The following is a 225,660-nucleotide window of genomic DNA, read 5'->3' as shown; positions in this document are numbered from 1 at the left end:
TGCCGGGCGGCTGGCCGCCGGCTGCGGTGCGATGGCCGGCATAGGCAATCACGCCGGCCACGGCAAAACCCGCCAGCACTTCCGCAATGGGCGTCAACCGCTCCGAAACCCTGGCGATCTTGTTCGACCGCTCCTCGGCATGGTCGATCATCTTGATCATGCGCCGCGAAAGCTGGTCTTCCATGGTGAAGGCTTTCACCACGGTGATGCCCTGGGTAGCCTCCTGCATCGAGCCGATCAGCCGCGAGTTGATCTCCACCGCCTGCCGGGTGATCGAGCGCAGCCGCCGCATCAGGTAGTTGACCGAAATCACGAGCGGCGGGCCGACGAGGAAGGCGGCCAGCGACAGCAGCGGGTCCTGCCAGAACATGACGCCCACCAGCGAGATCAGCGAGACGAAATCGCGCGCAACCGCCGTCAGTGTCATCGACAGGAGGTCGCGTATGCCGCCGACATTCTGGTTGATCTGCGCGGCAAGGTGGCCGGATCGCTGCTGGGAGAAGAAGCCGATGTCGAGCTTCATAAGGTGGTCGAATATGCGCCGCTGATAGCGGGCGACGAGATTGTTGCCGACCTTGGCCAGGATCACCGCCTGCCAGTAGCCGGCAACGCCGCGGATGATGAATGCCGCCAGGATACCCACGCAGATCAGCGTGATCAGGTCGGCGCGCTGACGATAAAAGATATCGTCGATCACGCTGCTCATGATCCATGCCGGGAAGGCGGTCGTCAGCGCGACCGCCACCATGCAGGCGCCTGCGATCACGTAGGACCACACATATTCGCGGCCGTTCTCGGCCAGCACGCGCTTGATCACGGCAATGATTTCGCCGCTGTCGGGTTTGGTCCCGCTGTTCTTCTTAGAGCTCAAATTAAAGATCGTCCGTCAAAGATTGCGCTACCGCGCCCGCCACTCGGTTCGTTCCGCGATCCTAATAGCGTCATCGAGACGGCTTGCCTATGGCCGGAATGCGAATCATCGCCGTTGTGGCGTCGATGTCGCGGCTCCCCTGCCGCGCGGCGGTCTATGTACGCCAGCGCCTTCCCGTCGTTTCGACGCCGAAGCGCGATGGTATGCGGGCATAGGCCGCAAGACCGTTCAGCGCCGCCAGCGGGTGGGTGATGACATAGACCGGCATGCTGCGCAGCAGCTCGCGGTGCGGCGCCTTGTCTTCGAAAGCCTCGCGGAAATTGCCTGTCTTCAGCGCTGGCACGATCTTCTGCGCGATGCCGCCGGTGAGATAGACGCCGCCGCGGCTCATGAAGACCAGCGCAAGGTCGCCGGCGGTACGGCCGAGCGCGGTGACGAAGAAGTCCAGCGCCTCGACGGCAATCGGATCGGATTTGTCCAGTGCTGCGGCGGTGATCTCCGCCGGCGTGGCGAAACGGGCTTCCTTACCGTCGGCAATCGCGATTGCGCGATAGGAATTGACGAGCCCGCGCCCGCAGAGAATCTGCTCGCCCGAGATGCGGCCCTCGATCGGTTCGAGATGCGGGAAGATCTCGCGGTCGCGCTCGGTGCGCGGGCCGATGTCCATGTGCCCGCCTTCGCCCGGCACAGGTATCCATTTGTGGCAGGCGTGGATCAGTCCTGCGACGCCGAGCCCGGTTCCTGGCCCCAGCACGACGCGCCCGGCGGTCGGCTCGGGCTCGCCGGAGCCGATCTTTTCCATGTGCTCCTCGCCCAGCGCCGCCACGGCAAGCGCCTGCGCCTCGAAGTCGTTGAGCACGACGATGTCGGAAAGGCCGAGCGTCTCGAACATCGCCTTCGGCCGCACCACCCAAGGGCAGTTGGTCAGCGCGATCTCGTCGCTGTCAACCGGGCCCGCCACCGCCAGCACGGCCGAACGCGGCCTCAGCGAAGTATGGTCCAGCACCGCTTCCTGGATCGCGTCATCGATCGAGGCGTAGTTTGCGGTCTGCACGACGCGCGTCTCGCCCGGCTCGGAATTGGCGTCGACGATGATGGCGAAGCGCGCATTGGTGCCGCCGATGTCGCCGATCAGGATCGGAAACTGCAGGATGGAATCCTCGTCGCGGGCAGAAGACATTCTGGTCAAAATCCCCAAATTCACAGCTGGCGCAACTTGCCGATCAGCAGTTCGGCGGTCGCGTGGTTCAGCGCCAAAGGTATGTCGTAAACGATCGCCAGCCGCATTAGCGCCTTCACATCCACGTCATGCGGCATCGGCGTCAGCGGATCAACGAAGAAAATGAGCGCGTCGACCGCTCCCTCGGCAATCAGGGCGCCGATTTGCTGGTCCCCGCCCAGTGGGCCGCTTTTCAGCCGCCCTATCTCGAGTTCGGGGCAGGCGTCGACGATGCGCTGGCCGGTCGTGCCGGTGGCGACCAAGTCGCAGCCGGCCAGGAAGTCGGCATGCGCCCGGGCGAAGGCGACCATATCGTCCTTCTTTTCGTCATGCGCAATCAGCGCCAGCCGGAGAGGAGATGCCACTTGGAAACCGATGCCTAGTTTGTCGCTACGACCGTTAGCTAAATCGGTTGAAACCTATAGCCAAGGATCGGACGCGGCGAAAGGGGCCTTCGCCGCGTCGCAGCACCATTTAGTGCGAGCCTAGCCTCGCCGCCATCAGCGCGAAGGCTTTGGCAGCGGCAGGGGCGGGCGCTTGATCGGCGTCGGTGCAAAAGCGTTCGCAGGTACCGGCGGCTCGCCCACATCGATGGTCGGCTTGGCGGCATCCGGCTTGGTGGTCGCAACGCCGCTGCCGCCGGTGTCGCCCATCGTCACCGCGGCCTCCGACTGGGGCGAGGGCGCGTTGAGCACGGCGCGGCACTCCTTGGGCAGGCTCGCCATGGTCATCACGTCGCGCGCCTTGGGTGCGTCGGGGTTCTTGTTGGGGCGCCACGGCTCTTCGGTGAACCACCAGGCCAGCGACTTGTCGCAGCCGTCGCCGGCAGGCGTCGATTCCTGCGCCTTGCAGCCCACCGAGCCCGGCTGGCAGCCGATGCGGACATGGAAGTGGTAGTCGTGGCCCCAGAAGGGGCGGATCTTGCGCAGCCAGGTGCGGTCGCCCTTCACTGTGTCGCAGAGCTTCTTCTTGATGCCCGGATTGACCAGGATGCGCTCGACTTCCGGATAGCTCGCGGCGCGCTTCAAAAGCCGCTCATGCGCCGGCGACCAGAGCTTGTCGATGACCAGATGCGTCTTTTCATTTACTAGCGAGGTGGCGCTCATGTTTTCGCGCTCGACCGGCGTCAGCCGATGGTCGGGCATCGGCGTGAACCAGATATCGGCGTCGAGGCCGATCTGGTGGGAGGCATGGCCGGTCAGCATCGGGCCGCCGCGCGGCTGCGAGATGTCGCCGACCAGTAGGCCCGGCCAGCCGTCTGCCACCGCATCATGCGACAGCTTTTCGATCAGCCGGATCATCGTCGGATGGCCCCAGCGCCGGTTGCGCGACAGGCGCATCGCCTGCCAGGTCGGCCCGTCAGTGGCGATCGCCACGCCGCCCGAAAAACAGCCCTTGGAATAGAAGCCGTAGGAGTGCGGCGTGGTCGCCGCCGGCAATTTCTGGGCGCCGAACAGATCCTTTGCCAGCTCATCGGCACGGGCAGCCGTCGCCGCGAGCCCGGAAAGAGCGAATGCCGCCACAGCGGCCGCGGCAATGCGGGTTGCCGTCTGGAAGAGAGATTTCTTGCGCATTTTCATCCAATCCGGCCCCTTGCCGACAAGCTTGAGATGACTTGCTTAGCGAAGCGTAAACGATAGCGTGGCCTTCGTCACGATGACCTCACTCGGTCATCCGCGCTTCATCGGGCTGCGCGGCTCGCCTTCGTTCCAGTTGCCCGTCTTCCACATCGCATCGAAGGCCGTTTGATAGTCCGGATAACGGAACCGGAAGCCCGTTGCCTTGATCGCCGCGTTGGAGACGCGCTTGTTCTCGCCATAGAAAGACCGGGCCATGGGCGAAAGTTGGGCGGTTTCGAAGGGAATCTCGGGCGGCAGTGTCGCACCCATCAGCCCGGCGGCATAAGTCACCACGTCCTGCGGCGGCGAGGGCTGGTCGTCGGTGACGTTGAAAACGCCACCCATGTTCTGCTTTGCCAGGTGCCAGACGGCGCCCGCAATGTCCTCGCCATGGATGCGGTTGAACACCTGGTCCGGCTTGATGAGGCGCTTTGCGGTGCCATTGGCGAGGTTGACGAGCGCGTTGCGTCCCGGCCCGTAAATGCCGGAAAGCCGCAGCACCGCCACCGGCAGGCCGGTCTCGGTGCCAAGCGCCAGCCATTCGTTCTCCGCCGCCAGCCGCATGACGGAGCGCCGCGACACCGGCCTGCATTCGCCGGTCTCGTCCACCCATTCGCCGCTATGGTCGCCATAGACTCCGACGGTGGAGAGATAGCCGATCCATTTGAGCTTCGGCATGCCATGCAGGATCTTTTCGCGCATCGCGTTCAGTACCGGGTCGCCGGTCTCGTCGGGCGCAATGGAAATCAGCAGATGCGTGGTCTCGGCAAGCTCGACAGCCAGCTCATCGGTGAGCGTTCCATCGAAAACGAAGGGACTTATGCCCGCCTGCCGCTGCGCCTCGAATTTTTCGGGCGAGCGCGTGGTGCCGGCAACCTGGACGCCGAGCTCGGGCTTTGCCTGTGCGGTCGCCTTGCCGGAATAGCCGGCCCCGAAGATGAACATCTTTTCTGCGCTCATGCATGTTCCCCGATCGTCTCTTGCCAGCCGGTCGCAAAATCCCATTCCCGGCGCACCTCGGCGTCGTCTTCGCCGTTTTGCCGCGCCTCTGCAAGCGCCGCAAAAGCCGCCGGCTCCATCAGCCGCGACAGCGCCCACACCGCCGCCCCGCGCACCAGCGGCGAGGCATCGCCGAGCAGGCTTTCGCAAGCTGCGAGCAGCCCACGCTCGCCCGAATTGCCGGCGGCGACCAGCACGTTGCGCACAAAGCGGTCGCGGCCGATACGCTTCACCGGCGAGCCGGAGAAGAAGGCGCGGAAGGCCGTGTCGTCCATGGCCAGAAAATCCGCCAGCTTTGGCGCAAGCAGGTCGTCGCGGGCGGCAAGCTTCATCTCCGAGGCGGCCTGCGCAAACTTGTTCCATGGGCAGGCGGCCAGGCAATCATCGCAGCCATAGATGCGGTTGCCCATCGCCGCGCGGAATTCATGCGGGATCGGCCCCTTGTTCTCAATGGTGAGGTAGGAGATGCAGCGCCGCGCATCGAGCTTGTAGGGCGCGGGAAAGGCGTTGGTCGGGCAGGCGTCGAGACAGACGCGGCAGGAGCCGCAATGGTCGACTTCCCGCGCATCGGGCGTAATCTCGGCAGTGGTGAAGATGGTGCCCAAAAACAGCCACGAGCCGAACTGCCGGCTCACGAGGTTGGTGTGCTTGCCCTGCCAGCCGATGCCGGCTGCCTCGGCCAGCGGTTTTTCCATCACCGGGGCTGTGTCGACGAACACCTTCACGTCGCCGCCGGCGCGGGCCACGATCTTGCCGGCCAGCTCTTTCAGCCGGCCCTTGATGACGTCGTGATAGTCGCGGTTGCGGGCATAGACGGAGATCGCGCCCCGCTCGGGCATTGCCTGCAGGGCGCGCGGATCCTCGCCTGGGCCGTAGTTCATCGCCAGCACGATGATGGACCGAACGTCGGCCCAAAGCGCTTTGGGGGCGGCTCGGCGCTCGAGCGTTTCGGCCATCCAGCCCATCGAGCCATGAAAGCCGGCGTCAACGAACTCGGCCAGCCGGGCCGGTGCCTGCGGGATTGAATCGGGCGCAGCGACGGCAATGACGTCGAAGCCGGCGCGGCGAGCCTCGCGGTCGATCATCTGCCGCAGGCGCTCGCCCGCGTCGGATCTGCCCCTTTCGGGTTTATCAGAAGTCGAGGTCCGCATAGTGCGATACCGGCGAAATTCCGCGCACCCGGTCGCCGAGCAGCGGGCGGAAGGAGGGCCGCGACTTCACCCGCGTGTACCAGTCGCGCGCGGCGCTGTTGTCGCTCCAGTCGATCTCGCCCAGATAGTCGAGCACGGAGATGGCGGCGGCGGCCGCGAGGTCGGCATAGGTGATGCGCGGGCCGGCCAGCCAGTGGCGGGTGCCGGCCAGCCAGTTGGTGTATTTCATGTGCTGGCGGATATTGGCGCGGGCGGCGCGGATGGCGCCCGAATCCGGCGAGCCGCCGCCCACCTCGTTGGGCATCAGCGGCTTCAGCACGCGCTCGCGCACCAGGTGCTTGGTCACCTCGCTATCGGTCTTGACCAGATACCAGTCCACCAGCCGGCGGATCTCGGCGCGCTCCATCGGGTCCTCGGCGAACAGGCGCCGCTCGCGCTTCAGCACGCCGCGCGTCTCGTCGAGATATTCGGCGATCACGCCGGCGCCGATGATCGGCACGTCGCCCTCGGCCAGGAGCACCGGCAGCGTGCCGGCGGCGTTGAGCGCCAAAAACTCCCTGCGTCGCGCCCACGGCTTTTCCTCGATCAGCGCCAGCTCCTCACCATACTCGCCAAAGGCGAGGCGAACGAAGCGGCAGGAGGCGAACATGGGGTGATGGAAAAGCGTCAGCATGGTTCCGTGGCAAAAACTGCGCTGGTCATTCTTCGGCCGCGCCGGTAGTTCTATCTCTGCCCGATTCACCGGGCGGTCAAGGCGCATCCGTATAGGGACAGTTCGGCGCCCTGACAAGCAAGCCCACCATTCCCCCTGCATCGTCGAGACATTCATGGAACATCAAACCATCGTCGAAGCCCTGCTGCTTGGTCTGCTCGAGGGCTTAACCGAGTTCATCCCGGTGTCGTCCACCGGCCATATGCTGCTGGCCGGCCATTTCCTGGGCTTTGAGTCCACCGGCAAGGCCTTTGAGGTGCTGATCCAGCTCGGCGCCATCCTGGCCATCCTGTCGGTCTATTTCGGGCGGCTTTGGAAGATCGCGACCAGCCTGCCAAGTGACCCCGGCGCGCGGCGCTTCGTGTTCGGCGTCCTGCTCGCCTTCCTGCCGGCGGCCGTCATTGGCTTCCTGGCGCATGACTTCATCAAGACGGTGCTTTTCGAATCGCCGATGCTGATCTGCGTCATGCTGATCGTCGGCGGTGTTGCGCTGCTCTGGGTCGACAGGCTCGCGCTGACGCCGAAATATCGCAACGTGACGGATTACCCGCTGCCGGTCTATCTGGGCATCGGCTTCTTCCAGTGCCTGGCCATGATCCCCGGCACGTCGCGCTCGGGCGCAACCATCGTCGGCGCGCTCTTGATGGGCACCGACAAGCGCTCGGCGGCCGAGTTCTCCTTCTTCCTCGCCATGCCCACCATGGCCGGCGCCTTCACGCTCGAGCTGATCAAGAACCGTGATGTGCTGACGGCGGCCGACCTGCCGATCATCGGCGTCGGCTTCGTGGCCGCCTTCATCTCCGGCGTGTTCGTCGTGCGGCACCTGCTCGACTATGTCTCGCGCCACGGTTTTGGGCTGTTCGCCTGGTGGCGTCTGATCGTCGGCACCGCCGGCCTCGTAGCGCTGCTGATCTGGGGCTGAGCCCGGCAAGACAAACGGGCCGGCTTCGGCTGCCGGCCCGTTTTGAACAAATGTCCTCGCTGGGAGGCGCTCACCCGCAGCAGGATGAAGTCAGCATCGCTGAAATATTCTTGTCCTCGTCGGGATATTCGTCGTGGCGCTTCACCCAGTCCATTGCGCTCTTCTCGTTGCGGCCCTTGGGCGTGCGGTCGAGGTAGACATAGGCGCCTAGCCTCTCCTCGTCGCCCCGCGCATATTGCGAGAAGGTGCGGAAGACGTTGCCGTTCTCGTCCTTGTAGAACACGGTCATGCCGGGCAACTCGTCCATCTCGAAGTCGAGCGGCTTGTAGTTGTAGACCGCCGTGCCGTTCTTGATGTCTTCCTTGTTGAACGAGACGCCGAAATCATAGTTGAAGTCGCTGCCGAAGGACGACACCCAGTCGAACTTCCAGCCCATGCGCTTCTTGTAGGCCTCGATCTTGGGCAGCGGCGCGCGCGAGACGGCCACCAGCGTCACGTCATGCTGCCTCAAGTGCTGGTTGGCGCCGTCGATATGGTCGGCACCGAAGGAGCAGCCCACGCAGCCCGCTTCCCAGTCCGGCCCGAGCATGAAGTGGATGACCACCAGCTGGCTGCGCCCGTCGAACAGGTCCTCGAGCGTCCTTTTGCCCTGCGGCGTGTCAAACAAATAGTCCTTTTCCACGCGCGTCCAGGGCAGCGCCTGCCGCTCGGCGTTCAGCCGGTCGCGGTGACGCGTATATTCCTTCTCCTTGGCCAGATGCGCCTTCTGGGCTTCCAGCCATTCCTGCTGCGATACGACTTTATGCGGTTCCATGGTCCTTTTCCTTCCTGTGAGCGGAAATGCCATTCCGGATCGACATGCGCGGCCAGGAACCGTCCTCGATTGCGGCAGAAACTCTGCCGCCGAGAGCGGGTTCCGGACCGGTGGGTCCTCTTATTTAACCTGTTGGTTAAGTATGGCTCGCCAAGCTGCGGCTGTCAAGCAGCGCGGAGATCGATGCGGGGAGCCCTGGGGCGGGTGTTTCAGGGATGAGGCGAGGGGCCTTACATCGGCTTCAGCGAGGCCGCCTGGGTCCGCCGCGCCCAGCGCGCCACCAGCCAGAACAGCATTGCCCAGGCCGCACCGGCGCACCAGCCGGCCAGCACGTCGGATGGCCAATGGACGCCGAGATAGAGCCGGCTGATGCCGACGATGAAGGTGGTCATCACGGCCACCGAAAGCACATAGATCTTGGTTGCCCGGTCGGGCACGGTCTGCGCCAGAAGCGCGCCGAGCGTCAGATAGGTCACCGCCGACATCATGGCGTGGCCGCTCGGGAAGCTCATCGTACTGACGTTGGCCAGATGCGGCACCACCTCGGGGCGCGGCCGGTCGATGCCGAGCTTCAGCAGGCTATTCAGCGCCTGGCCGCCGGCAATGGCCAGCAGCACGAAGAAAGCGGCGAGCGCCTTGCGCGTCACCAGGAGATAGATGATCGCGGCAGCGGAGATGTAGATCAGCACCGCTGCGCTGCCCAGGCTCGTCAGGTCGCGCATCGCTTCCTGCAGCCAGTGCGGCCCGATCGGCGTGGCAAGGTCTTCCGGCGTGCGCAATGCCAGCAGGATTTCGGTGTCGAAGCCGTGCGGCGCCGAATTCCGCGCCAGCTCCATCAGCTCGACGAAGCCCCACAAACCGCCCGCCACGATCAGCGCGGCAAGCAGGACGGTGAATTCGACCTTGCCGAAAAGACCCGACCGCGCTGTGCTCATGAAGACTACCCGATGCTTTGTCGCTGCAGAAATGCAGGAGTTAGATAGGGAGGCAAGTCGCCTTCAACATCAGGCCGCGCAATTATGGTGCGCGGCCGAGCATCGCATGGCAGTGTGAAGGGGAGCCAAAAATTACTGGCCGCCGGCCTGCGGCCCAAGCGTGATCAGGCCCACGGCTAGGATGGCAAGCACCACGCCGCCGCTCTGCACCACGCTCAACCGCTCGCCGAAGAAGGCCAGCGCGATCACGTTGATCGCCACCAGCTGGATCACCGCCGACAGGCTGAAGGCCGAAGCCATGCCGAATTCGCGCACCAGGCGCAGCATCACCAGATTGCCCGCCGAATAGAGCACCAGCGTCAGCACCAGTTTCGGCAGGCCGGGCGCCAGCGCCCAGGATTTCGCGCAAGCCGCGGCGAGAAGGAAGATCACCGTCGAGGCGGCGAGCTGCAGAAAGCCGAATAGGGTCAAGTCGCTCTCCACGGGCATGGCGCAGGCGGCCACGTCGGCACCCAGCTCAAAACTCCGGCCCGTCCAGGCGATGTCTGGCAAAGCTGCCGCGCGTCGTCAAGGTGCAGCTGCCCCAACGGTCTGCCACAATTGCCCGCGTGCTGGTCCAGCACCTTGCCCGGCCGCGTCCGCGCGGATACCTCTTTGCCCATAAGAATTGCGCCGACGCAGTGCGTGGCGACGAAAGGGGAGTGCAAAAAATGTCGGAACTGAAGACGGCCATCATCACCGCAGGCGGCAGTGGCATGGGGGCGGATGCCGCCCGCAAGCTTGCCGAGGACGGTTTCAAGGTCGCCATCCTGTCCTCGTCGGGCAAGGGCGAGGCGCTGGCCGAGAAGCTCGGCGGCATCGGCGTCACCGGCTCCAACCGCTCCAACGACGATCTCAAGCGGCTGGTGGACGCCACCGTGGAGAAATGGGGCCGCATCGATGCGGTGGTCAACAGCGCCGGTCACGGCCCTCGCGCGCCGATCCTGGAGATCAGCGACGAGGAGTGGCAGCTCGGCATGGAGACTTATCTGCTCAATGCCGTGCGCATCGCGCGGCTGGTCACGCCGGTCATGCAGGCGCAGAAATCCGGCTCCATCGTCAACATCTCGACCTATGCCACCTTCGAGCCGGAAGCATTGTTCCCGACCTCGGGCGTGTTTCGCGCCGGGCTCGCCTCCTTCACAAAGCTGTTCGCCGACAAATACGCGCCCGACAATGTGCGCATGAACAATGTGCTGCCGGGCTTTATCGACAGCCTGCCGGAAACCGGCGAGCGTCGCGAACGCATCCCGATGGGCCGCTACGGCCGCGTCGAGGAGGTGTCGGAGCTGATCGCCTTCCTCGCCAGCGAGAAGTCGAGCTACATCACCGGCCAGAACATCCGCATCGACGGGGGCATCACGAGGTCGGTGTAAGCATCTTACAGGCGGCGGCTGCGCGAGATCCCCTTGGCGATCTCGCCGGCCTGCTGGACCGCGGCATAGAAGCAGCCGCGGAGGTTGGGCCGCATGCCGAGGAACCAAAGGCCCGGCGCGTTCGGATGGTCCGAGCCGTTGACGAGCGGAAAGCCGCGCTCGTCCAGCACGCCATATTCGCCCACCAGCCCATCGAGCCCGGTGCGATAGCCGGTGCCGGCGATCGTCACGTCGGGCCGTATCGTCTGCCCATCGTCGAGCACCACTGCGCCATCGGGACGGAACTCGCGCACCGTCGGCACCACCTTGATGCGCCCGGCCTTGATCGCATTCATGGCGCCGTCGTCGGCAGCGATCGCAGTGTAGTCGGAGCGCAGGCGGCTCACCCCGCCGCCCGGCGCCTTGGGCATGCCGTAGCGGGTCATGTCGCCCCACATCAGCCGCTGCGTGGTTCCCACCACGGCGTCCGCCAGCCAGTTCGGCAGCGCATTGGTGACAGGTGAGAACATGTGCACCGCCACATTGGCGATGCGCTTGGGCAGGATCGACGGCCCGTTGCGCGCCGCAAGCCACAGCTGCCCGGTCTTGGCGCGGATGAGGTGGTTGAGCAGGTCGAAGCCCGAATTGCCGGCGCCGATCACCAGCACCGACTTGCCGGCATAGTCGTTCGCCTGGCCGAAATCGGCGGCGTGGATCAGCCTGCCGCCAAACTCCTTGGCGCCCTTCCACTCGGGCATATAGGGATGCTTGTCGCGGCCGGTCGCCACCACCACGTCGCGCGCCAGCCGCTTGGCGCCGTTCGCCCGCACCGCCCAAAGCCCGTCCTCGCGCGAAATGGTGTCAACCGTCACGCCATATTCGATCGGCAGTCTGTGGTGCTTTCCGAAGGCCATGAGATGGTCGACCACCGCGTCGCGCCCGGGAAAGGCCGGCGTTCCCTTCGGAAAGGCCAGGCCCGGCATGGCCGAGAAATTGCGATGGGTGTTCAGCGTGATGTTCTTGTGCCGGCGCCGCCATGGTTCGCCGATGCGCGCCTCCTGTTCGAGGATCACCGAAGCCACCCCGATCTTGCCCAGCGCATGCGACGTTGCCATGCCGGCCGGCCCCGCGCCGATCACGATCACCCGTTCGACATCAGTTGAAGACATGTGACTCTCGCTGGATTTTCTGCCGTGGACACGGCGCGCTGGTGCGATCTTTGTGGCGCAACCGAAGATTTTGAGCAAGAGTGGCTTTGCCGGCCAAAGAAGATGACGGGGATCTTCTTGTCGCCGCGGCACGGGGACTTGACCAAAGCATGCGGTTCCTACGCAAGAGTTTCGACGCCTTGCTCGACTGGCGCGCCGCCACCGTGCCGCGCATGGAGCTGGCATTCGAGGACCGGCTGCGGCTGGTGCGCCGCCACGGCGACTTCTCGCTCGCCTATTCCACCGCGATCCAGGACGATCTCAGCTATTTCGGCGATGCCGACGGCTACATCGCCTTTTCCACCAAGATGGGCCAGCATTTCGCGCTGGGCGATCCGGTCGCGGCGCAGGGCGAAAGGCCTGCCTATCTCAGACGTTTCATCGAGGCGGCGCGCACCCCCTGGTTCGTCCAGATCGGCGAAGAGACCGCCCGCGTGCTTGCCGGGCTCGGCTACCGCATCAACCGCGCCGGCATCGACACCCGCCTGCCTTTGCCCGCGCATGATTTCTCCGGTACGCGCAACGAAACCGTGCGCTATTCCGAGCGCTGGCTGTTCAAGCACGGCTATTCCATCATCGAGGACGACGGCAGCGTCGCCTCGCACGAACACGTCAAGCGCCTGTCGGACAGCTGGCGCGCCGAGCGCGTCGTCAAGCGCTGGGAGATGCGCTTTCTCAACCGGCCATTCCGCACCAGCCTCGGCGACGGCATGCGCCGTTTCGTGCTGATCGATCCGGATGCGCGGGCGGTGGCGCTGCTCGACTTCGACCCGATCTTCAGGGGCGGCGAGGTCGTCGGCTACACCACCGCCTTCAAGCGCAAATTTGCCGAAACCACCCCGCATGCAGAAATCGGACTGACGAAATTCGCCGTCGACCGCTTCCGCAAGGAGGGGCGGGGCCTCGTCACGCTCGGCCTGTCGCCGCTGGCCGACATCCGCGAAAGCGGCTTTGACGAAAGCCCTTTCTGGCGCTCGATGTTCTCCCGCGCCTACAACTCGGGCCACATCAACCGGCGCGTCTTCAACCTGCAGGGACAGGCCGCCTTCAAGCGCCGCTTCCACGGCGAGGAAGAGCCCACCTATATCGCCTTCAAGCGGGCCACCCCGCTCGAGGTCATGGCGCTCTTGCGCCTGTGCAAGGCGGTGTGAGCCGAGAGAGAAGATAGCTGGAGCCACCCTCGTGGTTCGAGGCTCCGCTCCGCTTCGCACCTCACCATGAGGGTGGGGCAGCGCCAACGTTCCTCATCCTGAGGAGGCGGCGTGAGCCGCCGTCTCGAAGGACGCACCCATCATCTCGCGAGCGTGCCGCCCCCTTGGCTTCCCAATTTCGAACGTCCAAGGTTGGCATTGCGGCATTCCAGTAGCCCTCATGGTGAGGTGCCCGGCCCGCACGGCGTGGGGCGTTGATCGCAAGCCCAACAAGGCCGGGACTCGAACCACGAGGGCGCCAGGCGCCAGTTTCCAGCAGCGACCCTTGCCGCATCCCCTGCGGGGGATAAGGTTATCCGCATGAGCCACGTCAACGATCCCGGGTTTCGGGAGATCACCAAATATCTTTGAGAGGCCGGTCATGAACTCGCTGCCCATCGAACGATATACCCACGACCACGTCTTCCTCGGCGAGCATCACGACCGCAACGCACGCCGCACCTACATGGTCATCGCGCTGACATTCGCCATGATGGTGGGCGAGATCGTCGCCGGCCTGCTCTTCAACTCCATGGCCCTTCTGGCCGACGGCTTTCACATGTCCACCCATGCCGGCGCGCTGGCTATCACGGCGGCGGCCTATGCCTATGCGCGCCGCCATGCGCGGGACGACCGCTTTGCCTTCGGCACCGGCAAGTTCGGCGAGCTTGCCGGCTATACCAGCGCCATCGTTCTGGCGGTGATCGCGGTGATGATCGTCTATGAGTCTGCGATGCGGCTCGTCGAGCCCGTTCCCATCCGCTTCAACGACGCAATCGCCGTGGCCGTGCTCGGCCTTGGCGTCAATCTGGTCAGCGCCTGGCTGCTGTCGGGTGGTGGCGACCGCGATCACGCGCACCACCATCATGACCATCACGCGCACCACCACCATCATGCGCATGACGACCACAATCTCCGCTCAGCCTATCTGCATGTGCTGGCCGACGCCATGACCTCGGTGCTTGCCATCTTCGGCCTGCTCGCCGGCTGGCTCTATGGCTGGATCTGGATGGACGCGGTGGTGGGCATTATCGGCGCCTTCGTCATCGCCAGCTGGTCCTGGGGCCTGCTGCGGACTTCCGGTGCCGTGCTGCTCGACGCCCGCGCCGACGATGCGCTCGCAGCCCGTGTGCGCCGGCTTCTCGAGCGTGACGGCGACCGCGTCGCGGATCTCCATCTGTGGCGGCTGGGGCCGGGCCACATGGGGCTCATCGTCTCCGTCGTCTCGGCGCTGCCGCAGCAACCCGAAAGCTACAAGTCCCGGCTCGCTGGCCTGCCCAGGCTCTCGCATGTAACCGTCGAGGTTCACGCCGCATAAGCGGCGTTGAATGGTACGAAATACGGCCTGTGGCTCCCGGCTATTCTTGCCCCGCCGCTTTTGACCGGCGCGACATTCGCCCTATTTTTCCGCGCGAAACAGAGCGGGAGAATCCTGATGGATCCGGTGATGTTGTCGCGCGTACAGTTCGCTGCGAATATTTCCTTCCACATTCTGTTTCCTTCGCTGACCATCGCCCTCGGTTGGGTCCTTCTCTTCTTCAAGCTGCGCTACAACAGCACCTCCGATCCGGCCTGGATGCGCGCCTACTTCACCTGGGTGAAGGTTTTCGCTCTGTCCTTCGCGATCGGCATCGTCACCGGCATCACCATGAGCTTCCAGTTCGGCACCAACTGGCCGATCTTTATGCAGCGCGTCGGCAATATCGCGGGCCCGCTGCTCGCCTATGAGGTGCTGACGGCCTTCTTCCTCGAGGCGGTGTTCCTCGGCATCATGCTGTTCGGCTTCCGCCGGGTGTCAAACAAGGTGCACACGGCCGCCACCGTTCTGGTCGCATTCGGCACGACTCTGTCGGCCTTCTGGATCCTGGCCCTGGACTCCTGGATGCAGACGCCGATCGGCTTCGAGATTCGCGACGGCGTCGCCCACGCGACCAGTTGGTGGCAGGTCGTCTTCAACCCGTCCTTCATCTATCGCCTGGTGCACATGCTCCTGGCATCGGGCCTGACAGTCGCATTCTTCATCGCCGGCCTCTCGGCGCTGCGCTATCTGGCGGGCGACCGGTCGGACGCGATGTGGAAAGCGATGCGCACCGGCGTCTACCTGGCAGCCGTGTTGATCCCGCTGCAGATCTTCGCCGGCGACCAGCACGGCCTCAACACGCTGGAATACCAGCCGCAGAAGGTGGCGGCCATGGAAGCCAATTGGGAAACGCGCGCCAACGTGCCGCTTATCCTGTTTGCCCTTCCCGACGAGGCAACGCGGCAAAACAGATTCGAAGTCAGCATTCCGGGCGGCGCGAGCCTCATCCTGCGGCACAGCGCCAATGGCGTGGTGCAGGGCCTCAACGAATTTGGCGACAACCATCCGCCGGTCGCGCCCGTCTTCTGGGCGTTCCGCATCATGGTGGGGACCGCCATCATCATGCTGATCGTCTCGTGGGTCGCCGCCTGGAACCTCTGGCGGCGCGGCAAGATGCCTAGGTGGCTCGCCATCATCCTCGTGCCCATGACGCTGTCGGGCTGGCTCGCCACGCTCGCCGGCTGGTACACCACCGAGATCGGCCGCCAGCCCTGGCTGGTCACCGGCGTACTGCGAACGGCCGAAGCCGTCGGCCCGGTTCCCGCCGAGCATGTCGCACTGACGCTGATCCTCTACACGCTGCTCTACATCGTGCTGATCGTCGCCTATCTCGGCACGCTGGTTCACCTGTCGCTCAGGGCGGCCAAGGAGGGCGACGAGTCGCCACTGCCGGGCGTGCTGGACAGGCCGCTGTCGCAACCCGCGCACGACACGGAGTAAAGCCATGTCGAACCTGGACTGGTCCACCATCCTGCCATTCGTCTTCGCCTGCCTCATGGGCGTGTCGATCCTCATCTATGTCGTGCTCGACGGCTTCGACCTTGGCGTCGGCATCCTTTTCGGCATTGCCTCCGACCACGAGAAGGACACGATGATCTCGGCCATTGGCCCGTTCTGGGACGCCAACGAAACCTGGCTGGTGCTCGCCGTCGGGCTTCTGCTCGTGGCCTTCCCCTTCGCGCACGGCGTCATTCTCACCGCGCTCTATCTGCCGGTCTTCGTCCTGCTGCTCGGGCTCATCCTGCGTGGCGTCGCCTTCGATTTCCGCGCCAAGGTGCCCGTCCACCGCAAGCGTCGCTGGAACCGCGCCTTCTTCGTGGGCTCCGTGCTTGCCTCGCTGGCGCAGGGCTACATGCTCGGCATCTATGTGCTGGGGCTCGACACCAGCCTTGCCGCCATGGCCTTCGGCGTGCTGGTGGCGCTGTGCCTCGCCGCTTCCTATGCGGCGATGGGCGCGGCCTGGCTGATCTACAAGACCGAGGGCGAGCTGCAGCACAAGGCGGTGCGCTGGCTGCGCAACCTTTTGGTGCTGACCGCGCTCGGCATGCTGGCCGTGTCGGCCGCAACGCCGCTCACCAGCCCCCGCATCTTCGACCGCTGGTTCACCTTGCCCGACATGCTCTATGTGGCGCCGCTGCCGATCCTGTCGGTCATCCTGTTCGTCTGGCTCTGGTGGCAGACCTTTCACCTCCCCAAGGAGGGCGACCGCCACGCCATGCTGCCGTTCCTGACACTCGCGGCCATCTTCGTGCTCGGCTTCGCCGGCCTTGGCTGGTCGTTCTACCCCTATGTCGTGCCCGAAAAGCTGACCATCTGGCAGGCCGCCGCCTCCACCGAAAGCCTCGCCATCATACTTGTCGGCACGCTGATCGTGCTGCCCGTCATCCTCGGCTATTCGCTCTACGCCTACCGGGTGTTTGGTGGAAAAGCATCGGAACTGACCTACGACTAGTTGCGGGCAAGCAGCGTCAGCGCGCCTGCGCTGGCCAGACAGATCAGGAGCAAGCCTGCAGCACAATCGAAGATGCGCAAGCCCCGCGGGCTGCGGATGACGCGCGCGAGCAGCCGCCCGCCGAGCGTGTAGCTGAAGCAGTTCATCGTGGAAGCGCCGGCGAGGCCGAAGAAGAGCAACAGGCGTAGCACCGGATCGTCGAGATCGGCGGCAACAACGCTCGGCATGACCAGCCGCTCCAGGTAGGTCAGCGGATTGAGCCATATCGTCCGCAACGAACTGGCGATGTGTGTGCTCTCCGCGGGACGTTCGTCCGTCACCGCCCGCGACAGCGCCTTGCGCAGCGATGACGTCGCGAAATAGAGCAGCGCGACGACGCCAAGCCAGGGCAGCACCTTGGTGAGCCAGGCACTCTGCTCGTTGATCTCCGCGCCGAGCACGATGCCGACGGCGGCCAGCGCGTTGTAGCTGGCCCAGACGGTCGCCGCGACGGTCACCGGCCGCGTCCGGCCGATCGCCGCCCTCAGCATCATCAGATTGTTCGGGCCGACCGAGAGGATCGACGCAAGGCCCAGCGCCAGCCCCAGTTGCAGGACCGACATCGGCTCCGGCTGTGTCGTCATGGCCGGCCGCCGGCATTCGAAAGGCTGCGGCAAACGCCGGCCCCAAGACTTCCCAAACAACCAGACGATCTGCAGTTGCCGCCCATTCCAGCCTCGCTCGGGGTGATCGCTGCGCCGTTCCCAGACACCACGAACGAGGATTTTCCGCGCAATGCGCCGCCCGCGCATCCTCCGTTTGAACGAAGTTGCAGGAAGCTGTCGTCTGCGGCCGGAGCAGGAAGCCGGGCTCCGACACGCGAAAGGCCGGTTTGCGCGCGCATTCCGGCATGAATCTCCTTTGCCTTTTGCGTGCCCCCTGCTAAATGCGCGGCCATGACCACACCGCTCGATCACATCCGCAATTTCTCCATCGTCGCCCATATCGACCATGGCAAATCCACGCTCGCCGACCGGCTCATCCAGATGACCGGCGGCCTAGACGCGCGCGAAATGGCGGGCAAGGAGCAAGTGCTCGACAATATGGACATCGAGCGCGAGCGCGGCATCACCATCAAGGCGCAGACCGTGCGCCTCAACTACCGCGCCAAGAACGGCGAGGACTACGTCCTCAACCTCATCGATACGCCCGGCCACGTCGACTTCGCCTATGAAGTGTCGCGCAGCCTCGCTGCATGCGAAGGCTCGCTGCTGGTGGTCGACGCCTCCCAGGGCGTCGAGGCGCAGACGCTCGCCAACGTCTACCAGGCCATCGACAACAACCACGAGATCGTCGTGGTGCTGAACAAGATCGACCTGCCCGCCGCCGAGCCCGAGCGCATCAAGGAGCAGGTCGAGGAAGTCATCGGCATCGACGCCAGCCAGGCCGTCTACATCTCGGCCAAGACCGGCCTCGGCATCGAGGACGTGCTTGAGGCGATCATCAAGCAGCTTCCCGCCCCGCGCGCGGGCGATGCGTCCAAGCCGCTCAAGGCCATGCTGGTCGACAGCTGGTACGACGCCTATCTCGGCGTCATCGTTCTGGTGCGCGTCATCGACGGCGTGCTCAAGAAGGGCCAGACCATCCGCATGATGGGCACCGGCGCAAAATATCCGGTCGAACGCACCGGCTTCTTCACGCCCAAGATGATCCAGGCCGACGAGATCGGCCCCGGCGAGTTCGGCTTCATCACCGCCTCGATCAAGGAAGTGGCAGACACGCGCGTCGGCGACACCATCACCGACGACCGCCGCCCCACCGAACAGGCCCTGCCGGGCTTCAAGCCGGCGCAGCCGGTGGTGTTCTGCGGCCTGTTCCCGGTCGACGCCGCGGACTTTGAAGATCTCCGCGCGGCAATGGGCAAGCTGCGCCTCAACGACGCGAGCTTCTCCTTCGAGATGGAAACCTCGGCGGCACTCGGCTTCGGCTTCCGCTGCGGCTTCCTGGGCCTTCTGCACCTCGAAATCATCCAGGAGCGGCTGGAGCGCGAGTTCAACCTCGACCTCATCGCCACCGCCCCGTCGGTCGTCTACCGCATGGTCATGAACGACGGCGATGTGAAGGAGCTGCACAACCCGGCCGACATGCCCGACGTGGTCAAGATCGCCCACATCGAGGAGCCGTGGATCCGCGCCACCATCCTCACCCCCGACGACTATCTCGGCGGCATCCTGAAGCTTTGCCAGGACAGGCGCGGCATCCAGGCCGACCTTTCCTACGTCGGCAAGCGCGCCATGCTGGTCTACGACCTGCCGCTCAACGAAGTCGTGTTCGACTTCTACGACCGGCTGAAGTCGATCTCGAAAGGCTATGCCAGCTTCGACTACCACCTCACCGATTATCGCGAAGGCGACCTGGTGAAGATGTCGATCCTGGTCAATGACGAGCCGGTGGACGCGCTCTCCATGCTGGTGCACCGCACGGCGGCCGAAAAGCGCGGCCGCGTCATGTGCGAGAAGCTGAAAGAGCTGATCCCGCAGCACATGTTCAAGATTCCGATCCAGGCGGCCATCGGCGGCCGCATCATCGCGCGCGAAACCATCTCGGCCCTGCGCAAGGACGTCACCGCCAAGTGCTACGGCGGCGACGTGTCGCGTAAGCGCAAACTTCTGGAAAAGCAGAAGGAAGGCAAGAAGCGCATGCGCCAGTTCGGCAAGGTGGACATCCCGCAGGAAGCGTTCATCCAGGCGCTCAAGATGGGTGATAACTAGCGCACGCTAAATCCCTCATTGTGAGGTGCGTCCTTCGAGACGGCGGCTCACGGCGCCTCCTCAGGATGAGGGACGTTCGCGCTGCCCCACCCTTAAGAACGGCAGCGGCACTCCAACCCTCAAAGTTGAGCGCCGTGCCACACCCCCGCCCTCATGGTGAGGTGCGGAGTGGAGCGAAGCGGAACGGAGCCTCGAACCACGAGGGTGGCTCCAGCTATCTTTTCTTCCGGCTCGCCAATTCCGGCAGCCTTTCATAGGCGAGCGCGATCAGCGCTTCCTTCTTGGCGCGCGACCAGCGCTTGATCTGCCGCTCCCGCGCAATTGCATCGATGATCAGGTCATAGGTTTCGGTGAACACCAGTTCCACCGGCCGCCGCTTGGAGGTGTATCCGTCGTAGATGCCCTCATTGTGCTCCCACACCCGTGCTTCGACCTCCTGCTTGGTCAGCCCAGTGTAATAGGAGCCATCCGAGCAGCGCAGCATATTGGATCGTGAGCAGAGGCCTCAGAAGGCAGAGGATATTGAGCAAGAGATACACGATAATCTTGTAAGCAGAGGTGTGGATTGTTCCAAAATTGTGATCAGCGTTCCAGACCGGTGCATTGAAAGTTGGTTCGCTCCGTTTTTGGATGAAAAATGCTCGTTGCAAAGAAGTGTAGCAAATTCCATTGTTGAAGGTCAGAACGCAAAATCGGAAGTAAAAAAAATATTTAAGAACAATGGAAGGAAATATGTTGAGGTAATTGATGGGGTTAATATGCTGAAGCTAATAGTCCCGGACGATGTTGTAAAAGTGAATAAGAGTTTTTCAAGATTTATTCAAAAAATCCATGATGGTTGTTGGTGGAATGGCAAGGGTTGTTAGTGCAGTCTGTTTGGAGATGGAGTGCAGTCCCGTCGCAAGGCTAACATGAGTAGAGCGCAAACAAGGCTGGTGTACCGGGCAGCGCCTCCGTGTCACCGCATCTTCGCCTCCACCCTCGGTGTTTTCGTCTTCTAGACCGGCGGGCAAAAATCCCTGCCTTTCGCGATGTTTCACCCGCGCCAGCCCTTGCCCTCTGGCAAATACTCATGGAAATCCTGACATTTCTTCAGGTCTACAAATTCTGCCCCGCCTCCGCCGCAAAAAACTTCATCCCCCACCTCTCCACCGCCCCGTATCCTGAAGGCCAAATCCGCTTCCGCGGGAAGCCTGGTGCGCACCGGGTATCAGGTGGAAGCGTCGGTGTCCGGGCTGGTGGCGCTAACGGTGGCGTTGCTGGGTGATGAACCCCCAAGTCCGGGCCTTTGCGGCGGCTGGCCACGCGAATGTGGAGGCGACTGAGCGGGGCAAGCTCACCGGCGTGGCGCGGCAAGCCGTGCCACATACTACCATAGGAGGCATGGCCCTGCGCCCCGTTTCCCGAACTCATCCTGAGCTTGTCGAGGGACAATGACCAGACGGCGAAAGCCGGGCGTGGTGGCGACAGGGGCTGGCCGGCGCTGGCTCAACCTTCCGGTGCTTCCGTGGCGAAGCTTTGTGGGCTAAGGGCAGGGGCGAGTTCAACCGCTCCGGATTGCCCGCGACATGACCCAAAAGCCCACGCCGTCGTCCCCGCTGTTTCTCGGCATCGATACCGGCGGCACTTATACCGACGCGGTGCTGTGGTCGGAGAGCGCGGGCGTCACCGCCAAGGCCAAATCGCTGACGACGCGGCACGATCTGGCGGTCGGCATTTCGGGCGCGGTCGATGCGGTGCTCTCGGAGGCCAAAGCTGACCCGGCCGGGATAAAGCTGGTGTCGATGTCCACCACGCTCGCCACCAACGCGCTGGTCGAGGGGCAGGGCGGGCGCGTGGCGCTGGTGATGATCGGCTTTTCGGAAGGCGATCTCGTCCGCGACGGGCTGAAAACCGCGCTCGGCACCGACCCGGTGGTGTTTTGCGGCGGCGGGCATGACGTGCATGGCAATGCCGCGCGGCTCGACCTTGCCGCGCTGGAGGCGGCGCTGCCGGAGCTGGAAAAATCGGTGTCGGGCTTCGCTGTCTGCGCCTATTTCGCCACCCGCAACCCGGCCCACGAAATTTTCGCACGCGACCTGATCCGTGAAAAAACCGGCCTGCCGGTCACCGCCAGCCACGAGCTCTCCGCAAAACTCGGCGGCCCGCGCCGGGCGCTGACCACGCTGCTCAATGCGCGGCTGATCTCGATGATCGACCGGCTGGTTGCCGCGACCGAAGGCTTTCTGGCCGCGCGGGGGATCAAGGCGCCGCTGATGGTGGTGCGCGGCGATGGCGCGCTGGTCTCGGCCGCGTTCGCCCGCCAGCGGCCGATCGAGACGATTCTGTCCGGCCCCGCCGCCAGCCTCGTCGGCGCCCGCCACATGACCGGCCTCGACAATGCGGTCGTCTCCGACATCGGCGGCACCACGACCGACGTCGCCGTGCTCGACAATGGCCGCCCCCGGCTCGACCCCGAAGGCGCCACCGTCGGCGGTTTTCGCACCATGGTCGAGGCGGTGGCCATGCGCACCTTCGGCCTCGGCGGAGATTCGGAGGTCGCGTTGGAAGATGGCGGGCTTTCGCCGCGCATCACGCTCGGGCCGCGCCGCGTCGTGCCGCTGGCGCTTGCCGGCATGGTGCATGGCGAGGCCGTCACTGCCGAACTGGAGCGCCAGCTGCGTGCGCCCAACCCCGGCCGCATGGACGGCCGCTTCGCCGTGCGCACCGGCGTGCCGGAGCGTCTTGCCGCCGGCCTCACCGCGCCGGAAGCCAAGCTCTACGAAGCGATCGGCTCCGTGCCGCTGCCACTCGACAGGCTGCTCACCTCGACCGCGCAGAACGCGACGCTCAACCGGTTGGTGGGGCGCGGGCTGGTGCATGTCGTCGGCTTCACGCCGTCGGATGCCGCCCACACGCTCGGCCGCCAGGACAACTGGGACGCCAAGGCCGCCCGCCTCGGCGCCGGCCTTTTTGCGCGCAAGCGCGACGGTCGCGGCCAGGCAATTGCGAGCTCGCCGGAAGCGATGGCCGAACGCGTGCTGCTCGCCGTCACGCGCAATTCGGCCGAGGTGATTCTGGAGACCGCCTTTGCCGAGGACGGGCTCGATGGTGCGTCGACCGTCGCCCATGCGCTGGTGCAGCGCGCCGTCGACGGTCATGAAGGCATCGCACGCTTCACGGTAGCCCTCGACCGCCCGGTCATCGGCCTCGGCGCTTCGGCGCCGCTGCATTATGCCGGCCTGCCGGACTTGCTGGGCAATGAGTGCGTAGTGCCGCGAGACACCGATGTCGCCAATGCGCTTGGCGCCGTGGTCGGGCAGGTGCGCATCTCGGCCGAGGCGCGCGTGAGCCAGCCCAAGGAGGGACTGTTCCGCGTCGCTTCGGGTGACGACGTCCGCGATTTTCTGAACGAGGAAGAGGCCATCCGTGTCGCCGATGCCGAGATCCGCAAGATCGCGGCGCAGCGTGCATTGGATGCCGGCACGGATGCCGCCGAGATCGAGGTCACGCATGATGTGCGCGCCTCGATGGTGGATGGCCAGCGCATGTTCATCGAGGCGCATATCCTGGCGGTCGCCACCGGCCGGCCGCGGATCGCTGCGTAAACCGCAACTTATCCTCGTTTGCCGCTGCCGATGCTATTATGCAAAGCGGCTTTTCGGGGTTTGGCGGGTTCTACAGCTTGGGATGAATTGACCCTGCAACCCCAACGTGATCAAAGGCCGCGAAATTGTCCGTCCGCATAGGGTGTCAGGAGAAAGACTATGAGCGATATGATCGAAGCGTCGGGTCTGCGTATTGCCCGTGAGCTTCATGATTTCGTGGTGCAGGAGGCACTGCCGGGCACTGGTGTCGAGGCCGCCGCCTTCTGGGCCGGGCTTTCGACCATCGTGCACGATCTTGCGCCGCGCAATCGCGAGCTCCTGGCCAAGCGTGACGCCATCCAGGAAAAGATCGATGCCTGGCATCGCGAGAATGGCGCGCCGTCGGACATGGCCGCCTATCGCGCTTTCCTGAAGGAGATCGGCTACCTCGTCGAGGAAGGCCCCGAGTTCAAGGTCGCCACCGAAAACGTCGATCCCGAGATCGCGGTGGTCGCCGGCCCGCAGCTCGTCGTGCCCGTCATGAATGCGCGCTATGCGCTCAACGCCGCCAACGCCCGCTGGGGTTCGCTCTATGATGCGCTCTACGGCACCGACGCCATCCCGGATACCGGCGGCGCCGAGAAGGGCAAGGGCTACAATCCGGGGCGCGGCGAGAAGGTCATCGCCTGGGGTCGCAATTTCCTCGACACCTCCGCTCCGCTGAAGGACGGCTCCTGGGCCAATGCCGGCGCGCTCGCCGTCAAGGACGGACAGCTGGTCGTGGGCTCTACAGGCCTGGCCGATCCGGCGCAGTTCGTCGGCTATCGCGGCGAGGCTGCGGCGCCTTCGGCCGTGCTGCTCAGGAAGAACGGCCTGCATGCCGAGATCGTCATCGACCGCAACCACACCATCGGCAAGACCGATCCGGCCGGCATCGCCGATATCGTGCTCGAGGCGGCGCTGACCACGATCCAGGATTGCGAGGATTCGGTCGCGGCGGTCGACGCCGAGGACAAGGTCGTTGCCTACCGCAACTGGCTCGGCCTGATGAAGGCCGACCTTGCCGAAACCTTCGAGAAGGGCGGCAAGAGCGTTACCCGCAAGCTCAACGCCGACCGCGAATACACCGCACCGGACGGCGGCAAGCTGGTGCTGCCCGGTCGTTCGCTGATGCTGGTGCGCAATGTCGGCCACCTGATGACCAATCCGGCCATCCTCGACCGCGACGGCAACGAGGTGCCGGAAGGCATCATGGACGCCGCCGTCACCGGCCTGATCTCGCTGCACGATGTCGGCCCGAACGGCGCGCGGAAAAATTCGCGCAGCGGCTCGGTCTATGTGGTCAAGCCCAAGATGCATGGGCCGGAAGAGGCGGCGTTTGCCGTCGAGCTGTTCGGGCGCGTCGAGCAGATGCTCGGCATGACGAAGAACACGCTCAAGATGGGCATCATGGACGAGGAGCGGCGCACCACCATCAACCTCAAGGAGAGCATCCGCGCCGCGAAGGAGAGGGTGGTGTTCATCAACACCGGCTTCCTCGACCGCACCGGCGACGAGATCCACACCTCGATGGAAGCTGGCCCGATGATCCGCAAGGGCGACATGAAGCAGTCGGCCTGGATTTCCGCCTATGAGGCTCAGAATGTCGACATCGGCCTGGAATGCGGGCTTTCCGGCCGCGCCCAGATCGGCAAGGGCATGTGGGCCATGCCGGACCTGATGGCGGCGATGCTGGAGCAGAAGATCGCTCACCCGCAGGCTGGCGCCAACACCGCCTGGGTGCCGTCGCCGACGGCGGCCACGCTGCACGCCACGCACTATCACAAGGTCGACGTGCACGCGGTGCAGGAAAAGCTGAAGAACCGCCCGCGCGCCAAGCTCGACGACATCCTGTCGGTGCCGGTTGCGGTGCGTCCGAACTGGACGCCGGAGGAGATCCAGCACGAGATCGACAACAACGCCCAGGGCATTTTGGGCTATGTCGTGCGCTGGGTCGACCAGGGCGTCGGCTGCTCGAAAGTGCCGGACATCAACGATGTCGGCCTGATGGAAGACCGCGCCACGCTGCGCATCTCGTCCCAGCACCTCGCCAACTGGCTGCACCACGGCGTGGTCACCCACGACCAGGTCATGGAAACGATGAAGCGCATGGCGGCCGTGGTCGACCGGCAGAACGCGGACGATCCGCTCTATCGCCCGATGGCGCCCGACTTCGACAACTCCATCGCCTTCCAGGCCGCCTGCGAGCTCGTCTTCAAGGGTCGCGAGCAGCCCAATGGCTACACCGAGCCGGTTCTGCACCGGCGCCGGCTGGAGCTGAAGGCGCGCGACCGGGCGGCCAATTAAGGGTCGAAGGCAAACCGCTCATGAAGCTCCTCGCCATCGATTGCTCAGCCCGGCTCTGCGCAGCCTGCGTCTATGACGCGGACGCGGGAAAAGAGCTTGGCCGCGAGGTGCTGGACCTCGGCAAGGGACACGCCGAGCATCTGATGGGCGTGATCGAAGCAGCGATGAAGGCGGGTAAGCTCGCCTTTGCCGATCTCGGAGCGGTCGCCGTCTCGGTTGGGCCCGGCTCCTTCACCGGCGTCCGCGTCGGCGTGTCGGCCGTTCGCGGCCTTGCGCTGGCGCTGGGTATCCCGGCGATCGGCGTCACGACGCTGGAGGCGATCGCTGCCGAGGCGCGCGCGCTTAACGGGCCGCGCACCGTGCTGGCCGCCCTCGATGGCGGGCGCGGCGAGCTGCAGGCCGCGGTCTATGACGATGTTGGCGCCACGCTCTTTGCCCCGGCAGTGATCGACCTTGCACAGGCGACCTTGCTGGGCACCGAATATGCGGCTGCTTTGGCCGGCACGGCGGCGGGAATGATCGCCGCCACGCTGCCGGGAGAGGACATTGCGATCGGGCCTCTCGGCGCGACGTCCGATATCGGCGTCTATGCAAAACTGGCCGCCGGCAAGCAGCCCGGCGAGCGGCCAAAACCCCTTTACCTGCGTGAACCGGACGCCAAGCCGCAGGCCGGCTTCGTCCTGCCGAGGAGCGGTTGAATGCGCATTCCCTTCATCACCTCGCGCCAGCGCGATTTCGTGCTGGAGCCGCTGGCGGCGAAGGACAGCGATGCCGTCTCGTTGCTGCATCGTGAGGATTTCGTGCGGCCATGGACGGGCGGCGAGTTCGCCGACCTTTTGGCGCAAAACACCGTGTTCGGCTATGCTGCGCGCGAGGTCGGGCGCGGTAACGAAGCGCCGGCGGGCTTCGTGCTGGCGCGGCTGGTCGCCGGCGAAGGCGAAATCCTGACCATTGCGGTGGCCCGCGCCTATCGGCGGCAAGGGCTCGGCTGGAAGCTGATGGATGCGGTGCTGCGCGAGCTTCACGCCCAACGCGCCGAGGCGCTGTTCCTCGAAGTCGACGAGACCAATGCTGCGGCGATCGCGCTCTACCGGCGGCTCGGTTTCCGCGAGGTCGGCAAGCGGGCCGACTACTATCGCGCCCCGGGCAGCGGCGCCAATGGCGCGCTTGTCATGCGCCGCGACCTTCGCTAGCAAATCCTGCGATTGGAGGAACGGCACGACGCATGTTTGCGAAGCTGCGGATAGGTCTGGCGCTTCTGTGCGTCGCGGTCGGGCTGGCCCTACTGGTGCCGTTCGCCTATCTCGGCGTCAAAACCGGGCTTTATAAGCCGCGTCGCATACGGCGCTGGTGCAACGGGCTCATCCTGCGCGCGCTAGGCTTCCGCGTCCATGTGACCGGCACGATGTCCACGAGCCGCCCGCTCCTGATCGCCGCGAACCATGTTTCGTGGACCGACGTCATGGTGCTGGCCTCGTTCAACGACGTTGCCTTCATCGCCAAGTCGGAAATGTCGCGCTGGCCGCTCATCGGGGGGCTGACGCGCCTGCAGGGCAGCATTTTCGTGGAGCGCGAGCGCAAGCGCAAATCCGGCGAGCAGGCCAGCGAGATCGCCAGCCGCCTGGCTTCGGGCGACGCCGTGGTGCTGTTTGCCGAGGGCACGACCGGCGACGGCAACATATTGCTGCCGTTCAAGAGCACGCTGTTCGGTGCGGCGAAGCTGGCCATCGACGAGGGCGGTGCGGACAAGGTCTTCATACAGCCGGTCGCCATCACCTACACGCGCCTGCAGGGCCTGCCGATGGGGCGCCAGCACAGGGCAATCGCGGCCTGGGTGGGCGACCAGGACCTGGTGCCGCACGTCAAGGATCTGCTGGCCGAAGGCGCGATCGACGTGGAAGTGCATTTCGGCGAACCGCTGGAATTTGCGGCGGGCACCAGCCGCAAGGAGACCGCGCGCCAGGTGGAAGACAGCGTGCGCAGCATGATGAACCAGGCGCTGCGCGACCCCAAACGCTGAACCCCGCCAAGACCTGCCAAGAAACGTCTGTTTTTTGCCATCGAAAAGCGTTAGAAGCCCGCCCATGGAACTGGAGCAGATTTCTCAGGACGGCGCCGAGACCCTCAACGGGACGGCAGGAGCGGCCAAGAAGGTTTTCGTAAAAACCTACGGCTGCCAGATGAACGTCTACGACTCGCAGCGCATGTCGGATGCGCTGGCCGCCGACGGCTATGTCGCGACCTCGACCATGGAGGACGCCGACCTTGTGCTGCTCAACACCTGCCACATCCGCGAAAAGGCTGCCGAGAAGGTTTACTCGGAGATCGGCCGTATCCGCGACCTGAAGGCCGAGCGCGCCAGGAATGGCGGCGAGATGGTCATCGGCGTTGCCGGTTGCGTGGCGCAGGCGGAAGGCCGCGAGATCCTTCGGCGCGCGCCGGCGGTCGATCTGGTGATCGGCCCGCAGACCTACCACAGGCTGCCCGAGGCGCTGAAGAAGGTTCGCGGCGGCGAGAAGGTCGTCGAGACCGAATACGCGCTGGAAGACAAGTTCGACCATCTGCCGGAGCCCAGGCGCGCCGAGATCATCGGCCGCGGCGTGACCGCCTTCCTGACGGTGCAGGAAGGTTGCGACAAGTTCTGCACCTTCTGCGTGGTGCCTTACACGCGAGGTTCCGAGGTTTCGCGGCCCGTAGCTCAGATCTTGGCGGAGGCCGAGCGCCTGGCGGCTGCCGGCGTGCGCGAGGTGACGCTGCTTGGCCAGAACGTGAATGCCTGGCACGGCGAGGGCTCGGATGGCAGCGAATGGGGCCTTGGCCGCCTGCTGTACCGGCTAGCCGAAATTCCGGGCATTGCGCGGCTGCGCTACACCACCAGCCATCCGCGCGACATGGACGACGAACTGATCGCCGCCCATCGCGACCTGCCTTCACTGATGCCCTATCTGCACCTGCCGGTGCAGGCGGGCTCCGACCGCATCCTGAAGGCGATGAACCGCAAGCACACCGCGGCCGACTATCTGCGTCTGATCGAGCGCATCCGCACCGCACGGCCGGATATCGCCATGTCGGGCGACTTCATCGTCGGCTTCCCGGGCGAGACCGACGCGGATTTCGAGGATACGATGAAGCTGGTGCGCGAGGTGAACTACGCGCAGGCCTTCTCGTTCAAATATTCGTCGCGCCCGGGAACGCCGGGTGCGGAAATGACCGACCATGTCGCAGAAGAGGTGAAGGACGAGCGCCTGCAGCGCCTCCAGGCGCTGCTGAACCAGCAGCAGGCCGACTTCATTGGCGGACTGGTGGGCAAGACGGTCGAAACGCTGATCGACAAGCCGGGTCGCCAGCCGAAGCAGATTGTCGGTCGGTCACCCTGGCTGCTGCCGGTTATTCTTGATGAAACCGCCGGCAAAATCGGTGACATTATCACTGCGCGAATCACGAGCACGGGCCACGCCAGCCTGTTCGCCGAGCGGGCCTGAGGGCACCCAGATGAGGAGATACGGTTGAACGCCGACGCGAAGAATGTGCCCTCAGGGGCATCGGACATGGCGCATATCGTTCTGACCTTCGACAACAACAAGCTTGCCAGTGCGCTCTATGGCCAGTTCGACGAGAACCTGGCCCGGGTCGAGCAGAAGCTAGGCGTCGACATCAATTCACGTGGCAACCGGCTGACCATCAAGGGCGATCCCGTCGCCGCCGAGCAGGCGCGCCGCGCGCTCGATAATCTCTACGGTATCCTGCAGAAGGGCGTGGAGATCAGCCAGTCCGACGTCGATGGCGCTATTCGCATGGCGATCGGGGCCGACGACCAACTCACTTTGCCCACGCTGGAGCGCAAGGGCAAAATGGCGGCGGCACAGATTTCCACGCGCAAGCGCACCATCTACGCCCGCTCGCTCAACCAGGACGCCTATATGCGCGCGCTGGAGCGGGCCGAGCTAGTGTTCGGCATCGGCCCGGCCGGCACCGGCAAGACTTATCTGGCAGTCGCGCACGCCGCCATGCTGCTCGAACGCGGCATGGTCGAACGCATCATCCTGTCGCGTCCGGCCGTCGAGGCCGGCGAACGGCTGGGCTTCCTGCCCGGCGACATGAAGGAAAAGGTCGACCCCTATCTGCGTCCGCTTTACGACGCGCTTTACGACATGATGCCGGCCGACAAGGTCGAGCGAGCTATCGCCGCCGAGGTCATCGAGATTGCGCCGCTGGCATTCATGCGCGGCCGAACGCTGTCGCACGCCGCCGTCATCCTCGACGAGGCGCAAAACACCACGTCGATGCAGATGAAGATGTTCCTGACCCGCCTGGGCGAGAACTCGCGCATGATCGTCACCGGCGATCCCAGCCAGATCGACCTGCCTCCAAATACCCGCTCGGGCTTGGTGGAAGCTCTGCGCATCCTCGACAATGTGCCGGGCGTGGTGACGGTGCGCTTCAACGACACCGACGTTGTCCGCCATCCGCTGGTGGCCGAGATCGTCAGGGCCTATGAACGCGACGGCAAGATCGAGCGCGGCCTGGGCTCCGAACGCTGATAGGCCGAAAGCACTCCATGCAAATTTCCGTAGAGCCGAGCGCGGCTGCGCTTCCCGTTGAAATCGACCTGATGATCGAGGCTGGCAACTGGCCATCGGAAGAAGAGCTTGAGGCGTTGGCGCAACGTGCCGTCGGCGCCGCGCTCGCCGAGACCGGCGCCGACGCTCCGATGGGCACCGAGCTCAGCCTGGTGTTTTCGGACGACGCCCACATCCAGGTGTTGAATGCCGAATGGCGCGGCAAGGACAAGCCGACCAACGTGCTGTCTTTCCCAGCTTTTCCGACGAAGCCCGGCCAGCCATTGCCGCCGATGATGGGCGACATAATTCTTGCGGCTGAGACCGTCGATCGCGAAGCTGCACTGGAAGGCAAGCTCCGCGAACATCATATTACTCATCTGGTGATCCATGGCTTCTTGCATCTGATGGGCTATGATCACGAAACTGACGCAGAAGCGGAGGAGATGGAGGGCCTGGAGCGCCGGGCGCTGGCAAGACTTGCCATTCCCGATCCTTATGCGTAACAGACAAGACCAACCAACCGGACGACGATGAACGAACACCCAGATACCGCCGCCGCCAGATCGGACGTCGGGGGCGCGCCCAACGGGCCTGAAAGCGCCGAAGAGGGACCTAGTCCCAGTACGAAGCCGAGCAGTGCGCCAAGCGATCACTCCCATGACCGCCCCTCGCTGTTCGGACGCCTAGCCGGCCTCTTCAAGCACCGAAACGGATCCAGCCTGCGCGATGACCTGACGGACGCGTTGGCAGAAAGCACCGAAGCGGAAGGGTTTTCGCCCGGCGAGCGGGCGATGCTCAACAACATCCTGAGGCTGCGCGAGGTGCGCGTCGAGGATGTGATGGTGCCGCGCGCCGATATCGAGGCCGTGGAAATCGCGACGACCCTGGGCGATCTGATGGTGCTCTTCGAGCAGTCGGGTCACTCGCGCATGCCCGTCTATTCCGAGACGCTGGACGACCCGCGCGGCATGGTCCACATCCGCGACGTGCTCGCCCATATCACCAAATTGGCTCGCACCAAGAAGGGCCGGCAGCCGAAGAAGGCGCCCACCGGCGCCGTGCTGGATTTTGCCAATGTCGATCTTGCGCGCACGCTGGGCGAGCTCAACCTGATCCGCACCGTGCTTTTCGTGCCGCCGTCGATGCTGGCGTCGGACCTGATGGCGCGTATGCAGGCCTCGCGCACCCAGATGGCGCTGGTCATCGACGAATATGGCGGCACCGACGGGTTGGTGTCTCTGGAAGACATCGTCGAAATGGTCGTCGGCGACATCGAAGACGAGCATGACGACGAGGAGCCGCTGATCACCCAGACGGCCGATGGCATCTATGTGGTCGACGCCAAGGCCGAGATCGATGACGTCGCCAAGATGATCGGCGAGGAGTTCACGCCCGGCGAACATAGCGAATATGTCGACACCATCGGCGGCATGATCTTCAATGCGCTCGGCCGCGTGCCGACGCGTGGCGAAGTTGTCCAGGCAATCCCCGGCTTCGAATTCCATGTGCTCGATGCCGATCCGCGCCGCGTCAAGCGCGTGCGGATCGTGCATAGCCAGAAGGGCGACCGCCGCCGCCGCGTGGCTCGCACAGAGCAGGCCTGAGTGCCGACAACGTTTGGAACGATGGCCTGTTGCTGCTAAATCTTTTGCGTGATTCTCGCGATGAGGGGTCGCGCATGGAGCGCCTAGCAGGGCGGATTATTTTGCTGTGGGGTTGGCGGCGCGCACTCACCGCATTTCTGGCTGGCGCGCTGGCGGTCCTCGCTCAGGCCCCGTACGACTTTTTCGCGGTCTGCTTCGTTTCCTTCCCGGTCCTCGTCTGGCTGCTCGACGGGGCTGCCGCGCCTGCCTCGGCGGGGCCGCTCAGGCGCATGCTGCCGTCATTCGCTACAGGCTGGTGGTTCGGTTTCGGTTATTTCCTCGCCGGTCTGTGGTGGATCGGCGGAGCGGTGCTGGTCGAGGCCGATAGCTTCGGCTGGGCGCTGCCGCTTGCGGTCATGGGAATCCCAGCACTTCTCGCATTCTTCTACGGCTTTGCCTGTGTGGTCGCCCGACTGGCCTGGAGCAACGGCATCGGCCGCATCTTCGCATTGGCCTTCGGTTTCGGGCTTGCCGAATGGCTGCGGATGTTCCTCTTCACCGGCTTCCCCTGGAATGCGATCGGCTATGCGGTCATGCCTGTGCCGCTTCTGATGCAGAGCGTATCGGTCGTTGGCCTGATCGGCATGAATGCGCTGGCCGTTCTGGTGTTCGCCATGCCCGCTCTTCTGGCGGGGCAGCGTCACCTAAAGGTCGGTCTGGCGCTCGCCGTGCTGCTCGTCGCCGCGCATGTCGGCTTCGGATATTGGCGGCTTTCGGTTCCCGTGAAGGCGGATGGGCGCAGTGTTGCGGTCCGTATCGTCCAGCCAAACATTGATCTGAGCGAAAAATGGGATGCAGGCGTGCGCGACCGCATCTTCCGCACGATGCTGGACCTGTCCGGGCAGCCACCCGAGAACGGCGGCGCCAAGCCGGAGCTGATCCTCTGGCCGGAGACATCCGTGCCGTTCTATTTCACCGAACGTCCCGATGCGCTGGTAGCACTCGGCGATCTGCTGGACCGCGGACAGATGCTGATTGCCGGCGCGATGCGCGGAGAGGCCGGCATTTCGGGGAAGGGCGAGGAGCGCTATTACAATTCGGTCGTCGCCATCAATGATGCCGGCGAAATCGTCGATGCGGTCGATAAGGTCCACCTTGTCCCGTTTGGCGAGTACATTCCTTTTGCCGATCTCCTCGGGCGCTTCGGACTGGAGCAGTTGGTTGCCGGGCCGATGAATTTGGCGCCGGGGATTGAGCGGCATGCGATCTCGCTGCCCGGCGGCGCCAGAACACTACCCTTCATCTGCTATGAAATCATTTTTCCCGATCTGGTAGCAGTTGACGTTGCGTCAACTGATATTATTGTAAATGTTACAAATGATGCGTGGTTTGGCGACACGCCGGGCCCCTATCAACATTTCCGTCAGGCGCAGATACGCGCCGTGGAGACGGGACTGCCGTTGGTTCGCGCAGCCAACACAGGGATTTCCGGGGTGGTGGATCAGCGGGGTCGTATTGTTGATGCCTTGTCGGTCAATAGCCGCGGAACCATCGATGCCACTGTTCCGGTTGGCGGTCGAGATGCGGCGGCATTTGGCAGCAATCGCCTTAACGGTTTGGTCATCCTGTTTTTTGTCGGCGCTTTTGGGGTTGGAATGGGGATTGGACAACGTCAGCGCCTGAATTGACACTTTGTATATTAGCGAATCATAGTACGCCGCCCTAAAAAGGGCGATCTGGGCGAGAAGGGGGATGTGGGCGTTCTCGCTGCCGGATGGTAAAGAAAGCAGAAAAAAGCCGGAGCGCGGCGAGGAAGACATGAACGACAAGGAAAATAAGAAGAAGCCAAATCCGACGGACGTTTATGTCGGAAGTCGGATAAGACTTCGCCGAAATATGCTTGGAATGAGCCAGGAGAATCTCGGCGAACAGCTTGGAATAACCTTTCAGCAGATACAGAAGTACGAAAAGGGCACGAACCGGGTTGGCGCCAGTCGGCTTCAGGCCATCTCCTCGATCCTCGGTGTGCCGGTTTCTTTCTTTTTCGAAGACTTCCCGAGCCAGGATGGGGCGTCCGGCAAGGGTTTCGGCGAAGAAGGTTCATCCGGTTTCGGCCTGGATTTCGTCACCAGTCCCGAAGGTCTTCAACTCAACCGTGCATTCTTCAAGATCTCTGATGTCAAGGTGCGTCGCAAGATTATCGAGCTCGTCAAGGCGCTCGCCGCGGACGACGACTGAGCTGCGCCGCCCGGCGCGCGGTCGCCGATTTGAGGTCGCCAATTCCACGAAGGGCTTGATCCACGAAAAAACCGAGCTTGACGGGCTCCGCGCGGGTTCGCTAACGGTGTCTGGCCAAAGGCGGCATCCTGCCGCTCGTTCTTTCAAGAGGGGACACCCGTGACGCGGCAAAACTATCTCTTCACAAGCGAATCCGTTTCCGAAGGCCATCCCGACAAGGTCTGCGACCGAATTTCCGACGAGATCGTTGACCTGGTCTATCGCGAGGCGAAGAAGGCCGGAATGAATGCCTGGGACGTGCGCGTTGCATGCGAAACGCTCGCGACCACCAACCGTGTCGTGATCGCCGGCGAGGTTCGCGTGCCGGCGACGCTGCTGAAATCAGACAAGGATGGCAAGCCGGTGCATGACGCCCAGGGCCATCCGGTCATCAACCCATCCAAGTTCCGCTCCGCCGCCCGCCGCGCGATCCGCGCCATTGGCTATGAGCAGGACGGCTTCCACTGGAAGCACGCCAAGGTCGATGTTTTGCTGCACGCCCAGTCGGCCGATATTGCCCAGGGCGTCGACAAGGCGGCTGACGCCAACGCCGAGGGTGCTGGCGACCAGGGCATCATGTTCGGCTATGCCTGCCGCGAAACCCCGGATCTGATGCCGGCGCCGATCTATTACAGCCACAAGATCCTCGAACTGCTTTCGGCTGCACGCCGCGAAGGCAAGGGTGATGTCGGCAAGCTCGGTCCCGACGCCAAGAGCCAGGTGACCGTTCGCTATGTCGACGGCAAGCCGTCCGAAGTCACGCAGATCGTGCTTTCGACCCAGCATCTGGACCCGACATGGGACTCGAAGAAGGTTCGCAGCGTCGTCGAGCCCTACATTCGCGAGGCGCTTGGTGATCTGAAGATTGCTGCCGACTGCAACTGGTACATCAACCCCACCGGCAAGTTCGTCATCGGCGGCCCCGATGGTGATGCAGGCCTCACCGGCCGCAAGATCATCGTCGACACCTATGGCGGTGCGGCCCCGCATGGCGGCGGCGCGTTCTCCGGCAAGGACACCACCAAGGTCGACCGTTCGGCTGCCTATGCCGCGCGCTACCTGGCCAAGAACGTGGTTGCCGCAAGGCTCGCCGACCGCTGCACGATCCAGCTGTCCTACGCCATCGGCGTCGCCCAGCCGCTGTCGATCTATGTCGATCTGCACGGCACCGGAAGGGTTGACGAGGCTGTGCTCGAGAAGGCATTGCGCGAGGTGATGGATCTGTCGCCCTCGGGCATCCGGCGCCATCTCGACCTCAACAAGCCGATCTACGCCAAGACCACCGCCTACGGCCATTTCGGCCGCAAGCCGGGCCGCGACGGTTCCTTCTCCTGGGAGAAGACCGACCTGATCAAGGCCATCAAGGACGCTGTGGCGGCCGAAGACGCATTGGCGGCCTGAGTTCTCAGGCCGTCGCAACTACCGGACTTCTTGCCATGAATTCTGAAACTCGGCCCAGCCGCTCGAGCGAAGCTTTTTTCGGGCGGCGCCATGGCAAGACCATCCGGCCTTATCAGGCAGCCGCGCTTGAGGCGGGGCTCGCCAAATATGGGCTCGATCTGTCCGAGCACGCGCCCGTCGATCCGCGCGCCTTGTTTGCCGCGCCCGTTGCCGATGTCCGTCTGGAGATCGGCTTCGGCGGCGGCGAGCACCTTTATCACATAGCCTCGCAGCACCCGGGCACGGGCTTCATCGGTGTTGAGCCGTTCGTCAACGGCATGGCGCGCCTGATGACGACAATGGCGGAAAAGCCGCTGCCCAACCTGCGGGTCTATGATGATGATGCGGTGCAGGTGCTGGACTGGCTGCCCCAGGCCTCCATTTCCGGCATCGACCTGCTTTATCCGGATCCCTGGCCGAAGAAGCGTCACTGGAAGCGCCGCTTTGTCGGTCAAGCCAATCTCGATCGGTTCGCCCGTGTGATGGCGGAGGGAGCGAAATTCCGCTTCGCCTCCGACATCGACACTTACGTGAACTGGACGTTGCAGCATTGCCGCGCCCATCCTGCCTTCGAATGGCAGGCTGACAACGCTGCTGACTGGCATACGCCCTATGCGGGCTGGATCCGCACGCGCTACGAGGCAAAGGCCGTCAGGGAAGGGCGCCGCTCGGCCTATCTGACCTTCCTGAAGGTTTCAGCCTAGGGTTTTATCACGCCTTGCCTTCCGCGGCAGTGGAGCTGTCGCAGTCATGCGCCTCATATTTCGGCGCAGGGCTATTGCCTCGTCGATAAAAATCGAGCCCGGGCAGCTATGTTCGCAGTTAGAAGCGGTTGATCCGGCGGAATTCGTCGGCGTCGAGGCCGAGACGATGCAAATTGCCGGCATAGGTCTGGCGACCATGCGACACTGCCGAGGCGGCGGCGATCGCGTTGCCGAGAAACATGAAGAGTTCGCCCAGCTTGGAGGTACGCTGGCGGGTAAACATGATAATTTCCTTTTGATGTTGCACTGCAGCATAGATAGCTCATGCCGGTCGAAAGCGCCAGTGCCGGCCGCGCAGGGCAGCCATGCGGCCCACACATTGGTGGATTTCTCGTGTTGGCGGCGCCCTGTCGGACTTGAAAACGGCCGGGCCTTGGGTTATGTAAATCTCAAATTCTTGGTCGGTATGACGGAGAGTGGGTCCATCCGGTCCCGCTCTTTTTTGTTACCGGCCTCAGCCTTGGAAGCAGAATGACGGCAGAGACTGGCAATATCGAAGGTGACGACCGCATCATCCGCGAAAGCGGTATCGACGCCCGCGTGGCGGCGATCATTGCGCCTGTGCTGCGCGCCACCGGCTTTCGCCTCGTACGTGTGCGCCTGTTCGGCCAGAACGGCCTGACGCTGCAGATCATGGTCGAGCGCGAAGACGGCACCATGACCGTCGAAGACTGCGAAGAGGTGAGCCGTGCCGTGTCGCCCGTGCTCGATGTCGACGATCCGGTCGAGAAGGCTTACCACCTGGAAGTCTCGTCGCCCGGCATCGACCGTCCGCTCGTGCGCAAGGTCGATTTCACGACCTGGGCCGGCCATCTGGTGAAGCTCGAGACCTCTGTCCTCGTTGCCGATCGCAAGCGTTTCCGTGGCCGGATCGGCGAGGCGGACGAGGAAAGCGTCGTGATCGAGCGTGACCAGCCTGCCTATGGCGAGGAGCCGACGGTGCGGATCCCGTTCGAGGTGATTGCCGACGCAAGGCTGATCCTCACCGACGATCTGATCCGCGACGCGCTGAGCAAGGACAACAGGGCGCGCAAGGAAGCCAAGAAGCACCGTGGCGAAGAAGTTGACGCCGACGACGCGGAAGACGAAACCGAAACCGAAGAGTGATTGAACGGCCGGCCAACCGGCGTTGTTCAGGGAGACCAAGATGGTAGTCAGTGCGAACAGACTTGAACTGCTGCAGATCGCCGATGCGGTTGCGCGTGAAAAGTCGATCGACAAGCAGATCGTCATCGCCGCCATGGCTGACGCGATCCAGAAGGCCGCGCGCTCGCGCTACGGTCAGGAAACCAATATCCGCGCCGACATCAATCCCCAGACCGGTGAGATGAAGCTGCAGCGGCTGATGGAAGTGGTGGAGAACGTCGAGGACTACGCGACGCAGATCTCGCTGCTTTCGGCGCGGGAGCGCAATCCCGACGCCCAGCTCGGCGACTTCATCGCCGAACAGCTGCCGCCGATGGATTTCGGCCGCATCGCCGCCCAGTCGGCCAAGCAGGTCATCGTGCAGAAGGTGCGCGAGGCCGAGCGCGACCGTCAGTATGACGAATACAAGGACCGCATCGGCGAGATCGTCAACGGCACGGTCAAGCGCGTCGAGTACGGCAACGTCATCGTCGACCTCGGCCGCGGTGAGGCGATCATCCGTCGCGACGAACTGATCCCCCGCGAAAGCTACAAGTACGGCGACCGCGTCCGCGCCTATGTCTACGACGTGCGCCGCGAGCAGCGTGGCCCGCAGATCTTCCTGTCGCGTACGCATCCGCAGTTCATGGCCAAGCTCTTCACCATGGAAGTGCCGGAAATCTACGACGGCATCATCGAGATCAAGTCGGTTGCCCGCGACCCGGGTTCCCGCGCCAAGATCGCCGTCATCTCGCGTGACAGCTCGATCGACCCCGTTGGCGCCTGCGTCGGTATGCGCGGTTCGCGCGTCCAGGCCGTCGTCGGCGAGCTGCAGGGCGAAAAGATCGACATCATTCCGTGGTCGCCTTCGGCCGCGTCCTTCATCGTCAACGCGCTGCAGCCGGCGGAAGTCGCCAAGGTCGTTCTGGACGAGGAAGCGGAGCGCATCGAAGTCGTGGTGCCGGACGACCAGCTGTCGCTGGCTATCGGTCGCCGCGGTCAGAACGTGCGTCTCGCCTCGCAGCTGACGGGCTGGGACATCGACATCCTGACCGAGCAGGAAGAGTCCGAGCGTCGCCAGAAGGAATTCGTCGAGCGCTCGACCCTCTTCATGGAAGCCCTCGACGTCGACGAGATGGTCGGTCAGGTGCTGGCTTCGGAAGGCTTCACCTCGGTTGAGGAAGTGGCTTACGTCGATGCCGATGAAATCGCCTCGATTGACGGTTTCGACGAGGACACCGCATCTGAGATCCAGACCCGTGCCCGCGAATATCTCGACAAGATCGAGGCCGAGCACGACGGCAAGCGCCGGGAGTTGGGCGTTGCCGACGAGCTGCGCGAGATTCCGGGCATCACCACCGCGATGTTGGTGGCTCTGGGTGAAGACGGCGTGAAGACGATCGAGGACTTCGCCGGCTATGCGGTCGACGATCTCGTCGGCTGGAAGGAGCGCAAGGATGGCGAGACCAAGTTCTATCCGGGCGTTCTGGCGAGCTTCGGCGTCACCCGCGCCGATGCCGAGCAGATGGTCTTGGCCGCGCGTCTGAAGGCCGGCTGGATCACCGAGGAAGAGGCTGCCGCCGATGAAGGCGAAGCCGAAGCCGCCGGTGAGTAAGTTGACCGCGCATCAACCTGGATATGACCTTGGAAGAGATGAACGATCGTACCTGCATTGTCACGCGCAAGACCGCCGAGCCGGATGAACTCATCCGTTTCGTGGTCTCGCCCGATGGCGTGGTCGTTCCTGATCTGAAGAGAAAGCTTCCCGGTCGAGGTTGCTGGGTCACCGCTGATCGCCTACATGTAGACAAGGCCGCGGGCAAAAATCTTTTTGCCCGCGTTTTCAAGAAGGGTGTCACCTTGCCGCCGGATCTCGGCGCGATGGTGGACAGCCTCCTTGCAAAGTCGGCGCTTGGCGCCTTGGGCCTTGCTCGCAAGGCCGGCGCTGTTGCTCTCGGTGCCACAAAGGTGGAAAGTGCCGTACGCAGCGGCCGCGCGCTTCTCGTGCTTCATGCTGAGGAAGCGGCGGCAGATGGCCTGCGCAAGATTACTCAGGCGCGACGGGCCACAGCATATGCTGGTGGGCCCGAGACCTATGCTTACAAACTTTTTTCGGAAGCCGATTTGAGTTTGGCATTGGGGGCCACAAATGTGATACATGCAGCCGTTCTCGCCGACGACGCGGGAAGAGCGGCGGAGAAGCGCATGGTTGCGCTCGACCGTTACCGGGGCGGATCCTCGGAAGACCGGGCAATGTTTGCGGCAATTGCTGACGAAGATGATGCCGCAGAGGATATGGAATGAGCGATACGAAATCGGGTGACGACAACACTTTGAGCGTCAACACGAAGAAGACCTTGACGTTGAAGCGTCCCGGCGTTGAGCAGGGTACGGTGCGTCAGAACTTCTCGCATGGACGCACCAAGTCGGTCGTCGTCGAGACCAAGAAGCGCAAGTTCACCATGCCCGGCGAAAAGCCGGAGCCGGCACCCGCCCCCGTGATCGCGCCTAAGCCGCAGGTCCAGGCCGCTCCCCCGGTGCAGCAGGCTCCCCGTCCGGCTCCGAGGCCCGCGCCCGTTGAGCGTTCCGGCATGGTCCTGAACGAACTGTCGAACAGCGAGATGGAAGCGCGCCGCCGCGCCCTCGAAGGTTCGATCGCTCGTGAGGCCGAAGACCGCGCCCGCGCGGCCGAAGAGACCAAGCGTCGCCAGGAAGAGGACGAGCGCCGTCGCCGCGAGCGCGAGGAATCGGCTCGCCGCCAGGCTGAAGAGGAAGCCCGCATTCAGGCTGAGGCCGATGGCCGCCGTCGTGCCGAGGAAGAAGCCCGCCGTCGTGCGCCGCAGCAGCAGGTCGAGGCCGCAGACGACGAGCCCCAGGTCAAGAGCAAGAGTGCACCTTCGCCGCGTACCAGCGTCGGTGGTGGTGGCGCTGCTGCTGCCGCCCCGGCCAAGCGGGTCGTTGCGCCCGAGATCGCGCGCCCGACGAAGACCAAGGGCGAGGACGATCGCCGCCGCGGTAAGCTGACGCTGAACACCGCCACCTCGGACGATGGCGACGCCGCGCGCTCGCGTTCGCTGTCGGCCATGCGCCGTCGTCAGGAGAAGTTCAAGCGCGCCATGCATCAGGAGCCGCGCGAGAAGATTTCGCGCGAAGTGGTGCTGCCCGAGACCATCACCATCCAGGACCTTGCGGCCCGTATGGCCGAACGCGCCGTGGACGTCGTGAAGTTCTTCATGAAGCAGGGCCAGATCCTGAAGCCGGGCGACGTGATCGACGCCGACACGGCCGAGCTGGTTGCCGGCGAATTTGGCCACACGGTTCGCCGCGTTGCCGATTCCGACATCGAGGAAGGCCTGTTCGACATTCCGGACCGTCCCGAAGACATGGAGTCGCGTTCGCCGGTCGTCACCATCATGGGCCACGTCGACCACGGCAAGACCTCGCTGCTCGATGCGATCCGCAACGCCAATGTCGTGTCCGGCGAGGCCGGCGGCATCACCCAGCACATCGGTGCCTATCAGGTCGAGAAGAACGGCCAGAAGATCACCTTCATCGATACGCCGGGCCACGCGGCCTTTACCGCGATGCGTGCCCGCGGCGCGCAGGCGACCGACATTGCCATCCTGGTGGTGGCTGCCGACGACAGCGTGATGCCGCAGACGATCGAGTCGATCAGCCACGCCAAGGCTGCCGGCGTGCCGATCATCGTGGCGATCAACAAGATCGATAAGCCGTCTGCCGATCCGCAGAAGGTGCGCACCCAGCTTCTGCAGCATGAGGTGTTCGTCGAGTCGATGGGCGGTGAAGTTCTGGACGTCGAAGTTTCGGCGACCAAGGGTACCAATCTCGACAAGCTGCTCGAGGCGATCCTCCTGCAGGCCGAAGTGCTCGACCTCAAGGCCAATGCGAACCGCACGGCCGAGGGCGTGATCATCGAAGCCAAGCTCGACAAGGGCCGCGGCCCGGTCGCCACCGTGCTGGTGCAGACCGGCACGCTGCTGGTCGGCGACATCGTCGTGGCCGGCAACGAGTGGGGCCGCGTTCGCGCGCTGGTCACCGATCGCGGCGACCACGTCAAGGAAGCGCTGCCCGCGACCCCGGTGGAAATCCTCGGTCTCCAGGGCACGCCGCAGGCTGGCGACCGCTTCGCGGTGGTCGACAACGAGGCCAAGGCGCGCGAGATCACCGAATATCGCCAGCGCAAGGCGCGCGACAAGGCAGCCGCACGGCATGCCGGCCAGCGCGGTTCGCTCGAACACATGATGTCGCAGTTGCAGTCCAGCGGCCTGAAGGAATTCCCGCTGCTCATCAAGGCTGACGTGGCGGGCTCCGTGGAAGCGATCGTGGCCGCGCTCGACAAGCTCGGCACCGACGAGGTGCGTGCGCGCATCGTACACGCTGGCGCCGGTGGCATCACCGAGAGCGACGTTTCGCTCGCCGAGACCTCTGGTGCCGTGATCATCGGCTTCAACGTGCGTGCCAACCCGCAAGCGCGTCAGGCTGCCGAGGCCGCTGGCATCGACATCCGCTACTACAACATCATCTACAGCCTGGTGGATGACGTTAAGGCGGCCATGTCGGGCCTGCTGTCGCCGGAGCGTCGCGAGACCTTCATCGGCAATGCCGAGATCCTCGAGGTGTTCCACATCACGAAGGTCGGCAAGGTCGCTGGCTGCCGCGTCACGGAAGGCAAGGTGGAGCGTGGTGCGGGCGTGCGCCTGATCCGCGACAACGTCGTCATCCACGAAGGCACGCTGAAGACGCTGAAGCGCTTCAAGGACGAAGTGTCCGAAGTGCCGGTCGGCCAGGAATGCGGTATGGCCTTCCAGAACTACGAAGACATCCGCCAAGGCGACATCATCGAGTGCTTCCGCGTCGAGATGGTGACCCGGACGCTCTGATAGTCGTCCGCGTTTAGCTGGTTAGACATGCCGTACGGTGGCGCCTTGCGCCGCCGTACGGCGAATTGGCTTTTTGTGCCTGCGGTTTGACCCCGCACTCCAATCAGGATTGCACCCAATATGTCACGTTCTACCTCTTCCGGGCCTTCCCAGCGCCAGCTGCGCGTTGGCGAGCAGGTGCGACACGCTTTGTCCGAAGTGCTGCATCGTGGCGAAGTGCGCGACGATCTGATCGAGACGACTGTTATCTCGATCTCCGAAGTGCGCATGTCGCCGGACCTGAAAATCGCGACCGCTTTCGTCTCGCCGCTCGGCGCGCCTGACGACAAGGCAGTCGTCGAAGCGCTCAACCGTCATGCGCGCTTCATCCGGGGCCGCGCGTCGCACTCGCTCAGGCAGATGAAATACATGCCCGAGTTCCGTTTCAGGCTCGATACGAGCTTCGACAACTTCACCAAGATCAATGAACTGCTCAAATCCCCGGAAGTGCAGCGGGATTTGGGTGCCGACGACGACAAGGAGCAAGAAGAAGAATAATGGGTCGCCGAGGCAAGAAAAAAGGCCGGCCGGTTTCGGGCTGGGTCGTTCTCGACAAACCGGTCGGGATGGGCTCGACCGAAGCCGTCTCCAAGATCAAATGGCTTTTCCAGGCCGAAAAGGCCGGCCATGCCGGCACGCTCGACCCGCTCGCATCCGGAATGCTGCCGATCGCGCTGGGCGAGGCGACCAAGACCGTGCCTTATGTGATGGACGGCGCCAAGGTTTATCAGTTCACCGTCGCCTGGGGCGAGGAGCGCTCGACCGATGACCTCGAAGGCCCGGTCACCAAGACCTCCGACAAGCGTCCGACCGAGGCGGAAGTCCGCGCGCTGCTGCCGAAATACACTGGCGTGATCATGCAGACGCCGCCGCAGTTCTCCGCCATCAAGATCGCTGGCGAACGCGCCTATGATCTGGCCCGCGAAGGCGAGACCGTAGAGATTCCCGCGCGCGAAATCGAAATCGGGCGGCTCGAGATCATCGAAACCACCGCCGAAGGGCACACCGTGTTCGAGATCGAATGCGGCAAGGGCACCTATGTCCGCTCGCTGGCGCGCGACATGGGCCGCGACCTTGAATGCTATGGCCATATCGCAGCACTGCGCCGCGTGGAGGTCGACCCCTTCACGGAAGAGGATTTCGTCACGATTGCGGAGCTCGAGGCTGCGGCCCCTTCCGCAGAAGACCGGAACTCCGGCGCTGACCTCGATTTCGCCGCGCTCGACGACTTTGTGCTCGATACGGGCGCAGCACTCGAATGCCTGCCGCAGGTCGCGCTGACTGACGACGCGGCAACCAAGGTCAGGCTTGGCAACTCGGTCATCATCCGTGGGCGCGATGCGCCGCTGGAGGCCGAAGACGCCTGCGTGACCGCGCGCGGCAAGCTCGTGGCGATCGGTGCCATCGAGGCGGGCATGTTCAAGCCGCGTCGGGTGTTCACCGTCTGAGGCGCTGATTCGGCCAGTTTGCATTAGCTCTGGCCTTTCTGCCTGTTTTGGACTATACGCGCCGCAGCATTGTGCCAAAGTGGCGCTATGTGCATCGGCCCCTGCTGGACGACATCCCGGCTGCGGGCATCTTGTTTCCCCAGATCGAAAGGAAAAACGCGATGTCGATTACTGCCGAACGCAAGACGCAACTGATCGCAGAATTCGCTACCGCCAAGGGTGACACCGGTTCGCCGGAAGTCCAGGTTGCGGTTCTCTCGGAGCGTATCAAGAACCTGACCGAGCACTTCAAGGACCACAAGAAGGACAATCACTCCCGCCGTGGTCTTCTGGCTCTGGTTTCGCAGCGCCGCAGCCTGCTTGATTACCTCAAGCGCAAGGATGAGGCCCGCTACCAGACGCTGATCGAAAAGCTCGGCCTGCGTCGCTAAAGCTCTGACCGGCGGATCCCACAAAGGTCCGCCGGTCTGCCATTCGGACCCGGCAGAAGTATCGGGTTCGCGGGTGTCCAGATGCCGGACATGCAAGAATTCATCCGGCAAATCAGGCGCCAACCGTTTCGATCAGGCAGAGGGCCGGTCGAAACGCCCATGGGACCGGTCATGGGGCAGGATTGCAGGATGCCTGGCGCGTCGCCTCGACGCATCGAGTCCAGACCTCCCGTTGTCTTGCCCGTGGCTCGTCCAGAACAAGCCAGGGAAGAATGCGCGCGCGATAGCGCGCTGCCCTTCCCGCATTTGAAGGACATGACATGTTCAATCACCACAAAGTGGAAATCGAGTGGGCGGGTCGCCCGCTTACCCTCGAGACCGGCAAGATCGCCCGTCAGGCTGACGGCGCCGTGCTTGCGACCTACGGCGAGACCGTCGTCTTGGCCACCGTCGTTTCGGCCAAGGAGCCGAAGCCGGGCTTCGACTTCTTCCCGCTGACCGTCAACTACCAGGAAAAGACCTACGCTGCCGGCAAGATCCCTGGCGGCTATTTCAAGCGCGAAGGACGTCCGAGCGAAAAGGAGACGCTGGTTTCTCGCCTGATCGACCGCCCGATCCGTCCGCTCTTTGCCGACGGCTACAAGAACGACACGCAGGTTGTCGTCACCGTTGTCCAGCATGATCTGGAAAACGATCCGGACATCCTGTCGATCGTGGCCACCTCGGCCGCGCTGACGCTTTCGGGCGTGCCGTTCATGGGCCCGATCGGCGGCGCCCGCGTCGGCTACGTCAATGGCGAGTATGTGCTCAACCCGCATATCGACGTGATGCCGGAATCGAAGCTCGATCTCGTCGTCGCCGGTACGGGCGATGCCGTGCTGATGGTCGAGTCGGAAGCCCAGGAGCTTCCCGAAGACGTCATGCTCGGCGCCGTCATGTTCGGCCACAAGGGTTTCCAGCCGGTCCTCGACGCGATCATCAAGCTGGCTGAAGTGGCTGCGAAGGACCCGCGCGACTTCACCTCACCGACCTATTCCGAGCTCGAGACCGAAATGCTCGCCGTCGTCGAAAGCGATCTGCGCGAGGCCTACAAGATCGTCGACAAGCAGGCTCGTTATGCCGCCGTCGACGCTGCCAAGGCCAAGGTCAAGGCTGCTTTCGCCGCTGAAGGCGAAGAGGCCCCGAAGTGGTCGGCTGAGCAGGTTGCCACCGTGTTCAAGGAACTCCAGGCCAAGATCGTGCGCTGGAACATCCTCGACACCGGCAGCCGCATCGACGGCCGCGACCTCAAGACCGTCCGTTCCATCGTGTCGGAAGTCGGCGTTCTGCCGCGCACGCACGGTTCTTCGCTGTTCACCCGCGGTGAGACGCAGGCCCTGGTCGTTGCCACGCTCGGCACCGGCGAGGACGAGCAGTATGTCGACGCGCTGACCGGCATGTACAAGGAGACCTTCCTCCTTCACTACAACTTCCCGCCCTATTCGGTCGGCGAGACCGGCCGCATGGGTTCGCCCGGCCGCCGCGAGATCGGCCACGGCAAGCTCGCCTGGCGCGCCGTTCACCCGATGCTGCCTGCCGCCGAGCAGTTCCCCTACACGCTGCGCGTCGTCTCGGAGATCACCGAGTCCAACGGCTCGTCGTCGATGGCGACGGTCTGCGGCACCTCGCTGGCTCTGATGGACGCTGGCGTGCCGCTGCAGAAGCCGGTTGCCGGCATCGCCATGGGCCTGATCAAGGAAGGTGACCGCTTCGCCGTTCTGTCGGACATCCTGGGTGACGAAGACCACCTCGGCGACATGGACTTCAAGGTTGCGGGCACCACCAACGGCATCACCGCGCTGCAGATGGACATCAAGATCAACGGCATCACCGAAGAGATCATGAATGTCGCGCTCGGCCAGGCCAAGGATGGCCGCCTGCACATTCTGGGCGAGATGTCCAAGGCGCTTTCCGAGGGCCGCAAGGAACTCGGCGAATTCGCGCCGCGCATCGAGGTCATGCACATCCCGACCGACAAGATCCGCGACGTGATCGGCTCGGGCGGCAAGGTTATCCGCGAGATCGTGGAAAAGACCGGCGCCAAGATCAACATCGAGGACGACGGCACGGTCAAGATCGCTTCGTCGAACGCCAAGGAGATCGAGGCGGCCAAGAAGTGGATCCACACCATCGTGGCCGAGCCGGAAGTCGGCGAGATCTACGAAGGCACGGTCGTCAAGACCGCCGACTTCGGCGCTTTCGTGAACTTCTTCGGCCCGCGTGACGGCCTGGTCCACATCTCCCAGCTCTCCAACGAGCGCGTTGCCAAGACCACCGACGTCGTCAAGGAAGGCCAGAAGGTCTACGTCAAGCTCATGGGCTTCGACGAGCGCGGCAAGGTCCGCCTGTCGATGAAGATCGTCGACCAGGAGACCGGCAAGGAAATCGTCAAGGAAAAGAAGTCCGAAGACGAGGAAACCGCCGCCTGATCCAGGCAGCCTTTTGACAATTCGAACGGGCGCCCCGAAAGGGCGCCCGTTTTCGTTTGGGCACTCTAACCCGGTGCGAAGCGCTCCGCAGGCGAGTTTTCGTTTGCATGATTGGGTCGGAACCGCCTAGGTGCCCACATGACCCGCGATGCGCTAAAAACCCTGTTCCACCCCTTCGAGGCCGAGGCACTGCCGCCACCCGGCAAGAGTGAGCGCGTGCTGTTTCTCGGCGCGGAGCCCGGTATTCGCATGCCTGAGGGGTTTGAGGCCGAACTGTCCCATGTCCAGGGATTTCGCCCCTGGTTCAGGCCGCTGGAGGCTTCAGGAAGCCGCGTGACGCCTTTGCCGGAAGGAGAGGGCTACCACGCAGCCCTGGTGCTCTGTGGCCGTCACAGGGGCGCCAATGAGGTTCTGATCGCCGAGGCTTTTGAGCGGGTAGGAGAGGGCGGTCTGATACTGATCGCAGGCAGCAAGGACGATGGCATTGCCAGCCTGCGCAAGCGCCTGGGCGAGCTTGTGCCGATCGAAGACCAATTGCCCAAGCATCATGGCATCGCCTTCTGGCTGCGGCGTCCTGCGGAAGTAGCGAGCATTGTCGAACAGCTGCAGGCCGGCAATGGCGAGCGGCTGCTTGACGGACGGTTCGCCACCGCGCCCGGCATGTTCTCGGCCGACGAGATCGATGCCGGCTCGCGGCTCCTGGTGGAGAACCTGCCAGACAAGGTTTTTGGGGCGGTGGCCGATTTCTGCGCCGGTTGGGGTTTTATTGCCGCCGAACTTGCCGGGCGCTTCCCGAAGCTCTTCACGCTCGACCTCTACGAGGCGGACTTTTCTTCGCTCGAAGCGGCCAAACGCAATCTGGCAGCGACCGGTTCGATGCAGAAGAACTTCTTCTGGCACGATCTTCTGGGCGAGCCGGTTTCACGCCGCTACGACTTCATCTTCATGAATCCGCCCTTCCACCAGCGCCGCACGGCCGAGCCGGATATCGGGCAGGGCATGATCAAGGCGGCTGCAGCGGCCCTCAAACCCGGCGGCCGGCTCATCATGGTGGCCAATCGCCAGCTGCCTTACGAGAAGACGCTGTCGCAGGTTTTTGCCACGCAGCAGGAACTGGCGCGCAACAGCCTGTTCAAAGTGTTGAGCGCGCGGCGCTAAAGCGTGATCCTGAAAAGTTGCAGACTTTTCGGACAAGATCATGCTTCGAGAACAAAGCTGCGCCCAAAAGAAAACGGCCGGGCTGAGCCGGCTGTTTTCGCGTTCGAGCAGAGTGTGCCCGATTATTCGTGGTTGGTCTGCTTCAGCTCGTCCAGCGTCGGCATCGAGACGATGTGATAGCCCGAATCCACATAGTGGATTTCGCCGGTCACGCCCGAGGACAGGTCCGAAAGCAGATAGAGCGCCGAGCCGCCGACTTCGTCGAGGGTAACCGTGCGGCGCAGCGGCGAATTGCGCTGCTGGTAGGAGAACATGTAGCGCGCGTCGGAGATGCCGGCGCCCGCCAGAGTGCGCACCGGGCCAGCCGAGATCGCGTTGACGCGGATGCCACGCGGGCCGTAGTCGTCGGCCAGATAGCGGACGCTGGCTTCGAGGCCCGCCTTGGCCACGCCCATGACGTTGTAGTTCGGCATGACGCGCGTGGAGCCCGCATAGGTCAGCGTCAGCATCGAGCCGCCGTCGTTCATCAGGCCTGCCGCGTTGCGCGCAATTTCCGTGAACGAGTAGCAGGAGATCACCATCGTGCGGATGAAGTTTTCACGCGTGGTGTTGGCGTAGAGGCCCTTAAGCTCATTCTTGTCCGAGAAGCCGATAGCGTGGACGACGAAGTCCAGCCCGCCCCATTCGTTGCCAAGCGTCTCGAAGACGGAGGTAACGGAGGCGCTGTCCTCGACGTCGCAAGGCAGGATCAGCGAGGCGTTGACCTGATCGGCCAGCGGCTTGACGCGGCGGCCGAAAGCCTCACCCTGATAGGTGAAGGCCATCTCGGCCCCGTGCGCGTGAAGCTGCTTGGCAATGCCCCAGGCAATAGAATGGTCGTTGGCGACGCCCATGACGAGGCCGCGCTTGCCTTTCATCAAACCTTCCATTGGAAGTATATCCTCAGCCGTTGTAGCGCTGGAACACCAGCGTGGCATTGGTGCCGCCGAACCCGAAGGAGTTCGAGAGAACCGTGTCGATCTTGGCGTTGTCGATGCGCTTGCGCACGATCGGCATGCCCTCGAATTCGGGATCGAGTTCCTCGATGTGAGCGCTTTCGCCGATGAAGCCGCCCTGCATCATCAGGATCGAGTAGATCGATTCCTGCACGCCGGCTGCACCCAGCGAATGGCCGGTCAGCGACTTGGTCGAGGTGATGTTAGGCATCGTCTCGCCGAACACTTCGCGGATCGCGCCCATCTCCTTCGAATCGCCCACCGGCGTCGAGGTGCCGTGCGTGTTGATGTAGTCGACCGAGCCGGAAACGGTAGACAGCGCCTGCTTCATGCAGCGGATCGCGCCTTCACCCGAGGGGGCAACCATGTCGTAGCCGTCCGAAGTCGCGCCATAGCCGACGATCTCGGCATAGATCTTGGCGCCGCGCGCCTTAGCATGCTCCAGCTCTTCCAGAACCAGCACGCCCGCGCCGCCGGCGATGACAAAGCCGTCGCGGTTGACGTCATAAGCGCGCGAGGCAACCGAAGCGCGGTCGTTGTACTTGGAGGACATCGCGCCCATGGCGTCGAACAGGTCCGACATCGTCCAGTCGAGATCCTCGTGGCCGCCGGCAAAGACCATGTCCTGCTTGCCCCACTGGATCAGCTCATACGCATTGCCGATGCAGTGCGCCGAGGTCGAGCAGGCCGACGAGATCGAGTAGTTGACGCCGTGGATCTTGAACCAGGTGGCGAGCGTGGCGGACGCCGTGGACGACATCGCCTTCGGCACAGCGAACGGTCCGATGCGCTTGGGGCTGTTGTTCTTGAGCGTCGTCTCGGCCGCCTCGACGATGGTGCGGGTGGACGGTCCGCCCGAACCCATCACGATGCCGGTGCGCTCGTTGGTGATCTCGCCCTGCTCGAGGCCGGCGCTGGCGATAGCCTGTTCCATGGCAACATGGTTCCAGGCGCCGCCCTTGGAGAGGAACCGCATGGCGCGGCGGTCGACAAGCTCGGTTGGATCCAGGGTTGGCGCTCCCCAAACCTGGCAACGGAAGCCGTGCTCGGCAAAGGATTCCGAGAAGCTGATGCCGGATTTGGCGTCCCGCAGCGATGCGGTCACCTCATCGGCATTGTTTCCGATGGACGATACGATACCGAGGCCCGTGACAACGACACGTCTCATGTGTGCTCCTTCGTGCTGCGAGGCCCTGAATCAGGCCGCTGCTGCTTCCTTGAACAGGCCGACGCGAAGGTCGGTGGCCTTGTAGATGGTTTCGCCGTCGGCCTTTAGCCAGCCGTCGCCGATGCCGAGCACCAGGCGACCGCGCATGACGCGCTTGAAGTCGACGCCGTACTCGACCTTCTTGTTGGCAGGGGTGACCATGCCGGTGAACTTCACTTCGCCGGTCGACAGCGCGCGGCCCTTGCCGGGTTCGCCAAGCCAGCCGAGGAAGAAGCCGGAAAGCTGCCACAAGGCGTCGAGGCCGAGGCAGCCGGGCATGACCGGATCCTTGATGAAGTGGCAGGGGAAGAACCAGAGGTCGCGGGAGATGTCGAGCTCAGCGCGGACAAACCCCTTGTCGAACTCGCCGCCGGTGTCGCTGATCTCGGTGATCCGGTTGAACATCAGCATCGGCGGGTAGGGAAGCTGTGCATTGCCGGGGCCGAACAGTTCGCCGCGGGCGCAGGCAAGCAATTCCTCGTACTCGTAGCTGGATTTCGAAACCGCCATGAATTCCTTCCCCGTCTGGCTTCCGGGCGCCATCCGCGCCGCTTCGTTCAGTAACACAGTCTGTTTCCGCACGGAAACCGCAGTTTGCGATTAGCCTGATGGTATGCCTGGGTCAATGTGCGCCTATTGATCGCATCACTTTGACGGAATATATGTCAGGGGAAACATGGTTTTTGGCCAATTATTGCTCTGGGCGCGAAAACCTTCCGACATAGAAACGGAACTGGCGGACTGATGGAATTGACCGTCCCCAACGAGATGGCAATTGAAAAGCGCGTGCGCGAGGCGGGCCTGCGCCCGACGCGTCAACGCGTCGCGCTCGCAAGTCTGCTTTTCGCGAAGGGGGACCGTCATCTCTCGGCCGAAGAGCTGCACGAGGAAGCGGTATCGGCCGGCGTGCCGGTCTCGCTGGCCACCGTCTACAATTCGCTCCACCAGTTCACCGAGGCGGGACTGCTGCGCATTCTCGCGGTCGAAGGGTCGAAGACCTATTTCGACACCAACACCTCCGATCACCACCACTTCTTCATCGAAGGCGAGAACAAGGTGTTCGACATCGATCCCGGTGCGGTCAAGGTTCTCAACCTGCCGGAGCCGCCGGAAGGCCTTGAGATCGCCAATGTCGATATCGTGGTGAGGCTGCGCCCCAAGCGCGTGCCCTGATGGTGCAATCGGGGCGCTGTCGCCCCGACTTCACTCAATGCATTTGAGTTTTGAGCCCGTATGACCAAGGTCGACGGCATGCCGTCGACCTTGCGGCTGATTTGGAGCTCAGTCCTTCACCAGTTCGCCCGGATAGGCGCCCCACAGCATCGTCTGCTTGATCCAGCCGGTTACGCCGTCGAAGGTCATCTCGCACCAGTCGCCGTTGCAGGTCTTGATCTTGCCGACGACGCCGGGATCGAGAATCGCGACGGTGCGTGCCTCGGCGTCTGGCTTGGCGAGGAGATTGATCTTGGACTCCTTGCCGCGCTGCCACGGCGCAGCGATCGCCGTGCGCTTGCCCGACAGCAGCGTCTGGTTGACCCAGCCTTCCGCGCCATCCGAGTCGCGCACGCGGCGCCAGTTGTCATATTCCTGGATGATCTCCATCGGCAGGCCGGGCTTGAGATAGAGCCAGTCGACCGGGTAGCTCAGGCCCGGCCCAATGCGGGAGTTCACCTTGCCGGATTTGAGGCTGACGAATCGCGGAAGCGGCAGCCCGCTCGGGCCCAGAGTAACTTCCTGGTTGGGAGTGGGCGCGCCTATCGTGACCGAGGCGCTTGCTGACAAGAATGCGAGGCCAGTCACCGCAGCGACTGCCGCAATGCGAAGCGACACGAAACCAGACACCTTCATTTCCTTGTACGTGAGGCGTTACCGCCGCTTGCGGTACACGCCCCCTTTTTCTTTGTCTTCGGCGGCACCGCTTGTTACACAGGCAGTGGCACCAAGGCAGGTTTCCAGTTTCGCGCGTCTTGGTTAAAGAGGTCTCAACGGGATCCGGATTCGAGGACACAATGGCCGGCAAAAAGAAGCCTCTCGTGGTGATTACGCGCAAGCTTCCCGATCAGGTCGAGACCCGCATGCGAGAGCTGTTCGATGCGCGTCTCAACATCGAGGATCGGCCCATGAGCCAGCCGGAGCTGGTGGCCGCGGTCAAGGAAGCGGACGTGCTGGTGCCGACCGTGACCGACCGAATCGACGCCGCACTGATCGAGCAGGCCGGCGAAAATCTCAAGCTGATCGCCAATTTCGGCAACGGCGTCGACAAGATCGACGTCACAGCGGCCTCCAAGCGGGGAATCACCGTCACCAATACGCCGAACGTCCTCACCGAAGACACCGCCGACATGACCATGGCGCTGATGCTGGCGGTGCCGCGCCGCCTGGCCGAAGGTGCCACACTGCTGGAAAGCGGCGGCAAATGGGCCGGCTGGTCCCCGACATGGATGCTCGGCCGCCGCATCTGGGGCAAGCGCCTCGGCATAGTCGGCATGGGGCGGATCGGCACGGCGGTGGCGCGCCGCGCCAAGGCGTTTGGCCTGTCGATCCACTATCACAACCGCAATCGCGTGCTACGCAGCGTGGAGGACGAGCTCGAGGCGACCTATTGGGAAAGTCTCGACCAGATGCTGGCCCGCATGGACATCATCTCGGTCAATTGCCCGTCGACGCCGGCGACCTTCCATCTGCTGTCGGCGCGCCGGCTCGCGCTGATGCAGCCCTCGGCCTATCTGGTCAACACGGCGCGCGGCGACATCATCGACGAAGATGCGCTGGTCAAGCTGCTGCAGGAAGGCAAGATTGCCGGCGCCGGGCTCGACGTTTTCGAGCATGAGCCGGCCGTCAATCCCAAGCTCGTCAAGCTTGCCGCCAAGGGCAAGGTCGTCATCCTGCCGCATATGGGATCGGCCACCATTGAGGGCCGCATCGACATGGGCGAGAAGGTCATCATCAACATCCGCACCTTCATCGACGGACATCGCCCGCCGGATCGCGTACTGCCGCTGCGCTTCTGAACGGGTCCTTACCCGGCTAAATCCAGGCTTATTGCCGACGAACGGACGCCAGATTGGAGCTCCGCTTGATGGTTTTTGCCCGATTCCATACGGCTCTTGAGGCGCGCTGCGATCACGGCGCTGTGCTCGTTTCGTGAGCCGAGCCACCAAGATGTGAACGGCTGTTGTTCGACGCATCGTTCACCAAAACGCACCTACTGACCCCAATCCCGTTCTCATATCTCCAGGTCATCGGAACGACGCGGCAGACGCCCAACGGTTCCGAAATAAGATTTTAGGAGAGTTGAAATGAACAAGACCTTTGTTGCGCTCGCCGCCATCCTCATTGCCTCGAGCACGGCCTATGCAAGCGATCGTTATGGCGATGCGGCCCCGGCCGTTACCCGGGCGAACAGCGGCGTAATTGCTACCACTGCGATCGATAACTCCGCCCGCTACGGCGATGCTGCCAAGGCCTCGGTCGTGGTGAACATTCCGTCGAACGACTTTAGCTCGAGCGCTGCCTTCGGCGCGCCCGTCAACCGTCTCGGCGCCAGCTCGCGTATTCTTTACGGCAGCAACTGAGCAGAACAGCGCATCGTAAGGTGAACCAATATGGGCGGCAGGCTTCGGCCTGGCCGCCCTTGGCATTTCTGGCGTTTGCCAAAGCGCATGATTCTATCGGTTATGGGATAGGCACCGCCGCCGGTGTTCGCCGGCACATCATGCTCAACCCAGCATCTTACGCATCGTAATGGAAGTCGGTCGATCGAAGCCCTCATGGGCGGTGCGTGAGGTCTCGACAAAACCCAGCTTGCCGAACGCCATCTGGTTGCCGGTCAGCTCGATGCGCGTCTGCAGTTCGAGGATCGGCTTGCCGCTTTCGCGGGCAAACTGTTCGACGGCGCCGAGCAGGTGTTTGCCGATGCCGGCGCCTTGCGCGGCGGGCGCTACAGCGAGCTTGCCGACGTAAAAATGGTTGAGCTTCTCGGCGGCGAAAACGCAGCCCAACAGCTCTTCGCCGGCCGTGGCCAGAAAGACCGTCTCCGAGTCGGCCTTGGCCGCGAGGTTTTCCGGCGTCAGCTGGTGAGCGGAGGAGGGCGGGTCGATGATCCCATTCATATAGGCGAAGGCGTCGAGAATCAGGGCAAGCAGTTCGTTCCAGCGATCGAAATCCGCCGGAAGCCGGGCAATGCCGACCTGGTCCGGCGCAACCGTCACGCCTGTCTCCGATAGCGCACCGTGTCGAAGCGGGCTGCCAGCGCATCGTAAAGCAACAGACGCCTCACCAGCGGCTCGCCGATGCCGGTAATCAGCTTGATCGCCTCCATCGCCTGCAGCGTGCCGATCACGCCCGTCAGCGCGCCGACGATGCCGGCTTCCGCGCAGGAGGGCACCAGACCAGCCGGCGGCGGCTCGGGGAACAGGTCGCGATAGCTCGGGTTCTGTATGCCGTCCGGTCCGGTCTCGAACGGCTTCAGCACGGTGATCGAGCCGTCGAAGCGGCCGACGGCCGCATGCACCAACGGCCGCCTTGCTGCCTCGCAGGCATCGGCAACGGCGTATCGCGTGGCAAAATTGTCGGAGCCATCGACCACGAGATCGTATTGCACCACCAGCGCTTCGGCGTTCTCGGCGGTCAGCCGGAAATCGTGCAGCTCGACGCTGACATGAGGATTGATCCGCAGCAGCGCAGCCTTCGCGCTCTCGAGCTTGGAGATGCCCACTGCATCGGTGTCATGGATCACCTGGCGTTGCAGGTTCGACAGCGAAACCGTGTCGTCATCGACGATGCCCAGCGTGCCCACACCGGCGGCCGCCAGATATTGCAGCACCGGCGCACCAAGCCCGCCGGCGCCGATGACCAGCACACGCGCCCGCCTTAGCTTCTGCTGCCCCGCGCCGCCGATTTCCGGCAGCACGATGTGGCGCGCATAGCGTTCCAGTTCTTCGGGCGTGAGCGGGGAGGGGGGCTGGCTGATATTCATGGTGCAATCATATCGGCGCAGCCCGGCCTTGTCAGGCGTCTTCGGTGGGGTGAACCGATCCATGATCGACGGTAAGGAACAATGCCTTGCCGCTCAGGCTGGAGAACAGCGCCGGCTCGGTGCCGGTCATGAAGGCCTGGCAGCCAAGTTCTTCCAGGATCGCAAAGAGGGCGGCCCGGCGGCCGGCGTCGAGATGGGCGGCGATTTCGTCGAGCAATAGAATCGGCACCGTGCCCGACATCTCGCCGCAAAGCCGCGCGTGCGAAACGATGATACCGACCAGCAGCGCCTTCTGCTCACCGGTGGAGCAAAGCTCGGCGGGCATGGCTTTGGGCCGATGGGTGACGATGAGGTCGCTGCGATGCGGCCCGTCCAGCGTGCGGCCGGCGGCGCGGTCGCGATCTCGGCCGTCAGCCAGTGCGCGGCGGAACGATTCCTCGACTTCTACGGCTGGCCGCTGGCCGATCTGGCTTTCGAGTGTGCCCGAAAGCGCGATGTCCGCCTGCGGGAAGGGGCCGGAGGCTGGCAGCTTCTCGATCATCGCCGCAAGCAGCCGCACCATTTCGACGCGCGCTGCGGCAATCGCCACGCCGGTCTCGGCCATCTGCGTCTCGATGGCCTCGAACCATTGGCGGTCGCGCGATTCTTCGGCGAGCAGCCGGTTGCGGCCCCGCATCGCCTTTTCATAGTCCAGCGCGCGCTGGCCATGGCTGGGGTCGATTGCCAGCACGAGTCGGTCGAGGAAGCGGCGGCGGTCGCCGGCAGACCCGGTAAACAGCGTGTCCATTGCCGGCGTCAGCCAGAGCACGCGCAGCCAGTCGAGCATGTCGTCGGCCGACTTGGCGTTGGCGCCGTTGATGCGCACGCGCCGGCCCGATTCGCCCGGCACATCCGTGCCCGAGGTTCCGGTGCCGATCTCGGCGTCGCCGAAAGCACCCTCGACATGGGCGTGGACGCTGAAGCCGCCGGCGCTGCCTTCGAGCGCGACATCGCCATAGGGCGCGCGCCTCAGGCCGCGCCCCGGCGTCAGGAAGGAAATGGCTTCCAGGAGATTGGTCTTGCCGGCGCCGTTCTCGCCCGTGAAGACGACGGCGCCGGATCTCAGATTCAGCGAAATCGCTGAATAGTTGCGGAAATTCGTAAGCGTAAGCCTACTGATGTAAGTCGACGTCACGTCCGCCTACCGCCCATCGACCTGTCGAATTGCCGTCGCCGAGTCCTAGACGCGCATCGGCATGAGCACATAAAGGGCGTGCTCGTCGGCCGTGTCGTGGATCAGCGTGGGCGAGCCGGCATCGGCCAGCATGAACTTCGCTTCGCTGCCGGAAAGCTGGGCGGCGACATCGAGCAGGTATTTTGCGTTGAAGCCGATCTCGATCGGGTCGGACGAATAGTCGGCCGCGATCTCTTCGGTGGCGCTGCCCGAATCGGGGTTGTTGACCGCAAGCGTCACCTGGCCGTCGGAGATCGACAGCTTCACCGCACGGCCGCGCTCGGACGAAATCGTCGAGACGCGATCGACGGCGCGCGCAAAGCTCTCGCGGTCGATGATGAGCTGCTTGTCGTTGCCGGTCGGGATGACGCGCTGATAGTCCGGGAAGGTGCCGTCGATCAGCTTGGAGGTGAGCACCACGCTGCCGATGGTGAAGCGGATCTTGGTATCAGACAGTTCAGTGGTGACCGGGACTTCCGGATCGTCGACCAGCTTCTGCAGTTCGCTCACGGTCTTGCGCGGAATGATGATGCCCGGCATGCCTTCGGAGCCAGCCGGCGCGTCCATTTCGGCGCGGGCAAGGCGATGGCCGTCGGTGGCGACCGACCGCAGCTTCAGCTTGCCGCCGACTTCCAGCGTGTGCAGGAAGATGCCGTTGAGATAGTAGCGCGTCTCCTCGGTGGAGATGGCGAACTGGGTCTTCTCGATGAGCGTCTTCACGGCAGTGGATTCGAGCCGGAAGATATGGCTGAACTGGCCGGCCGAGAGTTCCGGGAAGTCCGACTGCGGCAGGCACTGCAGGCGGAAGCTCGAGCGACCGGAAATCACCGACATGGCGTTGCCGTCCTCGTCGGTCTTCAGCATCACCTCGGCGCCGTCCGGCAGCTTGCGCACGATGTCGTAGAGCAGATGCGCAGGCACCGTCGTGGCGCCAGCCTGTTCCACATTCGCGGCCGTCGCTTCGGTGACTTCGAGGTCGAGGTCGGTCGCTTTCATTTCAAGGCTTGCGCCGTCGGCATGCAAGAGCACGTTCGACAGGATCGGGATCGTGTTGCGCCGCTCAACCACGCGATGAACGTGGTTCAAGGACTTCAGAAGGTTTGAGCGTTCCAGGATAACACGCATGACGCAACAAGCTCGCTTGATAGAAGTAGCAGGGTTCCGGGCTCGGCCCCCCGCACAAGGCCCAACATTGTTGGAATTACGCCAAACTGACAGGAAAAGGCGGGAAAAGGCAAGCCCGCGGTGCCTTTCTAGGGCGTTCCCGCGGGCATTTTGGGGATAACCTTACCGCGACCGCCGGTCGCGTGCCCCGCTCTCTTCGTCAGGCCTCTTTAGGCCTGGTCGGTGATCAGCCGGCGCAGCAATTCCAGTTCCTGCGCTAGCGTGTTGTCGTTGCCGGAGAGGTCTTCGATCTTTCGCACGGCATGCAGCACGGTGGTGTGGTCGCGGCCGCCGAAACGGCGCCCGATCTCGGGCAGCGAGCGCGGGGTCATGACCTTGGCGAGATACATCGCGATCTGCCGCGGCTTGACGATGGTGCGCGTGCGCCGGTTGGACAGAAGCTCGGTCTTCGACACGTTGTAGTGCCGCGCCACGATGCGCTGGATGTCCTCGATGCGGACGCGCTTCGGCTCGCCGGAGCGGTAGATGTGGCCGAGAATCTCGTCGATGCGCTCGATGTTCAGCTGTGGCTCGAAAGACTGGCGGAACAGGAGCTGGTTGAACGCGCCTTCCAGCTCGCGGCCGCTGCCGGTCACCGTGCGGGCGACGTGGGAGAGGATCTCGTCGTCGATGCTCAGGCCCGGATCTTCGACCTTGGCGCCGTCCAGGCGCGTCTTCAGCATGCTGAAGCGCATGCCGAAGTCCGGCGTCTGCATTTCCAGCGCCACGCCGCCATTGAGGCGCGAACGTACGCGCGGCTCGAGCGATTCCAGCTCGGACGGCGGCCGGTCGGCGGCAACCACCACCTGCTTGGCGCTGTCCAGCAGCATGTTGATCAGGTGGCAGAACTCGTGCTGGATCGACTTGCCCTGCAGGAACTGCATGTCGTCGATGATCAGGAGGTCGATGTCGCGCAGCTGCTCCTTGAGCGACAGCGCGTTGTTGTCGCGAATGGCGGTTGCAAAGCGCCACATGAAATACTCGGCCGTCAGGTAGACGACGCGCGACTGCGGGTTCTGCTTCAGCGACTCGGCTGCGATGGCCTGGAGAAGGTGAGTCTTTCCAAGGCCGACCGTCGCGTGGATGAACAGCGGGTTGAAGCGCACCGCGCTCTGGGCCGATTCTGCCACAGCGCGCGCGGCGGCGAAGGCGACTCGGTTGGACGGGCCCTCGACAAAGGATTGGAACGTGTAGCGCGCGTCCAGCGGCGAGCCGAGAACGTTCTGACGGAAGTCGCCGCTCGGGGCGCTCTGCAGCGAGGGCGCTGCGCGCTCCAGGCTCGTGTTGGCGGTCGTGCCGACCGAAAGGGTCGTGTGTGTCTGCCGCGTGGTGGCCTTGCGGCTCTGCTGCGCCTTCCCGAGATCCTCAGTGGGAGCGGCAAGCCGGGTTGCCGTGCGCACCACGATGTCCACCTTGAGGACGTCCGCGTCCTCCTGCTTCCAAATCTCCGAGATCAGCTCAAGATAATGGCTGTTGATCCACGAGCGCAAAAACGCCGTGGGAACCGAAATCCTCACCAGGCCCTTGGAAGCTTCCGCAAGCTTCATGCGGCCAAACCAGCTCGAATAGACTTCGCTGCCGAGACGTGCCTTCAGCTGTGCCTTGACCCGGTCGAATGTCTTCTCCGCGCCGCTGGAGCCCGTCATCTCTTTCCCCTCGATGAGGTTCACTGGAAAAAGGAAGTCTGATTTTGCTTCCTTGTCGATGCCATTATGCATTGTAGCAATCCTCGTCGTCCGTACCTGCACCGGGCTGCCTCGGCTGCATAATCCTGCATCCGCCTCGTTGGCCGCCCTTCTACTCTCAAACGCGGTTACCGCCGCCAGCGGCAACCGACACTGCTAAACTTCCAGTCCGCAAGCATACTGCTGCGGGGTCGCCGCAAGACTGCAGCGAACCAACTCATCCGGCGGCACACGCCAGAGCCTACTCTCCTATTACAAGTTCGCTTTACCCACGCGCCCTACCCATCGAAAAGGCAAAACCCTGCCAGTACGCGGATTATGTCCGCGTCCAACACCCCATTATTTTCTGGCTAGGTCTTCAGGCCGTAGGCCCGTCCCTCTCAATGAAAAGACACTACAAAAAACGCTGTGGACAGGGCAAGGCCACACTCAACCCTTTTTTAATGGTTCCGGCCGCCCCGGCTATTGACTCTGCCTTTCGCAAGACTGCGGGAATCGACAAAAGTGTTTCGATTCAACCCCTTTCCTATCCAATGCGAAAACGGGCGCGTGTGAGAAAATTCTTTTCAAAAAAAATCTTGACAGCTACTTGGTCGGCGCCCCTGCCGGGCGAAATGAACAGGCTGTGGATAACGTTCTGTAACGCTATGAAAAATAAAGGATTTTACGATCAGGATATGTGTGAGGGATCCTGCGCGCAGCAGTTGTAGATTCCGTCAGGCGTAAATACGCCGGCAAATAATCAAAGATGCTGAAAGATATTCCCTGCGAAGCTATTTCCGCTCTTTTGCGTATTTTCTTCGGCAAACGAAAAACCCGGCCTTTTGGGCCGGGTTTTCTGTAGTCGGATACTAAGTATTTAAGAATTAGGCAGACAGGGCCTTAACGCGCAGGGTAAGGCGCGAAACCTTGCGGGAAGCCGTGTTCTTGTGCAGGACGCCCTTGGTGGCGGCGCGCATCAGTTCGGGCTGAGCAGCCAGGAGGGCGGCTTCAGCTGCCGACTTGTCGCCCGAGGCCAGCGCCTCCTCGACCTTGCGCACGTAAGTGCGGACGCGCGAACGGCGGTTCTTGTTGACCGCGGTGCGGGCGGCGATCTTGCGCGTTGCCTTTTTGGCCGAGGATGTATTGGCCATGATGCCTCTCTTTGCGTTTCAGTGATGGCGCCCGAGATATGCTTCAGGACGCAAAAAACAAATGGGCAGCCAGAGGCCGCCTCGGTTGGTGCGGCTTATAGTTCAGCTTTGAGCGCGCGTCAACGCCGTTTCCGCCGCAATTGCTGAGAGCATTGTCCGCATGCTCAACGGTTCTTGAAATTGGCGGCGCGCTTCTCCGAAAACGCGGCCATGCCTTCCTTCTGGTCTTCGAGCGCGAACATGGAATGAAACACGCGCCGCTCGAAACGAAGGCCTTCCGAAAGCGTCGTCTCGTAGGAGCGGTTGACGGCCTCCTTGGTCATGATGACCGCCGGCAGCGAGAGGCTGGCGATCTTGGTGGCCGCCTTCAGGGCCTCGTCGAGCAGTTCGCCCGCCGGCACCACGCGCGACACCAGACCGCTGCGTTCGGCTTCGGCCGCGTCCATCATCCGTCCTGTCAGGCACATGTCCATGGCCTTGGATTTTCCGACAAAGCGGGTCAGTCGCTGCGAGCCGCCCATGCCCGGCATCACGCCGAGCGTGATCTCGGGCTGGCCGAACTTGGCCGTGTCGGCGGCGATGATGAAGTCGCACATCATTGCAAGCTCGCAACCGCCGCCAAGCGCGTAGCCCGCGACCGCCGCGATCACCGGCTTGCGCACGCGCGTGAACGCCTCCCAGCCGGCGAAGAAGTCTTCCAGATACATGTCCACATAGCTCTTGGACTGCATCTCCTTGATGTCGGCGCCCGCGGCGAAGGCCTTTTCCGAGCCGGTGAGAACAATCGCGCCGATCTCCGGATCGGCATCGAAGGCCTGGCTGGCAGCCAGCAACTCCTTCAGAACCTCGGAGTTGAGCGCGTTGAGTGCCTTCGGCCGGTTCAGCGTGATGAGGCCAACCTTGCCGCGCGTTTCGACGATGATCGTTTCATAAGCCATCAGGAAGGTCTCCTCTCGCTGGGCCGTTGGAAGCCCGTGTTCCGATTGGTTTAGCGCTGGCAGCGCGGGCAATAGAAGGTCGACCTGCCGCTCTGCACGATGCGCTCGATATGCCCCTTGCAGCCGGGTGTGCGGCAGGGTTCGCCTTCGCAGTCGTAGACCGAGAAGGAATGCTGGAAATAGCCGAGCGAGCCGTCTGCATGCACGTAATCGCGCAGCGACGAGCCGCCCGCTTCGATGGCGTCGGCAATGACCGAGCGGATGCTCGAAGCCAGGCGTTCGCTTGCCTCCGCGGCCTTCTTGCCGGGCTTGGCTATCGTGCCGGCAATCCTGAGCGGCGACAGGCCGGCGCGCCACAGCGCTTCGGACACGTAAATGTTGCCCAGGCCGGCAATCAGCCGCTGATCCAGCAGTGCCGCCTTGAGCGGGCTGCGGCGGTCGCGGAAGAGTTCGGCCAGCAGCTTGCCATCGAGCGCGTTGCCCGTCGGCTCGACACCGAGCCCGGCCAACATCGGATGTTCCGCGCCGTTCTCGGCGAAAAGCATGAAGCCGAAGCGGCGCGGATCGTTGAAGATGATGCGCGTCGGCTCGCCTTTCGACGGTTCGAGATGGAAGACTACGTGGTCGTGGGCGGCGGCCTTCGGTCGTTCGTGATGGAAATCGCCGGGTAGTAGCGCCTGATCGTCGGTTTCGACCCTGAAGGAGCCTGACATGCCGAGATGGCAGATCAGAACTGGGGCATCCTCGATATGCGCGGTCAGGTATTTCGCCCGCCGACCGAGTGAGATGATCCTGCGCCCTTCGAGTCGTTCCGCGAACCGCTCGGGAAACGGAAAGCGCAGATCTGGGCGGCGGGTCTCGACGCGAACGATGCGCGCGCCTTCCATGGCCGGCTGCAAGCCGCGCCGCACTGTTTCGACTTCGGGCAACTCAGGCATTGCGGGCGATCGCCGGATAGAAAGAGGTGCCGTGGCGTCCACGCGCCAGGCCAAGATGTTCGGCCACCGTCTCGCCAATGTCGGCAAAGGTTTTGCGCAGGCCGATATCGCCACCCGACAGGCCCGGTGCGATGCCGATGACGGGCACGCGCTCGCGCGTATGGTCGCTTCCTCTCCAGGATGGGTCGCAGCCATGGTCGGCGGTCAGCAGGAGCAGGTCGCCGGGTTGCAATGTCGAGATTGCTTCCGGCAGCCGTTTGTCGAAGGCTTCCAGCGCGGCGGCATAGCCTGCAATGTCGCGGCGATGGCCGTAGAGCGTGTCGAAGTCGACGAAATTGGCAAATACCAGCTCGCCGTCGCGCGCATCGTCCATTGCCTGCAAGGTCGCGTCGAAAAGCGCCATGTTGCCGGCCGCCTTGCGCACCTCCGAAACGCCTTGATGAGCGAAGATGTCGCCGATCTTGCCCATGCCGATGACCTTGCTTCCGCGCGCGGTCAGGCGGTCGAGCAGGGTCGGCTCGGGCGGCGGCACGGCAAAGTCCCGGCGATTGGCGGTCCGCTCGAAATCCGCCCGCGTCTCGCCGGTGAAGGGCCGCGCGATCACGCGGCCGATGTTCAGCGGATCGACCAGCCTGCGCACGATGCGGCAGAGGTCGTAAAGGCGTTCGAGGCCGAAATGGGCTTCGTGGGCCGCGATCTGGTAAACGGAATCCGCCGAAGTGTAGCAGATCGGCTTGCCGGTCTGGATATGCTCCTCGCCATATCTTTCGATGATCTCGGTGCCGGAGGCATGGCAGTCGCCGAGAATGCCGGGCAGCTTCGCTTCCGCGATGATTTCGGCGGTCAATCCGGACGGAAAGGTGGGAACGGTCTGCGGAAAATAGCCCCACTCAAAAGGCACCGGCACGGCAGTGATTTCCCAATGACCAGACGGCGTATCCTTTCCGCTCGAAACCTCCTCGGCTGCGCCATGGAAGGAGGAGGGCGGGGCGGCTCGATCCTCGCCCAGCGAAAATCCGGTAGCCGTGGCTGACGCCCGTCCAAGTCCGAGCGAGAGCATGTTGGGCACGTTCAGCGGACCCTTCCGCAGTTCCTCTCGGTCCGCGGCACCTGTGGCGCAAGCTTGGGCGATATGGGCAAAAGTGTTTGCGCCGGCGTCACCGAAGCTATCCGCGTCAGGCGCGCCGCCGATGCCGAAGGAGTCGAGAACGAACAGGAATGCACGCGCCATCGGAAACTGGGCTCACCTTTGCCGGAACAGTGCTCCACAGATAGGCTGCGCGGCGGCCATTGGCAATTCGGAAGCGAAAGCGATCAATCTCCCGAAACGGTCGATCCGGTGGTGAAACGCCCGGATCAGCAGTCGCTGCAGGATACGTCGGCACTCATGCGCGGGCGCAGATAGTAAGTCCCGCCCATCGAGATGCTGTCAAAGGCCGAGAGCAGGCCTAGCGTCTTCTTTTGTGATGCGTCCCAGGTAATGAGCGGCTTGTAGTTGAGGGTGCTCGTGACGCGGATGAGGTAGGTGCCCTTGATCTTGAGCTGGTCGGGTATGGTGGTCGGCGACTGGGCCACATAAGGCGTGCTGTAGACGCCATTTGCGATCTGTCTCGACCAGACAACCAGCACCTTGGGAGTGGCTTCGTTGGTGATCTGAACCTCCGACACGATGATCGTCGGGGTTGAACGATTGTAGGGCTGGAGAATCGCCTGGCCGAGCTGCATCATGGCCTCGACATCTGCCTTGGCGATCTTTCCCGGCTGCTGAGTCACAAGGTCGGCGACCATGCTGCCGATGCGGTTGACCTTTTTGCTGGTCTCAAGGCCAAGCGAGAGTTCCATGCTGACAAAATATACGCACAGCAGCAGCGGCGCGATGAGCGCGAACTCAACCGCCGCAATGCCGCGACGGTCTGCCCGCAGCCGGAATAGGCCACTCCAAAGTCTCGTCAAATCCATCCGTGTCATATGTGCCCCCGCACGAACGACATGTTGCTTTGCCCTATCCTGCCTTCAGCCCGGCTTTTCGCGTCAATTCTCGAACGGCTCGTTCTGCCAGATGGCCGTTGCGGCCAGCAGGATCTTGCCGCCTTTGATGTTCGAAATGGATGCCCGCATGAAATCGGTAATCACGGGCCACTTGTAGTAGACCCGCAATATGTTCTTGCTCTTCGCCAGACCCGGGTTGATGGCAAAACCGGTTGTGTCGAGGTCACGATTGGGTCCAGTCCCCGTCAGCTTGGTCTTGATATTGAGCGCGTCGGGGTAGTTGGCGAACTGCTGCAGGTCGATGAAGAGATCCGGGCAACCCTTCGAAACCAGTACCTCCAGGCGGCTGCAGATCATCGTTTTGACCTTGGCGGCCACAGCAGCCTGGTTGTTCGGGTCAGGCCTGAGCTGACCCGTGCGGAATTGCCGGGCGACGTCGTCCGCGGCACCTGACACTACCTGTTGTGCGGTAAAGGAGATGCAGCTTTCCAGAATCGCGAAGGTCAGCAGCGCGAAGGGGATGGCAAGCATCGCAAATTCGATCGCCGTGGCGCCGCTCGCGTCGCGTAGGAAAAGGCCGAAGAGGCCTCGCCGCCCGCGTTTGACAGACTTTCTTGCGCTCAACTCGACGCTCATGGCCGCTTCCTGCCGATACCAGACTGAGTTTCGCGAGAAATTTAGCGCAAACTTATTGAAGCTCGGTTTGGAGGGGCGCTAGAATTTCGCTGCCTGCATTTACCGGCCGGTAACTGTCGCTGCTGCGCTCAGATAATTAGCGGCTCGTGTTCATCTCGGCTTCGGATACGCGTTCAGCCTCGTTCTTGTAGGAGCTTTCGCAATAAGGCGTGCACGACATCGTCTGGACCTCGGCGCGCCTGTAGATGCGAACGGAAGAAGCGGAATCGCGTGCGACCGTCACCTGTTCGTCGACAATCGGGGCGCCTTCCTTGTCGAGTGCCACGATGTTGGTCACTCCGAAGCCCTTGCCGGTCAGTACAATGGTCGTCGCATCCTGAACGGTCGCATCGGCGATCAGCGGATTGCCTACAACGATGGTATCGGCGGGGCGCGCCAGGCGGATGATCTTGGCCTGGTTCATCACCACGTCTATTCCGGCCCCGGCGATCGCGGATGTCGTAGGAAGGGCCGCGGCAGCAAGGCCGATAGCCAGCGCGGCAAGGCAAGTGGAAAAGTTCAGCCTGGTCATGCGGCGCTCCGCCCGGAATAAGTCTTCAACGGACTATGAACATCATTGGTGAACCAAGCGTTAAGCGCGGTCTGTGCCCAGGGTGCGAAAAGAAGAAGAAAATTCAAGCTTCGGAAAGTCCGATTTTGCCGAACACTTTTACCGCCCGGTTAACCACAAGTTTTGATGGCAAGCAGAAAGCTTTTGGTAAGGCTGTTCGTTAAGCCGATCGAAAGAGCCGTTCACTAGTGTGAGGGCATCCGATCAATGCACCAGAAATGTTGACGGAAGTGCTGTTAACACGTCGAGCAAGGAGCTCTGAAATGGCCAACATCTTCGCACGTTTTGCAAAAGACGAATCCGGCGCGACCGCCATCGAATACGGTCTGATCGCCGCCCTCATCGCAGTTGTCATCATCGCCGGAGCCGGCATGGTCGGCAAGAGCCTGAACAACAAGTTCACTGCTATCTCCACGGCGGTCGACGGCGCCGGCAAGTAACCGAAGCCTCACCCAAATCGTCGAAAAAGGGTCGCACTTGGCGGCCCTTTTTTCATTTCCAGGTTCTAGATACGTCTTCCGTTACACACGATCGCACAGCGGCGTCAGCGGCGCCTGAGCGGACTCATAAATATTTAATAAGAATTTTCCATCCTGCGGGTGGCTGAAAATTCAACACCGGCGCCGTGATTGTTTCGCTGATATTCGTGTGCTTCCCGTTCTGTACGCTGTTTGCTTTTCGCAGCCCTATCCTTGTTGTCCATGGCCATCGCAAAGCGCGCATGAAAAGGTTTTGATAAGGCTGTTTATTAAGCCGATTGAAAGAGCCGTTCTTTAGTATGGGGCATCCGATCAATGCACCAGAAGAATTGACGGAAGTGCTGTTAACACGTGGAGTAGGAGCTCTAGAATGGCCAATATCTTCGCACGTTTTGCAAAAGACGAATCCGGCGCGACCGCTATCGAATACGGTCTGATCGCCGCCCTCATCGCAGTTGTCATCATCGGCGGCGCTGGCCTGGTGGGCAAGAGCCTGAACAACAAGTTCACTGACATCTCGACGGCGGTAGACGGCGCCGGCAAGTAACCGAAGCCTCACCCAAATCGTCGAAAAGGGTCGCTTTTGGCGGCCCTTTTTTTCATTTCCGGGATGTGGAAGCTTGGCCGAAGGCATACCGCACACTGAGGCGGACTCATCAATCCTTAAGACGAAGCTTCCATACTACAGGCCTTCAACATCCGGACATCCGTGACGCCATGCTTGTTGCGCTGATCTTTGTGGTATTTCCGTTCTGCATGCTTTTCGCAGCGATATCCGATTTGCTGTCCATGACCATCGCAAACCGGGTATCCCTCTTGCTGCTCGGCACCTTCGCGGTCGTGGCGCCTCTGACGGGTATGGATTGGTCCGCTTACGGACTGCACTTTGCTGGTGGCGCGCTGGTTCTTGCCGTCACCTTTACCCTTTTTGCATTGGGAGGCATGGGCGGCGGCGATGCAAAGCTCTTGGCGGCGACCGCAGTTTGGATGGGCTTCGGAACTCATTTGCTCGAATATCTGGTGGTCTCGGCTTTCCTCGGCGGCGTGCTGACACTCGGCATACTGAGCTACCGCGGCTCAGTTGTCGCCATGTTCACCGGCAGGAACATGTTCCTGCGCAATTTTGCCGACAAGACTGTCGGTGTTCCCTATGGGATCGCGCTCGGTATCGGCGGGCTGATCGCCTATCCGGAATCGCCGCTGATGGTCTGGGCAATCGAGCAGCTTGCCGCAAAATAACGATTAAGAGTTGCTCTGGTTTACTTGGCTGCATTGCTAGCCAGGCACTGGACGACCCGTTGGCTTTTTCTCTTCCATCCCGAAAAAAGCTTCGAGTCCTGGGCACGTTTTATGCCCAAAGACGCAAGGCGGCGCGGCAGTCAATTGTAAACTTTAAATTAATCACGACCGTAAGGGCTTCGTTAACCATAAGTTGACGATTGGGTCTGCATTGTCTGCCTTGGCTCAAAGGGGTTGCGAAGGCGAGGGTTCGGGCAAATGGCAGCATCCCGATTGATTATTCTGAGCGTGGCTGTTGCTGCGGCTGGTGGTGCGGGGTACGTCGCCAAGAACATGGCGACGGTTACGCCGTCGGAGACGGTTGCCGCGGCAGGCCCCCAGGAGCCGGCAATTCGGCTTTCCGACGTTCTGATCCTTACCGGCGATGTGCCCATGGGCGCTTCGGTGGACGGCCATATCGGCTGGCAGTCATGGCCGTCCGATGCCGTCAACGCCAATTTCATAACGCGCTCCGCCGAGCCGGACGCGCTCGACAAGCTGAAGACATCGATCGCCCGCATGGCGATGTATTCCGGCGAGCCGCTGCGTCGCTCCAAGCTGGTTGGCGACGGGCAGAGCTTCATGTCGTCCATCCTGCCGAGCGGCAAGCGCGCCATCGCAACGCGCATTGCGGCCGACACCTCGGCTGGCGGGTTCATCCTTCCGAACGACTATGTCGACGTGATCATGACGCGGCGCGTGGATGGCGAAATCCCCAACAGCGGCTACATCACCGATACCGTCCTCAAGAACATCAAGGTTCTGGCGATCGACCAGGCCATCCAGGAGGACGAGGAGGGGCGTCGCGTCAAGGTCGGCGAAACGGCGACGCTCGAGCTGACGCCGCAGCAGGCGGAAATCATCACCGTTGCGCAACAGATGGCCGATCGGCTGTCGCTTTCCCTGCGTTCGGTTGCCGACGCGCAGGAAGCAGCCACGGACGAGGCCGATTATCTCGTCTCCGGCGCCGGCAGGCGCGGACTGGTGCGCCTGATCAAGTCCGGTGAGGTGACGGAAGTGGGGTCGAAGAAATGAGGCTGATCGTGAAAAAGCCGGTTACCGGAGTGGCCGCCGGCCGCAGCCTTGCCGGGATGTTCACCACCCTTGCGACCGGCGTTGCCGTGATATTTGCGGGAGTCGGTCCGAATGCCAGCCTCGTCGCCGGGGCAGAGGCGGCCGGTACGGCCCATATTGGCTCTTCGACGAGCGCCGGGCAGCGGATCAAGCTCGGCCTCAACAAGTCGATCGTCATCGACCTGCCTGCCGACGCCTATGACATTCTCGTCGCCAATCCGGCGGTTGCCGATGCCGTCACGCGCACGGCGCGGCGCATCTATCTGTTCGGCAAATCGGTCGGCCAGACCAACATCTTTGTCTTCGGTCCCAATGGCGAGCAGATCGTCAGCCTCGACCTCGCCGTCGAGCGCGACGTCGCGGGGCTGGAGGATTACATCAAGCGCTTCATCCCCAGTTCCAACGTCAAGGTCGAGCTCATCAACGACAACGTCGTGCTGACCGGCTCGGTGGAGACGCCGCTCGACGCCAAGCGCGCTGTCGACTTGGCCAATGTCTTCGTCAGCGGCGGTGAAGCGACCACTGGTCAGTATTCGCAGACGGCGGCCGGCGGGTCCGCCAATGGCGGCGTCGACATCAACAATCCCGATTACGAGCGTCGCGTCAGCAAGATCGTCAATCTTCTGCAGATCATCGGCGAAGATCAGGTGACCCTGAAGGTCACGGTCGCCGAAGTCAGCCGCAACGTCATGAAGCAGCTCGGCGTGAATATGTTCGCGGCGGGCAACTCGGACGGCATCACTTGGGGCGGCATCGTCGAAAACTCGTTCGGCCTGGGCAAGCCGCTTTCGGCGTCGGGTCTGGCCGTCAATTCCTCGACGTTGAGCGCCTACGTCAATGCCATGGAACAGGCCGGCGTCATGAAGACGCTCGCCGAGCCGACGCTAACCGCCGTTTCCGGTGAAAAGGCGACCTTCAAGGTCGGTGGCGAATTCAATCTGGTCACCGGGCGAACGAGCGCGGTTTCGGACGACAACAAGACCGGCGATACGACCTACAAGATCGACAAGGTCGAATATGGCATCGGCCTCGAATTCCAACCGGTGGTCCTGTCCCCCGGCCGCATTAGCCTGAAGGTGCGCACCTCGGTTTCTGAACCGACCAATGAAGGCTCGGTTCAACTCGAGGGTCTGGTTCCCACCAAGAACAGGTTCGGCTTCCTGGGCGCCAATATGATCTCCATTCGCAAGCGCCTGGCCGACACGACCGTTGAGCTGCCGTCGGGCGGCTCGATGATGATCGCCGGCCTTGTCCGCGACGATGTCAAGCAGGTGATGAACGGCCTGCCGGGTCTGGCCAAGATTCCGGTGCTCGGCACGCTCTTCCGCAGCCGCGACTTCGTGCGCAACGAAACCGAGCTGGTCGTGATCATCACGCCCTACCTGGCCAAGCCTGTCGCGCGCAACGAGCTGGCGAAGCCGGACGACAATTTCAATGCCGCGAGCGACGGGGCCGGAATGTTCCTGGGCAGGATCAATCGCGTCTACGGGACGATGCAGACCAACCTACCGAACGGCCGGTATCACGGCGTCGTCGGCTACATCTACAAGTGATCGAGGAACCTGACATGTCTCAGGCAAGGTTTGGCTTCAAAGTCGCCGCACCCGTCGCAGCAGCCTTGCTGGCCGTTCTGCTGGCCGGCTGCGCGCACGACAGCATCACCGTGGGAGCGATCCCGGACGACTATCGGACCAATCATCCGATCGTCGTCGGCGAAAGAGTGCAGGCGATCGATCTTCCCGTCGCCATCAGCGATCGCGGCATGACCCAGATCCAGCGGGTGGCGCTAAAGGGCTTCCTTGCGGATTATGATCGCAGCGCTGCCCCGCCGCTCACCATCCTTATCCCCGCCGGTGCCCCGAATTCGATTGCTGCGTCAGAGGCCGGCCGCGAATTCGCGGCTCTCGCGAGGGCGCGCGGTGTTCCGGCTGGCCGGATCATCATTGCGCCCTATCAGCCGCCGGTCGTGGACGTGGCTGCGCCGATACGCGTGAGCTACCCCAAGATGCGCGCCTATACCGATCGGTGCGGTCGCTGGCCCGAGGACCTTGGGGACACTACACAGAACAGGCACTACAGCAATTTCGGCTGTTCCTATCAGAACAACCTCGCGGCCCAGGTCGCTAACCCAGCAGATCTTCTGGGGCCGCGCCAGCCATCCGAGATCGACGCCCAGCGGCGTGAGGCTGTCATCGACGGCTACCGCAAGGTGCCGTTCTACAGCCCCGTGCCGCAGCGCGAAGTCGACTACTGATCAATCTCTGCCCGGAACATATGACCATGGAAAACCTGGCATACGACCCCGACCTGGAAAGCGCCGCCTCGACGCAGGATGTGGCTGCCATGAGCGCGTTGCGGCCCGTGCCGCGCATCTCGATCCAGGCTTTCTGCGAGACCGAGAGCGTCGCAGGCCCCATCGAGCGTGCTGGCGAGGACCGCCGCATGGCCAAGGCGCATCTCAAGGTGCACATGGGGGGCGTGCCCACCGCGATCGAGTTTTATCACTCGGCGCCGACGCCCAATCTTGTCATCCTGGAATCGCGCAGCGAACCCAAGGCCTTGCTCGCGTCGCTGCGCGAGCTTTCCGAGGTCTGCGATCCCAGCACCAAAGTGGTGATCATCGGCCACTACAACGACGTCGGCCTTTACCGGGAGCTCATCCGTTCCGGCATTTCGGAATATGTCGTAGCCCCGATCTCGATGGTGGACGTCGTCAGCGTCATTACCTCCATCTTCGTCGACCCCGATGCCGAGCCGATCGGCCGTTCCATTGCTTTCATCGGTGCGAAGGGCGGCGTGGGTTCTTCGACGATCGCCCACAACGTCGCCTGGAGCATGTCGACGCTGTTCAGTTCCGAGGTGATGGTTGCCGATCTCGATCTCGCCTTCGGCACTGCAAACATCAATTTCGACCAGGATCCGGCGCAGGGCATCGCCGAAGCGGTGTTTTCGCCCGAGCGCATCGACGAAGTCTATCTCGACCGGTTGCTCGCCCAGTGCGCGGAGCGCCTTTCGCTGCTGGCGGCGCCGTCGACCCTCGACCGCGTCTACGATTTCGACTCGGAAGCTTTCAGCCAGCTTATCGATACAGCGCAGCGCAGCGCCCCGCTTCTGGTGCTCGACGTGCCGCACATCTGGAGCGGCTGGTCGAAGAACACGTTGATGAAGGCGGACGAGATCGTCATCACCGCCACGCCGGAACTGGCCAATCTGCGCAACACCAAGAATCTCATCGACATGCTGGCCAAGTTGCGCCCGAACGATGCGGCGCCCAAGCTGATCCTCAATCAGGTCGGCGTGCCGAAGCGGCCGGAGATCTCGGCCGCCGATTTCGCCGAGCCGCTCGGGGTGACGCCGATGGCTGTCATTCCCTTCGAGCCGCAGCTGTTCGGCAATGCGGCCAATAACGGCCGCATGCTGGGCGAGATGGATGCCAAGAATCCCATCGTGCAGACCATCAGCGAAATCTCGCACGTGCTGACCGGCCGCAGCGAGCTTAAGAGCAAGAAGAAGGCCGGCTTCGGCAGCCTGCTCGACAGATTGAAGCTGAAGAAGTGATCGCGGGACCAAAGGACGGGTAATCGAACATGTTTGGTCGAAGAGGTACCAGTGACGGAAGCAGGGCGCAGCCCGAATTCCGCGCGCCCGCTCCGGCAGCGACGGTTCAGCCCGTTGTGGAAACGCGAATCGCAGCCGCGGCTACCGCGCCACGCCGCGCCGTGGAGGCCCCGTCGCTGGCGCCGGAGCCGCGCAAGGCGGCGGTACAGCGCGAGCGCAGCGAAACCTACTACGACACCAAGTCCCAGGTCTTCTCAGCGCTGATCGACACGATCGACCTGTCGCAGCTCGCCAAGCTCGACCCCGAGAGCGCGCGCGAGGAAATCCGCGACATCGTCAACGACATCATCGCGATCAAGAACTTCGCGATGTCGATCTCTGAGCAGGAAGAGCTGCTCGAGGACATTTGCAACGACGTGCTTGGCTATGGTCCGCTCGAGCCGCTGCTGGCCCGCGACGACATCGCCGACATCATGGTCAACGGCGCCAAGCAGGTCTTCATCGAAGTCAACGGCAAGGTCGAGCTGACCGGCATCCGCTTCCGCGACAACCAGCAGCTCCTGAACATCTGCCAGCGCATCGTCAGCCAGGTCGGCCGCCGCGTCGACGAATCCTCGCCGATCTGCGACGCGCGCCTGCCCGACGGCAGCCGCGTCAACGTCATCGCCCCGCCGCTGGCGATCGATGGCACCGCGCTCACGATCCGTAAGTTCAAGAAGGACAAGCTGACGCTCGATCAGCTGGTACGCTTCGGGGCGATCTCGCCCGAGGGCGCCGAAGTGCTGAAGATCATCGGCCGTGTCCGCTGCAACGTCATCATTTCCGGCGGTACCGGCTCGGGCAAGACCACGCTGCTCAACTGCCTGACCAACTATGTCGACCGCGACGAGCGCGTCATCACCTGCGAAGACTCGGCCGAGCTCCAGCTGCAGCAGCCGCATGTGGTGCGCCTCGAAACCCGTCCGCCCAACCTCGAAGGCGAGGGCGAGGTGACCATGCGCGATCTGGTCAAGAACTGCCTGCGCATGCGTCCCGAACGCATCATCGTCGGCGAGGTGCGCGGACCGGAGGTCTTCGACCTTTTGCAGGCCATGAACACCGGCCACGATGGCTCGATGGGCACCATCCACTCGAACAGCCCGCGCGAATGCCTCAACCGCATAGAATCCATGATCGCGATGGGAGGCTACTCGCTGCCTCAGAAGACGGTGCGCGAAATCGTCGTCGGCTCGGTGGATGTCATCATCCAGGCCGCGCGTCTGCGCGACGGCTCGCGCCGCATCACGCACATCACCGAGGTGATCGGCATGGAAGGCGACGTCATCATCACGCAGGACCTCGTTCTCTACAACATCAAGGGCGAGGACGCCTCCGGCCGGCTGGTCGGCGAGCATGCCTCGACCGGAATCGGGCGCCCGCACTTCTGGGATCGCGCGCGTTATTTCGGCGAGGAGCAGCGCCTGGCGAACGCGCTTGAGGCCATGGAAAAGCGGGCGGAGTGAGAGACCGGAGATGTTCGGTATCGACCTGACAGTATTGGCTTTCATCGTTTTAGCCGGCTTCAGCGCCGGGGCTGTGGCCTATGCCTTCCTGTTCAAGTCCCTTGAAAACGAGAAGAAGGCGGGACGCCGTCTTGAGCAAGTCAAGGCTGCGGAGACCGATCGCTCGGTGGTGAAGGCCGCGCGCGACCGAGCCAACGAAATCACAAAGCGCCGCAAGACCATCCAGGACACGCTGAAGGAGCTCGACGAGAAGCAGAAGGCCAAGGATCGGGTCACCAAGAAGCCGCCACTGCGGATCCAGATTCGCCAGGCGGGCATGCAGGTGTCCGTGGAACGCTTCTACATGTACTCGGTGATCTGCGGTTTGGTTGTCACCTTCCTGGTGTTCCTGGCCGGCGCGCCTCTTTTGATTTTGCCGGGCGCATTGGCAGCAGGCACGATCGGCTTGCCGCGCTGGTTCGTCTCCTTCAAGCGCGCGCGCCGCGTAAAGGCGTTCCTCAACGAGTTTCCCAATGCGCTCGACATCATCGTTCGCGCGGTAAAGTCGGGCCTGCCGCTGAACGACGGCGTGCGGCTCATAGCCAATGAAGCTCCGGAGCCGGTGCGGACCGAGTTCCGCCGCATCGTAGAAGCCCAGCAGGTTGGCCTCTCGATCCCGGACGCAGCAATGCGCATGGGGGAGACCATGCCTTGCCCCGAGGCGAATTTCTTCGGGATCGTCATCCAGATCCAGAGTCAGGCCGGCGGCAATCTGTCGGAGGCTTTGGGCAATCTCTCGCGCGTGCTGCGCGACCGTAAGAAAATGAAGGCCAAGGTCCAGGCTCTCTCGATGGAAGCCAAGGCATCGGCGGCGATCATCGGGGCGCTGCCCTTCATCGTCGCCTTCCTCGTCTACGTCTCCAGCCCCGCCTATATCATGCCGCTCTTCACGACGAGCACCGGCCATCTCATTCTCGGCATTTCCGCCATCTGGATGTCGATCGGCCTTTTCGTCATGCGGCAGATGATCAACTTCGAGGTTTAGTGACATGACCGACCAAGTCGTGAAGTCCGTCACGGACCCCTCGTTCCTGATAGCGCTGCTCGTAGGCATTGCGGTCTTTGCCACGATATTCACCGCGCTGCCGGCACTTGGTGGCAATGCGTTGAGGTCGCGGATGAAAGCGGTGGCGCTGGAGCGCGAGGAACTGCGCGCCAAGCAGCGCGCGCGGCTGGCCGCTGAGGCGGATCGGCGAAGAAAGGGGCTGCGCGAAGAGAAGTCGGCCGGCATGCACCGCATCGTCGAGCGGCTGGACCTCAGACGCGCGCTCGTCGACGAGGGCACGCTGAACAAGCTCAAGGTGGCCGGCCTTCGCGGTCAGAACCCGCTGACCAAGTTCCTGTTCTTCCGTCTGGTTCTGCCGTTCGTCGGCTTTGTGCTCGCTGGCATCTATGTCCTCTTCCTGGACGGCCTGCCGGAACAGCCGCTCATCATGAAAGTGTGCGTCTGCATCGTGGCGGCGTATCTGGGCTTTTATGCACCGGTCGTGTACGTCAACAACCGGGCCTCCAAGCGCAAGCAGTCGATCCAGCAGGCCTGGCCGGATGCGCTCGACCTGATGCTGATCTGCGTGGAATCGGGCATGTCGATCGAGGCGGCGATACGCAAGGTCGCCGACGAAATCGGCACCCAGTCGGTGGCGCTCGCCGAAGAGCTCATCCTGACCAATGCCGAGCTTTCCTATCTGCAGGAGCGCCGGCAGGCCTATGAAAACTTGTCGGCCCGTACCGGGCTCGAATCGGTGAAGGCTATATCGCAGGCGCTGATCCAGGCCGAGCGCTACGGCACGCCGATTGCGCAGGCATTGCGGATTCTGTCGAATGAAAGCCGTGAGATGCGCATGAATGCCGCCGAGAAGAAGGCCGCTGCGCTGCCGCCGAAGCTCACCGTGCCGATGATCCTGTTCTTCCTGCCGGTCCTGTTCGCGGTCATTCTCGGCCCCGCTGGCATGCAGATCAGCCAGCGCGGGGTTTTCTAGGGCGGGGCTGAGCGCGAAACGCCGCCTGGCTGGAACACAAACAGCAAAAAGCCGCGTGATCCCATCACGCGGCTCTTGTTTTGGTCCGGGGCCTACGCCTAGTCGGCGATGCCACTAGTTCGTGCTCGAGGCCACCTTCTTGTCCTGGCCCTTCAGCTGGCTCCAGGCGTTCTGCTGGGAAAGTATGCCGCGCAGGTAGGCGACATTGGCCTGGGCCTGGTCGGGCGAAAGCTCTGCCCGGGCAATCTGCTCTGCTTCGTCGAAACGGCCCTGAAGGCCGACCACCAGCGCCAGATTCTGGCGCACGCGGCTGTCAGCGCCGGGGGCGGCGGCAGCCTGCCGCATATAGGTTTCGGCCGCCCTGAGGTCGCCTTCGAGCACATAAGACATGCCGAGATTCGACAGGATCGACGGCTCGTTCGGCTTGATGTCCAGCGCCTTTCGATAAAGCTGCCGCGCATCCTGGGCCTTGCCGAGTTGGTCGAGGATCGCGCCTTCGGCCGAAGCCAGGCGCCAGTCCGGATATTCCGGCGTCTGTGCGCGGCGCACGGCATCCAGTGCCGGCTCCAGCTGACCGTCGGCGGCAAGCGCCTTGCCATAGGCAGCCAGAACTTCGCGATCCTTGGGCTGGCTGATGGCCAGCTTGCGCATGACCGCCAGCGACTGGTCGGACTGGCCGTTCATCTGCAGCACGCTTGCATAGCGCAGGGCGACGGATTTCTCGGCGGGGTTTCGAGCGTAGGCCATGCCGAGCGAGTTGGCGGTGCTTGCCAGTTCGCTGGACGACATGCTTTCCAGCGGCTTGCTCGACACCTGCGAGATCGAGCCGGTCGACATCTTGTCGGTGGTGGCGCAGCCGGCGACGCTTGCGGCAAGCGCCAGCAGAAGCGCTGCTGCCGTCATCCGCTTTCCCGTTGTCCTGGTTGCGTGAGTGAACAGCATCGGCCCCTGATCTCCATCCTGCCGGCACGTCGGCCAACTTTCCTCATGGAGAAATATTCCGTTAACCCTAACGACAAGTTAACGATGCTGCCCGGTGCGGCGCTCCCGGAGCCTCTTTCTTGTGTCGCCTTCGTTGCGCCCGGGCGCCGCCGCTTCCGCGCCACCTCCTTCTCTCATCTAAAACATAATTGGCCTGCATAGGCGTCGATCAAGAGCGCCCGGGATGTCGCGCTTGACGTCAAGCAGTCATAACAAGGAGAAGTCTGAAATGATCAACAGACGCCAAATGCTTGTGGGCTCTGTCATTGGCGCCGCGAGTCTCGTGCTTCCCGAAGGGCTGGCGCTTGCGAGCCCGGCTTCAAAGGGGGCTCTGTCCGATCCCGAAATTCCGGTTCTTGGTAATCCCAGGGGCAATGTCACGATCGTCGAGTTCTTCGACTATCAGTGCATCTACTGCAAGTGGAGCTATCCGGACATGATGAAGGTGATCGAGCGCGATGGAAATGTGCGTCTGGTCATGAAGGACTGGCCGGTCTTCGGTCCGGCCTCGGTTCGGGCTGCAAGCATGGTGCTCGCCGCCAAGGAAAGCGGCCAGTACAAGCAGGCTATGCGGGCGCTGATGGCCACCAGGTCGCGGCTTCAGGACAGCAGCATCGACAGCGCCTTGGCCAGCGCAGGTCTTGATCCGGCAGCCCTCAAGGCCACCGTCCAGAAGCGTTCGGACCACATCGGGCGCATCCTCAACCGCAACCTCGCCCAGGCGCGCTCCTACGGGCTGCGCGGCACACCCTCCTTCATCGTCGGTGGCAAGGTCTATGGCGGCTTCCAGAGCGAGGGGGCGCTCGAAAAGGCCATTCAGGCGGCGCGAGGAGCTTGAGCCCCTCATTCCGGCGCGCTGGCTGCTTTGCATAGGCGCGCCTCAAGGGTAGAAAAGGCAGCGATGCCGACGGCGTCGGGCAATGCGCCCGCGTCGTAAATCTTTGCCCGATCAGCCAAGGAACCCTTGCATGCCACTCGCCCTTACCGACAAGAAGCCGAAGCAGTCACGCCCGATCCATCTGGTCGCCAAGGGCGGGCTGGACGGAGCCGGGCTCGATCTTTCGGCATTGGCCTGGGCGCAGCAGAATGGCTTTTCGGGCGAGGCCGGCCGCACGCTGGTGCTGCCCGGTTCGGACGGCGCCGTATCCGGCGCGCTGTTCGGCCTCGGCAATGGCGGGGAGGGGAATGGCGCGCTGGCGCTGGGCGCATTGGCCCGCAGTCTGCCGGAGGGCGACTGGCACTTTGCCGAGACGCCGGCCAGTCCCTCGCTCGCTGCCCTCAGCCTCGTGCTCGGCGGCTATGTCTTCACCCGCTACGGCAAGAAGCCCGGCAAGGACTTGCGCCTTTCGCTGCCCGCGGGCGCCGATCGCGCCGAGATCGAACGCGTTGCCAACGCCGTCTTCACGGTGAGGGACCTCGTCAACACGCCCACCAACGACATGGGCCCTGATGTGCTGGAAGCGGCGGTGCGCCGGCTCGCCAAGCAGCACAAGGCCAAGGTCGAGGTGATCGAGGGCGATGAGCTCCTGAAGCGGAACTTCCCGATGATCCATGCCGTCGGCCGCGCCTCGGCCACCGCGCCGCGCCTCATCGACATGGTCTGGGGCAAGAAGGATGCGCCGAAAGTGACGCTCGTGGGCAAGGGCGTCTGCTTCGACACCGGCGGCCTCGACATCAAGCCGTCGAGCGGCATGCTGCTCATGAAAAAGGACATGGGCGGCGCTGCCAATGTGCTGGGCCTCGCTTCCATGATCATGGCCGCCGACCTGCCCGTGCGCCTGCGCGTGCTGATCCCGGCGGTGGAGAATTCCATCGCTGGCAACGCCTTCCGCCCCGGCGACGTGCTGCCGAGCCGCAAGGGCCTGACCGTCGAGATCGGCAACACCGACGCTGAAGGCCGGCTGATCCTTGCCGATGCGCTGGCGCTGGCCGACGAGGAGGCGCCGGAACTGCTGATCGACATGGCAACCCTGACCGGTGCCGCCCGCGTGGCGCTGGGACCGGACCTGCCGCCCTTCTACACCGACGACGATGCGCTGGCCGCGGAACTCGCGACGGCAGCGACCGAGGTCGAGGACCCGATCTGGCGCATGCCGCTCTGGAAGCCCTACGACGCCAAGCTTTCGTCGAAGGTGGCCGACATCAACAATGTCACCACCGACAGCTTCGCCGGCTCGATCACGGCGGCGCTGTTCCTGCAGCGCTTCGTCGAGAAGGCCAAGAGCTGGGCGCATTTCGACATCTTCGCCTGGAACCCCAGCGAGCGCCCATATGGCCCGGCCGGCGGCGAGGCGCAGGCCATCCGCGCGCTGGAGCGGGTGATTTCGGCTCGCGTCGGCTGATCCCTGTTTTGCGCGGACTGAAACGGAACCGAAACGTTTTCAGCGCATTCTCGGGCGCATGGCAGTCCATTTGCGTCCGAGCCAGGCTTTGCGACTTTGGCAACAGGTTTCCCTTGCCGAAGTGCGCGATGACGCGCTCGATCTGACGGTTCGGCAGATGGCGATCTTGCTCACCATCTATCTCGATCCGCCGCCGCACACGGTGCGCGGGCTCGCCGCCCGGCTCAACGTCACCAAGCCGGTGATCACGCGCGCGCTCGACACCATGGGCGCGCTGAAGCTGGTCTCGCGCCACCGCGACGAGCTCGACAAGCGCAACGTACTCATCAAGCGCACCGTGGAAGGCGCGCTCTATGTCGAACGTTTCGGCGATGCTATCATCGCCAAAGCAATGGAGTTGCCGATTTGACTGCCCACGACCGCCGCCTGCATGCTTTCCGTGCAGACCTCGCCGACGCCCGCCTCAAGGGCCAAGTTTCCGCCGAACGCTTCGTCACCGGCCGCCCGGCGCGGATTACCGCCTCGGTGGCCGACGTCAAGAAGGAGCCGCGCGCCGATTCCGGCATCGACACGCAACTGATCCATGGCGACGACGTGCTCGTCTTCGACGAGACGCCGGGCTGGGTGTGGATGCAGTGCGAGCGCGACGGCTATGTCGGCTATGTCGCTGAAGCCGATATCGGCCCGCGCGAACATGCGCCGACCCACCGGGTGATCGCGCCGCGCAGCTTTATCTATCCGGGCGCCGACCTGCGCTTTGCCCGCGCGGGCGAGCTGTCCATGGGCTCGCTCGTCACCGTGGTCGGCCATGCCGAGACGCGTGGCACGCGCTATGCGCTGCTGCCTTCCGGCCAGGCCGTCATCGGCTCGCATCTTGCGCCGCTCGACCACGCTGCAGACGATTTCGTCGCGGTGGCCGAAAAGCTCATCAACACGCCCTATCTGTGGGGCGGCGTTTCGGGCTTCGGCATCGACTGCTCGGGCCTTGCGCAGCTTTCGCTGCTGATGGCCGGCCGCAAGGTGCTGCGCGATTCCGACATGCAGGCCGCCAGCATTGGCGAGCCGGTTGCGACGGGCGAGGATTATTCCGGCCTGCAGCGCGGCGACCTCGTCTTCTGGTCGGGCCATGTCGCGATCATGACCGATGCCGAGAACATCATTCACGCCAGCGGCAATACCATGATGGTTACCCGCGAGCCGTTGAAGGATGCAATCGAGCGCATCCTCCCTCAATACGGCGCGCCGTCGGTCTTCCGGCGGCTGTAGGGGCGCTTTCCCTCCCATTTGAGGGGGTGAGGAGTGTTGGCCGAAGGCCACGAAAAGCCAACGATTTGGCTTTTCGAACGACGAACGCCCGGAGCCATAGCGGAGGGCAGGCCCTGCCCACTTCATCCCGCCCTCGTGGTTCGAGGCTCGCCCTGCGGGCTCGCACCTCACCATGAGGGCTAACGGCGGCGCCACCTCCGTCTCCCGTGGTTACGGCTGCGCTCACCTCTCTCATTCTGAGGTGCCGCGCCAACCGTCCTCATCCTGAGGTGCTCGCCCGGAGAGCGAGCCTCGAAGGACGCACCTATTCATCGCCACGCCCGGTTTTCACCGTTGGGAGTCGCCCCCGCCGCCCACAAGGCGGGGGCGGGGAACCAAAGTTCGGTAACGCGATCTGTCTCAGTAACCGGCTGCGCGGTTGACCACGTATTGCAGCTTCTCGCCGCGCTCGAAGGCGTCCATCTGCTTGAGCATGGGCGGAGCGAGGTGCTCGGGGTCGGAGCTGGCAGCCGCATGCGGCGTGAGGAACACTTTCGGGTGCGACCACATCGGGCTCGTCTTGGGCAGCGGCTCGACCTCGAACACGTCAAGGCTCGCCTCCTTCAGCGTGCCGTCGTCCAGCGCGCGCAGGATGTCGGCGTCCTTCTGCAGCTTGCCGCGGCCGGCATTGATCAGCACCGCGCCGTCGAGCCCGTTGCGGCGGCGCAGGTGGCGCAGGAGGTCGTAATTGATGATGCCTTCCGTCGCCGGCGTATGCGGCAGCAGCACCACCAGAATGTCGGTGGCGTTGAGGAAGGGAACGAGCCCATCGTCGCCGTGGAAGGTCGTCACGCCCTCCATCGGCCGGTCGGTGCGACCCCAGCCATTGACCTTGAAGCCAAGCGACAGGAGAGCCGTGGCCGCCGCCCGGCCAAGCTCGCCGAGGCCCATGATGCCGACAGCAATGTCCTCGGCCGGGCGCTGCGACGGCTCCTGCCAGAGATTGTTCTGCTGCTGGGCGCGATAAAGCGCGCCCTGGCGGTGATGGTCGAGCACCCGCCAGACGATATATTCGGTCATGTGTCGGGTGAGGTTATCGGCCACCACGCGGACGATCGGCACGTCAGGCAGGCCGGGATCGTTGAAGAGATGGTCGACGCCGGCGCCGATCGAGAAGATGGCGCGCAAATTGGGCAGCTTGGCGAGGATGTTCGGCGGCTGCTTCCAGACGACGGCATAGGTGATGGTCGGATCGGTCGCACTGTCCGGTTTCAATACGACTTCGCGCTGCTCAGAAAGCAGCTCGTACCAGTGCTGCGGGTTAAACCCGGTTACGGACAGCAAGATACGGCCCTTGTCCATGTGAACGTCCCTCTTCATTCCCAATGTTCTGCTTTTTTACTCGCTTACGACACCGGCCGGCGCCGTTTCGATCCTGAACGCGGCCGATATCAATGCACGCGTATAGTCGGTCTGGGGCCTTTCGAATATCTGGCGCGAGGGACCGGCCTCGACGATCCTGCCGTTGCGCATGACGATGACGTCGTTGGCCAGCGCCCGCACCACCTTGAGGTCGTGGCTGATGAACAGATAGGCGAGGTCGTGCTTGGCCTGCAGACCGCGCAGCAGGTCGACCACCTGCGCCTGTACGCTCATGTCGAGCGCCGAGGTCGGCTCATCGAGCATGACGAAGCGGGGTTTCAGCACCATGGCGCGGGCAATGGCGACGCGCTGGCGCTGGCCGCCGGAGAATTCGTGCGGGTAGCGGAAGCGGGTCGAGGGATCGAGGCCGACCTCGTTCAGCACCTCGACCACCTGGCCGTCGCGCTCGGCGTCGGAGAGTTTTGGCTCGTGGATCTTCAGCCCTTCCTCGATGATCTCGGCGACCGACATGCGGGGGCTGAGCGAGCCGAACGGATCCTGGAACACGATCTGCAGGTCGCTGCGCAGCGGCCGCATCTCGTTGAAGGACAGCTTGTTGATGTCGCGGCCATCGAACTGGATCTGCCCGGTGGAGGAGATCATGCGTGCGAGCGCAAGGCCGAGCGTGGTCTTGCCCGAGCCCGATTCGCCCACAACGCCCAGCGTCTGGCCGGCGCGCACGGTGAGGTCTATGCCGTCGACGGCCTTCACATGGTCGACAACCTTGCGGAAGAAGCCCTGCTTGATCGGGAACCACACTTTGACGTCCTTGCCGGACATCACGGCCTTGGCGCCCTCATTGGCTTCCGGTGGCTTGCCCTTGGGCTCGGCGGCGAGCAGGTGGCGGGTATATTCGTGCTGCGGGTTGGCGAAGATCTGCTCGGTGGGGCCGGCCTCGACGATCTTGCCCTTGGTCATGACGCAAACACGGTCGGCAATGCGGCGCACGATGCCGAGATCGTGGGTGATGAACAGCATCGACATGCCGCTGCGACGCTTGAGCTCGTCGAGCAGCTCCAGGATCTGCGCCTGAACCGTGACATCGAGCGCGGTCGTCGGTTCGTCGGCGATGAGCAACTCGGGCTCGTTGGCGATCGCCATGGCGATCATCACGCGCTGGCGCTGGCCGCCGGAGAGCTGGTGCGGATAGGCGTCGAGCCGCTTTTCCGGCTCGCGGATGCCGACGTCGGTGAGCAGCTGCAGCGTGCGCGCCTGCGCTTCCTTGAGGCTGATCGGCTGGTGCAGCCGCAGCATCTCGACGATCTGCTGGGAGATCGTGTGTAGCGGGTTGAGCGAGGTCATCGGCTCCTGGAAGATCATGGAGATCTTGCCGCCGCGCACCTGGCGCAGCTCCTTTTCGCTGAGTGCCAAAAGGTTCTTGCCGTGGAACAGGATTTCGCCCGACGGATGGCTGGCCGCTGGATAGGGCAGGAGCTTCAGCACCGACAGAGCCGACACCGACTTGCCCGAGCCCGACTCGCCGACGAGCGCCAGCGTCTCGCCCCGGCCGATGTCGAAGGAGATGCGGTCGACGGACGCTTGCGTCTTGCCGCCGTTGGAGAAGGCAACCGAGAGATCGCGGACGGAAAGCAACGTGCTCAAAGGGCAGCCTCGATATCGGTCTTGCGGAAGTCGTCGCCCTTGAAGAGGAGCTTTTCGCTTCGCGCCTTGGCAAGTGCATAGGCGAAGCAGTCGCCGAGATTGAGCCGGGCTTCGTGGTTGCCCTTGCCGAATTTCTGGTAGGCTTCGCGGGCAATTTGCGCCTGGGTCCGGGTAATCTGCGCGAGCTTTATCGCGCCCACCCGCATGACTTCGTCGAGCGCCTCGCCGGTTTCAGGGCTCTTCTTGTCAGCCTTTATCGCGGCCTCCACAAAGTTGATTGGCGAGATGAAGATGTCATCGAGCTCGTCAGCGATGGCGTGGCTATACGAATCTCCATCCTCTTCACCAAGGACAATTGCCAGCAGGGCAGAAGCGTCGACAATCATGCCGGAAGTCCATCGTCGTCATAGAGATCCGAGTGATCGCTGGTGATGCCGGGCGGTGTCGGTGGAAGGCGCGAGACGATCTCCCTGATCCGCTGATATCGCCACTCTCGTTCCTTGCTGCGCGCAAGCCTCTCCAGCCTGTCTTCCAGCGCACGTTCGATGGCCGTGGTCAGGGACTCTCCGGTTTCCCGGGCAAGGTCCCGCGCCAGCCGCTCCACCCGCTCGTTCTTGATATTCATACCCATGCCGGTCTCCATGGTAGAAATTCGGCGGAATTATACCATCCAAAGCCGCTCATCGGAACGTCTTCCTCGGGTCGAAGGCGTCGCGGGTGGCCTCGCCGATGAAGATCAGCAGCGACAGCATGATCGAGATCACCAGGAAGCCGGAGAAGCCGAGCCAGGGGGCGTTCAGGTTGCGCTGGCCCTGCTTGAGCAGTTCGCCGAGCGAAGGCGAGCCGGGCGGCAGGCCGAAGCCGAGGAAGTCGAGCGAGGTCAGCGTCGAGATCGAGCCGTTCAGGATGAAGGGCAGGAAGGTCAGCGTCGCCACCATGGCGTTGGGCAGCAGGTGCCGCAGCATGATGGTGCGGTTGGGCACGCCGAGCGCGCGGGCGGCGTTGACGTATTCGAAATTGCGGGCCCGCAGGAATTCGGCGCGGACCACGCCGACGAAGGCCACCCAGGAGAACAGAAGCATGATGCCGAGCAATATGAAGAAGCCCGGCGGCAAGATGGCCGAGATGATCAGGAGCAAATAGAGCACCGGAATCGCCGACCAGATCTCGATGAAACGCTGGAAGATGAGGTCGGTCCAGCCACCGAAATAGCCCTGGACGGCGCCGGCGCTGACGCCGACCAGCGCCGAGCCTGCCGTGAGGATCAGGCCGAACAGCACCGAGATGCGGAAGCCGTAGATGACGCGTGCGAGCACGTCGCGAGCCTGGTCGTCGGTGCCGAGCCAGTTCCAGTTGCCGATCGTGCAGTTCTCGTCGTTGACGCCCTGCGGATAGCGCTGGCAGCGCACCTCCTTGGGATAGAGCCAGGAGGGCTTTGCCGGTGCGGCCTCGGGGATCTCGTTGTTGACGGTGCGATAGCTGTAGCGGATGGGCGGCCAGATCAGCCAGCCATGGGCCTTGATCTCGTCGCTGATCACCGGGTCGCGATAGTCGGTCACGGCATAGAAGCCGCCAAACTTCTCCTCCGGATAGTCGATCAGCACCGGAAACAGGATCTCGCCCTTGTAGGAGGCGATCAGCGGCCGGTCGTTGGCGATGAACTCGGCACCCAGCGACAGCACGAACAGGACCAGGAAGATCCAGAGCGACCAGTAGCCGCGCCGGTTGGCCTTGAAGTTGGCCCAGCGGCGCTGGTTGAGCTGCGACAGCCAGGGGCGGCACGCCTGGCGGGTGACTTCTTCGACGGTTGCCATCACACGTCCCTCCGCTCGAAGTCGATGCGGGGATCGACCCATGTGTACATGAGGTCGGAGAGCAGGCTGACGAACAGGCCGATCAGCGAGAAGATGTAGAGATTGGCGAACACCACTGGATAGTCGCGGTCGAGGATGGACTTGTAGCCGAGCAGGCCAAGCCCATCGAGCGAGAAGATGTTCTCGATCAGCAGCGAGCCGGTGAAGAAGGCCGAGATAAAGGCGCCGGGGAAGCCGGCAATCACGATCAACATCGCATTGCGGAAGACGTGACCATAGAGCACCCGACCCTCCGACAGGCCCTTGGCACGGGCGGTGACCACATATTGCTTACGAATCTCTTCGAGGAAGGAGTTCTTGGTCAGCAGCGTGGTGGTGGCGAAGGCCGACAGCACCAGTGCGGCCAGCGGCAGCGTGATGTGCCAGAAATAATCGAGGATGCGGGCGGGCCACGACAACTCCTGCCAATTGTCGGAGGTGAGGCCGCGCAGCGGGAACCAGTCGAAGAACGAGCCGCCGGCAAACAGCACCATCAAAAGGATGGCGAACAGGAAGCCGGGGATGGCGTAGCCGATGATGACGACCGCGCTGGTCCAGGTGTCGAAGGAGGAGCCGTCCTTCACCGCCTTGCGGATGCCGAGCGGGATCGAGATCAGGTAGGACAGAAGCGTCACCCACAGGCCGATCGAGATCGACACCGGCATCTTTTCCAGGATCAGGTCGATCACGCTGATGTCGCGGAAATAGCTCTTGCCGAAGTCGAAGCGGGCATAGTTCCACAGCATCATGAAGAAGCGCTCTAGCGGCGGCTTGTCGAAACCGAACTGTTTTTCGAGCTTGGCGATGAATTCGGGATCGAGCCCCTGCGCCCCGCGATATTTCGAAGACGAGATGGCCGCGGCATCGAAATTGTTCATGCCGCCTTCGGCACCGCCGCCGGAAATGCGCTCGGTCGAATCGCCGCCCTGGCCGGTCAGCTTGGAGATGACCTGCTCAACCGGGCCGCCCGGCGCGAACTGCACGACGGCAAATGAGATCGCCATGACGCCGAACAGGGTCGGGATCATCAGGAGAATGCGGCGCAGGATATAGGCGCCCATCAGACCGTTACCTCGATTGCGAATGTGCTGCTGTGGTCGTCAAGCCTTGCCAATAGCTGCTGCCTTGTCCTTGTCGAACCACCACATGGCTTCGACCGGAAAGCCGAAGTCGGGTTTGGGTTCCTTGTAGCCGAACATATCCCAGAACGCCGCCCGGTGATTCGGAAGATACCAGTTTGGAATCCAGTCGAGACGCGCGCGCAAGACCCGATCCAGCGCCCTGAGCGTGGTGGTCAGTTCCTGCCGGCTTTCCGCCTTTCCGGCAGCTTCGACCAGCGCATCCACGGCCGGATCGGCGGTGCCCGGGAAGTTCCTCGAGCCCGGCAGGGTTGCCGCGCGCGAATGGAACAGGTTTTCGATGTCGTCCCGCGTCGGCGTGGCCGCGAAGGACATCGCCATCGAGATGAGATCGAAGTCGAAATTGGCCTGACGCGCCGTGTATTGCGCCGAATCGACCACGCGGATCGAGGCGTCGATGCCGATGGCCTTCATGTTCTCGATCCAGGGCGAATCGATGCGGATCCAGTCGTCTTCATCGACGAGCAGTTCCATGGTCAGAGTCTCGCCCTTGGCGTTCTGGACGAACTGGCCGTTGCGCTTCCAGCCGGCCTCGGCCAGCAGCTTTACCGCAGCGCCAAGCAGCTTGCGGTCGCGGCCCGAACCGTCCGAGACGGGCTGGATGACGGCTTCGCCGAAGGCTTCGTCGGGAATCTTGCCGCGCAGCGGCTCGAGCAGCGCGAGTTCCTCAGGCGAGGGCATGCCCTCGGCGCGATAGTCCGAGCGCTCGAAGCAGGACTGCGAGCGCTCGTAGGAATCGTAGAAGAGGTTCCGCTTCGTCCATTCGAAATCGAAGCAGAGCGCCAGCGCCTTGCGCATGCGCGGATCGCGAAAACGCTCGCGCCGCTGGTTGATGGCGGTGGCCTGCATCGAGGGGCGCCGCTCGGCGGGGAACTCGCGCTTGACGACCTTGCCCTCCTTGAGCGCGGGAAAGTCGTAGCCGGTCACCCAGACGCGGGCGGTGAACTCCTGCCGGAAAAGCACGTCGCCTTTCTTGAAGGCTTCGAAGCCGGCCTGCCGGTCGCGGTAGAACTCGATGCGGATGCGGTCGAAATTGTAGAGGCCTCGATTGACCGGCAGTTCGCGCGCCCAATAGTCCTCGACGCGCTCATATTCGATGGTCTGGCCCGCCGCGACGCGCCCCACTCTGTAGGGGCCGGAGCCGAGCGGGACCTTCATGCCGCCCCCCGTGAAGGGGTTGGCCTCGAAATAGGCCTTCGAGGCGATGGGGAAGCCCGCGACATTCAGGATGGTGCGGGGCGACTGTTTGCCGGAAAAGCTCAGGCGGAAGGTGTGCGGATCGACCGCCACCGCCTCGATCATCTGGGTGAGCGGCAGGAGCAGGTCGGGGTGGCCGTCCTGCTTGTAGAGCTTGAAGGAATGGGCGACGTCTTCCGCCGTCAGCGGCGTGCCGTCGTGGAAGCGCGCTTCCGGCCTCAGCGCGAACTCGAAAGTGTTGTGGTCGCCCGAGATGGTCACGCCTTCGGCGACCAGGCCGTAAAGCGCGTCGGGCTCGTCGAGCGCGCTCGCCATCAGCGTATCGAAGCACATTTCCATGCGCGGCGGGGCGTCGCCCTTGGCCACGAAGGTGTTCAGCGTATTGAAGGTCAGCGGGCTCTGGTTAAAGATCCAGTTGGGCGGCGAGAAGATGAAGGTCCCGCCCTTGGGCGCATCCGCGTTGAGGTAGTCGAACTGCTTGAAATCGGCGGGATATTTCAGGTCGCCGAAGGCCGAAAGTCCGTGCAGCTTGGTGCCTGTCGGCGCAGCCGCAAAGGCGACGCTCGGCAGGAGCGCGGCGGCCGAGCCGAGCGCGAGGAAGTCGCGGCGGGAGATGAGGGGGCCGCCCATCAATCCGTGCCTCTGTACTTCGCCGCCAGGGCCTTTTCCTTCTCGGGGTCGATCCACCAGGAATCGGTGTCGGCGCCAGTATATGCCGGCTGCTTCTCAGGCATGCCGAACTTGTTCCAATAGGCGTACCACTGCTTGGGCCGGTGCCACTGCGGGATGACGTAGTAGTTCCACAACAGCACGCGGTCGAGCGCATGGGTGGCGGCGACCAGGTCGTCGCGGTCGGTGGCATAGATGATGCGGTCGACTAGCGAGTCGACGACCGGGCTCTTGATGCCCATCAGGTTGCGCGTGCCGGGCGTGTCGGCGGCCTTGGAGCTCCAGAAGTCCCGCTGCTCGTTGCCGGGCGAATTGGACTGGTTGAGGATCGTGGTCGCGGCGTCGAAATCGAAATTGTTGATCCGGTTGATGTACTGGCTGGTGTCGATGACCCGCAGCGAAGCATCGATGCCGATCTTGCGCAGCGTGTTGATGAAGGAGCTGGAGATCAGTTCGTCGGTCGCGCCGCTGCCCAGGAACTCGATCTTGAATTGCTCGCCCTTGTCGTTGACCATCTTGCCGTTGCTGATTTTCCAGCCGGCTTCGGCAAACAGGCCGACCGCCTGGCGCAGATATTGCCGTTCTGCCTGCGGATTGTCGTAGACCGGCAGCTTGAATTCCTGCGTGAACAGTTCCGGCGGCAGCTGGTCCCTGTAGGCTTCGAGGATCTCAAGCTCCTTGCCCTTGGGAAGACCGCTGGACGCGAGTTCAGAGCCCACGAAGAAGCTGCTGGTGCGGGTGTTCTGGCCGAAGAACAAGGTGCGGTTCATCGATTCGAAATCAAAGGCCAGCGTCAGCGCCTCGCGCACCCGGCGGTCCTGGAACTGCGGCCGGCGCAGATTGAGCGCAAAGCCCTGCATGAAGGTGGTGGCGGTGCTGGGGAACTCCTTCTTCAGCACATCGCCGGCCTTGACGGCGGGGAAGTTGTATTCGGTCATCCACCGCCGCGAGCTGTTTTCCCGCCGTATGTCCTCGTATCCGCCCTTGGTGAAGGCCTGCCAGGCCGCATTGTCATCGGTGATATAGGTGTAGCGCCTGCGGTCGAAATTATTGCGGCCGACATTGACGCCGAGATCGGCCGACCAATGGTCGGGCACGCGCACCCAGACGATTTCCGAACCCGGCTTGAAGCTCTCGACCTTGTAGGCGCCCGAGCCGAGCGGCGCTTCCAGAGTGGGCCGCGTGATGTCGCGCTTCTTGCCGTTCTTGTCGGTGCCTTCCCACCAGTGCTTGGGCAGCACGACGAGGTCGCCCATGATCTTGGGCAGCTCGCGATTGCCCTTCTGGTCGAAGCGGAACTCCACCTCGTGGTCGCCAACGGCCACCGCCTCGGTGACGTTGGCATAGTAGCGATTGTAGCGCGGGTTGTTGGCCTTCAGCGTGTTGAACGACCAGATGACGTCCTCGACGGTGATCGGCGTGCCGTCATGCCATCTGGCCTTTGGGTTCAGGCGATAGGTCGCCGAGGAGAAGTCGTCGGGATATTTGAAGGCTTCCGCGATCATCGCGTGGCTGACGCTCGGCTCGTCGAGCGACTGTTCCATCAGCGTCTCGTAGAGCAGGCCGCCGCCGAAATCGGCAAAGCCCGCGGCGGGCGCGCCGGCGACGATGTAGGGGTTGAAGCTGTCATAGGTGCCGGTGACGACCGAGTTCAGCGTACCGCCCTTCGGGGCGTTCGGATTGACGTAGTCGTACTGCTTGAAATCGTTGCCGTATTTCGATTCGGCGCCGAGCGAGGATGAGGTGCGCCATTCATCGGCCGACGCAGTGAAAAGACTTGCCGCAAGGATGGCCGGCACAAGGCCGAGTTTGCCGATCATTTGCGTCAGCCCTGCACGCATCTTTGACCTCGCGATTTGCTGTCCGATTTGTTGCCCAATCTAACGTCCGGTGCCGGTTCGGAAACCCGTTCGGTCGCGACTATCCGCCAGCCCTAGCGGAAATCATAATAAAAAAGCCGGGCTGAACCCGGCTTTTTCATGGTCATACGATGAATTATTTCGTTACTGCGCCGGCGCCGGCTGGGCATTGCCCTCGGCGGGAGCAGCCGGAGCCGCATTGCCTTCGGCCGGAGCCGCGGGAGCAGCACCTGCCTCGGGCAGCGCCTTCGGGCTATCCGACAGCGTGCGCAGGAAGGCGATCAGGTTGGCACGTTCCTCGTCGTTCTTGATGCCGGCGAAGCCCATCGCCGTGCCCTTCACGAAGCCCTTGGGCGAGGTGAGGAAGTGGTTGAGGTTGTCGTAGGTCCAGTGGGTGCCACCGTTCTGCGAGAATTCCTTCATGCCGGCCGAGTAGGAGAAGCCTTCATGCTCGGCGACCGGACGGTCGACAACATCCCACAGATCCGGACCGACCTTGTTCGGGCCGCCCTTTTCGCCGGAATGGCAGGCTTGGCACTTCTTGAAAACGCCTTCGCCAGCCTTCGCATCGGCATGTGCAAGCAGTTCGGCGATCGGCTTGGCCTGCTCGGCAGCGGCGCCACCGGCCGCAGGTGCCTCGGCTTCTGCTGCTGCGATGGTGAAGCCCGGCTTTTCCGGAGCCGGCGAAGCGAAGATGCCGTCAGAAATCAGCGAAATGGAGTAAAGCACGAAGACGGTGCCCAACAGTCCGCCGAGAATCTTGTTCAATTCGAATGAGTCCATTCGCCCCTGGCTCCTTGGTCGTCCGATGTTGGAAACCCTCTTTCCGCACGGCCGACAGCATTATCCCTTTGCCGACCGGGGGCCGGCAGAATTTCGGCGGAAACTAGGTCTTTTGCTCGCCCGTTGCAACACCTATAAGGACGCACCCAGTGAGACGTTTTGCCACTTTCCACCGTTGCTTTTTTCGGACCTTGTGAAACTCCCATGTCGCAGCTCATCCTGATTCCCGCACGCCTGCGCGCCACGCGCCTTCCGGACAAGCCGCTGGCCGACATTTGCGGCCGTCCCATGATCGTGCATGTTGCCGACCGCGCGCAGAAGAGCGGGCTCGGCCGCGTAGTGGTGGCCACCGACGCAGCCGAGATCGCCGAGGCGGTGCGCGCCCACCGCCACGAGGCGGTGATGACGCGGGCCGATCACGAATCGGGCTCGGACCGAATTTTCGAGGCCCTGAGCACGCTCGACCCCAAGGGCGAGGTCGAAACCATTCTCAATGTGCAGGGCGACCTGCCCACCATCGATCCCGAAACGATTGCGGCCGCGCTGAGGCCCTTCGAGGACCCGGCGGTGGATATCGCAACGCTGGGCGTCGAGATCGAGCGCGAGGAAGAAAAGACCAATCCGAATGTGGTCAAGATCGTCGGCTCGCCGCGCTCGGAAAGCCGGCTGCGCGCACTCTACTTTACCCGCGCCACCGCGCCGTGGGGCGAGGGGCCGCTGTTTCATCACATCGGGCTTTATGCCTATCGCCGCGCCGCACTCGAGCGCTTCGTCAAGCTGAAGCCATCGCCGCTCGAACGGCGCGAGAAGCTGGAGCAGCTGCGCGCCCTTGAAGCGGGCATGTGCATCGATGCCGAAATCGTCGCGACTGTGCCGCTCGGCGTCGATACGCCAGAGGATCTGGAGCGCGCCCGCGAAATTCTTTCCAAGCAGGACAGGGCCTGATCATGGCTGAAAAGACCAACCGCATTTCCTTCCAGGGCGAGCCGGGTGCGAACTCCGACACCGCCTGCCGCAACGTCTATCCGACCATGGAGCCGTTGCCGTGCCCGACCTTTGAGGATGCGTTTAATGCGGTGGAGACGGGCAAGGCCGATCTCGCCATGATCCCGATCGAGAACACGATCGCAGGCCGCGTGGCCGACATTCACCACCTGCTGCCCGAATCGAAGCTGCACATCGTTGGCGAATATTTTCTGCCGATCCATTTTCAGCTGATGGTGCTGCCGGGCGTGCAGCGCTCGGAGATCAAGACGGTGCACAGCCACATCCACGCGCTGGGCCAGTGCCGCAAATATATCCGCAAGAACGGCTGGAAGCCGATGGTGGCGGGCGACACGGCGGGTGCGGCCAAGCTGGTGTCCGAGACGCAGAACCGCACCATGGCCGCCCTTGCACCGCGGCTCGCGGCTGACCTCTACGGGCTCGACATGCTGGAAGAGAATGTCGAGGACACCGACAACAACGTCACCCGCTTCGTGGTGCTGTCCAAGACCAAGCAGTGGGCCGAGCAAAAGGCCGGCGTGCCGATGGTCACCACCTTCGTGTTCCGCGTGCGCAACGTGCCGGCCGCGCTCTACAAGGCCATGGGCGGCTTTGCCACCAATGGCGTGAACATGACCAAGCTGGAGAGCTACCAGCTCGGCGCCTTCACCGCGACGCAGTTTTACGCCGACGTCGAAGGCCATCCCGATGACCAGAGCGTCAAGAACGCGCTGGAGGAGCTGCGCTTCTTCTCGCGTGAAGTGCGCATTCTCGGCGTCTATCCGGCCAACGAGTTCCGCGCCACGCAGGACGCAGACGCCTGAGGCCAGGGCGATTTCCTATGGAATGGGGATGGGCGCGTTTCGCACCCCCCCCCACCCCTAACCCCTCCCCACAAGGGGGAGGGGGATTTCTGTGCCCACACAGCGCAACATCGCAGAGGGCTTTCGCCAGGCGGAGATGAAAACCGGTTCCCCTCCCCCTTGTGGGGAGGGGTTAGGGGTGGGGGTGATTTGCGATTGCCTGGCCTTGATGCGGCCTACAGCCGCTTCGAGAACCAGTGGTCGGCGTAAGGGTTGTCGTTGAAGCGCGCGATCTCTTCATATCCTTCGCGGCGGTAGAGAGACTGCGCCTCCTTGAGCGCGCGGTTGGTGTCGAGGCACACCGTTTCGGCGCCGAAATCCTTGGCGATCGCTTCGAGCTTGCGCAGCATGCGGCTGGCAAGGCCGAGCCCGCGTGCGGCAGGCGAAACCCACATGCGCTTTATCTCGGCGGTCGTGGCGTCGATCATGCGCAGGGCCGCGCAGCCGACGGGGCTTCCGTCGAGCCGGGCGATCACGAAAGTGCCGTGCGGCGGGGTGAACTCTTCCTCGGTGGTCGTGTTGCCCTTGCCTTGGTCAAAGCCTTCCTCGAAACGCTGCGCGAGCTCGTCGAAATAGCGCGCCAGGCATTGCCGCGCTTCGCCGCTGTCGGCGGCTTCCTCGTCGAGCGTGATCGAGGCCGCGGCAAGCAGGTGCTCGACCTCCGCCATCGCGGCGACAAGCCGGCCGCGCCCGGTTTCCGAAAGCGGTTCGAGAATGGAGTTCGCCAGCTTGTCCGACAGGGCGTCATAGGCGGCGTGTTCCGCGCGGCCCTTGTCGGTCAGCGCCGCGTAACGGCTGCGGGCATCGCCATCGAGCTTGTCTACCGACACGAGCCCCTGTGCCTCGAGCGAGCGTAGCATGCGGCTGAGATAGCCCGAATCGAGCCCGAGCTTTGAACGGAGCGCGCCGAGTGCTGCGCCTTCCGGCCCGATTTCGAACAGCAGCCGCGCTTCGCTAAGCGGGCGCCCGCGGCTGAGATAGCTTTCCTCCAGCGCGCCGATCCGGCGTGTCACGGCGCGGTTGAAGCTGCGGATTTGGGTGATGCGCGGGTTGTTCATTGCCTGACGTTAGTCAGGTAATATGCGAAAGGCAAGAATTATCTGACTCTAGTCAGGCAATCACGCGGTATCGGCCCATTCCCGGATCAGGTGGTGGGCGATGGCGCCCGGGGGCGGTACGCAAAGTCCGTCGGGATGGGTGCCGGCTAGCATGGCGCGCACCTCGTCGGGCAAGAACCAGCGGCAGTCTTCCAGCTCGTTGAAATCGGCGTGGATCTCTTCGGTCAGCGCCTCGCCGAAGCAGCCGATCATCAGCGTGTGCGGGAAGGGCCAGGGCTGGCTTGCGTGGTAGATGACGCGGCCAAGCCGGATGCCTGCCTCTTCGAGAGTTTCGCGCCGCACCGCCGCCTCGATGGTCTCGCCGGGCTCGATGAAGCCGGCCAGCGCCGAATACATGCCGGGCGCGAAGTGCCGCCCGCGGCCGAGCAGGCATTTGTAGGGTGTCACCGTCAGCATGATCGCCACCGGGTCGGTGCGCGGGAAATGCTCGGCATTGCAATTGAGGCAGACGCGCTTGTAGCCGCCGAGCCGGCTTTCGGTGTTGTGGCCGCAGCGGCCGCAGAAGCGGTGTGTGCCGTGCCAGGCAAGCAGCGAGGCGCCCTGCGCCATCGCGCCGAGTGCAGCCGGGTCGATAAGGCCCTGCACATAAATTGAGCGGTAGTCGATGGCCTTGATCGTTTCGGGCAGCCTTTCGGCCGCCAGTCCGGCCGGCGCGGCCAGTATGGGTCCCGATTCGGAAAAGCCGAGCAGCACGATCTGGTCGAGGCGGGCACCGAGCGTGTCGGCTTCGGCGAGGCTGAAATAGGGATAAAAGGCCCCGTCGGCGAGCGTCATGTGCAGCCGCCCGTCGCGCATCAGCAAAAGGCGTGCGGACGGGTTGGCCAGCGCCTTGCCGATGGAGCGGTCGTCGCGATTCTCGGCCTGGCGGTCGATGCTGTTGCCGGCAAAGCCGACGAACTGGCTGGCTTCGCGCTCGGGCGCACCGAACAGGCGAAACGTCGTCCGAAGATCCGCTGAATCGAGCATGGGCTATCGCATCGCAGAGCGGAGTTTTTCGGAGAAGCCGTGCAGGTCGGGCCGCGCATAGGGTTCGCGCATGCCGTGACCCCAGACCGGGCCAGGCCAGCCCGGATCGCCCTCGTTGCGGGCGATGACGTGGACGTGCAGCTGCCTCACGATGTTGCCCAGCGCGCCGGTATTGATCTTGGTGCAGCCGGTCACGGTCTTCAGCGTGTGCGCCACCGTGTTGCATTCGAAGGTCAGCATCGCCTGGTCGAGGGGCGTCATGTCGTGGATTTCCTCCACGCCCGGCCGCTGCGGCACCAGAAGCAGCCACGGCCAGCGTTTATCGTTCATGATCCGCAATTCGCAGAGACCCAGCCACATCAGAGGCTCGCTGTCGGCCTCCAGCTTGGCATCGAGCTCGAATCCGGCCTTGAGGCCAGGCACCATCGGCGTTTCCCTTCTTCTCTTAATGAAAAGCTAGAGTGCGGACTGGCAGCCTGCAAGCGAATCATGCGGCAGAATGAATGTTACGACTCCTTTTTCAGGGCTCTTGCATTTGATTGCACAATTGCCGATATGGGGGACGGGAGGTTGGTGGTGGACGATCCACTCGCCAACCGGGTCAGGTCCGGAAGGAAGCAGCCCTAACGAGCCCCGGAACGGGTCACTGTTCCAGCCTCCCACCTCTTCGCCGATTGTCCGCCCGGCTCGCCGCAGATTGACGGCCTTTGGCTGTGCGGAGACACTGCAGGATCGGCCGATCTCCCGAAGCGGCCCATGGAGCACCTGAAGAGCGGATGAGCGAAGCCGGAAACGACCAGCAGACGAAGGCCGCCGGCGCCTACCGCGTGCTCGCGCGCAAATACCGTCCCACCGATTTCAACGCGCTGATCGGCCAGGAGCCGATGGTCCGCACGCTGACCAACGCCTTCTCGTCCGGCCGAATCGCTCAGGCCTGGATGCTGACCGGCGTGCGCGGCGTGGGCAAGACCACCACCGCCCGTATCCTGGCGCGCGCGCTGAACTACAAGACGGCGGAGATCAACCAGCCCTCAGTCGACCTCACCATTCCCGGCGAGCACTGCCAGGCGATCATGGAAGGCCGCCATCCCGACGTGATCGAGATGGACGCTGCCTCGCACACCGGCATCGACGACATTCGCGACATCATCGAGCAGGTGCGCTACGCGCCCGTTTCGGCGCGCTACAAGGTCTACATCATCGACGAGGTGCACATGCTCTCCACGCAGGCCTTCAACGGCCTGCTGAAGACGCTGGAAGAGCCACCGCCGCATGTGAAGTTCATCTTCGCCACCACCGAGATTCGGAAAGTGCCGATCACGGTCCTGTCGCGCTGCCAGCGCTTCGACCTGCGCCGCATCGACGCCGGCATGCTGGTCGGCCATCTGCGTAACATCGCCGGCCAGGAAGGCATCGATGTCGAGGATACCGCACTCGCCATGATCGCCCGTGCCGCGGAAGGCTCGGCGCGCGATTCGCTGTCGATCTTCGACCAGGCGATCGCCCATGGCGCCGGCAGTGTCACCGCCGAGGCCGTGCGCGCCATGCTGGGCCTTGCCGACCGCGCGCGCATCGTCGACCTATTCGAGCATGTGATGAAGGGCGACGCCGCATCCGCGCTTCTGGGCCTGCGCGCGCTCTATGACGTCGGCGCCGACCCGGTCGCCGTGCTGACCGACCTTGCCGAGTTCAACCATCTGGTCACCCGCATGCGCTTTGTACCCTCGGCCGCCGAGGACGCATCGCTCAGCGAAGACGAGCGCGTACGCGGGCTGGAATTTTCGCAGAATCTTTCGATCCGCGTGCTGTCGCGCGCGTGGCAGATGCTGCTCAAGGGCATTCCCGAGGTGCAGTCGTCCAACCGGCCGATCAGCGCCGCCGAGATGGTGTTGATCCGCCTCGCGCATGCGGCCGACCTGCCGACGCTGGACGAAGCGCTGAAGTCGCTGGGCGACGGCGTGCCGCTGCCCAACGGTGGGGGACAACGCCCCTCGGGCTTGCCTCTGTCTTCCGGCGGTCCCGGCAATGGCGCCAGCGCCGTCTCGCAGACGGTGATGCAGACGACCAATGGCGGCGGCCAGACCATGCGGCTGGTGGCGAACGAGCCCGCGCCGGTCTTTTATGCGCCGCCGGCGGTCGAGGAACCGGCCGCCGTGCCGATCAAATCGCTGGCCGATCTCACCGCGCTTGCGGATTCCCATCGCGACATGGCGCTCAAGGTGCTGATCAAGCGCTGCGTGCGGTTGGTCAGGGTCGAGCCGGGCCGGCTCGACGTGAACCTGACGGACGAAGCGCCCAAGACGCTGCTCAACGACCTGACGGTGAAGCTGAAGGCCTGGACCGGCCGCCACTGGATGGTGGCGCTGTCGCGCGAGGCGGGCGGGCAGACGATCGCCGAGAAGGAAAACGAGCGGCGCGAAAACGCTCTGCTCGATGCCAAGGCGGACCCGACGGTGGCGGCGATCCTCGCAAAATTCCCGGGCGCCAAGATCATCGACGTGCGCATCCCCGATGCGCCGGAGGTCGAGGACGGCGATGCCGACATGCCGGCCGAGCCGCCGGTCGAAGACGACGACGAGAACTGACCAACACAAGGACTACCGATCATGAAGGATCTTCTCGGCCTTATGGGCAAGGCGAAGGAAATGCAGGCCAAGTTCCAGGCCATGCAGGAAGAGGTCGCCACGCTGGAAGCCACCGGCCAGGCCGGCGGCGGGCTGGTGCAGGTGACCATTTCCGGCAAGTTCGAGATGAAGTCGCTGAAGATCGACCCGTCCCTGCTCAAGGAGGACGAGGGCGAGATCCTCGAGGACCTGATCATCGCCGCCCATAACGATGCCAAGGCCAAGGTCGAGGCGACCATGCAGGAAAAGACCAAGGCGCTGACCGCCGGCCTGCCGATCCCGCCCGGCATGAGGCTGCCATTCTAAGTCGGGCCGCAAGCTCCGCCTGGCCAGTTCGCCGATACGGTATTCAGGCCGGGTAGCCCGTTGCAAATCACACCTCTGCTGACAAAGCCGTGCGAATTTTCGTGCGGCTTTGTCGCTGTCTGCGCTAAATCATAGACATGTCCAAGAGAATCGCCGGCCCCGAAATCGAACGTCTGATCCAGCTCCTTGCCAAGGTGCCAGGGCTGGGGCCGCGCTCGGCGCGCCGCGCGGCGCTGCACCTGATCAAGAAGAAGGAGCAGCTGATGGTGCCGTTGGCTTCGGCCATGGGCGAGGCGGCGGAGAAGGTGCGCGTCTGCTCCACATGCGGCAATGTCGACACCGTCGACCCTTGCACGGTCTGCACCGATCCGCGCCGCGATCCGGCGACCGTGATCGTGGTCGAGGAGGTCGCCGACCTCTGGGCGCTCGAACGCGCCGGGGCCATGAACGCGCTCTACCACGTGCTTGGCGGCACGCTGTCGCCGCTCGACGGCATCGGCCCCGACCAGCTCAACGTCAAGCAGCTGGTGCAGCGCGTCTCCGAAGGCGCGATCAAGGAAGTGATCATCGCTGTCAACGCCACCGTCGAGGGCCAGACCACGGCGCACTACCTGACCGACCAGCTTGCGGGGTTCGACGTGAAGGTGACGCGCCTGGCACATGGCGTGCCGGTGGGCGGCGAGCTCGACTATCTCGACGAGGGAACGCTGGCCGCGGCGCTGAGATCGCGGACGGCTTTCTGACGCATTTTGCGGGCAAGGGGGGAAGATGAAGTCTGAAACTGTGGCTCTTTCCTCTGCTTACTCCGGCCTGATGCGCATGCTGCTCGGCCTGCCGCTGATCCTTTGCCTCCTGCTCGCGGCCGCCCAGTTCGTGGCGCGCCCGGCCGCCGCTGCGCAGATCGACGACCAGTTCCGCGCCTGGCTGCAGAACGACCTTTGGCCCGAGGCCAAGAAGCGCGGCATCTCCCAAAAGACCTTCGACGCCGCCTTTGCCGGGATAAAGCCCAATCAGAAGCTGCCGGACCTCGTGATGCCGGGTACCAAGCCGACGACGCCGCAGAAGCAGCATCAGGCCGAATTCGGCTCGCCCGGCAACTATTTCGCGCCGCTTGCCACCGTTACCGCAGGTGCCCGCACGCGGGCCGTGGAGAACGCCAAGACGCTTGCCGCGATCGAAAAGCGCTTTGGCGTGCCAGGGCCGGTGCTGCTGGCAATCTGGGGCCGGGAATCCGGCTTCGGCACGGTAAAGATCCCCTACAACGCCTTCGAGGTGCTGGGCACCAAGGCCTTCATGTCGACCCGCAAGGAGATGTTCCGCACCGAGGTGCTGGCCGCGCTCGAAATCGTCGAGAAGCGGCTGGCGGACGTGAAGTCGATGAAGTCGTCCTGGGCCGGCGCGCTCGGCCAGCCGCAGTTCATGCCGTCCAAATATCTCCAGCATGCCATCGATTTCGACGGCAACGGCCATCCTGACATCTGGAACTCGACGCCCGATACGTTGGCTTCCATCGCCAACTATCTCGTCCACTACGGCTGGGTGAAGGGCCGCGACTGGGGCTTTGAAGTCACCGTGCCGGCAAGCGTTTCCTGTGCGCTCGAAGGGCCGGACAAGGGCAAAAAAATATCCGAATGGGCGGCGATGGGCATCAAGCGCGTGGGCGGCAAGCCGTTCCCGGCAAGCGAGATGCGTGAGCAGAGCTTTCTGCTGATGCCGGCCGGCCGCAACGGCCCGGCCTTCATCGTCACGCCTAACTTTTACGTGCTCAAGGAGTATAATCAGAGCGACCTATACGCGCTGTTCATCGCTCATGGCGCCGACCGTATCGCCAATGGCGACGAGCCGTTCGTCGGCGAGTGGGGCAAGGTGGACGAACTTTACCGCTCCGACATCGCCGCCATGCAGCGCGGGCTGGAGAAGGCAGGCTATGACGTCGGCAGCGCCGACGGCCTGCCGGGCTTCAAGACGCGCCGCTCGATCGGCGACTGGCAGGCCAAGAATGGCCGTGCCGCCACCTGCTTCCCCGACAAGGGGTTGGTCGAGGCGATGAAATAGCCCTTGTGAGGTAGCGCGAAAGGCTTGGCCTGCCGCCAATTGTAGCAATCGCTGCAATTGGACGGGCTTTGCCATAACAGGGTCACAATTGCCTTGGCCTGAGTCCGAATCGGAGCGAACCGAGCGAGAGACCATGAACTTCCGCCGTCCCGCCATCGGAAGCAAAATGCTGACGATCCTGGTTGCGGCCTACGTGCTTTTCCTTTGCAACCACACCTTCTGGAACAAGGTGTCGGGGGAGTTTGCCGGCGACCCGGTCCACCTGATCCTGCTGGGTGCCGTGTTGCTCATCATCTACGGCGTCGTTCTGCTGGTCTTTTCCGCGCCCTATGTGATCAAGCCAGTGTTCATCGCCGTGGTGCTGGTTGCTGCCGGCGTGTCCTATTTCACCGACAGGTTCGGCGTGGTCATGGACCGCGACATGATCCAGAGCCTGCCCCAAACGACCGGGCAGGATCTTGCCCAGCTGACCACCGCGCCCTTCCTGCGGCACATGCTGCTCTACGGCGTCATTCCCAGCCTGCTGATTGCCTGGGTGCGGCCGGTTCACCTGCCGTTCCGGCAAAGGGTCAAGATCAACACCGTGATCGGCTTTGGTCTGCTGGCGCTGGCGGGGCTGATCATCGTTACCAATCTCGGCATTTACCGGCCGTTCTGGGAACGCAACCGGGACGTGGCGATGGCCTATCTGAACCCGGCGGCGGGGCTGGTCAGTGCGGTAGACGATGGGCTGCGGCAGTTCCGCTATGCCACCATCGTTGCCAGGCCCTACGGCGTTGATGCCAGGATCGGGCCGCACGTCACCGCCTCCAAAAAGAAGATGCTGACGGTGCTGGTCGTGGGCGACTCGGCGCGGGCGCAGAATTTCACCCTCAACGGCTATGAGCGCGACACCAATCCCAAGCTCGCCGCGCGCAATGTCATCGCCTTCACCAATGTGACGAGCTGCGGCACGTCGGTCAGCGTTTCGGTCCTGTGCATGTTCTCGCATCTCAACCGCGAGGACTTCACGAGGAGGGAGGCGCTCGGCTGGGAAAACCTCGTCGATGTGCTGAAGCACGCCGGGCTGACCGTGGAATGGTGGGACAACAACACCGGCTCGCAGAACGTGGCCGACCGCATCCCCACCGTCGAGCTTAGCTCGGACGAAGCGACCGATCCGGACCTTTGCAAGGCCGACAAATGCTTCGACCAGGTGCTGGTGGACAAGCTGCGCTTGCGGCTGCATGACTTGCAGGACAATGCCGTTCTGGTGCTTCACACCATAGGCAGCCGCGGCCCCGCCTACTATCAGCGCTATCCCGAGGAATTCGAACACTTCCGGCCTGCCTGCCATAAGGCGGAGGTGACGGAATGCACAATGGACGAGTTGGTGAACGCCTACGACAACACCATCCTGTACACCGACCACATCCTGGCTTCGATAATCGATACTCTCAAGGAGCACGACGACGAGTTCGCCTCGGCCATGTACTACATGTCCGACCACGGCGAGTCGCTCGGCGAAAACAAGCTTTACCTGCACGATGCGCCCTATTTCCTGGCGCCGGACACGCAGAAGCGTGTCCCCTTCATCGTCTGGTTTTCGGACGATTTCGCCAGCACCATCGGGCTCGATCAGTCATGCGTGCGAAGCAAGATCGGCGACAGCTTCTCGCATGACAACATGTTCGACACCATACTTGGCATGATGAACGTCAAGACCAAGGTCTACGACATTCTGCCCGATTCCTTCGCGCCCTGCCGCGGCTCCACGCCTGCAGGCCAGGGAACCGACCCGATCCTCCTGCAGTAGCCGCTAAGCGGCCTAAGCCGCCTGCGAAAGCTCGCGGTGAACGTCGGCGAGGATCTCGAACGAGCGCACCCGCGCCTTGTGGTCGAAGATCTGCGCCGTCACCATCAGCTCGTCGGCGCCGGTCCGCGCGATGAAAGCCTCAAGGCCGCGCCGCACCGTTTCGGGCGAGCCGACCACCGCGCAGGACAGCGCCTGCGCCAGCATGGTGCGGGCGGTTGGGTCGAGGTCCCGGTCGTAATTCTCGACCGGGGCGGGCAGGGGCCCGGGATGGCCGGTGCGCAAATTGACGAAGGCCTGCTGCAGCGAGCTGAAGAGGAGTTTTGCCTCGGCGTCCGTCTCGGCGGCAAATACGTTCAGGCCCAGCATCACATGCGGCTTGTCGAGCCGCTCGGACGGCTGGAAGCGTGAGCGGTAGAGGGCAATAGCGTTTTCCATCTCGGCCGGCGCGAAATGCGAGGCGAAGGCATAGGGCAGGCCGAGTATGGCGGCGAGCTGGGCGCCATAGAGGCTGGAGCCGAGCACCCACATCTGCACGTCCTGGCCTTCGCCCGGCACGGCGCGCAGGCGCTGGCCCGGCTCCGCGGGCGCGAAATAGTTCATGAGCTCGACCACGTCCTGCGGGAAACTGTCGACACCGGCGTCGAGGTTGCGGCGCAAGGCGCGCGCGGTCAGTATGTCGGTACCCGGCGCGCGGCCAAGGCCGAGATCGATGCGGCCGGGATGAAGGGCGGCAAGCGTGCCGAACTGCTCGGCGATCACCAGCGGCGCGTGGTTGGGCAGCATGATGCCGCCGGCGCCGACGCGGATGGTGCTGGTACCGGCCGCGACATGGGCGATGACCACGGAGGTGGCTGCGCTGGCGATGCCCGGCATGTTGTGGTGCTCGGCCAGCCAGTAGCGCCTGTAGCCGAGGCGCTCGGCGTTGCGGGCGAGGTCGAGCGTGTTGGCAAGCGACTGCGAGGCGGTGCTGCCCTCGGTGATCGGCGACAGGTCGAGAACGGAAAGCGGTGTCATGGCGATCTCCTTGGGCACGAGGGCCGGATATAGGAACCGCTAACGGCTTCGCAAAGGTGGCGCTCGCGGCTGGTCCGACCGTTCGGCGGTCGTGTCCTACTTCGCCGGCACGCGCTCCTCTTCTTCACTGCCGTTTTCGACAGTCTGTTCGGCCGCGAGGAAATTGCCGACATGGCGCAGACCGTCCAAGTGGTCGCAGAACACCTTGATGACCACCAGGAGCGGCACCGCGATAAGTGCCCCGATCAGGCCCCATAGCCACGACCAGAAAGCAACCGCGACGAAGATGGAAACCGCGTTGATTTCCAGTCGCCGCCCGACGATCATCGGCGTGACGAACTGGCCCTCTATGATGTTGCAGCAGACCACGAACAGGGGGGCGAGCATCGCATAGAGCAGGCTGTCGAACGACACGATGGCAATCACCGCCACCAGCGCGATGTTCATGGCCGCGCCGATATAGGGCAGGAAGTTGAGCAGCGCCGCCGTGGCGCCCCAGACGAAGGGCGTGGGCATGCCGATGGCCCACATGCCCAGCCCGATGACGGTGCCCAGCCCGACATTGATCAGCGTGATCGTGAGCAGGTAGTGCGAGATTTCGCGCTCGATGTCGTAGACGATGCGCATCGCGCGCTTCTTCTCGCTGAGCCGGGTGAAGGACTGTACGATCTTCTGGTAGAACAGCGTGCCCGAGGCGAGCAGGAACAGCGACAGCACGAAGGTGATCGCCGGCGTGGCGCTCATCGAGATGAGGTCGGCGGCGGCATGCGAGATGATGCCCGGTTGCGCGATGACCACACGCTGCACGCCGGGCTCCTGCGCGCTTTCGGCCACCTGTTCGACCTGGTGCGTGATATTCATCATCTTTTCGAAGGGCTCGCGCAGCTTGGCCAGTCGCTCGGTGAGCTGGTTGCCGATCGCCGGGGCATCGTCGATGAGCTTGATGACCGGGCCGCTAAGCAGGTAGCCGGCGGTGCCGACGATGATGACCGAGATGAGGACCAGGAAGGTTGCCGAGACGGGTTCGGGAATGCCGTGCCGGCGCAGGAAGCGGACGATCGGCGTCAGCATCAGTGTCAGCAGGCAGGCCAGCACCACCGGCAGGAAGAAATCGCGCCCGAAATAGAGGGCGTAGATCGCCAGCAGCGCGAAAATGCCAATCAGCAGCGCGCGGATAAGCTTGATATCGGACGCGGTCTGCGCCGCATCTGGTGCGACAGGTTCGGCCGGCCCATTGGCCATGTGCGGTCCCCCTTGGAACACCTCGCGGCGAGTCTCCCTTCGGGGCGAAGAATGCGACTAGGCGGGTAAGGTTCCGTCAGCTGGCGGCCAGCGACGGCTGCTTTGCCTCGACCTCGCGGCGCACGAGCGGGGCGACCTTGGTGCCAAACAGCTCGATGGCCTTCATGATCTTGGCATGCGGCATGGTGCCGATGGCCATCTGCAAAAGGAAGCGGTCGTTGTTGAATAGTTTGTGGGTGTTGACGATCTTTTCGGCCACCTGCTCGGGGCTTCCGACGAACAGCGCGCCGCGCGGGCCGCGAGCCTGGTCGAAATGCGCCCGGTTGGTGGGGCCCCAGCCGCGTTCGCGGCCGATACGGTCCATGACCTCCGCCTGCGGCGCGTAGAAATCGTCGGCGGCCTGTTCGGTGGTCTCGCCGACGAAACCGTGCACGTTGAGGCTGGTAGCGAGCGTAGCCGTGTCCTGGCTGGCTCGGAGCGCAGCCTCGCGGTAGAGCTCGAACAGCGGCGCAAAGCGCGCCGGCTCGCCGCCGATGATGGCGAGCGCCAGCGGCAGGCCGAGCGCGCCGGCCCGTGCCACCGACGTGGGCGTGCCGCCCACCGCGATCCAGATCGGCAGCTTCTCCTGCAAGGGGCGCGGATAGACGCCGCGGTCGTTGATCGCCGGCCGCATCTCGCCGGCCCATGTCACGCGCTCGCTGTCGCGCAGGGCAAGCAGCAGCTCGAGCTTTTCCTCGAAGAGCTGGTCGTAATCCTCGAGCCGGTAGCCGAACAGCGGGAAGGATTCGATGAACGAGCCGCGCCCGGCCATGATCTCAGCCCGGCCGCCTGAAATCAGGTCGAGCGTGGCGAACTGCTGGAAGACGCGCACCGGATCGTCCGACGACAGCACCGTGACCGCGCTGGTGAGCTTTATGCGCTTGGTGTGCTCGGCGGCGGCGGCCAGCGCGACGGCGGGCGCCGAGGCGGCGTAGTCGGGCCGGTGATGCTCGCCCAGGCCGAACACGTCGAGCCCGACCTTGTCGGCAAGCTCGATCTCTTCCATCAGGTTGCGCAGGCGCTGGTGGGGCGTGACCGCGTCTGGCCCCGGCTTGGGGCTCACATCCGCGAAGGTGTAGATGCCGATTTCCATGGCAAACCTCGAAACCGCTTTGCCTAATGCGTCACCAAACCCTAGAGGTAGCTATGCGCGGGCGCCGAAACCAGTGGCACAGCACGTCGACTTGAAACTCGCGCGGGCGCGCAAAAACCGTTTCCCAGAGGCAACAAACGTCGCTTGCATGGCAGAAATGCCGAATTCGGGCTTGAACTCTGGGCTCTGCCGCGTATGTAGACGGCTCGCAATTATAAGAGACTTGAAGGCGAAAATTGGCAATTTATAGGGAAAAGGACTTCACCGAGCGGCGCAACGCCGCGACCGAAGCAAAAAAGGCTCTCCTTGAAAGGTTCAAGGCACGGCCGGACGAAGACGACCCGGAGGTGCAGGCTCGCAAGGCCGAACGCCAGGCGATCCTCGAGGCCCGCGCGATCCGCGAGGCCGAGAAGGCGCGTCTGAAGCGGGAAAAGCTGGCTCGCGAAGCTGCCGAAAAGGCCGTGCGCCAGGCCGCCGAGGCTGAAGCACGCAGGGTGGCAGAAGAAGCCGCCGCTGCCGAGCGGGCGCGTCTCGAAGCTGAGGAAACCGAACGCCTCGCGCTCGAGCTTTCCGACGAGGCTGCACGCAAGGCCAAGCGCGATGCGCGCTATGCCGCGCGCAAGGCACGCAACGGCCGCATGCCACTGCCCCCGCGCTGACGCGCGGCTCGGCTCAACAGCAATAGCCTATTGATCCTGCGCATCGCGACCCGGCGGCTAGGCTCCGGGGGCGATGCGGGCGGGCTGGCTATTTTTTGTCTTTCAATCTGGTTGCCTGGACCGGCTGCGGCTTGAGCGCAGGTTCGGCGGCGTGCTTCTTCGCGTCCTTCTTGGGCTTCCGAGGTTCCTTGTTGCTGCGCAATTGACCTTTGGCCATGGTCAGCTCCTCCAATGAACTATGGAGCTAGTGAACCAACGTATCGCGTCGAGGGCAAGAGGCAGCTTTAACTGCAGGCGAAGCCGCCGGAGAGGCGGCGCTCCGGCCTTCGGACCGCTCCGATCCGACCCTGATGTTCAACCCTCGTCGCCGTCCGTCACCATCAGCCGCAACTGCCCGGTCTTGGAATCGGCCATGCGCCGCGGGGGCTCGTTTCGGGCGGTCGGGGGCGTCGGCTCGCCGCTGCCTGCGGTCTCGTCGCCGAGCTCCAGCGTCTCGATCTTCGCGCCGCGCCGCGTGATCTTGCCGGTCGAGGTCAGGATGTCGTCGATGTCCTTGGCGGTCTGGCCGAAATGGCCCTGCAGCCGGCGCACGCGCTCGTCGAGCCGGGAAACGTCCTCCATCAGCCGGATCACCTCGCCCTGGATCAGATGCGCCTGCTCGCGCATGCGCGCATCCTTCAGGATCGCCTGGATGACCTGGATCGACAGCATCAGCAGCGAGGGCGAGACGATGACCACGCGCGCCTTGTGTGCCCGATGCACCAGCGCCTCGAAATTCTCATGGATCTCGCTGAAGACCGATTCGGACGGCACGAACATGAAGGCCGTGTCCTGCGTCTCGCCGCTGATCAGGTATTTTTCCGAAATGTCCCGGATGTGGATCTCGACATCGCGGCGGAAGGGCTGGGCGGCGAGCTTTTGGGCTTCCGGGCCTTCTGCAGCGCGGATGGCGTTCCAGGCTTCCAGCGGAAACTTGGCGTCGATGACCAGCGACGGCGCGCCGTTGGGCATCCGCACCAGGCAGTCCGGCCGGTTGCCGTTGGACAGTGTCGCCTGGAATTCATAGGCGCCATGCGGCAGCCCGTCGGCGACGATCGCCTCCATGCGCGACTGGCCGAAGGCGCCGCGCGTCTGCTTGTTGGAGAGGATCGCCTGCAGCTGCACTACCTGGCCGGCCAGCGACTGGATGTTGTTCTGCGCCGTGTCGATGACGGCAAGCCGCTCCTGCAGCTTGGCCAGGCTTTCGTGGGTGGATTTGGTCTGCTCGCTCATGGTCTGGCCGAGGCGGCCGGTCATGGCATCGAGCCGCTGGCTGAGCGACTGGGTGAGTTCGGCCTGCCGCGCGCCGAACACTTCGGCCATGGCGCCCATGCGGCCCTGCATCTGGGCCTGCGCCTGCAGGATCGCGCCCATCCGCATCTCGGCCTCGGCGGCAGCAACCGCCCGCGAGCGGGACGAACGCAACAGCGCAATGGTCAGGATCGCCAGCAGGGCCAGCAAGGCCAGCCCGAAAGCCAGCAGCATCTCGCCCAGCGTCAGCGTGCTGGCGCCAAGCCGGAAGGCAGGTTGCGAAAGAAGTGTGGGCAGGTCGCTCATCCGCGCAAGATACGCGATTCGGCAGTATAGAAAAGATCAAAACAAGAACATTCGCGGAGGGAGCAGTTGACGCCTTTCCTGCTAAGTCTTAGGTGAGGCGCATGACGATAAAGCCGCTGATCATCCTTCCCGATCCTGTCCTGCGCCAGCTTTCCAAGCCGGTCGAGCGCGTGGATAACGACCTGCGCAAGCTGGCCGACGACATGCTGGAAACCATGTATGACGCGCCGGGCATCGGGCTGGCCGCCATCCAGGTCGGCATTCCGCTGCGCCTGCTGGTGATCGACCTTGCCAAGGAAGGCGAAGAGCCGGCACCGATGGTCGTGGTGAACCCCGAGATCGTGAACAGCTCGGACGAGCGCTCGACCTATGAGGAAGGCTGCCTGTCGATCCCGGACTATTATGCCGAGGTCGAACGCCCGGCCACGGTGCGCGCGAAATTCCTCGACCGCGACGGCAAGCAGCAGGAGATCACTGCCGAAGGCCTCCTGGCCACCTGCCTGCAACACGAAATCGACCACCTCAACGGCGTGCTGTTCATCGACCACATCTCGCGGTTGAAGCGCGACATGGTGATGCGCAAGTTCAAGAAGCTGGCCAAGGACCGTCCGCCGAGCCGCCTGGTCGGGTAATACCCGAATCGTTGAAAATCACGCCTGCGGCCACTATGATATCGCTGATATCAAGCGGAGGTCGTCATGGGCGACATGCTGATCCGTGGAATTGACGAAGAGCTGAAGCGCAGCCTCGAGGAACATGCGCGCCGCAATCGGCGCAGCCTGTCCGAGGAAGCGATCGTCCAGATCAGAAGCGGGCTTGCCCATGAACTGGCAAGCAACCGCAGGGCCGGCGATGTCCTGCGGGCCTTGGTGCGGGACAATTTCTTCACCGACGAAGAGCTTGCTGCGATCAATGCGTCCCGCAAGGAAGCCGATCGCGAGCCGCCGGATTTCAGCTAGGCCATGATCGTTCTGGACACGAATGTCGTATCGGACAGTTTTTCCAGGCGGCCGAGCGAAATTGTCCTCGACTGGCTTAACGGGCAGGAACTGCAGCGTCTGTTCCTGTCAACCGTGGTTCTGGCCGAGCTCTATTTCGGCGCCTATCTGGTGCAGGACGGATCGAGACGGCAGGGTCTGATACAATCCATCGGCGGGATTCGCGACGAATTCGCGGGGCGAATCCTCGGCTTTGGCGAGGCCATGGCCGAGCGCTACGGGCAGATAACCGCGCAACGCCGGCTGGCGGGCCGCCCGATCGAGACGAAGGACGCCATGATCGCCGCGATCTGCCTCGTCAACGATGCCACTTTGGCCACGCGAAATGTCCGCGACTTCGACGGACTTGACCTGAGGCTCGTAAACCCGTTTGAAGCGGGTAAGTAGCCGGCGCGGCGACGCGCGACGACAAACAGCCGGATTGGGATCAGAATGCCGCTTCGCGTCATCTTCATGGGTACGCCGGATTTTTCCGTGCCGACGCTGGCCGCAATCGCGGCTGCCGGGCATGAGGTGGTCTGCGTCTACACCCAGCCGCCACGTCCGGCCGGCCGTCGCGGGCTGGAGCTGACGCCGTCGCCGGTGCAGCGCGAGGCCGAAAGGCTGGGCGTCGAAGTGCGCACGCCGCTGTCGCTGAAGGGCCAGGACGAGCAGGAAGCGTTTCGCGCGCTCGGTGCTGATGTCGCCGTGGTTGTGGCCTATGGGCTGCTTTTGCCGAAGGCCATTCTCGAAGGCACGCGGCTCGGCTGTTACAACGGCCACGCTTCGCTGCTGCCGCGCTGGCGCGGCGCCGCGCCGATCCAGCGCGCCATCATGGCCGGCGACGGCGAGACCGGCATGATGGTCATGAAGATGGATGTCGGGCTCGACACCGGCCCGGTGGCGCTGACCGCGAAGGTCGAGATCGCCCCCGACATGACGGCGGGCGAACTGCACGACCGCCTGATGGAGCAGGGCGCCGGGCTGATGGTCGAGGCGTTGGCGAAGGTCGAGCAAGCCGACCTGCCTTTGAGGGCGCAGCCCGAGGATGGCGTCGTCTATGCCAAGAAGATTGACAAGGCCGAAACCCGCATCGACTGGGCGCTGCCGGCCGCCGAAGTGCACAACCATATTCGCGGCCTGTCGCCCTTTCCCGGCGCCTGGTGTGAGGTGACGATCGGCGGCAAGGTAGAGCGGCTGAAGGTGCTGCGGTCGACGTTTGCGCAGGGAGCCGGCGGGCCGGGCGCGATTCTCGACGGAAATCTCACGGTTGCCTGCGGCGAGGGAGCCGTGCGCCTGCTGGAAGTACAGCGCGCGGGCGGTAAAATCATTTCAGCGGAGGAGTTTTTGCGCGGGGCCAAGCTCGACAAGGGAGGAACACTTTCATGAGCACGGTAACCGTAAGGCAGGCAGCACCCGAGGATCGCAAGGCAATTTTCGGCGTCGAGGAGCGCGCCTTCGGGCGCAAGCATGAGGCCGATCTGGTCGAGCGCGTCGTGGCCGATGGCGAGGGGCTGCTGGAACTGGTCGCCGAAAGGGATGGCCGCATCGTCGGCCACGTGCTTTTCTCGCGGCTGCTGGTCGACCCCGACGGCCAACCATTCGACGCGGTTTCGCTGGCGCCACTGGCAGTGGACCCGGACTATCAGGGGCAGGGTGTCGGCAGCGCACTGGTGCGGTGCGGGCACGAAATCCTGAAGGAGCGCGGTGAAAGGCTCGCCGTGGTAGTGGGCGATCCCGACTACTACGGCCGTTTCGGCTATGCCCGGGCGGGTGCGGAAAAATTCGAAAGCGACTATCAGGGGGATGCCATGCAGGCACTTTATTGGGGCGAGGCCCCGACCAGCGGCCAGCTGGCCCATCCTCGTGCATTTGCCGGCTGGTAAGGACAAAACGTGCCGCGATACCGCCTCGACATCGAATATGATGGAACCGCCTATGCCGGCTGGCAGCGCCAGGACGGCCCAGCCACGGTTCAAGGAGCCATCGAACAGGCCATCAAGGGCTTTTCCGGCCAGGAAGTGACGCTGCGCGGCGCCGGCCGCACGGACGCCGGCGTGCACGCGACCGGACAGGTCGGCCATGTCGACCTCGAAAAGGGCTGGCGCGACGACACGGTGCGCGATGCAGTGAACGCGCATCTGCAGATGGCGGGCGAGGCGGTGTCCATCCTGGCCGCGTGCACCGTGCCCGATGATTTCGACGCCCGCTTCTCGGCCACGGGCCGGCAATATCTCTACCGCATCCTCAATCGCCGCGCGCCGGCAGCACTTGAGGCCAAGCGCGTCTGGCTGGTGCAGAAACGCCTCGATGTGGATGCCATGCAGGAGGCCGCGCAGGTTCTGGTCGGCCGGCACGATTTCACGACCTTCCGCTCGCAGCAATGCCAGGCGGCAAGCCCGGTGCGCACGCTCGACCGTTTCGACGTGGTGCGGAATGGCGAGGCGATCGAGATCCACGCCGCGGCCCGCTCCTTCCTGCACAACCAGGTGCGCTCCATGGTTGGCACCCTCAAGCGGGTGGGCGAGGGCGCCTGGACGCCCAAGGATGTGAAGGACGCGCTGGAGGCGAAGGACAGGGCTGCCTGCGGTACGGTGGCGCCGCCGCAGGGGCTTTACCTGACCAAGGTCGATTATCTCGGTACGTAGATTCCGAGCGCGGACTGCAGCACCACGAGCACGATGACCGAGGCCGCGAACATGGCCGCAAACACCGCGCTGCCCATGGCCGGGCCGCGTGCGATGACGACATTCGTAAGCCGCCAGGTCAGCACCATCGAAAGCGCGAACAGGCCGAACGAGACCGTCAGGAACAAGGCCGAGCTGGAGGTGAGCAGCAGCTTTAGCAGCGCCGCGGGCAGCACCAGCCAGGCGAGGATGGCCGAGCCCCAGTTGAAGGCGACGACATACTGGACAAAACGGTCGCGAATGCCGGCGAGCGGCGCGGCGAGCGCCAGCGCAATCAGGGGCAGGATCCAGACACCCATCTCCACCACCGCCAGGCGCAGGAGATAGGAGAAGCGGCTGGCCGAGGCAGCGGGGTCGTCGCCGAGCTCGTTGGCCGTGCCGACCCAGTCGACGACCAGCGGCGGCAGGGCGATGATGATGGCGAAGAACGAATTCCAGAACCCGTCCGCCGAAACGTCGAGCAGCGACAGCCCGTCGCGCTTGCCGGTCATCAGCCGCCAGGCGCCGACCATAAATCGCTGGATGTCATCGGCGGGCGGCATAATCAGCCTCGTTCGAACCAGTCCTGTATGAACCGGCCGTAGATATCGGTCAGTGTTTCGAGATCGGCAACTGCGACCCGTTCGTCGACCATGTGCATGGTCTTGCCGACGAGGCCGAATTCGACCACCGGGCAGTGATCCTTGATGAAGCGCGCGTCGGAGGTGCCGCCGGAGGTCGACAGCCCCGGCTTGCGGCCGGTGACGGCCTCGACCGAGCCGCTCAGCGTCTCGATCAGCTTTTCGTCGCGGGTGAGGAAGACGTGGCTCGGCCCGTCGCGCCAGGTAAGCTCGAACTCAATCGGCTCCTTGCGGCCCTTGCGGTATTTCTTGCGGCCGCAGGCGACGTCGAGCCGGTTGTGGATCTCGGCCTGGATGGTTTCGGCGCCCCAGGTGTCGTTGAAGCGGATGTTGAAGCTGGCGCTCGCCTTGGCCGGGATGACGTTGGTGGCCGGATTGCCGACGTCGATCGTGGTCACTTCGAGATTGGTCGGCTGGAAATCCTTGGTGCCCTCGTCGAAATCAGGCACCAGCAGCGCGTCGACCAGGGTCATCAGGCCGCGCACCGGGTTGTCCGCCAGATGCGGATAGGCGGCGTGGCCCTGGCGGCCGTTCACGGTGATGGTGCCGGAGAGCGAGCCGCGGCGGCCGATCTTGATCATGTCGCCGAGCGCGTCGGGATTGGTGGGCTCGCCGACGATCGAGGCGTCCCACTTCTCGCCCTTGCCGGCTGCCCAGTCGAGCAGCTTGGTGGTGCCGTTGATGGCCGGGCCTTCCTCGTCGCCGGTGATCAGCAGGGAGATCGAGCCCTTCGGTTTGCCGTGTGTTTCGATGTGGCGGGCAAGGGCTGCCACGAAGCAGGCGATGCCGCCCTTCATGTCGACGGCGCCGCGGCCATACATCTCGCCATTGTCGACGGTCGCCGAAAAGGGCGGGTGCTTCCAGGCTGCCTCATCGCCAACCGGCACCACGTCGGTATGCCCCGCAAACATCAGATGCGGGCCGTTGCCGGAGAGCCGGGCGTAGAGGTTTTCGATATCGGGCGTGCCGTCCTCGGAAAACACCGGCCGCTCGACCGTGAAGCCCAGCGGCTTCAGCATGGCTTCGAGCGCGGTCAGCGCGCCGCCTTCGGCAGGCGTGACGGAGGGGCAGCGGATCAGGGCGGCGAGGTTTTCGGCGGGATCTTTTGGCAGCATCATGCGGTGAGGGATAGTCGAAAGCGCCGGTTCTGTCACGCGCGACATGCGGACTGCCAAAGGCTTGCCGGCATCATGGTTTTCGTGCCGTATAACGTTGCGGCGAAAGAGATTTTCTATGGCCGACAAGGACAGTCAGATCGTCATCGCAGGCGCCGGCAGCATCGGCTGCTATGCCGGCGGCTGCCTGGCGGTGGCGGGCCGCAAGGTGCGCTTCCTCTGCCGGCCGAACATCGAGGCGAGGCTGCGCGCCGGGGGCTTGCGCGTCAGCGATCTCGACGGCCGCGACCGCCTGCTGGACGCCGGGGCGATCCACGCAACCACCGATCCGGCAGAGGCGCTCACCGACGCAAGCGTGGTGCTAGTTACCGTCAAGAGCGGCGCGACGGAGGAGATGGGCGGGCTGATCGCCGCGCATGCGCCGCCCGATGCGGTCATCGTCAGCCTGCAGAACGGCGTCGACAATGTCGGCAGGCTGCAGGCTCTTGTTGGCAGCCGGTGGGTGCTGGCCGGCATGGTCGCCTTCAACGTCGTCCAGAAAAACGGGGGCGAGTCCCTGCACGTGCACCGCGCCACCGAGGGGGCGGCGCTGATCGAAAGCGGCGTGTCGGGTCTCGCCGAGCTTTTGGATGTCGCCGGCTTTTCGGTTCAGGCGCATGCCGACATGCGGGCGGTGCTGTGGGGCAAGCTTTTGTTCAATCTCAACAATGCCTTGGTGGCGCTGTCGGGCTTGCCGTTGGCGACCGAGCTGGCGGATCGCCGCTGGAGGCTGATTCTCGCCCGCCAGATCGACGAGGCGCTGGCGGTGTTGAGGGCGGCCTCGATCACGCCGGGCCGGATCGGCGGCCTGCGCCCCTCGCTGCTGCCGAAGATCCTGCGCCTGCCCGACTGGCTGTTCAGGCTGGTGGCGAGGCGGATGCTGATGGTCGACCCCGAGGCGCGCGCTTCGATGTGGGATGACCTGGAGCGCGGCCGACCGACGGAGATCGCCGAATTCCAGGGCAAGATCATGCGACTGGCCGCGGATACGGGGACGCCAGTGCCGCTCACCCAGCGCATCATGCGATTGGTCGAAGCAGCAGAGGCCAACGAGGCCGGCTCGCCGCAACTTTCGCCGGAGGCTGTGTTGGACGGGATCGGCCGCTGAGGTCGCCGTCTGCGACTCGACGCATTGGACGGCACTCGCCTCACGCCCTAACATAGGCCCAGCAATCAGGAGTTTTTGAACAAATGCCGTCAGCTCGCCCTTCCTTGTCCACCATCGGTTTCGATGCCGACGACACGCTGTGGCAGAACGAGCTGTTCTTTCGCCGGACGGAGAAGCAGTTTGCGCTGCTGCTAGCCGAGCATGCCGAGGGCCATGACATCGAGGCGCGGCTGCTGGAGGCCGAAAGGCGCAACCTCGCGCTCTACGGTTTCGGTATCAAGGGGTTCACCCTTTCGATGATCGAGACGGCGCTGGAGATCAGCGGCGGCAAGCTGCCGCCCAAGGTGATTCGCGAAATCCTCGATGCCGGCCGCGACATGCTGAGCCATCCGGTGGAGACGCTGCCGCATGTTCGCGAGACGCTGGAATTGCTGGCGGGCAACTACCGGCTGGTGCTGATCACCAAGGGCGACCTGTTCGACCAGGAGCGCAAGCTGGCGCAATCGGGCCTGGGCGAGCTGTTCGATGCGGTGGAGATCGTCAGCGACAAGACGGCGGCCACTTACCAGCGCATTTTCACCCGCTACGGCGACGGGCCGGGGCGCAGCATGATGGTGGGAAATTCGCTGAAATCCGACGTGGTGCCGGCCATCGAGGCCGGCAGCTGGGGCGTCTACATCCCGCACGACCTGACCTGGGTGCTGGAACATGTCGACGAGCCGACCGGCGCTCCGCGCTTCCGCCGCATCGAGCACCTGGGCGAACTGGGCGAACTGATCGATACAGTCGATCGGGAGGGCTGAGTCGCCGCCGAGAAGGCGGCGAGTTAGCGAGCCGAGTTGGTGAATTGGCCGTAGCGGTTGCGCCCGGCATCGCCCGGAAACAGGCAGAGCGCGATGAAGGCGACGATCGAGATCACCGGTATGAACAGCGCCACGGCCATGATGCCGGGCTTGCCCATGTCGTGCAGGCGCTTCACCGCCGAGGCGACATGCACCCACAGGAAGACGATGAAGGTCATGCCGAACACGGCCGACCAGGCTTGCGCGGCGGTGCTGTCGGGCGGCACTCGCATGAACTGGTAGAGGGGGAACGACACCACCACCACCCAGAACATGGCAGTCAGCACGAAAGCCGCCCGGCCAAGCCGGCCGTTGAAGCGGAAGAACAGCCAGATGAATTCGTCTTTGTCAGGCAAGAGGATCCGGTCCGTATTGGTTGGCGCCATTGGTTCCCTGGAGAATACCGAGTTCCACCAGGATCCACACGGCGCCGATGAAGGGCACGAGCCCGATCAGGCTCCACCAGCCCGACTTGTCGCGGTCATGCCAACGCTTGGCGTAGAGCGCAAGCGCGAAATAGATGGACACCAGCGAAACGACGAGGCCGAGGATGCCGACGCCATGGTCGCCGACATGCAGGCCAAGCATGAAGTCGAGCAGGTTCGCAATGATTCCAATCACGATCAGAGCAGCGATGCCGGCCCAGAACTTGGCGCGATTGATGCGCCCGTCCCAGCCGGTGAAAAGATATTTCCAATCCATGTCACCCCTCCCTTGTTCATTGGGCGCGCCCTTACAGCACGCCCTCGAAGGTGATTTGGATCGAGCGAAAAATCAATCTCTGAGCAGCTCGTTGATCGAGGTCTTGGAACGGGTCTGGGCGTCCACGCGCTTGACGATCACGGCGCAGTAGAGGCTCGGGCCCGGCTCGCCGTTCGGCAGCGGCTTGCCCGGCAGCGTGCCGGCCACGACTACAGAGTTCGAGGGCACTTCGCCGTAGAAGATCTCGCCTGTCGCCCGGTCGACGATCTTGGTCGACTTGCCGATGAAAACGCCCATGCCAAGCACCGCGCCCTCGCGCACGATGCAGCCCTCGACCACCTCGGAGCGGGCGCCGATGAAGCAGTTGTCCTCGATGATGGTCGGGCCGGCCTGCAGCGGCTCGAGCACGCCGCCGATGCCGACGCCGCCCGAAAGGTGAACGTTCTTGCCGATCTGGGCGCAGGAGCCCACGGTCGCCCAGGTGTCGACCATGGTGCCTTCGCCGACATAGGCGCCGAGATTGACGAAGGAGGGCATCAGGATCGCGCCCGGTGCGACATAAGCCGAGCGGCGCACCACGCAGGACGGCACGGCGCGGAAGCCGGCCTTTTCGAAGTCGAGCGCGCTCCAGCCGGAGAACTTCGACGCCACCTTGTCCCACCACACGGCATCGCCCGGGCCGCCCTTGATGATTTCCATCGGGTTGATGCGGAAGGACAGCAGCACGGCCTTTTTCAGCCACTGGTTGACCTTCCAGTTGCCGTCGCCCTGGCGCTCGGCGACGCGTACGGAGCCACGGTCGAGCAGGTCGAGCGAGGCCTCGATCGCCTCGCGCACTTCGCCGCGCGTCGAGGTCGAGATCGCCTCGCGTTCCTCGAACGCCTTCTCGATAATGGCTTCCAGGGACGCCAGATCGGGTTTGGTCATGAAAAAGCTCCGTTACATGTGCTGTTAAGGCACGCGCCGTACACTGTTTTAAGGATCGCCGGGACCCTATGTCAGGGCTTAGGAGGGGTCAATCACGACTGCGTCGTGGAAGGACGCTTTGAGGATGAAATTGGACAAGCAAGTTATGAATCCCAATGAAAAGTCCGGTTGGACGCCGTTGCCGCATTCGAGCGAGGACCTGGTTCGAGCCAAGGCTGTTCCCGATACGCCGCAAACGCGCTCGCCGACCTTCCGGCTGGCCTGGGACGACGAAGATTTCATGACGCGGCGCGAATTGCGCGCGGTGCGGCTGCAGCTGGAACTGCTCAAGCCCGACATGATCCTGAACGAGCGTGGCATCCGCTCGACGGTGATCCTGTTCGGAGGCGCCCGCATTCCCGAGCCGGGCGGCGAGGCCTGGGCGGCCAAGGACGAGACGCAGAAGCGCAACCTTGAGCGCAACAGCAAATATTACGAGGAAGCGCGCAAGTTCGCGCAGCTTTGCTCGCTGCATTCGGCCGCGTCCTACTACCGCGAATTCGTCGTCGTCACCGGCGGCGGCCCCGGTGTCATGGAGGCGGGAAACCGCGGCGCGGCCGATGTCGGCGCGCCCTCGATCGGCCTCAACATCGTGCTGCCGCATGAACAGGCGCCGAACGCCTACATTACCCCCGACCTCTGCTTCAACTTCCACTATTTCGCCGTACGCAAGATGCATTTCGTCATGCGCGCCAAGGCGGTGGCGGTGTTCCCGGGCGGTTTCGGCACGATGGACGAGCTGTTCGAGACGCTGACGCTGATCCAGACCGGCCGCATGGAGCGGGTGCCGGTCATTCTCTTCGGCAAGGAATTCTGGCAGCGCGCGATCAATCTCGACTATCTGGCCGAGCAGGGCACCATCAGCCCCGGCGACCAGGACATCATCGACTTCGTCGACACCGCCGACGAGGCCTGGGAGATCATCAGCCGTTTTTACAAGCTGTGATGCCGGGCCCACGCAATACCTAGTTCAAGGGTCGGCCGCCTGCGTGGCCGGCCCTTTTTTGCATCAGGCAACGCCCACCTTCTGCAAGCCTTCTGCGAAGGTGCGATTTCGGCCGGCTTTCTTGGCGGCGTAGAGATATTCGTCGGCGCGGTCGACCGCGGCCCACAGGTCGTCTCCCTCGCGGAACTCGACCACGCCGAAGGAGCATGTCACCGTCTGCTGGCGCGGCAGGCCTGAAAAGCGTGCCCGCTGGATGTCGAGGCGCAGGCGCTCGGCAAACTGATAGGCTCCCATCGGCGGAGTGCCCCTCAGCACCACCACGAACTCCTCGCCGCCGATGCGCGCGACCAGGTCGCCGGCTCGGGTCATATCGCGGATTGTGCCGGCAAAGCCCTCCAGCACCGCATCGCCGACGGCATGGCCATAGGTGTCGTTGATCACCTTGAAGTGGTCGATGTCGCAGACGACGATGCTCGACACCGGCTTGTGATGCGCCTTGCGCGCGGCGCGACTGTGGAGGTCGAGGCCGCGGCGATTGAGAAGGCCCGTCAGCGGGTCGCTGTCGCGCTCGCCGCGCAGGGCGGTGACCACATCTATGGCGGTGACAGCCATCAGCCCAAGCGCGATAATGGCGCCGACGAGCGAGAATGTGATCTGCACCCAGTTCCAGAAGGTCGCGGCGCCAAAGGCGCCGTCGATGAAAACGCCCGTGGTCAGGATGGTGCGCGGGAAGAAATGCAACCCAACCACCACGACCAGCCACCACAAGGCGCGGTCGGCGCCACGCCCATGGCGCAGGAAGCGCCCTTGCCAGGCCGTGATGAGAAATAGTGTGCCGAGGCCGAAGTGGAGGATATAGGCGCGCGTGACCAGGCTGCGGTCTATGTAGAAAAAGTAGAAGATGCCGGCCACGATGAGGCCCGCGACGAACAGGGGCAGCGGCAGAGCCAGATGGCGCCCTGAGCGCTGCAGCACGCCTTCGCACAATAGCAGCACGCCGACGCAAAACAGGATTACCGTGATCAGTTTGTTGGCGCCGACATCACGCGGCCAGATGGCGATTTGTCCAGCCGCGGCGAGGCCGAAGCAGAGAAAGGCGATCGCAAACAGCAGGAGGTAGCGGCGGGTCCGTTCCAGCGTCCAGGCGCCGGCGAAGCTCAGCGAGAACAGCAGCAGCAATGCCGGAGCCACAAATTTCACGATCTAATACCAGGGCCACGCCGGGCAAGTGGGGCTGCTGGTCCGGCTTCTATTCAGGTTATGTCAGAAGCGCCATATGGAGGCCTGGCTGCGACTTATCAACTTTTCCGTGTGATACGTCGCAGCTTGGTAAATCAATTCATAAGCGGCCCGCCGAGCGGCGGCAGGTCACGAATGGGCTGGCGCTATGCTGCGCAGGAAGGCGGCGAGATCGTCGGTGACGAAGTCGACCGATGAATCGTAGGCCGGGTCGCGCTCCCAGATCTCCGAGAAGGTTGGCTCGAAATTGTGCGGCACCACCAGCACGGTCTGCATGCCGAGCGTCTTGGGGACGATCAGGTTGCGCGCCAGATCCTCGAACATCACTGCGTTCGGGCCGGCCACGCGATGCAGCGCCAAAAACTTGTCGTAGGTCTCCTGCGCCGGCTTGGGCACCAGGCCTGCGGCAACGATGTCGAAGATATCGTCGAAGTGATCGAGGATGCCGAGCTGGCGTGCCGCGCGCTCGGCATGGCCGCGATCGCCATTGGTGAAGATGAACTTGCGCCCCGGAAGCGATTTGATCGCCTCGCCAAGTGCGGGGTCCGGCGACAGCCAGGAATAGTCGATGTCGTGGACTTTGTTGAGGAAATCGTCCGAATCGATCTTGTGGCGCGCGATCAGCCCGGCCAGCGTCGTGCCATATTCATGGTAGAGCTCCTTCTGTAGCTTGCGCGCATCCTCGCGCGACAGTTGCAGAAGCTCCGACACATAGGCCGTCATCCGCACGTCGATCTGCGAGAACAGATTGGTGTGGTGCGGATAGAGCGTGTTGTCGAGGTCGAACACCCAGTCGGTGATGCGGGCGAAGCGGGCGGGATTGGGCGTTTCAGTCATGCCGCCCTTATGGCACGGATCGCGCCCTTTGTGTCCACAGCAAAGCAAAAAAGTCCGTGGCTTTGAAGGTTCGGTGTTCGCTCAAAATTTACCCATGCATGAAAGGGGACGTTCAGCTCTGTCTGCCATTCAGGCGGCCGAAAAGGGGGGTCGATGACAAGCATAATCCTGAGAGCCTCGCTCGTTTCCATCCTCGCCGTTGCAGGCTCCCTGCTGGTTGCCGTTACCGTCGTGCCGATGATGGGTGGCACCGTCGACGGCAACGCCTGGTTGATGTGCATCGTCTGCCCGCTGGCCACCGCCTTTCCGGCGAGCGCCTATACCTTCTGGCAGAGCGACCGGCTGAAGCACGCCCATCGCGAGCTGGAGCGCGCCCATGCGCAGCTTGCCGCCACCCATCGCCGGCTCGCCGAAAAGGCTTCGCGCGACGACATGACCGGCATGCTGAACCGCGAGACCTTTTTCGCCTCGCTCGACGGCTCGCGCCGGCGCAGCGACCGCGGCGCGCTGCTCATCATCGATGCCGACCACTTCAAGAAGATCAACGACAATTTCGGCCATCTGACCGGCGACGAAGCGCTTCTGGAGATCGCCGCCGCGATTTCGCGCGGCGTGCGCAGCGGCGACATTCTGGGCCGCATCGGCGGCGAGGAGTTCGGCGCCTTCCTGATCGGCGCGACCGAACAGGAGGCGGCGGTCGTGGCCGAGCGCATCCGGCGCGAGGTCGAGAAGGTGTGCTTCAAGCCGGCCGGCGAACAGCAGGTTCCGCTGACCGTCAGCATCGGTGGCACGGTCTGTGCGCTCGGCGCCACCGTTTCAGAACTGATGCGCGCCGCAGATCGCCGCCTCTACGAGGCCAAGAACCGCGGCCGCAACCTCACCATCGTTGCCGGACTGCCGAGCGCCGCTTAGAATTTATATCCATATGCATATTTATTGACGGGGCGCGGCCATATCCTTGATCGCGCCCTTCGCTCTGTTGCGGTGCACAAAAGGACTGGAGGCTGGAAAGGCGCTTCCGCGCGGCCGCATCTGTTGATGAAGGATAATTGCATATGCATAGATTTCCCCCTAATGATACTCGGAGGAGGCCGCGACGAGCTGTCTGCGGACAAGGGTAGAGGAAACCTTTCATGAAGACGAACGAAGTGCTCGGCCAGATGGCCGAACTGCTCCTGTCGGGGGGCGTCGAGGTTGTGGACCTGGCCGGCGTGCTCGGCCCCGATACGCCGCTTCTGAAGCTGCCGCCGGAACTGGCGGTCGATACGCCGAAGATCGAGATCCACGAGATCTCCGCCTATGACAAGAACGGTCCGTTCTGGGCCTGGAACTGGCTGAAGGTCGGCGAGCACTCGGGCACCCATTTCGATGCGCCCAAGCACTGGATCACCGGCAAGGACTATGCCGACGGCGCGACCGACACTATTCCGGTCAAGAACTTCGTTGCTCCGGTCAACGTCATCGACTGCTCGAAGGAAGCAGCCGAGAACAATGATTTCCTGCTCACCGTCGACCACATCAAGGCCTGGGAAGCCAAGCACGGCGCCATCAAGGCAGGCGAGTGGGTGGTGATGCGCACCGACTGGTACAAGCGCAACGGCTCGGAAGCCGACTTCCTCAACGCCGACGAGACCGGCCCGCATACGCCTGGACCGACGGCCGAGGCCATCGAATACATCATCTCCACCGGCGCGATCGGCTGGGGCACGGAAGCGATCGGCACCGACGCCGGCCAGGCTGGCGGCATGAACCCGCCGTTCCCGGCGCACAACCTGATGCACAAGGCCAACCGCTACGGTCTTGCCAGCCTGTGCAACCTCGACCGCCTGCCGGCGAAGGGTGCTATCCTCATCGCCGCCCCGCTCAAGATCAAGAGCGGCACCGGCAGCCCGATCCGCGCGCTGGCGCTGGTTCCGACGGCCTAATGGCTCGCGACGAAGGGTGCGGGGACCCGCACCCTTCCTGAGGACACGGCGCGCATGAGCGCGCCGGTTCCAACCGGGCAGGGCGGTGGCGCAGGCCACTCGCCCGCAGGGAGAATGTGATGGACCAGACCGGCTCGGAAAAGCGGGAGCGCATCTCGACCCTGGGCGAGATCGGCCTGCAGCAGTTCGCGCCCTACCTGATGAACCGCATCATGGGGCGCTACAACGCGACGCTGCGCGACGACCTGCGCAAGCAGGGGCTGACCGTGCCACAGGTGCGGGCGCTGGCGGTGCTGTCGGTGGCCGACGGCGTCACTATCAACGACCTGTCGGTCTTCAGCGTCATCGAGCAGTCGACCATGAGCCGAACACTCGACACGCTGGAAGGGCAGGGGCTGGTGCGGCGCGAGGCCTGCGACGACGACAGCCGGGTGCGCAAGATCTTCCTGACCGACGAGGGCCGGGCCGAGTTCAACCGCGCCTGGCCGGCCATGCACGATGCGTTCGAAACGATGTTCGCGGATATCGATGACGGCGAATATGCCGCCTTCGTCGCCACGCTGCAGAAGATGCTGCGCAACATCCGCAAGCACGACATCTGAACCGAAATTACCCATGCGCGCCACAGGCGCCGCATCCGATGTGAAGGAGGCTTCCAATGGCTGAACGGTCCTTTGTGAAGGAAGTCGAAAAGCTGCGCCTGGGCGCCGGCGAAGAGTTTTCCGGCGAAGGCATTCTCGCCATCACCAAGGCGCTGCTGGAATGCGGCGTCGGCTATGTCGGCGGCTATCAGGGCGCGCCGATCAGCCATTTGATGGACGTGCTGGCCGACGCGCAGGACATTCTGGGTGAGCTTGGCGTGCATTTCGAGGCGAGCGCCTCGGAAGCCACCGCCACCGCAATGCTGGCGGCCTCGGTGCATTACCCGATCCGCGGCGCTGCCACCTTCAAGTCCACCGTAGGCACCAATGTCGCCTCCGACGCGCTGGCGAACCTCGCTTCAGGTGGCGTCACCGGCGGCGCGCTGATCATTGTCGGCGAGGACTATGGCGAAGGCTCCTCCATCATGCAGGAGCGCAGCCATGCCTTTGCCATGAAGAGCCAGGTGTGGCTGCTCGACCCGCGCCCCAACCTGCCTTCCATCGTCAAGGCGGTGGAAGACGGTTTCGAGTTGTCGGAGGCGTCGAACACGCCGGTCATGCTGCAGGTGCGTATCCGCTGCTGCCACGTGCATGGCAGCTTCACCGCCAAGGACAACAAGCGCCCCGCCATGACGGTGGCCGATGCGCTGCAGAACCCGCGCCGCGACACGGCCCGTATCGTGCTGCCGCCCGCCTCTTTCATCCACGAGAAGGAAAAGGTCGCCAAGCGCTGGCCGGCGGCGGTGGACTTCATCCGCTCGCGCAAGATCAACGAGTTCTTCGGCCCCGACATGGCCAGGGTCGGCATCGTCTGCCAGGGCGGCATGTACAATTCGGTCATGCGCGCGCTGGAGCGCATCGGCCTTGCCGATATCTATGGCGAGACGGAAGTGCCGATCTATGTGCTCAACGCCGTCTACCCGCTGATCGACGACGAGTTTCTGGGCTTCTGCGAGGGCAAGGACGCCGTGCTCGTGGTGGAGGAAGGCCAGCCGAACTACATCGAGCAGGCCTTCGGCAACATGCTGCACAAGGCAGGCCGCGACACCCGCGTCGTCGGCAAGGAACACCTGCCGGTTGCCGGCGAATATACCGGCCAGGTGATGCTGGACGGCATTTCCGCCTTCCTGCGCGAGGCCGCCCCGCACATGCTGCCGGTGCAGATCCGCGCACCCAACAAGCAGGACGACGGCAACGAGGTCTCCAACCTTGCGGCCATCGTGCCGGGCCGTCCGCCCGGCTTCTGCACGGGTTGCCCGGAGCGCCCGATCTTTGCCGCCACCAAGCTGGTCGAGCAGGAACTGGGGCAGCACCACATCGCCTCCGACATCGGCTGCCACCTGTTCTCCATCATGCCGCCCTTCGAACTGGGCGCGACGACGATGGGCTATGGCCTGGGGCCGGCTTCGGCCTCGGCCTTCAATTCGCCGGACGCAAAGCGCCGCTCGATCTCCTTCGTCGGCGACGGCGGCTTCTGGCACAACGGCCTGACCTCCTCGATCGGCAACGCCGTGTTCAACAAGAACGACGGCGTCATCGTCATCGTCGACAATTACTATTCCGCCGCCACCGGCGGGCAGGATATTTTGTCCTCGCGGGCCAACAACAAGACCAAATCCACGAAGCACCCCATCACCGAGGCGGTGAAGGGCATGGGCGTGAAATGGGTGCGCCACCTGGAACGCACCTATGATGTCGGCAAGATGCGCGACACGCTGCGGGAGGCGCTGACGACCGAGGAGACCGGACCAAAGGTCATCGTCGCCTCGTCCGAATGCATGCTCAATCGCCAGCGCCGCGAAAAGCCGCTGGTCGCCAATGCCATCAAGGGCGGCGAACGCCTCGTGAAGCCGAAGTTCGGCGTCGACGAGGACATCTGCACCGGCGACCACGCCTGCATGCGGCTGTCGGGCTGCCCGTCGCTGTCAGTTAAGTCGCTGGACGACCCGCTGCGTGACGATCCCGTCGCCCATATCGACCAGACCTGCGTGGGCTGCGGCAATTGCGGCGAAGTGGCGGATGCGGCGGTGCTGTGCCCCTCCTTCTACCGCGCCGACGTGGTGCACAATCCCGGCAAGTGGGATCAGTTCCTCGAGAGGATGCGCCGCAAGCTCATCGGTTTCATGCAGCGGCGCCGCGAAACCCGTCGCCTGACTTTTGCGGATGCGTGACATGACAGTTCTGGCTCCGAAGACCCCGAACCCTGCCGCTGGGCAGGAAGGCATCATCAAGCTGGCCGCGCTCGCTGTGGGCGGGCAGGGCGGCGGCGTGCTGACGGACTGGATCACCGACGTTGCCGAGCGCAACGGCTATCTGGCGCAGTCGACCTCGGTGGCCGGCGTTGCCCAGCGCACCGGCGCGACGATCTATTACGTCGAGATGTGCCGCGACACCGGCCGCCGGCCGATCTTCGCGCTGTCGCCGGCGCAGGGCGACGTCGACATCCTGATCGCCGCCGAGCTGATGGAAGCCGGCCGCGCCGTCATGCGCGGCTTCGTGACGCCCGACCGCACCACGTTGATCGCCTCCTCGCACCGCATTGCCGCGGTGTCGGAGAAGATCGAGCCGGGCGACGGCCGCGCCTCGTCGGAAAAGGTGCGTGCAGGTGCCGAGCAGGCGGCAAAGCGCCTGGTTGCCTTCGATATGGAAAAGGTGGCGGTCGAGGCAGGATCGGTGATCTCGTCGAGCCTGTTCGGCGCGCTGGCCGGTTCCGGCGCGTTGCCCTTCCCGCGCGAAAGCTATGAGGAGACGATCCGCGCTTCCGGCCGCGGCGTGAAGGCGAGCCTTGCCGCCTTTGCCGGCGCCTATGAGCGCACCCGCCGGCTTGTCGAGGAGGGTATCGAGCCCGACGCTGCTCCCACTCAATCCGTGAAGGCTTCTACACGCGGCGTGAGTGGGCCGGATGCGTTGATAAAGGGCTGGCAGGCGTTGCGCGCTCGCGTCGATGCCTATCCCGAGGTTTTGCGCGACATGGCCGGACGCGGCCTGCAGAAGGTTGTCGACTACCAGGACCTTGCCTATGGCGCCGAATATCTCGGCCGCATCGACCAGGCGCTGAAGCTGGATGATGCCGGGCACGAATACGCGCTGTCGATTGCGGCGGCCAAGCATGTCGCCAACGCCATGTGCTATGACGACATGATCCGCGTGGCCGACCTCAAGACGCGCTCGACCCGCGACCGGCGTGTGCGCAAGGAAGTCGGCATCAAGGATGGCAACATCCTGCAGGTGACCGAGTATTTCCATCCGCGCATCGAGGAATTCTGCGGCACCATGCCGGCGGGACTTGGCAGCTATATCGAGAACCGGCCGAAACTGGCCGGCTGGCTCGACCGCCGCATCAACCATGGCCGGCGGGTGCGCACCGACAGCTTTGCCGGCTTCACGGCGCTGTGGTTCATCGGCGGTCTGCGGCACTGGCGCCGCAAGCTCCTGCGCCACAAGGTCGAGGCCGAGCATCTGGAGCGCTGGTACAGTCTGGCGCTCGGCCGCGTGGCGAGCGACTATGCGCTTGCCGTGGAGATCCTCAACTGCCGACGCCTGATTAAGGGCTACAGCGACACCCATGTGCGGGCGCAGTCGAAGTTCGACCGCGTGCTTTCCGGCTTGCCTATGCTCGAGGGGCGTGCGGACGCCGCCGAATGGCTTCGCCGCTTGCGCGAAGCGGCGCTGAAGGACGAAAAGGGTACCATGCTCGACGGCGCGCTGAAGACGATCGCGACGCTGTAGACCGACAATTTGGTCGGCATTGAAATGACCCCCACCCCTGCCCCTCCCCACAAGGGGGAGGGGTATTGGCTTGCATCTCCGTCTGGCGAAAATCCCTCGCGATCTTGCGCTGCATGGAGTCCGGAAAGTCCCCCTCCCCCTTGTGGGGAGGGGTTAGGGGTGGGGGTATCGACGCCTGTGCAGGCACCAGAGAAGCGACATAGCTACTGCCGCGCTGGTAAAATCCCGCGGGTGGCGAGACGTACCAGGTCGGCCTGCCTGGTTGCGCCGGTCTTGGCATAGACATTCTTGAGCTGGGTGCGGATCGTCTCGCGCGAGAGACCGGCGTCGGCAGCGATCTCGTCGATGCTCCGGCCGAGCACGATGCCGGTCATCGCGCGCATTTCCGCGGCGGTCAGGTTGTAGGCGCGGGCAAGATGCTCGAAGTCGACCGCCCGGCTGCCGGCATGCGGCGGCTCGACCAGCACGATCGCCGTCGGTCCCTCGAAATAGGTCGAGACGCGGTCCTTCTGCACGAGGATGAAGGTGAGCTTGAACGGGCCGATGGACCGGCTCTGCACGGTTCGTCCTTCGAAGCCTGTCTCGAGCATGGTGCGCAGAAGGGACATCGCCTCGGAGGAACGGAGCGTCAGCTGACCGAGCGGCGAGGTGCCGATGGCGGCGCCGTCTGCCAGCATCCGCTCACCGGTGGCGGAAGCGGTTTTGACCTGCATGCCGCTGCCGACGATGACGAGCCCGACATCGATGGCGTCGAACAGCGAGCCGCCGATCTCGGTCACCGCCTTCTGGAAGGGCCCGGCGCGGTAGTGCCGAAAGGCGCGCTGCAGGTGAGGCGCGAGCCGCGTCAGGCGGTCGGCGGCGAGGCGGTTGTTCTCGAGGTCGGCGCTGCTGGTTAGCGTGCTGAGCAGGAAGGAGCAGCCGTTCTCGCGATAGATGGTGACGCCCACCGCGCTCTCCAGGCCGTTGGCGCGCATGAAATCGCTGTAGTATTCCGACTTCACGAGCCTGTCGCGAGCGTACATCTGCTCGGCCAACACCCCGAGCCCCAGCGGCCGGGTGGTTGCCCCCTTCATCATCGGATTGACGCTGGCATAGTGGCTGCCATAGGCGGCAAGGGCCTGGTCGCTGAAGCCGGTGCTCAGTGATATGCCCCCGGCATTCTTGTGCGGGTCGTGGAAAAACAGCGTGGAGGCGCCATCCGGCAGTCCCTCGCTCAGCCGATCGAGAAACTTCTGCCATGACGCTTCGCCGAGCAGCGAGGCGTAGATCAGGTCGATCAGTTCGTCGTCGCTGACATTCGTTCTGTCCACGCCGCGCACCTGTGGGGCCGACTGCGACGGGAAGGCCGGTGAAATTCCAGTCATGGCGTCTGCGGCCGCATCGCAGATACCGGCGAGTCCGGCCGGCGAAAGCGAGGATAGCGTCGCCGGCGCCGATTCGACAACCAAGGCCAAGGATATGCCGCATTTTGGCAAACCGTGCCGCTTCTCACCCGGGCGGGTGAGTTTTCCCGTTCCTATATTGGGCATGATGAATCGCCGATGGGAAGTGGGCCCGCGATTCTCGCAAGGGGGCGCCGTGGCAGTGGCGCAAGGGGACGAAATGGTACATTTGGTGCGGAACTTCCGGCCTTCCCACGGAAGGCTGCTCACCACATCGCTGGCAAATCAGAACGAGGGTGCCAGGGTGCTCAGCACCGCCGGGCTGGCGCTTTGCCTCGTCGGCCCGAGCGGAGGGCTCCTTTCGCCGACGCCGGAATTCCAGAAGCTGATCGGCGATGCAATCGTCGTCTCCGACGGCAAGCTGCGCGCTGCAAGGCGGGACGAGGACGCGGCGTTCCAGGCCGTGCTGTCGGCGCTGACCGCGACTTCCCAGCAGTTCTACGACGATGCGCCGCCGGCGGTCGCCAGGCTCACGCGCAACGATGGAACGACGCTGGTTGCACATGGGATTTCGATCGTGGGCGGCAGTTCGCTTTCCTGGGGGGCGCCGGTCGCCATATTGGTCGTCGAGGCACCAGAAGCGCTCGCGACCGGCGAGAAGGCCCTTTGCGAAGCCTTTGGACTGACAGGCGCGGAAGCCCGGCTGGCGACAAGGCTCGCTGCAGGAAATTCTCTGCGCAACGCGGCCGTCGAGGAAGGCATTACCTATGAGACGGCGCGCAGCCGCCTCAAAACCATCTTCCGCAAGACCGACACGACCCGCCAGGCCGAACTGGTGCTTCTGCTCACGCGATACCGGTAGGCTGGCCGGTTCAGCCGCGTTGCGGCCGCAAGAAGGCCGAAATGAAGACCAGAAGCCAGCCGATGATCAGCAGCGTTCCGCCGATCGGCGCGGCATAGGGAAACAGCCGGTCGCCCAGATAGTCGCGGGCCAGAAGGTCGCCGGTGAACAGGATCAGGCCGGCCAGCAGCACAAAGCCGGAAAGGCGCAGCAGCCCGCTGGCCGCCATCAGGCCGATGGCGAGAAGCGCCGGCGCGTGCATCAGCAGGAAGGACGAAGCGGTCTGCATATGCGCGCCGCCGGTGTGCGTGGCCATGGCCGCCACCACCACGCCTGCCGCGCCGGCAAGCCCGCCTGCGCCAAGAAGAAAACGGTCGCTATGCATGGCGGTCTCCTCGATCGGTTCCTCGACTGGTTGCCGGAAACTATAGAACCTTTCGCGGCCAGATTGAATCGCGGCTGCCAGCGACAATTCGGCCGGGGGGCTGGCGGCGCACACCCGAAGAGCATGGCGTACGGAGCGTACACGGCCCTAACTCGGCCCGGCGCAACCCGTCTTAAGCTGTGGATGGCTTTCCTGTGGACCCAGTTTTCGCCGCCATCTTCGGCGATTGGCATGGTGGCGCGATCGGACCTATGGTCGCCGCCCAATCGACACTGGAAACGACATGGCCGCAGACATTCAACGCATTGCCGCGCTCATCGCGGCCGACATCAACGCCAGACCCGACCAGGCCGCAGCGGCGATCGGGCTTTTGGACGAAGGCGCGACCGTTCCCTTCATTGCCCGCTACCGCAAGGAAGTCACGGGCGGCCTCGACGACACTCAACTGCGCACGCTGGCCGAGCGGTTGATCTATGTGCGCGAGATGGATGCGCGCCGCGCGACGATCCTCGAATCGATCCGCAGCCAGGGCAAGCTGACCGACGAACTGGAAGCGGCGATTGCCGCTGTTGCCACCAAGGCCGAGCTCGAAGACCTTTATCTGCCCTACAAGCCCAAGCGCCGCACCCGCGCCGAGATCGCCCGCGAGCGGGGCCTCGGGCCGCTGGCCGAAGCGATCCTGGCCGACCGCGCGGCGGTGCCGGCGGAGCTAGCGCAGGGCTACATCACCGACGACGTGCCGGATGTGAAGACCGCGCTGGACGGCGCGCGCGACATCATCTCCGAGCAGTTCGCCGAAAACGCCGACCTCGTCGGCCGTCTGCGCAACTACATGAAGGAACGCGCCTTCCTGCGCGCCAAGGTGGTCGATGGCAAGCAGGAAACCGGCGCAAAGTTCTCCGACTATTTCGAGCACACCGAGCGCTGGGCCAATGTGCCGAGCCATCGCGCGCTGGCCATGCTGCGCGGCCGCAACGAGGAAGTGCTGTCGCTCGACATCGAGGTCGATGCCGACGACACCTCGCCGGTGAAGCCCGTAGAGCGCATGATCGCCGAGGCCTACGCCATTGGACGGCAGGGCGCAGGCGACCAGTGGCTGGCCGAAGTCGCCGGCTGGACCTGGCGCGTGAAACTTTCGCTGTCGCTTTCGCTCGACCTGATGCGCGAACTGCGCGAAAAGTCCGAGGAAGAGGCGATCCGCGTCTTCGCGCGCAACCTGAAAGACCTGCTGCTGGCAGCACCCGCCGGCTCGCGCGCCACCATGGGCCTCGATCCGGGCATCCGCACCGGCGTGAAGGTCGCCGTGGTCGACCAGACCGGCAAGCTGCTCGACACCTCGACCGTCTATCCGTTCCCACCGAGGAACGACGTGCGCGGCGCGCAGGCCGAACTGGCGAGCTTCATTCGCAAGCACAATGTCGAGCTGGTTGCCATCGGCAACGGCACGGCAAGCCGTGAGACCGAAAAGCTCGTGGCCGACATGCTGGCCGACATGCCAGCGCCCAAGCCGCTGAAGGTCATCGTCAGTGAGGCCGGCGCCTCGGTCTATTCGGCGTCGGAGACGGCGGCGACCGAGTTCCCCAATCTCGACGTGTCGCTGCGCGGCGCGGTGTCCATCGGGCGGCGCCTGCAAGACCCGCTGGCCGAACTGGTGAAGATCGAGCCGAAGTCCATCGGCGTCGGCCAGTACCAGCACGACGTCGATCAGTATCGCCTCGCGCGCTCGCTGGATGCGGTGGTGGAAGATGCGGTGAACGCGGTGGGCGTGGATCTCAACACGGCGTCTGCGGCGTTGCTGGCACGCGTGTCCGGTCTCGGCGCGTCGCTGGCCGAAGCGGTGGTGGCGCATCGCAACGCAAATGGCCCGTTTGCCAGCCGCAAGGAGCTGCTCAAGGTGGCGCGGCTCGGCCAGCGCACCTTCGAGCAATGCGCGGGCTTCCTGCGCATTCCGAACGGCGCCGAGCCGCTGGACGCTTCGGCGGTTCACCCCGAAGCCTATGGCGTGGCCAAGAAGATCGTCGCCGCCTGCGGTCGCGACCTGCGCTCATTGATGGGCGATAGTGCGGCGCTCAAGGCGGTCGACCCGCGCGCCTTCGTGGACGAGCGCTTCGGCCTGCCCACCGTGCGCGACATCATCGCCGAGCTTGAAAAGCCCGGCCGCGACCCGCGCCCGGAATTCAAGACCGCGACCTTTGCCGACGGCATCGACGACATCAAGGACCTCAAGCCAGGCATGACGCTGGAGGGTACTGTCACCAACGTTGCCGCTTTCGGTGCCTTCGTCGACATCGGCGTGCATCAGGACGGGCTCGTGCACCTGTCTCAGCTGGCCGACCGCTTCGTGAAGGACGCGCATGAGATGGTGAAGGCGGGCGACGTGGTGAAGGTGCGGGTGCTGGAGGTCGACATCAAGCGCAAGCGCATCAGCCTGACCATGCGCAAACACGACGACGGCGCGGGCGCGCGCCCCGGCGGCGGCTCGCGCGACGACCGCCCGCTGCAGCGCGGCGGTGGCGGCAAGTCGTTCAAATCGACCCCGCAGCAGAAGGGCGGTGGCGCGTCGCAGGGCGCCTTCGGCGCCGCGCTGCTCGAGGCGATGAAACGGAAATAACCGCAGCGGTTCGATTGGCGACCGCGACACCAAGGTAAGATGATGACACCCCAAGAAATCGTTCAAGGTCAGTTGGACGCCTACAACGCGCGCGATATCGAAGCCTTCATGGCCTTTTGGGCCGACGATGCCCAGATGTTTGAGCACCCCTCGAAGCTGCTCGCCAGCGGCGCCTCCGAGATCCGGGCGCGCCACGTCCTTCGTTTCAGGGAGGAAAGCCTGCACGGCAAGCTCATCAAGCGTATCGTCCAGGGCAATCGGGTCATAGACCAGGAACTCGTCACCCGCACGTTCCCTGAGGGTCCCGCTACGGTTGAAGTCATCGCGATGTATGACATTCAGAACGAGAAGATTGCCACGGTCTGGTTCATCTTCGGCGCCACGCTTCCGGGCTGATTCCCTTCTAGTCCCGGCGACGGCGAAAGATTTCGTTCTCCCCACCTGTCGGCAAGTGCGTTACTCATTCGTCATTCAACCAGACGGAGGACTCGGATGCTCTACGCAATCCTTTGCTACAATTCCGAAGACGTGGTCGGTGCCTGGACCAAGCAGGAGGACGACGAGGTGATGGCCAGGCTCGGCGCGGTGCAGGAAAAGATCGCCGAGGTCGGCAAGCTTGGCCCGGTCGTGCGCCTTCTGCCCACCACCGCCGCCACCACGCTGCGCAAGGGCCGCGAGGGGCCGCTGGTGATCGACGGACCCTTTGCCGAAACCAAGGAGCAGTTCCTGGGTTTCTATGTCGTCGACTGCGAAACGCTCGACGAGGTGCTGGACATCGCCAAGGAATTGCAGGCCGCAAATCGCGGCCCTGGTGCCTATGAGATCCGGCCTGTCAGCATCTTCAGACCCGGAGCATTGACCACATGACCGCCGACCCCTCCTGGATAGACGACGCACTGACGGCCGCCCGGCCGCAGGTCGTCGGCGCGCTTCTCCGCTACTTTCGCGATCTCGACGCGGCGGAGGAAGCGTTCCAGGAGGCATGCCTGCGGGCGCTGAAGAACTGGCCGGTGAACGGCCCGCCGCGCGATCCGGCCGCCTGGTTGATCTTCGTCGGCCGCAACACCGGCATCGATGCTGTGCGGCGGCGAGCCAAGCAGGCGCCGATGCCGGCCGAGGAGACGGTCTCCGATCTCGACGATGTCGAGACGCCGATGGTCGAGCGGCTGGACGGCGCCGACTATCGTGACGACATCTTGCGGCTGATGTTCATCTGCTGCCATCCCGATCTGCCGGCCACGCAGCAGGTCGCGCTGGCGCTGCGCATCGTATCGGGGCTCAGTGTGAGACAGATCGCGCGGGCCTTCCTCGTCAGCGAGGCTGCGATGGAGCAGCGCATCACGCGGGCCAAGGCGCGCATCGCGCGCGCCGACGTGCCCTATGAGGCGCCGGGCGCGGTGGAGCGCTCCGAACGGCTCGCGGCGGTCGCGGCCATGATCTACCTGATCTTCAACGAGGGCTATTCGGCCGGGGTGGACGAGGCTGAGCGTCGCGCGCCGCTGAGCGATGAGGCAATCCGTCTCGCGCGCCTGCTGCTCAGGCTCTTTCCGGCCGAGCCGGAAATCATGGGCCTGACGGCGCTGCTTCTGCTGCAGCATTCACGCACCGCCGCGCGCTTCGATGCCGATGGTTCGATCATCCTGCTGGAGGATCAGGACCGGACCCTGTGGAACCGCCCCATGATCGCCGAGGGGCTGGCGCTGATCGACAAGGCGATGCGCCATCGCCAGCCGGGGCCGTATCTGCTGCAGGCGGCGATTGCGGCGCTTCATGCGCGTGCGGCCAAACCCGAAGACACCGACTGGGCCGAGATCGAACTGCTCTATGCGATGCTGGAGCGGCAGGAGCCGTCGCCGGTGGTGACGCTGAACCGCGCGGTCGCGGTTGCCAAGGTGCGCGGTCCGGAGGCGGCGCTCGACATTGTCGAGCCGCTGGAGGACCTTCTGTCGGGCTATTTCTATTTCTTCGGGTTGAAGGGTTATCTGCTCATGCAGCTCGGCCGTTCGGCCGATGCGCGCTGCGCCTTCGACCGCGCCATCGCGCTGGCCAATACGCCGGCGGAAGCGGCGCATATCCGCATGCATCTCGACAGGCTGATGAAGGAATGCGGCGAAGCAGCGCGGGCCGGGTGAGGGGGATTTCTCCCCCTCATGCCATCTAGCTGATGAAGAAGTTCTGCGTGCCGTGGGCCTCGATGGCCTCGGCAAGACGGCTCAGTGCATGCACGTAGGCCGCGGTGCGCATGGTGACGTCCTTCTGGCGGGAAATGTCCCAGATCGCCTGGCCCTCGCGCTCCATGATAGTGCGCAGGCGCACATGGATTTCCTCGACGGTCCAGTAGTAGCCCTGGCGGTTCTGCACCCACTCGAAGTAGGACACGGTGACGCCGCCGGCATTCGCTAGAATGTCGGGCAGCACGATCGCGCCCTTCTCGGCCAGGATCTCGTCGGCCTCAGGCGTCACCGGGCCGTTGGCGAGCTCCAGCACCAGCTTGGCCTTCACCGAAGCCGCATTGCCTTCGTGGATCATGTTTTCGAGCGCAGCCGGGACCAGCAGTTCGCAGTCGACGCCGACGAGGTCGTTGGCCGAAAGCGCCTCGTGGCCGTGCTGGCCGACGGTCGAAAGCACCGAACGGCCCTCATCCTTGGCCGCGAACAGCGCATCGAGGTTCAGGCCGCCGGGGGCGTAAACCGCGCCTTCGGAGTCCGACACCGCAACGATCTTGTGGCCGTCGGAGGCGAGCAGGCGGGCGATGTGCTGGCCGGCATTGCCGAAACCCTGCACGGCGACGCGCAGGCTGGCGGCGAGGCCGAGGTCCTTGGCCAGGTGCCGCACGAGATAGTAGCCGCCGCGGGCCGTGGCGTCGCCGCGTCCCAGCGAGCCGCCGAGCGCGATCGGCTTGCCGGTGATGACGGCGGGCGAGGCCGAGCCGACGATCTGCGAATACTCATCGGCCATCCAGCCCATGATCATGGAGTTGGTGTAGACGTCCGGTGCCGGGATGTCGCGGTCGGGGCCGATGATGCGCGAGAAGGCCTGGATATAGGCGCGCGACAGGCGCTCCAGCTCGGCCTTGGAGAGCTTGCGCGGATCGACCTGCACGGCACCCTTGCCGCCGCCATAGGGCAGGTTCATCACGGCGCATTTGAAGGTCATCCAGAAGGCCAGCGTCTCGACTTCGTCGATCGTCGCATCGGGATGGTAACGGATGCCGCCCTTGGTGGGACCGCGCGTGTCGTCATATCGGCATCGCCATGCCAGGAACGATTTTCGTGATCCGTCGTCCATGCGGATCATCAGACGAACTTTGGTAGTTTCTCGCGGGAATTTCAGTTTCTCGATGACATCGGCGTCGATGTTCAGGTGTGCGGCGGCCTCGTCGAGGCGGACCAGAGCATTATCGAGAAGACTGTCTTCGGACATCATTTTCCCTTGTTGAGGTTGGAATTGTAAGATTGCGTCGAAACGCGCCTTGCTTTTGCCACAAATGTTCGCGGCGCGCCATGCTGCGCTGTAATCACAGTTGGTGACTCGAACTTTCAGGCTGGGCCCGGCATCTCGTCCCGGCTGAAGCGCCACATGGTCTTGCAGCGGGCAGATTTTGCATACTCCGCCGCCTCTTGTGACGATGGGTATGGTCCAGAACCGGGTAAAGATTGTCAACCAGCCGCTCCCTGCCGCTTGACGTAGGGACATGATGTCGCAGGTTTTCTCCTGCGCCGCAGGTCGGAATGCGAGAACTCTTCAACGGCCTCGCCCGAGGCGCTACACATCTGGGGCCGCAATCTCCTGCCGACGCTTCGTCAAGGCGGGTGCGGAACTGCCAGGAGGGTCGCCATGGAGCCGACCGAAAAGCCGATCGCCGTGGTGCAGGGTGCGTCGAGCGCCGTCATCCAGCAACTGTTCGATACGCTCGTCAGGCGCTGGCGACCGGCCTTGCGCATCGCCGGGATGATCGAGGAAGGCCACGAGCTCACGGACTGGAAGCGCAGCGACGGTGGCCGGCTGCGCAGCATCGTCGATGGCAACTGCTATCCGATCTTCCAGGACCTTGGCGCGGGCTCCATGGCCTGCCAGCTCGAGGGTTCAGGTGCTGCCGCCGCCAGCCAGGCGGTCTGGCGCGACATTGCGGCCGGCTGCGACCTGGTGGTGCTCAGCAAGTTCGGCAAGCTCGAAATGGGCAATGAGGGGTTGGTTCCGGCATTTGTTGCGGCGATGGAGGCCGGCCTGCCGATCCTCACCTCAGTCTCGCCGATGTTCCGGCAGGCATGGGCGGATTTTGCCGATCCGTTTTTCGTCATGCTGCCGGCGGAACCCGACGCGGTGGAAGCCTGGCTCAGGGCGGTCCTGTCACGGCGCGTTGTCGGCGCGGCTTCGCTTGGTCTTTGAGGTCGCCGCCGCCGAGCGGCCCTGCGTGATCAGCAACGCGCTGCGCTGGCCGGTGGTGTGAATCCAGAGCCAGTTGAGCGCGACGCTCAGCCGGTTGCGCACGCCGATCAGGAAGAAGATGTGGGCGATGCCCCATATCCACCAGGCGAGCGCGCCGCGCAGTTTTATCCAGCCGAAATCGATCACCGCCAGCTTCTTGCCGATGGTGGCAAGGTTGCCTGCATGCTTGTAGCGGAACGGGCGGGGCTCGGTGTTGCCCTTGAGGCGGGCACGGATGGTGTCGGCGACGTGGCTGCCCTGCTGCTTGGCGGCGGGTGCAATGCCCGGCACCGGACTGCCGTCGGGCGCCTTGGAGAGGGCGGTGTCGCCGATGACGAAGATCTCCGGATGGCCGGGCACGGTAAGGTCCTGCTCGACGATGACGCGGCCGGCGCGGTCTGCCGGCGCGCCGAGCCATTGTGCCGCCGGAGATGCCGCAACGCCGGCGGCCCAGACGAGCGTGGCGGCGGCCAGGTGTTTGCCGTCATAGACGACGCCGCTCATGTCGCAGGAACTGACCGCCTGGCCCAGCATCACTTCGACGCCAAGCGAGCCCAGCGACTTTTCCGCATAGGCCGAAAGGTCTTCCGGGAAGGCGGGCAGCAGGCGCGGGCCGGCTTCGATCAGCACGATGCGCGCCTTGGACGGATCGATGTGCCGGTAGTCGTTTTTCAGCGTGACATGCGCAAGCTCGGCGATGGTGCCGGCCATTTCGACGCCGGTCGGACCGCCGCCGATGATGACGAAGGTGAGCAGCGCCTCGCGCCGCGCCGGATCGGTTTCGCGTTCCGCCCATTCGAAGGCGAGCAATATGCGCCGCCTGAGCTTCACCGCATCCTCGAGCGATTTGAGCCCCGGCGCGACGGCCTCCCACTCGTCATGGCCGAAATAGGCGTGGCGGGCGCCGGTGGCGAGGATCAGCGTGTCATAGGAAATCTCGCTGCCGTCCTCGAGCTTCACGACGCGTTTGGCGGGATCGACGCCAACGACCTCGCCGAGGATCGTGGTGACGTCGGGCCGGTTGGCAAAGAGGTGGCGGATCGGCCAGGCGATTTCCGAGGGCGCCAGCGTGGCGGTTGCCGCCTGATAGAGCAGGGGCTGGAATAGATGGTGGTTGCGGCGGTCGATGACGGTGATGCGCGCGCCCGAACCTTTTAGTCGCCGGATGGCTTCGAGGCCGCCGAAGCCGGCGCCCACGATCACGACCTGATGTCCTTGCGGCGTCTCGGACATGGGCTCGCCCTCGCTCTGTCACTCGCACGGCAAGCTTGCCCGCATTGTCGGCGCATGGCGAGACAATTTTCGAGGCGTGCGGGGGCTCAGGCGGGTTGCGGCTGGTCCGAGATGATCGAGGTGAAGGCGCCGATCTCGGCGAAATGCGCGGGCCTAACCTTGCCGAACTTGCTGGCATCGACGACGAGATGGCATTCGAGCGCGCGCTCGATTGCAATCTGCTTGATCGGCACTTCGTGGAAATGCGAGCAGGTCACGCCGCGCGTCTCATGCACGCCACCGGCCGAGATGAAGGCCTTGTTGAGGTTGAGGCGCTTGAGCGTCTCCAGCCCTTCCTCGCCCGAGAAGGAGGCGGCGGCTGGATGGTAGAGCCCCCCAAGCACGATCAGCCGGATGTTCTTGCGGTGACAAAGGATCTCGGCGACGTTCATCGAATAGCAGATCGCCGTCAGCCGCATGTCTTCGGGAATGCGCGCCGCCAGATGCGGGGTCGTGGTGCCGCAATCGATGAAGATCGTATCGTCTTCCTCGATCAGCTTCACCGCCCGGGCGCAGGCTGCCGCCTTGGCCGCGGCGTGGCTGTCCTTTTCCTGGTCCAGCACGTAGTCGCTGCCCGCCGAAACATCGAGCGCGCCGACGATGTGGCCGCCAAGGCAGGTGAAGCGGCCGCGCGCTTCGGTGATGTCGCGGCGGACCGTCATTTCCGAGACCCCGAGGCGCACGGCGGCGTCGCGCAGCCGCAAAACGCCCTCGCGCTCCAGCATCGCGCCCAGCGCGTCCAGTCGCTCGTCCCTGTATCCCGTCCTGCTCATGCGTCCTCCGGTGCAGCGCACCTTGACAGTTTACACGTCAATATGAAACGATCCAAACATAATGATTGAATTCTAACAAATCGACTGCCGGGCCGCCAGCGCGGGCTGCAAGCCGAAATCACAGGACGGGCACTATCCGTGGATCAATCGACGCAGCGTATGGAAAACTTTCAGCGCAATGACGGAATCCCGCTTCGGACCGAGGCTTTCGAGGCGGTTCAGGTCAATCTGAGCGCAGTGGAGCGGCGCGCTGCGACCCTGCCCACGCGCCGCTCGGTGAAGAAGGAATATCAGGCGGCGTGGTTGGTGAAGGCGCTGACCTGCATCGACCTGACCACGCTTGCCGGCGACGACACGCCCGGCCGCGTGCAGCGGCTGTGCGCCAAGGCGATGCGTCCGCTGAGCGACGAACTGGTCGAGGGGCTGGGGCTGACGGAGGCGCCGCCAAAGGTGGGCGCGGTCTGCGTCTATCCGGCCATGGTTCCGGCCGCGGTCAAGGCGCTGGCCGGCTCTGGCATTCCGGTCGCATCCGTTGCCACGGGCTTCCCGGCAGGCCTGACGCCGCTGCCGCAGCGCCTGGCCGAAATCCGCTATGCGGTGGAAGAGGGCGCGCATGAGATCGACATAGTCATCAACCGCCAGCTCGTCTTCAGCCAGGACTGGCGGGCGCTCTATGACGAGGTGGCGGCGATGCGCGAGGCCTGCGGCGCGGCGCATCTGAAGGCCATTCTGGCCACCGGCGACCTCAAGACGCTGCGCAATGTCTACAAGGCCTCGATGGTGGCCATGCAGGCCGGCGCCGACTTCATCAAGACCTCGACCGGCAAGGAAGACGTCAATGCAACGCTGCCGGTCAGCCTCGTGATGCTGCGGGCGTTGCGCGACTATGGCGAGGAGACCGGTTACAAGATCGGCTTCAAGCCCGCGGGCGGGCTGAAAACCGCCAAGGACGCCATGAACTGGCTGTTCCTGATGAAGGAGGAGCTTGGCCGGCGCTGGCTGGAGCCCGACCTTTTCCGCATCGGTGCAAGTTCGCTGCTGGGCGACATCGAGCGCCAGCTCGAGCACTTCGTCACCGGCCGTTATTCCGCCGCCTACCGGCACCCGCTCGCCTGAAAGAGACACCCATGGCCATCATCAAGGACATCCTGCAAACCATGGAATATGGTCCGTCGCCCGAAAGCAACGAGCACGTCATCGCCTGGCTCGGGCAGCATGAGCGGGGCTTCGGCCACTTCATCGACGGCAAGTTCACCGACCCGGCCGCGAACGACAGCTTCGAGGTAAGCAGCCCGGCCAATGGCAACGTGTTGGCCCACGTGGCGCGTGGCACGACCGAGGACGTCGACCGCGCGGTGGCCGCAGCAACGCGCGCCTTCAAGAGCTGGTCCAAGCTTGCCGGCCACGAGCGGGCGCGGCATCTCTATGCGCTGGCCCGCCACATCCAGAAGCGCGAGCGTTTTCTGGCCGTGCTGGAATCGATGGACAACGGCAAGCCGATCCGCGAAAGCCGCGACATCGATATCCCGCTGGTCGCCCGCCATTTTTATCACCATGCCGGCTGGGCCGAGCTGATCGAAAGCGAGCTTCCCGGCTACCAGCCGGTGGGCGTGTGCGGCCAGGTCATTCCCTGGAACTTCCCGCTTTTGATGCTGGCCTGGAAGATCGCGCCCGCACTTGCCGCCGGCAACACCGTGGTGCTGAAGCCGGCCGAACAGACGCCGCTGACCGCACTGGCCTTTGCCGAGATCTGCCGCGAAGCGGGTCTGCCGGACGGCGTGGTCAACATCGTCACCGGCGAGGGCGAAACGGGTGCCGCACTGGTCGGCCATCCGGGCGTGGCCAAGGTCGCCTTCACCGGTTCGACCGAGGTCGGCCGCATCATTCGCCGCGCGACGGCGGGCACGGGCAAGAAGCTGTCGCTGGAGCTTGGCGGCAAGTCGCCCTTCATCGTCTTCGAGGACGCCGATCTCGACAGTGCCGTCGAGGGTCTGGTGGATGCGATCTGGTTCAACCAGGGCGAAGTCTGCTGCGCCGGCTCGCGCCTCCTGGTGCAGGAAGGCATCGCGGAAAAATTCTACGCCAAGCTGCGCGCCCGCATGGCAACGCTGCGGGTGGGCGATCCGCTCGACAAGTCGACCGACATCGGCGCGGTCGTCTCGACCGAACAGCTGGAGCGCATCGGCGCGCTGGTCGCCAAGGGCAAGCAGGAAGGCGCTGAGGTGTTCCAGCCGTCGATCCCGATGCCGGCAAAGGGCTGCTTCTTCCCGCCGACACTGATGACCGGCGTGGAGCCGGCGTCCACGGTTGCGATGGTCGAGATCTTCGGGCCGGTGCTGGTCGCCATGACCTTCCGCACGCCGGATGAAGCGGTGGCGCTGGCCAACAACACGCGCTATGGCCTTGCCGCCTCGATCTGGTCGGAGAACATCAACCGCAGCCTCGATCTCGCCGCCCGCGTGAAGGCCGGCGTGGTGTGGATCAACGCCACCAACCTGTTCGACGCGGCAGCCGGCTTCGGCGGCTATCACGAAAGCGGCTTTGGACGCGAGGGTGGGCTCGAAGGGCTCTACGAATACCTCGTGCCGAGCCATGGCAAGCCGACTAAGGGCACGAAAGCCGGCAAGCCACAGCTCAATGCGGCGCCGTCGACGACCGCGATCGCTGCTTCGGCCGAGCCCATTGACCGCACGGCCAAGCTCTATATCGGCGGCAAGCAGGCACGGCCGGATTCCGGCTACAGCTATGCGGTGGTGAACCCGGCCGGCAAGACGGTCGGCCTCGCGGGCTTAGGTAACCGCAAGGACATCCGCAACGCCGTGGAAGCAGCGGCCAAGGCGGGAAGCTGGGGCGCTGCGACCGGCCATAACCGCGCGCAGATCCTCTACTACATCGCCGAAAACCTCTCCGCCCGCGCAGCCGAATTCGAGGCGCGCTTGCGTTCGCTGACCAGTGCGTCCGCGAAGGACGCCGCCGTGGAAGTCGCCACGTCGATCCGCCGGGCGTTCTTCTACGCCGGCTTTGCCGACAAGTATGACGGCGCCGTGCATGCCACCAAGTCGCGCCATGTGACGCTGGCGATGAACGAACCCTTCGGCATCATGGGCATCGTCTGCCCGGACGAGGCGCCGCTGCTCGGCTTCGTCTCACTGCTGATGCCGGCGCTCGCCGTCGGCAACCGCGCAGTAGTCGTTCCGTCGGCCCGCTACCCGCTGGCGGCGACCGATTTCTACCAGCTGCTCGACACCAGCGATGTGCCGGCCGGCGTGGTCAGCATCGTCACCGGCGAAACCGCAAGCCTCGCCAAGACGCTCGCCGAGCACGACGAGGTCGCCGCACTTTGGGATTTCGGCTCGACGACCGATGCGGCCACGATCGAGGCGGCATCGGCCGGCAACCTCAAGCCGGTGTGGACCGGCGGTTCGCGCGACTGGAGTTCGAGTGACGGCCAGGGCCGGGAATTCCTGCGCCGGGCGACGCAAGTGAAGAACATCTGGGTGCCTTACGGAGAGTGAGTCTTTCCGCAACGGAGCGTTTCAACGTGATCGTGAAACGCTCCAAGAGCGGGTAGCTAGTCCACCTTGAGCGCGCTCACCGCCGTTTCGCTTTTGTGGATGTGGTCGTTGGCGTCGGGCTGGCGCTGCACGAGCAGGATGAACAGCAGGTCCGTCAGGGCAAGCTGCGCGTCGCGCACCGTGATCGAGGATGAGCGCACGCCGTCATCGTCGCCGACCGAATGAAGCACCACGTCGGCGATTCCGCTCAGCGGATTGTCCTTCAGCGAGGTGACGACGACTACCCTGGCCCCACGCGCCCTGGCAAGTACCGCGATCCGCAGCGTCTCGATGCTCGTGCCCGAATACGAAAGCGCGAACAACACGTCCTTGGGCCCGAGCGACGAGGCGCTGGCAAGCTGCACATGACTGTCACTGTCCTGCAGCACGTTGCGGCCGAGCTTCATCAGCTTGATCGAAAAATCGCGCGCCACAAGTGCCGAGGCGCTGACGCCGGCGAGGTGAATGCGCTCGGCTTTGTCGAGTAATTCCAGCACCTTGCCGATGGTCTGTTCGCTGTTCACCGACATGGTCTGCTGCATGGAGGCGAGCTTGCTGGCGATCAGCTTCTGCATCACGGTCAGATAGCCGTCGCCGCGCTCGATGCTGCCATGCACCATGCCTTCCGGCGCCTGCCATTGCTGCGCCTTGGCCTCGCTGACGGCGAGTTTCAGCTGCTGGTAGCCTGGATAGCCGAGCTTCTGCGAAAATTTCACGACGCTCGACTGGCTGCGGCCGGTTTGTTCGGCGAGTGCGGCCGAGGAAAGGCGCAGCATCTCGTCGGGATTGTCGACGATGAACTGGCCGATCTGCCGGTCGGCCGGCGCCATGGTGTCGAGCGTGGCGTGTATCTTCTTGAGAACCGACATTCCCCGTTCCCCGGTCGTGCCCTAATTGGCATAGGAATAGATTATTCCAACCGAGGTTGACAGAGAAGAATATCCCGATCAACTCTCGTGCGCGGCGCGACCCGGTTTTGGGCGTGCGCAGAGACCGTGGAACATGGACAAATTGCGAATTGTCGGGGGACAGAGGCTGCAGGGCGCTGTCGCCATCTCGGGCGCAAAGAACGCGGCGCTGCCGCAGATCGCTGCCTCGCTGCTCAGCCCCGAACCACTCGAACTGACCAACCTTCCCGCCGTCAGCGACGTGGAAAACATGCTGGGCGTGATCGAGCAGCATGGCGCGCGCGTCAGCCGCTCGGCCCATGCGGTCAAAATCGACGCGAGTGCTGTGGTCTCCGGTGAGACCACCTACGACACGGTGCGCAAGATGCGGGCCACAGTGCTGGTGCTCGGGCCGCTGCTTGCCCGCTTCGGCCAGGCGCAGGTGTCGCTGCCGGGCGGCTGCGCCATCGGCGCGCGGCCCGTCGACCTGCACATAAAGGCGCTTAGCCTGCTGGGGGCGGAGATCGGCATCGAGGGTGGCTCGATCCACGCTGCCGCGCCGAAGGGGCTGACTGGCGCACGGATCGTGCTCGGCTCGCCCTCGGTCGGCGCGACCGAGACGGCGATGATGGCAGCGACCGCCGCACGCGGCGAAACCGAGATCGTCAACGCCGCGCGCGAGCCGGAGGTGGCGGACCTCGCTTCCTGCCTGATCGCCATGGGCGCGCATATCGAGGGCGCCGGCACGCATCGCATCCTGGTGCAGGGGGGCACTTCGTGGCGCGGCGCGACCCATCACACAATTCCCGACCGCATCGAGGCTGGCACCTATGCCATCGCCGCGGCGATCACCGGCGGGCAGCTCGAACTCACCCATGCGCGGCTCGAACACATGGCATCGGTGGTGCAGGTGCTTGAGGCGACGGGCGTTTCGGTGTGGCCGGGCGACCGGGGCCTGATCGTCTCGCGCGACGGGCCGCTTAGGGCGGTCGACATCACGACGGAGCCCTATCCGGGTTTTCCCACCGATCTGCAGGCGCAGTTCATGGCGCTGATGTGCTGCGCGCCCGGCGCCTCGCTGCTGCGCGAGACGGTGTTCGAAAACCGCTTCATGCATGTGCCGGAACTGATGCGGCTGGGCGCCAACATCACCTTGCAGGGAACGTCCGCGCTGGTGCGCGGCGGCAACCCCTTGCGCGGTGCGCAGGTGATGGCGACCGACCTGCGCGCTTCGGTGTCGCTGGTGCTGGCGGCGCTGGTGGCCGAGGGCGAAAGCGTCGTCAACCGCGTCTACCACCTCGATCGCGGCTATGAGAGCCTCGACCGCAAGCTCGGCATGTGCGGCGCGAATATCGAACGGATACGCTGATGAGCGCCGCGTCCGGCCCGCACTTCTATCTCGGCGTCGATGGCGGCGGCACGGGCTGCCGCGCCCGCATCGAGGACGAGGCCGGCAACGTGCTGGGGCAGGGCCTGTCCGGCCCGGCGACGACCCGGCTCGGCATCGACGTGGCGTGGGCCTCCATCGCCCGCGCCTTCGGCGCCGCCACTGAGGAGGCGGGTTTCGGGCCGGCCGAGCTGGCGCGCACCTATGCCGGTGTGGGGCTGGCCGGCATCGGGCGCAAGGGCGCGCTCGAAGCGCTGCAAGCCATCGGGCATCCGTTTCGGGGCATCGCATTCACCAGCGACGGCATGGGCGCATGCCTTGGCGCGCACTCGGGGCGCGACGGCGCGATCGTGATTGCGGGCACCGGCTCGATCGGCCTCGGTTTCGTCGAGGGGCGTGACCTCCGTGTCGGAGGCTATGGTTTTCCGATCTCGGACGAAGGCAGCGGCGCCGATCTTGGCCTGAAGGCGGTGCAGCTTGCGTTGCGCGCCCATGACGGACGCCAGGACCGTTCCGCGCTGCTCACCGAGATCATGCAGCGTTTCCACGACGATCCGATGGAGGCGGTGGCCTGGATGGACCGCGCGACGGCCACCGACTACGCCGCGCTCGCGCCGACCGTCATGCGCCACGCCGACCAGGGCGACGCCGCCGGCCGACGCATCGTCCAATCGGCCGCCGAACAGATCGACACGCTGGTGCGCACGCTGTTCGACAAGGGCGCGCCGCGCGTAACCCTGCTGGGTGGTCTGGCAAGCCCGCTGGAGCCCTGGCTGGCGCCGGATGTGCGCCGGCGGCTGAAGCCGGCGGACGGAGACGCCGTTTCGGGAGCGATCATCCTCGCCCGACGTCTCGCCCGGGAAGCGTCGGCCTCCGATAAGTGATTGGAATTTGGAATATTAAATTCCAAGTCTGATTGACAGCCAGGAATATTGCATTCTAGATCCTTAATCGGATCTTATCGGTGCGATATAATCGCAGCCGGTGTGGTCGGTCTTTGATAAGGATGAGTGGCGACGTGTCCGAGCAGGCGTTGATTTCCGAACTGGAGCGGCTGGTTTCCGAGGGGCGCAATCCGCGCACGATGGATCTGGACCTTTTGCCGACGACCGAGCTTCTGCGCAGGATCAACGACGAGGACAAGGGCGTAGCCGAGGCCGTCGAGAAGGTGATCCCCGAGATCGCCGCTGCCGTCGACCGCATCGCCGCTGCCTTCCAGAATGGCGGCAGGCTGATCTACATGGGCGCCGGCACCAGCGGCCGCCTCGGCGTGCTCGATGCCTCGGAATGCCCGCCAACCTTCAGCGTTCCTTCCACCATGGTCGTCGGCCTGGTCGCCGGTGGCTATGATGCGCTGATGAACGCAGCTGAAGGCGCTGAAGACAATGACGTCGAGGGTGCCCAGGCCTTGGCCGAGATCGGCCTGATCGACAAGGATGTGGTGGTTGGCATCGCCGCCAGCGGGCGCACGCCTTACGTCATTGGCGGCTTGAACCATGCCAAGAAAATCGGCGCGACCGCAGTGGCGCTATCCTGCAACCCGGATTCGGCCATCGCCGCCATTGCCGACATCGCCATTTCACCGGTCGTCGGCCCCGAGGTTCTCACTGGCTCGACGCGCATGAAGGCCGGCACCGCCGAGAAGCTGGTGCTGAACATGCTGACCACGGCCGGCATGGTGCGCGTCGGCAAGACCTACCAGAACCTGATGGTCGACATGAAGTCGTCCAACAAGAAGCTGGCGGCGCGCGCGGCCCGTATCGTCATGCAGGCGACCGACTGCTCGCTGGAAGATGCGCAGGATGCGCTTGCGCAGACCAGCGATGATGTGAAGCTCGCCATATTGGTCATAATGACGGGGATGAACGCGGCGGACGCCCGCTTTGTGCTGGAAGATGCGGGGGGCTTCCTGCGAAAAGCAATTCAACAGGGCAGGCCGGCGTCGGCCTGATGCCGACTCAATCAATCTTTGGCTTCTTTGAATGAGAAGAAAAAAGGGGAGGGTAGAATGACCAGCAAGTTCAAGCGCCTTTTGGGCGTCACCACCGCCGCGATGCTCGGCGTTTCGGCGCTTGTCGCCCAGGCCGATGCCGCAACTTTGCGCATGGCCTGGTCGCAGGATGCGACCGGCCTCGATCCGCATAAGCAGGTGGCGTTTTCCTCGCTGCGCCTGCTCGAACTGATCTACGAGCCGCTGGTGCGGCTGGATGCTGATCTCAAGATCGTGCCCGGCATCGCGCAAAGCTGGGAGTTCTCCGCTGACGGCAAGGAGCTGACCTTCAAGCTCGACCCGAAAGCAAAATTCCAGAACGGCGAGGCGGTGACCTCGGCCGACGTGAAAGCATCCTTCGAGCGCATTCTCGACGAGAAGACCGGCGCGGCCAATCGTGCGAACTACCTCTCCGTCGAGGGCATCGAGACGCCGGATGCCGGCACGGTCGTCTTCAAGCTGTCGCAGCCCGACGCGCCGATCCTGACGGCCATGACCGACACCAACTCGTCGATCGTCCCGGCAAGCGAAATTGCCGCCGGCACCATCGGCACCAAGGCTGTCGGCTCCGGCCCGTTCAAGCTGGAGCGCTGGGATCCGAACTCCAAGGAAGTGCTGGTCGCCAACAAGGATTGGGCCGGCGGGGCGACGGGCGTCGACGGCATCGAGATCAGCGTCCTGCCGGACGAGACCGCAATTCTTGCGGCCATGCGCACCGGCCAGGTCGATTTCGCGCTGCTCAACGACCCGCTGATTGCGACGCTGGTGCCCAATGAGGCCAAGCTGCAGCTCAATCGCGCTCCGGTGCTCGCCTATCACGTGCTGCAGCTCAACCCGGCGCACAAGCCGATGAACGAGCTGGCGGTGCGCCAGGCCATTTCCTGCGCCGTCGACCGTCAGGCCGTGCTCGACACCGCCTCGCTGGGCGAGGGCAAGGTGACCGGGCCGCTGACCATGCCCTTCTTCGCGTCCGATCCGGACTCGCTGTTCTGCTACAAGCGCGATGTGGAGAAGGCCAAGAAGCTGATGGCCGATGCCGGCTTCGCCGATGGCTTTACCGCAACCGTGATTGCCGCCACTGGCGAGCCGCCTACGGCTGCCGCCGAAGCGCAGGTGCTGCAGGCGCAGCTCGCCGAGATCGGCGTGAAGCTCGACATCAAGATGATGGAGCTCAACGTCTATGTCGACACCTGGCTGAAGGGCGACTTCGACATGGCCGTGGCGCTGAATGGCGGCCGCCCCGATCCGTATACGATGTACAACCGCTACTGGACGAAGAACGGCAACCTGCAGCAGGTTTCCAACTTCGCCGACGATAAGCTCGATGCCCTGCTGCAGCAGGGCCGCGCCGAAACCGACCCGGAGAAGCGTAAAATCATCTTCGCCGACTTCGAAAAGCAGATTGCCGAGAAGTCGCCCTGGGTCTGGCTCTACACTTCTTACGGCTACACCGCGCAGCAGAAGAACGTGCAGGGCTTCGTGCCGATGCCGACCGGCTCGCTCTACAGCCTCGGCAAGGTCACTCTTCAGCAGTAAGGCCGGACGGGCAGGCGCCTTGCCGTTTCCCTTTGTGGGAAGGTAAGGCGCCAATTCCGACCGCAATATTGCGTATTCCGACGAAAAGGCACGACCCGTGAACTACCTGATACGGCGCCTGGCGGCCTTCCCTCTCGTGCTGATCGGCGTGTCGGTCGTCGTCTTCGTCGCCATCCGCCTGGTTCCGGGCGACGCCATCACCGCCATGCTGGGCACGGAAGCGGGCCTGCTCACGCCGCAGCAGCGCCTGTCGCTCGCCACCTATTTCGGTATCGACCAGCCCTGGATCGTGCAGTACTGGCGCTGGTTCACAGGCCTGTTCAGCGGCGATCTCGGTCTATCCGTAACCTACGGCAAGCCGGTGCTGACGGTCATCCTCGAACGCTTCCCGCTGACGCTGGAACTAGCGCTGCTGTCCATGCTGATCGCGCTGACCATCGGCGTGCCGGCTGGCGTCTATGCCGCGACGCGCAATGAGCGGCCGGCCGATCTTGGTGTGCGTATTGCCGCGATGATCGGCCAGTCGACACCGAGCTTCGTGGTCGGCCTCATCCTCATCTACCTCCTGTCGGTCGGTTTGGGCGTGCTGCCCACCATGGGCGCCTTCACGCCGTTCTGGCAGGACCCGCTCCAGAACCTCGGCCAGCTGATCCTGCCGGCCTTCACGCTCGGCTGCGCCTTTGCGGCCTCCGTCACGCGCGTGTCGCGCTCGGCCATGCTCGATGTGCTGAGCGACGATTATGTGCGCACCGCGCGCGCCAAGGGTGTTCCCGAGCGCAAGGTGATCTGGCGCCATGCGCTGCCCAACGCGCTGGTGCCGGTGGTGACGCTGAGCGGCATCGAGTTCGGCTACCTGCTGGGCGGTGCGGTGATCGTCGAGCAGATTTTTGCGCTGCCGGGTCTCGGGCGCATGGTGCTGGAGGCGATCCTGCAGCGCGACTATGCGCTGGTGCAGGGAGCGGTGCTGTTCATCGCCTTCAACTTCATGATCGTCAATCTCCTGGTCGATCTGGCCTATGCCGCGCTCGATCCGCGCATTCGCCTGGAGGGCCGGTGATGCGCATGCTGAAATCGATCTTCGCGCATCCGAGCGGCCGCATCGGCGGCGCCATCGTGCTTGTCTATCTCGTCGTCGCGCTGCTCGGCGCATTCGGCCTCACCCCGCACGACCCGTTGATGCAGTACCGCCTCGACCGTTTGCACGGCCCCTCCGCTTCCCACTGGATGGGCACGGACCTTTTCGGCCGCGACGTACTGAGCCGGCTGATGCAGGGCGTGGGCCAGTCCTTCACCGTCGCCTTCTTCTCCGTCACGGCGGCCACGATCGTCGGCACCGTGCTAGGCCTCACCGCCGCATGGTACGGCAAGCGTTGGGACACGGTGTTGATGCGGTTGATGGACGTGTTGCTCGCCTTTCCCGCCATCTTGCTCGCGCTTCTGGTCGTCACCATCGTCGGCCCCGGCACCTGGACCAGCGTTGCGGCCATTGGCATCGTCTACACGCCGATCTTCACCCGCGTGGTGCGTGGCCCCGCACTTTCGCTGAAAGCGCGCGATTTCGTCGATGCGGCGCGTACCTTCGGCTCTAGCCGCACCTACATCCTGTCCCGGCACCTGCTGCTCAATCTCGTCGCGCCGCTCACCGTGCAGGTCACGCTGGCGCTCGCCTGGGCGCTGCTGACGGAGGCGGGGCTGAGCTTCCTCGGCCTCGGCACGCAGCCGCCCGCCGCCTCGCTCGGCCTGATGCTCAGCGACAGCCGCAACCTGATGGAACAGGCGCCCTGGCTGCTGGCCTTCCCGGCGCTGGCGATCATGCTCTCCATCCTCGGCTTCAACCTCCTGGGCGATGCGCTGCGCGACATCCTCGACCCCAAGACGCGGAGGGCCTGACATGAAGCCGATCCTCTCCGTCCGCGACCTGCATGTCAGCTTCGGCCGCGCGCCGAACGCCAAGGAGGTCGTGCATGGCGTCAGCTTCGACCTCGGCGTCGGCGAAGTGCTGGCCATCGTCGGCGAAAGCGGCTCGGGCAAGTCCGTCACCGCGCTCTCCACCAATCGGCTGATCGACTATGCCGGCGGCCGCATCGCCAGCGGCTCGATAGAACTGTTGCGCGCCGATGGCAGCGTCACCGACATCACCACCGCCAGCGCGCAGGAACTGACGAAGATCCGCGGCGCCGAGATCGGCGTGATCTTCCAGGAGCCGATGACCTCGCTCAACCCGGTGCTGACCATCGGCGCCCAGATCGAGGAGGCGTTCCGCCTGCATCGCGGCCTGACCGGCAAGCAGGCGAAGGCGGCCGCGCGCGAAGCGCTGGAGCGCGTGCGCATCCCCGACGCCGAGCGCCGTCTGTCGGCCACGCCTGACCAGCTTTCCGGCGGCATGCTGCAGCGCGTGATGATCGCCATGGCGCTGGCCTGCAATCCGCGCCTGCTGATTGCCGACGAGCCGACCACCGCGCTCGACGTCACCGTGCAGGCGCAGATCATGGCGCTGCTCGGCGAGCTTCGGCGCGAGACCGGCATGTCGATGATCTTCATCAGCCATGACATCGGCCTCGTCGCTGGTATCGCCGACCGCGTGATGGTGATGCAGGACGGGCGCGCGGTGGAGCGGGGCGAACTCGGCCAGATCCTCGATAATCCGCAGCATTCCTACACGCGCCATCTGCTGCATGCCGTACCGCATTTTTCCGCCGGCGAGGCGGTTCGCGGGGACGGCAAGCGCGGCGGCGAAGCATCCGCCAAGCCCACTTTGGAAGTGGATGATCTCGTCGTGCGCTTCCCGCTCAAGCGCGGCTGGCTGGGCCGGCCGTTCGGGGCGGTCCACGCCGTGGATGGCGTCGGCTTCGACCTGTTGCCAGGCGAGACGCTGGCGATCGTCGGCGAAAGCGGTTCGGGCAAATCGACCACTGCGCGCGCCGTGCTCGGTCTCGTGTCGCCCACGCGCGGGGCGTTCGCTGTCGACGAGCGCATCGCCATGCCCGGAGCCAGCCGCCTGCCGGTGCAGATGGTGTTCCAGAACCCCTATGCCTCGCTCAATCCGCGCCTCAATGTCGAGCAGATATTGGCCGAGCCGGTCATCGCCGCCGGCCAGCGGGTGGACGCAACTGTTCGAGCGAGGATGGCGAAGCTGCTGAAGCAGGTCGGCCTGCCGGAAGACAGCCTTGCGCGCTATCCGCACCAGTTCTCCGGCGGCCAGCGGCAGCGCCTGTGCATCGCGCGTTCGCTGATGCTGAACCCTTCGGTGGTCGTGCTCGACGAGGCCGTCTCGGCGCTCGACGTCTCCGTGCAGGCGCGGGTGCTGGAGCTGCTGGTCGACTTGCAACGCGAATACGGGCTTGCCTATCTCTTCATCTCGCACGACATGGCGGTGGTGGAGCGTATCGCCCACCGCGTCGCCGTGATGTTCGCCGGCCAGATCGTCGAGATCGGCGATGCAAAGTCGGTGCTTTCGGACCCGCAGCATCCCTACACGAAGAAGCTCATTTCGGCCGTTCCCACCATCGAGCGGCGCAAGCAGCGATTTGAGCTGGACACGCGGCAGGTTCCCTCGCTAGTCCGCCCGATAGGTTTCGAGCCGCCCGCCGCGAGATGGCTGGAACGCGGGGACGATCACAAGGTGCGCGCCGAAGCCTGAGGGAGTAGACGAAGGATATGACCACCGACGATCTCCAGCAACGCTTCGACCGCGCCTTCGCCCCGTTGCAGAAGGCGATCGAGACGGGCCGCATCCCGGGCGGCGTGCTGGGCATTGTCGATCGTGAGGGGCACCGGCTGACGCGCGCCATCGGCCTTGCGCAGCGCATCCCGTCCGAGCGGCCGATGCGGGAGGACACCTGGTTCGATCTCGCCTCGCTGACGAAGGTCATCTTCACCACGCCGCGCATTCTGGCGCTGGCCGAAGCCGGCGCAATCGACCTCGACGCGCCGCTGACCACGCTGCTGCCCGACCTTCGGCAATATGATGCCAACGCCTGGGAACGGCAGGTAACGTTCCGGCAATGCCTCGGCCACCAGACGCCCTTTCCCGCCGTCGAGCCGATCTACACCTATGGCCGCGACCCGCAATTGCTGCGCGCCTTCGTGCTGCAGCGTGAATGGCGCAGGCTAGACGAGCCGGTCTATTCCGACATCAATTTCATCCTGCTGGGGCTCGCCATGGAGCGCCTGTCGGGCAAATCGACCCGCGACATGGACCCCGGACAGGGCTTTGCGTTTTCCGCCGATCCCGTACAGTCCGCCGCGACCGAAGACTGCACCTGGCGCCATCGGGTGCTGTGCGGCGAAGTGCATGACGACAACTGTTCCGCGCTTGAGGGCGCGGCTCATGCCGGCCTTTTCGGCACGGCCGGCTCGGTGCTGGATTTCGCGCAAGGCCTGCTCGACGGCACCGGCGCTTCAGAGGGCGTCATCGCATTGATGTGCACGCCGCTGTCGGACAAGCGCACCCATGGCTGGGAACTCGCTCGCGCCGGCTGGTTCGGCGGCGACGCTTGCAGTGCCGGCACAATCGGCCACACGGGCTTTACCGGCACGGCCCTCTGGATCGATTTCGATGCAGGCCGCGCCTGGACGCTGCTCACCAACCGCATCCACCCGACCCGGCATTTCGACAGCGGCATTCAGGACCTTCGCCGCCAGGTCGGCAACCTCATCAACGGAGCGTAACCATGGAACCCATCTGGGCGGTCGGACTGATGACCGGAACCGTGCTCGACGGAAACATCGACGTCGCTCTGTTGAAGACTGACGGCGAGCGCATCGAGACTTTTGGCTTCTATGCGCTCGTGCCCTATGAGGCCTCCATCCTCCCCATGCTGGAGGAGGCGCAGGCGGCCGCCCGCGTTTGGAATTTCGAAGGGCCTGAGCCCGCGATCTTTGCCGAGGCTGAGCAGGCTCTGACGCGCGCCCAATCGGCGGCGGTGAAGCAGGTGGTGGAAGAGGCCGGCATGACGATGGCCGATATCGGCGTCGTCGGCTTCCACGGCCAGACGGTGTTGCATCGCGGCCCGCGGAAGGGCCGCCCGGGCGACACGCGCCAGCTCGGCGACGGCGAATTGATGCATTCCATTCTCGGTAGCAAGGTAGTCTACGACTTCCGCACCGCCGATGTCCGCGCTGGAGGGCAGGGGGCGCCGCTTGCGGCCGCCTATCACGCGGCGCTCTTGGGCACGGCCGGCGCACGTGGCGACAGCGCAATCCTCAACCTCGGCGGCGTCGGCAATGTCACCTGGTGGGACGGCAAGAGCGATCTGGTGGCCTTCGACACCGGCCCGGCCAACGCGCCGATCAACGATTTCGTCAAGGCGCGGGGACTGGGCGAAATGGACCGCGACGGGGCGCTTGCCGCCACGGGCACCGTGGACGAAGCAAGATTGGCAAAACTCCTCGAGCACCCATACCTTTCCGCGGCTTACCCCAAGTCGCTCGACCGCTTCGATTTCACGGCCTCAATGGCCGACGGCCTGAGCGATGCGGATGGCGCAGCACTCTTGACTGCCTTCAGCGCTTCCTGCGTTGGCAAGGCGCTCGACCTTCTGCCGCAGCGGCCGAAAGCGCTTTACGTCTCCGGCGGCGGCCGTCGCAACCCGACATTCATGGCGATGCTTGGCGCACGCGCTGGCGTCGAGGCGATCTCGGCCGACACGATCGGCTGGCGCGGCGATGCTGTGGAGGCGGAGTGCTTTGCGTTCCTGGCGGTGCGTGCGCTGCGCGGCCTGCCGATCAGCTTCCCCAGCACGACCGGCGTGCCGGAGCCGATGACCGGCGGGCGCATTGCTGGTTGATCGCCGGCTTACAAGCTTTTCGCCAGAAATGTGCGCGTGCGGCCCTTCGGAAAATCCGGCAGGGTGCCGAAAGGCTTGTAGCCTTGGCGCTGATAGACCTTCAGCGCAACAGGGCTGAAAGTGTCGATATATGAGCCGTGGCAGCCGCGCGCGGTGCCTTCGTCTTCAGCCGCCTGCAACATGCGCGCGGCCATGTTCTGCCCGCGAAGGCGCTCGTCCACCCACAGCCACTGCACGTAGAGCCAGCCCCAGGCCGTGTAGCCCGATATGCCGGCAGCAATGGCGCCGTCATCGTCCCGAACCAATACCGCTAGCGGCCGCCTGTCGGCCGGTCCCACATCGCTTGTATTGAAGGCGGTGAGATTGTCGCCGACGATGGCCAGATCCTCGGGCGAAGGGGTTTCGGTGACTTCGATATCCATGCGGCTGCCCTGTGGGAATGAGTGCGAAGCGCTGGCTTGGCGCTAGCTCAACAGCTTTCCGTTGAACCAATCGACCAGGCTCTGCAAGCGGCAAATGCGAGGGCAACATGGCCAGCCGGCTGTCATCTCGCAGTGAGGGGCATGAACTGCCCCGGGTACTACCATCAGTTAGGGCTGACCGCCGTTTACAACGCCCGCGCTTGGTTGTTTGATGTCATCTTAGATCGGCTGCAGCCCGTAAAAAGGAGAACACGCTTCTCCGAAAGACTTGGATTGGAGAGACATTCGGAAATTCGCTTGTAGGGGAAACATAGGGTCCGGGAGGGGGAGCCATGGATCATGCGGGGGTGTCGAAGAGCGAGGCTGACAAAGCCTCCACGCCGGGAATGTTTCTGTCCATAGCTCTGCTCACGCTCTCGCTGTCGGCGCTCGTGCAGTTCCTGTGGCAAGGAACGGTGCTTTTCATGCGCGAAGCCGGCCAGCCTTCGCAGATGATCGGGCTGGTTTATCTGACGGGATTCCCGTGGCTCCTTCGGTTCTTATGGGCGCCCTACATCGATCGCCACGGCAGCCGGCGGTGGGGGCACTTCCGAAGCTGGATCATCGTCACGCAGATCGCCATCACGATCGGCCTCCTGCTCTTGCCTCTCGTCGATCCGCTGACCTCGCTCTATGCCCTCCTTCCACTGCTGGCCATTCTTAGCGCGATCATGGGCACGCAGCAGTCGGCGATCCTCGGGCTGATGGCGGCACGGCTCGCCGAGAAGGACAGGCCCAAGGGCATGATGGTCAAGGCGATCGCGTTCGCCGCCGCTGGCGTCCTGATGGGGGCCGGCATTCTCTACTGGCTGGGCGACCTCGGCTGGAGGGCCACCACCGGAGCGATTTTTCTGTTCGGATTGCTATGCCTGACAGCATTGCTGCCGATGAAGCTCGACGCGGGCTACGCCCCGCCTCCGTCGACTGTCAATCTCCGGAACCAGTTCGCCATCCTCTGGCGCCCCGGGCCGCGCCGGCTGCTTCTCATCACGCTCGGGGTCAACGGTGCCGTTGCCACCACCTACGGCCTGCAGTCCATCATGCTGATCGATGCAGGCTTCGCCATTTCGGAGGCAGCGCTGATCACGATGGTTGCCGCGGCGGCCGTCGGCGCGTTCGGAGCGCTCGCCGCTCGATATCTCGTCGAGCGCCTCGGCGGCTATATGGCTGCCAGCGTGCTCGGCTTTGCCCTTGGTGCCACCTGCCTCGCATTCGCGGCGCTGCTTGCGAAGGGCCCGGACAAGGGCGTCGTCGTCGCGCTGGTGCTGGTGATCAGCTTCCTGAGCTTCGGCCTCATCCCGGCGACCAAGGGCATCCTGCTCGGCTACTGCTCCGAGGGGCGCAAGGCAACCGACGTCTCGGTGTTCTCCGGGGTCGAGGCGCTTGCCTTCATGGTCCTGGTCAGCGGGGCGAGTGCGATCGCCGATCTTGTCGGCTTCGCGCCGATCCTGGCGGCTGCCGGATGTATTTCGGTAATCGGTGGGGCATTCGCATTGCGGCAACGACAGGAGACCGCTCCTGCGCGAGCCTTGGTCCAAGCAATCTGATCGCTGCCCGTACGTGGCTGATACGCGTCCTCACCCGATGGCGGTCAGCTCAGCGGGGATCGGCCAGCCAAGGTCCTCCGCGACCTCTTGCGGCACAACCTCGGCGCCAAAGCGTCGTGACATATGCGTCGCCAGGTTGAGCATGACGTTGCGACGATGGTTCCGTTGCCGGAAGTGCCGTGCCGACAGGTTGTAGAGGTATTCGACGAAGCCCCGGGCCAGCAATGCATTGTATTTGTCGAGTGCGGCTTCGAGATGGTGCGGGAGCCATTCGACATGGGCCGGGGTGACATAGAAGCCGATCTGGACGCGCGTTAGCGGGCGCAAGGCATAAAGCTCGGTGCAGGTCCGATCCAGGGCCGGGCGATCGTCAGCGGCAAGCAAAGCGGTGCATTTCAGTACCAACAAATAGATATGGAACTCGCTGCCGCGCTCCGATAGCTCGATCCCCTTGTCTAGCAGCACGACTGACTGGTCGATCGCCCCTTTGAACATGCGGATTTGCCCCTGGACGGCAAAGGCGGCGGCGAAGGCCGTGCTTTTGGCGAATGCCTCGTCGGCAAGCTTCTCGGCCAGGTCCAAATGCCCGCGGCCTATGAACATGAGAAGCTTTGCGATGCCGAGCACCAGAAGCGGATTGCTCTGCACTTTTGGTAAACTGGTGAAGGCCAGATCCTCTATTTCGTCCTCGATGGCTCTCCAGGCCGATACCGGCAACTTTTCGGGCTGCATCTGCATCACCAGCTTTGCATAAAGCGTCATGGCCCACATGATGGCGAGCGTCGGGTCGTCGGGACGTTCCGCGCGAGCCGCGGCGAGCTGCACCTCGTTTTCGCGCCAGCTTTCGAGCGACCGCGCAAGCACAATGGCCGCGTCATGGACGCGCAGATGCAAGGGCGTGTCGATCGGAGTGGCGTCCGCGCCGTCCGGGATCGCCAGATGCGCCCAGATGGCCTTCCTGGCCTGCTCCGCAACTTGCTTTGCCGCCTGCGTGATTTCGGCATCGCCGATGTTCACGCGAATGGCGGCGACGACCTGGCGCGTGGAGACCTGCCGCAGGACAAACGCCGCATGAAGGGTGTCGCCCTCGAGATGGAGGCTGACATCCATGTTGTAGTCGACCGTGTTCGGGCTGACCTCCCTGTTCCAGCCGGGTTCTGAAACGACCGGTCTGTCTGGCCCCATCGACTTCCGTAACGCCCGATCCAGTGCGGCCAGTACATGCGCCGCGAGCGGGGAAGCCGCCGCATCCAGCCCATAGACCGGGCCAATGACGAGGAAGGCGGCGGCAGACGCATCGGCCGCCGGCTCCGCGATCCAAATATATCCTTCGCCATACTGTGTCGCGATGAAGCGCGGCTTGCGCGCATTGTCACCCAGCCGGGTCCGCAGGCGATTGACGAGAAAGTCGATATTCCGCTCGCCGGGTTCCGAACCGTCCCTGGCCAGCAGGCCCGTAAGCCAGGCGCGGCTGAGCAGCTTTCCCGGATGGCCGACAAAGTAGAGCAGCAAGGCTCGCTCGTGCCGGGTGAATCTCAGTTCCGTGCCGTCGTCCCGCCGGGCAGACAGCATGTCGGCATCGAATATCAAATCGTGAAAGCGCGTCGCCCGCATTCCTCCCCGCCCCCGCCGAAAGAGAAGGGCAAATAAATCCCTCCCCGAAGCCACTATTGCAATGGGATCATTCCCAATGAGAAAGGACTTATTTTATCGAGATCAAATATTGGCACAACAATCGCCCGCTAACGAATACGGACGCTGGGAGGACAGATCCGTAACGCGTTCGGCGGAGTGAGAATTAAGTCTCCCGCCCGCAAGTACTGTCCTTTCAGCATTGGAAAGACAGCATGTGGCGAGGGTGCGCAAATGATCCGCATTTGGCTGAAGGAAATAGCCGAAGTGCTTCGCGATGCGATCAGGCTGCTGACGCTGATGCGGTCGGCTGCCAACTGGGACCCGCGTGAGAAGGGCCGACCGCCGCGAGATTTCGACGAGCGATGACCGGATGCGGCCCATCCCCTGAAGCCAAACCCCAATTGCCCGAACCGGAGACACATCCAAATGCATACGGCAAACTCGTCCTTCTGCGGCGCTCTAACTGCCGCAATCGTGGCACTGCACTCGGTGGCCTTGTCGCCGGACGCGGCATTTGCTGTCGAGGGCGATGCGGTGGACACGGCCGTCGTCTTCGCCGTCGACAAATCCTCCTCTATCGACCCCAGCACGGCTCAGCTGCAGCTGAACGGTCATGCCGAGGCGCTGCGATCCGCCGAGGTGGCCAAGGCCATCACAAGCGGTCCCATCGGATGCGTCGCGGTCTCCTATGTCGAATGGTCGAGCGTCGGGAAGCTGGACGTGCTCCTTCCCTGGACGAGGCTGTGCGGTGCTGAGGATGCCAGCAATGCGGCGAGCCTTATCCTTGAACGCGGAAGCGACGGCATCGAGCGAAGGGGAGGCGGCAGAACCTCCCTTTCCTTCGCCATCGACGCCGGCAGATTGCTGCTCGGCAGATATCCCGGCCACGCGGGGCGAAAGGTTATCGACATTTCGACCAACGGCATAAACAATGACGGGCTGCCGGTCAGCGACAGCCGGGCGCGGGCATCCGGGGTTGGCTACATCGTCAACGGCATTGCGGTTTCGCGGGACGAGCCGGGATTAACCGATGACCTGCCCGGATATCTGGAAAACAACGTCATCACCGGGGCGGGAGCTTTCGTGGTCGCGCCGAGCAAGCCGGAAGAATACGCGATCGCGCTCCGCCGCAAGCTTGTTCTGGAGATCAGCGACAGCCAGGCCGGCGGTGCCGCCGACGGTCAATATGCCAGCAACAGCGCACTACAGACGGTGCGATAGGTGGCTGGCGGCACTGTGCGACGGCTCCTGGTTTCATGGTTCTCTTCTTTGCCTTGTGGTCTTGAGCGCGGGTCGCATGCTGCAGCGCGTGGCGTGGTCGCAACCCTTCGAGCAGCGGACCAGGGGCGCATTCCCCATCGCATAGATCCTGTTCAAGACGGAGCAGGCAACTTCAGCGCGCTGAACCGGGATGCTCGCCAGTCGCCTGCTGTCCAGGGTGGCCGCTGCGCCGAGGTCTGCGTCCCATACTGTGGCAAGTCCGTCGTTGTTGTCGACACAGCTGTACCTCCCAGGCTGTGTGTCGGCTTGCTCCGTCGAAGGGGCGCGAAAGTCAAAGTTATCCAATGTGAGGCTCCGTATGCATTCCGGGCGGATAAGCCGTTTTGGAGCTCGCTCATTTGATCTCGGTCAAGTCGGGCCAGGCTTCCCTCGTTAAGCAACAGCTTGTGGACAGGAGTCTTCGGCGAACTTCGGTCTGTCGCTTGCTACTGTTACCTACCGCCAGTTGCGACTAAGGACATATTAGGAAACACTTTCGGCCCGTGCTACCGTTTCTCACTCGCTGTAACGGGCGAACTCGGCCAATGCCTCATGGTGCCAGAGCAGAGTCTAGGAGAAATCCCGTCGCTGTGGCGGTCGGCCTGCCGGATGCACCGGTGCTGAGCACCACGCGCGCGGCGCGCGGTACAGGCATGGAGTTTCTTGAGCTCAATTGCGAACGGCGCAACTCGGGCGTCACCGTACCAGTGCGCGAAAATGCTTTTCTGATCGCGCTTCAATTGAAAAAGGCCACAGATTTCGACCTGTTTGCCGGGGGCAGGTTCATACGGCCCGAGGGCTTTGAGGCCGGCGAAACCGCAATCTTTGACCTCAGGATGGAGCTGGCCACCGATCTGCGTGACCCGTTCCATGCCATAAATCTCTACGTGCCGCACAAAGCTCTTCTGGCCATGGGCGATGAAGGGGATATACCGCGGCATATCCAGGAACTTCGCCATACAGTCGGCGGCACCGCTCGCGATCCGGTCGCCCGCGATTTGCTGCTGTCCATGCGCACGGCGCTGGCGAGACCGCAGGAAGTGCCTGACCTGTTCGTGGATCACATGGCACTGGCTCTTACGATCCACCTCGCCAGCAATTACGGCAACGTCGCTCAGCTGCCGCGACAATGGGGAGGCGGTCTTGCGCCATGGCAAGAACGCCGGGCCAAGGAACTCATGGATGCCAGCATCGATAGCGGCCTCACGCTGGAGACGCTCGCGCAGTCATGCAGCCTTTCGAAGCGGCATTTTACGCGCGCTTTTCGCCAGTCGACCGGGCTGGCGCCTTACCAATGGCTGCAGCATCGCAGGATAGACAGAGCAAAGCAGCTCTTGGCGCAATCGAATATTTCGCTCAGCGCCATCGCCTTCGAATGCGGCTTCGCGGACCAGAGCCACTTCACGCGGGCGTTCTCGCGCGTTGCCGGTGTCACGCCTAAGAAATGGCGCCTCACCAAGCTTGCATAGATTTGGCCGGATCGTTCCACGTTTGGCCGTTTCGTTCACGATCCAACGGCCGCTCCCTCATAGCATCTCGACTGTCAAAGTTCTGAAAGGAGAACTCAGATGTCGAGTTTGTTCACTTTACTGGCAGCAGCCTCCGCGCTTGCACTGGGTGTCAGCGCAACGGCAACCAAAGCCCAGGCCGCCGATGTGAAATCCGTCGTGCTCGTGCATGGCGGTTTCGTCGATGGCTCCGGATGGCAGGGCGTCTACGATATCCTGAAGAAGGATGGGTACGACGTGACGATCGTCCAAAATCCCACGACTTCGCTCGCGGATGACGTGGCCGTCACCAAGCGCGCCATTGCCGCGGCTCCGGGCCAGGTGGTCCTGGTGGGGCACTCCTATGGCGGCGTCGTCGTGTCCGAAGCCGGCACCGATCCCAAGGTGGCGGCAGTCGTCTACATCACCGCTTTTGCCCCTGATGCCGGCGAGTCGGTTTCGAGCCTGATCGCCAACCCGGCGCCGGGCGCTCCGGTGCCCCCGATCCTGCCCCCGACCGACGGCTACCTGTTCCTGGACAAGGCGAAGTTCGCAAGTTCGTTCGCCGCCGACGTCAAGCCGGAGCTTGCAGCCTTCATGGCCCATTCGCAGGTTCCATGGGGCGTGGCAGCACTTGAGGGCAAGGTCACGGCTCCCGCCTGGAAGGTGAAGCCGAGCTGGTATCTCGTCGCGACCGAAGACAAGATGATTCCGCCCGAGGCACAGCGCGCAATGTCCAAGCGCGCCGGCGCAACCGTGACCGAGGCCAAGGGCAGCCACGCGATCTATGTTTCGCAGCCCAAGGCAGTGGCATCGCTCATCGAGCATGCTGCGAAGAGTGTAAAAACGGCGGCAGCGCAGTAAATGCGGTCTGCGTAGTCGAGAAGCGGATGGGTTGAAAACGGGCGGCTTTGCTGCCCGTTTTCGGGCAATGGGCTAGCCGCTTAGAAGAAATGGCGCGCCCGAAAGGATTCGAACCTCTGACCCCCAGATTCGTAGTCTGGTGCTCTATCCAGCTGAGCTACGGGCGCGCAACCGATCGTCTATCAGGCGATCGTCATCGGCCGGCTAAGTGTTCCGGCCCCGATGTGAGTGCTACCTAACGGCTGAAACGACGAATTGCAAGCGCCTGTCGAAAAACTTTTTGCTCATTCACAGGCGCCCGCAAAAACTCCTTGAAGCCGCTAGGTCACCTTGGCCGCCGCGCCAGCCATGGCAAGAGGCTGTGCCGTCTCGTGAGCCGGCAAGATGAGTTGCGGCCTCGAATCTGGGGTCGAATCGGCGGTGTTGCCGCGGCGCGATTCGCTAGGCCGGGCGGCGCAGATTGGTGCGGGCCTCGTCGAGCCGTACCGGCTGGTCGGGGATGGTGATCGAGAACACGGTGCGTCCGCCCACGCTTTCGACAAGCTCCAGCGTGCCTCCGTGGGCGCGCACCAGCTCATAGGCAATGGCCAGCCCCAGTCCGGTGCCGCCGCTGCGGGCCGAACCGCGGAAGGCGGAAAACAGGTTTTCGCGCGCCTTTTGCGGCAGGCCGGGGCCGGTGTCGGCAACCAGGATACGGCTGACGCTGCCGTTGCGCTCGGCCGAGATGCTCAGCCGCTTGACGATCGCGCTCTCCTTGTCGCCGGCCATCGCCTGTAGCGAGTTGCGGCAGAGATTGGTCAGCACGCGCACCAGCTGTTCCGAATCGGCGTCGATCTCGAAATCGGCGGCCACCAGATTTTCGAACTCGATGTCGCCTTCCGGCTCGATGCCCAGCAGGCCCTGCACGTCCTCGATTGTCTGGCGCAGCCGAAGTCGGCGTCGCGAAGGGGGCGCTTCCTGCGTGCGGCCATAGGTGATGACGCCCTCCGAATAGGAGACCGCGCGGTTCAGCGCGCGCACCAGCTTGGGCACCAGCGACTGCACGGTGGGATCCTTCACCATGCTCAGGCGGTCCGACATGAGCTGGGCGGAGGCCAGTATGTTGCGCATGTCGTGATTGATCTTGGAAACCGCGAGCCCGAGGTCCGCCAGATGCTTCTGCTCGCCCAGTGTTCTCTGCAGGCGCAACTGCATGTCGGAGAGCTCGCGCTCGGCCACGCCGATCTCATCGGCGCGCGGCTCCGGCGTGATGATGCTCCCTGGATCGTCCGGCGCTTGCGAGAAGGTGAGCATCGAGCGCGTCATGTCGCGGATAGGGCGAATCATGATCCGGTCGATGGCGTAGAAAACCAGCGTCGCGGTGAACAGCGAGATCAGCAGCGACAGCAGTGCCACATTGCGCGAATAGGTCAGCATCGCCTTGCGCAGCTTGTGGTCGGTGATGATCAGCTCGAACTCCTTCTCGCTGTCGCCGACATGCCCGAATACGCGCAATATGCGATTGCCGCCGAAAACCAGCGTGTCCAGCGCCTCGCGCATGGCCACCACCGGTCCGGTGTTGCCAAGGTCGATATGCTCGTCCACCTGCTGCGGCACTTCCGATGCCACCAGCATGCGTGATTCGCCGCCGTCGCGGATCGCGATCGCCTTGACGCCCATCGATCGCAGCACTTCGTCCTGCACATCGCGCGAGAGGCCGGGTGAATTGTTCTGGACCAGAAGCACCGAGACGGCAGCGGCGGTGCCCAGCCGCTCTTCCAGCCAGCGCAGCCGGAAATAGGCGATCGATGGCAGGAAGATCAGGATTTCGGCGAACAGCACGAAAATCGCGGTGAGCACCAGCAGCTTGGTCGACAGGCCGCGCGCCAGCGGCACCGTTCGTGCCTGGCTCCTGCCGGGATCGGTGATGGCGCTGTCTGCCATATGAAAGTCTGCCGCTCCAGAACCCTGTTCAGTCGAATTTGCGCAGCAAGTTGACCAGCCGGCGCACCAGCGGCTTGCGTGCCATGGGGGTAAAGTAGGCCACCGCGGCGCGTTTGCCAATTTCGCCCAGCGTGGGGTAGGGCGCAACGTAAGAGGCTATGTCACGCAAGGTCAGATTCTTGGATAGGGCCAGCGCCCAGACGCTGATCAGTTCACCGGCCTGCGCGCCGACAATGGACACCCCGAGGATCCGTCCCCGGGGGCTGGCGATCACCTTGATATGGCCGTGGGTGCGGTGCTCGGTGCGCGCCCGGTCGTTTTCGGCATAGGGCCAGCGCAGCACGCGGATCGACCTGTAGGCCTTGGTCGCCTCCGCCTCGGTCAGGCCGATATGGGCGAGCTCCGGTTCGGTGAAGGTGACCCTCGGGACGATGTTGGGCCGTTCGCGTACGGGCAGTTTGAACAGGATCGAGCGGACCACCAGCCCGGCATGGTAATTGGCGGCATGGGTGTATTGCTGCAAGCCGGTCGCATCGCCCACCGCATAGATGCGGCGGTTGCTGGTGCGCAGCCGGTTGTCGATCTGCAGCCCCCATTCGCCATGCACCACGCCGGCCTTGTCGAGGCCCATGCCTCTCAGATTTGGCACGCGGCCGGCCGCGACCAGGAGATGCGTGCCTTCGACGGTTTCGCTGCCGTCGGCCGATTTGAGGCTGAGCTGCACGGAGCCCAGCCCGCGCTGCACGACGCGCGTGACCTCGGTTCTTTCGTGGATAACGACGCCCTCGTCGCGGATCTGCTTCAGCACGATGGCGGCGAGTTCCGGGTCTTCCTTGCCGAGTGCGGTGGCGATCTCGACCACCGTCACCTTCGAGCCGAGCCGCCTGTAGGCCTGCGCCAGCTCCATGCCGATGGCGCCGCCGCCGATGATGATCAGATGCTCCGGCCTGGTTTTCAGGTCGAAGATCGTCTCGTTGGTCAGGTAGTCGGCCTTGTCGAGACTGGGAATTGGGGGCACGAAAGGCGACGAGCCGGTGGCCAGAACGAAGTAGCGCGCCTGGATTTCCGTATCTTCGGCGACGAGCGTCTGCGGGTCCCTGAAGCGGCCTTCAGCCCTGATCACGTGGACGCCGAGGGCGTTGAAACGCTCGGCCGAGTCGTTGGGCGCGATTGAGGCGATTGCCTCATGTACGTGGCGATGGACGGCTTCGAAGTCGATCTCGGGTTCGACCGCGCCGATGCCGAGGGGGGAGCCCTCGCGCATCGACTGCGCATGGCGCGCGGCGGCAATCAGTGCCTTGGACGGGACGCAGCCATAGTTGAGGCAGTCGCCGCCCATCTTGCCGCGTTCGACGAGCACCACGTCCACCCCGAAGGCCACCGCCGCCGCGGCTACCGACAACCCACCTGACCCGGCGCCGATCACGCAGATGTCCGGGGTCAGGGTTTTCGTCATTCGTTCGCTTTCTGAAACGGGACGTTGCGCCGGACCGGCGCCGAAAAAATCAGCTGAAAATCAGATACGTGAGGCCCACACTCTCTTTACGATGGTGGCAAGCGCCGCGACAAGCGCGAGCGCCAAGAAGGCGATGGTTATCTGTGGCGTGACGAGGTCTCGGACCGTGGCCTGCTGGCCGGCCGTTTCCGCCGCCATCAGCACGCTGTCGCAGCCCTGGCCGAGCCAGGCATAGGCGAAGCCGCCGGGGATGATGCCGATGAAGGTTGCCGCCACATAGGTGCGCAGCCTGACATTGAACAGGGCAGGGGCAACGTTGACCATGAAGAAGGGGGCGAACGGCGCCAGCCGCAGCACCAAAAGATAGGCGAAGGCGTTCTTTTCGAAACCGTCCGAGAGCCTGCATGCGAAGCCACCGACGCGGCGCCTGAGAAAATCGCCGCAGACCGACCGCGCCGCCAGGAATATCACCGTCGCGCCGATCGTAGCGGCGACGATGGCATAGATGCCGCCCAGCAGCCACCCGAACAGGAAACCGCCGAACACGGTGAGTATGGATGCTGCCGGGAAGGAAAAGGCGACGGCTGCGGTGTAGACCGCCATGAAGCCCAACGGCGCAAGGATTGGGTTGTCGGCGACGAAATCCTTGAGGGCCTGTCGGCTCTCAGCGAGATAGTCGAGCGTCAGGTAGTGCTGCCAGCCGAGCACATAACCGACGGCGAGACCCGCAGCCACGACGACGAGCGGTGCAAAACGCCAGCGCCCGGCCGCGCGCCCGCCCGTGTCGAATTCTCCCGTCATGTCGGCCCCGATCGCCTCTCCAGCCCTCATCCCGGCTTCCATCATGGGTTCGCGCGGGTCCTGGCCGCAAGAGGTCATATCGTTTCCATTGTTGTTTCTGTAGTGACAGGTGGATTGGAATTATGGTGCGCGCAAGCCGTCCGGGAAGGTCTCACCGCCTATTGAAGTATCGGAAAGAAAACCTCACCGGTTCGTGAGGATTTTGCGCATATTGCCGCCGATTGACTCAGCTGGCCCTTCTTTCTATAAGCCGCTCACGCTCGGGCCGAACTCCCGGCGCGATTTCTATTGCGCTTGAGTAGGCTGGGCATAGCTCCTGTTACACCGTGACAGAATTAAGAAGGGCCGCACACCGCGGTATTAAAACAAATGAAGCGTACTTATCAGCCATCCAAACTCGTCCGTAAGCGCCGTCACGGTTTCCGTGCTCGCATGGCCACCAAGGGCGGTCGTGCCGTCGTCGCGGCTCGCCGCAACCGTGGCCGCAAGCGTCTTTCCGCTTAAAGCGAGAGACGAGACCGTTGCCGGCTGCCGGCAAAACCGAATTTCCGTCTCCGCTGCGGCTTCGCAAGCGAGCAGAGTTCCTGGCCGTCCGTCGCGGTGAAAAACGCCGCGGGCGGCTTTTCCTCATGGAAGTTCTGGACCGTGGCACGACCGATGCTCCGCGCGTCGGTTTCACGGTCACCAAGAAAGTTGGCAATGCGGTTGTCCGAAACCGCATTCGCCGCCGCCTCAAGGAGGCGGTTCGCGTCCATGCCGCAGGTGACATGACGCCTGGCAAGGACTATGTGATCGTCGGGCGGGAAGACGTGCTGACGGTGCCGTTTGAGCAGCTTGCCGCCGAGCTTTCACGACGAATTCGCGGTACGCGTTAAGGGTTTTCGATGGAAAACAACCGGAATTTCTTGATCACGATCGCGCTTTCCGTGCTGATCCTGACGCTGTGGCAGGTGTTCTACATGAACCCCCGCGTCGAGAAGGAGCGCGAGACCGCTCGCATCGAGCAGCAGCGCGTCGAGGCGCAGAAGCAGACCCAGCCCAGCTCGGGCGAGGTTCCTGCCGCGCCGCAGGGCGGCGTGCCCGGCAGCAACACCGGAACCGCCGGTGCTGTGCCCGAAAGCCGCGAGCAGGCAGTGGCCGCTTCGCAGCGCGTGAAGATCGATACGCCGAGCATCGGCGGCTCCATCAACCTCACCGGCGCCCGCATCGACGACGTGCTGCTGAAGGACTATCACCTCACGGTCGACAAGAATTCGCCCAATATCGACCTGCTCAACCCGTCGGTCCTGCCGAACGGCTACTATGCCGAAATCGGTTTCGTCGGAAATGCAGAGACCGGCAGCGTGCCGGGCCCGGACACCGTCTGGACCGCCGAGCCCAATGCGGTGCTGACGCCCACCACGCCTGTGACGCTGACCTACACCAACGACAAGGGCCTGACGTTCAAGCGTACGATCAGCATCGATGCCAACTACATGTTCACCGTCACAGACACGGTGACGAACAGCGGCTCGGCCCCCGTGTCGCTCTCCAACTATGGCCGCGTCATCCGCTTCGACAAGCCGCTCGTCGCCAGCACCTATGTGCTGTTCGAAGGCCTGATCGGCGTGACCGGCAAGGAGGGCCTGCACGAGGTCAAGTACTCGCAGATCGAGAAGGACAAGCAGGTCGTTCCCGGCAAGTCGGACGACGGCTGGCTCGGCATCACCGACAAGTACTGGGCGGTGGCCATGGTGCCTTCGTCCAAGCAGTCCTTCCAGCCGCGCTTCAGCTATTTCGACGACGGCCGTCCGCGCTTCCAGTCGGACTTCATGTCCGACCCGATGACCGTGGCACCGGGCCAGTCGGGCACTGTCGAGACGCTGGTTTTCGCCGGCGCCAAGGAAGTGGCCAAGATCAACGCCTATGAAAAGGACCTCAACATCCGCCAGTTCGATCTCCTGATCGACTGGGGCTGGTTCTATTTCATCACCAAGCCGATGTTCTGGCTGATCGACAACCTCTACAAGTTGCTCGGCAATTTCGGCCTCGCCATCCTAGCCACGACCGTTCTGGTCAAGGCCATCTTCTTCCCGCTCGCCAACAAGTCCTACAAGTCGATGGCGAAGATGAAGATGGTGCAGCCGCGCATGCTTGAAATCCGCGAGAAATATGCGGACGACAAGATGAAGCAGCAGCAGGCCATGATGGAGCTGTACAAGACGGAGAAGATCAATCCGCTGGCGGGCTGCTGGCCGGTGCTGATCCAGATCCCGGTGTTCTTCGCGCTCTACAAGGTGCTCTACATCACCATTGAGATGCGGCACGCGCCGTTCTTCGGCTGGATCCAGGACCTTGCCGCGCCCGATCCGACGTCGCTGGTCAATCTGTTCGGCCTGCTGCCCTTCGCGGCGCCGACCTTCCTGCACATCGGCGTCTGGCCGCTCATCATGGGCGTGACCATGTTCCTGCAGATGCGCATGAACCCGACCCCGCCCGATCCGACGCAGGCAATGATCTTCAACTGGATGCCGGTGATCTTCACCTTCATGCTGGGTTCGTTCCCTGCCGGCCTCGTCATCTACTGGGCCTGGAACAACACGCTGTCGATCATCCAGCAGAGCGTCATCATGAAGCGCCAGGGCGCCAAGATCGAGCTCTGGGGCAATCTGGCTGGCATGTTCAAGAAGAAACCCAAGCCCGCCGAATAGCGGGCACCCAGATCCTCGAAAGGCCCCGGCTTGTCCGGGGCTTTTGCTTTGACGCATCGAGCAAGTCGGCGCCTGGCGGTTGACAACGGCAAGCCCAGGCTAGATGCCATATGAGAGGCCGACACCCGGCTGGAGCAAGCAGCGTGACCGAACAGACTGAGACGAAATCCGTATTGCCGTTGGCCGGCAGCCTCTTTACCAACCCGTGGATCTTCATCCGCGGCGTGCCGTCCATGAAGTTCCTGCCGCCGGAAGGTCCGCCCGAGATCGCCTTTGCCGGCCGCTCCAATGTCGGCAAGTCGTCGCTCATCAATGCGCTGGTCGGCCACAAGGGGCTGGCGCGCACCTCCAACACGCCCGGCCGCACGCAGGAGCTCAACTACTTCGTGCCCGACGGCTTTTCCGGCAAGGAGGGCGACCTGCCGCCGATGGCGCTGGTGGATATGCCCGGCTACGGCTACGCCAAGGCGCCGAAGGACCAGGTGGATGCCTGGACCAAGCTTGTCTTCGACTATCTGCGCGGCCGCGTGACGCTGAAGCGCGTCTATGTGCTGATCGACGCGCGCCATGGCATCAAGAAGAACGACGAGGAGGTTTTGACCTTGCTCGACAAGGCTGCCTGCTCCTACCAGATCGTGCTGACCAAGACCGACAAGATCAAGTCCGCCGGCGTGCCGCGGCTGATCGCCGAGACGTCGGAAAAGATCCGCAAGCGCCCGGCGGCCTTTCCGGCCGTGCTGTCCACCTCGTCCGAAAAGGGCGAAGGCCTGGAGGAATTGCGCGAGGCCATCGCGCTCGCGGTGAGCGGCGGCTGAAGATCGTCTCTGAGCCGGCCCTGTGCGATTTAGCCTGGGCCGGCCATGGACGCGCACTGCTGCAGCCATAATTTTCGTATTGCCGATCCTTACCAGAAGGAGGCAGCGATGGTCAGCAAGGCGCTTTATGTGAGATTGAAAGCCAAGCCGGGCAAGGAAGCCGAGGTGGAGGCCTTCCTCAAGAATGGCCTGGCTCTGGTGCAGAAGGAGCCGGCGACCACCGCCTGGTTCGCCATGAAGATGAGCCATTCGACCTACGGCATCTTCGACGCCTTCCCCGACGAGGCGGGGCGCGACGCGCATCTCACCGGCGAGGTGGCCAAGGCCCTGTTCGCCAAGGCCGAAGAGATGCTTGCCGAGACGCCGACTGTGCAGAGGATCGATCTTCTGGCCGCCAAGCTGCCCTGAAGCATTTTGCAGCCCAGCGGAATCGCTTGGCGTCACACAAATGATCCATGTCGCCGACAAGGCGTTGCGTCCGAAGGCGTAGAGCCATTCGGTCGTACGAGGCTGGCCTTTTTCGCCTTGCGCGATAGGTCTAGGCGCGGGGTATGAATGTTGGCGGGAACTCAATCCTCAAAGCGAGTTGATTGGCCTCCGACATTCGCGCGGCGTAAGACTTTGCATTCAGGAGAAATCGCGATGAATCGTCGCCACGTGCTGCTCGGCGGCACAGCCGTTGCTACATTTGCCGTCTGCAATGCCATCCTGTGGCGGATGGACGAGCCAGATGAAGCGCTGGCAGAGACGTTCGAGGTCCACAAAACCGACGCCGAATGGCGCAAGGTCCTGGCGCCCGATCGGTTCGCGGTTCTGCGCAAGCAGGAAACCGAGCGAGCAGGTTCCAGTCCGCTCGACCACGAGAAGCGCCGGGGTGTCTACCACTGCGCCGGCTGCGACCTGGCCGCCTATTCGTCCGATGCGAAATATGACTCTGGCACCGGCTGGCCGAGCTTTTGGCAATCCTTGCCCAATGCGATCGGGACCCGGGAGGATCACTCCTTCTTCATGACCCGCACCGAGGTTCATTGCCGCCGCTGCGGCGGGCATTTCGGGCACATCTTCGACGATGGTCCGCCGCCGACCGGCAAACGCCATTGCCTGAACGGGCTTGCGCTGAGTTTCAAACCCGCAACAGCCTGAAACTTCCGCCAGTCGGCGGTGCTTGCCGATTGCTCCAAGGTGCCTTTGTCGCTAAGTAACCGACGATTCCATCCGACGGGGAACTCCTCTCATGACATCGACGGAAATCGCGGCCAAGGCAGCGGAGCAGGCGAACCTCCTTTCGGCTGCGCTGCCCTACATGCAGCGCTATGAACACAAGACCGTGGTGGTGAAATATGGCGGCCATGCCATGGGCGACAACACGCTCGGCAAGGCCTTCGCCCGCGACATCGCGCTGCTCAAGCAGTCGGGCGTCAACCCAATCGTCGTCCACGGCGGCGGCCCGCAGATCGGCGCCATGCTCAACAAGATGGGCATCGAGTCCAAGTTCGAGGGCGGCCTGCGCGTCACCGACCAGAAGACGGTCGAGATCGTCGAAATGGTGCTGGCCGGCTCGATCAACAAGGAGATCGTCGCCCTCATCAACGCCGAGGGCGAATGGGCGATCGGCCTGTGCGGCAAGGACGGCAACATGGTCTACGCCCAGAAGGCGCACAAGACCGTCAAGGATCCCGATTCCAATATCGAGCGCGTCCTCGATCTCGGTTTCGTCGGCGAGCCGGTCGAGGTCGACCGCAAGCTGCTCGACCTCCTGGCGCGCTCCGAGGTTATTCCAGTCATCGCGCCGGTGGCGCCCGGCCGCGACGGCCACACCTACAACATCAATGCCGACACCTTCGCCGGCGCCATCGCCGGTGCGCTGAACGCCTCGCGCCTGCTCTTCCTCACCGACGTGCCGGGTGTGCTGGACAAGGACAAGAACCTGATCGACGAGCTGACAGTGGCCCAGGCGCGGGCGCTGATTGCCGACGGCACCATCTCCGGCGGCATGATCCCCAAGGTCGAGACCTGCATCGAGGCCATCGAGCGCGGCGTGGAAGGCGTGGTCATCCTCAACGGCAAGACACCGCACTCGGTGCTGCTCGAACTCTTCACCGAGCACGGCGCCGGAACGCTGATCGTTCCGTAAGGCACCTCTACCGAAAACTTGCGCGGCGCGACCGCGGCCTCATCCGCCGGTCAGCCGCGCCAGTTCCCTTTGCTGCAAGGCGAGCGCGTCGGTGACGAACCGCTCTACGATCGCAAGCTCGGCGTCGCTGTAGCCGTCGAGCATTTCCCAGCCGGCTTGTGCGATCGGGCCGTAATATTTCAGGCCCAGCTCCCTGGCGGCCTCTCCCGCCTCGACCATCACCTTGCGCCGGTCTTCGGCGCTGCGCGTGCGCTTGACGAGACCGCGCGCTTCCAGCCTGTCGATCAGCGATGTCACGGCTGCCGGCGTCAACGCCGTTGCCGCTGCAACCGCGCCGGCCGTCTGCGGTCCACGCTGAAGCAAGGCCAGCGCGCGCCGCTCAGCCGCATTCAATCCCGCCCGTTCACCGACCGCGTCATCGAAAGCTTGCGTGGCATCCTGCCAGGCCATCACGGCCTGGGTGATGGCCTGCATTCGCTGCTCTCGTGCCTCGCTTGACGAATTTAGTTCGATCATCTAAATATCAATCTATCGTATATTTCGCGCATTTGATGAATATGCGGCGACAACCGTTGAAACGCAAGGCCATGAAGGAGACAGACATGCAGATCGAACAGCAGCCGGCGCTGACGCGCGAAGAGGAATGGAAATATGCCGAGCGCACCATGGCCTGGTACGGTTGGGGCTCGCCGATTGGTCTCGGCTTCGGGCTGTTGGCACTCGGAATTTCGGCCGTGCTCGTGCGCATGGCGGTAATGGGGTTCTGAGGAGAGCCGGCTCGGCTCCGCCGCTATCCGCGCAAATGGCCCAGCGGCACGTGGCCCGGGCCCTTTATGTTCTGCAACACGAGCTGGGTGTGCATGTCGCGCACGCCCGGCAGGCGCATCAGCCGGTGCATGACGAAGTCGTTGAGATCGTCCACGCTTGGCACCATCACATGCAGCAGGAAGTCGTATTCGCCGGTCATCGTCCAGCACGCCGATATCTCGTCCATACGCCGCACGGCCGCGATGAAGTGCTCGGGGGACTCGTCGCTGTGGCTGGTCAGCCGTACCTGGATGAACACTTCCACCATCAGCCCCACCGCGTGACGGCTGATGACGGCGCTGAACCCTTTTATGACGCCGGCTTCCTGGAGTGCGTCGAAGCGGCGCGCGCAAGGCGTGGTCGACAGGCCAACCTCCTGCGCCAGCTCGGACACCGGCTTGCGGCCGTCGCGCTGCAGGATGTCGAGCATCTTGATCTCGAAGTCATCGAATTGAGGCATATTCACTCCCAAATGACGCTTTCTCACTCAATGTACCTCAAATTCGCGGCCATATCGATGGATTAGGCAAAAACCCCTCCGGGCCAGACTGTATTCTCCTTGTCGTGGAGGACATGGCCATGAATATCAGCGTAGAAGCTTATGCCCGCGAATGCGCGGCCCAGGGGTTGCGTGGCAACTATTCGGTCTGCCGCGCCGATTTCACCGTCCGGCAGGACTACGACTACAGCGACAGCGAGCAGGAGGTGTGGCGCATCCTGTGCGACCGCCAGACCAAGCTTACCAAGCGGCTGGCGCATCGCTCCTATCTCGAGGGCGTCGAGGCTCTCGGGCTGCTCGAGCGCATCCCCGATTTCGATCAGGTCAGCCAAAGGCTGCGCAAGCTGACCGGCTGGGAACTCGTCGCGGTGCCGGGCCTGATCCCGGCGGAGCCCTTCTTCGTGCACCTGACCAACCGCCGCTTCCCGGTCACCAACTGGCTGCGCAGCAAAGAAGAGCTCGACTACATCGTCGAGCCCGACATGTTCCACGATTTCTTCGGCCATGTTCCGGCGCTGACCCAGCCGGCATTCGCCGATTTCATGCAGCAGTACGGCGAAAGAGCCAGTGGCGCGATTGAACTGGGCGGCCATGACATGATCTCGCGGCTCTACTGGTACACGGCCGAATTCGCCCTCATCCAGGAGGCCGGCCAGCCGCTGAAAGCCTTCGGCGCCGGGCTGATGTCGTCCTATAGCGAGCTGCAGTTCGCGGTCGAAAGCAAGGACGCGCATCGCGTGCCGTTTGACCTGGAACTGGTGATGCGCACCGAATACGAGATCGACAAGTTCCAGCGCGCCTACTTTGTCCTGCCGTCATTCGACGGGCTGCGTAATGCGTTCCGGAACGCAGACCTTGCGACGCTGATTGCGCGCCACAAGGACGAGCCGCCGCTGGACCCGGCGACTGTCTGATATTTTCTAGCAACTGCTCTAAACGGCGGAGATCTTCTCCGCCGTTTTGGTCATGCCGGTATCGGGCAGGCCGCACTGGCAGGTCGCGGGCGGAAGACCCATATTTTAGGCAGGGTTAAGCACCGATAATGGTGCGCCGGTCGGCCAACGATACCGGATCCGGGCAGAGCGACCAATCTGCTTTGCCCTTATTGCCATTCCGAAATGCCTGGCCGACATCCATTCGCTGGACGAGCAAGATACGCAATGGGACGCCCTGGCGTTCGGTCGTGGCATGCAGTTCAGCGTCGGGTTTCATTTTTGAGGTGAGGGGAGGGAGTGGCGCGGACGACCGGGGGCGGCCGTTTCGCGCAAGGCCGGCATTTGCCGGGAGAACCGTTGCCGCGCGGATTGAGTGCGGGCAGGTGGCTTAAGCCCCTCCCGTCATGCGGCGCAGGAGCAATTATGCAAGATGATCGCTTTGATGTTCCGTTGATTGTGAAGCTTGGCGACACAGGAAACCAGCTCACCCTGAAGTCGGTCCACGACGCCTCGGAGTTTCTCCTTCACCATTGGCCGGGGAAGCGAACGCCCAAGCATCGCGCGGCCCTTCAGGCTTGTTACGACGTCATGTATGGCCACAAGCCTGCCATGGCGGCGAGGCGTGCCTTCGTGGCCGCCGCGCGTGAGACCGACGTTCTGGTCCACGAGAACGTGTCGCATTGAGATGTCAGCCCCGACGGCGGTAGATGCCGGCGGTGAAAACGCTTTGCCCGCCAATTGCCCGGTTTGGGAAATTCGAATAGCGTTGCCTGGAAATTTGAAAACCGGGCCCGGAGCCCGGGCTCACAAGCCAGAGGTGGATGATAATGCCCAACAATAAGAATGCCACGGAATTTGCCGGCGTCTCCCGCCGCACAGTGCTGAAGGCGGCAGGCGCGGGCGCGGCGTTCGCCGCGATCGCCGGCTCGCCCGCTCGCCTTTTGGCTGCCGAGCCGCTCAAGGTCGCGGCCGTCTACACCGTGCCGGTCGAGCAGCAGTGGGTCAGCCGCATCCACAAAGCCGCCAACGCCGCCAAGGACCGTGGCGACATCGAATATGTCTATTCGGAAAACACCTCCAACAACGACTATGAGCGCGTCATGCGCGAATATGCCGAAGCCGGCCACAAGCTGATCCTCGGCGAAGTGTTCGGCGTCGAGGACGCCGCCCGCGCGGTCGCCAAGGATTATCCGGACGTCGCCTTCCTGATGGGCTCGAGCTTCAAGCCGGACGACGCGGTGCCGAACTTCGCGCCCTTCGACAACTATATCCAGGACGCCTCCTACCTCAGCGGCATCATCGCCGGCGCCATGACCAAGTCCAAGAACATCGGCATGGTTGGCGGCTACCCGATCCCCGAGGTCAACCGGCTGATGAACGCCTTCATCGCCGGCGTGAAGGAAAGCGCGCCCGACACCAAGTTCCAGATCGCCTTCATCGGCTCCTGGTTCGACCCGCCCAAGGCCAAGGAAACCGCCTTCGCCCAGATCGACGGCGGCGCGGACCTGCTTTACGCAGAGCGCTTCGGTGTCTCGGATGCTGCGAAGGAACGCAAGGTTTTGGCGGTCGGCAACGTCATCGACACCCAGTCCGAATATCCCGAAACGGTCGTCGCTTCGGCGCTGTGGCACTTCGAGCCGACGCTGGACAAGGCGATCGCCGAAGTGAAGGCGGGAACCTTCAAGGCCGCCGACTACGGCGTCTATTCCTTCATGAAGAACGGCGGCAGTTCGCTGGCGCCGCTCGGCACCTTCGAGGGCAAGGTGCCGGCCGAGGTCATGGCCAAGGTCGCCGAGAAGGAAAAGGCGATCAAGGACGGCTCCTTCACTGTTGAAATCAACGACAACGAGCCGAAAGCCTGATGATGCGGCTTTACCTTTTCGCCGCTTGCGGCGAAAAGGTGGTCTCAAGCTGGCATGAATGGCAGTGCATGGATCGAGGCGGCTTCCGCCTCGATGGCGCTGCCGCATGCGGCGACGGCGCCCGCGTGGATGCAGGCAGGGCAGGTAGGACGCGGGGTTGATGCCCGGCAGGATTGGGGATTGGTGATTTGGCGGCGTCGACCGGTGTCGAACAAAGGGCTCCAACGCAGGCGGATACCGTCCTGCGTCTCGATGGCATCACCAAGCGGTTCGGTCCGCTGGTCGCCAACAATGCAATCTCCTTTACGCTGAAACGCGGCGAGGTTATCGCACTTCTCGGCGAAAACGGCGCCGGCAAGACCACGCTCATGAACATCCTGTTCGGCCATTACGTGGCCGACGAGGGCACTGTGGAAGCCTTCGGCAAGCCGCTGCCGCCGGGCGATCCACGCGCCGCACTAGACGCCGGCATCGGCATGGTGCACCAGCATTTTACGCTGGCCGAAAACATGACCGTGCTGGAGAACATCGCGCTCGGCACGCAGAGCCCCTGGAGCCTGCGCCTCGACCGGGCAACGGCGCGGCGGCGCATCGAAAAGCTCTCGGCTGATTTCGGCCTCACCGTGCATCCCGACGCCACCGTCGCCACGCTTTCGGTGGGCGAACGCCAGCGCGTCGAAATCCTCAAGGCCCTCTATCGCGACGCCCGCATCCTCATCCTCGACGAGCCGACAGCGGTGCTGACGCCGGCCGAGACCGATGCGCTGTTCCGCACGCTGAAGCTTCTGGTGGCGCAGGGCCTGTCCATCATTTTCATCTCGCACAAGCTCAACGAGGTCATGGCCGTCAGCGACCGAGTGCTGGTGCTGCGCGCAGGCACGCTGGCCGGCGAACGCGCCACCGCCACCACCAACCGCACCGAGCTCGCCGCCCTGATGGTCGGGCAGGAAGTGGCAAGCCCGCCGGTGAGCCCGCCAAAGACCGGCCCGGTCGTATTGGAGCTGAAGAATGTCTCGACTCCTCCACAAGGAACCACCACGCGCCTCGATGGCCTGTCGCTCGCGCTTCGCGCCGGCGAGATCACCGGCCTGGCTGGCGTTTCCGGCAATGGCCAGTCCGCGCTTGCGGCGCTGATTGCCGGCACGCTTCAACCAGCGTCCGGCGAGATCGTCATCGGCGGGTCCGCGGCCGGCGACTGGTCGCCGCGCGCAGCCCTTGCCAGCGGCATCGGCCGCATCCCCGAAGACCGTCACGCGGTCGGCACCATCGGCGACATGAGCGTCACCGAGAACGTCATCTCCGAGCGCTACGCCACCCCGCGCTTCAGCCGCCACGGCTTTCTCGATCGGAAGGCGGCGCGTGCCTTCGCCGAAGAGATCATCCGCGACTACGACGTCAAATGCCCGTCGCCCGAGGCGCGCATCCGCCTGCTTTCCGGCGGCAACATGCAAAAGCTCATCCTCGGCCGCGCGCTCGATTCCGAGCCGGCCGTGATCCTCGCCAACCAGCCCACGCGTGGGCTCGATGTCGGCGCGGTCGCCTTCGTGCATCGCCGACTGCTCGAAGCGCGCGACTGTGGTGCGGCGATCCTGCTGATTTCGGAAGACCTGGAGGAAATACTGGCCCTGTCCGACCGCATCCTGGTCATGTCGAAGGGGCAGCTTTCCTCGCCCTCCAAACGCGGCGAACGCACCATCCGCGATCTCGGCGAACTGATGGCCGGCCATGGCGAGGTGAACAATGCGGCTTGAACCCAAACCCGCGCCCTCGCTGGCGGTCACGCTGCTTTATCCCGTGGGCGCGATCATCGCGACTTTCGCGATCGCCTCGCTCCTGGTGCTGGCGGCAGGTGCCTCGCCGTTCTCCGTCTTCTATCTCGTCGCCAAGGGGGCGGCAGGCTCGCAATTCGCTCTGCTGGAAACGCTGACGCGCGCCACGCCGCTGATTTTCACCGGCCTTGCGGTGGCCGTCGCCTTCCGCGCAAGGCTCTGGAACATCGGCGCCGAGGCACAGCTCTACATCGGTGGTGTGGTGACGGTGGTGCTCGGCACCGGCGCTCTGCCGCTGCCGTCCTATCTGCTGATCCCGATCATCATGATCGCGGCCATGGCGGCCGGCGCGCTGCTGCTGCTCGGCCCCGCCATTCTCAAGACGCGCTTCGGCGTCGACGAGGTGGTGACCACGCTGCTGCTCAATTTCATCGTGCTGCTGTTCGTCTCGATGCTGCTCGAAGGCGTGCTGAAGGATCCGACGGGCCTTGGCTGGCCGCAATCCTCAAAGGTCATCGCCGAGGCGCAACTGCCGCGCATCATCCAGGGCAAGCGCCTGCACTACGGCTTTGTCATCGCCATCGTCTCTGCGGTGATCTGCTGGGTCATCATGAAGAAGACGGTGCTCGGCTATGAGATGCGCGCCGTGGGCAACAACAAGGAAGCCGCGAATTTCGCCGGCATTCCGGTCAACCGCGTGCTGATCCAGACCGCGTTGCTGTCGGGCGGCCTGGCAGCGCTTGCCGGCTTCTCCGAAGTGTCGGGCCTGAAGGGCAACCTGACGCTCGATCTGTCGCCCGGCTATGGCTATTCGGGCATCGTTGTGGCCATGCTCGCCATGCTCAATCCGCTTGGCGTCATCGCCTCGGCCATTTTCGTGGCCGGCATCTTCGTCGGGGCGGATGCCATGAGCCGCTCGGCCGGCGTGCCGAGCTACATCGCCCAGGTGATGGTGGCGACCGCGTTGCTCACCATGGTCACCGCCATTTTGCTGACGCGCTACCGGGTGAGGTGGAAGTGATGGAGCAGGCCCTCGAAATCCTCTTCACCGCCTCCTTCTGGGTGGCCGCGATCCGCATCGCCTCGCCGCTGATCTTCGCCACCATGGGCGAACTGATCTGCGAACGCGCGGGCGTACTCAATCTCGGCATCGAAGGCATCATGACCGTCGGCGCCTTTGCCGGCTGGTTCACCGTCTATTCCGGCGGCGATCTGTGGACCGGCGTGGCCGTCGCGGCGCTCGCCGGGGGCATGTTCGGCCTGCTCCATGCCACGCTCACCGTGCCGCTCGGCCTGTCTCAGCATGTGGTGGGCATCGGCATTACGCTGCTGGCCACCAGCCTCACCTACTTCACCTACCGACTGGCGTTGCCTCAGGTCACCACGCCGCCCAAGATCGAGCCGTTCCAGCCGCTGCCCATTCCCGGCCTGTCGAACATACCGGTGCTGGGCGAGGCGCTGTTTTCGCAGACGCCGCTTACCTATCTGGCCTTCGCCACTGTCGCCATCGTCGCCTGGATGCTCTACCGCACGCCGATCGGCCTTGCCGTGCGCGCGGCGGGCGAGAACCCGTCAGCCGTCGAGGCGCAGGGCATCAGCGTCACCGGCATCCGCATGGGCGCGGTCATCGTCGGCAGCGCGCTGATGGCGGTCGGCGGCGCGTTCCTCACCATGTCGGCCTTCAACTCCTTCTTCTTCGAGATGATCAACGGCCGTGGCTGGATCTGCATTGCGCTCGTGGTGTTCGGCTCGTGGCGGCCGGGCAAGGCGCTGCTCGGCGCCATACTTTTTGCCGCCTTCGATGCTTACCAGATCCGCCTGCAACAGATTTCCGGCGGCGTTGTGCCCTATCAGGTGTTCCTGATGATGCCCTATGCGCTGTCCATCCTGGCGCTAATCCTGGTGGCGCGCCGCGCTACCTATCCCAAGGCGCTGATGATCCCATACCAGAAAGGCGAAAGATGAGCTTTGACCTGATTGTCCGTGGCGGCATTCTTCCGGACGGCAACACCGCCGACATCGGCATCAAGGGCGACAAGATTGCGGCCATAGAGCCGAAGCTGGACGCAGAGGCGGGCAAGGTGGTGGATGCCACCGGCAATCTCGTCTCGCAGCCCTTCGTCGATCCGCATTTCCATATGGATGCGACGCTCTCCTACGGAATCCCACGCATCAATGCCTCGGGCACTCTGCTCGAAGGCATCGCGCTCTGGGGCGAGCTGAAGCCGCTGCTGACGCATGAGGCGGTCAAGCAGCGCGCTCTCGATTATTGCGACTGGGCCGTCTCGATGGGCCTGCTTGCCATCCGCACCCATGTCGACACCTGCGACGACCGGCTGCTCGCCGTCGAGGCGCTGCTGGAGGTGAAGAAGGAGATCGCGCCTTACATCGACCTGCAGCTCTGCGCCTTCCCGCAGGACGGTTTTTATCGCTCGCCGACCGCGCGCGAAAACACCATCCGCGCGCTCGACATGGGCGTGGAGATCGTGGGCGGCATTCCGCATTTTGAGCGCACCATGGCCGATGGCACCCGCTCGGTGACGGAGCTGTGCGAGATCGCCGCAGAGCGCGGCCTGATGGTCGACATGCATTGCGACGAGACGGACGATCCGAACTCGCGTCATATCGAGCAACTGGCCTATGAGACGCAGCGCCTCGGCCTGCAGGGCCGCGTCAACGGCTCGCACCTCACCTCCATGCACTCCATGGACAATTACTATGTCTCCAAGCTCCTGCCGCTGATCGCAGAGGCTGGCGTTTCGGCCTGCCCGAACCCGCTCATCAACATCGTCATCCAGGGCCGCCACGACACCTATCCCAAGCGCCGCGGCATGACGCGCGTGCCCGAGATGCTGAAGGCAGGCATCAAGGTCGGCTTCGGCCAGGATTGCGTGCTCGACCCCTGGTACCCGCTCGGCACCGCCGACATGCTCGACGTCGCCTTCATGGGCCTACATGTGGCGCAGATGACCAGCCCGGCCGACATGCGCCAGTGCTTCGACATGGTCACCAGGACCAATGCCGAGATCATGGGCCTTAACAATTACGGCCTCGAAGTAGGCAAGACGGCGAGCCTCGTGGTGCTGGACGCCGGCAATCCGGTCGAGGCGCTGCGCCTGCGTGCCGAGCGGCTGTGCGTCGTCGCCAAGGGCAAGGTGGTCGCCACGCGCCAGAAGCAGGAAACGCAGCTCTCGCTCTCCGGCCGTCCGGGCAGCGTCAACCGCCGCCACACAACGGCTTGATGCCCTCATAATCCGCTGAAACATGCCAACCGTGTCGACATTTGTTGACATGGTTTGCTTTGCCCTATATTTAACCAATGAGTTAATTAACAGGGCAGTTTAATTCCATGTCGACCGACAGGCTCAGCGCCACCTTCGCGGCTCTCGCCGACCCCACACGCCGGGCCATCCTGGCGCGGCTGTCGCTTGGCGAGGCCTCGGTGTCGGAATTGGCCGAGCCCTTCGATATGAGCCTGCCGGCTGTCTCCAAGCATCTGAAGGTGCTGGAAAATGCCGGCCTCATCACCCGTGGCCGCGAGGCGCAGTGGCGTCCCTGCAAGCTGGAAGCCGCGCCGCTGCGCGACATTGCCGGCTGGGTCGAAACCTATCGCCGCTTCTGGGAGGCCAGTTTCGACCGGCTCGACGAGTATCTGAAGGAAGTTCAAAAGGGAGAAGGAAATGGCTCAAGCAGCTAGCGCGCGGAACGAGCAGACACACGAACTCCTCATCACGCGGGTTTTCGATGCACCGCGCAGCCTGGTTTTCCGGGTCTGGACGAGCCCCGAGCATCTTTACCGCTGGTGGGGGCCGAAGGACTTTACCACGCCCTCGGTGAAGATGGATTTCCGGCCGGGCGGCGCCTATCGCTCGGTCATCCGTTCGCCCAAGGGCGAGGACCACACCATGGTCGGCACCTATCGCGAGATCGTGGAGCCCGAGCGCATCGTCTTCACCTTCGCCTGGGAGGGCGAAAAGGGGGAACTGGGCCTGGAAACGCTGGTCACCGTGACCTTCGCCGATCAGGGCGGCAGGACCAGGCTGACGTTCCACCAGGCGCCGTTCCAGACGATCGAAGACCGCGACTCGCATGTCGAAGGCTGGAGCGGGGTCATGGATCGCCTGGCCGCCTATCTGGCCGTCGGCGACCACGCCGGGCTTCTTTGAGGAGAAAGGATCATGTCCATGCGCGAGATAGTTTCCCGCGAAGACTGGCTGGCGGCGCGCAAGGCGCTGCTCGCACGCGAAAGGGAAGTAACGCACATGCAGGACCAGCTTAGCGCCGAACGTCGCGCGCTACCCTGGGTGCATGTCGACAAGGACTACCGCTTCGATACGCCTGGCGGACAGGCTACGCTTGACGATCTGTTCGAAGGCCGCAGCCAGCTCATCGTCTATCACTTCATGCTGACGCCGGGATCCGAACACATCTGCGAGGGTTGCGCCTTCGTCTCCGATCACGTCGATGCCGCGCGCCAGCATTTCGAGCATAATGATCTGTCCTTCGTCGCAATCTCGCGCGTGCCTCTGGATCGGATCGAGGCAGTTCGCGGGCGCATGGGCTGGAAGTTCAACTGGGTGTCGTCGGCTAACAGCAGCTTCAACTTCGACTTCGGCGTCTCCTTCACCAAGGAGCAGGTGGCCAGCGGCGACGTCGGCTACAATTTCGGCACCACGCGCTTCGCGCATGAGGACCTGCACGGCCTGAGCGTATTCGCTCGCGAGGGCGGGGAGGTATTTCACACCTACTCGACCTATGCGCGGGGCGTGGACGTGCTTCTGGGCGCGCACAATTTCCTCGATCTCACCCCAAAGGGGCGCAACGAGAAGGGCACTATGGACTGGGTGCGCCTGCACGACGAGTATGAGAACGCTCCCGCCGTGCACGCCTCCTGCGGATGAAAAACGGGCGCCGCGATCCTGATCGCGACGCCCGTCTGAAATTTTCGTGCTTCGTGGCGACAGGCGCCCTTACGCTTCGCTGTTGCGCGAGAACTGGCCGGCGGCGCGGTAGCGCCACAGATAGCTCGGCAGGATCGTGCCGGTCGACTGCGGGTAGATGCCGACGCCGGCGAAGGTGCGGCCCTCGCGTTCGGCTTCCGCCGACACGACATTGTCCGACTTCAGCTGCGTGACCTGATCGCTGGTGAGCAGCTTGCCCGGCAGCATGCCCAGCACCGCGCCTTGCAACTCGGCCGCCCACCACGGCACCGACACAAACAGGCGGCGGCGCTCGATCACCTGAAGCATCTCTTCCATACACTGGCGGAAGGTCAGAACGTTCGGGCCACCCAGCTCGTAGGTCGTGCCGCGCTGAATGCTTCCGTCAACGGCGCGCGCGATCGACTCGGCGACGTCGCCGACATAGACCGGCTGGAAGCGCGTCTCCCCGCCGCCGATCAGCGGCAGCACCGGCGAGTAGCGGGCCATGTTGGCGAAGCGGTTGAAGAACTGGTCTTCCGGGCCGAACACGATGGACGGGCGGAAGATCGTGGCATTGTCGATCGTCTCGCGAACGGCGCGTTCGCCTGCCGCCTTGGTGCGGGCATAGGAGGATGCGGAGTTCTCGTTGGCGCCCAGCGCCGAAACGTGGGTCAGGCCTGCGCCGACTGCGCGTGCGGCTTCCGCCACGGCGCGCGCGCCGAAGTCGTGCACGACGGGGAAGCGCTGGCGACCACCCTCGGCAAGGATGCCGACGAGGTTGATGACATGGTCGGCGCCCTCAACGGCGCGGTCGATCGACCACCTGACGCGGACATTGGCCTGGACGGGCTGGATCTGGCCGGCATTGCCGAGCGGCTGCAGGTGGCCGGCAAGGTCCGGCCTACGGCAGCCGACGCGGATGCGGTAGCCGCGCACGGCCAGCGCGCGCACGACATGGCGGCCGATGAACCCGGACCCACCGAAAACGGTGATGAGCTTGGGGATCTGGAGGATTTCGGTCATGGCTGGCTCCGGTCGTGCATAGCTACGGTGTTCATAATGATTTTCGCAGGAAAGGCAAAGGGCGAGCGCACCGGCTTTGTGCCGCATTTGCCAAAAGAAAAGGCCCGCCGGGATGGTCCGGCGGGCCTTCGATCCAACGTTGCGCCGTAGGGGTCAGAATTGCTTGCCGATCCTCGCGTCTATCGAGTGGCGGTTGCCGCCGCGAATGGCGAAGAAAAGGAAGATGGCGGCCCAGAGGATCGACTTTTCGGCACCCGAATACCCCTGGCCGACCGTGATCCAGTGGAACCATATCGTGACCGAAAGCACGATCGTGGCCGCGAAGGCTGCCGGCCGGGTGAGCAGGCCTAGGGCGACGAGGATGCCGCCGAAGAACTCGGTTGCCGAAAGCAGCGGCGACCAGAAGGCGCCCGGATAAAAGCCAAGCCCCTCGACCATCTCGGTGGCGCCGAACGGGTCGACGATCTTGGTTGCGCCATGCGTCACCAGTGCGAGACCTGCAACGACCCTGAGGAGCGTCTCGACCCCGTCATGCAGCGCGGCGTAGAGGCCGCCAAGGGCGGGAATGATCAGGCGTCTGTTGGTCGGGGCGGTGGCGTCGGTCAAGGTTCTCTCTCCTGTTGTCGCGGCGCACAAGCCGGAGCCTGCCGCTCACCGTCAAGTCAACAAGCTTTGACGTAAAGTTGATCGTTGCATTCATATTTTTTAAGGGGAACCATAGCCAGCAGGAGTCGTTGACTGCCTGGACGGTGCGCGATGCCGCCATAAAGCTCAATGGAATCAAGGAGATTCAGATGAAGTGGAATCAGGTTGAAGGCAATTGGGAAAAGTTCAAGGGCGAGGTCCAGCAGCAGTGGGGCAAGCTCACCAATGACGACATGGACGTTATCCACGGCAAGCGCAAGGAGCTCGCCGGGCGCATCCAGGCCCGTTACGGCAAGGCTGCCGACCAGGTCGAAAAGGACATCGACACCTGGCTTACCCGCCACCACTGATCCAGAGGCATGCTGAGATCTTCGAGGGAGCCCCGCCGGCGCGCGGGGCTTCTTATATGCCTGTCCTCTGGTTGGCTCTAACGCCGGCCCCAGCCCGCGACGCGGTCGTAGATTTCCTTGGAGATGACGATGCCGCTCCGCTCGGCCTTTTCGCGCGCGGCGGCCTTGGCGAGGCCCGGTATGTGCACGCCGTATCCGCCAGAAAGGCGATGAAGCTGCGCAGCCAGGCGCGTGGAAAAATCGGGGTCGATCAGCTTGGGGTCCAGCGCCAGCACGAACAGGCCGCTGCCGGGGCTTTGCGAGCCGCTGGTGAAGCCCGGCGCATCGAGCGACCAGTTGGCGCCTGAAATGCCCGCCGCCAGCACCTCCACCATCAGTGCGATATTCGCGCCACGCGCGCCGCCGAAGGCGAGCAGCGCGCCCTTGACCGCAGCCTTGGCGTCGGTGGTCGGCCGGCCTTCGGCATCGAGCGCCCAGCCCTCGGGAATGTCGCGGCCTTCCTGCGCTGCCTTGCGAACATTGACGAAGGCCGTGGCGCTGGAGGCCTGGTCGATCACCAGCGGCGCGCCGCCTTCGACAGGTGCTGCAAAGGCCAGCGGGTTGGTGCAATAGACCGGCTTGGTGGCGCCCGACCCGGCCAGCAGTGCCGGCCCATTGGTGGCGGCAAAGCCGACCAGCCCGGCCTCGGCGAGGCGCCCGACGAAATAGCTCAGCGAGCCGGAGGTGAAGGCATTCTTCTGCGAAAAGACGGCGACGCCGAACAGCCTCGCGGTTTGCGCGAGGTCGTTGAAGGCGCGGTCGAAGCCCAGGTGCGCGGAGCCGCCCTTGGCGTCCGACAGGATGATGGCGCCGGCCGGCCGTGACAGCTCGGGCTCCACCGTGCCGTCGATGCGGCCGGCTTCCAGCGATTCGAGATAGTCGATGAGGTGGCCGATGCCGACGGTTGGCTGACCGTCGCGCTCGGCGTCGACGGAGGCCCCGGCGAGCGCTTCGGCCGTTGCCGGGCCCGCGCCGGCGCGCCTCGCCGCCTCGCGGCAAATTGAGAGGGCTTCCTCGAGGCTCAATGTCACTGTTTCGGTCATGCTCACCCCAATCGTGTCGGTATCCTGGCCTCGACCTTGCGGAAGGCAAAGACGATGATGCCGGTGATGCAGAGATAGACAACTGCAAGCAGAAGCAGCGGCTGGTAGACTACAAAGGTCTCCTGCCGCACGCGCGAGGCGACGGCATAGATGTCGACCACCGTGATGGTGGCGACCAGCGGCGTGGCCTTGAGCTGCAGCACGGTTTCGCCCGCGAGCGTCGGCAGTGCCCGCTGGACCGCCTGCGGCAGCCAGATGCGCCTAAAAATCTTCCAGCGGCTCATGCCGAAGGCGCGCGCGGCTTCGAGCTGCCCACGCGCCACGCCGGCAAAGGCCCCGCGCATCACCTCGCCCTCATAGCCGGCGAAGGACAGCGTCAAGGCAAGCAGGCCATAAGGCCACGCCTGCCTGAGATATGGCCACATGAAGGATTCGCGGATCCACGGAAACTGCGGGAAGAGCGAGCCCAGCCCATAATAGAGCAGCCAAAGCTGGAGCAGCAGCGGCGTGCCGCGGATGATGGTGCAGAAGGTCTTGGCCGGCACCGAAAGGATTTTTGGCCCGGTGACCTGGACGAGGCCGAGCGGGATCGCCAGCATAATGCCGAGCACAGCACTTGCAACCAGAAACCAGATGGTGCGCCAGATGCCTTCGACGGCAATCGGCAGGTATTGCGGCAGCCAGTCCCAGCGCAGGTAGTAGGCTGACGCCATGACCAATGCGGCGGCAATCAGGATCAGCACGATCCGGTGCGGCTGAAGCCAGGCCGAAGTGCGGGGGGCGGCTGTCACGGCAGAGGTTTCGCTCGACATCAGGCAGCGCTCCCCACGGACGGCAGCCCGCGTCTTGCCCAGCGCTCGACGCGGCCGAGGATCAGGTTGGAGAACAAGGTGAGCGCCAGATAGAGCGCGCCAGCGGCCATGAAGAAGGTGAAATAGGCCTTGGTCGCGCCGGCGGCGGTGCGTGTGGTCTGCGTCAACTCGTTGAAGCCGACGATAGCCAGAAGCGCGGTGTCCTTGGTTGCGATCAGCCAGAGATTGGCAAGGCCCGGTATGGCGAAGGGCAGCATAGCCGGCAAAGTTATGCGCCTCAGTGTCAGCATCAGCGGCATGCCGAAGGCGCGGGCCGCCTCGATCTGGCCCTGCGGAATGGCAAGGATCGCGCCGCGCAGCACCTCGGTCGAGTACGCGCCCTGCACGATGCCAAGCACGAATATGCCCGCCACGACGCCGTTGATGTCGGCCGGCGGATAGCCCCAGGCGGCAAGCACCCGGTTGATGAGGTCGGTGCCGGCGAAATAGAGGAGCAGGATCAGCACCAGTTCCGGCACCGCACGCACCAGCGTGGTGTAGACCTCGCAGAGGTCCTTGATCACCGGGTTGCCATAGAGCTTGCCGCAGGCGCCGGCGACGCCGATCGACAGCCCGAGGATGGTGGCGCCGACAGCGATCATGATGGAGTTCATCAAGCCCACGAGCAGGAACGCCCCCCGGCCGGGAGGTTCGAGCGCCAATAGCTCAAGGGTGCCGTGTCCGAAGACGGCTGCAAGGAAGTCGCTCAGCTTGGTTCTCCTGCTCGGATATGGAGCCGGCATTCCGGGCGGCCGCGTGAAGCGCCAGCCGCCCGGTTGAAGGCCCTAAGCCTCAGTTGGCCTTGGTGGCAGCGCCGTAGATGTCGAAATCGAAGTACTTCTTGCTGATCTCGGCATATTTGCCATTGTCGCGAATGGCCTTGATGGCGGCGCTGAGCCTTTCCTGCAGTGCGGTGTCTTCCTTGCGGACGCCAGCGCCGACGCCGAGGCCAAGCACTTCATCATCGGGCGCGACTTCGCCCTTGAGTTCGCAGCAGGCCTTACCGGCGTCCGACGCCAGGAAGTCGGCCAGCGCGATCGAGTCAGCCTGGGTGGCATCGATGCGGCCGGCGGCGAGATCCTGATTGGCCTCGTCCTGCGTCTGGTATTCCTTGATCTCGGCGGCGGCGTCGCCGAAATGCTTCTTGGCGTAGGCGGCGTGGATGGTGGAAACCTGGACGCCGAGCACCTTGCCCTTCAGCCCTTCGGGCGTGGCGTCGATCTTCTGGTCCTTGGCGCCGATCACGACGGTCGGCGTGTTGTAGTATTTGCTTGAGAAGTTGATCTCCTTCTTGCGCTCTTCGGTGATCGACATGGAGTTCATGATCGCGTCGATCTTCTTGGTCTTGAGCGCGGGGATCAGGCCGTCCCACGGAATAGGCGTCAGTACGCAGTCGAGCTTGGCTTCGCCGCAGATGGCGTTGACGATCTCGACTTCCCAGCCGCCCCACTTGCCGGAGGCATCCTGGGTGTAGAACGGCGGATAGGCCTCGGGCGAGAAGCCGACCTTGATCTCCTCGGCGTGCGCGGCGGCCATGCCGGCAACGCCCAGCAGCAGCGCTGCCGCGGCGATCTTCAGACCTTTCATCATTTGCAAGACTCCCTTGTTTTTGTTGAGTGTTCCCGTAGTCCCTCCGCTTGCATCAGCCGATGCTGCGGATGAATTGTTTGAGCCGTTCGGATTTTGGGGCACCGAAGATCTGCTCCGGCGGCCCTTCCTCCTCGACCTGTCCGTTGTAAAGATAGATAACGTGGCTCGCGACTTCGCGGGCGAACTTCATTTCGTGGGTGACCAGGATCATGGTGCGCCCCTCGCGCGCCAGATCGCCGATCACTTTCAGTACCTCGCCGACCAGTTCGGGGTCGAGCGCCGAGGTCGGCTCGTCGAACAGCATGACGCGCGGCTGGATGGCGAGCGCGCGAGCGATCGCCGCGCGCTGCTGCTGGCCGCCCGATAGGAAAGCCGGATAAACATCGCGTTTTTCGGCCAGGCCAACCCGGGCCAGAAGCTTTTCGGCCGTGGCGATTGCCTCGTCGCGCTTGACGCCCAGCACATGCACCGGAACCTCGATGACGTTTTCCAGAAGCGTCATGTGGCTCCACAGGTTGAAGCTCTGGAACACCATGCCAAGGCGCGAGCGGATGCGCTCGATCTGCCGACGGTCGGCCGGCACGGTGTGGCCGTGCCCGTCCTTCTTCAGCCGGATCTCCTCGCCATTGACGCGAATGAGCCCGCTGGTCGGATTTTCCAGGCAGTTGATGCAGCGCAGCAGCGTCGACTTGCCCGAGCCGCTGCCGCCGATGATGGCAACCACGTCGCCATCACGCGCCGAAAGCGACACGCCTTTCAGCACGTGCAGATCGCCGAATTTCTTATGCAGGTTCTCGATGTGGATGGCTTCGGCGGCGCCGTTCGACGCCTGACCCGATGTGGCTGTAGCAGCCCCCTCAGCACTCATTCCTGGCTCTCCACGCAACGCGTGATGAGTCGTCGAAAGCTTGTCAGGCTATCCTTCATGCGGCGTGCGATCCTCCCCAAGATCAGCATGGACCCGTCTGCGCGGGCTCGTCAATCCCGAGCATTACGGCACTTGCGGCGTTGTTATGCAAGTGTATAAGTAGCGTCATATGAAATTTTGTTCACTTTTTTCAGCATGAGGAAGCACCAGTGAACGCTTTCGGCTCCCAGTCCATGGCCGCTCCTTTGAAGCGGGTCCTGATGCGATCGGCAAAGAATTCCATGCTCGGAGCCGATCGGGCGGCCTGGCATTACGGGCCCGGTTTCGACCCCGCGCAGGCGGCCATGCAGCATGCGGCCTTCGCCGACCTCGTTGCAGCTTCCGGCGCGAAGGTGGAGTGGATCGAGGACCGCGAGGACGGGCTTTCGGACTCCGTTTTCACGCATGATCCCTCGCTGATGACCGATCATGGCGCGCTGATCCTGTCCATGGGCAAGGCGCTGCGCAAAGCCGAGCCGGCACTGCATGAGCAGACCTATGCGCGCCTCGGTATTCCGATCCTGGGCCGCGTCGAGGCGCCGGGCCAGGTCGAGGGCGGAGATTGCGTCTGGGTGGACAAGCACACGCTGGCCATCGGTCGCGGCGTGCGCACCAACCAGGAAGGTATCCAGCAGCTGTCCAATATCCTCGGGCCATATGGCATCCAGGTCTACGGCTACGACCTGCCGCTCTGGCAGGGCGAGGAGGCGTGCCTGCATCTGATGTCGGTGATCAGCCCGCTTGCCGACGATCTGGCGCTGGTCTATGCGCCGCTGCTGCCCGCGCCGTTCTATCAGATGCTGCGCGGACGCGGCATCACGCTGGTCAATGGCGACGCCGACGAGTTTTATGCCTCGAACGGCCTCAGCCTCAACGTGCTGCCGACTGCGCCGCGCGAGGTGATCGCCGTTGCCGGCTTCCCCAAGACGCAAGCCGCCATGGAAGCGGCCGGCTGCGTGGTCAAAACCTTCGAGGCCGATGCGCTGTGCATCGCCTGCGAAGGCGGCCCCACCTGCCTGACCCGGCCGATCCTGCGCCAATGACAGCGCATTCCCGCCGCAAGTTTCGCCGCGAGGGCGAGGAGCGGCGGCGCCAGGACCTGATCGAGGCAACGCTGGACTGCGTTGCCGAACGGGGCCTGCCGGGCGCCACCGTGCGCGCCATTGCCCAGCGCGCCGGCGTGACTGCCGGGCTGATCCGGCATTATTTTCCCGGCAAGGAAGAGCTCTTGCAGGCAGCCTATGCCGAAATCGTCGGCCGCATGACCGAGCAGGCGAAGGCGGCCCTTGCCATGGAAGGCGCCGGTCCGCGCCGTCGGCTCGCCGCCTTCCTTGCAGCCAATCTCGGGCCGCCGGTAGTGGACACGCGCGTCTTTTCGCTCTGGGCCGGATTTATTGGTCGTGCCCATGCAGATCCTGCGCTGTCGGTCGCGCACCGCGAGGGCTATCTTGGCTTTCGCGACGAGGTCGAGGCCCTGGTGGCAGAAGTGATCGAGGCAGAAGGACGTGCAGCCGGCAAGGCCGAGCTTCGCCGCCACGCCATCGCCATCAACGGCATCATCGACGGGCTGTGGATCGAGGGCTGCCTCGCCGGCGACATCTTCGAGCCGGGAGAGTTGGCCGATATCGGCATCACCACTGTCGAGGCGCTGCTTGGACTGAATTTACGTGAGGAGGAAAAGACATGACCACCGTGGGGGAAGCGCTGATTTCGCTTTTGGAGGCGCATGGGGTCGATACCGTGTTCGGCATTCCGGGAGTGCACACGGTCGAGCTCTATCGCGGGCTGGCGCGCTCGAAGATCCGCCATGTCACGCCGCGCCACGAGCAGGGCGCGGGCTTCATGGCAGACGGCTATGCGCGCGTCACCGGCAGGCCGGGTGTGGCCTTCGTCATCACCGGGCCGGGGCTTACCAATACCATCACCGCCATGGGGCAGGCGCGGGCCGATTCCATCCCCATGCTGGTGATTTCGGGCGTCAACGCCTCGCCGACGCTGGGCAAGGGGCTGGGCTTCCTGCATGAGCTGCCCGACCAGCGCGGCATGATGGAGAAGGTGGCGCTGTTCTCACAGCGCATCGAGCACGGGCATGAACTGCCCGAGGTGCTGGCGCGTGCCTTCGCGCTCTTCACCTCAGTCCGCCCGGGGCCGGTGCATATCGAGATCCCCACCGACGTCATGGTCAGGCTTGCGGACGGGCTCGTTCCGCACGCGGTTGAAGCGACGGCGCCGCAGGCCGGAGCCTCCACGCTCGCGGAAGCTGTGCGCCTGGCGGGAGCCGCCCGCCGCCCGTTGATCCTTGCCGGCGGCGGCGCCAAGATGGCCGAGGCGCCCTTGCGCCAATTGGCCGAACTGCTCGACGCGCCCGTGGTGGAGACCGCCAATGCGCGTGGCTTGTTGCACAAGCATCCGCTCGGCGTGCCGGCCAGCCCCAGCCTGAAAGCGGTGCGGGCGCTGATCGCCGAAGCCGATCTGGTGATTGCGGCCGGCACCGAATTCGGCCCGACGGACTATGACATGTATGGTGATGGCGGCTTCGTGAAGCCGCAAAACCTCATCCGCATCGATATCGACGGCAAGCAGATCGGCCGGCATCCGGCGACGCTCGGCATCCGCGCCGATTGCGGCTCGACGCTGGCGGGGATGGCAGAGCTGCTGGCCTCGTCGCGCCGCAATGCCTCGGAGGAGGGCTGGGGGGCTGTGCGGGCGGAGACTGCACGCAGCCAGTCGCTCAAGGAAATCGGCCCTGTCATGCGCGGCCAGGTCGAGGCGGTGGAGATGATCCGCGACGCGCTGCCGGGCTCGATCATCGTCGGTGATTCCACCCAGCCGATCTACGCGGCCAACCTCTACTACGACCACGACCGCCCCTCTGGCTGGTTCAATGCCGCCACCGGCTTCGGCGCGCTGGGCTTTGGCCCGCCGGCGGCTATTGGCGCAGCACTTGCCGTGCCGGATGCGCCGGTCGTCTGCTTGTCGGGCGACGGCGGTTTCCAGTTCACGCTGCCGGAACTAGGCGCTGCACTCGATGCCGAGGCGCCGGTCATCTTCGTGGTGTGGAACAACCGCGGCTATCGCGAGATCGAAACCTCGATGCGCGATGTCGGCGTCGAGCCGGTCGGCGTGTCGCCCGCTCCGCCGGATTTCTGCAAGCTGGCCGAAGCCTATGGCATGGCGGCCGAAAGGCTGGGGGCGGTAACGGATCTCCCCGCCGCGCTGAAGCGGGCACGCGCCACGGGCAAGGCCTGCCTCATCGAGATCGGCGTGGAGTAGGGCGGTTGGCGCGGGCGCTTCGCCCGCGCCCTCAATGATGCAGGTCGATAATCTGCTTGGGCGACACTAGTGCTGCGGACCAGTCGGTCGGCCGCTCGATCATGCGGTGCACGCGCGGCGGCTCGTCGCCGCTGTGCAGCTTGCGGATGCGTTCGCTGATCACCGCGTCGGCCTGTGTCATGCGCTGGTTGTGGCGGACATATTCGATCCAGGTCGGCGTGTGGTAGGTCTCCATCCACAGTTCCGGGTTCTCGAGGTCGCGCGATAGGGTCCACTGCCGCGCGCCGTCACGACGGCGGATGCGCCGGCGCTCGGCCATCACGTCGAGGAACGCCGGCACGTCCTCTTCGCGGATGATGTATTCGATCATGATGGCGATCGGCCCGCTGCGCGGCTTGAGGTCGAGCGCCACATGCGGTTCCTTGAAGCGGTTGGCCGGGTCGAGGTTGAGCGTCGTCTGCTCGGGCAGCGTGAACCATTTTAGGCCAAGCGCTGCGCCCGCGATAAGCACCACCGCCGACATCAGCAGCGCCTCGCCTGGGCCATAGGCGTCGGCCGCGATACCCCAGATCCAGCTGCCCAGCGCCATGCCGCCGAAGGTGGCGGTCTGGTAGAGCGACAGCGATCGCCCCACCACCCAGCGCGGCGTCGACATCTGCACCGTGATGTTGAACAACGAAAGTGACGTGACCCAGCTTGCGCCGCCGATCAGCAGCGCCAGGCAGGTCAGCCACGGCATGGTGCTGAGGCCCGCGATCGCCGCGCAGGCGGCAAAGCCGATGAAGCCCAGGCGAACGTTCCATTCGCTGGTCAGCACATGCCGCAGCCGCGAGCTCAGCAGCGCGCCGCCGACTGCGCCGATGCCGAAGGCGCCGAACAGAACGCCGTAAAGCAGCGGGCCGCCGCGCACGATATCGCGCGCCACGAGCGGCAGAAGGGCGAGCACCGAAACGGCGCTGAAGCCGAAGACGAAGGCGCGCAGAAGCACCTTCTCGATGTTGGGCGACATGGCGACATAGCGAAGCCCCGCCGTCATCGCGAGGCCGAAGGGCTCGCGCGGCAAGGTACGCGCCGACTCCGGCGTCTTCCATCGGAGCAGGACAAAGAGCAGCGGCAGGTAGCTGACCGCATTGACGGCAAAGGCGGCCGCAGCACCTGCCGCAGCCACGATGGCGCCGCCAATTGCCGGGCCCACGCTGCGCGTCATGTTGAAGCCCATGCTGTTGAGCGCCACGGCCGCGGGCAGGTCCGAGCGCGGCACCATGTCCCCGACCGAGGCCTGCCAGGACGGATTGTTGAGCGCCGTGCCGCAGCCGAGCAGGAAGGTGAAGCCCAGAAGCAGCCAGGGCGTCATGGCGCCCAGATAGGCAGTGACAGCGAGCGCGACCGACACGACCAGCATGAAGAACTGGGCGATCATCATCACCTTGCGCCGGTTGTAGTTGTCGGCGATGGCGCCAGAGGCGAGCGAGAACAGCATGATCGGCAGGGTCGTCGCGGCCTGCACCAGCGCCACCATGTCCACCGAACTCGCAATCGCGGTCATCATCCAGGCCGCACCCACGCTCTGGATCAGGCCGCCGAAATTCGAGGCCAGGCTCGCGGTCCACACCGAGCGAAAGATGCTGTGCTTGAAGGGAGAAAGGGGCGACACCCGCTCGGTCACGGAATGGTCTGTCATTTTATCCGGCGTGCCACCCTGTCAGAACTCGGAAACTAAGTGAGTCGATCCGGTTCGCCAGCCTAGAGCAATGTTAGCCGCGATGGAATTTCGTTCGGCCGTTTCGGCTGCTGGCCCAAACAAAAACCCCGCCGGATCGCTCCGGCGGGGTTTTCCGTTCGCTAGCAAGCGAGGAGACGCTTAGTCTTCCTTGCTGCCGCGGTTCTTCAGGGCAGCGCCCAGGATGTCGCCGAGCGAAGCGCCCGAGTCGGTCGAGCCGTACTGAGCAACAGCTTCCTTCTCTTCGGCGATTTCCAGCGCCTTGATCGAGACCTGCAGCTTGCGGGTCTTCTTGTCGAAGGCGATGACGCGCGCATCGACCTTCTGGCCGACGGTGAAGCGCTCGGGGCGCTGCTCGTCACGGTCGCGCGACAGGTCGGAACGCTTGATGAACGTCTCGATGTCCTGGTCGATCAGGCGAACCTCGATGCCACCATCCTTGATGGCGGTGACTTCGCAGGTCACGACGGCGTTCTTGCGCAGTTCGCCCGAAGCGGCGGCTTCGCCGACCGAGTCACGCGACAGCTGCTTGATGCCGAGCGAGATGCGCTCCTTGTCGATGTCGACGTCGAGCACCTGAGCCTTGACCACGTCGCCGCGGTTGTACTCTTCGATGACCTGCTCGCCCGGACGGTTCCAGTCGAGGTCGGACAGGTGCACCATGCCGTCCACGTCGCCTTCCAGGCCGATGAACAGACCGAACTCGGTCTTGTTCTTGACCTCGCCCTCGACCTGCGAACCAACCGGGTGGTTGCGGGCGAAAGCTTCCCACGGGTTCTCCAGCGTCTGCTTGAGACCCAGCGAGATGCGGCGCTTGGCCGGATCGACCTCGAGCACGACCACGTCGACCTGCTGGGTGGTCGACAGGATCTTGCCGGGGTGCACGTTCTTCTTCGTCCACGACATTTCCGAAACGTGGATGAGGCCTTCGATGCCCGGCTCGAGTTCGACGAACGCACCGTAGTCGGTGATGTTCGTGACGGTGCCGGTGATCTTCTTGCCGATCGGGAACTTGGTGCCGATGTCGGACCACGGATCGCTCTCGAGCTGCTTCATGCCGAGCGAGATGCGGTGCGTTTCCTGGTTGATGCGGATGATCTGCACCTTGACCGACTGACCGATGTTGAGGATCTCGGTCGGATGGTTCACGCGGCGCCATGCCATGTCGGTGACATGCAGCAGGCCGTCGATGCCGCCGAGGTCAACGAACGCACCGTAGTCGGTGATGTTCTTGACCACGCCCTCGACCACCTGGCCTTCTTCGAGGTTCTGCACGATTTCCGAACGCTGTTCGGCGCGGCTCTCTTCGAGAACGGTGCGGCGCGAGACAACGATGTTGCCGCGACGGCGATCCATCTTGAGGATCTCGAAGGGCTGCGGGTTGTGCATGAGCGGGGTGACGTCGCGGATCGGACGGATGTCGACCTGCGAACGCGGCAGGAAGGCAACAGCGCCGTCCAGATCGACGGTGAAGCCGCCCTTGACCTGGTTGAAGATGACGCCTTCGACGCGCTCACCCTTGTTGAACTTCTCTTCGAGCTTGACCCAGCTCTCTTCGCGGCGGGCCTTGTCGCGCGACAGCATGGCTTCGCCCAAGGCGTTCTCGATGCGCTCGACGTAGACCTCAACGGTGTCGCCGACCTTCATCTGGCCGTCCTTGGCCTTGGCGCCGAATTCCTTCAGCGGCACGCGGCCTTCGACCTTCAGGCCGACGTCGATGATGGCCATGTCCTTCTCGATCGCGGTGATGGTGCCGCGAACGACCTGGCCTTCGCCCGAATGACCGTCCGAGAAGGACTCTTCGAGCATGCTCGCGAAATCGTCGCGAGAGGGGTTTGCTTGTGACATATGATCTCCTGGAGTGTCCCTTTCGCAAGGGACTGGCGCCTAGGGTTCGTGTTGCGTTGGCCTGCCGGCGTTCCCGGGCTTTTCTAGCCCTGTACCGCTATGAGCGGCTTTTCCGGCGCAAGTGAATGCTGGCAGGCGGGTTTGTGCCCGATATGGAGAATTCCGCAGGTTCCGGCAAGGGAATGATGCGGAAATTCCTCTTCAGGCGGTGCCTCTCTTGGCCATCGCGTCGTCGACGATCGATTTTGCCGCAAGAAACGCGGCTTCTATATCCATTTCCGACGTGTCGAGCAAGTGCGCGTCCTCGGCGGGCCTGAGCGGGGAATCGGCGCGTCCCATGTCGCGCTCGTCGCGGCGCTGGATGTCGGTCAGGATCTCCGAAAACTCGGCGTAGCCACCCTTTTCCTCGATCTCGTTCAGCCGCCGCCGCGCGCGCACCTCGGCCGACGCTGTGAGGTAGAGTTTTACGTCGGCATCGGGGCAGACGACTGTGCCGATGTCGCGCCCGTCCAGCACCGCACCCGGCGCGGTGGCCGCAAAGGCGCGCTGTTTCTCGACGAGCGCCCGCCGCACTGAGGCGATGACCGCCACCTTGGAAGCGGCTTCGCCGACGTCGTGGGCGGAGAGGACGGCGCGGTCAAGCTGGCCCAGGTCGACGAGGCTTGCTGCTTCCAGCGCATGCGCCTCGTCGTCGAGCGGCCAGCCTTTCAGGATCAGCATATGCGCCACGGCCCGATAGGTCAGGCCGGTGTCGAGAAGGTTGAGGCGGTAATAGTCGGCCAGCCGGCGGGCAAGCGTACCCTTGCCCGCGCCCGCAGGACCATCGATGGCTATGACGAATCCGCTCACGCTGCCGCGTCCATGGTCTCGATCTTCGCGCCCATGCCGGTCATCAGCCCCATGAATTCGGGGAAGCTGGTGGCGATCATGGTCTGGTCGTCGACGGTGACGGGCTTTTCGGCCGCCAGTCCCATCACCAGGAAGCTCATGGCGATACGATGATCGAGATGGGTCTTCACTGTGCCGCCGCCAAGACCCTTGCCGCCGGGCCTGCCGCGCACCGCAAGCGTTTCCTCGCCCTCGGTGCAGTCGACGCCATTGGCTTCGAGCCCGCGCGCCACGGCTGCGAGGCGGTCGCTTTCCTTCACGCGCAGTTCCTCGAGGCCCTGCATGAGCGTCTCGCCCTCGGCGAAGGAGGCGGCGACCGCCAGAACTGGATATTCGTCGATCATCGACGGTGCGCGATCGGCCGGCACCGTGACGCCCTTGAGTTCGGACGAGCGCACGCGCAGGTCGGCGACGTCCTCGCCGCCGGCATTGCGCGGGTTCATCAGCTCGATCTTCGCGCCCATTTCGATGAGCGTGGTGATCAGGCCGGTGCGGGTCGGGTTCATCAGCACGTTCTCGATGATGATGTCCGAACCCGGTACGATCAGCGCCGCCACCAGCGGGAAGCCGGCCGAGGAGGGGTCGCCCGGCACGGCGATGACTTGGCCGGCAAGCTTGCCCTGGCCTTCGATATGGATGTGGCGCACGCCGTCCTTGTCGGTTTCCACTTCGAGATTGGCGCCAAAGCCCTCCAGCATCTTCTCGGTGTGGTCGCGCGTCATAATCGGCTCGATCACGGTGGTGACGCCGGGCGTGTTGAGGCCGGCCAGCAGAACCGCCGACTTCACCTGCGCGGAGGCCATCGGCACGCGATAGCTGATGGGGGCCGCGACCTTGGGTCCGCGCAGCGTCAGCGGCATGCGGTCGCCGGGCGAGGCCTTCAGCACCTGCACACCCATTTCGCGCAGCGGGTTCAGCACCCGGCCCATGGGGCGGCCGGAAAGCGAGGCATCTCCGATGAAAGTGGTTTCCATGTCATAGGTGCCGACGAGGCCCATGGTGAGGCGCGAGCCGGTGCCGGCATTGCCGAAATCGAGCGGCGCCTTAGGTTCGAGCAGGCAGCCATTTCCGGTGCCCTGAATGACCCATTCCTCGCCACGCTTTTCGATTTTCGCGCCCATCGCCTTCATGGCGTCGCCGGTGCGCAGCACGTCTTCGCCTTCCAAGAGGCCGGTGATGCGCGTCTCGCCCGAAGCCAGGCCGCCAAACATAAAGGAGCGGTGCGAGATCGACTTGTCGCCCGGCATGCGAACCTTGCCGGAGAGCGCGGGCGAGCGGCTCGCCACGGCGGGTTTGGGAAGTGCTTGATGCGACATGACGATAACCTCTTGGCAAAATCGGAAAAGGCTGGTTTTCCTGTTGCTGGCGCGGTCTCCTATCATGGGTGGTGCCGGCGGTCATCCCCTTGTCGGGGCAAGCACTTCAAAGGCTTACGGCAGCGCGAAATTTCGCGGTTTTTTAGCTTTGACAGGGCCCTAAACTGCGGTTAAGGGGACCAACCTTTACAAACGAGGATCTACGGTGGCTAAACCAGAGCTTGGCACAAAGCGCATCGATCCCGAAACGGGGCGTAAGTTCTACGACCTCAACAAGGATCCGATCGTTTCGCCCTACACGGGCAAGTCCTACCCGCTCTCCTTCTTCGAGACGACGACTCCTAGCAAGGTCGTCGAAGAGGAGGAGGACGAGGTCGAAGAACGCGGCATCGATAACGAAGAAGAGGGCGCAGACGTCGTCTCGCTCGAGGATGCCGATGACGAGACCAAGGGCGATGAGGACATCATCTCCATCGACGACGAGGAAGATGTCGACCTCGGCGATGACGATGACACCTTCCTCGAGGACGAAGAGGAAGACGACGAGGACGTCTCGGGCATCATCGGCGTCGGCGACGACGACGAGAGCTAATGTTTTTTTCGGTGCGCCGCATAGCCGGCGCACCGGATCGCCCTGCGTCCGTCCGGACGTACAAGGGCGACGCAGTAGCTTGAGCATCGAAAGTCCGGGAAACCGGCTTCCTTTTTTGGGTCCGATGCACAGGTTTGAGAAAAAGCTGAAAAGAGGCTTGATCTTCTCAAAATGGGGCGCTAGAAGCCGCCTCACGGTCGGTTCGGGACGAAACGCCAGAACGACCTTCCCGCCGGAAACGGCACCCGGTTATACCGGATTGTGGGGCCATAGCTCAGCTGGGAGAGCGCTTGCATGGCATGCAAGAGGTCAGCGGTTCGATCCCGCTTGGCTCCACCAAATTCTTCAGTATCCCAATAGCTTATAAAGAATTTTCCAACGCTGCAGCGGCTTCGCGCGGCGTGGCTTCGTTTTCCTGAATCCGCGGTATTCCGGGCTTTTCTCGCAAGGCAAACGATGTCCGGGAAGCTCCAGCTTTGGTTCGCGCTGCGGACTATGTCCCCGCGCTCTGCTTCCGCCGCCGACCGTCGAAGAATCACTAGTCCGGCTGATCAGCGACAGGCGAATCACGAATCGCGAGAATCACTGTTGACCCGAGAGCAGTCGGCCGGCTGGCAAGAACGGCCGGATTGCAATATGGTCGCGCCACCAATTTGATTTCTGCGGTCGGGGACGGGCTGTGGTGCGATCGGGGGACAATCTTCAAACTGAGGAGCGCTTCGGCGAAGCGCCGTCCTCTGGTGCGGCGCTGGCGCCAGGCCATGGGGGCGGGTTGTCGCGGCGCGGTTTCACCTTTGCCTTGCCTTTCGCCCTGGGGGGCTTGCTGACCGGGATCCGCCCAGCCCGAAGCCAGGAAGAGGTCGCGGTGCCTGAGGACGAGCTCATGGGTCCCGTCAGTGCGCGCTATCGCGAACTTGCCTCCTACAGCGACGAAGGCACCGTAGAGGTGCGGTACCAATGGCCCGGCAACCCGCTGGTGACGGAGCGCCACAGCTTCCGCACGCTCTTTCGGGCGCCGCGCCACTTCTTCTTCCGATTCGACGCGGATCCGGCCGCCGGCGGCGATGCTATGGTGATCTGGTGCGATGGCGGTCCCTTTCAAAGCTGGTGGAAGGCGACAGGCGTCCACACCGTGCATGACGGCGGCAAGGGTGCGGTTACTTTCCTGACCGCGCAATCGCCGACGAAGGATTCGGCAAATCTGGTCGCGCCGCATTTCTTCCCGCAGGCCAAGCTGCCGGGACCGACCTACGGCCTGATCGAGCCCCGCGAAGATGGCGCAGACGAGCTTGCCGGCCGGCGCTGCCGCAGGATCGCCGCCGACCAGCGCATCACCGGCGTGGTGACGGTGGAGACGCGGCCGACGAGGGTGTGGATCGACCAGGACAGCGGCCTGGTTCGCAAGGTTCTGGTAGATACCGCGCCGGACAGTCCGGCCGGCATGATCGACCAGCGCATATTTTTGATCGAGCCTGTGGCCGACCCAAAACTTTCGGACGACCAGTTCACCTTCATGCCGCCCGGAAGCGCGCCATGAGGCGGCTTCTGTGGCTGATGCTCTTTCTTTCTCTCGGTGCGATCCAGGCGCTTGCCCAAGACGCGGGCGGCAGCAGGCAGGTCCAGATCTATCTCGCCGTCGAGATTGCTGACAAGCCGGCTGGTGCCATGGCCGTGCCCGGGGAGAAGATCGCCACGGTGCGCGGCGAGGCGGTAAGAATCAGCGGCATCACTTCGCGCGATCTCGCGGGCAAGTTGCTTCTGGTCACCGTCACGCCGCCGCAGGAGTTCGAGCCGGACGGCCCGGAGCCTGAAAGCAAGTGTTCCGACGATGACGCCCCGGCAAAGGTGACCGCCATGTTCCGGCCCGAGAAGCCGACGGTGCTCAACGCCGAGGTGGGCAAGGACGGCAAATTCGAGATTCTGTTCACGCCGAAGGTGACGGGTACGCATCAGGTCGAAGCGGCTGACGCGGACAATGCCTATAGTGGGACGGCCGAATTCGATGTCACCGAACTGGAGGCCGAGGATCAGTGCGAGGCCATACCGCAGGACGAGATCGAGGAGGAAGCGGCCGGGCTCACCGAGGTAATCTGCGAGGCGACAGATGCGCTGCTGGAGCGCGTCGGCGATCTGCCGCCATCGCCCGCAAAAGATGAGCTGGCGCAGCGGCTGAAGGAGCTCGCCGACGACGGCAAGGAGGCCGTGCCTTGTGGCGAAGCGCCCCAATGGGCGATCGGCTATCGTCATCTGGAAAAGCTGCGCAAGGAGGTGCCGGAGATCCGGCCGGCGATCGCCCCGGCAACTCGCCAGATCAAGGAATGGTTGCGCGGTGCCAGGCAGGCTCGCGCCGAAGGGCGGCGCGCGATCGCTCAGATCACGCGCGGCAACGTCGTCTGCGACCAGCTCGACGTGATCATAAACGGGTTGAAATTCATCGACTTCTATCTCGGCCTGATCGTCGAACCGGAAAATTTCCTCGGCGACTGGGCAAAGGAAAACATCCCGACCAAGCTCGTGGGTATGGTTCCGGCGGTCAAGCAGAACACCGTGCTCAAGGAAACTATCGAGCTCGGCTGGAAAGGGGTGACCAGCTACCAGCCCAAGCTGGAGGGGGGCAGGATAAAGATCTCCGTCCAAGGCTTCGATCGTTTGCTGGCCCACCAGAAGATGGGGACCGCAGCTCTCACTTTCATCGCAAACCGGTTTTTCGAGGGGCTCTGCCAGACCTTCCAGGGGCCGATCGAGGGCGCGATGACGGCTGAATTCAGCGCCCCCAGCGGGATCTGGTGGCAGTATTCGATCGGCATCACTGGGCAGCTCATCCTGCGCTATCCAAAAGACGCGAAGGGCGATGTGGTCGCGCTCACCGGTGAATTTGTCGGCAATGCGCAGAGTATAAAGTCTTGGGACAATGCCGTGCCAGTGCTGTTTCCGGGGCTGGCCCAGGGAACTGTCTTTCGCACCCTGCGCATCGAGCCCTTCGTGATGGACGACTTCCCAGGCATCTACGAAAAGAATCTCGGCGTTAGCAAAAATCAGGTCGCGCCCGACTTCAACCCGGTCAAATCCATCATCGACCAGGGCGGCTTGCTGACCCAATATGTGATGACGCCGGCCTTCTTCCGCGTGCCGGTGCGCGCCGAACTGCGCGAAAAGACGTTGCGCCTGGAGCTTCAACCTGCGGCGGTCGATTTCGACGACCTGAGGGTGAAGGTCATCCATATCGTGCTGCCGGTGCTGAGCCTGTGGCCGGAGGTCATCGACTATGCACTGCCCTACAAGGGGGCGCATTTCATTATGACGCGCGCCATGAGCGACGGCCCCGTTACCTTCGACGTGGAGCGGGCCGGACAGACCATGAAGATATCCAAGGCCTTCACGCGCAAGAAGAACACGCAGGAGACGACCGGCAACTACACGCTGACGGTCAATGCCTGCAATCCGGGATGCTAGGCATGAAATCCAGCTTTCTCGCCTTCGTCATCGTGCTTGTCATGGGCGCCGTCGCCCGTGCCGACCAAGCCGCCCCTTCGGTGATCATCCTCGACGCCTCCGGCAGCATGGCGGCGCGGGAGCCAGGTGGGGAAACCAAGCTCGACGCGGCAAGACGGGTGGTGACCGAGACGCTCGCCAAATGGCCGGCGGAAGGCCAGCTTGCCTTGATCGCCTATGGCCATCGGCGCAAGTCGGATTGCTCCGACATCGAAACCCTCGTCGAGATGGGGCCGGTCTCGGCAGAAAAGGTCCAGCAAAAGCTCAAGCCGCTCAAGGCACGGGGCAAGACGCCTCTCTCGCAATCGCTGATGCAGGCGGCAAAGCTGCTGCCCGCCAATGGCGGCTCCATCATCCTGGTCAGCGACGGCATCGAGACATGCCATGCCGACCCTTGCGCCGTCGCCAGCGAGCTCAGGAAAGCCAACGCGTCGCTCACCATCCATGTCATGGGCTTCGGCCTCGCCAAGGGCGAAGCGACGCAGTTGTCCTGCATCGCCGAAAATGGCGGCGGCAAGTTCTTCGATGTCGGCAGTGCGCCGCAGCTGACGCAATCGCTGAACACCATCAAGGAAGAGATCGCTGCCGCCCCTGTCGTCTCCGAACCTGCGCCGCAGCCGGCGCCCGCTCCGGAACCGGCGCCTGTCCCCGAGCCGCCACATATCGTGCGTGTCGGGCTCACTGCCGTTGTGCACGGGCTGGGGCCGATCGTGGACGCGCCGGTTCGGTGGGAGGTGAGCAACGACAAGCACGAAACCGTCTATGCCGGCGAAAGCCGCGCCCTGTCCCTGGATCTCGCGGCGGGAACCTATGAGGTGATCGCCAGCGCCGCCAACGCGCACGGCAAGGCGAGCATCGTCGTCACCGGCGAGGACGGCAAAACCTATGAGGTCGAGGTGCCGGCAGGCCGCCTCGATCTTGCGCTTGCCGCGAACAAGACGGCTGCGCCCTTCGGCGATCTTGAGGCAACGGGCGTCCAATGGACGCTGGAGCCGGATGACGGACAGGGCAAAGTCGAGATTCCGAGCCTTGCCCGTCCCTCGCTTCTTCTGGCACCCGGGCGATATAAAATCGGCGCAAGGCTGAAGGGGTTAGAGGCAACCGCGCTCGCGACGGTCGTACCCGGCGCACCGGCGGCAGTGACGCTCGATTTCAGGCTCGGCACGCTGGTGCTCGAAGCTGCTCTCGACGGTGAAGCCGAGACGCTGGATGACGCGGCCATGCTGTCCTGGCGGATCGGCGAGGGCGACAAGGCGCAGACCATTTTGGGACAAGCTCGCCCGCGGCTGGTGTTGCCCGAAGGCCGATACCCGGTGACGCTGTCGATCGCCGGAGCGGATGTGCCGGCAATCGCCGAAGTCAGCGCCGCCGAGGAGCGGGTGGCGCGTGTTGTCGTGGGCGGTGGCGAACTGGCGCTTTCAGCGCGGCTCGGGCCCCAGGCGCCGCCGATCGAAGACTGGCGCGACGCGTTCTGGACGCTGGAGCCCGCCCAGGCCCTATCCCCGGCAAAGTCGATCGAGATCCAGCAGGCGGCCCCCAGCGTGCCCCTGCCGCCGGGACGCTGGCGCGTGGGCCTCAAGAGCGGCACGGTGACGGTGGCCAAGGAGGTCATGGTGGCGCCCGGCAGCAAGTCGGCGCTCGACTTTGACCTGGGCGGCGCCCGGCTGACGGCAAGCGCCGCGCCTTCTGCGGGCGAACGGGCCGCTAACACCGTCTATTCCGTCTTTGCGCTCGATGCGGACGGTGCGGCCGCCGGCGACGCGATCTACGAAGTGGGTTCGTCCGAAGACATGTCGACGATTTTGTCGGCCGGGAAATGGCGGGTGGTCGCAAGCGACTCCGATGGCCGCGCGGGGCAGGCCGATATCGAACTCGGCATAGGCGAGGAACGCAGCCTCGACCTCAAGCTCGAATAACGGCGCCCGGCATCGCTTGATGTCGGGCGCCGTAGATTTCAGGCGGTGAGCCGGGCGCAGGCAGCAGCGATGCGCGCAAGCGCCTCCTGCAGTTCGGCCTGGGATGTCGCGTAGGAAATGCGGAAGTAAGGCGAGAGGCCAAACGCGCTTCCCGGCACGACGGCGACGAGCGCCTCGTCGAGCAGATAGTTGGTGAAGTCGCGATCGCTTGCGATCCGCTCGCCCGATGGCGTGGTCCGCCCGATCATGCCTGCGCAGCTCGCGAAGGTGTAGAAAGCGCCCTCCGGAATGCGGCAGTCGAGGCCGTCGATCTCGTTAAGCGCCGCCACCACCAGATCGCGCCGCGCCTTGAAGCTGTCGCGGCGCTCCGCGATGAAGCCCTGCGGGCCGCTCAGGGCAGCCACCGCCGCCGCCTGGCTGACGGAAGACGGGCACGAGGTGGACTGGCTCTGCACCACGGCCATGGCCTTGATCAGTGCCTTCGGCCCGCCGGCATAGCCGATGCGCCAGCCGGTCATGGCGTAGGCCTTCGAGACACCGTTGACGGTGAGCGTGCGATCCTTGAGGCTCGGTTCGAGTGCTGCCGGTGTGACGAAGTCGAAGCCGTCATAAACGATGTGCTCATACATGTCGTCGACCAGCAGCCAGACATGCGGATGCCGGAGAAGCACGTCGAGCAAGGGCCGGTAGTGCTCGGCGCTATAGGCCGCGCCGGAGGGGTTGGACGGCGAGTTCAGCATCACCCAGCGGGTCTTGGGCGTGATTGCCTGTTCGAGCTGTTCGGCGGTCAGGCGGAAGCCGGCCTCCGCGTCGCAGGCGATCAGGACGGGACGGCCTTCGGCGATCTCGACGATGTCCGAATAGGACGTCCAGTAAGGGGTCGGAATGATGACCTCGTCGCCCGGATTGAGCGTCGCCATCATCGCGTTGAAGAGCACCTGCTTGGCGCCGGTCGCGACGGTGATCTCGTCGAGCTCGTAGGAAAGGCCGTTCTCGCGCTGGAACTTGTCGCGGATCGCGGCCTTCAGCGCCGGCGTGCCGTCGAGCGCGGTGTATTTCGTCTCGCCGCGCTGCATGGCCTCGAAGGCCGTCTGCTTCACATGGTCGGGCGTGTCGAAATCCGGCTCGCCGGCGCCGAGAATGATGACCGGCTTGCCCTCGCGCTTCATGGCCTGCGCCCTGGCGCCGATGGCCAGGATCTCGGAAACGCCGATTGCGGAAATCCGCGAGGCCGGCGCAAAGCCGGCCCCTTCGATCTTGTTCATCACGGTCATATCAGCGCCTATTCGATGTCGAAGGAAACGCCCTGTGCCAGCGGCAGGGCCTTCGAATAGTTCACCGTGTTGGTTGCGCGGCGCATATAGGCCTTCCACGCGTCCGAGCCGGATTCACGGCCGCCGCCGGTCTCCTTCTCGCCGCCGAACGCGCCGCCGATTTCGGCGCCCGAGGTCCCGATATTGACGTTGGCAATGCCGCAGTCCGAGCCTTCGCTGGACAGGAAGGTTTCGGCCTCGCGCATGTCGAGCGTGAAGATCGAAGAGGAGAGACCCGCGCCGACGGCATTGTGATCTGCAATCACGGCGTCGAAGTCGGTGTACTTCATCACATAGAGGATCGGCGCGAAGGTTTCTTCGAGCACGGGGCCCTGCTGCTTCGGCATTTCGACGAGCGCCGGCTTGACGTAGTAGGCGGTCGCCTGACCAACCTCCACGCGGTCGCCGCCGGTGACGGTGCCGCCATGCGCCTTGGCCTCGGCAATCGCCTTCTGCATGTTGTCGAAGGCGAGCTTGTCGATCAGCGGGCCGACCAGCGCCGAGGTCTCGAGCGGGTTGCCGACCGAGACGCTGGCATAGGCCTTCTTCAGGCGCGGAACGAGCGTGTCGTAGACGCTTTCATGAACGAACAGGCGGCGAAGCGTGGTGCAGCGCTGGCCGGCCGTGCCCATGGCGCCGAAGGCCACGGCGCGCAGCGCCATGTCGAGATCGGCCGACGGGCAGACGATGCCGGCATTGTTGCCGCCGAGCTCCAGGATCGAGCGGGCGAAGCGCTTGGCAAGGCGCGGGCCGACTTCGCGGCCCATGCGGGTCGAGCCGGTGGCCGAAATGAGCGGCACCTTCGGGTTGTCGACCAGAACCTCGCCGATGGCGCGGTCGCCGATCAGGACCTGGCTGAGACCTTCCGGCACCTCGCCGAAACGGGCGATGGCGCGCTCGAGAATGGCCTGGCTGGCAAGTGCGGTGAGCGGAGTCTTTTCAGACGGCTTCCAGACGACGGCGTTGCCGGCGACCAGAGCCAGCGCCGTATTCCACGACCAGACGGCGACCGGGAAGTTGAAGGCGGTGATGATGCCGACGACGCCCAGCGGGTGCCAGGTTTCCATCATGCGGTGGCCGGGACGTTCGGTGGCGATGGTCAGGCCGTAGAGCTGGCGCGAAAGACCGACTGCGAAATCGCAGATGTCGATCATTTCCTGCACCTCGCCGAGACCCTCGGAGGTGATTTTGCCGGCCTCGATCGAAACCAGGCGGCCGAGATCGGCCTTGGCGGTGCGCAGTTCCTCGCCCAGCAGGCGGATCAGTTCGCCGCGCTTGGGGGCGGGCACGTTGCGCCAGGCGCGGAAGGCCTTGTCGGCGGCTTCGATCTTGGCTGCGGCTTCAGCGGCGGAAACGGTCTTCAGCCTTGCGATCTCCTCGCCGGTGACCGGCGAGTAAGAGGGCATGTCACCGCCCTTGTAGAGTTGCTCGGCAACGCCGAGCTTGGAGAGGATCGCGGCGGCTTCCTCGACGACGTTGACCGCTTTCGCTGCAATGTTCATGACGGCTCCTTTTTCATCCAAAGCGCACGGTGCCAAGGCGGCCGGGCGAGGTTATCGCCTTTAGGCCTTGAGCGAGGCGCTTGATTTCGGGGTTGGTGTAGAGGTCGTAATAGGCCTGGTTCTTGCGGCCGATGGCGTGCTCGGCGCTGAAGCTGCCGCCGAATTCCTCGACGGTGATGCGGAATACCCAGTCGCGCAGGCGGCGTTCGTAGTCTGCGTCGGAGGCTGCCGCGCAGTCCTTCGGTACGACGAGATTGAGATGCACGCCGCCATCGCCGATATGGCCGAAGTCGCAGATGGTCACTTCCGGGAAGTGGCTCGGCATTTCCGCCTTCATGCGCTCGCAGAACGCCATGATCTGCCCGCGCCGGAAGGAGAGGTCGAAGGCAATCAGCTTGCCGGAATGCTTGACGCCTTCCGACAGCGCGTGGCGCAGCGCCCAGGTCTCATGGGCCGGGCCGACGAAGGCGTCGGCAAGCGGTGCCTCCTCGCTTTCCCATATCTCGGCGAGCACGTTTTCCAGCACGGCATCGAGCCCCTGTTCCCCCTCGCGCGGGGCCCAGGTCCGGCTGATCTCGGCAAGGATCACATAGGACGGCACGATGCCGCCCTGGAATGGATTCCTCAGCGACGGCACATGGTCGAGCGCGGCGGCAACGGCGTTGCCGGACATGCCCTCGAAGGCCGAGAGATAGACGCCGAGTTTATCTTCCATGGCGCGCAGGAGCGGCATGACATGCGCTGCGCTCTGCGGCACCAGAAGCGCGGTCGCGGCCTGGCGGGGCGTCTTTTCCAGATTGAGCACGCATTCGGTGACGATGCCGAAAGCGCCCGACGTGCCGATGAAAAGCTGCTTCCAGTCGACGCCGGTGTTGTTCTTGCGAAGATCTGAGGACAGTTCCAGCACTGTGCCGTTTTCGTCGCCGAGCACGACGGTCAGGCCGAGCGTGTTGCGGCGAACGTCGCCGTACCGGAGGAAGCGCGAGCCGCCGGTGTTGGTGGCCACCATGCCGCCCAGGCATGGGTCGGCGCCGAGATCGATCGGGAAGAACAAGCCATGTTCCTCCAGCCGCCGGTTGACTTCCGAAAGTCGGAGGCCGGCACCGGCCTTCAGCGAGCGGTTGTCGAGGTCGAGCTCGAAGGTCTGCGTCACGCGATCGAGGCTGAGCACGATCTCGTTGCCGGAAGCATCCGGCGTCGAGCCCGAAACGAGCCCGGTGTTGCCGGACTGCGGCACGAGCGCGATGCCGTTCCTGACGCAGTAGGCAACGACCGCGGAGACCTCCTGCGTGGTGCGCGGGCGCAGCACCAATGCTGCCTTTCCACGGTCGTAGCGCGCGCCGGTCTCATAGGTTGCAATGTCGTGCTCGTCCTCGACGAGGCCCTTTTCGCCGAGGATTTGCAGAAACGCTTGCTTGTGCGCCCGGTCGATCATCAAAAACCTATTCCGCGGCTTCCTGGGCGGTCAGCACGCGCAGGCAGGCTTCGATCGAGCCCTGCTCGATTGCCGCGTAGTGATCGAACTCGTTGAGCACTGCCGCGCCGAGATCCGCTTCGAAGCGAAGCTGGTTGGGGCTTGCCTTGAATTCCTGCTGCGCATCGTCTCCGAGATTCGACTGGAAGATACCAGCGGCGCTGACCGGCAAAAAGTCCTCGTAGACGATCGGATCGAAGCGGATGAGACCTTCGGCGATAAGGGCTTCGAGCGAAACCGCCGCGTCAGGCAGTCGCCTGGTGCGACCCTTCTCGGTCAGCGAATAGGTGAAATAGCCCAGGCCATTGGCGCGAATGTCCTCCCAATTATCGGGGAACGCCTGGAAGACTTCGGCGAGTGCTGCTTCATATTCGCGGGCATTGGAGCCGTCGGCGGCAGGCCGGATGACCGCACGCGAGCGGTTCAGCAGATCATCGTAAAGGGCACGGCCCTTCGGCGTCAGGGCGATGCCGCGCTGCTCGATCTCGCCGAAGCGTGCGGTGTGCGAGCCGGTCTTCCAGCTGCCGTCCGCGTCGGCGAAGGACACCGCTTCCTGCAGGGCCTTGAACGACGTCTGGCGCAGCAAGATCGGGCACTTGCGGCTCGGCGGGCCTTCGACGACCGCCTTGGGCGCAATGCCATGCTCGGGCATGCGGGCCTGCACGGCGTCGATATCGAGCGTGCGGGGCGTCAGGTGGTTGATGTGCGGCCCCTTGAAGGAGACGACGTCGGCGATCAGCCGATGGGCATCGTGGAGACGGTGGTACATTTCGAGGCTGACATTGGCCTTGTCGTGCCAGCGGAAGGTTTCCAGCACTTCGACGACGAACAGGTCGACGTCCGCCTTGTCGAGGCCGCCCTCGCGATCCGCCTTCTGCGTCAGCGCGATCGCCGTCTCCGTGAAGATCCGGCGCTTTGCCAGGATCTCCTCGGCTTCCCGGCGCAGCGTCTCGTCGGCAATCAAGTCGAGCCGCAGAAGCGAGGTGAAAACGCGGAACGGGTTTTTGCTCAGCGCCTTTTCGCCCACAGGGCGAAAGGCGGTCGAATGGACGGGAACGCCGGCCGTCGACAGGTCGTAATAGCCGACCGGATACATGCCCATGACCGCGAAAACGCGGCGCATCATGGAAAGCTCGGCGGGGGTGCCGAGGCGAATCGCGCCGTGCCTTTCCTCGGAAATGCGGTCGAGCGTGTCGGTGTCCTCAAGTCGCTCGCGCAGGGCGGGGTCCTTGGCGAGGGTTTCATCGTTCACCTGACGCACCAGATCGATCAGCGTGCCATAGGCGGGAACCTCCGCCCGGTACATCTCCGACATGGCGGCGGAGAAGGCCGCGCGGATCTCGTCGGCAGGAACGTGGTTCGAAGTCATAACGCTCAAACTCTCGGCAACTTATCCTCGCCATAACTAATATGCCTTGTCTTGCTTTCCGTCTTATGAGATCGGATGCTGGCTTGATGCGGAAATGGAATGAACATGCGCCGAACGCTGGTTCCCGACATCGTCAATCTGCAGGCCTTCGAGAGCGCCGCCAGGCATGGCAATTTTACGCGCGCGGCGGAGGAACTGAATCTCACGCAAAGCGCGGTGAGCCGCCAGATCGCCGATCTGGAGCGCCAAACCGGGCTCTTGCTGTTCGAAAGGATCAGGCAGCGCGTCGTGCTCTCGGCGGCCGGCGCGCGGCTGCTGCCCGAGGTGCGGCGCCTGCTGCATCAGGCGGAGCAGTTGATGATCGGCGCGGTGGCTGCGGCCGATATGAAAGCATCGCTGCGAGTCGCCACGCTGCCGACCTTCGGAACCAGATGGCTGGTGCCGCGCATTTCCGATTTTCTCGACGCCCACCCGAACGTCTCCGTGACGATCGAATCCCGGTCGACGCCGTTCGATTTCGACGAGGAGGATTTCGATCTGGCGATCCACTACGGCCAGCCCACCTGGGCGCGGGCGCGCTCCACCTTCCTGTGCAGCGAAGTCGTCCTGCCGGTGGTAAGCAGGAAAACGATCGAGAAGCTGGCGGCACGGAACCCGGAGGATCTGGTCGACGCGCCGCTCATCCACCTCACGACGCGGCCGCGCCTGTGGGCGCAATGGTTCGAGGCCAACGGCGTTGCTGCCCAGAACGCTTATCGCGGCAACCGCTTCGACCAGTTCTCGATGATCATCGCCGCCGTTCTTTCCGGGCTGGGAGTGGGCCTTCTTCCGTCCTACCTGATCGAGGAAGAAATCCGCAGCGGCGCGCTGACGACGCTCTTCGACCTGCCCATGGCGACCGAGAACAGCTACTTCGTGGTTTTCCCGGAAAGCCGGCAGACCAACAAGGTTGCCGTCGCTTTCCAGGACTGGCTGCTCAGCCAGGTCGGCGCCGGGCGTCCGAACGCCGCCTAGCGCCGGGGGGCGGTCTTCGCGCTACACCCCGGTGGTCGGCCTTGGCCTGGTGCCGTCGATGAAGCGCTCATAGCGGAACGGCGTCGGGTCGACGATCGGCGTGTCGCCCGTTACCAGATTTGCCGCCAGTTGGCCCGCGGCGGGGCCGATGCCAAAGCCGTGGCCGGAGAAGCCGGTGGCGATCACCAGTCCGGGCAGTGATTTGACCGGCGATATCACTGGCACCGCATCCGGCGTGGCGTCGATGAAGCCGGCCCAGCGCTGCTCTATCGGCACGCCCTTCAGGACCGGGAACATTTCTTCCATCTTCTTGCGCACCACCTCCAGTCGCGCGGTCACCGGCTCGGGGTCGAGTGTCCTGTGGCGCTCGTAGACGCTCTTGCCCGGCTCCACCGATGGCGTCAGGCCGAAGGGGCCGGTGAAGAAATCCGTGCCGGCGCGCAACCGCACCATGCGCCATTCCTGCGAGAGCATCGGCAGGAAGTCGCGGAAGTAGCGGAAGCTGTTGGGCGAGATGTGATGGAAATTGAGCGTGCCGTCCGCGAGCGTGTAGCCGCCGTCCAGCCGCTTGCGATAGGCGAAGTCCTTGCCCCAGGCCGCGCCGTCCGGGCCGCCTTCCACCGGCCCCGTGCGCATGACGGAGGCGCGCACCGTCAATTGCGGCAGCCGTAATCCGAGCGAGCCGCAGAGGCGGCTCGACCAGGCGCCGCCGGCCACGATGACCGTGCTGGTCCGGATGACGCCCTGTTCGGTCACCACGCCGCTGATGCGACCGCCTTCGGTTTCGATGGAGCGCACGGCGCAAGGCGCCAGGATGCGGGCGCCGGCGCGCTGCGCCGCTCGCGCGATGGCGGGCGCGGCCTTCTGCGGTTCGGCCCGGCCGTCGCTTGGCGTGTAGAGCGCTGCGCGGAAATTGCGGGTGGCGCCGGGCATCAGCGCGGAAAGCGTCTTGCCCTCGATAAGGTGGGTGTCGAGCGCATAGCTGCCCGCACTTTTCAGCCAGTCCTCATGGTGTGCAATGTCGCTGTCGTCCTCGCACAGATAGAGGATGCCCGTGCGGCGGAAGCCGACGTCCTCGCCCACCAGCTCTTCCATCTGCGGCCAGAGTTTCAGGGCCTCGACGATCAGCGCCAGCTCGCGCGGATCGCGTCCCATGCGGCGGACCCAGCCCCAGTTGCGGCTCGATTGCTCGCCGGCGATGTAGCCCTTTTCGCACAGCACCACCGACACGCCGCTGCGTGCGAGAAACAGCGCGGCGCTGACGCCGATGATGCCGCCGCCGACAATCACGACATCCGCCGCCTCGGGACGGGTATCGCGCGTTGGAACGGGATCGACCACAGGCCCCATTGAAATTCCTCCCTCAAAAAACAGGACCGGCGAGCGACATCCCAACGTCGCCGGCCGGTTCCTGGGGCGTACCATACAGTTCTGTACGGGCTTTTGAAGTCCCTTGTCGGAGGCGGACAGCGGCTGCTTCTTAAGAATTGGCGATTGTCTGGACCGGCAAAAGGCCCTGAAACTGTCCCGGTAGCCTTTGGGGACCGCCGCCACGTTTGAAATATTGCAAATCGCGCCCGTCATGGACCATCATGGGCCATGATGAGCGCGTCTTCGCAACACCCTGCGTTGACCGGCGTCGAAGCGGCACTCGCGCTGCTGCTCGACGGACTGGAAGCAGTTGTGCCCATCGATTTGCCGCTCGCCGAAGCGCTGGGCCGCGTTGCGGCCGAAATGCCGCCATTGGCAGAGCCGGTGCCGTCGACCGACGAGGCCGTCGTGGATGGCTGGGCTTTCGCCTCGGCCGATCTCGTGGGTGCCTCCTCCTATTCGCCGGCAGTGCCGCCCGACGAGGCGCGCTGGGTCGAGGCCGGCCAGCCCATGCCGCGGGGATGCGACTGCGTCGTCGAGCCCGGGCAGGTCGAGGCGGCCGAGGACCAAATGCTGGTGCTTGCCGAAGCAGTGCCGGGGCAGGGCGTCCGCCGCGCCGGTCAGGATATTCTGGCCGGCCAGCCTCTCGTCGCCGCCGGAAGCGTCATCTCCCCATTCGATCTGTTGCTCGCCCGCCGCGCCCGCTTGGAGCGCCTGCCGGTGCGGCGCCCCTCGTTGCGGCTCATCGATGTTGCCGCGAGCGACGGCGGCACCGTTACGGTCGAGCTGATCGCGGATCTCGTGCGTGCGGCCGGCGCCTTGCTGGTAGGCATCGAAGCCGTGGCCCGCGACGCAGTCTCCATTGCCGCCGCGCTCGATGCCGAGCCGGCCGACATCGTCCTGCTCGTCGGCGGCACCGGGCTCGGGCACTATGACGAAACGGCGATGGCACTGGCCGAGCGGGGCGTGCTTTCTGCGCATGGCGTCGCGCTGGAGCCGGGGCGAAGCGGGGCCGTCGGCCGGCTCGGGCGGGTGCCGGTCATCGCGCTGCCCGGTGCGCCGGAGCAGGCGCTTGCCGTCTGGCTGACGCTCGCGCTGCCGGCGCTCGACCGCCTGTCGGGCCGCTTGCCGCGGCGCGAGCTGAAGCTGCCGATGGCGCGCAAGGTTGCTTCCATCGTCGGCATCACGGAACTGGTGCTGCTAAAGCGCGAGAATGAAGCCTGGCTCCCGCTCGCCACCGGCGTGCTGCCGCTGCATCTCATCGCCGAGGTAGACGCCTGGCTGGCTGTTCCCGCCGATAGCGAGGGCTTTGCGGTGGGCACCGAAGTTGCCGCCTTTGCACTGCGGGATGGGTGAGGGGATGAACAACGCTCCAACCAGACCTGGCGCCGGCATCGAGCAGGAGCAGTTCCTGGCAATCCTGTCGCGCGAGGAGGCACTGACGCGGTTCGATGCGGCGTTGTTTCCACGCGCCGTTCCGGTCGAACGGCGCAGGCTTGCCGATGCGCTTGGCATGGCGTTGGCCGAAGATGTCGTGGCGCCCATCGACGTGCCGCCCTTCGACCGCGCGAATGTCGACGGCTTTGCCGCGCGCTCGACCGATCTTGCCGAGGCGGGCGAGGGGCGCGGCGTGAAGCTGGTGCTCAATGATGAGCGGATTGCCTGCGGCACCGAGCCCGCACTGCCGGTTCTCGGCGGCACCGCCACGCCGATCTCCACCGGCGGGCCCATTCCGCGCGGCGCCGATGCCGTCATCATGGTCGAGCATACCGAGCCGGCCGGCGAAGGCATCGCGGTGCGGCGCGCGGCAAGCCCCGGCCAGTTCATCTCCTATGCCGGCTCCGACATCGCACGCGGCGAGACGCTGCTGCGCGCCGGCACCCTGATCGGTTCGCGCGAGATCGGCATGCTGGCCGCCTGCGGCATTGCCAGCGTTCCGGTGGCACGAAAGCCGAAGGTCGCGGTGATCTCCACCGGCGACGAACTCGTCCAACCCGGCGCGCCGCTGCCGTCTGCCGGCATCTACGACACCAATGGCGCCATTGTATCCGCGGCCATCGCCGAAAACGGCGGCGAGCCGGTGTTCCTCGGCGCTTTCCCGGATGACGAGGCGACGCTGGAAGCGGCCATGCGCGAGGCGCTGGCCGGGCACGACATGCTGATCCTGTCAGGCGGCACCTCCAAAGGCGCGGGCGATGTCAGTCACCGCATCATCGCGCGGCTTGGCAAACCCGGCATCATTGCCCACGGCGTGGCGCTGAAGCCCGGCAAGCCGCTGTGCCTCGCCGTCTGCGACGGCAAGCCGGTGGTCATCCTGCCGGGGTTCCCGACCTCGGCCATGTTCACCTTTCACGACATGATCGTGCCGGTGCTGCGCCGCATGGCGGGCCTGCCGCCGCGCACCGATGCTCATGTCACGGCCACCGTGCCGCTGCGCGTTCCCTCCGAGCTCGGCCGCACGGAATTCGTCATGATCTCGCTGGTCGAGGGGCAGGAGGGGCTGGTCGCCTATCCCACCAGCAAGGGCTCCGGCGCCATCACCTCTTTCGCGCAAGCCGATGGGTTTGTCCGCATCGAGGCGTTGGCCGATCATCTCCCCGTCGGCGCGCAGGTCGAGGTGACGCTGTTCACTCCTCAGGTCCATGTCCCCGATCTCGTCATCATCGGCAGCCATTGCACCGGGCTCGACCGGGTACTGGCGCCGCTGGTCCAACAGGGGCTTTCAGTGCGCTCGCTGTCGGTTGGCAGTCTTGGCGGGCTGGCGGCGGCCCGTCGCGGCGAATGCGACGTTGCGCCCATCCATCTCTTTGACGAGAGGACAAAAAGTTACAACGAACCGTTTCTATCGCCTGGTCTCGAACTGGTGCCTGGCTGGCGGCGCATGCAGGGGTTTGTCCACCGCAAGGGCGACGCGCGCTTCGAGGGCCTTTCGGCCGAGGTGGCGGTGAAGGCAGCACTTGCCGACCCGGCATGCCTGCTGGTCAACCGCAACCAGGGTGCGGGCACGCGCATCCTCATCGATGCGCTGCTCGGCGGGGCGCGGCCGGAAGGCTATTGGAACCAGCCGAAATCGCACAATGCGGTGGCCGCTGCGGTATCGCAGGGCAGGGCAGACTGGGGCGTCACCATCGCGCCGGTGGCGGACGCCGCGGGGCTCGGTTTTATCCCGCTGGCGGAAGAACACTACGACTTTGCGTTGGTCTCGGCGCGGCGGGAGCGGCCGCCAGTGCAGGCGTTTTTGGCCGCGCTGCATTCACCGGAGGTACGACAGGCGCTGGAGGAGGCAGGTTTTCGGCCAGCTTGAGACTAGCCCGCCAGCGCCGCCAGCTTCTCCGCCTCGGCCAAATCCTCGACCGTATTGGCGTTGAAAAACGGGTCGACCGGATCGACCGGCCAAGACACGGTGGCGAGCGGGTAGCGCGCGGTCCAACGGTCGATCTTGCGGATGTCCTCCACCACAAGCGCGTGGCGCAGCTCCTCGCGCAGCGCCACGTTCCACAGTCCGATCACCGGGTGCGATTGGCCGGCCGAGGCCGCGACCGCCAGCATGGCGCCTTCAGCAGCGCGCGCGCCGTGCAGCCGCGCCACCAGATCGCGCGGCAGGAAGGGGCAGTCGCCGGCAACGCTCGCAACCCATTGCACGCCGGGCCGCATCTGCGCCGTCCAGTCGAGCGCGGCGAGTATGCCGGCCAGCGGGCCGGGAAAATCCGCCACGCCGTCGGCCACCACGGGCAGGCCGAAGCCGGCAAAGCGCGCCGGGTCGCCATTGGCGTTGAGGATCAGGCCGTCGCATTGCGGCTTAAAACGCTCGATGAGGTGGTCCAGGATGGGGCGCCCGCCGATCGCGCGCATCGGCTTGTCGCCGCCGCCCATGCGCCGCGCCAACCCGCCGGCGAGGATCACGCCGATCGTTTCGATATCCGTTTCAGTCATCGCCTTCCGCGCCCTTGCGGTGATGCCGGGATGCTTCCTCCTCGATGGAAGCAGGGTCCTGGTCGAACACGATCCGCTCCTCGCCCGACACGGCGACGAAGCGTTTTCCGCGCGCCCGGCCCACCAGCGTCAGCCCCGCCTGGCGGGCGAGCGAAACGCCCCAGGCGGTGAAGCCGGAGCGCGAGACGAGGATCGGTATGCCCATGCGAACGGTCTTGATCGTCATTTCCGAGGTCAGCCGGCCGGTCGTGTAGAGGATCTTGTCGGCCGGGTCGACATCGTGGAGGTACATCCAGCCGGCCAGCTTGTCGACGGCGTTGTGGCGACCGACATCTTCCATGTAGCAGAGCGGCTGGCCCTCCCGGCACAACACGCAGCCATGGATCGCGCCGGCCGCGAGATAGAGCGAAGGCATGGTGTTGATGGTCTTGGTCATCTCGTAGAGCCAGGAGGTGCGCAGCTCCGCGTCCGGCAGGTCGATTTCCTCCAGCGCCTCCATCAGGTCGCCGAAGGCGGTGCCCTGCGCGCAGCCAGAGGTCAGCGTGCGCTTCTTCAGCTTGTGCTCGTAGTTGGTGTGGCGCTCGGTGCGCACCACGGCCACCTGCAGCTCGTCGTCATAGTCGACGCCCGTGACCACGTCGTCGGGCTTCAGCATGTTCTGGTTGAGCAGATAGCCGATGGCCAGATATTCCGGATAGTCGTTGATCGTCATCATGGTGACGATCTCCTGCGCGTTGAGATAGAGCGTCAGCGCCCGCTCCACCGGCACACTCACCTCGACGGGCGCGCCGGTGTGGTCGATGCCGGCGACGCGCTCGGTCAGGCGCGGGTCATCCGGGTCGGGCAGGATCACGGCCGGGTCGGCCTTGGGTTTCATCTGCTGCATGACGGTCTCGTCTCCGCTCGCATCGCCTTGACCCCCAGTCTATAGCCTGTTCAAATCCAGGCCAATCTTGAAAGGGCGAGGGCCTCGCGCCCACTCTTTCGACAGATGCTCAGGCCGGCCTTCCCGCCCGGCGAAGACCGGAGGGAACAAACCATGGCACAACTTTCCGACGACTGCTTTGCCTTCGGCGGGCAGATGATGTCGGTCGACGACGCAGTGGCGCTGATTACTTCGCGGCTGACGCCCGTTGGCGAGACGGAGACGGTGCCGCTCTCCGAAGCAGACGGTCGTGTGCTGGCAAGAGATCTCATAGCCCCACTGCCTCTGCCGCCCTTCACCAACTCGGCGGTGGACGGCTATGCCGTGCATGGCGCCGACCTGCCGGCCGAGGGCGAAAAGGCTTTTCCCATCGCTGCCCGCGTCCAGGCCGGCATGTCGCCCGGGGCTCTCATCGAGCCGGGACATGCCGTGCGCATCTTCACCGGCGCGCCCATGCCCGAGAGTGCCGACACCGTATTCATGCAGGAGGATGTGCGGCTCGACGAGGCCGGCGGCGTGATCCTGCCGGCGGGACTGAGGCGCGGCGCCAATGTGCGGCCCATCGGCGAGGATATTTCTGCCGGCAGCGTGGTGCTGCGCGCCGGGCAAGTTCTTCGACCGCAGGATGTTGCGCTGGTCGCAGCGCTCGGCCTCACCGAGATTGCCGTCCGCCGTCGTGTGCGGGTGGCGGTGTTTTCCACCGGCAACGAGATCGTCGCGCCGGGAGCGGAACGCGGCCCCGCGCAGCTCTTCGATTCCAACCGCTTCATGCTGCGCGCCATGCTGGCCCGGCTGGGCTGTGTCGTCACCGACCTCGGCATATTGCGCGATGAGGGCGACCTGATTGCGGGCGTGCTGGCAGAGGCCGCGGCCGCTCACGACCTCATCCTCACCTCCGGCGGCGTCTCCACCGGCGAAGCCGACCATGTGAAGGCCAGCGTCGAAAGCGTCGGCTCGCTGGTGTTCTGGCGCGTCGCGATCAAGCCCGGACGGCCAGTCGCCATGGGCGTCATTCGCGGGGCCGCCTTCATCGGCCTGCCCGGCAATCCGGTGGCAAGTTTTGTCACCTTCGCCCATGTTGCGCGACCTGCAATCCGGGCGCTTGCCGGGGCGAAACCTGAAGCTCTCCTGCCGATGCCAGTAAGAGCCGCTTTCTCCTACCGCAAGAAACCTGGACGACGCGAATATGTGCGGGCAAGCCTGCGCAAGAGTGCCGACGGAACCTGCGAGGCCGAAAAGTTCCCACGCGAGGGGGCAGGGCTCCTGTCCTCGCTGGTCGACACGGACGGGCTGGTCGAACTCGACGAGGAGATGACGAACATCAAGCCCGGCGACATAGTCCGCTTTCTGCCCTATTCGAGCCTGCTGTAAGTTCGATTGACCAAATAGGCACCGATGCCTCATCGTGGCGCGACATGACGACGAAGCTTGATCTGAGCGGACTAAAATGTCCCTTGCCGGCGTTGAAGACCCGCAAGGCGCTTCGCGGGCTCGCCTCGGGCGAGCGGATCGAGGTCGTGTGCACCGACCCGCTCGCTTCCATCGATATTCCCAGCCTTCTCTCCGAGACCGGCGACCTTCTGGTGGCAACCGAACGGCAGGATGGCCGCATCGTGTTCGTGATCGAGAAGGCAAACGGGGTCGTCAATGGTGGGGGTTGATTTACCTAGCGTCACCTGATTGGCTTGCCGTAAAGTGGTTGCAGGCTGGCATTGCTCCGACGTCGACGCGAAATGCGGGAGGTGGCGCAGGTGAACATCCAGGACCCGAAATTCAGGCGCGGCGGTGGCCGCGACCGTGGCCCCAAGGGCCGTGGTCTCGATGACAAGGCGCTGCACGAGGTGCGCGCTCTGCTGATCGACAGGCCTCGCCGCCGCGACCTGCTGATCGAATTCCTGCACCTGATCCAGGATCACTATGGCTGCCTGTCGACCGCGCATCTGCGGGCGCTGGCCGAGGAGATGCGGCTGTCGCAGACCGAGGTCTACGAAGTCGCCTCGTTCTACGACCATTTCGACTTCGTCAAGGAAGGCGAGACCCCGCCTGCGCCGCTGACCATCCGCGTCTGCAATTCCATCAGCTGCATGGTGGCCGGCTGCGAGACGCTGCTCGAGCAACTCGCCGCCGGCGTCGACCCGAAGGCGGTTCGAGTAGTGCGCGCGCCCTGCATGGGTCGCTGCGACACGGCACCCGCTGCGCGCATCGGCAATCGCGAGGTCGACCACGCCACCAGCGAGAGCCTGATGAAGATGGCTCGCGACGGCGAAACCAAGACGGTGGTGCCCTCATACATCGAGCTCGACGCCTATCGCGCCGCCGGCGGCTACCAGCTTCTGGGAAAGGTCCGCGCAGGCGAGATCGGCGCCGATGAGTTGATCGAGACCATGCAGGCGGCGGGTCTGCGCGGCCTTGGCGGGGCAGGGTTCCCGGCCGGCAAGAAGTGGAGCATCGTTCGTTCTTTCAAGGGCCCGCGCCTGATGACGGTCAATGGCGACGAGGGCGAGCCCGGCACCTTCAAGGACCGCTTCTATCTCGAAAGCGATCCGCACCGCACGCTGGAAGGCGCGCTGATCGCCGCCCATGCGGTCGAAGCCGAGCGCATCTATTTCTACATGCGCGACGAATATCCGGCGGTGCTGGAAATCCTGCGCAAAGAGATCGCGGCGCTGGCACAGGCAGGCGTTATAGCCTCGGGCTTCATCGAGCTTCGGCGCGGCGCCGGCGCTTATATCTGCGGCGAGGAAAGCGCGATGCTGGAAAGCATCGAGGGCAAGCGCGGCCTGCCGCGCAACCGCCCGCCCTATATCGCCGAGGTCGGCTTGTTCGGCCTGCCCACCCTCAACCACAATATCGAGACGCTGTGGTGGGTGCGGGACATCGTCGAGCACGGCGCGGAATGGTTCGCCGCCAAAGGGCTGCCCGACCATCCCGGCATTCGCTCCTGGTCGGTGTCCGGCCGGGTGAAGGATCCGGGCGTCAAGCTTGCGCCGGCCGGCGTCACAGTGCGCCAGCTGATCGAGGACTATTGCGGCGGCATGGCCGATGGCCACGAGTTCAAGGCCTATCTGCCCGGCGGCGCTTCCGGCGGCATCCTGCCCGCCTCAATGGGCGACATACCACTGGATTTCGGCGGCGAGCTCGCCAAGCTCGACGCCTTCGTCGGCTCGCATGCGATCGTGGTGTTCTCGCAGGCCGACAGCGCCAAGGACGTGACGCTCAACCTGTTGGAATTCTTCAAACACGAAAGCTGCGGCCAGTGCACGCCGTGCCGCGAGGGCACCGCCAAGATGGTGGCGCTGCTGCAGAAGCCGGCGCCGCTGGAAGAGGCTGCAATCCGCGATCTCGAAAGCGTCATGCGCGACGCCTCGATCTGCGGTCTGGGCCAGGCCGCGCCCAACCCGGTCAATCACCTGCTGAAATACTTCCGGGGTGACCTGTGATGGCTGGCACGATCAAATTCACGCTCGACGGAAAGCCGGTCGTCGCCGCAGAAGGCGAGACCATCTGGGATGTGGCTAAGCGCGAGGGCACGCTGATCCCGCATCTGTGCCATGTCGACCTGCCCGGCTATCGGCCCGACGGCAATTGCCGTGCCTGCATGGCGGATGTCGAGGGCGAGCGCGTGCTGACCGCCTCCTGCATCCGCAAGCCGGCCGAGGGAATGGTGGTCCACACCGACACCGAACGCGCGAAAAAGTCGCGCGAAATGGTGTTCGAGCTTCTGGCCAGCAATATGCGCCCAGCGGAGGAGGGGCCGGACAACCAGTCCGCCTTCTGGCAGTGGGCAGCCTCCATGGGCATTTCGGGCAGCCGCCGCTATCCCTCAAAGCTCAACGGTGAGGCAGCCGAATTCGACATCTCCAATCCCGCCATCGCGGTCAATCTCGATGCCTGCATCGCCTGCAATGCCTGCGTGCGCGCGTGTCGCGAGGTGCAGGTCAACGACGTCATCGGCATGGCGGGGCGAAGCGATCATTCCATCCCCGTCTTCGACATGCACGATCCGATGGGGCACTCGACCTGCGTGACCTGCGGCGAATGCGTGCAGGCCTGCCCCACCGGCGCGCTCTACGAAAAATCGCTGATGGACAAGGAGTTCCGCACCCGCGCCGTGCACTCATTCGATCGCGTGGTGGACACGCTCTGCCCGTTCTGCGGTGTCGGCTGCCAGACGCGGGTGGCGGTGAAGGAAAATCGCATCGTCCAGGTCGATGGTCGCGATGGCTTTGCCAACCAGAACCGGCTCTGCGTCAAGGGCCGCTTCGGCTTCGACTATGCCATGTCGCTCGAGCGCCTAACCAAGCCGCTGATCCGCCGCGACGATGCGCCGAAGGATGCTAACGCCGATCTACGCGGCGTCGATCCGCTCACGGTGTTCCGCGAGGCGACATGGGAAGAAGCGATGGAGCGCGCCGCTGGCGGGCTGAAATCGATCCTCGACGCGCGTGGCGGCAAGGCGCTGGCCGGCTTCGGCTCGGCCAAGGGCTCCAACGAGGAGGCCTATCTGTTCCAGAAGCTGGTGCGGCAGGGTTTTGGGACTAACAATGTCGACCACTGCACGCGGCTCTGCCACGCGTCCTCTGTCGCGGCGCTGATGGAAGGCGTCGGCTCGGGTGCGGTGTCGGCGCCCTTCAACGATGCGATGAAAGCCGATTGCATCATCGTCATCGGCGCGCGGCCCACGGTCAACCACCCGGTGGCGGCGACCTTCTTCAAGCAGGCAGCCAAGCGCGGCAAGAAGCTGATCGTCATCGACCCGCGCGGCCAGGACCTGATGCGCCACGCGACCTATGCGCTGAAATTCACCGCCGGCAGCGACGTCGCGCTGCTGAACGCGCTCATCCACACCATCATCGAGGAAAAGCTCTACGACGAGCAGTACATCCAGGCCAATGTCTCCGGCTTCGAGGCGCTGAAGGCCAAGGTGAAGGATTTTTCGCCCGAAGCGATGGCGCCGGTCTGCGGCGTTGAAGCTGCCGTGCTGCGCGATGTGGCGCGCACCTATGCCAAGTCCGAGCACTCGATCATTTTCTGGGGCATGGGTATTTCGCAGCATGTCCATGGCACCGACAATTCGCGCTGCCTGATCGCGCTGTCGCTGATCACCGGCCAGGTCGGCCGGCCGGGCACCGGGTTGCACCCTCTGCGCGGGCAGAACAATGTGCAGGGCGCCTCAGATGCCGGACTGATCCCGATGTACTACCCCGACTACAAGTCGGTGGTGAACGTAGATATCCGCAGCCAGTACGAGAATTTCTGGGGCCAGACGCTGGACCCGAAGACGGGCCTGACCGTGGTCGAGATCGTCGATGCCATCCACGCCGGCGAAATCCGGGGCATGTACATCATGGGCGAAAACCCGGCCATGTCTGACCCTGACCAGACCCACGCCCGCAAGGCGCTGGCCATGCTCGAGCACCTGGTGGTGCAGGACATCTTCTTCACCGAGACCGCCTGGCACGCCGACGTCATCCTGCCGGCATCGGCTCATGCCGAAAAGCGCGGTACCTACACCAACACCAACCGACAGGTGCAGATGGGGCGGCCCGCGCTCGACATGCCCGGCGAGGCGCGGCAGGACTGGGAGATTATCGTCGACCTCGCCGAGCGTGTCGGGCTCGACTGGCACTACGGCGATGTGTCGGAGGTCTACACCGAGATGGCGAGCGTCATGCCCTCGCTGAACCACATTTCCTGGGAGCGCATCGAGCGCGAGGATTCGGTGATCTATCCGGCCGATGCCGACGACAAGCCCGGCAACGAGGTGGTTTTTTCCTCCGGCTTCCCGACCGCGGACGGGCGCGGGCGCATCGTGCCGGCCGACCTTCTGCCGCCCGACGAGGTGCCGGACGAAACCTATCCGCTGGTGCTCACCACCGGACGTCTCTTGGAGCACTGGCACACCGGCGCCATGACGCGCCGGGCCGGCGTGCTCGACGCCATCGAGCCCTATGGCATCGCCGCCATGAACCCATACGAGATCGCGCGAAATGGCCTTGCCCCCGGCGACAGGATCACGGTGGAGACGCGGCGTGGCATCGTCGAAGCCATCCTGCGCGCCGACCGCGAGGTTGCCGATGGCACGATCTTCATGCCGTTCTGCTTCAATGAAAGCCCGGCCAACAAACTGACCAACCCGATGCTCGATCCTTACGGCAAGATCCCGGAGTTCAAGTATTGCGCCGCGCGCATCGGCAAGGTCCGGCATGTGGAGGCGGCGGAGTAGCTGCTGTTCTCCTGTATCCGTGCCTGCGCCTCCGGATACACCCCGCAAGGTAGCTGCAGAAAAAGGCCCCCCTCCCGGGGCAAGGGAGAGGGGCGCTGAACGGCAGCCGGTTGAGAGAGGGTCTTTGAGCGCCCGGCCGCCGGTATTCAGCTAGATTGGAGCATGATCTTTTCCGAAAACCGGTTTCCACTTTTCGGGATCATGCTCTGACTACTTGATGACCAGCACCGGCACCTTGCTGCGCGTCACCACTTCCAGCGTCTGGCTGCCGAGCAGGATGCGGTTCAATCCGCGCCGGCCGTGCGAGGCCATCACGATCAGGTCGCATCCGTCGGTTTCCGTGGTGGCGAGGATGGCTTCCGCCGGCGTGCTGTCGTCAGCGTGCACGGTCTCGACCTGCACGCCAGCCTTGTCGGCGGCTTCCTTTGCCGCGCCAAGAACTCTCTGGGCGAATTCCTTGCTGCTCTGGTTGTAGCCTTCGATGTCGGCGGGGCTGCCGACCCAGGCGAAATTTCCGGCCATGCCGTAGACCGGGAATGGCTCGGTCACTGTCAGCACAAGGACCTTGGCGTCGAGCGACTTCGCCAGTGAAAGGCCGCTCTCGACGCCCTTCTGCGCCAGCTCCGATCCGTCGGTGGCAATGAGGATGTGCTTGTACATTCCCGCGTCCTTTCTCTCGTCGAAATCACTATCGCCCGGCCGGCTCAATCCGTCCTTGATATGGATCAAACACCCAAAGCTTCCACGTGCACAGTGGCGACTGTTGGTCCAGAAGCGCTCGGATGGCGGGACTTTCCGGTGCTTAACGCGGTTGCCGGGCTTGCGCGGGCCGGCCCGAGCGCGGATATGTGGGACAGGGTTAACAGACCACGAATTCAGCACCTGCCGAATGAGCAGGCGGGGACAGACGACAAGGCGGCATGGCGTTCCGGTTTCTTCACACGGCGGACTGGCAGATCGGCAAGCCCTTCGGTTCCATACCGGGGGATGCGGGTGCCGAGTTGCGCAGCCAGCGCATCGCCACCATCGGCGAGGTGGCCCGGCTTGCAGCCGCCCGCAACGTCGATGCCGTGCTGGTGGCGGGTGATGCCTTCGACAGCAACGAGGTGCAGGACCGCACCATCCTGCGCACGCTGGATGCGCTAAAACCCTTTTCCGGCCGCTGGATTTTTCTCCCCGGCAATCACGATGCCGCACTCGCCCACAGTGTCTGGAGCCGCCTGCGCCAGATGGGGCCGGAAGAAAACATCGTCATCGCAGACCGGCCGCAGCCGATCGAGGGTTGGGACGGCCGGGCCGTCATTCTGCCCGCGCCGCTCACCCGCCGGCGCGAGTCGCTCGACCAGACGGAGTGGTTCGACACGGCGGCGACGCCGGAAGGCGCCATCCGCATCGGCCTCGCCCATGGTAGCGTGGCCAACCGCCTGCCGGGCGCTGCCGAAGCCAGCAACGAGATCCCGGACAATCGCGCCAGCACGGCCGGCCTAGCCTATCTGGCACTGGGCGATTGGCACGGCTCGCTGCAGATCGCCTCGCGTACCTGGTATTCCGGCACGCCGGAAACCGACCGCCACCGTGCCAACCGCTCCGGCTTCGTCCACATCGTCGAGCTCGACGGGCCGGATGCGCCGGAGCGCGTCGAGACCGTGCCGGTGAGCCATTACCAGTGGCATCAGGTCGAAGCCGAGATGTTGGACGGAACCTGCAATGCCGGGCTCGACGCGCTGGCCGAACTTGAGTCAGAGGCCGCCCGCCGCGTCGTTTCGCTGACGCTCAAAGGCGGCATCAGCCTTGCCGAGCGTTATCAGCTCGAAATCGAGCTGGAGAAGTGGCGCAACCGCTTCCACCATCTCGATATCGACGATGCGGGCCTGTTCGAAGAGCCGACCGACGACGATCTCGATGCGCTGGACTCTTCGGGCTTCGTGCGGCTGGCGGTCGAGCGGCTGAAGGCCCAGGCGGCCAATGATGCAGACCCGCAGGCGGCGGCCGCGCGCGTTGCGCTGCGCATGATGTATGTCGACCACATGAATGGCGGGCGCTGAGATGAAGCTGCGCCGCATCGAGGTCAAGGATTTCCGCAAACTCGGCCATGTCGTCATCGACGATCTCGGCGATGGGCTGAACGTTATTGTCGGCGACAATGAAGCCGGCAAATCGACCCTGCTTGCCGCCCTGCGCGGCGCGCTGTTCGAGCGCCACCGGGTGGGCGGCGCTGCGGCCGCGGCAATGCAGCCCTACAACCAGTCGGTCCGGCCCGAAGTCGCACTTGAATTCGAACGCGCAGGGGTCATCTGGCGCCTGCGCAAGGCGTTCTGCCAGCGGCAGGAGGCGGAACTTGCCGGGAATGGCGAGCGCTACACGGGCGACGCGGTTGAGGATAAGCTTGCCGAGATGTTCGGCTTCACGCCGTCGAGTTCGGGCGGTACGAAACCGCAGGAGCATCACGGCGTGTTCGGCCTGCTCTGGGTCGAGCAGGGCATGTCGCACCGGCAGCTTGGCGTCGGCGCCGGGCGCAACCATCTGGCCTCCGCGCTGGAGCGCGAGATCGGCCAGGTCACCGGCGGCGAGCGCGGCCGTGCCCTTTTGGCGGCGGCGGAGGCACGTCGGGACCAGTTCTGGGACAAGCGCGGAAACCCGCGCGGCGACTTCAAGTCGCTTGCCGTGAAGATCGAAGACGACCGCCAGCAACTGGTCGAGCTGAAGCGGCAGATGGCCGAGCACGACGAGCGCGTCAATCGCCTCGCCGGCATCCAGAATATCCTCGCCCGCCACCAACGCGATGACATCCTCGAGGTTGCCCGCAAGCGCGCCGCGGCCGCGCGGGAGGCCTTTGCCGCTGTGTCCGGCCTTGAGGAAACGCTTCGCGCCGCCGAGAGTGGGGCCGAGCGGGCAAAGCTCAGGCACGAGGCGGCTGTCGCCCGCAATGCGACCCGGCAAAAACTCGTCGCCGATCTTGCGGCCGAACTCGGCGCTTCGGAAGCGTCGCGCTCGGCGCGCGACGAGGCGGCGGCGGCGCTCGCCCGGCTTGAGGGCGTCACGGCGCAGGCGGCGACGCGTCTGGATGAGGTGGTCGAGGCCGAACGCGCCGCCACGGCCCGGCTGCGTGGCATGGAGCAGGCCCTTGCCCGCCGGCAGGCGGCGCAGGCCGTATCGCGCCTGACCGGCCAGCTGAAGCTTGCCGAGGAGGCGGACGAAGCCCGCCGCAAGGCGCTGGCGCTCGTGCAGGGCGCGACCCTGACGGCAGAGGACGTCGCTGCGCTGGAAAAGCTGGAGCGCGGCGTCGAGCAGGCGCGCATGCGGCTGGAGGCGGCCAGCGTGCGCATCACGCTTCACCCTTCGGCGGGGCAGGGCGCACATGTCGGCGGCAAGGCCGCCAAAGCGGAGCTTTCGCTGTCGCGCGACACCGTGCTTGTGCTCGAAGGCTATGGCGAGATCGGCATCCATCCCGGGGGCGGGACGGAGGAACTGGCACGGGCGGCAGACCAGGCCGGACAGGCGCTTGAAAGCGCGCTGCGCCGGCTCGGCCTTGCCGACATCGCCGCGGCACGCACGGCGCTGCGTCAGCAGGATGCTGCCCGCACCGAGGTGAAGACGCACGGCGCGACCGTTACGGCCCTTGCGCCGAGCGGCATTGAGGCGCTGCGCCAGGAACTGGCGCGCAACGCGCTTCTGGCCGAAGGCGGCGAGGCGGAGGCCATCGAGCTGGCCGACATCGAGGCCGCGCGCCGCGCCAGCATCGAGATCGAGACGCAACTGCGCGGGGCGGAGACCGAGTTGCGGGAGCGTCGCGGCGCGGTCGAGGCAGCAAGGCGTGATCTGGCTGTGCTGAACGAGCGCGTCTCGGTTGCCGAAGCACGGTGCGCCAGGCTGCGGGAAGAACTTGCGTCCGCGCGCGCCACCGCCGATGACCGCCTTCTGGAAGAAGAGGTCGAGCGCGAGCGGCAGGCATTTCAGGCTGCTGTGGCGGCGCGCGATGCCGCCCGGGCGGCACTTGCCGGCGCCGATCCGGAAGCCAAGCAGATTGCCCTAAAACAGGCCGAGCAGTCGGAGCGCGAGATCGAGGCCGATATCCGCAAGCTGGACGGGCAAAAGCGGGAGATCGAAGCGGAGCTGCGCGCGCTCGGCAAGGACGGTCTCGGCGAAAAACTTGCCATGCTCGAGGGCCAGACCGTCGCCGCCGAGGTTAAGCTCAAGTCGATGACGCTGGAAGCGGAGGCGGCAAGGCTGCTCCACGCCGCTCTGACTGACGCCCAGCGCGAAACCAAGGATCGCTGGCTGGCACCCGTGCGCGAGCGTTCGGCGCCCTATCTGCGGCTCATCCAGGCCGACAGCGACATCGTCCTCCACGACGAGACCTTCGAGATCGAGCAGCTGGTGCGCAATGGCGTGGCCGAGCCCTTTGGAGCCCTGAGCGTCGGCGCGCGCGAGCAAATTGCCGTCATCACCCGCATTGCGCTGGCCGATATACTGCGCGAAGCCGGGCAGGAGGCCTGCATCGTGCTGGACGACGCGCTGGTCAACACCGACGAAGCGCGGCTGGAGCGCATGCATCTGGTTCTCGGCAAGGCGGCGCAGAACCAGCAGGTGCTGGTGCTCACCTGCCGCGAGCGCGATTTTCTGCAGCTCGGCGCGCCGATCCGCCGGATGTAGCTTTACGCCCGCATGATGCTGTGGCCGGCGGCCGCGCCCTTTCCTGCCTTTTCCGCCGCAGGCTCCGGCCCCGTGGGCTGCGCCAGCGCGTAGCCGTTGCGGCCGTTCCGCTTGGCCTCGTAGAGGGCCATGTCGGCCGCTTCGAGCGTCTCATCGACCGTCATGGCTGCCGCGGGCGCCCATTCCGCCACGCCGACGCTGATGGTGACGGGAATGGAATGCCCTCGCCAGTAGGCATCGTTTGCCGCCAGAAGGTGCACAAGCTCCTCGGCGATCACTGCCGCCTGCTGCAGGCTGGTCTCGGGCAGCAGGATGCAGAATTCGTCGCCGCCGGTACGGGCGAGAAGGTCCTGACCGCGCAGCCGGCGCACCGCAAGCCGGGCGAAATGCTGCACACAATGGTCGCCGGCGGCGTGGCCATGGCTGTCGTTGATCGTCTTGAAGTTGTCGAGGTCGAGCAGCAGCACGGAAAAGCCGCGCCGGCTGCGACGGGCGCGTGGCATTTCCGCAGCCAGCCTCTCCACGAAGCTGCGCCGGTTCGGCAGGCCTGTCAGCTCGTCGGTGCCGGCGAGCTGCGCAAGCTCAGCCTGAAGCCTGTCGACCGCCATCAGCAGGAAGCCTACGTTCCACACCATGGCGCCGAAAATGATGGTGAGCAGGCAGAATGCGCCGACCTTGTAATAACCCTCCGTGGAAAGCTCTCCGAGCAGCCGCAGCGAATTCAACACCGCCTCCGTCCCCTGGCCCACGATGCCGACTGCCATTGC

General features: G+C 64.2%; 214 protein-coding genes, 2 tRNA genes and 1 other RNA gene (2 of these 217 running past the window's edge). 128 read left to right on the top strand and 89 right to left on the bottom strand.

What is annotated here, in order from left to right:
* From M2281_RS08110 to M2281_RS08080, 7 genes are all read right to left on the bottom strand, one after another.
* Positions 1-871: the start of an ABC transporter ATP-binding protein gene (locus M2281_RS08110; RefSeq protein WP_280820551.1), read on the bottom strand. It extends 974 nt beyond the left edge of the window; the window shows 871 of its 1,845 coding nt (coding positions 1-871); the start codon lies at positions 869-871; its stop codon lies beyond the left edge, outside the window.
* Positions 872-1,025: 154 nt separating this feature from the next.
* Positions 1,026-2,051, bottom strand: a complete 1,026-nt coding sequence (locus tag M2281_RS08105) for a glucokinase (protein WP_280820550.1) — start codon at positions 2,049-2,051, stop codon at positions 1,026-1,028.
* 20 nt (positions 2,052-2,071) lie between these two features.
* Positions 2,072-2,455: a methylglyoxal synthase gene (locus M2281_RS08100; protein ID WP_280820549.1), complete on the bottom strand. Its 384-nt coding sequence runs from the start codon at positions 2,453-2,455 to the stop codon at positions 2,072-2,074.
* A 135-nt stretch (positions 2,456-2,590) separates the two neighbouring features.
* Complete coding sequence (mepA, locus tag M2281_RS08095) at positions 2,591-3,670, bottom strand: penicillin-insensitive murein endopeptidase (protein ID WP_280820548.1); 1,080 nt, start codon at positions 3,668-3,670, stop codon at positions 2,591-2,593.
* A gap of 90 nt (positions 3,671-3,760) precedes the next feature.
* Positions 3,761-4,669, bottom strand: a complete 909-nt coding sequence (locus M2281_RS08090; protein ID WP_280820547.1) for an SDR family oxidoreductase — start codon at positions 4,667-4,669, stop codon at positions 3,761-3,763.
* Positions 4,666-5,859, bottom strand: a complete 1,194-nt coding sequence (gene queG, locus M2281_RS08085; RefSeq protein WP_280820546.1) for a tRNA epoxyqueuosine(34) reductase QueG — start codon at positions 5,857-5,859, stop codon at positions 4,666-4,668. Before queG ends, M2281_RS08090 begins: the two co-directional genes overlap by 4 nt.
* Positions 5,840-6,532, bottom strand: coding sequence for a glutathione S-transferase family protein (locus tag M2281_RS08080; RefSeq protein WP_280820545.1), 693 nt, complete (start codon positions 6,530-6,532; stop codon positions 5,840-5,842). The genes queG and M2281_RS08080 overlap by 20 nt, the downstream gene beginning before the upstream one ends.
* Positions 6,533-6,686: 154 nt before the next feature.
* On the opposite strand from M2281_RS08080, the gene M2281_RS08075 reads away from it, so the two are divergent.
* The gene (locus M2281_RS08075) at positions 6,687-7,493 is read left to right on the top strand and encodes an undecaprenyl-diphosphate phosphatase (RefSeq protein ID WP_280820544.1); all 807 of its coding nucleotides are present in this window, start codon (positions 6,687-6,689) and stop codon (positions 7,491-7,493) included.
* 70 nt (positions 7,494-7,563) lie between these two features.
* Here the strand turns inward: M2281_RS08075 and M2281_RS08070 are convergent, their stop codons facing one another.
* The 3 genes from M2281_RS08070 to M2281_RS08060 form a co-directional block, all read right to left on the bottom strand.
* Positions 7,564-8,307 (bottom strand): DUF899 domain-containing protein, encoded by a 744-nt coding sequence (locus tag M2281_RS08070; RefSeq protein WP_280820543.1) that lies wholly within the window; start codon positions 8,305-8,307, stop codon positions 7,564-7,566.
* Positions 8,308-8,537: 230 nt separating this feature from the next.
* Positions 8,538-9,242, bottom strand: a complete 705-nt coding sequence (locus M2281_RS08065; RefSeq protein WP_280820542.1) for a phosphatase PAP2 family protein — start codon at positions 9,240-9,242, stop codon at positions 8,538-8,540.
* A 132-nt stretch (positions 9,243-9,374) separates the two neighbouring features.
* Entirely contained in the window at positions 9,375-9,713 is a 339-nt protein-coding gene (locus M2281_RS08060) for a hypothetical protein (protein ID WP_280820541.1), read from the bottom strand.
* 239 nt (positions 9,714-9,952) lie between these two features.
* On the opposite strand from M2281_RS08060, the gene M2281_RS08055 reads away from it, so the two are divergent.
* Positions 9,953-10,657 (top strand): SDR family oxidoreductase, encoded by a 705-nt coding sequence (locus M2281_RS08055; protein WP_280820540.1) that lies wholly within the window; start codon positions 9,953-9,955, stop codon positions 10,655-10,657.
* A 5-nt stretch (positions 10,658-10,662) separates the two neighbouring features.
* Here the strand turns inward: M2281_RS08055 and M2281_RS08050 are convergent, their stop codons facing one another.
* Positions 10,663-11,805: a flavin-containing monooxygenase gene (locus M2281_RS08050; RefSeq protein WP_280820539.1), complete on the bottom strand. Its 1,143-nt coding sequence runs from the start codon at positions 11,803-11,805 to the stop codon at positions 10,663-10,665.
* A gap of 149 nt (positions 11,806-11,954) precedes the next feature.
* Here M2281_RS08050 and M2281_RS08045 point away from each other — a divergent pair, with 149 nt between their 5' ends.
* The 4 genes from M2281_RS08045 (at position 11,955) to M2281_RS08030 (ending at position 16,846) form a co-directional block, all read left to right on the top strand.
* Entirely contained in the window at positions 11,955-12,995 is a 1,041-nt protein-coding gene (locus M2281_RS08045) for a phosphatidylglycerol lysyltransferase domain-containing protein (RefSeq protein WP_280820538.1), read from the top strand.
* A gap of 421 nt (positions 12,996-13,416) precedes the next feature.
* The gene (gene dmeF / locus M2281_RS08040) at positions 13,417-14,352 is read left to right on the top strand and encodes a CDF family Co(II)/Ni(II) efflux transporter DmeF (protein WP_280820537.1); all 936 of its coding nucleotides are present in this window, start codon (positions 13,417-13,419) and stop codon (positions 14,350-14,352) included.
* A 117-nt stretch (positions 14,353-14,469) separates the two neighbouring features.
* Entirely contained in the window at positions 14,470-15,834 is a 1,365-nt protein-coding gene (locus M2281_RS08035) for a cytochrome ubiquinol oxidase subunit I (protein WP_280820536.1), read from the top strand.
* A 4-nt stretch (positions 15,835-15,838) separates the two neighbouring features.
* Positions 15,839-16,846 (top strand): cytochrome d ubiquinol oxidase subunit II, encoded by a 1,008-nt coding sequence (locus M2281_RS08030; protein ID WP_280820535.1) that lies wholly within the window; start codon positions 15,839-15,841, stop codon positions 16,844-16,846.
* Here the strand turns inward: M2281_RS08030 and M2281_RS08025 are convergent.
* On the bottom strand, positions 16,843-17,469 hold the full coding sequence (locus M2281_RS08025) for a LysE family transporter (protein ID WP_280820534.1): 627 nt from the start codon (positions 17,467-17,469) through the stop codon (positions 16,843-16,845). The genes M2281_RS08030 and M2281_RS08025 overlap by 4 nt on opposite strands.
* A gap of 312 nt (positions 17,470-17,781) precedes the next feature.
* Here M2281_RS08025 and lepA point away from each other — a divergent pair, with 312 nt between their 5' ends.
* A complete protein-coding gene (gene lepA / locus M2281_RS08020; RefSeq protein WP_280820533.1) occupies positions 17,782-19,596 on the top strand; it encodes a translation elongation factor 4 in 1,815 nt (604 codons plus the stop codon).
* A gap of 214 nt (positions 19,597-19,810) precedes the next feature.
* Here the strand turns inward: lepA and M2281_RS08015 are convergent, their stop codons facing one another.
* Positions 19,811-20,080 carry a GIY-YIG nuclease family protein gene (locus M2281_RS08015; protein ID WP_280820532.1) on the bottom strand — a complete coding sequence of 90 codons (270 nt, stop codon included), beginning with the start codon at positions 20,078-20,080 and terminating at the stop codon, positions 19,811-19,813.
* A 1-nt stretch (position 20,081) separates the two neighbouring features.
* On the opposite strand from M2281_RS08015, the gene M2281_RS08010 reads away from it, so the two are divergent.
* From M2281_RS08010 to trmB, 14 genes are all read left to right on the top strand, one after another.
* A complete protein-coding gene (locus M2281_RS08010) occupies positions 20,082-20,462 on the top strand; it encodes a hypothetical protein (RefSeq protein WP_280820531.1) in 381 nt (126 codons plus the stop codon).
* 702 nt (positions 20,463-21,164) lie between these two features.
* Positions 21,165-23,183, top strand: a complete 2,019-nt coding sequence (locus tag M2281_RS08005) for a hydantoinase/oxoprolinase family protein (protein WP_280820530.1) — start codon at positions 21,165-21,167, stop codon at positions 23,181-23,183.
* Between the two features lie 159 nt (positions 23,184-23,342).
* Positions 23,343-25,508 (top strand): malate synthase G, encoded by a 2,166-nt coding sequence (locus M2281_RS08000; RefSeq protein ID WP_280820529.1) that lies wholly within the window; start codon positions 23,343-23,345, stop codon positions 25,506-25,508.
* A gap of 20 nt (positions 25,509-25,528) precedes the next feature.
* The gene (tsaB, locus tag M2281_RS07995; protein WP_280820528.1) at positions 25,529-26,206 is read left to right on the top strand and encodes a tRNA (adenosine(37)-N6)-threonylcarbamoyltransferase complex dimerization subunit type 1 TsaB; all 678 of its coding nucleotides are present in this window, start codon (positions 25,529-25,531) and stop codon (positions 26,204-26,206) included.
* On the top strand, positions 26,207-26,701 hold the full coding sequence (gene rimI / locus M2281_RS07990) for a ribosomal protein S18-alanine N-acetyltransferase (RefSeq protein WP_280820527.1): 495 nt from the start codon (positions 26,207-26,209) through the stop codon (positions 26,699-26,701).
* Positions 26,702-26,733: 32 nt separating this feature from the next.
* Positions 26,734-27,528, top strand: coding sequence for a lysophospholipid acyltransferase family protein (locus M2281_RS07985; RefSeq protein ID WP_280820526.1), 795 nt, complete (start codon positions 26,734-26,736; stop codon positions 27,526-27,528).
* A gap of 64 nt (positions 27,529-27,592) precedes the next feature.
* Complete coding sequence (gene miaB / locus M2281_RS07980; RefSeq protein ID WP_280820525.1) at positions 27,593-28,990, top strand: tRNA (N6-isopentenyl adenosine(37)-C2)-methylthiotransferase MiaB; 1,398 nt, start codon at positions 27,593-27,595, stop codon at positions 28,988-28,990.
* A gap of 66 nt (positions 28,991-29,056) precedes the next feature.
* Positions 29,057-30,049 carry a PhoH family protein gene (locus M2281_RS07975; RefSeq protein ID WP_280821153.1) on the top strand — a complete coding sequence of 331 codons (993 nt, stop codon included), beginning with the start codon at positions 29,057-29,059 and terminating at the stop codon, positions 30,047-30,049.
* Positions 30,050-30,066: 17 nt separating this feature from the next.
* Entirely contained in the window at positions 30,067-30,573 is a 507-nt protein-coding gene (gene ybeY, locus M2281_RS07970) for an rRNA maturation RNase YbeY (protein WP_280820524.1), read from the top strand.
* Positions 30,574-30,600: 27 nt separating this feature from the next.
* The gene (locus M2281_RS07965) at positions 30,601-31,674 is read left to right on the top strand and encodes a hemolysin family protein (protein WP_280820523.1); all 1,074 of its coding nucleotides are present in this window, start codon (positions 30,601-30,603) and stop codon (positions 31,672-31,674) included.
* Positions 31,675-31,748: 74 nt separating this feature from the next.
* Positions 31,749-33,341: an apolipoprotein N-acyltransferase gene (gene lnt, locus M2281_RS07960; RefSeq protein ID WP_280820522.1), complete on the top strand. Its 1,593-nt coding sequence runs from the start codon at positions 31,749-31,751 to the stop codon at positions 33,339-33,341.
* 130 nt (positions 33,342-33,471) lie between these two features.
* The gene (locus tag M2281_RS07955) at positions 33,472-33,891 is read left to right on the top strand and encodes a helix-turn-helix domain-containing protein (protein WP_280821152.1); all 420 of its coding nucleotides are present in this window, start codon (positions 33,472-33,474) and stop codon (positions 33,889-33,891) included.
* A 159-nt stretch (positions 33,892-34,050) separates the two neighbouring features.
* The gene (gene metK / locus M2281_RS07950) at positions 34,051-35,331 is read left to right on the top strand and encodes a methionine adenosyltransferase (protein ID WP_280820521.1); all 1,281 of its coding nucleotides are present in this window, start codon (positions 34,051-34,053) and stop codon (positions 35,329-35,331) included.
* A 35-nt stretch (positions 35,332-35,366) separates the two neighbouring features.
* Positions 35,367-36,074 (top strand): tRNA (guanine(46)-N(7))-methyltransferase TrmB, encoded by a 708-nt coding sequence (gene trmB / locus M2281_RS07945; protein ID WP_280820520.1) that lies wholly within the window; start codon positions 35,367-35,369, stop codon positions 36,072-36,074.
* A 118-nt stretch (positions 36,075-36,192) separates the two neighbouring features.
* On the opposite strand, the gene M2281_RS07940 is transcribed toward trmB, so the two are convergent.
* Positions 36,193-36,357, bottom strand: coding sequence for a hypothetical protein (locus M2281_RS07940; protein ID WP_280820519.1), 165 nt, complete (start codon positions 36,355-36,357; stop codon positions 36,193-36,195).
* Between the two features lie 248 nt (positions 36,358-36,605).
* Here M2281_RS07940 and rimP point away from each other — a divergent pair, with 248 nt between their 5' ends.
* The 9 genes from rimP (at position 36,606) to M2281_RS07895 (ending at position 47,704) form a co-directional block, all read left to right on the top strand.
* Positions 36,606-37,241 carry a ribosome maturation factor RimP gene (gene rimP / locus M2281_RS07935; protein ID WP_280820518.1) on the top strand — a complete coding sequence of 212 codons (636 nt, stop codon included), beginning with the start codon at positions 36,606-36,608 and terminating at the stop codon, positions 37,239-37,241.
* Between the two features lie 40 nt (positions 37,242-37,281).
* A complete protein-coding gene (gene nusA, locus M2281_RS07930) occupies positions 37,282-38,874 on the top strand; it encodes a transcription termination factor NusA (protein WP_280820517.1) in 1,593 nt (530 codons plus the stop codon).
* A gap of 38 nt (positions 38,875-38,912) precedes the next feature.
* Entirely contained in the window at positions 38,913-39,563 is a 651-nt protein-coding gene (locus M2281_RS07925) for an RNA-binding protein (RefSeq protein WP_280821151.1), read from the top strand.
* Positions 39,560-42,160 (top strand): translation initiation factor IF-2, encoded by a 2,601-nt coding sequence (gene infB, locus M2281_RS07920; protein ID WP_280820516.1) that lies wholly within the window; start codon positions 39,560-39,562, stop codon positions 42,158-42,160. The genes M2281_RS07925 and infB overlap by 4 nt, the downstream gene beginning before the upstream one ends.
* 120 nt (positions 42,161-42,280) lie before the next feature.
* Positions 42,281-42,697 (top strand): 30S ribosome-binding factor RbfA, encoded by a 417-nt coding sequence (gene rbfA, locus M2281_RS07915; RefSeq protein WP_280820515.1) that lies wholly within the window; start codon positions 42,281-42,283, stop codon positions 42,695-42,697.
* Positions 42,697-43,647 carry a tRNA pseudouridine(55) synthase TruB gene (truB, locus tag M2281_RS07910; protein WP_280820514.1) on the top strand — a complete coding sequence of 317 codons (951 nt, stop codon included), beginning with the start codon at positions 42,697-42,699 and terminating at the stop codon, positions 43,645-43,647. The genes rbfA and truB overlap by 1 nt, the downstream gene beginning before the upstream one ends.
* 161 nt (positions 43,648-43,808) lie before the next feature.
* Positions 43,809-44,078: a 30S ribosomal protein S15 gene (gene rpsO, locus M2281_RS07905; protein ID WP_280820513.1), complete on the top strand. Its 270-nt coding sequence runs from the start codon at positions 43,809-43,811 to the stop codon at positions 44,076-44,078.
* Between the two features lie 320 nt (positions 44,079-44,398).
* The gene (gene pnp / locus M2281_RS07900; protein ID WP_280820512.1) at positions 44,399-46,546 is read left to right on the top strand and encodes a polyribonucleotide nucleotidyltransferase; all 2,148 of its coding nucleotides are present in this window, start codon (positions 44,399-44,401) and stop codon (positions 46,544-46,546) included.
* A gap of 138 nt (positions 46,547-46,684) precedes the next feature.
* The gene (locus tag M2281_RS07895) at positions 46,685-47,704 is read left to right on the top strand and encodes a class I SAM-dependent methyltransferase (protein WP_280820511.1); all 1,020 of its coding nucleotides are present in this window, start codon (positions 46,685-46,687) and stop codon (positions 47,702-47,704) included.
* A gap of 122 nt (positions 47,705-47,826) precedes the next feature.
* Here M2281_RS07895 and fabI read toward each other — a convergent pair whose 3' ends face one another.
* Genes fabI through fabA form a run of 3 tightly spaced genes read right to left on the bottom strand, consistent with a single transcriptional unit; the run spans position 47,827 to position 50,416 of the window.
* Entirely contained in the window at positions 47,827-48,633 is an 807-nt protein-coding gene (gene fabI, locus M2281_RS07890; RefSeq protein ID WP_280820510.1) for an enoyl-ACP reductase FabI, read from the bottom strand.
* Positions 48,634-48,646: 13 nt separating this feature from the next.
* A complete protein-coding gene (fabB, locus tag M2281_RS07885; RefSeq protein WP_280820509.1) occupies positions 48,647-49,867 on the bottom strand; it encodes a beta-ketoacyl-ACP synthase I in 1,221 nt (406 codons plus the stop codon).
* Between the two features lie 30 nt (positions 49,868-49,897).
* Positions 49,898-50,416 (bottom strand): 3-hydroxyacyl-[acyl-carrier-protein] dehydratase FabA, encoded by a 519-nt coding sequence (fabA, locus tag M2281_RS07880; protein WP_280820508.1) that lies wholly within the window; start codon positions 50,414-50,416, stop codon positions 49,898-49,900.
* 234 nt (positions 50,417-50,650) lie between these two features.
* Between fabA and irrA the strand changes: the two genes are divergently transcribed.
* Positions 50,651-51,079: an iron response transcriptional regulator IrrA gene (gene irrA, locus M2281_RS07875; RefSeq protein WP_280820507.1), complete on the top strand. Its 429-nt coding sequence runs from the start codon at positions 50,651-50,653 to the stop codon at positions 51,077-51,079.
* 108 nt (positions 51,080-51,187) lie between these two features.
* On the opposite strand, the gene M2281_RS07870 is transcribed toward irrA, so the two are convergent.
* Positions 51,188-51,748, bottom strand: coding sequence for an SH3 domain-containing protein (locus M2281_RS07870; protein ID WP_280820506.1), 561 nt, complete (start codon positions 51,746-51,748; stop codon positions 51,188-51,190).
* Positions 51,749-51,915: 167 nt separating this feature from the next.
* Between M2281_RS07870 and M2281_RS07865 the strand changes: the two genes are divergently transcribed.
* Together M2281_RS07865 and M2281_RS07860 are read left to right on the top strand one after the other, a co-directional pair.
* Positions 51,916-52,917: a 2-hydroxyacid dehydrogenase gene (locus M2281_RS07865; protein ID WP_280820505.1), complete on the top strand. Its 1,002-nt coding sequence runs from the start codon at positions 51,916-51,918 to the stop codon at positions 52,915-52,917.
* A gap of 288 nt (positions 52,918-53,205) precedes the next feature.
* On the top strand, positions 53,206-53,481 hold the full coding sequence (locus M2281_RS07860) for a hypothetical protein (protein WP_280820504.1): 276 nt from the start codon (positions 53,206-53,208) through the stop codon (positions 53,479-53,481).
* A 144-nt stretch (positions 53,482-53,625) separates the two neighbouring features.
* On the opposite strand, the gene M2281_RS07855 is transcribed toward M2281_RS07860, so the two are convergent.
* The 12 genes from M2281_RS07855 to M2281_RS07800 form a co-directional block, all read right to left on the bottom strand.
* Entirely contained in the window at positions 53,626-54,117 is a 492-nt protein-coding gene (locus M2281_RS07855) for a GNAT family N-acetyltransferase (protein ID WP_280820503.1), read from the bottom strand.
* Positions 54,114-54,884, bottom strand: coding sequence for a molybdopterin-synthase adenylyltransferase MoeB (locus M2281_RS07850; protein WP_280820502.1), 771 nt, complete (start codon positions 54,882-54,884; stop codon positions 54,114-54,116). Before M2281_RS07850 ends, M2281_RS07855 begins: the two co-directional genes overlap by 4 nt.
* Before the next feature lie 31 nt (positions 54,885-54,915).
* Entirely contained in the window at positions 54,916-56,058 is a 1,143-nt protein-coding gene (gene recF / locus M2281_RS07845) for a DNA replication/repair protein RecF (protein ID WP_280820501.1), read from the bottom strand.
* A 45-nt stretch (positions 56,059-56,103) separates the two neighbouring features.
* A complete protein-coding gene (gene dnaN, locus M2281_RS07840) occupies positions 56,104-57,222 on the bottom strand; it encodes a DNA polymerase III subunit beta (RefSeq protein WP_280820500.1) in 1,119 nt (372 codons plus the stop codon).
* 209 nt (positions 57,223-57,431) lie between these two features.
* Complete coding sequence (gene dnaA / locus M2281_RS07835; protein WP_280820499.1) at positions 57,432-58,979, bottom strand: chromosomal replication initiator protein DnaA; 1,548 nt, start codon at positions 58,977-58,979, stop codon at positions 57,432-57,434.
* A gap of 833 nt (positions 58,980-59,812) precedes the next feature.
* A complete protein-coding gene (rpsT, locus tag M2281_RS07830; protein WP_280820498.1) occupies positions 59,813-60,079 on the bottom strand; it encodes a 30S ribosomal protein S20 in 267 nt (88 codons plus the stop codon).
* A 164-nt stretch (positions 60,080-60,243) separates the two neighbouring features.
* A complete protein-coding gene (locus tag M2281_RS07825; protein ID WP_280820497.1) occupies positions 60,244-61,017 on the bottom strand; it encodes an enoyl-CoA hydratase in 774 nt (257 codons plus the stop codon).
* 50 nt (positions 61,018-61,067) lie between these two features.
* Positions 61,068-61,955, bottom strand: a complete 888-nt coding sequence (gene mutM, locus M2281_RS07820; protein ID WP_280820496.1) for a bifunctional DNA-formamidopyrimidine glycosylase/DNA-(apurinic or apyrimidinic site) lyase — start codon at positions 61,953-61,955, stop codon at positions 61,068-61,070.
* Positions 61,948-63,186, bottom strand: a complete 1,239-nt coding sequence (locus M2281_RS07815; protein WP_280820495.1) for a phosphopentomutase — start codon at positions 63,184-63,186, stop codon at positions 61,948-61,950. The genes mutM and M2281_RS07815 overlap by 8 nt, the downstream gene beginning before the upstream one ends.
* A gap of 125 nt (positions 63,187-63,311) precedes the next feature.
* The gene (locus M2281_RS07810; protein ID WP_280820494.1) at positions 63,312-63,923 is read right to left on the bottom strand and encodes a TadE/TadG family type IV pilus assembly protein; all 612 of its coding nucleotides are present in this window, start codon (positions 63,921-63,923) and stop codon (positions 63,312-63,314) included.
* A 63-nt stretch (positions 63,924-63,986) separates the two neighbouring features.
* Entirely contained in the window at positions 63,987-64,580 is a 594-nt protein-coding gene (locus M2281_RS07805; RefSeq protein WP_280820493.1) for a TadE/TadG family type IV pilus assembly protein, read from the bottom strand.
* A 136-nt stretch (positions 64,581-64,716) separates the two neighbouring features.
* Positions 64,717-65,151, bottom strand: coding sequence for a pilus assembly protein N-terminal domain-containing protein (locus M2281_RS07800; protein WP_280820492.1), 435 nt, complete (start codon positions 65,149-65,151; stop codon positions 64,717-64,719).
* Between the two features lie 302 nt (positions 65,152-65,453).
* Here M2281_RS07800 and M2281_RS07795 point away from each other — a divergent pair, with 302 nt between their 5' ends.
* The 10 genes from M2281_RS07795 (at position 65,454) to M2281_RS07750 (ending at position 75,099) form a co-directional block, all read left to right on the top strand.
* A complete protein-coding gene (locus M2281_RS07795) occupies positions 65,454-65,630 on the top strand; it encodes a Flp family type IVb pilin (protein ID WP_280820491.1) in 177 nt (58 codons plus the stop codon).
* A 409-nt stretch (positions 65,631-66,039) separates the two neighbouring features.
* Positions 66,040-66,216, top strand: a complete 177-nt coding sequence (locus M2281_RS07790) for a Flp family type IVb pilin (protein WP_280820490.1) — start codon at positions 66,040-66,042, stop codon at positions 66,214-66,216.
* Between the two features lie 170 nt (positions 66,217-66,386).
* Positions 66,387-66,908 (top strand): A24 family peptidase, encoded by a 522-nt coding sequence (locus M2281_RS07785; protein ID WP_280820489.1) that lies wholly within the window; start codon positions 66,387-66,389, stop codon positions 66,906-66,908.
* Between the two features lie 258 nt (positions 66,909-67,166).
* The gene (gene cpaB / locus M2281_RS07780; protein WP_280820488.1) at positions 67,167-67,982 is read left to right on the top strand and encodes a Flp pilus assembly protein CpaB; all 816 of its coding nucleotides are present in this window, start codon (positions 67,167-67,169) and stop codon (positions 67,980-67,982) included.
* Positions 67,979-69,574: a type II and III secretion system protein family protein gene (locus M2281_RS07775; RefSeq protein WP_280820487.1), complete on the top strand. Its 1,596-nt coding sequence runs from the start codon at positions 67,979-67,981 to the stop codon at positions 69,572-69,574. The genes cpaB and M2281_RS07775 overlap by 4 nt, the downstream gene beginning before the upstream one ends.
* Positions 69,575-69,588: 14 nt before the next feature.
* Positions 69,589-70,275, top strand: a complete 687-nt coding sequence (locus M2281_RS07770; protein WP_280820486.1) for a CpaD family pilus assembly protein — start codon at positions 69,589-69,591, stop codon at positions 70,273-70,275.
* Between the two features lie 26 nt (positions 70,276-70,301).
* Positions 70,302-71,579 (top strand): AAA family ATPase, encoded by a 1,278-nt coding sequence (locus tag M2281_RS07765; protein ID WP_280820485.1) that lies wholly within the window; start codon positions 70,302-70,304, stop codon positions 71,577-71,579.
* A 29-nt stretch (positions 71,580-71,608) separates the two neighbouring features.
* Complete coding sequence (locus M2281_RS07760) at positions 71,609-73,081, top strand: CpaF family protein (protein WP_280820484.1); 1,473 nt, start codon at positions 71,609-71,611, stop codon at positions 73,079-73,081.
* A 10-nt stretch (positions 73,082-73,091) separates the two neighbouring features.
* Positions 73,092-74,105: a type II secretion system F family protein gene (locus M2281_RS07755; protein WP_280820483.1), complete on the top strand. Its 1,014-nt coding sequence runs from the start codon at positions 73,092-73,094 to the stop codon at positions 74,103-74,105.
* 4 nt (positions 74,106-74,109) lie between these two features.
* Positions 74,110-75,099, top strand: a complete 990-nt coding sequence (locus tag M2281_RS07750; protein ID WP_280820482.1) for a type II secretion system F family protein — start codon at positions 74,110-74,112, stop codon at positions 75,097-75,099.
* Between the two features lie 114 nt (positions 75,100-75,213).
* On the opposite strand, the gene M2281_RS07745 is transcribed toward M2281_RS07750, so the two are convergent.
* Positions 75,214-76,002 carry a tetratricopeptide repeat protein gene (locus tag M2281_RS07745; protein WP_280820481.1) on the bottom strand — a complete coding sequence of 263 codons (789 nt, stop codon included), beginning with the start codon at positions 76,000-76,002 and terminating at the stop codon, positions 75,214-75,216.
* A gap of 307 nt (positions 76,003-76,309) precedes the next feature.
* Here M2281_RS07745 and M2281_RS07740 point away from each other — a divergent pair, with 307 nt between their 5' ends.
* The 4 genes from M2281_RS07740 to M2281_RS07725 all read left to right on the top strand — a co-directional run bounded on the left by M2281_RS07740 (position 76,310) and on the right by M2281_RS07725 (position 79,688).
* Positions 76,310-76,918, top strand: a complete 609-nt coding sequence (locus tag M2281_RS07740; protein WP_280820480.1) for a DsbA family protein — start codon at positions 76,310-76,312, stop codon at positions 76,916-76,918.
* Positions 76,919-77,048: 130 nt separating this feature from the next.
* Positions 77,049-78,422 (top strand): leucyl aminopeptidase family protein, encoded by a 1,374-nt coding sequence (locus M2281_RS07735; protein ID WP_280820479.1) that lies wholly within the window; start codon positions 77,049-77,051, stop codon positions 78,420-78,422.
* 58 nt (positions 78,423-78,480) lie between these two features.
* Positions 78,481-78,831 carry a MarR family winged helix-turn-helix transcriptional regulator gene (locus M2281_RS07730; protein ID WP_280820478.1) on the top strand — a complete coding sequence of 117 codons (351 nt, stop codon included), beginning with the start codon at positions 78,481-78,483 and terminating at the stop codon, positions 78,829-78,831.
* Positions 78,828-79,688 carry an NlpC/P60 family protein gene (locus M2281_RS07725; protein WP_280820477.1) on the top strand — a complete coding sequence of 287 codons (861 nt, stop codon included), beginning with the start codon at positions 78,828-78,830 and terminating at the stop codon, positions 79,686-79,688. Before M2281_RS07730 ends, M2281_RS07725 begins: the two co-directional genes overlap by 4 nt.
* A gap of 399 nt (positions 79,689-80,087) precedes the next feature.
* On the opposite strand, the gene M2281_RS07720 is transcribed toward M2281_RS07725, so the two are convergent.
* From M2281_RS07720 to M2281_RS07680, 9 genes are all read right to left on the bottom strand, one after another.
* Positions 80,088-81,029, bottom strand: coding sequence for a 2-hydroxyacid dehydrogenase (locus tag M2281_RS07720; protein WP_280820476.1), 942 nt, complete (start codon positions 81,027-81,029; stop codon positions 80,088-80,090).
* Between the two features lie 36 nt (positions 81,030-81,065).
* Positions 81,066-82,691 carry an ABC transporter ATP-binding protein gene (locus M2281_RS07715; RefSeq protein WP_280820475.1) on the bottom strand — a complete coding sequence of 542 codons (1,626 nt, stop codon included), beginning with the start codon at positions 82,689-82,691 and terminating at the stop codon, positions 81,066-81,068.
* Positions 82,688-83,077, bottom strand: coding sequence for a type II toxin-antitoxin system VapC family toxin (locus M2281_RS07710; protein WP_280820474.1), 390 nt, complete (start codon positions 83,075-83,077; stop codon positions 82,688-82,690). The genes M2281_RS07715 and M2281_RS07710 overlap by 4 nt, the downstream gene beginning before the upstream one ends.
* The gene (locus tag M2281_RS07705) at positions 83,074-83,322 is read right to left on the bottom strand and encodes a type II toxin-antitoxin system VapB family antitoxin (protein ID WP_280820473.1); all 249 of its coding nucleotides are present in this window, start codon (positions 83,320-83,322) and stop codon (positions 83,074-83,076) included. The genes M2281_RS07710 and M2281_RS07705 overlap by 4 nt, the downstream gene beginning before the upstream one ends.
* Positions 83,323-83,371: 49 nt before the next feature.
* A complete protein-coding gene (locus M2281_RS07700) occupies positions 83,372-84,505 on the bottom strand; it encodes an ABC transporter permease (protein WP_280820472.1) in 1,134 nt (377 codons plus the stop codon).
* Entirely contained in the window at positions 84,505-85,605 is a 1,101-nt protein-coding gene (locus M2281_RS07695) for a microcin C ABC transporter permease YejB (protein WP_280820471.1), read from the bottom strand. Before M2281_RS07695 ends, M2281_RS07700 begins: the two co-directional genes overlap by 1 nt.
* A gap of 39 nt (positions 85,606-85,644) precedes the next feature.
* Positions 85,645-87,510: an extracellular solute-binding protein gene (locus M2281_RS07690; protein ID WP_280820470.1), complete on the bottom strand. Its 1,866-nt coding sequence runs from the start codon at positions 87,508-87,510 to the stop codon at positions 85,645-85,647.
* Positions 87,510-89,390: an extracellular solute-binding protein gene (locus tag M2281_RS07685; protein ID WP_280820469.1), complete on the bottom strand. Its 1,881-nt coding sequence runs from the start codon at positions 89,388-89,390 to the stop codon at positions 87,510-87,512. The genes M2281_RS07690 and M2281_RS07685 overlap by 1 nt, the downstream gene beginning before the upstream one ends.
* 162 nt (positions 89,391-89,552) lie before the next feature.
* A complete protein-coding gene (locus M2281_RS07680) occupies positions 89,553-90,191 on the bottom strand; it encodes a c-type cytochrome (protein WP_280820468.1) in 639 nt (212 codons plus the stop codon).
* A gap of 204 nt (positions 90,192-90,395) precedes the next feature.
* On the opposite strand from M2281_RS07680, the gene M2281_RS07675 reads away from it, so the two are divergent.
* Positions 90,396-91,136, top strand: coding sequence for a 3-deoxy-manno-octulosonate cytidylyltransferase (locus tag M2281_RS07675; protein WP_280820467.1), 741 nt, complete (start codon positions 90,396-90,398; stop codon positions 91,134-91,136).
* Positions 91,137-91,138: 2 nt separating this feature from the next.
* On the top strand, positions 91,139-91,999 hold the full coding sequence (locus tag M2281_RS07670) for a prephenate dehydratase (RefSeq protein WP_425537684.1): 861 nt from the start codon (positions 91,139-91,141) through the stop codon (positions 91,997-91,999).
* 215 nt (positions 92,000-92,214) lie between these two features.
* Here M2281_RS07670 and M2281_RS07665 read toward each other — a convergent pair whose 3' ends face one another.
* Genes M2281_RS07665 through M2281_RS07655 form a run of 3 tightly spaced genes read right to left on the bottom strand, consistent with a single transcriptional unit; the run spans position 92,215 to position 94,548 of the window.
* A complete protein-coding gene (locus M2281_RS07665) occupies positions 92,215-93,096 on the bottom strand; it encodes a bifunctional helix-turn-helix transcriptional regulator/GNAT family N-acetyltransferase (protein WP_280820466.1) in 882 nt (293 codons plus the stop codon).
* 60 nt (positions 93,097-93,156) lie between these two features.
* Positions 93,157-94,122 (bottom strand): NAD(+) diphosphatase, encoded by a 966-nt coding sequence (gene nudC / locus M2281_RS07660; protein WP_280820465.1) that lies wholly within the window; start codon positions 94,120-94,122, stop codon positions 93,157-93,159.
* 3 nt (positions 94,123-94,125) lie between these two features.
* Entirely contained in the window at positions 94,126-94,548 is a 423-nt protein-coding gene (locus tag M2281_RS07655) for an HIT family protein (RefSeq protein ID WP_280820464.1), read from the bottom strand.
* Between the two features lie 139 nt (positions 94,549-94,687).
* On the opposite strand from M2281_RS07655, the gene ffs reads away from it, so the two are divergent.
* From ffs to M2281_RS07625, 6 genes are all read left to right on the top strand, one after another.
* Positions 94,688-94,785: signal recognition particle sRNA small type (gene ffs, locus M2281_RS07650), an RNA gene on the top strand.
* 113 nt (positions 94,786-94,898) lie between these two features.
* Positions 94,899-96,707 (top strand): DNA polymerase III subunit gamma/tau, encoded by a 1,809-nt coding sequence (locus M2281_RS07645; RefSeq protein ID WP_280820463.1) that lies wholly within the window; start codon positions 94,899-94,901, stop codon positions 96,705-96,707.
* A 21-nt stretch (positions 96,708-96,728) separates the two neighbouring features.
* Positions 96,729-97,052, top strand: a complete 324-nt coding sequence (locus M2281_RS07640; protein WP_280820462.1) for a YbaB/EbfC family nucleoid-associated protein — start codon at positions 96,729-96,731, stop codon at positions 97,050-97,052.
* Between the two features lie 137 nt (positions 97,053-97,189).
* Positions 97,190-97,795 carry a recombination mediator RecR gene (gene recR / locus M2281_RS07635; RefSeq protein WP_280820461.1) on the top strand — a complete coding sequence of 202 codons (606 nt, stop codon included), beginning with the start codon at positions 97,190-97,192 and terminating at the stop codon, positions 97,793-97,795.
* A 76-nt stretch (positions 97,796-97,871) separates the two neighbouring features.
* Positions 97,872-99,107 (top strand): lytic murein transglycosylase, encoded by a 1,236-nt coding sequence (locus tag M2281_RS07630; protein ID WP_425537709.1) that lies wholly within the window; start codon positions 97,872-97,874, stop codon positions 99,105-99,107.
* A 133-nt stretch (positions 99,108-99,240) separates the two neighbouring features.
* A complete protein-coding gene (locus M2281_RS07625; protein WP_280820460.1) occupies positions 99,241-100,902 on the top strand; it encodes a phosphoethanolamine transferase in 1,662 nt (553 codons plus the stop codon).
* 12 nt (positions 100,903-100,914) lie between these two features.
* Here M2281_RS07625 and M2281_RS07620 read toward each other — a convergent pair whose 3' ends face one another.
* The 3 genes from M2281_RS07620 to M2281_RS07610 form a co-directional block, all read right to left on the bottom strand.
* Positions 100,915-101,916, bottom strand: coding sequence for an LLM class flavin-dependent oxidoreductase (locus M2281_RS07620; protein WP_280820459.1), 1,002 nt, complete (start codon positions 101,914-101,916; stop codon positions 100,915-100,917).
* 96 nt (positions 101,917-102,012) lie between these two features.
* On the bottom strand, positions 102,013-103,158 hold the full coding sequence (locus M2281_RS07615; RefSeq protein ID WP_280820458.1) for an AI-2E family transporter: 1,146 nt from the start codon (positions 103,156-103,158) through the stop codon (positions 102,013-102,015).
* A gap of 76 nt (positions 103,159-103,234) precedes the next feature.
* Positions 103,235-104,290 carry an LLM class flavin-dependent oxidoreductase gene (locus M2281_RS07610; RefSeq protein WP_280820457.1) on the bottom strand — a complete coding sequence of 352 codons (1,056 nt, stop codon included), beginning with the start codon at positions 104,288-104,290 and terminating at the stop codon, positions 103,235-103,237.
* Between the two features lie 236 nt (positions 104,291-104,526).
* Here M2281_RS07610 and M2281_RS07605 point away from each other — a divergent pair, with 236 nt between their 5' ends.
* On the top strand, positions 104,527-104,949 hold the full coding sequence (locus tag M2281_RS07605) for a DUF6481 family protein (RefSeq protein ID WP_280820456.1): 423 nt from the start codon (positions 104,527-104,529) through the stop codon (positions 104,947-104,949).
* A gap of 88 nt (positions 104,950-105,037) precedes the next feature.
* Here the strand turns inward: M2281_RS07605 and M2281_RS07600 are convergent, their stop codons facing one another.
* The gene (locus tag M2281_RS07600) at positions 105,038-105,166 is read right to left on the bottom strand and encodes a hypothetical protein (RefSeq protein ID WP_280820455.1); all 129 of its coding nucleotides are present in this window, start codon (positions 105,164-105,166) and stop codon (positions 105,038-105,040) included.
* Between the two features lie 137 nt (positions 105,167-105,303).
* The gene (locus M2281_RS07595; protein ID WP_280820454.1) at positions 105,304-106,545 is read right to left on the bottom strand and encodes a DNA recombination protein RmuC; all 1,242 of its coding nucleotides are present in this window, start codon (positions 106,543-106,545) and stop codon (positions 105,304-105,306) included.
* Between the two features lie 101 nt (positions 106,546-106,646).
* Between M2281_RS07595 and def the strand changes: the two genes are divergently transcribed.
* The 6 genes from def to truA all read left to right on the top strand — a co-directional run bounded on the left by def (position 106,647) and on the right by truA (position 110,170).
* Positions 106,647-107,177, top strand: a complete 531-nt coding sequence (def, locus tag M2281_RS07590) for a peptide deformylase (RefSeq protein ID WP_280820453.1) — start codon at positions 106,647-106,649, stop codon at positions 107,175-107,177.
* Between the two features lie 66 nt (positions 107,178-107,243).
* Positions 107,244-107,504, top strand: coding sequence for a FitA-like ribbon-helix-helix domain-containing protein (locus tag M2281_RS07585; RefSeq protein WP_280820452.1), 261 nt, complete (start codon positions 107,244-107,246; stop codon positions 107,502-107,504).
* 3 nt (positions 107,505-107,507) lie between these two features.
* A complete protein-coding gene (locus M2281_RS07580; RefSeq protein ID WP_280820451.1) occupies positions 107,508-107,930 on the top strand; it encodes a type II toxin-antitoxin system VapC family toxin in 423 nt (140 codons plus the stop codon).
* Positions 107,931-107,975: 45 nt separating this feature from the next.
* Positions 107,976-108,911 carry a methionyl-tRNA formyltransferase gene (gene fmt / locus M2281_RS07575; RefSeq protein ID WP_280820450.1) on the top strand — a complete coding sequence of 312 codons (936 nt, stop codon included), beginning with the start codon at positions 107,976-107,978 and terminating at the stop codon, positions 108,909-108,911.
* Entirely contained in the window at positions 108,908-109,408 is a 501-nt protein-coding gene (locus M2281_RS07570; RefSeq protein WP_280820449.1) for a GNAT family N-acetyltransferase, read from the top strand. Before fmt ends, M2281_RS07570 begins: the two co-directional genes overlap by 4 nt.
* A gap of 9 nt (positions 109,409-109,417) precedes the next feature.
* Positions 109,418-110,170, top strand: coding sequence for a tRNA pseudouridine(38-40) synthase TruA (truA, locus tag M2281_RS07565; RefSeq protein ID WP_280820448.1), 753 nt, complete (start codon positions 109,418-109,420; stop codon positions 110,168-110,170).
* Here the strand turns inward: truA and M2281_RS07560 are convergent.
* Positions 110,155-110,751: a transporter gene (locus M2281_RS07560; RefSeq protein WP_280820447.1), complete on the bottom strand. Its 597-nt coding sequence runs from the start codon at positions 110,749-110,751 to the stop codon at positions 110,155-110,157. The genes truA and M2281_RS07560 overlap by 16 nt on opposite strands.
* A gap of 2 nt (positions 110,752-110,753) precedes the next feature.
* Entirely contained in the window at positions 110,754-111,947 is a 1,194-nt protein-coding gene (gene dapE / locus M2281_RS07555) for a succinyl-diaminopimelate desuccinylase (RefSeq protein ID WP_280821148.1), read from the bottom strand.
* Between the two features lie 115 nt (positions 111,948-112,062).
* Between dapE and M2281_RS07550 the strand changes: the two genes are divergently transcribed.
* Both M2281_RS07550 and M2281_RS07545 read left to right on the top strand, forming a co-directional pair.
* Positions 112,063-113,091: a 2-dehydropantoate 2-reductase gene (locus tag M2281_RS07550; RefSeq protein ID WP_280820446.1), complete on the top strand. Its 1,029-nt coding sequence runs from the start codon at positions 112,063-112,065 to the stop codon at positions 113,089-113,091.
* Positions 113,092-113,174: 83 nt separating this feature from the next.
* Positions 113,175-113,894 carry an HAD family hydrolase gene (locus M2281_RS07545; RefSeq protein WP_280820445.1) on the top strand — a complete coding sequence of 240 codons (720 nt, stop codon included), beginning with the start codon at positions 113,175-113,177 and terminating at the stop codon, positions 113,892-113,894.
* A 23-nt stretch (positions 113,895-113,917) separates the two neighbouring features.
* Here the strand turns inward: M2281_RS07545 and M2281_RS07540 are convergent, their stop codons facing one another.
* The 3 genes from M2281_RS07540 to dapD form a co-directional block, all read right to left on the bottom strand.
* Positions 113,918-114,289, bottom strand: a complete 372-nt coding sequence (locus M2281_RS07540; RefSeq protein WP_280820444.1) for a DUF805 domain-containing protein — start codon at positions 114,287-114,289, stop codon at positions 113,918-113,920.
* The gene (locus M2281_RS07535; protein ID WP_280820443.1) at positions 114,282-114,635 is read right to left on the bottom strand and encodes a DUF805 domain-containing protein; all 354 of its coding nucleotides are present in this window, start codon (positions 114,633-114,635) and stop codon (positions 114,282-114,284) included. The genes M2281_RS07540 and M2281_RS07535 overlap by 8 nt, the downstream gene beginning before the upstream one ends.
* A 72-nt stretch (positions 114,636-114,707) precedes the next feature.
* Positions 114,708-115,562, bottom strand: coding sequence for a 2,3,4,5-tetrahydropyridine-2,6-dicarboxylate N-succinyltransferase (gene dapD, locus M2281_RS07530; RefSeq protein ID WP_280820442.1), 855 nt, complete (start codon positions 115,560-115,562; stop codon positions 114,708-114,710).
* 145 nt (positions 115,563-115,707) lie between these two features.
* Here dapD and M2281_RS07525 point away from each other — a divergent pair, with 145 nt between their 5' ends.
* Complete coding sequence (locus M2281_RS07525) at positions 115,708-116,547, top strand: LOG family protein (protein WP_280820441.1); 840 nt, start codon at positions 115,708-115,710, stop codon at positions 116,545-116,547.
* Positions 116,548-116,610: 63 nt separating this feature from the next.
* Here M2281_RS07525 and M2281_RS07520 read toward each other — a convergent pair whose 3' ends face one another.
* The gene (locus M2281_RS07520) at positions 116,611-117,747 is read right to left on the bottom strand and encodes a GGDEF domain-containing protein (RefSeq protein WP_280820440.1); all 1,137 of its coding nucleotides are present in this window, start codon (positions 117,745-117,747) and stop codon (positions 116,611-116,613) included.
* A gap of 168 nt (positions 117,748-117,915) precedes the next feature.
* On the bottom strand, positions 117,916-118,623 hold the full coding sequence (locus tag M2281_RS07515) for a pyrimidine 5'-nucleotidase (RefSeq protein ID WP_280820439.1): 708 nt from the start codon (positions 118,621-118,623) through the stop codon (positions 117,916-117,918).
* A gap of 153 nt (positions 118,624-118,776) precedes the next feature.
* Here M2281_RS07515 and M2281_RS07510 point away from each other — a divergent pair, with 153 nt between their 5' ends.
* The 5 genes from M2281_RS07510 (at position 118,777) to M2281_RS07490 (ending at position 124,918) form a co-directional block, all read left to right on the top strand.
* Complete coding sequence (locus M2281_RS07510) at positions 118,777-119,535, top strand: GGDEF domain-containing protein (protein WP_280820438.1); 759 nt, start codon at positions 118,777-118,779, stop codon at positions 119,533-119,535.
* A 221-nt stretch (positions 119,536-119,756) separates the two neighbouring features.
* Positions 119,757-120,548 carry a cyclase family protein gene (locus M2281_RS07505; RefSeq protein WP_280820437.1) on the top strand — a complete coding sequence of 264 codons (792 nt, stop codon included), beginning with the start codon at positions 119,757-119,759 and terminating at the stop codon, positions 120,546-120,548.
* A gap of 119 nt (positions 120,549-120,667) precedes the next feature.
* Positions 120,668-121,150 carry a MarR family winged helix-turn-helix transcriptional regulator gene (locus M2281_RS07500; RefSeq protein ID WP_280820436.1) on the top strand — a complete coding sequence of 161 codons (483 nt, stop codon included), beginning with the start codon at positions 120,668-120,670 and terminating at the stop codon, positions 121,148-121,150.
* A gap of 56 nt (positions 121,151-121,206) precedes the next feature.
* Positions 121,207-123,360 (top strand): indolepyruvate ferredoxin oxidoreductase subunit alpha, encoded by a 2,154-nt coding sequence (locus tag M2281_RS07495; protein ID WP_280820435.1) that lies wholly within the window; start codon positions 121,207-121,209, stop codon positions 123,358-123,360.
* Position 123,361: 1 nt separating this feature from the next.
* A complete protein-coding gene (locus tag M2281_RS07490) occupies positions 123,362-124,918 on the top strand; it encodes an indolepyruvate oxidoreductase subunit beta family protein (RefSeq protein ID WP_280820434.1) in 1,557 nt (518 codons plus the stop codon).
* Positions 124,919-125,121: 203 nt separating this feature from the next.
* On the opposite strand, the gene M2281_RS07485 is transcribed toward M2281_RS07490, so the two are convergent.
* The gene (locus tag M2281_RS07485; protein ID WP_280820433.1) at positions 125,122-126,282 is read right to left on the bottom strand and encodes a helix-turn-helix transcriptional regulator; all 1,161 of its coding nucleotides are present in this window, start codon (positions 126,280-126,282) and stop codon (positions 125,122-125,124) included.
* A 238-nt stretch (positions 126,283-126,520) separates the two neighbouring features.
* On the opposite strand from M2281_RS07485, the gene M2281_RS07480 reads away from it, so the two are divergent.
* On the top strand, positions 126,521-127,162 hold the full coding sequence (locus tag M2281_RS07480; RefSeq protein ID WP_280820432.1) for a helix-turn-helix transcriptional regulator: 642 nt from the start codon (positions 126,521-126,523) through the stop codon (positions 127,160-127,162).
* Positions 127,163-127,172: 10 nt separating this feature from the next.
* Here M2281_RS07480 and M2281_RS07475 read toward each other — a convergent pair whose 3' ends face one another.
* Complete coding sequence (locus M2281_RS07475) at positions 127,173-127,526, bottom strand: DUF423 domain-containing protein (RefSeq protein ID WP_280820431.1); 354 nt, start codon at positions 127,524-127,526, stop codon at positions 127,173-127,175.
* A 283-nt stretch (positions 127,527-127,809) separates the two neighbouring features.
* Here M2281_RS07475 and M2281_RS07470 point away from each other — a divergent pair, with 283 nt between their 5' ends.
* The 4 genes from M2281_RS07470 to M2281_RS07455 all read left to right on the top strand — a co-directional run bounded on the left by M2281_RS07470 (position 127,810) and on the right by M2281_RS07455 (position 132,269).
* A complete protein-coding gene (locus M2281_RS07470; RefSeq protein WP_280820430.1) occupies positions 127,810-130,137 on the top strand; it encodes a Tex family protein in 2,328 nt (775 codons plus the stop codon).
* A gap of 42 nt (positions 130,138-130,179) precedes the next feature.
* Positions 130,180-130,533, top strand: a complete 354-nt coding sequence (locus tag M2281_RS07465; protein WP_280820429.1) for a nuclear transport factor 2 family protein — start codon at positions 130,180-130,182, stop codon at positions 130,531-130,533.
* Between the two features lie 96 nt (positions 130,534-130,629).
* Positions 130,630-131,004, top strand: a complete 375-nt coding sequence (locus tag M2281_RS07460; RefSeq protein ID WP_280820428.1) for a YciI family protein — start codon at positions 130,630-130,632, stop codon at positions 131,002-131,004.
* Positions 131,001-132,269, top strand: coding sequence for an RNA polymerase sigma factor (locus M2281_RS07455; protein WP_280820427.1), 1,269 nt, complete (start codon positions 131,001-131,003; stop codon positions 132,267-132,269). Before M2281_RS07460 ends, M2281_RS07455 begins: the two co-directional genes overlap by 4 nt.
* 25 nt (positions 132,270-132,294) lie before the next feature.
* On the opposite strand, the gene M2281_RS07450 is transcribed toward M2281_RS07455, so the two are convergent.
* Entirely contained in the window at positions 132,295-133,560 is a 1,266-nt protein-coding gene (locus tag M2281_RS07450; RefSeq protein ID WP_280820426.1) for a Glu/Leu/Phe/Val family dehydrogenase, read from the bottom strand.
* A 414-nt stretch (positions 133,561-133,974) separates the two neighbouring features.
* Between M2281_RS07450 and M2281_RS07445 the strand changes: the two genes are divergently transcribed.
* On the top strand, positions 133,975-134,526 hold the full coding sequence (locus tag M2281_RS07445; protein ID WP_280820425.1) for a DUF2478 domain-containing protein: 552 nt from the start codon (positions 133,975-133,977) through the stop codon (positions 134,524-134,526).
* Here the strand turns inward: M2281_RS07445 and M2281_RS07440 are convergent.
* Together M2281_RS07440 and M2281_RS07435 are read right to left on the bottom strand one after the other, a co-directional pair.
* On the bottom strand, positions 134,488-135,798 hold the full coding sequence (locus tag M2281_RS07440; RefSeq protein ID WP_280820424.1) for an NAD(P)/FAD-dependent oxidoreductase: 1,311 nt from the start codon (positions 135,796-135,798) through the stop codon (positions 134,488-134,490). The two genes, M2281_RS07445 and M2281_RS07440, sit on opposite strands and share 39 nt — an antisense overlap.
* 86 nt (positions 135,799-135,884) lie before the next feature.
* A complete protein-coding gene (locus M2281_RS07435) occupies positions 135,885-136,610 on the bottom strand; it encodes a DeoR/GlpR family DNA-binding transcription regulator (protein WP_280820423.1) in 726 nt (241 codons plus the stop codon).
* A gap of 159 nt (positions 136,611-136,769) precedes the next feature.
* Here M2281_RS07435 and deoC point away from each other — a divergent pair, with 159 nt between their 5' ends.
* On the top strand, positions 136,770-137,726 hold the full coding sequence (gene deoC, locus M2281_RS07430; protein ID WP_280820422.1) for a deoxyribose-phosphate aldolase: 957 nt from the start codon (positions 136,770-136,772) through the stop codon (positions 137,724-137,726).
* An 11-nt stretch (positions 137,727-137,737) separates the two neighbouring features.
* Positions 137,738-140,125, top strand: a complete 2,388-nt coding sequence (locus tag M2281_RS07425; protein ID WP_280820421.1) for an aldehyde dehydrogenase family protein — start codon at positions 137,738-137,740, stop codon at positions 140,123-140,125.
* Between the two features lie 56 nt (positions 140,126-140,181).
* Here M2281_RS07425 and M2281_RS07420 read toward each other — a convergent pair whose 3' ends face one another.
* Positions 140,182-141,033, bottom strand: coding sequence for a MurR/RpiR family transcriptional regulator (locus M2281_RS07420; protein WP_280820420.1), 852 nt, complete (start codon positions 141,031-141,033; stop codon positions 140,182-140,184).
* A gap of 133 nt (positions 141,034-141,166) precedes the next feature.
* On the opposite strand from M2281_RS07420, the gene murA reads away from it, so the two are divergent.
* From murA to M2281_RS07375, 9 genes are all read left to right on the top strand, one after another.
* A complete protein-coding gene (murA, locus tag M2281_RS07415; RefSeq protein ID WP_280820419.1) occupies positions 141,167-142,420 on the top strand; it encodes a UDP-N-acetylglucosamine 1-carboxyvinyltransferase in 1,254 nt (417 codons plus the stop codon).
* Positions 142,420-143,322, top strand: coding sequence for an N-acetylglucosamine kinase (locus M2281_RS07410; protein ID WP_280820418.1), 903 nt, complete (start codon positions 142,420-142,422; stop codon positions 143,320-143,322). The genes murA and M2281_RS07410 overlap by 1 nt, the downstream gene beginning before the upstream one ends.
* A 134-nt stretch (positions 143,323-143,456) precedes the next feature.
* On the top strand, positions 143,457-144,389 hold the full coding sequence (murQ, locus tag M2281_RS07405) for an N-acetylmuramic acid 6-phosphate etherase (protein WP_280820417.1): 933 nt from the start codon (positions 143,457-143,459) through the stop codon (positions 144,387-144,389).
* Between the two features lie 57 nt (positions 144,390-144,446).
* Complete coding sequence (locus tag M2281_RS07400) at positions 144,447-145,964, top strand: ABC transporter substrate-binding protein (RefSeq protein WP_280820416.1); 1,518 nt, start codon at positions 144,447-144,449, stop codon at positions 145,962-145,964.
* A 97-nt stretch (positions 145,965-146,061) separates the two neighbouring features.
* On the top strand, positions 146,062-147,021 hold the full coding sequence (locus tag M2281_RS07395; RefSeq protein WP_280820415.1) for an ABC transporter permease: 960 nt from the start codon (positions 146,062-146,064) through the stop codon (positions 147,019-147,021).
* Entirely contained in the window at positions 147,021-147,854 is an 834-nt protein-coding gene (locus M2281_RS07390) for an ABC transporter permease (protein ID WP_280820414.1), read from the top strand. The genes M2281_RS07395 and M2281_RS07390 overlap by 1 nt, the downstream gene beginning before the upstream one ends.
* Before the next feature lies 1 nt (position 147,855).
* A complete protein-coding gene (locus M2281_RS07385; protein ID WP_280820413.1) occupies positions 147,856-149,604 on the top strand; it encodes an ABC transporter ATP-binding protein in 1,749 nt (582 codons plus the stop codon).
* Between the two features lie 17 nt (positions 149,605-149,621).
* The gene (locus M2281_RS07380; RefSeq protein ID WP_280820412.1) at positions 149,622-150,635 is read left to right on the top strand and encodes a serine hydrolase domain-containing protein; all 1,014 of its coding nucleotides are present in this window, start codon (positions 149,622-149,624) and stop codon (positions 150,633-150,635) included.
* Positions 150,636-150,637: 2 nt separating this feature from the next.
* Positions 150,638-151,753 (top strand): anhydro-N-acetylmuramic acid kinase, encoded by a 1,116-nt coding sequence (locus M2281_RS07375; protein ID WP_280820411.1) that lies wholly within the window; start codon positions 150,638-150,640, stop codon positions 151,751-151,753.
* A gap of 8 nt (positions 151,754-151,761) precedes the next feature.
* Here M2281_RS07375 and M2281_RS07370 read toward each other — a convergent pair whose 3' ends face one another.
* Positions 151,762-152,175 (bottom strand): GNAT family N-acetyltransferase, encoded by a 414-nt coding sequence (locus M2281_RS07370; RefSeq protein WP_280820410.1) that lies wholly within the window; start codon positions 152,173-152,175, stop codon positions 151,762-151,764.
* 332 nt (positions 152,176-152,507) lie between these two features.
* On the opposite strand from M2281_RS07370, the gene M2281_RS07365 reads away from it, so the two are divergent.
* Complete coding sequence (locus tag M2281_RS07365; protein WP_280820409.1) at positions 152,508-153,761, top strand: MFS transporter; 1,254 nt, start codon at positions 152,508-152,510, stop codon at positions 153,759-153,761.
* 30 nt (positions 153,762-153,791) lie between these two features.
* Here the strand turns inward: M2281_RS07365 and M2281_RS07360 are convergent, their stop codons facing one another.
* A complete protein-coding gene (locus tag M2281_RS07360; RefSeq protein WP_280820408.1) occupies positions 153,792-155,375 on the bottom strand; it encodes a winged helix-turn-helix domain-containing protein in 1,584 nt (527 codons plus the stop codon).
* Positions 155,376-155,627: 252 nt separating this feature from the next.
* On the opposite strand from M2281_RS07360, the gene M2281_RS07355 reads away from it, so the two are divergent.
* The 4 genes from M2281_RS07355 (at position 155,628) to M2281_RS07340 (ending at position 159,007) form a co-directional block, all read left to right on the top strand.
* Complete coding sequence (locus M2281_RS07355) at positions 155,628-155,762, top strand: hypothetical protein (protein WP_280820407.1); 135 nt, start codon at positions 155,628-155,630, stop codon at positions 155,760-155,762.
* A 60-nt stretch (positions 155,763-155,822) separates the two neighbouring features.
* Positions 155,823-156,617, top strand: coding sequence for a DUF1194 domain-containing protein (locus tag M2281_RS07350; protein ID WP_280820406.1), 795 nt, complete (start codon positions 155,823-155,825; stop codon positions 156,615-156,617).
* A gap of 629 nt (positions 156,618-157,246) precedes the next feature.
* Positions 157,247-158,125: a helix-turn-helix domain-containing protein gene (locus M2281_RS07345; protein WP_280820405.1), complete on the top strand. Its 879-nt coding sequence runs from the start codon at positions 157,247-157,249 to the stop codon at positions 158,123-158,125.
* Between the two features lie 99 nt (positions 158,126-158,224).
* Positions 158,225-159,007, top strand: coding sequence for an alpha/beta hydrolase (locus M2281_RS07340; protein WP_280820404.1), 783 nt, complete (start codon positions 158,225-158,227; stop codon positions 159,005-159,007).
* Between the two features lie 90 nt (positions 159,008-159,097).
* Here M2281_RS07340 and M2281_RS07335 read toward each other — a convergent pair.
* From M2281_RS07335 to M2281_RS07320, 4 genes are all read right to left on the bottom strand, one after another.
* Positions 159,098-159,174: transfer RNA gene (locus tag M2281_RS07335), tRNA-Arg, on the bottom strand.
* A 274-nt stretch (positions 159,175-159,448) separates the two neighbouring features.
* Complete coding sequence (locus M2281_RS07330; protein ID WP_280820403.1) at positions 159,449-160,930, bottom strand: HAMP domain-containing sensor histidine kinase; 1,482 nt, start codon at positions 160,928-160,930, stop codon at positions 159,449-159,451.
* Positions 160,931-160,958: 28 nt separating this feature from the next.
* On the bottom strand, positions 160,959-162,386 hold the full coding sequence (locus M2281_RS07325) for a dihydrolipoyl dehydrogenase family protein (RefSeq protein WP_280820402.1): 1,428 nt from the start codon (positions 162,384-162,386) through the stop codon (positions 160,959-160,961).
* A gap of 60 nt (positions 162,387-162,446) precedes the next feature.
* Entirely contained in the window at positions 162,447-163,265 is an 819-nt protein-coding gene (locus M2281_RS07320; protein ID WP_342394246.1) for a TVP38/TMEM64 family protein, read from the bottom strand.
* Between the two features lie 291 nt (positions 163,266-163,556).
* On the opposite strand from M2281_RS07320, the gene rpmH reads away from it, so the two are divergent.
* The 7 genes from rpmH to argB all read left to right on the top strand — a co-directional run bounded on the left by rpmH (position 163,557) and on the right by argB (position 168,826).
* A complete protein-coding gene (rpmH, locus tag M2281_RS07315) occupies positions 163,557-163,691 on the top strand; it encodes a 50S ribosomal protein L34 (protein WP_083867726.1) in 135 nt (44 codons plus the stop codon).
* Positions 163,692-163,708: 17 nt separating this feature from the next.
* Positions 163,709-164,062, top strand: coding sequence for a ribonuclease P protein component (gene rnpA / locus M2281_RS07310; RefSeq protein WP_280820401.1), 354 nt, complete (start codon positions 163,709-163,711; stop codon positions 164,060-164,062).
* Positions 164,063-164,071: 9 nt separating this feature from the next.
* Positions 164,072-165,877 (top strand): membrane protein insertase YidC, encoded by a 1,806-nt coding sequence (gene yidC / locus M2281_RS07305; RefSeq protein WP_280820400.1) that lies wholly within the window; start codon positions 164,072-164,074, stop codon positions 165,875-165,877.
* Positions 165,878-166,020: 143 nt separating this feature from the next.
* Entirely contained in the window at positions 166,021-166,692 is a 672-nt protein-coding gene (gene yihA / locus M2281_RS07300) for a ribosome biogenesis GTP-binding protein YihA/YsxC (protein ID WP_425537683.1), read from the top strand.
* 108 nt (positions 166,693-166,800) lie between these two features.
* Complete coding sequence (locus tag M2281_RS07295) at positions 166,801-167,100, top strand: putative quinol monooxygenase (RefSeq protein WP_280820398.1); 300 nt, start codon at positions 166,801-166,803, stop codon at positions 167,098-167,100.
* 234 nt (positions 167,101-167,334) lie between these two features.
* Positions 167,335-167,835 carry a peptide-methionine (R)-S-oxide reductase MsrB gene (msrB, locus tag M2281_RS07290; RefSeq protein ID WP_280821146.1) on the top strand — a complete coding sequence of 167 codons (501 nt, stop codon included), beginning with the start codon at positions 167,335-167,337 and terminating at the stop codon, positions 167,833-167,835.
* Between the two features lie 91 nt (positions 167,836-167,926).
* Positions 167,927-168,826: an acetylglutamate kinase gene (gene argB, locus M2281_RS07285; protein ID WP_280820397.1), complete on the top strand. Its 900-nt coding sequence runs from the start codon at positions 167,927-167,929 to the stop codon at positions 168,824-168,826.
* 39 nt (positions 168,827-168,865) lie between these two features.
* Here the strand turns inward: argB and M2281_RS07280 are convergent, their stop codons facing one another.
* On the bottom strand, positions 168,866-169,300 hold the full coding sequence (locus tag M2281_RS07280) for a MarR family transcriptional regulator (protein ID WP_280820396.1): 435 nt from the start codon (positions 169,298-169,300) through the stop codon (positions 168,866-168,868).
* 128 nt (positions 169,301-169,428) lie between these two features.
* Between M2281_RS07280 and M2281_RS07275 the strand changes: the two genes are divergently transcribed.
* Positions 169,429-169,593 (top strand): hypothetical protein, encoded by a 165-nt coding sequence (locus M2281_RS07275; RefSeq protein ID WP_280820395.1) that lies wholly within the window; start codon positions 169,429-169,431, stop codon positions 169,591-169,593.
* Between the two features lie 23 nt (positions 169,594-169,616).
* On the opposite strand, the gene M2281_RS07270 is transcribed toward M2281_RS07275, so the two are convergent.
* The gene (locus M2281_RS07270) at positions 169,617-170,093 is read right to left on the bottom strand and encodes an Lrp/AsnC family transcriptional regulator (protein WP_280820394.1); all 477 of its coding nucleotides are present in this window, start codon (positions 170,091-170,093) and stop codon (positions 169,617-169,619) included.
* Positions 170,094-170,212: 119 nt separating this feature from the next.
* Between M2281_RS07270 and phhA the strand changes: the two genes are divergently transcribed.
* The 10 genes from phhA to M2281_RS07220 all read left to right on the top strand — a co-directional run bounded on the left by phhA (position 170,213) and on the right by M2281_RS07220 (position 179,599).
* Positions 170,213-171,046: a phenylalanine 4-monooxygenase gene (gene phhA / locus M2281_RS07265; RefSeq protein ID WP_280820393.1), complete on the top strand. Its 834-nt coding sequence runs from the start codon at positions 170,213-170,215 to the stop codon at positions 171,044-171,046.
* A 444-nt stretch (positions 171,047-171,490) separates the two neighbouring features.
* A complete protein-coding gene (locus M2281_RS07260; protein ID WP_280820392.1) occupies positions 171,491-171,751 on the top strand; it encodes a DUF982 domain-containing protein in 261 nt (86 codons plus the stop codon).
* Positions 171,752-171,894: 143 nt separating this feature from the next.
* Positions 171,895-172,929: a BMP family protein gene (locus M2281_RS07255; RefSeq protein WP_280820391.1), complete on the top strand. Its 1,035-nt coding sequence runs from the start codon at positions 171,895-171,897 to the stop codon at positions 172,927-172,929.
* Between the two features lie 188 nt (positions 172,930-173,117).
* Positions 173,118-174,680: an ABC transporter ATP-binding protein gene (locus M2281_RS07250; RefSeq protein WP_280820390.1), complete on the top strand. Its 1,563-nt coding sequence runs from the start codon at positions 173,118-173,120 to the stop codon at positions 174,678-174,680.
* Entirely contained in the window at positions 174,670-175,719 is a 1,050-nt protein-coding gene (locus M2281_RS07245) for an ABC transporter permease (protein ID WP_280820389.1), read from the top strand. Before M2281_RS07250 ends, M2281_RS07245 begins: the two co-directional genes overlap by 11 nt.
* Positions 175,719-176,663 (top strand): ABC transporter permease, encoded by a 945-nt coding sequence (locus M2281_RS07240; RefSeq protein WP_280820388.1) that lies wholly within the window; start codon positions 175,719-175,721, stop codon positions 176,661-176,663. The genes M2281_RS07245 and M2281_RS07240 overlap by 1 nt, the downstream gene beginning before the upstream one ends.
* On the top strand, positions 176,660-177,940 hold the full coding sequence (locus M2281_RS07235) for an amidohydrolase family protein (RefSeq protein WP_280820387.1): 1,281 nt from the start codon (positions 176,660-176,662) through the stop codon (positions 177,938-177,940). Before M2281_RS07240 ends, M2281_RS07235 begins: the two co-directional genes overlap by 4 nt.
* Positions 177,941-178,047: 107 nt before the next feature.
* On the top strand, positions 178,048-178,395 hold the full coding sequence (locus M2281_RS07230) for an ArsR/SmtB family transcription factor (protein WP_280820386.1): 348 nt from the start codon (positions 178,048-178,050) through the stop codon (positions 178,393-178,395).
* Positions 178,379-178,864: an SRPBCC domain-containing protein gene (locus M2281_RS07225; RefSeq protein ID WP_280820385.1), complete on the top strand. Its 486-nt coding sequence runs from the start codon at positions 178,379-178,381 to the stop codon at positions 178,862-178,864. Before M2281_RS07230 ends, M2281_RS07225 begins: the two co-directional genes overlap by 17 nt.
* A gap of 18 nt (positions 178,865-178,882) precedes the next feature.
* Positions 178,883-179,599: a DUF899 domain-containing protein gene (locus tag M2281_RS07220; RefSeq protein ID WP_280821145.1), complete on the top strand. Its 717-nt coding sequence runs from the start codon at positions 178,883-178,885 to the stop codon at positions 179,597-179,599.
* A 69-nt stretch (positions 179,600-179,668) separates the two neighbouring features.
* Here M2281_RS07220 and M2281_RS07215 read toward each other — a convergent pair whose 3' ends face one another.
* Complete coding sequence (locus M2281_RS07215; protein WP_280820384.1) at positions 179,669-180,643, bottom strand: complex I NDUFA9 subunit family protein; 975 nt, start codon at positions 180,641-180,643, stop codon at positions 179,669-179,671.
* Positions 180,644-180,796: 153 nt separating this feature from the next.
* A complete protein-coding gene (locus M2281_RS07210; RefSeq protein ID WP_280820383.1) occupies positions 180,797-181,249 on the bottom strand; it encodes a DoxX family protein in 453 nt (150 codons plus the stop codon).
* Between the two features lie 188 nt (positions 181,250-181,437).
* On the opposite strand from M2281_RS07210, the gene M2281_RS07205 reads away from it, so the two are divergent.
* A complete protein-coding gene (locus M2281_RS07205; protein WP_280820382.1) occupies positions 181,438-181,638 on the top strand; it encodes a CsbD family protein in 201 nt (66 codons plus the stop codon).
* A 77-nt stretch (positions 181,639-181,715) separates the two neighbouring features.
* Here M2281_RS07205 and M2281_RS07200 read toward each other — a convergent pair whose 3' ends face one another.
* Genes M2281_RS07200 through M2281_RS07180 form a run of 5 tightly spaced genes read right to left on the bottom strand, consistent with a single transcriptional unit; the run spans position 181,716 to position 186,029 of the window.
* Positions 181,716-182,720 carry an Ldh family oxidoreductase gene (locus M2281_RS07200; RefSeq protein WP_280820381.1) on the bottom strand — a complete coding sequence of 335 codons (1,005 nt, stop codon included), beginning with the start codon at positions 182,718-182,720 and terminating at the stop codon, positions 181,716-181,718.
* Positions 182,721-182,722: 2 nt separating this feature from the next.
* Positions 182,723-183,532 carry an ABC transporter permease gene (locus tag M2281_RS07195; RefSeq protein ID WP_280820380.1) on the bottom strand — a complete coding sequence of 270 codons (810 nt, stop codon included), beginning with the start codon at positions 183,530-183,532 and terminating at the stop codon, positions 182,723-182,725.
* Positions 183,532-184,314, bottom strand: coding sequence for an ABC transporter permease (locus M2281_RS07190; RefSeq protein ID WP_280820379.1), 783 nt, complete (start codon positions 184,312-184,314; stop codon positions 183,532-183,534). Before M2281_RS07190 ends, M2281_RS07195 begins: the two co-directional genes overlap by 1 nt.
* 49 nt (positions 184,315-184,363) lie before the next feature.
* Entirely contained in the window at positions 184,364-185,161 is a 798-nt protein-coding gene (locus M2281_RS07185) for a transporter substrate-binding domain-containing protein (protein ID WP_280820378.1), read from the bottom strand.
* Between the two features lie 52 nt (positions 185,162-185,213).
* A complete protein-coding gene (locus tag M2281_RS07180) occupies positions 185,214-186,029 on the bottom strand; it encodes an ABC transporter ATP-binding protein (protein WP_280820377.1) in 816 nt (271 codons plus the stop codon).
* Between the two features lie 209 nt (positions 186,030-186,238).
* Here M2281_RS07180 and M2281_RS07175 point away from each other — a divergent pair, with 209 nt between their 5' ends.
* From M2281_RS07175 to M2281_RS07165, 3 genes are read left to right on the top strand one after another with little or no spacing between them, the layout of a single operon-like run.
* A complete protein-coding gene (locus M2281_RS07175) occupies positions 186,239-187,111 on the top strand; it encodes a dimethylarginine dimethylaminohydrolase family protein (RefSeq protein WP_280820376.1) in 873 nt (290 codons plus the stop codon).
* Positions 187,108-187,755, top strand: a complete 648-nt coding sequence (locus M2281_RS07170; RefSeq protein WP_280820375.1) for a TetR family transcriptional regulator C-terminal domain-containing protein — start codon at positions 187,108-187,110, stop codon at positions 187,753-187,755. The genes M2281_RS07175 and M2281_RS07170 overlap by 4 nt, the downstream gene beginning before the upstream one ends.
* A complete protein-coding gene (locus M2281_RS07165; RefSeq protein WP_280820374.1) occupies positions 187,752-189,341 on the top strand; it encodes a 5-guanidino-2-oxopentanoate decarboxylase in 1,590 nt (529 codons plus the stop codon). The genes M2281_RS07170 and M2281_RS07165 overlap by 4 nt, the downstream gene beginning before the upstream one ends.
* Positions 189,342-189,372: 31 nt before the next feature.
* Here M2281_RS07165 and M2281_RS07160 read toward each other — a convergent pair whose 3' ends face one another.
* The 4 genes from M2281_RS07160 to aroA form a co-directional block, all read right to left on the bottom strand.
* Complete coding sequence (locus M2281_RS07160; RefSeq protein WP_280820373.1) at positions 189,373-191,022, bottom strand: MFS transporter; 1,650 nt, start codon at positions 191,020-191,022, stop codon at positions 189,373-189,375.
* 180 nt (positions 191,023-191,202) lie between these two features.
* On the bottom strand, positions 191,203-192,909 hold the full coding sequence (gene rpsA, locus M2281_RS07155; protein WP_280820372.1) for a 30S ribosomal protein S1: 1,707 nt from the start codon (positions 192,907-192,909) through the stop codon (positions 191,203-191,205).
* Positions 192,910-193,110: 201 nt separating this feature from the next.
* On the bottom strand, positions 193,111-193,758 hold the full coding sequence (cmk, locus tag M2281_RS07150) for a (d)CMP kinase (RefSeq protein WP_280820371.1): 648 nt from the start codon (positions 193,756-193,758) through the stop codon (positions 193,111-193,113).
* A complete protein-coding gene (gene aroA, locus M2281_RS07145; RefSeq protein WP_280820370.1) occupies positions 193,755-195,113 on the bottom strand; it encodes a 3-phosphoshikimate 1-carboxyvinyltransferase in 1,359 nt (452 codons plus the stop codon). The genes cmk and aroA overlap by 4 nt, the downstream gene beginning before the upstream one ends.
* A 205-nt stretch (positions 195,114-195,318) precedes the next feature.
* On the opposite strand from aroA, the gene M2281_RS07140 reads away from it, so the two are divergent.
* The 5 genes from M2281_RS07140 (at position 195,319) to M2281_RS07120 (ending at position 201,113) form a co-directional block, all read left to right on the top strand.
* Positions 195,319-195,705 carry a TIGR02300 family protein gene (locus M2281_RS07140; protein WP_280820369.1) on the top strand — a complete coding sequence of 129 codons (387 nt, stop codon included), beginning with the start codon at positions 195,319-195,321 and terminating at the stop codon, positions 195,703-195,705.
* A gap of 263 nt (positions 195,706-195,968) precedes the next feature.
* Positions 195,969-196,044, top strand: a tRNA-Ala gene (locus M2281_RS07135).
* 544 nt (positions 196,045-196,588) lie between these two features.
* A complete protein-coding gene (locus M2281_RS07130) occupies positions 196,589-197,242 on the top strand; it encodes a hypothetical protein (RefSeq protein WP_280820368.1) in 654 nt (217 codons plus the stop codon).
* A complete protein-coding gene (locus M2281_RS07125; RefSeq protein WP_280820367.1) occupies positions 197,239-199,158 on the top strand; it encodes a hypothetical protein in 1,920 nt (639 codons plus the stop codon). Before M2281_RS07130 ends, M2281_RS07125 begins: the two co-directional genes overlap by 4 nt.
* A 2-nt stretch (positions 199,159-199,160) precedes the next feature.
* Positions 199,161-201,113, top strand: a complete 1,953-nt coding sequence (locus tag M2281_RS07120; RefSeq protein WP_280820366.1) for a vWA domain-containing protein — start codon at positions 199,161-199,163, stop codon at positions 201,111-201,113.
* Between the two features lie 38 nt (positions 201,114-201,151).
* On the opposite strand, the gene M2281_RS07115 is transcribed toward M2281_RS07120, so the two are convergent.
* Genes M2281_RS07115 through hglS form a run of 4 tightly spaced genes read right to left on the bottom strand, consistent with a single transcriptional unit; the run spans position 201,152 to position 206,771 of the window.
* Positions 201,152-202,387, bottom strand: coding sequence for a pyridoxal phosphate-dependent aminotransferase (locus M2281_RS07115; RefSeq protein WP_280820365.1), 1,236 nt, complete (start codon positions 202,385-202,387; stop codon positions 201,152-201,154).
* A gap of 8 nt (positions 202,388-202,395) precedes the next feature.
* Positions 202,396-203,928, bottom strand: a complete 1,533-nt coding sequence (gene amaB, locus M2281_RS07110; protein ID WP_280820364.1) for an L-piperidine-6-carboxylate dehydrogenase — start codon at positions 203,926-203,928, stop codon at positions 202,396-202,398.
* A gap of 13 nt (positions 203,929-203,941) precedes the next feature.
* A complete protein-coding gene (locus tag M2281_RS07105; protein WP_280820363.1) occupies positions 203,942-205,363 on the bottom strand; it encodes an FAD-binding oxidoreductase in 1,422 nt (473 codons plus the stop codon).
* A 7-nt stretch (positions 205,364-205,370) separates the two neighbouring features.
* Positions 205,371-206,771, bottom strand: coding sequence for a 2-oxoadipate dioxygenase/decarboxylase HglS (gene hglS / locus M2281_RS07100; RefSeq protein ID WP_280820362.1), 1,401 nt, complete (start codon positions 206,769-206,771; stop codon positions 205,371-205,373).
* Between the two features lie 99 nt (positions 206,772-206,870).
* Between hglS and M2281_RS07095 the strand changes: the two genes are divergently transcribed.
* The gene (locus M2281_RS07095; RefSeq protein WP_280820361.1) at positions 206,871-207,785 is read left to right on the top strand and encodes a LysR family transcriptional regulator; all 915 of its coding nucleotides are present in this window, start codon (positions 206,871-206,873) and stop codon (positions 207,783-207,785) included.
* Between the two features lie 21 nt (positions 207,786-207,806).
* Here M2281_RS07095 and M2281_RS07090 read toward each other — a convergent pair whose 3' ends face one another.
* A complete protein-coding gene (locus M2281_RS07090; RefSeq protein WP_280820360.1) occupies positions 207,807-209,135 on the bottom strand; it encodes an NAD(P)/FAD-dependent oxidoreductase in 1,329 nt (442 codons plus the stop codon).
* 249 nt (positions 209,136-209,384) lie between these two features.
* Between M2281_RS07090 and M2281_RS07085 the strand changes: the two genes are divergently transcribed.
* Entirely contained in the window at positions 209,385-210,512 is a 1,128-nt protein-coding gene (locus M2281_RS07085; RefSeq protein ID WP_280820359.1) for a molybdopterin-binding protein, read from the top strand.
* A complete protein-coding gene (locus M2281_RS07080) occupies positions 210,505-212,460 on the top strand; it encodes a molybdopterin biosynthesis protein (RefSeq protein WP_425537682.1) in 1,956 nt (651 codons plus the stop codon). The genes M2281_RS07085 and M2281_RS07080 overlap by 8 nt, the downstream gene beginning before the upstream one ends.
* Positions 212,461-212,462: 2 nt before the next feature.
* On the opposite strand, the gene mobA is transcribed toward M2281_RS07080, so the two are convergent.
* Positions 212,463-213,089, bottom strand: a complete 627-nt coding sequence (gene mobA / locus M2281_RS07075; RefSeq protein WP_280820357.1) for a molybdenum cofactor guanylyltransferase MobA — start codon at positions 213,087-213,089, stop codon at positions 212,463-212,465.
* Entirely contained in the window at positions 213,082-213,975 is an 894-nt protein-coding gene (locus M2281_RS07070; RefSeq protein WP_280820356.1) for a formate dehydrogenase accessory sulfurtransferase FdhD, read from the bottom strand. The genes mobA and M2281_RS07070 overlap by 8 nt, the downstream gene beginning before the upstream one ends.
* Before the next feature lie 153 nt (positions 213,976-214,128).
* Here M2281_RS07070 and M2281_RS07065 point away from each other — a divergent pair, with 153 nt between their 5' ends.
* From M2281_RS07065 to fdhF, 4 genes are all read left to right on the top strand, one after another.
* Positions 214,129-215,385 carry a molybdopterin molybdotransferase MoeA gene (locus tag M2281_RS07065; protein WP_280820355.1) on the top strand — a complete coding sequence of 419 codons (1,257 nt, stop codon included), beginning with the start codon at positions 214,129-214,131 and terminating at the stop codon, positions 215,383-215,385.
* A gap of 44 nt (positions 215,386-215,429) precedes the next feature.
* A complete protein-coding gene (locus M2281_RS07060) occupies positions 215,430-215,675 on the top strand; it encodes a sulfurtransferase TusA family protein (RefSeq protein WP_280820354.1) in 246 nt (81 codons plus the stop codon).
* A gap of 96 nt (positions 215,676-215,771) precedes the next feature.
* Positions 215,772-217,454, top strand: coding sequence for an NAD(P)H-dependent oxidoreductase subunit E (locus M2281_RS07055; RefSeq protein WP_425537708.1), 1,683 nt, complete (start codon positions 215,772-215,774; stop codon positions 217,452-217,454).
* The gene (gene fdhF / locus M2281_RS07050; protein WP_280820352.1) at positions 217,454-220,240 is read left to right on the top strand and encodes a formate dehydrogenase subunit alpha; all 2,787 of its coding nucleotides are present in this window, start codon (positions 217,454-217,456) and stop codon (positions 220,238-220,240) included. Before M2281_RS07055 ends, fdhF begins: the two co-directional genes overlap by 1 nt.
* A gap of 210 nt (positions 220,241-220,450) precedes the next feature.
* On the opposite strand, the gene M2281_RS07045 is transcribed toward fdhF, so the two are convergent.
* The gene (locus M2281_RS07045; RefSeq protein WP_280820351.1) at positions 220,451-220,900 is read right to left on the bottom strand and encodes a universal stress protein; all 450 of its coding nucleotides are present in this window, start codon (positions 220,898-220,900) and stop codon (positions 220,451-220,453) included.
* A 260-nt stretch (positions 220,901-221,160) separates the two neighbouring features.
* On the opposite strand from M2281_RS07045, the gene M2281_RS07040 reads away from it, so the two are divergent.
* Together M2281_RS07040 and M2281_RS07035 are read left to right on the top strand one after the other, a co-directional pair.
* Positions 221,161-222,285, top strand: coding sequence for a metallophosphoesterase family protein (locus M2281_RS07040; protein WP_280820350.1), 1,125 nt, complete (start codon positions 221,161-221,163; stop codon positions 222,283-222,285).
* On the top strand, positions 222,272-224,893 hold the full coding sequence (locus tag M2281_RS07035) for an AAA family ATPase (protein ID WP_280820349.1): 2,622 nt from the start codon (positions 222,272-222,274) through the stop codon (positions 224,891-224,893). The genes M2281_RS07040 and M2281_RS07035 overlap by 14 nt, the downstream gene beginning before the upstream one ends.
* Before the next feature lie 2 nt (positions 224,894-224,895).
* Here M2281_RS07035 and M2281_RS07030 read toward each other — a convergent pair whose 3' ends face one another.
* On the bottom strand, positions 224,896-225,660 hold the 3' portion of the coding sequence (locus M2281_RS07030) for a GGDEF domain-containing protein (RefSeq protein ID WP_280820348.1). Its footprint extends 453 nt past the window's final position; only the last 765 of its 1,218 coding nucleotides appear in the window; the start codon falls outside the window, past its right edge; its stop codon occupies positions 224,896-224,898.

This window comes from Pseudaminobacter soli (ex Li et al. 2025) (genome assembly GCF_029892515.1).
Taxonomy (GTDB): domain Bacteria; phylum Pseudomonadota; class Alphaproteobacteria; order Rhizobiales; family Rhizobiaceae; genus Pseudaminobacter; species Pseudaminobacter soli_A.
Note: the sequence above shows the minus strand (reverse complement) of the source record. Positions and strands in the feature narration are given on the sequence as shown.

Bases quoted from the DNA above. Each gene is read 5' to 3' on its own strand.
- M2281_RS07690 (WP_280820470.1), bottom strand. From the start codon at position 87,510: ATGGGCGGCCCCCTCATCTCCCGCCGCGACTTCCTCGCGCTCGGCTCG.
- M2281_RS07595 (WP_280820454.1), bottom strand. From the start codon at position 106,545: ATGAGCGACCTGCCCACACTTCTTTCGCAACCTGCCTTCCGGCTTGGC.
- M2281_RS07130 (WP_280820368.1), top strand. From the start codon at position 196,589: ATGGGTCCCGTCAGTGCGCGCTATCGCGAACTTGCCTCCTACAGCGAC.
- M2281_RS07450 (WP_280820426.1), bottom strand. From the start codon at position 133,560: ATGTCCGAAGACAGTCTTCTCGATAATGCTCTGGTCCGCCTCGACGAG.
- argB (WP_280820397.1), top strand. From the start codon at position 167,927: ATGACATCGACGGAAATCGCGGCCAAGGCAGCGGAGCAGGCGAACCTC.
- rimI (WP_280820527.1), top strand. From the start codon at position 26,207: ATGCGCATTCCCTTCATCACCTCGCGCCAGCGCGATTTCGTGCTGGAG.
- M2281_RS08030 (WP_280820535.1), top strand. From the start codon at position 15,839: ATGTCGAACCTGGACTGGTCCACCATCCTGCCATTCGTCTTCGCCTGC.
- pnp (WP_280820512.1), top strand. From the start codon at position 44,399: ATGTTCAATCACCACAAAGTGGAAATCGAGTGGGCGGGTCGCCCGCTT.
- M2281_RS07515 (WP_280820439.1), bottom strand. From the start codon at position 118,623: ATGACTGAAACGCCCAATCCCGCCCGCTTCGCCCGCATCACCGACTGG.
- cpaB (WP_280820488.1), top strand. From the start codon at position 67,167: ATGGCAGCATCCCGATTGATTATTCTGAGCGTGGCTGTTGCTGCGGCT.
- M2281_RS07560 (WP_280820447.1), bottom strand. From the start codon at position 110,751: ATGCCGCCCGCCGATGACATCCAGCGATTTATGGTCGGCGCCTGGCGG.
- M2281_RS07700 (WP_280820472.1), bottom strand. From the start codon at position 84,505: ATGGCAACCGTCGAAGAAGTCACCCGCCAGGCGTGCCGCCCCTGGCTG.
- M2281_RS08005 (WP_280820530.1), top strand. From the start codon at position 21,165: ATGACCCAAAAGCCCACGCCGTCGTCCCCGCTGTTTCTCGGCATCGAT.
- mobA (WP_280820357.1), bottom strand. From the start codon at position 213,089: ATGACTGAAACGGATATCGAAACGATCGGCGTGATCCTCGCCGGCGGG.
- M2281_RS07975 (WP_280821153.1), top strand. From the start codon at position 29,057: ATGGCGCATATCGTTCTGACCTTCGACAACAACAAGCTTGCCAGTGCG.
- M2281_RS07670 (WP_425537684.1), top strand. From the start codon at position 91,139: ATGGCTGAAAAGACCAACCGCATTTCCTTCCAGGGCGAGCCGGGTGCG.
- M2281_RS07280 (WP_280820396.1), bottom strand. From the start codon at position 169,300: ATGCAGGCCATCACCCAGGCCGTGATGGCCTGGCAGGATGCCACGCAA.
- M2281_RS07825 (WP_280820497.1), bottom strand. From the start codon at position 61,017: ATGGCTTATGAAACGATCATCGTCGAAACGCGCGGCAAGGTTGGCCTC.
- M2281_RS07260 (WP_280820392.1), top strand. From the start codon at position 171,491: ATGCAAGATGATCGCTTTGATGTTCCGTTGATTGTGAAGCTTGGCGAC.
- M2281_RS07215 (WP_280820384.1), bottom strand. From the start codon at position 180,643: ATGACCGAAATCCTCCAGATCCCCAAGCTCATCACCGTTTTCGGTGGG.
- M2281_RS07200 (WP_280820381.1), bottom strand. From the start codon at position 182,720: ATGACCGAAACAGTGACATTGAGCCTCGAGGAAGCCCTCTCAATTTGC.
- mutM (WP_280820496.1), bottom strand. From the start codon at position 61,955: ATGCCTGAGTTGCCCGAAGTCGAAACAGTGCGGCGCGGCTTGCAGCCG.
- M2281_RS07685 (WP_280820469.1), bottom strand. From the start codon at position 89,390: ATGCGTGCAGGGCTGACGCAAATGATCGGCAAACTCGGCCTTGTGCCG.
- M2281_RS07865 (WP_280820505.1), top strand. From the start codon at position 51,916: ATGGCCGGCAAAAAGAAGCCTCTCGTGGTGATTACGCGCAAGCTTCCC.
- M2281_RS07195 (WP_280820380.1), bottom strand. From the start codon at position 183,532: ATGTCGAGCGAAACCTCTGCCGTGACAGCCGCCCCCCGCACTTCGGCC.
- hglS (WP_280820362.1), bottom strand. From the start codon at position 206,771: ATGACTTCGAACCACGTTCCTGCCGACGAGATCCGCGCGGCCTTCTCC.
- M2281_RS07220 (WP_280821145.1), top strand. From the start codon at position 178,883: ATGCGCGAGATAGTTTCCCGCGAAGACTGGCTGGCGGCGCGCAAGGCG.
- M2281_RS07895 (WP_280820511.1), top strand. From the start codon at position 46,685: ATGACCCGCGATGCGCTAAAAACCCTGTTCCACCCCTTCGAGGCCGAG.
- fmt (WP_280820450.1), top strand. From the start codon at position 107,976: ATGCCGCTTCGCGTCATCTTCATGGGTACGCCGGATTTTTCCGTGCCG.
- phhA (WP_280820393.1), top strand. From the start codon at position 170,213: ATGAATATCAGCGTAGAAGCTTATGCCCGCGAATGCGCGGCCCAGGGG.
- M2281_RS07375 (WP_280820411.1), top strand. From the start codon at position 150,638: ATGGAACCCATCTGGGCGGTCGGACTGATGACCGGAACCGTGCTCGAC.
- deoC (WP_280820422.1), top strand. From the start codon at position 136,770: ATGGAAAACTTTCAGCGCAATGACGGAATCCCGCTTCGGACCGAGGCT.
- M2281_RS07425 (WP_280820421.1), top strand. From the start codon at position 137,738: ATGGCCATCATCAAGGACATCCTGCAAACCATGGAATATGGTCCGTCG.
- M2281_RS07750 (WP_280820482.1), top strand. From the start codon at position 74,110: ATGACCGACCAAGTCGTGAAGTCCGTCACGGACCCCTCGTTCCTGATA.
- recR (WP_280820461.1), top strand. From the start codon at position 97,190: ATGTCCAAGAGAATCGCCGGCCCCGAAATCGAACGTCTGATCCAGCTC.
- M2281_RS07745 (WP_280820481.1), bottom strand. From the start codon at position 76,002: ATGACGGCAGCAGCGCTTCTGCTGGCGCTTGCCGCAAGCGTCGCCGGC.
- nudC (WP_280820465.1), bottom strand. From the start codon at position 94,122: ATGCTCGATTCAGCGGATCTTCGGACGACGTTTCGCCTGTTCGGTGCG.
- rpsO (WP_280820513.1), top strand. From the start codon at position 43,809: ATGTCGATTACTGCCGAACGCAAGACGCAACTGATCGCAGAATTCGCT.
- M2281_RS07370 (WP_280820410.1), bottom strand. From the start codon at position 152,175: ATGGATATCGAAGTCACCGAAACCCCTTCGCCCGAGGATCTGGCCATC.
- fabB (WP_280820509.1), bottom strand. From the start codon at position 49,867: ATGAGACGTGTCGTTGTCACGGGCCTCGGTATCGTATCGTCCATCGGA.
- M2281_RS07545 (WP_280820445.1), top strand. From the start codon at position 113,175: ATGCCGTCAGCTCGCCCTTCCTTGTCCACCATCGGTTTCGATGCCGAC.
- M2281_RS07060 (WP_280820354.1), top strand. From the start codon at position 215,430: ATGACGACGAAGCTTGATCTGAGCGGACTAAAATGTCCCTTGCCGGCG.
- M2281_RS07180 (WP_280820377.1), bottom strand. From the start codon at position 186,029: ATGAGTGCTGAGGGGGCTGCTACAGCCACATCGGGTCAGGCGTCGAAC.
- M2281_RS07710 (WP_280820474.1), bottom strand. From the start codon at position 83,077: ATGATTGTCGACGCTTCTGCCCTGCTGGCAATTGTCCTTGGTGAAGAG.
- queG (WP_280820546.1), bottom strand. From the start codon at position 5,859: ATGCGGACCTCGACTTCTGATAAACCCGAAAGGGGCAGATCCGACGCG.
- M2281_RS07400 (WP_280820416.1), top strand. From the start codon at position 144,447: ATGACCAGCAAGTTCAAGCGCCTTTTGGGCGTCACCACCGCCGCGATG.
- M2281_RS07440 (WP_280820424.1), bottom strand. From the start codon at position 135,798: ATGTCCGAGACGCCGCAAGGACATCAGGTCGTGATCGTGGGCGCCGGC.
- M2281_RS07095 (WP_280820361.1), top strand. From the start codon at position 206,871: ATGAACATGCGCCGAACGCTGGTTCCCGACATCGTCAATCTGCAGGCC.
- M2281_RS07445 (WP_280820425.1), top strand. From the start codon at position 133,975: ATGGAGCCGACCGAAAAGCCGATCGCCGTGGTGCAGGGTGCGTCGAGC.
- M2281_RS07480 (WP_280820432.1), top strand. From the start codon at position 126,521: ATGGTACATTTGGTGCGGAACTTCCGGCCTTCCCACGGAAGGCTGCTC.
- amaB (WP_280820364.1), bottom strand. From the start codon at position 203,928: ATGAACATTGCAGCGAAAGCGGTCAACGTCGTCGAGGAAGCCGCCGCG.
- M2281_RS07295 (WP_280820398.1), top strand. From the start codon at position 166,801: ATGGTCAGCAAGGCGCTTTATGTGAGATTGAAAGCCAAGCCGGGCAAG.
- M2281_RS07510 (WP_280820438.1), top strand. From the start codon at position 118,777: ATGACAAGCATAATCCTGAGAGCCTCGCTCGTTTCCATCCTCGCCGTT.
- M2281_RS07360 (WP_280820408.1), bottom strand. From the start codon at position 155,375: ATGCGGGCGACGCGCTTTCACGATTTGATATTCGATGCCGACATGCTG.
- dapE (WP_280821148.1), bottom strand. From the start codon at position 111,947: ATGATGCTGCCAAAAGATCCCGCCGAAAACCTCGCCGCCCTGATCCGC.
- M2281_RS07580 (WP_280820451.1), top strand. From the start codon at position 107,508: ATGATCGTTCTGGACACGAATGTCGTATCGGACAGTTTTTCCAGGCGG.
- M2281_RS07065 (WP_280820355.1), top strand. From the start codon at position 214,129: ATGGCACAACTTTCCGACGACTGCTTTGCCTTCGGCGGGCAGATGATG.
- M2281_RS07225 (WP_280820385.1), top strand. From the start codon at position 178,379: ATGGCTCAAGCAGCTAGCGCGCGGAACGAGCAGACACACGAACTCCTC.
- M2281_RS07465 (WP_280820429.1), top strand. From the start codon at position 130,180: ATGACACCCCAAGAAATCGTTCAAGGTCAGTTGGACGCCTACAACGCG.
- M2281_RS07255 (WP_280820391.1), top strand. From the start codon at position 171,895: ATGCCCAACAATAAGAATGCCACGGAATTTGCCGGCGTCTCCCGCCGC.
- lepA (WP_280820533.1), top strand. From the start codon at position 17,782: ATGACCACACCGCTCGATCACATCCGCAATTTCTCCATCGTCGCCCAT.
- M2281_RS07380 (WP_280820412.1), top strand. From the start codon at position 149,622: ATGACCACCGACGATCTCCAGCAACGCTTCGACCGCGCCTTCGCCCCG.
- M2281_RS07475 (WP_280820431.1), bottom strand. From the start codon at position 127,526: ATGCATAGCGACCGTTTTCTTCTTGGCGCAGGCGGGCTTGCCGGCGCG.
- M2281_RS07940 (WP_280820519.1), bottom strand. From the start codon at position 36,357: ATGTTTACCCGCCAGCGTACCTCCAAGCTGGGCGAACTCTTCATGTTT.
- M2281_RS07500 (WP_280820436.1), top strand. From the start codon at position 120,668: ATGGACCAGACCGGCTCGGAAAAGCGGGAGCGCATCTCGACCCTGGGC.
- M2281_RS07550 (WP_280820446.1), top strand. From the start codon at position 112,063: ATGGCCGACAAGGACAGTCAGATCGTCATCGCAGGCGCCGGCAGCATC.
- M2281_RS07610 (WP_280820457.1), bottom strand. From the start codon at position 104,290: ATGGAAATCGGCATCTACACCTTCGCGGATGTGAGCCCCAAGCCGGGG.
- fabI (WP_280820510.1), bottom strand. From the start codon at position 48,633: ATGGAAGGTTTGATGAAAGGCAAGCGCGGCCTCGTCATGGGCGTCGCC.
- M2281_RS07495 (WP_280820435.1), top strand. From the start codon at position 121,207: ATGGCTGAACGGTCCTTTGTGAAGGAAGTCGAAAAGCTGCGCCTGGGC.
- M2281_RS07850 (WP_280820502.1), bottom strand. From the start codon at position 54,884: ATGAATATCAGCCAGCCCCCCTCCCCGCTCACGCCCGAAGAACTGGAA.
- dnaN (WP_280820500.1), bottom strand. From the start codon at position 57,222: ATGCGTGTTATCCTGGAACGCTCAAACCTTCTGAAGTCCTTGAACCAC.
- M2281_RS07705 (WP_280820473.1), bottom strand. From the start codon at position 83,322: ATGGGTATGAATATCAAGAACGAGCGGGTGGAGCGGCTGGCGCGGGAC.
- M2281_RS07815 (WP_280820495.1), bottom strand. From the start codon at position 63,186: ATGGCGCGTGCATTCCTGTTCGTTCTCGACTCCTTCGGCATCGGCGGC.
- mepA (WP_280820548.1), bottom strand. From the start codon at position 3,670: ATGAAAATGCGCAAGAAATCTCTCTTCCAGACGGCAACCCGCATTGCC.
- dnaA (WP_280820499.1), bottom strand. From the start codon at position 58,979: ATGCATAATGGCATCGACAAGGAAGCAAAATCAGACTTCCTTTTTCCA.
- M2281_RS07490 (WP_280820434.1), top strand. From the start codon at position 123,362: ATGACAGTTCTGGCTCCGAAGACCCCGAACCCTGCCGCTGGGCAGGAA.
- ybeY (WP_280820524.1), top strand. From the start codon at position 30,067: ATGCAAATTTCCGTAGAGCCGAGCGCGGCTGCGCTTCCCGTTGAAATC.
- M2281_RS07275 (WP_280820395.1), top strand. From the start codon at position 169,429: ATGCAGATCGAACAGCAGCCGGCGCTGACGCGCGAAGAGGAATGGAAA.
- M2281_RS07800 (WP_280820492.1), bottom strand. From the start codon at position 65,151: ATGACCAGGCTGAACTTTTCCACTTGCCTTGCCGCGCTGGCTATCGGC.
- M2281_RS08045 (WP_280820538.1), top strand. From the start codon at position 11,955: ATGCGGTTCCTACGCAAGAGTTTCGACGCCTTGCTCGACTGGCGCGCC.
- M2281_RS07190 (WP_280820379.1), bottom strand. From the start codon at position 184,314: ATGCCGGCTCCATATCCGAGCAGGAGAACCAAGCTGAGCGACTTCCTT.
- M2281_RS07755 (WP_280820483.1), top strand. From the start codon at position 73,092: ATGTTCGGTATCGACCTGACAGTATTGGCTTTCATCGTTTTAGCCGGC.
- dmeF (WP_280820537.1), top strand. From the start codon at position 13,417: ATGAACTCGCTGCCCATCGAACGATATACCCACGACCACGTCTTCCTC.
- M2281_RS07365 (WP_280820409.1), top strand. From the start codon at position 152,508: ATGGATCATGCGGGGGTGTCGAAGAGCGAGGCTGACAAAGCCTCCACG.
- M2281_RS07765 (WP_280820485.1), top strand. From the start codon at position 70,302: ATGGAAAACCTGGCATACGACCCCGACCTGGAAAGCGCCGCCTCGACG.
- M2281_RS07655 (WP_280820464.1), bottom strand. From the start codon at position 94,548: ATGGTGCCTGGCCTCAAGGCCGGATTCGAGCTCGATGCCAAGCTGGAG.
- murA (WP_280820419.1), top strand. From the start codon at position 141,167: ATGGACAAATTGCGAATTGTCGGGGGACAGAGGCTGCAGGGCGCTGTC.
- M2281_RS08055 (WP_280820540.1), top strand. From the start codon at position 9,953: ATGTCGGAACTGAAGACGGCCATCATCACCGCAGGCGGCAGTGGCATG.
- M2281_RS07460 (WP_280820428.1), top strand. From the start codon at position 130,630: ATGCTCTACGCAATCCTTTGCTACAATTCCGAAGACGTGGTCGGTGCC.
- M2281_RS07330 (WP_280820403.1), bottom strand. From the start codon at position 160,930: ATGGCAGACAGCGCCATCACCGATCCCGGCAGGAGCCAGGCACGAACG.
- M2281_RS07325 (WP_280820402.1), bottom strand. From the start codon at position 162,386: ATGACGAAAACCCTGACCCCGGACATCTGCGTGATCGGCGCCGGGTCA.
- M2281_RS08025 (WP_280820534.1), bottom strand. From the start codon at position 17,469: ATGACGACACAGCCGGAGCCGATGTCGGTCCTGCAACTGGGGCTGGCG.
- M2281_RS07085 (WP_280820359.1), top strand. From the start codon at position 209,385: ATGATGAGCGCGTCTTCGCAACACCCTGCGTTGACCGGCGTCGAAGCG.
- M2281_RS07925 (WP_280821151.1), top strand. From the start codon at position 38,913: ATGAACGATCGTACCTGCATTGTCACGCGCAAGACCGCCGAGCCGGAT.
- M2281_RS07340 (WP_280820404.1), top strand. From the start codon at position 158,225: ATGTCGAGTTTGTTCACTTTACTGGCAGCAGCCTCCGCGCTTGCACTG.
- rbfA (WP_280820515.1), top strand. From the start codon at position 42,281: ATGTCACGTTCTACCTCTTCCGGGCCTTCCCAGCGCCAGCTGCGCGTT.
- M2281_RS07630 (WP_425537709.1), top strand. From the start codon at position 97,872: ATGCTGCTCGGCCTGCCGCTGATCCTTTGCCTCCTGCTCGCGGCCGCC.
- M2281_RS07320 (WP_342394246.1), bottom strand. From the start codon at position 163,265: ATGACCTCTTGCGGCCAGGACCCGCGCGAACCCATGATGGAAGCCGGG.
- truB (WP_280820514.1), top strand. From the start codon at position 42,697: ATGGGTCGCCGAGGCAAGAAAAAAGGCCGGCCGGTTTCGGGCTGGGTC.
- M2281_RS07270 (WP_280820394.1), bottom strand. From the start codon at position 170,093: ATGCCTCAATTCGATGACTTCGAGATCAAGATGCTCGACATCCTGCAG.
- dapD (WP_280820442.1), bottom strand. From the start codon at position 115,562: ATGACCAAACCCGATCTGGCGTCCCTGGAAGCCATTATCGAGAAGGCG.
- M2281_RS07625 (WP_280820460.1), top strand. From the start codon at position 99,241: ATGAACTTCCGCCGTCCCGCCATCGGAAGCAAAATGCTGACGATCCTG.
- M2281_RS07185 (WP_280820378.1), bottom strand. From the start codon at position 185,161: ATGATGAAAGGTCTGAAGATCGCCGCGGCAGCGCTGCTGCTGGGCGTT.
- M2281_RS07165 (WP_280820374.1), top strand. From the start codon at position 187,752: ATGACCACCGTGGGGGAAGCGCTGATTTCGCTTTTGGAGGCGCATGGG.
- M2281_RS07435 (WP_280820423.1), bottom strand. From the start codon at position 136,610: ATGAGCAGGACGGGATACAGGGACGAGCGACTGGACGCGCTGGGCGCG.
- M2281_RS07695 (WP_280820471.1), bottom strand. From the start codon at position 85,605: ATGGGCGCCTATATCCTGCGCCGCATTCTCCTGATGATCCCGACCCTG.
- M2281_RS07090 (WP_280820360.1), bottom strand. From the start codon at position 209,135: ATGGGGCCTGTGGTCGATCCCGTTCCAACGCGCGATACCCGTCCCGAG.
- M2281_RS07105 (WP_280820363.1), bottom strand. From the start codon at position 205,363: ATGATCGACCGGGCGCACAAGCAAGCGTTTCTGCAAATCCTCGGCGAA.
- M2281_RS07985 (WP_280820526.1), top strand. From the start codon at position 26,734: ATGTTTGCGAAGCTGCGGATAGGTCTGGCGCTTCTGTGCGTCGCGGTC.
- M2281_RS07720 (WP_280820476.1), bottom strand. From the start codon at position 81,029: ATGGACAAGGGCCGTATCTTGCTGTCCGTAACCGGGTTTAACCCGCAG.
- M2281_RS07600 (WP_280820455.1), bottom strand. From the start codon at position 105,166: ATGGCCAAAGGTCAATTGCGCAGCAACAAGGAACCTCGGAAGCCCAAG.
- miaB (WP_280820525.1), top strand. From the start codon at position 27,593: ATGGAACTGGAGCAGATTTCTCAGGACGGCGCCGAGACCCTCAACGGG.
- M2281_RS07790 (WP_280820490.1), top strand. From the start codon at position 66,040: ATGGCCAATATCTTCGCACGTTTTGCAAAAGACGAATCCGGCGCGACC.
- rpmH (WP_083867726.1), top strand. From the start codon at position 163,557: ATGAAGCGTACTTATCAGCCATCCAAACTCGTCCGTAAGCGCCGTCAC.
- M2281_RS07080 (WP_425537682.1), top strand. From the start codon at position 210,505: ATGGGTGAGGGGATGAACAACGCTCCAACCAGACCTGGCGCCGGCATC.
- M2281_RS08105 (WP_280820550.1), bottom strand. From the start codon at position 2,051: ATGTCTTCTGCCCGCGACGAGGATTCCATCCTGCAGTTTCCGATCCTG.
- M2281_RS07740 (WP_280820480.1), top strand. From the start codon at position 76,310: ATGATCAACAGACGCCAAATGCTTGTGGGCTCTGTCATTGGCGCCGCG.
- M2281_RS07045 (WP_280820351.1), bottom strand. From the start codon at position 220,900: ATGTACAAGCACATCCTCATTGCCACCGACGGATCGGAGCTGGCGCAG.
- M2281_RS07125 (WP_280820367.1), top strand. From the start codon at position 197,239: ATGAGGCGGCTTCTGTGGCTGATGCTCTTTCTTTCTCTCGGTGCGATC.
- M2281_RS08035 (WP_280820536.1), top strand. From the start codon at position 14,470: ATGGATCCGGTGATGTTGTCGCGCGTACAGTTCGCTGCGAATATTTCC.
- M2281_RS07640 (WP_280820462.1), top strand. From the start codon at position 96,729: ATGAAGGATCTTCTCGGCCTTATGGGCAAGGCGAAGGAAATGCAGGCC.
- M2281_RS08090 (WP_280820547.1), bottom strand. From the start codon at position 4,669: ATGAGCGCAGAAAAGATGTTCATCTTCGGGGCCGGCTATTCCGGCAAG.
- fdhF (WP_280820352.1), top strand. From the start codon at position 217,454: ATGGCTGGCACGATCAAATTCACGCTCGACGGAAAGCCGGTCGTCGCC.
- M2281_RS07735 (WP_280820479.1), top strand. From the start codon at position 77,049: ATGCCACTCGCCCTTACCGACAAGAAGCCGAAGCAGTCACGCCCGATC.
- M2281_RS07410 (WP_280820418.1), top strand. From the start codon at position 142,420: ATGAGCGCCGCGTCCGGCCCGCACTTCTATCTCGGCGTCGATGGCGGC.
- M2281_RS07860 (WP_280820504.1), top strand. From the start codon at position 53,206: ATGAACAAGACCTTTGTTGCGCTCGCCGCCATCCTCATTGCCTCGAGC.
- M2281_RS07620 (WP_280820459.1), bottom strand. From the start codon at position 101,916: ATGACACCGCTTTCCGTTCTCGACCTGTCGCCGATCACCGAGGGCAGC.
- M2281_RS07240 (WP_280820388.1), top strand. From the start codon at position 175,719: ATGGAGCAGGCCCTCGAAATCCTCTTCACCGCCTCCTTCTGGGTGGCC.
- M2281_RS07390 (WP_280820414.1), top strand. From the start codon at position 147,021: ATGCGCATGCTGAAATCGATCTTCGCGCATCCGAGCGGCCGCATCGGC.
- M2281_RS08065 (WP_280820542.1), bottom strand. From the start codon at position 9,242: ATGAGCACAGCGCGGTCGGGTCTTTTCGGCAAGGTCGAATTCACCGTC.
- M2281_RS07485 (WP_280820433.1), bottom strand. From the start codon at position 126,282: ATGACTGGAATTTCACCGGCCTTCCCGTCGCAGTCGGCCCCACAGGTG.
- M2281_RS07645 (WP_280820463.1), top strand. From the start codon at position 94,899: ATGAGCGAAGCCGGAAACGACCAGCAGACGAAGGCCGCCGGCGCCTAC.
- M2281_RS08015 (WP_280820532.1), bottom strand. From the start codon at position 20,080: ATGCTGCGCTGCTCGGATGGCTCCTATTACACTGGGCTGACCAAGCAG.
- M2281_RS07570 (WP_280820449.1), top strand. From the start codon at position 108,908: ATGAGCACGGTAACCGTAAGGCAGGCAGCACCCGAGGATCGCAAGGCA.
- M2281_RS07805 (WP_280820493.1), bottom strand. From the start codon at position 64,580: ATGAGCGTCGAGTTGAGCGCAAGAAAGTCTGTCAAACGCGGGCGGCGA.
- M2281_RS07350 (WP_280820406.1), top strand. From the start codon at position 155,823: ATGCATACGGCAAACTCGTCCTTCTGCGGCGCTCTAACTGCCGCAATC.
- yidC (WP_280820400.1), top strand. From the start codon at position 164,072: ATGGAAAACAACCGGAATTTCTTGATCACGATCGCGCTTTCCGTGCTG.
- M2281_RS07795 (WP_280820491.1), top strand. From the start codon at position 65,454: ATGGCCAACATCTTCGCACGTTTTGCAAAAGACGAATCCGGCGCGACC.
- M2281_RS07040 (WP_280820350.1), top strand. From the start codon at position 221,161: ATGGCGTTCCGGTTTCTTCACACGGCGGACTGGCAGATCGGCAAGCCC.
- M2281_RS07455 (WP_280820427.1), top strand. From the start codon at position 131,001: ATGACCGCCGACCCCTCCTGGATAGACGACGCACTGACGGCCGCCCGG.
- M2281_RS07385 (WP_280820413.1), top strand. From the start codon at position 147,856: ATGAAGCCGATCCTCTCCGTCCGCGACCTGCATGTCAGCTTCGGCCGC.
- M2281_RS07170 (WP_280820375.1), top strand. From the start codon at position 187,108: ATGACAGCGCATTCCCGCCGCAAGTTTCGCCGCGAGGGCGAGGAGCGG.
- M2281_RS07675 (WP_280820467.1), top strand. From the start codon at position 90,396: ATGTCGCAGCTCATCCTGATTCCCGCACGCCTGCGCGCCACGCGCCTT.
- trmB (WP_280820520.1), top strand. From the start codon at position 35,367: ATGAATTCTGAAACTCGGCCCAGCCGCTCGAGCGAAGCTTTTTTCGGG.
- msrB (WP_280821146.1), top strand. From the start codon at position 167,335: ATGAATCGTCGCCACGTGCTGCTCGGCGGCACAGCCGTTGCTACATTT.
- def (WP_280820453.1), top strand. From the start codon at position 106,647: ATGACGATAAAGCCGCTGATCATCCTTCCCGATCCTGTCCTGCGCCAG.
- tsaB (WP_280820528.1), top strand. From the start codon at position 25,529: ATGAAGCTCCTCGCCATCGATTGCTCAGCCCGGCTCTGCGCAGCCTGC.
- M2281_RS07535 (WP_280820443.1), bottom strand. From the start codon at position 114,635: ATGGATTGGAAATATCTTTTCACCGGCTGGGACGGGCGCATCAATCGC.
- M2281_RS07965 (WP_280820523.1), top strand. From the start codon at position 30,601: ATGAACGAACACCCAGATACCGCCGCCGCCAGATCGGACGTCGGGGGC.
- M2281_RS07775 (WP_280820487.1), top strand. From the start codon at position 67,979: ATGAGGCTGATCGTGAAAAAGCCGGTTACCGGAGTGGCCGCCGGCCGC.
- M2281_RS07585 (WP_280820452.1), top strand. From the start codon at position 107,244: ATGGGCGACATGCTGATCCGTGGAATTGACGAAGAGCTGAAGCGCAGC.
- lnt (WP_280820522.1), top strand. From the start codon at position 31,749: ATGGAGCGCCTAGCAGGGCGGATTATTTTGCTGTGGGGTTGGCGGCGC.
- rpsA (WP_280820372.1), bottom strand. From the start codon at position 192,909: ATGTCACAAGCAAACCCCTCTCGCGACGATTTCGCGAGCATGCTCGAA.
- nusA (WP_280820517.1), top strand. From the start codon at position 37,282: ATGGTAGTCAGTGCGAACAGACTTGAACTGCTGCAGATCGCCGATGCG.
- M2281_RS07160 (WP_280820373.1), bottom strand. From the start codon at position 191,022: ATGACAGACCATTCCGTGACCGAGCGGGTGTCGCCCCTTTCTCCCTTC.
- M2281_RS07680 (WP_280820468.1), bottom strand. From the start codon at position 90,191: ATGGACTCATTCGAATTGAACAAGATTCTCGGCGGACTGTTGGGCACC.
- M2281_RS07205 (WP_280820382.1), top strand. From the start codon at position 181,438: ATGAAGTGGAATCAGGTTGAAGGCAATTGGGAAAAGTTCAAGGGCGAG.
- M2281_RS07070 (WP_280820356.1), bottom strand. From the start codon at position 213,975: ATGCAGCAGATGAAACCCAAGGCCGACCCGGCCGTGATCCTGCCCGAC.
- M2281_RS08070 (WP_280820543.1), bottom strand. From the start codon at position 8,307: ATGGAACCGCATAAAGTCGTATCGCAGCAGGAATGGCTGGAAGCCCAG.
- M2281_RS07035 (WP_280820349.1), top strand. From the start codon at position 222,272: ATGGCGGGCGCTGAGATGAAGCTGCGCCGCATCGAGGTCAAGGATTTC.
- M2281_RS07245 (WP_280820389.1), top strand. From the start codon at position 174,670: ATGCGGCTTGAACCCAAACCCGCGCCCTCGCTGGCGGTCACGCTGCTT.
- M2281_RS07810 (WP_280820494.1), bottom strand. From the start codon at position 63,923: ATGACACGGATGGATTTGACGAGACTTTGGAGTGGCCTATTCCGGCTG.
- rimP (WP_280820518.1), top strand. From the start codon at position 36,606: ATGACGGCAGAGACTGGCAATATCGAAGGTGACGACCGCATCATCCGC.
- M2281_RS07760 (WP_280820484.1), top strand. From the start codon at position 71,609: ATGTTTGGTCGAAGAGGTACCAGTGACGGAAGCAGGGCGCAGCCCGAA.
- M2281_RS07505 (WP_280820437.1), top strand. From the start codon at position 119,757: ATGAAGACGAACGAAGTGCTCGGCCAGATGGCCGAACTGCTCCTGTCG.
- M2281_RS08000 (WP_280820529.1), top strand. From the start codon at position 23,343: ATGAGCGATATGATCGAAGCGTCGGGTCTGCGTATTGCCCGTGAGCTT.
- M2281_RS07230 (WP_280820386.1), top strand. From the start codon at position 178,048: ATGTCGACCGACAGGCTCAGCGCCACCTTCGCGGCTCTCGCCGACCCC.
- M2281_RS07470 (WP_280820430.1), top strand. From the start codon at position 127,810: ATGGCCGCAGACATTCAACGCATTGCCGCGCTCATCGCGGCCGACATC.
- aroA (WP_280820370.1), bottom strand. From the start codon at position 195,113: ATGTCGCATCAAGCACTTCCCAAACCCGCCGTGGCGAGCCGCTCGCCC.
- M2281_RS07120 (WP_280820366.1), top strand. From the start codon at position 199,161: ATGAAATCCAGCTTTCTCGCCTTCGTCATCGTGCTTGTCATGGGCGCC.
- M2281_RS07665 (WP_280820466.1), bottom strand. From the start codon at position 93,096: ATGAACAACCCGCGCATCACCCAAATCCGCAGCTTCAACCGCGCCGTG.
- infB (WP_280820516.1), top strand. From the start codon at position 39,560: ATGAGCGATACGAAATCGGGTGACGACAACACTTTGAGCGTCAACACG.
- M2281_RS07615 (WP_280820458.1), bottom strand. From the start codon at position 103,158: ATGGCCAATGGGCCGGCCGAACCTGTCGCACCAGATGCGGCGCAGACC.
- irrA (WP_280820507.1), top strand. From the start codon at position 50,651: ATGGAATTGACCGTCCCCAACGAGATGGCAATTGAAAAGCGCGTGCGC.
- M2281_RS07785 (WP_280820489.1), top strand. From the start codon at position 66,387: ATGCTTGTTGCGCTGATCTTTGTGGTATTTCCGTTCTGCATGCTTTTC.
- M2281_RS08080 (WP_280820545.1), bottom strand. From the start codon at position 6,532: ATGCTGACGCTTTTCCATCACCCCATGTTCGCCTCCTGCCGCTTCGTT.
- M2281_RS07525 (WP_280820441.1), top strand. From the start codon at position 115,708: ATGAATCCCAATGAAAAGTCCGGTTGGACGCCGTTGCCGCATTCGAGC.
- M2281_RS07770 (WP_280820486.1), top strand. From the start codon at position 69,589: ATGTCTCAGGCAAGGTTTGGCTTCAAAGTCGCCGCACCCGTCGCAGCA.
- M2281_RS08050 (WP_280820539.1), bottom strand. From the start codon at position 11,805: ATGTCTTCAACTGATGTCGAACGGGTGATCGTGATCGGCGCGGGGCCG.
- M2281_RS07235 (WP_280820387.1), top strand. From the start codon at position 176,660: ATGAGCTTTGACCTGATTGTCCGTGGCGGCATTCTTCCGGACGGCAAC.
- M2281_RS07420 (WP_280820420.1), bottom strand. From the start codon at position 141,033: ATGTCGGTTCTCAAGAAGATACACGCCACGCTCGACACCATGGCGCCG.
- rpsT (WP_280820498.1), bottom strand. From the start codon at position 60,079: ATGGCCAATACATCCTCGGCCAAAAAGGCAACGCGCAAGATCGCCGCC.
- fabA (WP_280820508.1), bottom strand. From the start codon at position 50,416: ATGGCGGTTTCGAAATCCAGCTACGAGTACGAGGAATTGCTTGCCTGC.
- M2281_RS07355 (WP_280820407.1), top strand. From the start codon at position 155,628: ATGATCCGCATTTGGCTGAAGGAAATAGCCGAAGTGCTTCGCGATGCG.
- M2281_RS07955 (WP_280821152.1), top strand. From the start codon at position 33,472: ATGAACGACAAGGAAAATAAGAAGAAGCCAAATCCGACGGACGTTTAT.
- M2281_RS08075 (WP_280820544.1), top strand. From the start codon at position 6,687: ATGGAACATCAAACCATCGTCGAAGCCCTGCTGCTTGGTCTGCTCGAG.
- M2281_RS07730 (WP_280820478.1), top strand. From the start codon at position 78,481: ATGGCAGTCCATTTGCGTCCGAGCCAGGCTTTGCGACTTTGGCAACAG.
- M2281_RS07115 (WP_280820365.1), bottom strand. From the start codon at position 202,387: ATGACCGTGATGAACAAGATCGAAGGGGCCGGCTTTGCGCCGGCCTCG.